At 60.6% G+C, this 230,686-nt stretch carries 193 protein-coding genes, 1 tRNA gene and 3 pseudogenes (1 of these 197 cut by a window edge); 81 read left to right on the top strand and 116 right to left on the bottom strand.

The features are described 5' to 3' along the window. Positions 1–492, top strand: the 3' portion of a protein-coding gene (locus QD336_RS17445) for a hypothetical protein (RefSeq protein WP_499171487.1). It extends 471 nt beyond the left edge of the window; 492 of the gene's 963 nt are visible here — the last part of the coding sequence; the start codon falls outside the window, past its left edge; its stop codon occupies positions 490–492. A 103-nt stretch (positions 493–595) separates the two neighbouring features. On the opposite strand, the gene QD336_RS17440 is transcribed toward QD336_RS17445, so the two are convergent. From QD336_RS17440 to QD336_RS17430, 3 genes are read right to left on the bottom strand one after another with little or no spacing between them, the layout of a single operon-like run. Then, positions 596–1,189, bottom strand: a complete 594-nt coding sequence (locus QD336_RS17440; RefSeq protein WP_499171485.1) for a HigA family addiction module antitoxin — start codon at positions 1,187–1,189, stop codon at positions 596–598. Continuing rightward, entirely contained in the window at positions 1,190–1,468 is a 279-nt protein-coding gene (locus tag QD336_RS17435) for a hypothetical protein (protein ID WP_499171484.1), read from the bottom strand. It lies immediately after the preceding gene. Continuing rightward, positions 1,465–2,028 (bottom strand): Arc family DNA-binding protein, encoded by a 564-nt coding sequence (locus QD336_RS17430; RefSeq protein WP_499171483.1) that lies wholly within the window; start codon positions 2,026–2,028, stop codon positions 1,465–1,467. The genes QD336_RS17435 and QD336_RS17430 overlap by 4 nt, the downstream gene beginning before the upstream one ends. Before the next feature lie 102 nt (positions 2,029–2,130). Between QD336_RS17430 and QD336_RS17425 the strand changes: the two genes are divergently transcribed. Genes QD336_RS17425 through QD336_RS17405 form a run of 5 tightly spaced genes read left to right on the top strand, consistent with a single transcriptional unit; the run spans position 2,131 to position 4,474 of the window. Continuing rightward, complete coding sequence (locus QD336_RS17425) at positions 2,131–2,340, top strand: Arc family DNA-binding protein (RefSeq protein ID WP_499171482.1); 210 nt, start codon at positions 2,131–2,133, stop codon at positions 2,338–2,340. 47 nt (positions 2,341–2,387) lie between these two features. Further along, positions 2,388–3,011 carry a hypothetical protein gene (locus QD336_RS17420; protein ID WP_499171481.1) on the top strand — a complete coding sequence of 208 codons (624 nt, stop codon included), beginning with the start codon at positions 2,388–2,390 and terminating at the stop codon, positions 3,009–3,011. 59 nt (positions 3,012–3,070) lie between these two features. Continuing rightward, positions 3,071–3,268, top strand: a complete 198-nt coding sequence (locus tag QD336_RS17415) for a helix-turn-helix domain-containing protein (protein ID WP_499171479.1) — start codon at positions 3,071–3,073, stop codon at positions 3,266–3,268. Further along, positions 3,265–3,459 (top strand): hypothetical protein, encoded by a 195-nt coding sequence (locus QD336_RS17410; protein WP_499171477.1) that lies wholly within the window; start codon positions 3,265–3,267, stop codon positions 3,457–3,459. The genes QD336_RS17415 and QD336_RS17410 overlap by 4 nt, the downstream gene beginning before the upstream one ends. Beyond that, positions 3,443–4,474: a tyrosine-type recombinase/integrase gene (locus QD336_RS17405; RefSeq protein WP_499171476.1), complete on the top strand. Its 1,032-nt coding sequence runs from the start codon at positions 3,443–3,445 to the stop codon at positions 4,472–4,474. The genes QD336_RS17410 and QD336_RS17405 overlap by 17 nt, the downstream gene beginning before the upstream one ends. A 59-nt stretch (positions 4,475–4,533) precedes the next feature. On the opposite strand, the gene QD336_RS17400 is transcribed toward QD336_RS17405, so the two are convergent. Next, positions 4,534–4,607 (bottom strand) — tRNA-Gln (locus QD336_RS17400). Positions 4,608–4,728: 121 nt separating this feature from the next. Continuing rightward, positions 4,729–5,166 (bottom strand): Lrp/AsnC family transcriptional regulator, encoded by a 438-nt coding sequence (locus tag QD336_RS17395; protein ID WP_269344829.1) that lies wholly within the window; start codon positions 5,164–5,166, stop codon positions 4,729–4,731. A gap of 130 nt (positions 5,167–5,296) precedes the next feature. Here QD336_RS17395 and rocF point away from each other — a divergent pair, with 130 nt between their 5' ends. Continuing rightward, positions 5,297–6,217 carry an arginase gene (gene rocF, locus QD336_RS17390; RefSeq protein ID WP_269344830.1) on the top strand — a complete coding sequence of 307 codons (921 nt, stop codon included), beginning with the start codon at positions 5,297–5,299 and terminating at the stop codon, positions 6,215–6,217. Positions 6,218–6,232: 15 nt separating this feature from the next. Continuing rightward, on the top strand, positions 6,233–7,312 hold the full coding sequence (gene ocd / locus QD336_RS17385) for an ornithine cyclodeaminase (protein ID WP_269344831.1): 1,080 nt from the start codon (positions 6,233–6,235) through the stop codon (positions 7,310–7,312). On the opposite strand, the gene QD336_RS17380 is transcribed toward ocd, so the two are convergent. From QD336_RS17380 to QD336_RS17360, 5 genes are all read right to left on the bottom strand, one after another. After that, complete coding sequence (locus tag QD336_RS17380; RefSeq protein WP_269344833.1) at positions 7,309–8,193, bottom strand: DMT family transporter; 885 nt, start codon at positions 8,191–8,193, stop codon at positions 7,309–7,311. The two genes, ocd and QD336_RS17380, sit on opposite strands and share 4 nt — an antisense overlap. Before the next feature lie 369 nt (positions 8,194–8,562). Further along, the gene (gene iolG, locus QD336_RS17375; protein ID WP_269344834.1) at positions 8,563–9,555 is read right to left on the bottom strand and encodes an inositol 2-dehydrogenase; all 993 of its coding nucleotides are present in this window, start codon (positions 9,553–9,555) and stop codon (positions 8,563–8,565) included. Positions 9,556–9,793: 238 nt separating this feature from the next. Further along, a complete protein-coding gene (locus QD336_RS17370; protein ID WP_499171475.1) occupies positions 9,794–11,038 on the bottom strand; it encodes an adenylate/guanylate cyclase domain-containing protein in 1,245 nt (414 codons plus the stop codon). 238 nt (positions 11,039–11,276) lie between these two features. Next, on the bottom strand, positions 11,277–11,507 hold the full coding sequence (locus QD336_RS17365; RefSeq protein WP_269344839.1) for a helix-turn-helix domain-containing protein: 231 nt from the start codon (positions 11,505–11,507) through the stop codon (positions 11,277–11,279). 224 nt (positions 11,508–11,731) lie between these two features. After that, entirely contained in the window at positions 11,732–12,844 is a 1,113-nt protein-coding gene (locus QD336_RS17360; RefSeq protein WP_269344841.1) for an RHE_PE00001 family protein, read from the bottom strand. A gap of 291 nt (positions 12,845–13,135) precedes the next feature. Between QD336_RS17360 and QD336_RS17355 the strand changes: the two genes are divergently transcribed. Next, on the top strand, positions 13,136–14,440 hold the full coding sequence (locus QD336_RS17355) for an MFS transporter (RefSeq protein WP_269345141.1): 1,305 nt from the start codon (positions 13,136–13,138) through the stop codon (positions 14,438–14,440). 59 nt (positions 14,441–14,499) lie between these two features. Here QD336_RS17355 and QD336_RS17350 read toward each other — a convergent pair whose 3' ends face one another. The 5 genes from QD336_RS17350 to QD336_RS17330 form a co-directional block, all read right to left on the bottom strand. Beyond that, positions 14,500–15,837, bottom strand: a complete 1,338-nt coding sequence (locus QD336_RS17350; protein WP_269344843.1) for a sensor histidine kinase — start codon at positions 15,835–15,837, stop codon at positions 14,500–14,502. Between the two features lie 17 nt (positions 15,838–15,854). Next, entirely contained in the window at positions 15,855–16,508 is a 654-nt protein-coding gene (locus tag QD336_RS17345; protein WP_269344845.1) for a response regulator transcription factor, read from the bottom strand. 66 nt (positions 16,509–16,574) lie between these two features. Beyond that, positions 16,575–18,242: a phosphoethanolamine transferase gene (locus QD336_RS17340; RefSeq protein ID WP_269344846.1), complete on the bottom strand. Its 1,668-nt coding sequence runs from the start codon at positions 18,240–18,242 to the stop codon at positions 16,575–16,577. 198 nt (positions 18,243–18,440) lie between these two features. Next, positions 18,441–18,704 carry a spike base protein, RCAP_Rcc01079 family gene (locus QD336_RS17335; protein WP_269344848.1) on the bottom strand — a complete coding sequence of 88 codons (264 nt, stop codon included), beginning with the start codon at positions 18,702–18,704 and terminating at the stop codon, positions 18,441–18,443. A gap of 265 nt (positions 18,705–18,969) precedes the next feature. Further along, positions 18,970–19,881 (bottom strand): LysR family transcriptional regulator, encoded by a 912-nt coding sequence (locus tag QD336_RS17330; RefSeq protein WP_269344849.1) that lies wholly within the window; start codon positions 19,879–19,881, stop codon positions 18,970–18,972. A gap of 159 nt (positions 19,882–20,040) precedes the next feature. Between QD336_RS17330 and QD336_RS17325 the strand changes: the two genes are divergently transcribed. The 6 genes from QD336_RS17325 to QD336_RS17300 all read left to right on the top strand — a co-directional run bounded on the left by QD336_RS17325 (position 20,041) and on the right by QD336_RS17300 (position 27,210). Continuing rightward, on the top strand, positions 20,041–22,203 hold the full coding sequence (locus QD336_RS17325; RefSeq protein WP_269344850.1) for a TonB-dependent siderophore receptor: 2,163 nt from the start codon (positions 20,041–20,043) through the stop codon (positions 22,201–22,203). 28 nt (positions 22,204–22,231) lie between these two features. Continuing rightward, positions 22,232–23,134 carry an iron-siderophore ABC transporter substrate-binding protein gene (locus QD336_RS17320; protein ID WP_269344851.1) on the top strand — a complete coding sequence of 301 codons (903 nt, stop codon included), beginning with the start codon at positions 22,232–22,234 and terminating at the stop codon, positions 23,132–23,134. Beyond that, a complete protein-coding gene (fhuB, locus tag QD336_RS17315) occupies positions 23,131–25,095 on the top strand; it encodes a Fe(3+)-hydroxamate ABC transporter permease FhuB (protein ID WP_499171474.1) in 1,965 nt (654 codons plus the stop codon). Before QD336_RS17320 ends, fhuB begins: the two co-directional genes overlap by 4 nt. Positions 25,096–25,129: 34 nt before the next feature. Next, positions 25,130–25,939 (top strand): ATP-binding cassette domain-containing protein, encoded by an 810-nt coding sequence (locus QD336_RS17310; protein WP_499171473.1) that lies wholly within the window; start codon positions 25,130–25,132, stop codon positions 25,937–25,939. Between the two features lie 247 nt (positions 25,940–26,186). Then, complete coding sequence (locus QD336_RS17305; protein ID WP_269344854.1) at positions 26,187–26,714, top strand: DUF992 domain-containing protein; 528 nt, start codon at positions 26,187–26,189, stop codon at positions 26,712–26,714. 97 nt (positions 26,715–26,811) lie between these two features. Continuing rightward, entirely contained in the window at positions 26,812–27,210 is a 399-nt protein-coding gene (locus QD336_RS17300) for a c-type cytochrome (protein WP_269344856.1), read from the top strand. 3 nt (positions 27,211–27,213) lie between these two features. Here QD336_RS17300 and recX read toward each other — a convergent pair whose 3' ends face one another. The 6 genes from recX to QD336_RS17270 form a co-directional block, all read right to left on the bottom strand. Continuing rightward, positions 27,214–27,804, bottom strand: a complete 591-nt coding sequence (gene recX / locus QD336_RS17295) for a recombination regulator RecX (RefSeq protein ID WP_269344858.1) — start codon at positions 27,802–27,804, stop codon at positions 27,214–27,216. A 70-nt stretch (positions 27,805–27,874) separates the two neighbouring features. Continuing rightward, entirely contained in the window at positions 27,875–28,795 is a 921-nt protein-coding gene (locus QD336_RS17290) for an SMP-30/gluconolactonase/LRE family protein (protein WP_269344860.1), read from the bottom strand. 33 nt (positions 28,796–28,828) lie between these two features. Then, positions 28,829–29,776, bottom strand: a complete 948-nt coding sequence (locus QD336_RS17285; RefSeq protein ID WP_269344861.1) for an ABC transporter permease — start codon at positions 29,774–29,776, stop codon at positions 28,829–28,831. Beyond that, complete coding sequence (locus QD336_RS17280; RefSeq protein WP_269344862.1) at positions 29,773–30,714, bottom strand: ABC transporter permease; 942 nt, start codon at positions 30,712–30,714, stop codon at positions 29,773–29,775. Before QD336_RS17280 ends, QD336_RS17285 begins: the two co-directional genes overlap by 4 nt. Continuing rightward, positions 30,711–32,174 (bottom strand): ATP-binding cassette domain-containing protein, encoded by a 1,464-nt coding sequence (locus QD336_RS17275; RefSeq protein ID WP_269344864.1) that lies wholly within the window; start codon positions 32,172–32,174, stop codon positions 30,711–30,713. Before QD336_RS17275 ends, QD336_RS17280 begins: the two co-directional genes overlap by 4 nt. A gap of 105 nt (positions 32,175–32,279) precedes the next feature. Next, a complete protein-coding gene (locus tag QD336_RS17270) occupies positions 32,280–33,296 on the bottom strand; it encodes an ABC transporter substrate-binding protein (protein ID WP_269344866.1) in 1,017 nt (338 codons plus the stop codon). Between the two features lie 308 nt (positions 33,297–33,604). On the opposite strand from QD336_RS17270, the gene QD336_RS17265 reads away from it, so the two are divergent. After that, positions 33,605–34,840: a GAF domain-containing sensor histidine kinase gene (locus tag QD336_RS17265; protein ID WP_499171472.1), complete on the top strand. Its 1,236-nt coding sequence runs from the start codon at positions 33,605–33,607 to the stop codon at positions 34,838–34,840. Between the two features lies 1 nt (position 34,841). Further along, positions 34,842–35,567 (top strand): response regulator transcription factor, encoded by a 726-nt coding sequence (locus QD336_RS17260; protein WP_499171471.1) that lies wholly within the window; start codon positions 34,842–34,844, stop codon positions 35,565–35,567. A 107-nt stretch (positions 35,568–35,674) separates the two neighbouring features. On the opposite strand, the gene QD336_RS17255 is transcribed toward QD336_RS17260, so the two are convergent. Both QD336_RS17255 and QD336_RS17250 read right to left on the bottom strand, forming a co-directional pair. Next, positions 35,675–36,691 carry a DNA topoisomerase IB gene (locus tag QD336_RS17255; protein WP_499171469.1) on the bottom strand — a complete coding sequence of 339 codons (1,017 nt, stop codon included), beginning with the start codon at positions 36,689–36,691 and terminating at the stop codon, positions 35,675–35,677. Positions 36,692–36,791: 100 nt separating this feature from the next. Next, positions 36,792–38,021, bottom strand: a complete 1,230-nt coding sequence (locus QD336_RS17250; RefSeq protein WP_499171468.1) for a PQQ-dependent sugar dehydrogenase — start codon at positions 38,019–38,021, stop codon at positions 36,792–36,794. 185 nt (positions 38,022–38,206) lie between these two features. Here QD336_RS17250 and QD336_RS17245 point away from each other — a divergent pair, with 185 nt between their 5' ends. Further along, positions 38,207–38,392: a hypothetical protein gene (locus tag QD336_RS17245; protein ID WP_020812967.1), complete on the top strand. Its 186-nt coding sequence runs from the start codon at positions 38,207–38,209 to the stop codon at positions 38,390–38,392. Here QD336_RS17245 and QD336_RS17240 read toward each other — a convergent pair whose 3' ends face one another. The 3 genes from QD336_RS17240 to QD336_RS17230 are packed head-to-tail and all read right to left on the bottom strand — an operon-like array spanning position 38,393 to position 40,322. Continuing rightward, positions 38,393–39,019, bottom strand: a complete 627-nt coding sequence (locus QD336_RS17240) for a class I SAM-dependent methyltransferase (protein ID WP_269344878.1) — start codon at positions 39,017–39,019, stop codon at positions 38,393–38,395. A gap of 8 nt (positions 39,020–39,027) precedes the next feature. Beyond that, positions 39,028–39,696: a pseudouridine synthase gene (locus tag QD336_RS17235; RefSeq protein ID WP_499171467.1), complete on the bottom strand. Its 669-nt coding sequence runs from the start codon at positions 39,694–39,696 to the stop codon at positions 39,028–39,030. A gap of 38 nt (positions 39,697–39,734) precedes the next feature. After that, on the bottom strand, positions 39,735–40,322 hold the full coding sequence (locus QD336_RS17230; protein WP_269344882.1) for an IMPACT family protein: 588 nt from the start codon (positions 40,320–40,322) through the stop codon (positions 39,735–39,737). Positions 40,323–40,384: 62 nt separating this feature from the next. On the opposite strand from QD336_RS17230, the gene QD336_RS17225 reads away from it, so the two are divergent. Continuing rightward, the gene (locus tag QD336_RS17225; protein ID WP_499171466.1) at positions 40,385–41,620 is read left to right on the top strand and encodes a TIGR03862 family flavoprotein; all 1,236 of its coding nucleotides are present in this window, start codon (positions 40,385–40,387) and stop codon (positions 41,618–41,620) included. Here the strand turns inward: QD336_RS17225 and QD336_RS17220 are convergent. The 13 genes from QD336_RS17220 to QD336_RS17160 all read right to left on the bottom strand — a co-directional run bounded on the left by QD336_RS17220 (position 41,612) and on the right by QD336_RS17160 (position 57,744). Continuing rightward, positions 41,612–42,673, bottom strand: a complete 1,062-nt coding sequence (locus QD336_RS17220) for a quaternary amine ABC transporter ATP-binding protein (protein ID WP_269344885.1) — start codon at positions 42,671–42,673, stop codon at positions 41,612–41,614. The genes QD336_RS17225 and QD336_RS17220 overlap by 9 nt on opposite strands. Continuing rightward, positions 42,666–43,553, bottom strand: a complete 888-nt coding sequence (locus QD336_RS17215; RefSeq protein ID WP_269344887.1) for an ABC transporter permease — start codon at positions 43,551–43,553, stop codon at positions 42,666–42,668. Before QD336_RS17215 ends, QD336_RS17220 begins: the two co-directional genes overlap by 8 nt. Before the next feature lie 218 nt (positions 43,554–43,771). Beyond that, the gene (locus QD336_RS17210; protein WP_499171465.1) at positions 43,772–44,770 is read right to left on the bottom strand and encodes an ABC transporter substrate-binding protein; all 999 of its coding nucleotides are present in this window, start codon (positions 44,768–44,770) and stop codon (positions 43,772–43,774) included. A 381-nt stretch (positions 44,771–45,151) separates the two neighbouring features. Next, positions 45,152–46,096 carry a 2-hydroxyacid dehydrogenase gene (locus QD336_RS17205; protein ID WP_499171464.1) on the bottom strand — a complete coding sequence of 315 codons (945 nt, stop codon included), beginning with the start codon at positions 46,094–46,096 and terminating at the stop codon, positions 45,152–45,154. Positions 46,097–46,360: 264 nt separating this feature from the next. Then, the gene (locus QD336_RS17200) at positions 46,361–48,709 is read right to left on the bottom strand and encodes a polysaccharide biosynthesis tyrosine autokinase (protein WP_499171463.1); all 2,349 of its coding nucleotides are present in this window, start codon (positions 48,707–48,709) and stop codon (positions 46,361–46,363) included. A gap of 108 nt (positions 48,710–48,817) precedes the next feature. Continuing rightward, entirely contained in the window at positions 48,818–49,723 is a 906-nt protein-coding gene (locus QD336_RS17195) for a UTP--glucose-1-phosphate uridylyltransferase (RefSeq protein WP_499171462.1), read from the bottom strand. 67 nt (positions 49,724–49,790) lie between these two features. After that, positions 49,791–50,786 carry a glycosyltransferase family 2 protein gene (locus QD336_RS17190; RefSeq protein WP_269344897.1) on the bottom strand — a complete coding sequence of 332 codons (996 nt, stop codon included), beginning with the start codon at positions 50,784–50,786 and terminating at the stop codon, positions 49,791–49,793. Further along, on the bottom strand, positions 50,786–51,730 hold the full coding sequence (locus QD336_RS17185) for a glycosyltransferase family 2 protein (RefSeq protein WP_499171461.1): 945 nt from the start codon (positions 51,728–51,730) through the stop codon (positions 50,786–50,788). Before QD336_RS17185 ends, QD336_RS17190 begins: the two co-directional genes overlap by 1 nt. Next, positions 51,727–52,725 (bottom strand): glycosyltransferase family 2 protein, encoded by a 999-nt coding sequence (locus QD336_RS17180; RefSeq protein WP_499171460.1) that lies wholly within the window; start codon positions 52,723–52,725, stop codon positions 51,727–51,729. Before QD336_RS17180 ends, QD336_RS17185 begins: the two co-directional genes overlap by 4 nt. 17 nt (positions 52,726–52,742) lie before the next feature. Next, positions 52,743–53,924, bottom strand: coding sequence for a glycosyltransferase family protein (locus tag QD336_RS17175; protein WP_499171459.1), 1,182 nt, complete (start codon positions 53,922–53,924; stop codon positions 52,743–52,745). Positions 53,925–53,949: 25 nt separating this feature from the next. After that, positions 53,950–54,741, bottom strand: a complete 792-nt coding sequence (exoK, locus tag QD336_RS17170) for an endo-1,3-1,4-beta-glycanase ExoK (protein ID WP_269344904.1) — start codon at positions 54,739–54,741, stop codon at positions 53,950–53,952. Between the two features lie 4 nt (positions 54,742–54,745). Continuing rightward, complete coding sequence (locus QD336_RS17165; RefSeq protein WP_499171458.1) at positions 54,746–55,894, bottom strand: acyltransferase family protein; 1,149 nt, start codon at positions 55,892–55,894, stop codon at positions 54,746–54,748. Positions 55,895–56,265: 371 nt separating this feature from the next. Beyond that, positions 56,266–57,744, bottom strand: coding sequence for a lipopolysaccharide biosynthesis protein (locus QD336_RS17160; RefSeq protein ID WP_499171457.1), 1,479 nt, complete (start codon positions 57,742–57,744; stop codon positions 56,266–56,268). Between the two features lie 118 nt (positions 57,745–57,862). Between QD336_RS17160 and QD336_RS17155 the strand changes: the two genes are divergently transcribed. Beyond that, entirely contained in the window at positions 57,863–58,828 is a 966-nt protein-coding gene (locus QD336_RS17155; RefSeq protein ID WP_499171455.1) for a glycosyltransferase family 2 protein, read from the top strand. A gap of 52 nt (positions 58,829–58,880) precedes the next feature. Beyond that, complete coding sequence (locus QD336_RS17150; protein WP_499171454.1) at positions 58,881–59,849, top strand: polysaccharide pyruvyl transferase family protein; 969 nt, start codon at positions 58,881–58,883, stop codon at positions 59,847–59,849. A 230-nt stretch (positions 59,850–60,079) separates the two neighbouring features. Here QD336_RS17150 and QD336_RS17145 read toward each other — a convergent pair whose 3' ends face one another. Both QD336_RS17145 and QD336_RS17140 read right to left on the bottom strand, forming a co-directional pair. Further along, the gene (locus tag QD336_RS17145) at positions 60,080–61,069 is read right to left on the bottom strand and encodes a glycosyltransferase family 2 protein (RefSeq protein ID WP_269344914.1); all 990 of its coding nucleotides are present in this window, start codon (positions 61,067–61,069) and stop codon (positions 60,080–60,082) included. Positions 61,070–61,179: 110 nt separating this feature from the next. Further along, positions 61,180–61,458 (bottom strand): exopolysaccharide production repressor protein, encoded by a 279-nt coding sequence (locus tag QD336_RS17140; RefSeq protein ID WP_269345142.1) that lies wholly within the window; start codon positions 61,456–61,458, stop codon positions 61,180–61,182. A 342-nt stretch (positions 61,459–61,800) separates the two neighbouring features. Between QD336_RS17140 and QD336_RS17135 the strand changes: the two genes are divergently transcribed. Beyond that, a complete protein-coding gene (locus QD336_RS17135; RefSeq protein ID WP_499171453.1) occupies positions 61,801–62,067 on the top strand; it encodes a DUF6074 family protein in 267 nt (88 codons plus the stop codon). Between the two features lie 72 nt (positions 62,068–62,139). Here the strand turns inward: QD336_RS17135 and QD336_RS17130 are convergent, their stop codons facing one another. Both QD336_RS17130 and rpsU read right to left on the bottom strand, forming a co-directional pair. Continuing rightward, positions 62,140–63,036: a tetratricopeptide repeat protein gene (locus QD336_RS17130; RefSeq protein ID WP_499171452.1), complete on the bottom strand. Its 897-nt coding sequence runs from the start codon at positions 63,034–63,036 to the stop codon at positions 62,140–62,142. A 133-nt stretch (positions 63,037–63,169) separates the two neighbouring features. Next, positions 63,170–63,397 carry a 30S ribosomal protein S21 gene (rpsU, locus tag QD336_RS17125; RefSeq protein ID WP_003508541.1) on the bottom strand — a complete coding sequence of 76 codons (228 nt, stop codon included), beginning with the start codon at positions 63,395–63,397 and terminating at the stop codon, positions 63,170–63,172. A gap of 317 nt (positions 63,398–63,714) precedes the next feature. Between rpsU and QD336_RS17120 the strand changes: the two genes are divergently transcribed. The 5 genes from QD336_RS17120 to QD336_RS17100 are packed head-to-tail and all read left to right on the top strand — an operon-like array spanning position 63,715 to position 69,208. Beyond that, positions 63,715–64,968 (top strand): sarcosine oxidase subunit beta family protein, encoded by a 1,254-nt coding sequence (locus QD336_RS17120; RefSeq protein ID WP_269344921.1) that lies wholly within the window; start codon positions 63,715–63,717, stop codon positions 64,966–64,968. Continuing rightward, positions 64,968–65,378 (top strand): hypothetical protein, encoded by a 411-nt coding sequence (locus QD336_RS17115; protein ID WP_269344922.1) that lies wholly within the window; start codon positions 64,968–64,970, stop codon positions 65,376–65,378. Before QD336_RS17120 ends, QD336_RS17115 begins: the two co-directional genes overlap by 1 nt. Before the next feature lie 11 nt (positions 65,379–65,389). Further along, complete coding sequence (locus tag QD336_RS17110) at positions 65,390–65,704, top strand: sarcosine oxidase subunit delta (protein WP_499171450.1); 315 nt, start codon at positions 65,390–65,392, stop codon at positions 65,702–65,704. Next, positions 65,701–68,661 (top strand): sarcosine oxidase subunit alpha, encoded by a 2,961-nt coding sequence (locus QD336_RS17105; RefSeq protein WP_499171448.1) that lies wholly within the window; start codon positions 65,701–65,703, stop codon positions 68,659–68,661. The genes QD336_RS17110 and QD336_RS17105 overlap by 4 nt, the downstream gene beginning before the upstream one ends. Further along, complete coding sequence (locus QD336_RS17100) at positions 68,654–69,208, top strand: sarcosine oxidase subunit gamma (protein ID WP_269344926.1); 555 nt, start codon at positions 68,654–68,656, stop codon at positions 69,206–69,208. The genes QD336_RS17105 and QD336_RS17100 overlap by 8 nt, the downstream gene beginning before the upstream one ends. Here QD336_RS17100 and QD336_RS17095 read toward each other — a convergent pair. The 3 genes from QD336_RS17095 to QD336_RS17085 are packed head-to-tail and all read right to left on the bottom strand — an operon-like array spanning position 69,205 to position 71,117. Then, a complete protein-coding gene (locus tag QD336_RS17095; RefSeq protein ID WP_499171447.1) occupies positions 69,205–70,245 on the bottom strand; it encodes a DUF2332 domain-containing protein in 1,041 nt (346 codons plus the stop codon). The two genes, QD336_RS17100 and QD336_RS17095, sit on opposite strands and share 4 nt — an antisense overlap. A gap of 22 nt (positions 70,246–70,267) precedes the next feature. Continuing rightward, a complete protein-coding gene (locus QD336_RS17090) occupies positions 70,268–70,756 on the bottom strand; it encodes a MaoC family dehydratase (RefSeq protein WP_269344929.1) in 489 nt (162 codons plus the stop codon). A 1-nt stretch (position 70,757) separates the two neighbouring features. Beyond that, positions 70,758–71,117 (bottom strand): winged helix-turn-helix transcriptional regulator, encoded by a 360-nt coding sequence (locus tag QD336_RS17085; RefSeq protein WP_269344931.1) that lies wholly within the window; start codon positions 71,115–71,117, stop codon positions 70,758–70,760. 128 nt (positions 71,118–71,245) lie between these two features. Here QD336_RS17085 and QD336_RS17080 point away from each other — a divergent pair, with 128 nt between their 5' ends. Beyond that, a complete protein-coding gene (locus QD336_RS17080) occupies positions 71,246–71,680 on the top strand; it encodes a GFA family protein (protein WP_499171445.1) in 435 nt (144 codons plus the stop codon). Positions 71,681–71,741: 61 nt separating this feature from the next. Here QD336_RS17080 and glgX read toward each other — a convergent pair whose 3' ends face one another. From glgX to QD336_RS17040, 8 genes are all read right to left on the bottom strand, one after another. Next, positions 71,742–73,709 (bottom strand): glycogen debranching protein GlgX, encoded by a 1,968-nt coding sequence (gene glgX / locus QD336_RS17075; RefSeq protein WP_499171443.1) that lies wholly within the window; start codon positions 73,707–73,709, stop codon positions 71,742–71,744. A 103-nt stretch (positions 73,710–73,812) separates the two neighbouring features. Then, positions 73,813–75,441: an alpha-D-glucose phosphate-specific phosphoglucomutase gene (locus tag QD336_RS17070; RefSeq protein ID WP_499171442.1), complete on the bottom strand. Its 1,629-nt coding sequence runs from the start codon at positions 75,439–75,441 to the stop codon at positions 73,813–73,815. A 4-nt stretch (positions 75,442–75,445) separates the two neighbouring features. Then, positions 75,446–76,888, bottom strand: coding sequence for a glycogen synthase GlgA (glgA, locus tag QD336_RS17065; RefSeq protein WP_269344938.1), 1,443 nt, complete (start codon positions 76,886–76,888; stop codon positions 75,446–75,448). Positions 76,889–76,893: 5 nt separating this feature from the next. Continuing rightward, a complete protein-coding gene (gene glgC, locus QD336_RS17060) occupies positions 76,894–78,156 on the bottom strand; it encodes a glucose-1-phosphate adenylyltransferase (RefSeq protein WP_269344940.1) in 1,263 nt (420 codons plus the stop codon). Between the two features lie 21 nt (positions 78,157–78,177). Then, the gene (gene glgB, locus QD336_RS17055; protein ID WP_499171441.1) at positions 78,178–80,385 is read right to left on the bottom strand and encodes a 1,4-alpha-glucan branching protein GlgB; all 2,208 of its coding nucleotides are present in this window, start codon (positions 80,383–80,385) and stop codon (positions 78,178–78,180) included. Beyond that, positions 80,385–82,847, bottom strand: coding sequence for a glycogen/starch/alpha-glucan phosphorylase (locus QD336_RS17050; protein ID WP_499171440.1), 2,463 nt, complete (start codon positions 82,845–82,847; stop codon positions 80,385–80,387). Before QD336_RS17050 ends, glgB begins: the two co-directional genes overlap by 1 nt. Positions 82,848–83,288: 441 nt before the next feature. Further along, positions 83,289–84,059, bottom strand: coding sequence for a class II glutamine amidotransferase (locus QD336_RS17045; protein WP_269344945.1), 771 nt, complete (start codon positions 84,057–84,059; stop codon positions 83,289–83,291). Beyond that, on the bottom strand, positions 84,060–84,773 hold the full coding sequence (locus QD336_RS17040; RefSeq protein ID WP_499171439.1) for an aspartate/glutamate racemase family protein: 714 nt from the start codon (positions 84,771–84,773) through the stop codon (positions 84,060–84,062). A gap of 167 nt (positions 84,774–84,940) precedes the next feature. Between QD336_RS17040 and QD336_RS17035 the strand changes: the two genes are divergently transcribed. Then, entirely contained in the window at positions 84,941–85,402 is a 462-nt protein-coding gene (locus tag QD336_RS17035; protein WP_003508584.1) for an Lrp/AsnC family transcriptional regulator, read from the top strand. Positions 85,403–85,432: 30 nt separating this feature from the next. On the opposite strand, the gene QD336_RS17030 is transcribed toward QD336_RS17035, so the two are convergent. From QD336_RS17030 to QD336_RS17020, 3 genes are all read right to left on the bottom strand, one after another. Beyond that, a complete protein-coding gene (locus tag QD336_RS17030) occupies positions 85,433–86,416 on the bottom strand; it encodes an aldose 1-epimerase (protein WP_499171438.1) in 984 nt (327 codons plus the stop codon). A gap of 175 nt (positions 86,417–86,591) precedes the next feature. Then, the gene (locus QD336_RS17025) at positions 86,592–87,485 is read right to left on the bottom strand and encodes an NAD(P)-dependent oxidoreductase (protein WP_269345144.1); all 894 of its coding nucleotides are present in this window, start codon (positions 87,483–87,485) and stop codon (positions 86,592–86,594) included. Between the two features lie 88 nt (positions 87,486–87,573). Next, positions 87,574–88,329 (bottom strand): SDR family oxidoreductase, encoded by a 756-nt coding sequence (locus QD336_RS17020; RefSeq protein WP_499171437.1) that lies wholly within the window; start codon positions 88,327–88,329, stop codon positions 87,574–87,576. A gap of 216 nt (positions 88,330–88,545) precedes the next feature. On the opposite strand from QD336_RS17020, the gene QD336_RS17015 reads away from it, so the two are divergent. The 7 genes from QD336_RS17015 to cydX all read left to right on the top strand — a co-directional run bounded on the left by QD336_RS17015 (position 88,546) and on the right by cydX (position 97,079). Then, positions 88,546–89,577: an L-idonate 5-dehydrogenase gene (locus tag QD336_RS17015; protein WP_499171436.1), complete on the top strand. Its 1,032-nt coding sequence runs from the start codon at positions 88,546–88,548 to the stop codon at positions 89,575–89,577. A gap of 487 nt (positions 89,578–90,064) precedes the next feature. Next, a complete protein-coding gene (locus QD336_RS17010; RefSeq protein ID WP_269344953.1) occupies positions 90,065–90,643 on the top strand; it encodes a GbsR/MarR family transcriptional regulator in 579 nt (192 codons plus the stop codon). A gap of 30 nt (positions 90,644–90,673) precedes the next feature. Then, on the top strand, positions 90,674–92,437 hold the full coding sequence (gene cydD / locus QD336_RS17005; RefSeq protein WP_499171512.1) for a thiol reductant ABC exporter subunit CydD: 1,764 nt from the start codon (positions 90,674–90,676) through the stop codon (positions 92,435–92,437). Further along, positions 92,434–94,125, top strand: a complete 1,692-nt coding sequence (locus tag QD336_RS17000; RefSeq protein ID WP_499171435.1) for an amino acid ABC transporter ATP-binding/permease protein — start codon at positions 92,434–92,436, stop codon at positions 94,123–94,125. The genes cydD and QD336_RS17000 overlap by 4 nt, the downstream gene beginning before the upstream one ends. A gap of 67 nt (positions 94,126–94,192) precedes the next feature. Further along, positions 94,193–95,770: a cytochrome ubiquinol oxidase subunit I gene (locus tag QD336_RS16995; RefSeq protein ID WP_269344956.1), complete on the top strand. Its 1,578-nt coding sequence runs from the start codon at positions 94,193–94,195 to the stop codon at positions 95,768–95,770. A gap of 6 nt (positions 95,771–95,776) precedes the next feature. After that, the gene (gene cydB, locus QD336_RS16990) at positions 95,777–96,934 is read left to right on the top strand and encodes a cytochrome d ubiquinol oxidase subunit II (RefSeq protein ID WP_499171433.1); all 1,158 of its coding nucleotides are present in this window, start codon (positions 95,777–95,779) and stop codon (positions 96,932–96,934) included. A gap of 22 nt (positions 96,935–96,956) precedes the next feature. Beyond that, positions 96,957–97,079, top strand: a complete 123-nt coding sequence (cydX, locus tag QD336_RS16985; RefSeq protein WP_003508602.1) for a cytochrome bd-I oxidase subunit CydX — start codon at positions 96,957–96,959, stop codon at positions 97,077–97,079. Positions 97,080–97,235: 156 nt separating this feature from the next. Here the strand turns inward: cydX and QD336_RS16980 are convergent, their stop codons facing one another. The 7 genes from QD336_RS16980 to QD336_RS16950 form a co-directional block, all read right to left on the bottom strand. Then, complete coding sequence (locus tag QD336_RS16980) at positions 97,236–97,424, bottom strand: hypothetical protein (protein ID WP_269344963.1); 189 nt, start codon at positions 97,422–97,424, stop codon at positions 97,236–97,238. Between the two features lie 20 nt (positions 97,425–97,444). Next, on the bottom strand, positions 97,445–97,858 hold the full coding sequence (locus QD336_RS16975) for a DUF3597 domain-containing protein (RefSeq protein WP_269344965.1): 414 nt from the start codon (positions 97,856–97,858) through the stop codon (positions 97,445–97,447). 12 nt (positions 97,859–97,870) lie between these two features. Then, entirely contained in the window at positions 97,871–98,122 is a 252-nt protein-coding gene (locus QD336_RS16970; protein ID WP_004437812.1) for a GlsB/YeaQ/YmgE family stress response membrane protein, read from the bottom strand. A 155-nt stretch (positions 98,123–98,277) separates the two neighbouring features. Beyond that, positions 98,278–99,135: a carboxylating nicotinate-nucleotide diphosphorylase gene (gene nadC, locus QD336_RS16965; RefSeq protein ID WP_499171432.1), complete on the bottom strand. Its 858-nt coding sequence runs from the start codon at positions 99,133–99,135 to the stop codon at positions 98,278–98,280. A gap of 1 nt (position 99,136) precedes the next feature. Next, positions 99,137–100,714 carry an L-aspartate oxidase gene (locus tag QD336_RS16960; protein ID WP_499171431.1) on the bottom strand — a complete coding sequence of 526 codons (1,578 nt, stop codon included), beginning with the start codon at positions 100,712–100,714 and terminating at the stop codon, positions 99,137–99,139. Beyond that, entirely contained in the window at positions 100,711–101,682 is a 972-nt protein-coding gene (gene nadA / locus QD336_RS16955; RefSeq protein WP_499171430.1) for a quinolinate synthase NadA, read from the bottom strand. The genes QD336_RS16960 and nadA overlap by 4 nt, the downstream gene beginning before the upstream one ends. Positions 101,683–101,753: 71 nt before the next feature. Then, a complete protein-coding gene (locus tag QD336_RS16950) occupies positions 101,754–102,656 on the bottom strand; it encodes an NUDIX hydrolase (protein WP_499171429.1) in 903 nt (300 codons plus the stop codon). Between the two features lie 209 nt (positions 102,657–102,865). Here QD336_RS16950 and QD336_RS16945 point away from each other — a divergent pair, with 209 nt between their 5' ends. Next, positions 102,866–103,237 carry a PAS domain-containing protein gene (locus tag QD336_RS16945; protein WP_269344978.1) on the top strand — a complete coding sequence of 124 codons (372 nt, stop codon included), beginning with the start codon at positions 102,866–102,868 and terminating at the stop codon, positions 103,235–103,237. A 74-nt stretch (positions 103,238–103,311) separates the two neighbouring features. Beyond that, the gene (locus tag QD336_RS16940; protein WP_499171428.1) at positions 103,312–103,812 is read left to right on the top strand and encodes a thermonuclease family protein; all 501 of its coding nucleotides are present in this window, start codon (positions 103,312–103,314) and stop codon (positions 103,810–103,812) included. 32 nt (positions 103,813–103,844) lie between these two features. Here QD336_RS16940 and QD336_RS16935 read toward each other — a convergent pair whose 3' ends face one another. The 22 genes and pseudogenes from QD336_RS16935 to QD336_RS16830 all read right to left on the bottom strand — a co-directional run bounded on the left by QD336_RS16935 (position 103,845) and on the right by QD336_RS16830 (position 143,075). After that, positions 103,845–104,804: a FecR family protein gene (locus QD336_RS16935; RefSeq protein ID WP_499171427.1), complete on the bottom strand. Its 960-nt coding sequence runs from the start codon at positions 104,802–104,804 to the stop codon at positions 103,845–103,847. A 59-nt stretch (positions 104,805–104,863) separates the two neighbouring features. Further along, positions 104,864–105,406, bottom strand: coding sequence for an RNA polymerase sigma factor (locus tag QD336_RS16930; protein WP_269344983.1), 543 nt, complete (start codon positions 105,404–105,406; stop codon positions 104,864–104,866). A 294-nt stretch (positions 105,407–105,700) separates the two neighbouring features. Then, positions 105,701–106,492, bottom strand: coding sequence for an ABC transporter ATP-binding protein (locus QD336_RS16925; RefSeq protein WP_499171426.1), 792 nt, complete (start codon positions 106,490–106,492; stop codon positions 105,701–105,703). Next, entirely contained in the window at positions 106,485–107,459 is a 975-nt protein-coding gene (locus QD336_RS16920; protein ID WP_499171425.1) for a FecCD family ABC transporter permease, read from the bottom strand. The genes QD336_RS16925 and QD336_RS16920 overlap by 8 nt, the downstream gene beginning before the upstream one ends. Then, positions 107,456–108,406, bottom strand: coding sequence for a FecCD family ABC transporter permease (locus QD336_RS16915; RefSeq protein ID WP_499171424.1), 951 nt, complete (start codon positions 108,404–108,406; stop codon positions 107,456–107,458). The genes QD336_RS16920 and QD336_RS16915 overlap by 4 nt, the downstream gene beginning before the upstream one ends. Before the next feature lie 98 nt (positions 108,407–108,504). Beyond that, a complete protein-coding gene (locus QD336_RS16910; protein ID WP_269344991.1) occupies positions 108,505–109,425 on the bottom strand; it encodes an iron-siderophore ABC transporter substrate-binding protein in 921 nt (306 codons plus the stop codon). A 53-nt stretch (positions 109,426–109,478) separates the two neighbouring features. Beyond that, positions 109,479–111,857: a TonB-dependent receptor gene (locus QD336_RS16905; protein ID WP_499171423.1), complete on the bottom strand. Its 2,379-nt coding sequence runs from the start codon at positions 111,855–111,857 to the stop codon at positions 109,479–109,481. Between the two features lie 199 nt (positions 111,858–112,056). Continuing rightward, positions 112,057–112,917, bottom strand: coding sequence for a (2Fe-2S)-binding protein (locus tag QD336_RS16900; RefSeq protein ID WP_499171422.1), 861 nt, complete (start codon positions 112,915–112,917; stop codon positions 112,057–112,059). Positions 112,918–112,991: 74 nt separating this feature from the next. Then, on the bottom strand, positions 112,992–113,723 hold the full coding sequence (locus QD336_RS16895) for a thioesterase II family protein (RefSeq protein ID WP_499171421.1): 732 nt from the start codon (positions 113,721–113,723) through the stop codon (positions 112,992–112,994). A gap of 29 nt (positions 113,724–113,752) precedes the next feature. Further along, a complete protein-coding gene (locus QD336_RS16890; RefSeq protein WP_499171420.1) occupies positions 113,753–115,426 on the bottom strand; it encodes a condensation domain-containing protein in 1,674 nt (557 codons plus the stop codon). A 4-nt stretch (positions 115,427–115,430) separates the two neighbouring features. Further along, positions 115,431–123,128 carry an amino acid adenylation domain-containing protein gene (locus tag QD336_RS16885; RefSeq protein ID WP_499171419.1) on the bottom strand — a complete coding sequence of 2,566 codons (7,698 nt, stop codon included), beginning with the start codon at positions 123,126–123,128 and terminating at the stop codon, positions 115,431–115,433. 14 nt (positions 123,129–123,142) lie between these two features. Next, positions 123,143–123,667 carry a phosphopantetheine-binding protein gene (locus QD336_RS16880; RefSeq protein ID WP_499171511.1) on the bottom strand — a complete coding sequence of 175 codons (525 nt, stop codon included), beginning with the start codon at positions 123,665–123,667 and terminating at the stop codon, positions 123,143–123,145. A 60-nt stretch (positions 123,668–123,727) separates the two neighbouring features. Further along, positions 123,728–124,237, bottom strand: a pseudogene (locus QD336_RS16875) (SagB/ThcOx family dehydrogenase); the annotation flags it as partial. 198 nt (positions 124,238–124,435) lie between these two features. Next, positions 124,436–125,617: pseudogene (locus tag QD336_RS16870) on the bottom strand (amino acid adenylation domain-containing protein); the annotation flags it as partial. 159 nt (positions 125,618–125,776) lie between these two features. Further along, a pseudogene (locus tag QD336_RS16865) lies at positions 125,777–130,342 on the bottom strand (amino acid adenylation domain-containing protein); the annotation flags it as partial. Beyond that, positions 130,339–134,772: a type I polyketide synthase gene (locus QD336_RS16860; RefSeq protein WP_499171418.1), complete on the bottom strand. Its 4,434-nt coding sequence runs from the start codon at positions 134,770–134,772 to the stop codon at positions 130,339–130,341. The gene QD336_RS16860 and the pseudogene QD336_RS16865, both read right to left, overlap by 4 nt. 37 nt (positions 134,773–134,809) lie before the next feature. Beyond that, on the bottom strand, positions 134,810–135,373 hold the full coding sequence (locus QD336_RS16855) for a 3-methyl-L-tyrosine peroxygenase-related protein (RefSeq protein WP_269345005.1): 564 nt from the start codon (positions 135,371–135,373) through the stop codon (positions 134,810–134,812). Next, positions 135,370–135,888: a siderophore biosynthesis protein gene (locus tag QD336_RS16850; RefSeq protein ID WP_499171417.1), complete on the bottom strand. Its 519-nt coding sequence runs from the start codon at positions 135,886–135,888 to the stop codon at positions 135,370–135,372. Before QD336_RS16850 ends, QD336_RS16855 begins: the two co-directional genes overlap by 4 nt. A gap of 11 nt (positions 135,889–135,899) precedes the next feature. Further along, complete coding sequence (locus tag QD336_RS16845; protein WP_499171416.1) at positions 135,900–136,139, bottom strand: MbtH family protein; 240 nt, start codon at positions 136,137–136,139, stop codon at positions 135,900–135,902. A 14-nt stretch (positions 136,140–136,153) separates the two neighbouring features. Continuing rightward, positions 136,154–137,617 (bottom strand): aminotransferase class III-fold pyridoxal phosphate-dependent enzyme, encoded by a 1,464-nt coding sequence (locus QD336_RS16840; RefSeq protein ID WP_499171414.1) that lies wholly within the window; start codon positions 137,615–137,617, stop codon positions 136,154–136,156. Further along, a complete protein-coding gene (locus tag QD336_RS16835) occupies positions 137,614–138,510 on the bottom strand; it encodes a class I SAM-dependent DNA methyltransferase (protein WP_499171412.1) in 897 nt (298 codons plus the stop codon). The genes QD336_RS16840 and QD336_RS16835 overlap by 4 nt, the downstream gene beginning before the upstream one ends. Beyond that, a complete protein-coding gene (locus QD336_RS16830) occupies positions 138,507–143,075 on the bottom strand; it encodes an amino acid adenylation domain-containing protein (RefSeq protein ID WP_499171411.1) in 4,569 nt (1,522 codons plus the stop codon). Before QD336_RS16830 ends, QD336_RS16835 begins: the two co-directional genes overlap by 4 nt. A 322-nt stretch (positions 143,076–143,397) precedes the next feature. Between QD336_RS16830 and QD336_RS16825 the strand changes: the two genes are divergently transcribed. The 6 genes from QD336_RS16825 (at position 143,398) to QD336_RS16800 (ending at position 156,809) form a co-directional block, all read left to right on the top strand. Continuing rightward, positions 143,398–145,650 (top strand): AMP-binding protein, encoded by a 2,253-nt coding sequence (locus QD336_RS16825; RefSeq protein WP_499171410.1) that lies wholly within the window; start codon positions 143,398–143,400, stop codon positions 145,648–145,650. A 39-nt stretch (positions 145,651–145,689) separates the two neighbouring features. Beyond that, the gene (locus tag QD336_RS16820; protein WP_499171409.1) at positions 145,690–150,252 is read left to right on the top strand and encodes a type I polyketide synthase; all 4,563 of its coding nucleotides are present in this window, start codon (positions 145,690–145,692) and stop codon (positions 150,250–150,252) included. 40 nt (positions 150,253–150,292) lie between these two features. Beyond that, positions 150,293–151,360, top strand: a complete 1,068-nt coding sequence (locus tag QD336_RS16815) for an LLM class flavin-dependent oxidoreductase (protein WP_269345017.1) — start codon at positions 150,293–150,295, stop codon at positions 151,358–151,360. A gap of 12 nt (positions 151,361–151,372) precedes the next feature. Next, complete coding sequence (locus QD336_RS16810) at positions 151,373–154,756, top strand: non-ribosomal peptide synthetase (protein ID WP_499171408.1); 3,384 nt, start codon at positions 151,373–151,375, stop codon at positions 154,754–154,756. 33 nt (positions 154,757–154,789) lie between these two features. Beyond that, positions 154,790–156,151 carry an MATE family efflux transporter gene (locus QD336_RS16805; protein ID WP_269345020.1) on the top strand — a complete coding sequence of 454 codons (1,362 nt, stop codon included), beginning with the start codon at positions 154,790–154,792 and terminating at the stop codon, positions 156,149–156,151. A gap of 121 nt (positions 156,152–156,272) precedes the next feature. Next, positions 156,273–156,809 (top strand): Rrf2 family transcriptional regulator, encoded by a 537-nt coding sequence (locus QD336_RS16800; protein WP_269345022.1) that lies wholly within the window; start codon positions 156,273–156,275, stop codon positions 156,807–156,809. A 33-nt stretch (positions 156,810–156,842) separates the two neighbouring features. On the opposite strand, the gene panD is transcribed toward QD336_RS16800, so the two are convergent. Continuing rightward, entirely contained in the window at positions 156,843–157,310 is a 468-nt protein-coding gene (gene panD / locus QD336_RS16795) for an aspartate 1-decarboxylase (RefSeq protein WP_269345023.1), read from the bottom strand. Between the two features lie 23 nt (positions 157,311–157,333). After that, entirely contained in the window at positions 157,334–157,822 is a 489-nt protein-coding gene (locus QD336_RS16790; protein WP_269345024.1) for an Rrf2 family transcriptional regulator, read from the bottom strand. A 249-nt stretch (positions 157,823–158,071) separates the two neighbouring features. Here QD336_RS16790 and QD336_RS16785 point away from each other — a divergent pair, with 249 nt between their 5' ends. The 8 genes from QD336_RS16785 (at position 158,072) to QD336_RS16750 (ending at position 165,032) form a co-directional block, all read left to right on the top strand. Further along, complete coding sequence (locus QD336_RS16785) at positions 158,072–158,818, top strand: 4'-phosphopantetheinyl transferase family protein (protein ID WP_269345026.1); 747 nt, start codon at positions 158,072–158,074, stop codon at positions 158,816–158,818. A gap of 268 nt (positions 158,819–159,086) precedes the next feature. After that, complete coding sequence (locus QD336_RS16780; RefSeq protein WP_269345027.1) at positions 159,087–159,902, top strand: DUF2189 domain-containing protein; 816 nt, start codon at positions 159,087–159,089, stop codon at positions 159,900–159,902. A 76-nt stretch (positions 159,903–159,978) separates the two neighbouring features. Next, complete coding sequence (locus tag QD336_RS16775; RefSeq protein WP_269345029.1) at positions 159,979–160,365, top strand: c-type cytochrome; 387 nt, start codon at positions 159,979–159,981, stop codon at positions 160,363–160,365. A 179-nt stretch (positions 160,366–160,544) separates the two neighbouring features. Further along, on the top strand, positions 160,545–161,360 hold the full coding sequence (locus tag QD336_RS16770) for a cytochrome c oxidase subunit II (protein WP_269345031.1): 816 nt from the start codon (positions 160,545–160,547) through the stop codon (positions 161,358–161,360). Between the two features lie 55 nt (positions 161,361–161,415). After that, positions 161,416–163,194, top strand: a complete 1,779-nt coding sequence (locus QD336_RS16765) for a cbb3-type cytochrome c oxidase subunit I (protein WP_499171407.1) — start codon at positions 161,416–161,418, stop codon at positions 163,192–163,194. Next, positions 163,191–163,895 carry a cytochrome c oxidase subunit 3 gene (locus QD336_RS16760; protein WP_269345034.1) on the top strand — a complete coding sequence of 235 codons (705 nt, stop codon included), beginning with the start codon at positions 163,191–163,193 and terminating at the stop codon, positions 163,893–163,895. Before QD336_RS16765 ends, QD336_RS16760 begins: the two co-directional genes overlap by 4 nt. A gap of 67 nt (positions 163,896–163,962) precedes the next feature. Then, positions 163,963–164,685 (top strand): heme-copper oxidase subunit III family protein, encoded by a 723-nt coding sequence (locus QD336_RS16755; protein WP_269345036.1) that lies wholly within the window; start codon positions 163,963–163,965, stop codon positions 164,683–164,685. A 14-nt stretch (positions 164,686–164,699) separates the two neighbouring features. Next, positions 164,700–165,032, top strand: a complete 333-nt coding sequence (locus QD336_RS16750) for a cytochrome C oxidase subunit IV family protein (protein WP_269345039.1) — start codon at positions 164,700–164,702, stop codon at positions 165,030–165,032. Between the two features lie 10 nt (positions 165,033–165,042). On the opposite strand, the gene QD336_RS16745 is transcribed toward QD336_RS16750, so the two are convergent. Next, positions 165,043–165,921 carry a LysR substrate-binding domain-containing protein gene (locus QD336_RS16745; protein WP_269345040.1) on the bottom strand — a complete coding sequence of 293 codons (879 nt, stop codon included), beginning with the start codon at positions 165,919–165,921 and terminating at the stop codon, positions 165,043–165,045. A gap of 124 nt (positions 165,922–166,045) precedes the next feature. Here QD336_RS16745 and QD336_RS16740 point away from each other — a divergent pair, with 124 nt between their 5' ends. Next, a complete protein-coding gene (locus QD336_RS16740) occupies positions 166,046–167,293 on the top strand; it encodes an aromatic ring-hydroxylating oxygenase subunit alpha (RefSeq protein ID WP_269345042.1) in 1,248 nt (415 codons plus the stop codon). Between the two features lie 4 nt (positions 167,294–167,297). Further along, complete coding sequence (locus QD336_RS16735; RefSeq protein WP_269345044.1) at positions 167,298–168,365, top strand: FAD-binding oxidoreductase; 1,068 nt, start codon at positions 167,298–167,300, stop codon at positions 168,363–168,365. 45 nt (positions 168,366–168,410) lie between these two features. On the opposite strand, the gene QD336_RS16730 is transcribed toward QD336_RS16735, so the two are convergent. From QD336_RS16730 to QD336_RS16680, 11 genes are all read right to left on the bottom strand, one after another. Continuing rightward, entirely contained in the window at positions 168,411–169,199 is a 789-nt protein-coding gene (locus tag QD336_RS16730; RefSeq protein ID WP_269345045.1) for a pyrroline-5-carboxylate reductase family protein, read from the bottom strand. A 14-nt stretch (positions 169,200–169,213) separates the two neighbouring features. Further along, positions 169,214–170,212, bottom strand: coding sequence for a 4-hydroxyproline epimerase (locus QD336_RS16725; RefSeq protein WP_269345047.1), 999 nt, complete (start codon positions 170,210–170,212; stop codon positions 169,214–169,216). A gap of 13 nt (positions 170,213–170,225) precedes the next feature. After that, positions 170,226–171,089 carry an ABC transporter permease gene (locus QD336_RS16720; protein WP_269345049.1) on the bottom strand — a complete coding sequence of 288 codons (864 nt, stop codon included), beginning with the start codon at positions 171,087–171,089 and terminating at the stop codon, positions 170,226–170,228. Continuing rightward, positions 171,086–171,934, bottom strand: a complete 849-nt coding sequence (locus QD336_RS16715; RefSeq protein ID WP_269345051.1) for an ABC transporter permease — start codon at positions 171,932–171,934, stop codon at positions 171,086–171,088. Before QD336_RS16715 ends, QD336_RS16720 begins: the two co-directional genes overlap by 4 nt. Positions 171,935–171,947: 13 nt before the next feature. After that, positions 171,948–173,027: a quaternary amine ABC transporter ATP-binding protein gene (locus tag QD336_RS16710; RefSeq protein WP_499171406.1), complete on the bottom strand. Its 1,080-nt coding sequence runs from the start codon at positions 173,025–173,027 to the stop codon at positions 171,948–171,950. Between the two features lie 98 nt (positions 173,028–173,125). Next, positions 173,126–173,977: a glycine betaine ABC transporter substrate-binding protein gene (locus QD336_RS16705; protein ID WP_269345055.1), complete on the bottom strand. Its 852-nt coding sequence runs from the start codon at positions 173,975–173,977 to the stop codon at positions 173,126–173,128. Between the two features lie 77 nt (positions 173,978–174,054). After that, positions 174,055–175,401, bottom strand: coding sequence for an NAD(P)/FAD-dependent oxidoreductase (locus tag QD336_RS16700; protein WP_269345057.1), 1,347 nt, complete (start codon positions 175,399–175,401; stop codon positions 174,055–174,057). Next, positions 175,398–176,915, bottom strand: a complete 1,518-nt coding sequence (locus QD336_RS16695; protein WP_269345059.1) for an aldehyde dehydrogenase — start codon at positions 176,913–176,915, stop codon at positions 175,398–175,400. Before QD336_RS16695 ends, QD336_RS16700 begins: the two co-directional genes overlap by 4 nt. After that, positions 176,908–177,819, bottom strand: a complete 912-nt coding sequence (locus QD336_RS16690; RefSeq protein WP_269345061.1) for a dihydrodipicolinate synthase family protein — start codon at positions 177,817–177,819, stop codon at positions 176,908–176,910. The genes QD336_RS16695 and QD336_RS16690 overlap by 8 nt, the downstream gene beginning before the upstream one ends. After that, positions 177,816–178,526: a GntR family transcriptional regulator gene (locus tag QD336_RS16685; RefSeq protein WP_269345063.1), complete on the bottom strand. Its 711-nt coding sequence runs from the start codon at positions 178,524–178,526 to the stop codon at positions 177,816–177,818. Before QD336_RS16685 ends, QD336_RS16690 begins: the two co-directional genes overlap by 4 nt. 281 nt (positions 178,527–178,807) lie before the next feature. Beyond that, positions 178,808–179,854 carry a GlxA family transcriptional regulator gene (locus tag QD336_RS16680; protein ID WP_269345064.1) on the bottom strand — a complete coding sequence of 349 codons (1,047 nt, stop codon included), beginning with the start codon at positions 179,852–179,854 and terminating at the stop codon, positions 178,808–178,810. Between the two features lie 85 nt (positions 179,855–179,939). On the opposite strand from QD336_RS16680, the gene QD336_RS16675 reads away from it, so the two are divergent. Genes QD336_RS16675 through purU form a run of 7 tightly spaced genes read left to right on the top strand, consistent with a single transcriptional unit; the run spans position 179,940 to position 188,669 of the window. Next, complete coding sequence (locus QD336_RS16675; protein ID WP_269345065.1) at positions 179,940–181,193, top strand: sarcosine oxidase subunit beta family protein; 1,254 nt, start codon at positions 179,940–179,942, stop codon at positions 181,191–181,193. A 12-nt stretch (positions 181,194–181,205) separates the two neighbouring features. Continuing rightward, positions 181,206–181,526, top strand: coding sequence for a sarcosine oxidase subunit delta (locus tag QD336_RS16670; RefSeq protein ID WP_269345066.1), 321 nt, complete (start codon positions 181,206–181,208; stop codon positions 181,524–181,526). Beyond that, positions 181,523–184,513, top strand: a complete 2,991-nt coding sequence (locus QD336_RS16665; RefSeq protein ID WP_499171405.1) for a sarcosine oxidase subunit alpha — start codon at positions 181,523–181,525, stop codon at positions 184,511–184,513. The genes QD336_RS16670 and QD336_RS16665 overlap by 4 nt, the downstream gene beginning before the upstream one ends. 13 nt (positions 184,514–184,526) lie before the next feature. Further along, positions 184,527–185,081 (top strand): sarcosine oxidase subunit gamma family protein, encoded by a 555-nt coding sequence (soxG, locus tag QD336_RS16660; RefSeq protein WP_499171404.1) that lies wholly within the window; start codon positions 184,527–184,529, stop codon positions 185,079–185,081. An 18-nt stretch (positions 185,082–185,099) separates the two neighbouring features. Further along, positions 185,100–186,368, top strand: a complete 1,269-nt coding sequence (glyA, locus tag QD336_RS16655) for a serine hydroxymethyltransferase (RefSeq protein WP_269345069.1) — start codon at positions 185,100–185,102, stop codon at positions 186,366–186,368. Beyond that, positions 186,369–187,763, top strand: coding sequence for an L-serine ammonia-lyase (locus tag QD336_RS16650; protein ID WP_499171403.1), 1,395 nt, complete (start codon positions 186,369–186,371; stop codon positions 187,761–187,763). It begins immediately after the preceding gene. Positions 187,764–187,784: 21 nt separating this feature from the next. Then, complete coding sequence (purU, locus tag QD336_RS16645; protein WP_269345072.1) at positions 187,785–188,669, top strand: formyltetrahydrofolate deformylase; 885 nt, start codon at positions 187,785–187,787, stop codon at positions 188,667–188,669. 25 nt (positions 188,670–188,694) lie between these two features. On the opposite strand, the gene QD336_RS16640 is transcribed toward purU, so the two are convergent. Beyond that, positions 188,695–189,921, bottom strand: coding sequence for an MFS transporter (locus tag QD336_RS16640; RefSeq protein WP_269345074.1), 1,227 nt, complete (start codon positions 189,919–189,921; stop codon positions 188,695–188,697). Between the two features lie 122 nt (positions 189,922–190,043). Here QD336_RS16640 and QD336_RS16635 point away from each other — a divergent pair, with 122 nt between their 5' ends. The 14 genes from QD336_RS16635 (at position 190,044) to QD336_RS16570 (ending at position 205,296) form a co-directional block, all read left to right on the top strand. Continuing rightward, entirely contained in the window at positions 190,044–190,637 is a 594-nt protein-coding gene (locus QD336_RS16635; RefSeq protein WP_269345076.1) for a TetR/AcrR family transcriptional regulator, read from the top strand. Between the two features lie 124 nt (positions 190,638–190,761). Then, on the top strand, positions 190,762–192,516 hold the full coding sequence (locus QD336_RS16630) for an alkaline phosphatase (RefSeq protein WP_269345078.1): 1,755 nt from the start codon (positions 190,762–190,764) through the stop codon (positions 192,514–192,516). A gap of 121 nt (positions 192,517–192,637) precedes the next feature. Then, on the top strand, positions 192,638–193,102 hold the full coding sequence (locus QD336_RS16625; RefSeq protein ID WP_269345080.1) for a hypothetical protein: 465 nt from the start codon (positions 192,638–192,640) through the stop codon (positions 193,100–193,102). A gap of 4 nt (positions 193,103–193,106) precedes the next feature. Then, positions 193,107–193,796 (top strand): ABC transporter ATP-binding protein, encoded by a 690-nt coding sequence (locus tag QD336_RS16620; RefSeq protein ID WP_269345082.1) that lies wholly within the window; start codon positions 193,107–193,109, stop codon positions 193,794–193,796. Then, a complete protein-coding gene (locus QD336_RS16615; protein ID WP_269345083.1) occupies positions 193,793–195,232 on the top strand; it encodes an ABC transporter permease in 1,440 nt (479 codons plus the stop codon). Before QD336_RS16620 ends, QD336_RS16615 begins: the two co-directional genes overlap by 4 nt. Positions 195,233–195,470: 238 nt before the next feature. Then, the gene (locus tag QD336_RS16610; protein ID WP_269345084.1) at positions 195,471–195,929 is read left to right on the top strand and encodes a DUF1801 domain-containing protein; all 459 of its coding nucleotides are present in this window, start codon (positions 195,471–195,473) and stop codon (positions 195,927–195,929) included. Positions 195,930–196,182: 253 nt separating this feature from the next. Next, positions 196,183–197,235, top strand: coding sequence for an NAD(P)-dependent alcohol dehydrogenase (locus tag QD336_RS16605; protein WP_269345087.1), 1,053 nt, complete (start codon positions 196,183–196,185; stop codon positions 197,233–197,235). A 373-nt stretch (positions 197,236–197,608) separates the two neighbouring features. Then, positions 197,609–198,493, top strand: a complete 885-nt coding sequence (locus QD336_RS16600) for a helix-turn-helix domain-containing protein (RefSeq protein WP_269345149.1) — start codon at positions 197,609–197,611, stop codon at positions 198,491–198,493. 97 nt (positions 198,494–198,590) lie between these two features. Beyond that, positions 198,591–199,502, top strand: a complete 912-nt coding sequence (locus QD336_RS16595; RefSeq protein WP_269345088.1) for an ABC transporter substrate-binding protein — start codon at positions 198,591–198,593, stop codon at positions 199,500–199,502. Between the two features lie 70 nt (positions 199,503–199,572). Next, a complete protein-coding gene (locus QD336_RS16590; RefSeq protein ID WP_499171401.1) occupies positions 199,573–201,075 on the top strand; it encodes a sugar ABC transporter ATP-binding protein in 1,503 nt (500 codons plus the stop codon). Beyond that, the gene (locus QD336_RS16585) at positions 201,065–202,042 is read left to right on the top strand and encodes an ABC transporter permease (RefSeq protein WP_269345090.1); all 978 of its coding nucleotides are present in this window, start codon (positions 201,065–201,067) and stop codon (positions 202,040–202,042) included. Before QD336_RS16590 ends, QD336_RS16585 begins: the two co-directional genes overlap by 11 nt. Positions 202,043–202,081: 39 nt before the next feature. Beyond that, the gene (locus QD336_RS16580; RefSeq protein WP_499171400.1) at positions 202,082–202,813 is read left to right on the top strand and encodes an SDR family oxidoreductase; all 732 of its coding nucleotides are present in this window, start codon (positions 202,082–202,084) and stop codon (positions 202,811–202,813) included. 89 nt (positions 202,814–202,902) lie between these two features. Then, a complete protein-coding gene (locus tag QD336_RS16575; protein ID WP_269345093.1) occupies positions 202,903–204,513 on the top strand; it encodes an FGGY-family carbohydrate kinase in 1,611 nt (536 codons plus the stop codon). Between the two features lie 57 nt (positions 204,514–204,570). Further along, the gene (locus tag QD336_RS16570; RefSeq protein WP_080827908.1) at positions 204,571–205,296 is read left to right on the top strand and encodes an SDR family oxidoreductase; all 726 of its coding nucleotides are present in this window, start codon (positions 204,571–204,573) and stop codon (positions 205,294–205,296) included. A gap of 77 nt (positions 205,297–205,373) precedes the next feature. On the opposite strand, the gene QD336_RS16565 is transcribed toward QD336_RS16570, so the two are convergent. Continuing rightward, on the bottom strand, positions 205,374–205,670 hold the full coding sequence (locus QD336_RS16565) for a PRC-barrel domain-containing protein (protein ID WP_269345094.1): 297 nt from the start codon (positions 205,668–205,670) through the stop codon (positions 205,374–205,376). Between the two features lie 271 nt (positions 205,671–205,941). Here QD336_RS16565 and QD336_RS16560 point away from each other — a divergent pair, with 271 nt between their 5' ends. Next, positions 205,942–207,078, top strand: a complete 1,137-nt coding sequence (locus QD336_RS16560; RefSeq protein WP_269345096.1) for a polysaccharide biosynthesis/export family protein — start codon at positions 205,942–205,944, stop codon at positions 207,076–207,078. 8 nt (positions 207,079–207,086) lie between these two features. On the opposite strand, the gene QD336_RS16555 is transcribed toward QD336_RS16560, so the two are convergent. The 14 genes from QD336_RS16555 to tssA all read right to left on the bottom strand — a co-directional run bounded on the left by QD336_RS16555 (position 207,087) and on the right by tssA (position 225,752). Continuing rightward, the gene (locus QD336_RS16555) at positions 207,087–207,986 is read right to left on the bottom strand and encodes a protein kinase domain-containing protein (protein ID WP_269345097.1); all 900 of its coding nucleotides are present in this window, start codon (positions 207,984–207,986) and stop codon (positions 207,087–207,089) included. Continuing rightward, complete coding sequence (tagF, locus tag QD336_RS16550; protein ID WP_499171399.1) at positions 207,973–209,382, bottom strand: type VI secretion system-associated protein TagF; 1,410 nt, start codon at positions 209,380–209,382, stop codon at positions 207,973–207,975. The genes QD336_RS16555 and tagF overlap by 14 nt, the downstream gene beginning before the upstream one ends. An 81-nt stretch (positions 209,383–209,463) precedes the next feature. Beyond that, positions 209,464–212,952, bottom strand: a complete 3,489-nt coding sequence (gene tssM / locus QD336_RS16545; protein ID WP_499171398.1) for a type VI secretion system membrane subunit TssM — start codon at positions 212,950–212,952, stop codon at positions 209,464–209,466. After that, positions 212,949–214,451, bottom strand: a complete 1,503-nt coding sequence (gene tssL / locus QD336_RS16540; protein ID WP_269345103.1) for a type VI secretion system protein TssL, long form — start codon at positions 214,449–214,451, stop codon at positions 212,949–212,951. Before tssL ends, tssM begins: the two co-directional genes overlap by 4 nt. Next, the gene (tssK, locus tag QD336_RS16535) at positions 214,448–215,788 is read right to left on the bottom strand and encodes a type VI secretion system baseplate subunit TssK (RefSeq protein WP_499171397.1); all 1,341 of its coding nucleotides are present in this window, start codon (positions 215,786–215,788) and stop codon (positions 214,448–214,450) included. The genes tssL and tssK overlap by 4 nt, the downstream gene beginning before the upstream one ends. Continuing rightward, positions 215,778–216,977 (bottom strand): type VI secretion system-associated FHA domain protein, encoded by a 1,200-nt coding sequence (locus QD336_RS16530; protein WP_499171396.1) that lies wholly within the window; start codon positions 216,975–216,977, stop codon positions 215,778–215,780. Before QD336_RS16530 ends, tssK begins: the two co-directional genes overlap by 11 nt. Positions 216,978–216,986: 9 nt before the next feature. Continuing rightward, positions 216,987–217,988, bottom strand: coding sequence for a type VI secretion system baseplate subunit TssG (gene tssG, locus QD336_RS16525; RefSeq protein WP_269345107.1), 1,002 nt, complete (start codon positions 217,986–217,988; stop codon positions 216,987–216,989). A 9-nt stretch (positions 217,989–217,997) separates the two neighbouring features. After that, positions 217,998–219,779 (bottom strand): type VI secretion system baseplate subunit TssF, encoded by a 1,782-nt coding sequence (gene tssF, locus QD336_RS16520; protein WP_499171395.1) that lies wholly within the window; start codon positions 219,777–219,779, stop codon positions 217,998–218,000. Next, on the bottom strand, positions 219,772–220,281 hold the full coding sequence (gene tssE, locus QD336_RS16515) for a type VI secretion system baseplate subunit TssE (protein ID WP_269345110.1): 510 nt from the start codon (positions 220,279–220,281) through the stop codon (positions 219,772–219,774). The genes tssF and tssE overlap by 8 nt, the downstream gene beginning before the upstream one ends. Beyond that, positions 220,274–221,098 carry a type VI secretion system accessory protein TagJ gene (locus QD336_RS16510; RefSeq protein ID WP_269345112.1) on the bottom strand — a complete coding sequence of 275 codons (825 nt, stop codon included), beginning with the start codon at positions 221,096–221,098 and terminating at the stop codon, positions 220,274–220,276. Before QD336_RS16510 ends, tssE begins: the two co-directional genes overlap by 8 nt. Further along, positions 221,095–222,489 (bottom strand): type VI secretion system contractile sheath large subunit, encoded by a 1,395-nt coding sequence (gene tssC / locus QD336_RS16505; RefSeq protein WP_269345114.1) that lies wholly within the window; start codon positions 222,487–222,489, stop codon positions 221,095–221,097. The genes QD336_RS16510 and tssC (QD336_RS16505) overlap by 4 nt, the downstream gene beginning before the upstream one ends. Positions 222,490–222,544: 55 nt before the next feature. Next, on the bottom strand, positions 222,545–224,026 hold the full coding sequence (tssC, locus tag QD336_RS16500) for a type VI secretion system contractile sheath large subunit (RefSeq protein WP_269345116.1): 1,482 nt from the start codon (positions 224,024–224,026) through the stop codon (positions 222,545–222,547). Positions 224,027–224,121: 95 nt separating this feature from the next. Further along, complete coding sequence (tssB, locus tag QD336_RS16495; protein WP_269345118.1) at positions 224,122–224,631, bottom strand: type VI secretion system contractile sheath small subunit; 510 nt, start codon at positions 224,629–224,631, stop codon at positions 224,122–224,124. Positions 224,632–224,696: 65 nt separating this feature from the next. Further along, a complete protein-coding gene (gene tssA, locus QD336_RS16490) occupies positions 224,697–225,752 on the bottom strand; it encodes a type VI secretion system protein TssA (protein ID WP_269345120.1) in 1,056 nt (351 codons plus the stop codon). Between the two features lie 220 nt (positions 225,753–225,972). Between tssA and tssH the strand changes: the two genes are divergently transcribed. The 5 genes from tssH to QD336_RS16465 all read left to right on the top strand — a co-directional run. Further along, positions 225,973–228,636, top strand: a complete 2,664-nt coding sequence (gene tssH, locus QD336_RS16485) for a type VI secretion system ATPase TssH (protein WP_499171394.1) — start codon at positions 225,973–225,975, stop codon at positions 228,634–228,636. A 57-nt stretch (positions 228,637–228,693) separates the two neighbouring features. Further along, positions 228,694–229,170, top strand: coding sequence for an Hcp family type VI secretion system effector (locus QD336_RS16480; protein WP_003504561.1), 477 nt, complete (start codon positions 228,694–228,696; stop codon positions 229,168–229,170). Between the two features lie 108 nt (positions 229,171–229,278). Beyond that, positions 229,279–229,668 carry a Rap1a/Tai family immunity protein gene (locus tag QD336_RS16475; protein ID WP_269345128.1) on the top strand — a complete coding sequence of 130 codons (390 nt, stop codon included), beginning with the start codon at positions 229,279–229,281 and terminating at the stop codon, positions 229,666–229,668. Between the two features lie 11 nt (positions 229,669–229,679). Continuing rightward, positions 229,680–230,180 carry a type VI secretion system amidase effector protein Tae4 gene (locus tag QD336_RS16470; RefSeq protein ID WP_499171393.1) on the top strand — a complete coding sequence of 167 codons (501 nt, stop codon included), beginning with the start codon at positions 229,680–229,682 and terminating at the stop codon, positions 230,178–230,180. A gap of 13 nt (positions 230,181–230,193) precedes the next feature. Then, the coding region (locus QD336_RS16465) for a contractile injection system protein, VgrG/Pvc8 family (RefSeq protein WP_499171392.1) at positions 230,194–230,686 on the top strand (493 nt) is incomplete at its 3' end.

Here is a 230,686-nt window from a genome sequence, read left to right as displayed (position 1 = left end):
GTATGGCGCTCGGCCTATCGGGTGATTCAGAGAGAACTCCTGCCTCCGAAGCCCTGCGGCTTTTGCGGACAACCGTTTCAGAACGAGGACAGGAACGCCCGATATTGCTCTTTGAAGTGCGGGTTAAAAGGAGCGGTCCATAAAAAAAGGCGTCCAGCGAAAACTTACGATCAAAAATGTCATCATTGCGGTGAGGGGTTTCAGTCATCTTCACCGATTTCTAAGTTCTGCTGTACGGCGCATCGGTCCGCATTCTTCAGGCGGCCCGAAGACTTGAAGGCGGTTTCTGTTCTGGCGGAAAAACGTTGTCTTTGTTGCAATGATACGTTCAAGCCAGCTCGGCTTGGAACCAAATACTGTTCTGCCCGATGCTCATCTGTGATGGGCAAACGCGCCGCATATGCTCGTAAGCGTAGCGGCCAGAAACAGCCGTCCAATGTCATCTATCTCACGGTCGAGATATTCGACAGCTGGTTTAAACGGGCGGCGTGAAGCTTTGCCASAWTGGCGAAGCTACTTTAGCGAAGTGGGGAAATTCCCCAGTTGCGTGCCGGACAACTTGTCCGTCACGTCGAGGGTGGGGAAATTCCCCACCTTAGTCTTTCTCAGAGCGTGAAGGCGCGGCCTCTTCGACAGTCGGTTTGCGGACGGATTTCTGGAAACGCTCCTCCATCGCACCGTAAGTGGCGTAATTCTGCCGGGCCTGCGTGAGGGATAGATCGGCATTCGGCCCACCTCGCACCTGGTCAGCATATGGGTCATCTTGTCCATCGTCTTCCCAAAAGCAGACTGGGCAGATTTCGTAACCTGCTCGCTCATGAAGGGTGAGGCACCTGCAGCAAGGGCACCGGTAGCTGATCGTTTCGCGGTATGGTGCGTGAATTATAGGATAGCCGAGGTGGTCAATTTCGGCCTGAGCGGTTGCACTCGGGTCTGCCCAGTTGTCATGAGCGGCCTGCATGTTTATCCAGACAGCCGCCCCATCGCCAAAAAAAGCGCCGAGTTTTTCGGCAATCTGGGGAGTGATTGCCGCCTCTTCCTTCAGTATGCTTTCCAGTTCGCTAGGGGGTATGCTGGTGAGCAGAGATATCTCCGCAATTGTCTTGCCTGTTTCTGGTAGAATATCTGCCAAAAGTGCGCCGGGGTGGGATGGGCGACGTTGCATATTCTCACGTTCGTAGGTGGTCATTTATGCCTCATCTCCAAGCAGCTTATCCATCATGAGACCATCGAGTCTACAGATCGCTTCGTATGCTTGCTCTGCGGCTGAAAATAGCTGAGGGTCATTCAAAATTGCGGGTGATCGAAGTACTTTCATAGCGAAAGTTTCAGCACAAATAGTCAGCGCCTCCTCGCATTTTTCCCAGGAGGCGGAACCTGCTTCGGAAACCGGAAGTTCCCCCTCCGATTCTTCGTAGTGGGAAATGAAATTTAGCCTTCTGGCGTCGGTGGCGCTGATGTTTTTCATGCTTCCCGCGGCGGGGTGGTATCGCCTTGTTCTGAAAATAATGGGCTGTAATCGCTTTTGGGTTGGGTCAATATGATTCGGCCTCGGTTTCCAATGGAGTTTAGATTCACAAACTTTCCGATATCCTTGGATTTCCATCCCGCTCTGCTAGCGTCTTCCATGATTTCTGCCCGCTCTTCGAGAAGGCGGCGTTCTTCGGGTGTCAATTGGATAAACAACCTTAGAATTTCTGAATACTTCTTTTTTGCTTCCCGTGCTTCGTCCTCGAATCGGCTGGCAAGCGCGTGCTCATTTAGGAAGCTTTGTTGTAGGCGACGGATCACTTCTTCATCGAAAGATCGTCCATGCGCTTCAGCGGCGAGGGTTAGCTGCATCTCGAGTTGTTCGCCTACCCCAATGCCCTCATAGTCTGTGCGCCCAAGTGACATCGATAAACGATATACGATTTCAGCGTTTAGTGATCGGCCTGCCTGCGAAGCCTCTTCTTTCAACTGGTATCTCATGCCGTCAGGTAGCCTGAGATTGAATTGATCCGAGCCTCTGCCTGTTGTTTTCGACATTATGCACCTCTTTATGGGATCACTGTGCTATTACTCGCTTGACGTCAATAGGATCACCGTAATACCCATACCACGGTGGTATTATTTTCGGAGGTATGATTAATGCGATTCGGACGTGACGAAGGTGATCTGAAACTCACCCCCAGCCGGGCATATCAATTCAATTTGCGGCTACCTGAAGGACTTCGGCCCGCGCTCAAAGAGCTGGCAGAGAAGAATCGTAGGTCGCTCAACTCAGAGATTGTTTATCATCTGGAAAAAGCAGCAACCCAAGGTGCTGACACAAAAAAAGCCGGCGCACCGCGAGCCTAGGAAACTCGTGCGCCAGCTTTTCTTTTAACCCCACGAAAGGTTATGGCATGAAAACTACACTACAGAACGCTGCTGACGCAAGTGTTGCAAGCGAGGTCTCGATCTACACGATCGCAAATGATATCTGCCATTTGTCTCACAATCTCACCTGCATGCTGGAAATACTGCACGAAAAAGCGGACCTTGTCCTTTTTCCCGGCACAACCGCAGAAGGGATCATCGACGGTCCTGTTGCGCAGAATTTCAACCTTATTCGGCCTGAAGAAAAGCGCTCCATTGCCTTCGTGCTGGGTGACTGCCTGAAACGCGCTGAAGCGTTGGATATGGCGGCGGACAAGATGTCGACATTGACGGTGCAGTTGGAGCATCCGCCGACAAGCAAAACTGTAGGTGTGGCTAGTGAAGAGCTGGAAAGCGTTATCTCCACATGGCGTGCTGCTCACGAAAAGTGGCGCGAACGGCTTAGCTTGGGGGATGAGGGCGATGGGCCGGAATCCAAATCTGAGGATGTTGCAGCGGAAGCTCTGCTTTCTTTCCAGTGCCGCACCGATGCGGATGTTCAGCGTAAGGTGTCGCTTTTTGCGGGGAACGATCATTTGGCCTCGCTCGCTTTCAGCTATAGCGATTTATTCCTTCCCAGTCTGATTGTTTCAGAAAGCCAGTCAAACTGAACGCTCTGAGAGGCGGCAGATTTGCCGCTTTTCCGCTTGTCACTTGGAAGGAGCGATTTATGAGAAATGAGAAAGATACGCACCTTGGTGTGAAAGAGATTGCCGTTGAACTCGGTTGTTCAACGAAGACGGTTCGGCGTTATCATGCGCTCGGCGTAATACCCAGCTACCAACCGCAGGGGAAATTCAGCGCCATCAAAATGACGCGCGTGGACCTTCGAAATTTCATCAAGAAAAAGAAGCGGGAGCGTCGATGATGGCGAAACTGCAAGCGACATGGCGCAAGGTCGATGTGACCCGCGCCATTCTCGCCGCGAAGGCTGGCGGCCTCGATGTCAGCCGTATCGAGATCGAGAACGGCCGGATTGTGATCATTTCGGCGTCGGAAAACTCCAGCCCTGAAACCGAGTTGGACAGATGGGAGCGGGAGCATGCGCGTAAAGCTTAAGGGTCTTAACAAGGTCAAAAAGAGCCTGGCTGACGGAACGTCGATCACGTACTTCTATGCGTGGAAGGGTGGCCCACGTCTGCCGGGTAATCCCGGCGATCACGAATTCATGGCGGCGTACAATGCGGCAATTGCCAAGAAGGTTGAGCCGAAGGCCGGAACGCTGCAATCCCTGCTGAATGGCTTTCAGGATAGTTCAGATTGGGATGACCTCGCGGAGCGCACCCAATCTGACTATGTGAAGCTTATCAAGGTCATTGAGAAAAAATTCGGCACGTTTCCCTTGTCCGGCCTCTCAGATCGGCGGGCGCGGGCGCATTTCATGGAATGGCGCGATGAGCGCGCAAAGAAGTCTCGCCGGCAGGCCGATTACGGATGGACCGTTCTCGCCCGCATTCTGTCATGGGCGAATGGGCGCGGCTTGATCGTATCGAACCCATGCGAGAAGGGTGGACGCCTTTATCGCGGTTCACGGGCCGAACATATATGGACGGATGCGGACGAAGCCGCTTTTATCGCTAACGCACCTACACATCTCCATCTGCCGCTAATTCTGGCACTCTGGACAGGTCAGCGGCAAGGCGATCTCCTGAAGCTGACGTGGCCGCAATATGACGGTAAGTGCATCCGGCTCCAACAGGGTAAGACAGGCGCTCGCGTGGTGATTCCTGTAGGCTCACCCTTGAAGGCGATGCTCGACCCGTTGCGTCAGAAGGTGGGTCACGTCCTTCTCAACAGTGATGGCGATGTCTGGACTGCTGACGGCTTCCGCTCTTCATGGCGAAAGGCTTGCGCTACCTCTGGCGTCGTCGGCGTCACATTCAACGATCTGCGCGGCACTGCGGTGACGCGTCTCGCCTTGGCAGAATGCACCGAAGCAGAGATAGCGACGATCACCGGCCACTCGTTGCGAGACGTACGGTCGATTCTTGATGCACACTACCTGAAACGCGATCCCGCATTGGCAGAGAGTGCGATTCGGAAGCTCGAAAAGAGAACAAAGATTCCCAACTGAACGTCCAACTGGCCGTAGATGTTCTGATTTCAATGAGGAAAAAGCGAAGCAAAAACAGATGGCTGGGGAACCTGGATTCGAACCAAGATCGACGGAGTCAGAGTCCGCTGTTCTACCATTGAACTATTCCCCAAAAGCTTGAAGCGCTTGGCGCGTTTGCTTTGGTGGGTCGTCATATAGATGATTTATTCCGGGGCGCAAGTCGAAAAAATCGAAAAATGCGTTTTATCCCGCTTTTACGTTTCGTCCCCGGGTCAGAGCCTTGCGCGGGTGGAGCGTGGGGTGGAGAGCAACAGGCTGGTTTCGCTGCCGGTGATGCCGGGTACCAGGCGGATGCGGCGCAGCACGGCGTCGAAATCGCTGAGCGTGGCGGCGTTGAGCTCCACGATCAGGTCCCAGCGGCCGTTGGTGCTGTGGATTTCGGAAATTTCCGGAAAACCGCCAAGGGTGCGGATGACGCGGTCCGTCACATGGCCTTCAATCTCGATCATCATGATGCCGCGGATCGCCGCTTCCACCGCGTCGGCGCGCAGAATGACGGTATAGCCGATGATGGTGCCGTCATTTTCCATTCTTTCGATACGTGAGCGAACCGTCGCACGCGAGGTTTCCGTTTCCACCGCCAGATCGGAAATGCTGCGCCGGCCATTATGCCGCAAAAGGGTGATGAGGCGTTCGTCGAGACTGTCCATCTATGCCATTTCGATAAAAAGATTTTGCCAAAACGATAACTCATTTCGATAATATTGCCAATATTTGATGTTCATTCTGCCATGTCTCTATGGTGTAGTGGAACTAACGGTTGGTAAAGCGAGGACGGGAATGGATATCAGGCTGATTGGTGCGCCGTTGCAGATCGGGGCAGGGCAACTGGGGTGCGAAATGGGGCCGAGCGCCTATCGCGTCGCAGGGCTTGCCCATGCTCTGGAAGAACTGGGGCACCGGGTGGTCGATACCGGCAATGTGACGCCGACGCCGCTTCAGGAATTCCGCCATCCCAATCCTGCCGTGCATCATCTCGCCGAAACCGTGGCCTGGACCGAGGCGCTGACGGAGGCCGCCTATCGCGAAAGTGCGGATGCCGTGCCGATCTTCCTCGGTGGTGATCACGCGATTTCGGCTGGAACCGTCGCCGGCATGGCGCGCCGGGTGGCGGAAACGGGACGGCCGTTTTTCGTGCTCTGGCTGGATGCGCATACCGATTATCACACGCTGGAAACGACGCGCAGCGGTAATCTGCACGGTACGCCGGTCGCCTATTTCAGCGGGCGTTCCGGGTTTGACAGCTATTTCCCACCGCTTTCCCATGTCGTTCCGGAAGAAAATATCGGCATGATCGGCATTCGCAGCGTCGATCCGGCCGAGAGGGCCGCCTTGGAAGAGAGCGGCATCACCGTTCACGACATGCGCTCGATAGACGAGCATGGGGTTGCCGTTCTGCTGCGCGAATTCCTGGCGCGGGTTCAGGCCGCAAACGGGCTTTTGCATGTCAGCCTCGATGTGGATTTCCTCGAGCCGTCCATCGCGCCCGCCGTCGGCACCACGGTTCCGGGCGGCGCGACATTCCGCGAGGCACATCTGGTCATGGAAATGCTGCATGATAGCGGGCTGGTCTGCAGTCTCGACTTAGTGGAGCTCAATCCGTTTCTTGACGAGCGTGGCAGGACGGCGACCCTGATGGTCGATCTTGCCACCAGCCTGATGGGCAAGCGGGTGATGGACCGCCCGACGCGGGCCGGCTGAGAAGGGGGACAAGTGATGACCGTGATACCAAACCTCAATATCGTGCCCTTCGTCAGTGTCGACCACATGATGAAGCTCGTGCTTAAGGTGGGGATCGATACGTTCCTGCGCGAGCTCGCCGATGTGGTTGAGGAGGATTTCCGCCGCTGGCAAAGCTTCGACAAGACCCCGCGCATCGCCTCGCATTCAAAGGAGGGGGTCATCGAGTTGATGCCGACCAGTGACGGCACGCTTTACGGCTTCAAATATGTCAACGGCCATCCGAAGAACATGAAGGAAGGCCGCCAGACCGTGACGGCCTTCGGCGTGCTTTCCGATGTCGGCAATGGTTACCCGCTGCTTTTGACCGAAATGACGATCCTGACGGCGCTGCGCACCGCCGCCACCTCCGCCGTCGCGGCGAAATATCTTGCCCGCCAGAATTCCCGCTCCATGGCCATCATCGGCAATGGCGCGCAGAGTGAATTCCAGGCCCGCGCCTTCAAGGCCATTCTCGGCATCGATACGCTGCGGCTTTTCGATATCGACCGTTCCGCCAGTGAAAAATGCGCCCGCAATCTTGCCGGGCAGGGTTTCGCCATCAAAATCTGCGGCTCTGCCGAAGAGGCGGTCGAAGGGGCGGATATCATCACCACCGTCACCGCCGACAAGCAATATGCGACGATCCTGACCGACAACATGGTTGGTCCCGGCATTCATATCAACGCCGTCGGCGGCGATTGCCCCGGCAAGACGGAGCTGCACCGGGACATTCTGCTGCGGTCGGATATTTTCGTGGAGTATCCGCCGCAGACGCGCATAGAGGGCGAAATCCAGCAATTGCCGGCGGATTATCCGGTCACCGAGCTCTGGCAGGTCATTGCCGGTGAAAAAGAGGGGCGGGTGGGCGACAGGCAGATCACGCTGTTCGACAGCGTCGGTTTTGCGACGGAGGATTTTTCGGCGCTGCGTTATGTGCGCTCGAAACTGGCTGCCACCGGGCTTTATACCGAGCTGGATCTCTTGGCCGATCCGGATGAACCGCGCGATCTCTTCGGCATGTTGTTACGCTGTGAGGCGGCTCTCGTCCAAACCGGCGATCGCCAGCAGGCCTAATCCGCTTCCCGGCGGTTCCTTCGGGCAACCACATGCTCCCGCCAGATGGTGAAGAGGCCGGCGGCGATGACGATGGCCGCACCGATTACCATGTTGGAGGTTACGACCTCGCCATAGATGGTGACGCCGATAATGGTGACGAGCACCAGCTGGTAATAGGAAAAGGGCTGCACGGAGGCGGCGTCGGCCAGTTCAAACGCCTTTATCAGGCAATAATGGCCGCTCATGCCGGTAATACACAGCGCCAGCATCCATCCCCAGTCCTGGGGAGCGAGGTTGACCCAATAAAACGGGCCGACCAGCGTCAGTGCCGCCGCGCCGGCGACGCCGGTGTAGAAGAAGCTGGTCATGGCTGAATCGCTCTTGCTGCCCAGCCGGGTCAGGACGCTGTAGAGCGCAAGCATGAAGGCGGCCACGAAGGTGATGATCAGCTTGTTGTCAAAACCTTCGCCATCCGGCTTGAGGATGACGAGAACGCCGATGAAGCCGACGAAAATGGCGCACCAGCGTCGCCAGCCTACATGTTCTCCCAACAAAGGCATGGACAGTGCCGCAACGATCAGCGGTGCGGAAGCGAGGATGGAATGGCTATGCGCCAGCCCGACCACGGCGAAGGAGAAGATCGAAAAAACGATCTGCACGGCAAGCAGCACGCCGCGGCTGATCTGTAGCCAGGGACGGTTCGCCATGACGGCGCCCCGGATGCCGCCGGCCGACCTTGCAGCCATCAGAAGAACGAAGACGGCGAAGGCCCAGTATCGCAGCATGGCGACGAAGACGGGCGGATAGGCAGTGCCCAGATGTTTCGATATGCCATCCTGCGCCGCAAAGATCGTGAAGGCGACAAGCGCATAAAGAAAACCGGTCTTGGCTGATGGCATTAGAAAACCGCTATCCGGCAATTGCCGGCAAAAGAGGGTCGGGCAGGAATGGGGCAGATAGCAGCCATATGCTATGCTGCACCTTGTCAGACAACCATATTTTCCGAATAGCTGCCATGCAAGTCCGGAAGCTGCCTTTTAGAAGGGCAGATTAGCGAATAGGTGGCTGATGCCGCGCGGGCAAGATGGGCGCGATGTTTACTTTTCCGTCATGCCGGCCTTGAGCCGGTATCCAGTCAGCCCAAGTCTTTGGGCTGAAAAGGACTCTTCCCGCCGCGCGAGAGCCGCGTCGGCTGGATTCCGGCTCAAGGCCGGAATGACGGATATTTTGTCCCGCGAAATCCCCGCGGGACAAATCCGAGGGTGACCTCAGCCGATCGTCACTGACGTCTTCGATGTCGCGGATTTCAGCGCGGCATCGGCGAGTTTCAGTGCGATCAGCCCGTCCTTGATGGAGGGCGAAGGCGCGACATTGTTTTCGATGCTGTCGATGAAGGCGGTGATTTCAGCGGCATAGGCTGCCGTGTAACGCGTCATGAAGAAATCATGCAGCGGCGGGCGGGTATAACCTTCCGCATTGGCGATCTCGATGGAAACCGGACGCTGGTTTTCGGCCGCTGCCGAACCCTTTGAACCATGCACCTCGATGCGCTGGTCGTAACCATAGGTCGCGCGGCGCGAATTCGAGATGATGGCCTGCCTGCCGCTCTTCGTCGTCAGGATGATGCTGGCGCTGTCGAAATCACCGAGCTTGCCGATCTCCGGATTGACGAGAACCGAACCGGTGGCGAACACGCTTTCCACTTCCTCGCCGAGCAGGAAGCGGGCCATGTCGAAATCATGAATGGTCATGTCGCGGAAAATACCGCCGGAGACCTTGATATATTCGGCCGGCGGCGGGCCGGGGTCGCGGCTGGTGATGGTCACCATTTCCACCTTGCCGATGCGGTCATCTTCGATGGCCTTGTGAACGGCCTGGAAATGCGGATCGAAACGGCGGTTGAAACCGAGCATCACCTTCGCGCCGGTTTCTTCAACCACCTTGGCGCAGGCTTCCGCACGGGCGACATCGAGATCGACCGGCTTTTCGCAGAAAATCGCCTTGCCAGCGCGGGCGAAACGCTCGATCAGGTCGGCATGGGTGTTGGTTGGCGTGCAGATGATGACGGCATCGATCGTCTTGTCGGCCAGAACCTCGTCGATCGTGCTCACCTTGCACTGTGCTTCGCGGGCGATGGCTTCCGCAGCTCCGGCCATGGCGTCGACAACGGCCACCAGCTTCGCACGGCTGTCGGTGGTGATCGCCTTGGCGTGGACCTTGCCGATCCGTCCAGCGCCGAGCAGTGCCAATTTCGTAACCATCTTTCCTCCGGTTTCTCACACCCGTCCCTCACTCCCGGAGGGACAGAATATGAATGCAAGCAATGTTTCGATATGGAATATATGTTCCATTTTGCTAGATCGACATCGCAGATGTGTCAAGCGTTTTGACGGGGGAGGGAACGGCGGAAATGAAGTCGCCAGAGATCGAAATCGCAGCCCCCCACCGCCACCGTAAGGGCAGCGGCGGGAACTGGGGAGAATGGTGCCGACGACCGGTTCAGTGGGATATCACGGCCATATCCGGCGGAAACGCATAAACCTCGACCGGGGTTTCAAGGCCGCGCAGCAGCCATTGGCCCAGATTTTCCAACTTTTCCTGATAACCGGCCATACGAACGAATTCTTCGGAGAAAAGCACGTTGCGCCCGGTCTCCTTGGTCAGCGTTTCAAGCCGGGAGGCAATGTTGACGGCGGGGCCGATGACGGTGAAATCGAGGCGGGTTTTCGAGCCGATATTGCCATACATGACATCGCCGACATGCACGCCAATGCCGTAACCCAGGGGATCATGACCCTTACGGCAATTGATTTCATTAAGGGCGACGAGACTTTTTTGTGCGCTGGCGATGGCTTTCAGCAGGTTTTCGCAGGCATTGGGATCGCTGAGCGGGAAAATCGCCAACAGCCCGTCGCCCATGAATTTCAGGATTTCCCCGCCAAATTCCTCGATGGGGTCACACATGGCATCGAAATAACCGTTCAGAAGCTCGATCACATCGTCGCGCGGCCAGAGGTCGGAAATATGGGTGAAATTGCGCAGGTCGCAGATCAGGATCGCCGCGCCCACCGTTATGCCGCTGCCGCGTGTCGTGGCGCCGTTGAGGATTTTCTCGCCCGCATGCGGCCCCACATAGGTCTCCAGCAGGGTGCGCGTCATGCGGTTTTTCAGGCGTATTTCGCTGACAAGCGCCAGCGCCGGAAGCAGATTTTTCAGGGCGAGGATTTCGCTGTCGGAAAAACCGCCGGGCCGGTCACTGGAGAATGTTGCGACATGGCGCTTGCCGAAGGTGTGTTCGATCGGCCAGGCGCAATATTCCGTCAGCCCCTCCGCCCGCAGATCTTCGTAGATCGAATAGCGGGACTCGTCGATTTCATCGACGTTCAGCCGGTGGCGGACTTCGGTGGCGCCCTGATGAATCTCGTTGATGGGGCTGTTCAGATATTCGGGCGTATTTTCAGACCCGTAGCCATAGGTAGCGATTTCGGCGGCGGACATGCCGGCTTTCCACAGAATGCGCGCGCCAAGCCATTGCGGATGGCGAATGCGGAAAGCGAGAACGCCCCGCGCCACGGAAATCCCGCTTGCCCGCAGCCTGCTGCAAAGCTCGACGAATATTTCGTCGATAAAGCGCTCATCCTTGGTGCCGGTAATGAGCCAGTCGAGAATTTCCGATTTTTCCGCTGGCCACAATTCATCCAATGCTGAAGAAACCCGTTCTTCGGTGTTAAGACTAAGTGTCATGGCAGGATTCCGGAGGTTGTTGCTGCTCTCGCACGGGCGGGGCACATGTCGAACGGCCAAATCTGGCCGAACATGGTCGCTCGCCAATCCCATGTGGTGCCGGATAACGAAAATGTTAAGGGAGCGATACGGAAAATGTTCCGGAAGAGCCTGGCGGCATCAAGCTACGCGCGCCGCCCGGATGTTCGCGTGAACATCGTTTCCGGCGGCGCTGGGTTTTGGTGATCGCTGGGAAGGATCAGATAACGGTTTCGACAGGAATATGGAGTGCTGCGGCAACGCGCCTGATGCGCAGCGGATCGCTGTCCGTGCCGTCTTCCAGAGCGCGTATTTCGCTGGTAGTCAGGCCGCAGGTCACGGCAAGCTGTTCGATTGTATAGCCGGCGAGATTGCGCGCCGTCAGAACCTTTTTGGCAAAAGGAGCATCGGTTTCGTGATCGGAATCGGGTTGTGAGATTGAAATTGTCATTGTGCATCTCCCTGATGGTGGACACTTAAATGCGGGCGGCAAGGAAAGGTTGCCGGAGCCGAATGCGACCGCGTTGCCGGAGAAGAAAATCAGTGTTGCAACGCAGCGAGAACATAGCCGCTTCGTCGACCTACGCAATAGTTAAATTTTGTTAAGTTTCGTGATCGCCACATTGCCGCGCCATTCTTTCCGGGTTTTCGCAGGTTCCGGCAGGGCGGCTGGCGCTACAGCATACCCCAGGCGCGAAAGCGGCCGCGACCCGTAACTTCCCGCAATTCCAGCTGGTTGGCGAGCCCGATCGCCCCCTGCGGTGTGGTGCCGAGTTCCTTGACGATCATTGCCGCCGAGACCACCGGCCGGGAGACGACCAGTTCCACCAGCTCGGGCAGGCGGGAAGAGGAACGGCGGCCGGCCAGCTTGCGCATCATGCGGTCGCGCGCGTGGGTCAGCCTGTCATGTTCCCTCATGCTGGCCTGTGCGGCTTCGTAAAAGCTGTCCAGAAGGGCTGAGAGGCGCTGCATCTGGTTTCTGGCGTGCCGGCGTTCCCGAGGGACCGCGCGAAGACCGGCGCTGAGTGCCGGCAGATGATCGGGCGTGACGGCGCCGTCGCGCAGAAAGGCGGAGGCCAGCAACCGGCCGAGCCAGGGGCTGCGCTGCAACACCTCGATCATGTTCCAGGCGTCGAGCAGAATGGCGGTGCGCAGGATCGGCGGCAGTTCCTCCGTGCGGGCATGCACGTCCCACCATTCTTTCAGCCGTTCGTCCTCGTCCCAGTCGGGCTCGTTGATGATCGCATGGCTTTCCTCCCTGTGCATCGTAGGAAGCGCGTTGCCGGTGGTAATGGCATTAAGGGTTGCGGAACTGCGCGCCAAAAGCGCGTCCAGCTCGGAAAAAGCCCCATCCAGCGCGGTTTCGCCGTCCGCATCGGCGTCTTCGTCGCCAGAATGGTCCACGTTTTTTTCGGGAGGTGTCGCCTCCTCGACGGCAAGTGTGGTCTTTCCCCGCAGCCTGGAAAGGCCAGGCACCGTGAAGGCCCAGCCGGCCGCATTGGAAAAGATCAGCCGTCGAGACCTGAGAATCCGGTGTGCCGCCGTCATTTCATGGCTTGGCGCCCGCACGTCCATATGGGCGTCGTGCAGCACCAGATCCTCCATATGGACGAGTTCGCCATCGACCCACATGGAGGAAATGGCATCGGTGAAATCCTGCCTTTCGATGAACCCATGTTTCATCGGCGACCGGCTTATCCGCTCGTCCAGCCGCGCCAGAGCTTCCCCCGCGCGGGCGGCGGCAATGAGGAGCTTTTCGATCTGGACGTCCGATATATCGTAAATCATTGATATTTTTTAGTTTGAGCGCTGGTTTCTTACAAGGCGGATTGCGGCCGGCCGCCTTTGCTTTCGCCGGTTCTACCCAAAAATCATGCACAAAGGGCGACGGACGATGGCTGGCGCGCAAAGGTAATTTGGCTGCCATTACGATGCCAGCCGCCATGCTGCATTGCGGCATAAGCTTGCGCATTGCAGCATGGCGGGTATATACCCCCACCAAGAGCGACAAATTATCACACCTTCCGTTCGCCCTTCCATCTCCAGACGAAGATGAATTGGAGTCTACCCGTGAATATTATGGCAAATGGTCCCGCCACCGCGCCGGATCAGAAAACCCGTTTGAAATCGATTATCGGCGGCTCGGCGGGCAACCTCGTCGAATGGTACGACTGGTATGTCTATTCGGCCTTCACCCTTTATTTCGCGCCTGTCTTCTTTCCCTCCGGAAACCAGACCGCCGAACTGCTGAGCGCGGCCGCCGTCTTTGCCGTCGGATTTCTGATGCGGCCCATCGGGGCCTGGTTCATGGGCACCTATGCCGACCGCAAGGGCCGCAAGGCCGGCCTCACACTCTCCGTCACGCTGATGTGTCTTGGTTCGCTTTTGATCGCGATTACGCCCGGCCATGAGACGATCGGCATTGCAGCACCTGCCATCCTGGTTTTCGCCCGGCTTCTGCAGGGAATCAGCGTCGGCGGCGAATATGGCGCCAGCGCCACTTACCTCAGCGAAATGGCCGGCAAGAGCCGCCGCGGCTTCTTCTCCAGCTTCCAATATGTGACGCTGATTTCCGGCCAGCTGCTGGCGCTGGCGGTGCTTCTCATCCTGCAACGGGCTTTGACGCCGGAACAGCTCGGCTCCTGGGGCTGGCGCATTCCCTTCTTCATCGGCGGCATTCTGGCGATTGCGGTGTTTTACATCCGCCGCGGCCTTGCCGAAACGCAATCCTTCGAAAACGCCAAGGCCGGTGAGGCGCACAAGCCAAAATCCAGCGGATGGGCGCTGTTCAAGCACTATCCGCGGGAGGCGCTGATGGTCATGGCGCTGACGTCCGGCGGCACGCTCGCCTTTTACGCCTATACGACCTATCTGCAGAAATTCCTCGTCAACACGTCGGGTTTCAGCAAGGAAAGTGCCACGGAAATCACCACGGCGGCGCTCTTCGTCTTCATGTTGTGCCAGCCACTTGCCGGCGCGCTGTCGGACAAGATTGGTCGCAAGCCGTTGATGGTCGGTTTCGGCATTCTCGGCACGCTGTTCACCTATGTGATCTTCACCACGCTTTCGACGACGACCGATCCGATCATGGCTTTCGCCCTCGTGCTGGTTGGCCTGCTGATCGTCACCGGCTACACTTCCATCAATGCAGTGGTGAAGGCGGAAATGTTCCCCGCCCATATCCGCGCGCTTGGTGTGGCGCTGCCCTATGCGCTGGCGAACACGATATTCGGCGGAACGGCGGAATTCGTGGCCCTGAAATTCAAGCAGATCGGCCATGAAAACTGGTTCTTCTGGTATGTGACGATCATGATCGCGCTGTCGCTGGTGGTTTATGTGAAGATGCGCGATACGCGCGATCACAGCCATATCCACGAGGATTGAGCCCATAACGCAATGAGCAAAGCCCGCCGGGAAAGCCCGTTGGGGCGGGCTTTGCGTTTTCAGGCCGTTTCGACCGGCAGAATCACGCGGGCTTCGAAGCCGTCCTGACGGCCGGGCGCCGGAGAGGAAAGCACCAGCTTCGCACCGGCCTGTTCCACCAGGCTTTTGACGATGGCAAGGCCAAGCCCGGTGCCGTCCGCCGTGGTCGAGCCTCTGGCGAAACGTGTCGTTAGCTTGGGCAAGAGCGCACCGTCGATCACCGGCCCGGAATTGACGATGCGGATCGTGCCGTCCGCTTCGGCGAAAATCTGCACCGGGCTTTCCGCCGGGCTGTGAATCAGGGCGTTTTCGAGAAGATTGCGGATGATGATGCCGAAGGCATCCGCACCGATCTTGCAGGACAGGCCGCTTTCGCAGCGATTGGTGAAGCGGATGCGGGAGGTGCCGATTGCCGTTCTGCTCATGTCGTCGATGATGAGTTCGAGCACGGGGGTGAGATCACTTGCAGTATCGGTGACCCCGATCCGTGCTTCCGCCCGCGACATCTGCAGCAGCTTTTCGGCAAGATGACCAAGATGCTGCAATGACTTTTCGATATTTTCGACGCGCGGCGCCAGTTCCGGGGGAATATCGGCACGCAGCCGCTGCGCCTGCGCCAGCGCGCCGGCAATCGGCGTGCGCAATTCATGGGCACTGTTGGCGGTGAATTCCCGCTCCGCCTCGATGGCCGATCGCAGCCGTCCGAGCAGAAGGTTGACCGAACGCGCGATGGGGTGGAGTTCAGCCGGAAAGGGCTGGGTTGCAAGCGGCGCAAGATTGCCGCCGTCCTTTTTGCCGATCTCGTCGCGCAGGGTCTGTATCGGTTGCAGGGTTTTCCGCACCACGACGATCACGGCGAAGATGCTGGCCGGGATGAGGATGAGAACGGGAAGAAGCAGCGCACTGCCGGCTTCCTCGATCGCCTCGCGCCGGTTGGCGAAGGCATCGGCCACCTGCAGGAAATAATTGCCGTCCGGTGTCGCAATCGTAAAGATGCGCTGTGTCGCGGTTTCGGAAAAACCGGGGTCCAGAGAGACCTCGAAAGGCTCCGTCGAACTGTCATGCGAATGCAGGACGACCTGCCCCTCCCGGTCGCGCACCTGATAGGTCAGATATTCTGCCCTTGCCGCCGTCTGGTTGAGTTTCTGCGCGGCGGGCGCCGTGTTGTTTTCCCTCAGGTCGTCCACCAGCAGCGGCAGCAGCCTTTCGGCGGTTTCTTCGACGCCGGCATCGAAAATTTCGGCAAATTCGTCCTGCATCACCATGACGCCGAGCCCGCAGGCGAGAAGCCAGGATATGGCGACAACGCTGGTCAGCGCCGTCACGAGCTTGCGGGTCATGCTGGTCGGTCTGGCCATCTCTGCCTGCCTGGTTGCTATCTTATGGTATAGCCGACGCCGCGCACGGTTTCGACGCGGTCATGGCCGATTTTCTTGCGCAGCCGGCTGATATAGACCTCGACCGTGTTGCTCTCTATTTCCGCGCCGAATTCGTAGAGCGTGTCGTGCAATTGCGCTTTGGAAACCACCGCGCCGGGGTGCTCGACCAGCTTTTCCAGCACGGCCCATTCGCGGGCGCTCAGCGTCTGGGCGGTTCCGTCGACGGTGATATTGCGCGCCACCTGGTTGATCTCGATGCCGGGCAGGCGGATGACAGGGGCAGAACGCCCCTCGTAACGCCGCGAAACTGCCAGCATGCGCGCCGAAAGCTCGTTGAGATCGAAGGGCTTGACCAGATAGTCGTCAGCGCCTGCGTTCAGCCCGGCAATCCGGTCGGAGACCTGGTCATGGGCGGTCAGAATGATCACCGGCGTCGCGTCGTCGCGCTTGCGCAGGGTTTGCAGAAGGGTGATGCCTTCGCCGTCCGGCAGGCGCATATCGAGCAGGATCAGGCCATAGGCCATGGTCAGCGTTGCCGCCATGGCGTCGCCCAGCGTCTTGAACCAGTCCACAGCGTGCCCCGCCGCGGCGACATGGTCTCGCAGCGCTTCTCCCAGCACATGATCGTCTTCAACAAGCAGAACCCGCAAGACAGCTCCCTCTATCGCATCGTCCTGCGTATCGCTTTCATTGGATAAGCGTCAAGCATGCTCTTTTCAGCTGTTCTGGCGCCGGGTGCAGCCGCTGAAGACATCGAGCGAGGGATCGTAGACAGAGGTGGAGACGTTCATCATGCCGAGAATGCTGTGGAAATAATTGTCATGCGAGCGCCCGCCCTCTGCCGCGCTTTTTGCCAGGCACGCCTTGTCCAGCCCCATGGATCTGGCGAAATCGTCGTCGAACCAGACAAGAAACGGCACATGGGTCTGCTGGTCGGGCGCCAGCAGATAGGGCGCGCCGTGCAGGTAGACGCCGTTCTCACCAAGCGATTCGCCGTGGTCCGACGCATAGATCATGCCCGTTGCCAGCCTGTCGGAACGGGCCTTCAGCCTGTCGATCACGGTCGAGAGGAAATGGTCGGTGTAGAGCAGCGTATTGTCGTAGGAATTGGTGATTTCCGCATCGGTGCAATTGCCGAGCTCGGCGGTGCGGCAGTCCGGGGTGAATTTGCGGAACTCGTCGGTATAGCGCAGATAATAGGTCGGCCCGTGGCTGCCCATCTGGTGCAGCACGATGACGCTGTCCTTGGTGACGTTGTTGAGCCAGGCGTCGAGCTTGTCGAAGAAGATGTCGTCGCGGCATTCCCCGCCGGTGCAGAACCGGCTGTCATTGGTGGAAGGCAGGTCGAAATAGGCAATGCGGTCGGCGACATTCTTGCTGCCGGTATTGTTGTCCAGCCATGTGGCGCCGACACCGGCATGGACGAGGACATCCATGACGTTTTCATTGGCGAGTGCCTTGTTGTGGCTATATTGCGAGCGCGGGAATTTCGAGAACATGCAGGGGATGGAAATCGCCGTGGCGGTGCCGCAGCTGGTCGTGTTCGGAAAATAGACGACGCCGCGTTTTTCGAGTTCCGGGTTTGTATCGCGCCCGTAACCATTCAGGGAAAAGTTTGCCGCACGCGCGGTCTCGCCCGCAACAATAACGGTGATACGCGGTTTGTGCACGCCGCCGAGGGCCGGCAGAACCTTGGCATCCTTGCCGATGGGGCTGACCTGAATATCGACTTCCTTGCCGGCCAGCGTGAAATAATGCACGGCCGACATGATCGGCGACAGGGGGTTGACGCTCTTGACGAGGTCCTTGTGCTGGCGAATGGCGGTGGTGAATGTCTTGGAATTCGCAAAGCTGATGATGCCGGCAACGGCAAGACAGATCAGGATGCTGATCGTGTTCCACAAAAGCTTGTCGAGGATCGGCCGGTGCCGGACCCGGACGGCGGCAACGAGGATGGACGGTCCCAGCGCGTAAACCGCCATATGCCAGAGAAAGCCGGGCGTGATGAGATTGCCCGCTTCCGCCTGTGTCGTTTCCATGGCGTTGCGGATCATGTCGCTGTCGATGACGATGCCGTAACGGTCCATGAACCAGGAGGCAGCCGCTGCCGCGAAGATCAGGAAGATCAGAAACGGCCTGAGGAGATACTTGGCGGAGAAAATGATGATGAGCGCGCCGAAAAGGGCGGCCATGGCCACATAAAGCGCGACGATGGCAACCGGATAGGCGGAAAGATAGGTGTGAACCTTCGACCAGAATGTCCGGTTGGTGAAAAGCAGCAGATAGGCCGCCGTCAGCAGGCTGAGCGGCACACTGCCGATTTCCGGACGATATGTTACTGTTCCCGTCGCTTTCGCGGTAAAAAGAGCCACTGCCAGATCCACCAGATTTCCGAGGGGCCGAGGGCAGCGAAGAGGGGCGGAAAACCGCCCTGACCGAACTGCCGCATGGGCCGATTGATGGCGGATGCGTCATTTTGCTGACATTAACCTGAAAGCTTGTCATGAAAGTGTCACACAACGTGGCGCTGCCCGGGGGCAGGGCATGGTTTCCGATCGATAAAAGGTGGTGACAGCTTGGCTCTAACTGAGCCCGACGATGCCTGTGGCGGTGGTGCGCGTTGAAAATATGCGCGTGGCCCTGACCGGCAGCAGGCTGCCTGCGGGCAGGTTCTGGAACGTCACCGTTGCTCCCGAAAGAAGTGTCATGCAAAGGTGGCCGCCATTGCCCACATAGATGGCGCGGGTGGGTGAGGGAAGCGGGTTCACATCGTCCGCAACGACATCGAAAGCGTGGGATGCCGGGGATTCGAGGCCGGCGGCGTGGTGTTCGTAAGTCTCAGCCATTTTTGTCTCCCGTAAGTCGAAATCTGCCATGATTATGCGGCGCGCCGGAGGAGCGGGAACAAGCGGGGACGGAAATTTCCGTTCGGAATTACCGTCCTGCTTCCGCCGGACCGGGGAAGGGGCGGGATTTCCCGGCAATCTCATGCGGTTGCACCGCACCGGCCAGTTGCTGCCGATGCGGTGCAACCGTATCAGGGCGGATTTGTCGTCCACGGGATCGGCAGGCGGGCTGTGGATATTCAGCGGATGGGCGGGTGCCGCCGCTTCAATTACGGGTATGGAGAATGAAAGCCCTGACGGCGGGAGAGGCTTCCGTTTTCCGGTGGGCGATGGCGAGGTCCGAGGTCGTGGCGCTTGCTGCAAGCGGTACGTAACGCACGCCGGGCAGCCTCAGGCAATCGAGCGAGCGGGGCACCAGCGCCACGCCGAGGCCGATGGCCACCATGCTGGCAATGGTGGTGTAATCTCGGCCTTCCGGGCTGATCACCGGCTGGAACCCGGCCTCGTTGCAGGCCTCCATCGTATTGTAGTGAAAGCCGACATCCGGCGGCTGCCGTGGCGTGATGAAGGTTTCGCCGGCAAGGTTCTTGAGATCGAGCTGCACTGCATACGCCAGAGGATGGTTCTCCGGCAGGGCGGCCATCAGCGGCTCGCGCAGAATCACATGGGTCGTCACCCCTTCCGGAATGGGAGCCGGCGGGCGGATGAAGGCGAAATCCAGATTGCCATCGGCGATCTTGGCCAGTTGCAACCGCATTTCCATCTCGATGAGCTGCAATTCAACATCGGGATGGGAGGCGCGGAAACTGGCGATGGACTGGATCATCAGGCCGGAATAGGCGGCGGAGGCGACATAACCGATGGAGATGCGACCCGTCTCGCCACGGCCGACACGTTTGAGTGCGGCAAGTGCCGCCTCGGCATTGGCAAGGATTTTCCGGGCGTCCTCGTAGAGCAGCTGGCCAGACGTCGTCAGCTTCACCGACCGGCGCGTCCGATCGAGCAGCGGCATGCCGACAATATCCTCAAGCGCCATGATCTGCTGGCTCAAACCGGGCTGGGCAATGCCGAGACGGGCGGCGGCACGTTCGAAATTGCGCTCATCCACCAGCGTGGTGAAATAGCGCAGGTGCCGCAGCTCGAATGTATCGGCGCGACCCGCTGGCTTCCTGCCCATCGTCACGGCCTTTCCCGGTAGATTTGAATAATTCCAAGCTATTATCAATGCGATTTTTCATAATCAATAGTTATGAAAAAAACCGGAGTCACTTATTGGATCACAATCTGCACCTTGCGTAATAAGATGAGTTAAATTCTCCAGAAAAATAACCGTCTTGTGGCGGCGCGGGTGATGAAGGGTATTGGCGTGCAGGGAAAATCCAAACACATTTCCATTCTGGCTGGTGGTTGCGCCGCCATTGCCTATGTGGCGTTCCTGGCTCCCGCTACTGCCCTTGCTCAGGAAGCCGGAACGACGGTCCTGCAAACCATCACCGTGGAAGGCGCCAAAAATCAGGATCCCAAGGCACCGGTGAAAGGTTATGTCGCGAAAACCAGCGCCAGCGCCACCAAGACAGGCCGCTCGCTGATCGAGACGCAGCAATCGGTCTCCGTCATCACCAAGGATCAGATGGATGCGCAGAACGTCCGCACTCTCAGCGAGGCGCTGAATTATGTGCCCGGCGTCGTCGCGCAGCCATTCGGTGCCGATCCGCGTTTTGATGCGCCGCGCATTCGCGGCTTCCAGGGGAACCAGCTGCAGTTCCTCAACGGCCTGCGGCTGATGCGCACGGCCGGTGCGCCGTCCTACGAGGTCTACGGTCTGGAGCGGGTGGAAGTCATTCGCGGGCCAGCCTCGGTGCTTTACGGTCAGGGTAATCCCGGCGGTCTCATCAATCTCGTCAGCAAGCGGCCGACCTTCGAGCGCTTCGGTGAAGTCGGGGCGCAGATCGGCAGCTTCGATTATTACCAGTCGATGTTCGATATTGGTGGACCGGTGGCGGGCACCGACAGTTTCGCCTATCGCCTGACCGGCCTTGCCCGCAACGCCCACACCCAGACGGATAATCTGCAGAACGACCGCTATTTCATCGCCCCGGCGCTGACATGGCAGCCGGATGAGGACACGAAGCTGACGGTTCTTGCCTCCTATCAGCACGATAATCCCAGCTCGCCCTCCGGCCTGCCGCCGGCGCTGACTTATTCGCGGCCGGGCAACATGCTGGATCGCAGCTTTTATGTCGGCGATCCCTCCTTTGACACGTCAAACCGCAAGTTCACCAATATCGGTTATGAATTCGAGCACCGTTTCGACGAAACCTTCACCTTCCGGCAGAATGCGCGTTATTCCAATTTCGACTGGTCCTACCGGGCGCTCGGCATGTCTTCGACCAGCGGCGGCATGATCGGCAATCTCATCCGCCGCAATGCGACGTTCCAGGACGAGCTGCTGAACACCTTCAACATCGACAACAGCCTGCAGGCAGATTTTTCCACGGGGCCAGTCGATCACACCCTGCTTGTCGGGCTGGACTACCGTTATTTCGACAATAACGTCAAAACCGAATTCTGGGCCGCGACGCCGCTCAACCCCGTCAACCCGGTCTATGGCGGGCCGATCAGCCTGACCTCGCGCACGCTTTATGCCGATGTGAAGACGGATATTTCCCAGATCGGTCTTTATGCACAGGACGAGATGGCGATCGAGAACTGGCGCATCACCGCCGGGCTGCGTCAGGACTGGGCAAGCACCAGCGGCACGACTTTCAGCGGCACCACCTATCGCTCTCTCGACAAGGACGATCACAAGCTGACGGGCCGCGTCGGCGTCAGCTATCTCTTCGACGGCGGCTTCGCGCCCTATGTCAGCTATGCCACCTCCTTCGAGCCGGTGCCGCAGCCGGCTGTCGGCGATGCGCCGAAGCCCACCACCGGGGAGCAGTGGGAGGCGGGCATCAAATATCAGCCCGAGGGTTTCGACGGTTTCTTCTCCGCCGCGATCTACGACCTGAAACAGAAGAATGTCACGACGACCGTGGGCGGTGTGACGCAGCAGATGGATGAGGCGCATGTGAAAGGCCTCGAACTGGAAGGCGTTGCAAGCCTTGCCGACGGGCTCGATCTGCGCGCGGCCTATACCTACATGGACAGCGAAGTTTCCGGCCGTGTGAATAACGGCAAGGAGCTTGATAGCACGCCCCGGCATGCCGCAAGCCTCTGGCTGGATTACACCTTTGCCGAAGATACCGCGCTTGAGGGTTTCGGCATCGGCGGCGGTGTCCGTTATGTCGGAAAGCGTTATGGCGATGCCGCCAATGCCTTCGAAATGAAGGGCCTCGCCCTTCTCGATCTCGGCGTGCATTACGAGAAGAACGGCTACCGCGCCTCGCTTCTGGTGCAAAACTTGACTGATAAAGAATATATTTCTAGTTGCTCCACTTTCGGATGCTATTACGGTGACGGAAGAACGGTTATGGGCAAGCTGACTTACCGTTGGTAACGCCATATCAAAGTGAAGCAGCAGGGGCATGACGCGTAAGGATCGATGGATGTCCCCCTTTTGGGGGCGGCGGGAGTTTCTGGGCCTGCTCGCGGCTTCCGCCCTTGCTGGCAGGGTGCAGGCGCAGGCGATGCCGCGCATTGCCGCCATCGATTGGGCGATGCTCGAAACCTCCGTGACGCTTGGCGTCATGCCGGTCGCGGCAACCGAACTCATCCAGTTTCGGGCCGGCGCGGTCGAGCCGGAAATTCCTGAAACCGTCGCCGATCTCGGCCTGCGCGGCGCGCCGAATTTCGAGCTTTTGCAACTCACCCGGCCGGATCTCATCCTGATTTCGCCTTTCTACACGCGTTATACCGGCAGGCTGGAAGCGATCGCCCCGGTGTTTTCTCTGCCCTTTTACGTGAAGGGCGAGCCGCCGTTCGAAAAGGCGCTGGCGGCGGTCACCGCGCTTGGTGAAAAGCTCGGGCGCACTGATGAGGCACGCAAGGTTCTCATCAAAACGGAAGAGGCGCTGCAAGCCATGCGGACCCGTCTTGCCGGTTTTTCCGCGCGCCCGACCTATGTCATCAATATCGGCGATGCCCGGCATTTTCGTGCATTTGGTGCGGACAGCATGTTCGGCGATGTCCTTGGCAGGCTGGGGCTTGCCAATGCCTGGGTGGATCGGTCGCAATTCACCTTCGCGGCGCCGGTGCCGCTCGAGAATCTCGCGGCCGCGCCGGAGGCGCGTATCGTCATCGTTTCCGATATTCCGGTGGAAGCCCGCGAAAGCCTGCGCAACAGCGCCATCTGGCGCGCGCTTCCGGCGGTGCGGGAAGGCCGGGTGGTGACGCTCGGCAATGTCGGCCCCTATGGCGGCATCACCGCCGGCATGCGGTTTGCGCGGCTTCTGACCGAGGCCCTGACGGCGCAGGGGGAAGCCCTGTGACGGTGCGGCCTCTCCAGTTTTTCTTCGGGCTCCTGTTTGTTTTCGCTTGCGGCCTTTCCCTGCATGCCGGCCTGCAGCAGCTGCCCCTCGATGCTTGGCCAAGCCTTCCATTCGATGCCGCATCCATGTCGATGGATCAGATCATCTTCGCCTTCAGCCTGCTGCCGCGCGTGGCGGTTGCCATCCTTGCGGGCGCGATGCTCGGCCTGTCGGGCGCCCTTTTCCAGCAATTGCTGCGCAATCCTATTGCCGACCCTTCGACGCTCGGCATATCGGCCGGCGCGCAGCTCGCCATCGTCATCGCCACCCTGTTCTTTCCTTCGGTGCTGGATGGCAACCGCGCATGGGTGGCGCTCGCCGGCGCGGCGGCTGCGGCCGGCATCGTTTTCCTTCTCGGTTGGCGACGCTCGTTCGAGCCGGTGACGATGGTGGTGTCCGGGCTGCTGGTCGGCATCACCGCTGCTTCCGTTTCGGCGGCGCTGACGCTGGCGCAGGGCGAATATCTGATGTCCCTCGTCGTCTGGAATGGCGGCTCGCTCAGCCAGCAGGACTGGTCGAATGCCGTTGTGCTTGCTTTCCAGCTTCTAGCCGGGCTTGCCCTGACCGGCTTGCTGATAAGGCCGCTCACGGTTCTTGGTCTTGGCGATTCCGGTGCGCGATCGCTTGGCGTATCGTTGTTCTCGATCAGGTTGGCGGTCGCATCCGTTGCGGTCGCGCTGGCTGCCTTCGTTGCCGCAGCGGTCGGCCTCGTCAGTTTCATCGGTCTTGCCGCACCGGCGCTCACCCGTGCGCTCGGTGTGCGGCGCTCGTCTTCCGTCCTGTTTGTTTCGCCCCTTTTGGGCGGTCTGCTCCTCTGGTTCTGTGACGGTCTCGTGCAGCTTCTGGCGAGTACGACGGCGGAAGTTTTTCCGACGGGTGCGGTGACGGCGCTGATCGGCGGCCCGCTGCTTTTATGGCTCTTGCCAAAAATCCGACCGACCGATGTTCATCGCGGCGAAGGCGTCGATCTTGCCACAAGACGTGGGGCTGCGGCCCTGCTGCCGGTGCTCATCATCATGGCCGTGCTGGTGTTTGCCGCACTCGCCATCGGCAAGGGGCCTGAAGGCTGGACAATGCTCAAGGCCAGTGATCTGCAAAGCCTTCTGCCCTTCCGCTGGCCACGGCTGGTGGCAGCCATAGCCGCCGGCGGTCTTCTCGCCATGGCGGGTGCGCTTTTGCAGCGGCTCACCGGCAATCCCATGGCAAGCCCGGAAGTGATCGGTGTCAGCGGTGGTGCCGGCCTCGGTTTTGCCGCCGCGATCACGGTTTTTCCGGCGGCAGGCCTGTTCGAACTGTTTTGCGGCGCCGGCATCGGTTCGGCCGCAGTCATGATCCTCGTGCTGTTCTTCGCCGTGCGCCGGCATCTGGCTCCGGAAAAAATACTGCTTGCGGGCATTGCCGTCAGTTCGCTCTGCTCGGCGGTGCTCTCGGCGCTGCTTGCCATTGGTGACCAGCGGGCGTGGCAGATTCTTGCCTGGCTCAGCGGTTCCGGTTCGACGGCGACCCCGGCTTCGGCGATCTTTCTCGCCATCCTTTCCGTCGTGCTTCTGGTCGCTGCCCTTTCGGTGACACGCTGGCTGACGATCCTGCCGCTCGGCCGGGATGTGCCGCTTGCCCTCGGCCTGCCGCTTAGCGCCGCGCGCATCGCCGTCATTGCGGTGGCGGGCATTGCCACCGGGGCTGCCTCGCTGCTCGTTGGCCCCTTGAGTTTCGTCGGGTTGATGGCACCGCATATTGCGCTGCGGGCCGGGTTCACCACGCCGCGCGACCATCTCTTCGCCTCCTTCCTGTTCGGTGCGGTGTTGATGGCGCTTTCCGATCTCGGCGCGCGAACGGTCACCTTTCCCTACGAGCTGCCGCTCGGGCTTTTTGCGGCGCTCGCCGGTGCGCCTTATCTGATCTGGCTGTCAGGCAGGCGATGATGATTTTTTTAGTTGATTTACGGAGATGAGAACCATGGGTCAGGCAGCGCTTGCCGTCGATTACGACAATACTCCGCTTTTTTCTCTTGATGGTGTGACGATGGAGGTGCCGGGCAGGACCTTGCTGCATCCGCTGACGGCAAGTTTTGCGACCGGCAAGACCATCGGCCTGATTGGCCATAATGGTTCGGGAAAATCGACACTGCTCAAGATTCTGGCGCGTATGCAGGAGCCGACGGCGGGCCGGGTTTCGTTCGAGGGAAAACCGTTGAACGCCTGGGGCAACCGCGAATTTGCGCGCAAGCTCGCCTATCTGCCGCAATATACGCCGGCCGCCTCCGGCATGCTGGCCAAGGAACTGGTGGCACTCGGCCGTTATCCCTGGCATGGCGCGCTCGGACAATTCACCAGGGCGGACCAGGAGAAGGTGGACGAGGCGATCGAACTCACTGATACCGTCGCCTTCCGCGACCGGCTGGTGGATACGCTTTCCGGTGGCGAACGCCAGCGCGTGTGGCTTGCCATGCTGGTGGCCCAGAATGCCGAAAGCCTGCTTCTCGACGAACCCATCTCCGCACTCGACATGGCGCACCAGATCGAGGTGCTTTCGCTGGTGCAGCGGCTATCGCGTGAAAAAGGCCTCGGCGTCATCGTGGTGCTGCACGATGTGAACATGGCGGCACGGTTCTGCGACGAGATTATCGCCCTGCATTCCGGCAATCTCATCGCCCGGGGAACGCCGCAGGAGATCATGACGCCGGAGACGCTGGAGCGTATTTATGGTGTTCGCATGGATGTCATGACCCATGCCGCCACCGGTTTTCCCGTCGCACTGCCGCTTTGAGATGTTGCAGCAAAACAACGGCAGGAAACGCTTGTTGTTGATGGTGATTCCGCGCGCATTTCCCGCCCTAACAATGTCTTAATGGCATCCTACCGCGATGAGACATTGTTAACCGTTCCGCTTTCATCGCCTCCAATTAAGTTGTTTTGGATCGATTTCTGGGAACAAACGTTAACAGTGCGGAATTCAATATCCGGAGAGGGCAAGAAGGGCTGCTGCGGGTAGGAATAAAACAGGAGAAAATCAGATGAAAAAGGCTGTTGCCGTAACTTTTGCCGCATTGACGATGGGCCTTGGCGGAACCGCATCCGCACTCGCTGCCGACCTTGCAAGATATGAGCCGGCTCCGCAGGAGCAGGACGAACGCAACGGCGTCAAGATCGGTTACCTCACCTGCGATATCGGCGGCGGCGTCGGTTACGTGATCGGCTCGGCCAAGGAACTGGATTGCACTTTCCAGTCCACGATCGGCGCCCGTCGCACCGACCATTACACCGGCGCCATCCGCAAGATGGGCGTTGACCTTGGTTTCACCACGCAGGGCCGTCTGGTCTGGGCCGTTTTCGCCCCGACCGCCGGTTACCACCGCGGTTCGCTGGGCGGCCTCTATCAGGGCGCTACGGCTGAAGTCACCGTCGGTCTCGGCGTCGGCACCAACGTTCTCGTTGGCGGCACCTCGGGCTCGATCCAGCTTCAGACGGTCAGCGTGACGGGTCAGGTTGGCCTCAACCTCGCAGCGACCGGTACCTCCGTGACGCTGACGGCCATGAACTGATCTGCGAAGCGCCCGGTGTTTTGACCGGGCATTCTGTCGCATGCCAAAACACGCCCTCTTCGTTGTCAGACGGAGAGGGCGTTGTATTATCCGGGCCATGATTTCCGTGTCCAAACAAGCTGCGGCCGCGACCGCGTTTTTCCTCCTGCTTGCGGCGTCCGCCTTTGCCGAGGGCGATGCGGCCCATGGCGAGAAGGTTTTCAGCCGCTGTTCCACCTGTCATAGCGTCGATGCGCCGCGCACCCGCATGGGGCCGCATCTGATGGGTGTGGTCGGCAGGCCGATGGCGTCCGTGGCCGATTACGGCCATTATTCGCAGGCGCTGAAGGATGCCGGCGCGGCTGGCCGGGTCTGGACGGAAGAGGAACTGCAAGCCTTCATCGCCAGCCCGAAGAAGGCGATCCCCGGAAATGCGATGCGTTTTTTCGGGCTGTGGAGCGAGACCGATATAACGGACCTGATCGCCTATCTGAAGACGCATCCCCTGCCGCAATAAATATCAGAGGGGAGCATCGGAGAGGATGTCTTCCGCTTCTTCCACCGTCATCGCCATCACCTTCGCGCCGATTTCGAAACCGAAGCCGTTGCGGGCGAAAGCGGAAAATTCCTTGGCCTTGCGTTTCTCGTCCGGCTCGACACGGCGATAAGGCCCAAAGGCGCGCTTGCGCGCGAAGATGACGGCGGCGACCAGATCGTTGGTCTCCTGCAACGCGGCCGTTGCCGTTTCCCGGGCGACGCCCTTTATCTGGAGTTTCTGCGCCAGCCCACGTTTTGATTTGCCGCTGCGCTGACCGCTTCGCACGGTGATTTCCGCATAGGCGGTATCGTCGAGCGCCTTGATGCCGTAAGCGAAGGTCACGGCAAATTCGCCGAGCGCCTTGACCTGCGCCGGGCTGATATCCTCGAATTTTTCCCGCGCCTTGCGCGTGATGGCGTCGCGCAGCTGCTTTTCCGTCATCATGCGCTGTTCCAGCCGGTAAAGAGCGGAATTGCGCGCCCAGGAAAGCATGCGGCTGCTGGGCTCATTGGCCTGCGCTTCACCGTCGAAATCCATATCGTCAGTCAGGAAGGGGCTGGAATCGTCACTCATGGCGCATTTATAACGCGCTTGAGCCGTCTTGCCAGTTCCCTCCCGGTCTGAATTCCCCGGTTTCGGCGTCTCAGGGCGTCTGTGCGCCGGTGGCGGCGACATAGACCGAATAGAGCGATTTGGTCGCGGTGATGAACAGGCGGTTCTTCTTCGGGCCACCGAAGGTGAGGTTCGCCACCGTCTGCGGCACCTTGATCTTGCCGATCAGCGTGCCATCGGGCGCAAAGCAATGAACGCCATCGCCGGCGCTGGTCCAGAGATTGCCGGCCGTGTCGAGACGGAAGCCATCGGGCAGGCCATTGTCGAGATTGCAGAATTCCCGGCCGTTGGCGAGCTTCACGCCATCCACCACGTCGAAGACGCGGATATGGCGCGGACGGGAGATATCGTGGCTGTAGGAACTGTCGGCGACATAAAGCTTCGTTTCATCGGGTGAGAATGCAAGGCCGTTCGGCTGCACAAAGTCGTCGATGGCGATGTCGATCTTTCCGGTTGCGGGGTCGAGCCGGTAGACATTGCGGGTCTTCTGCTCGGGTTCGGCCTTGTAGCCTTCATAGTCGGAAAGAATGCCGTAGGTCGGGTCGGTGAACCAGACGCTGCCATCGGATTTGACGACGACATCATTGGGTGAGTTCAATCTCTTGCCGCCGTAGCTGTCGGCAAGAACCGTGATCGAGCCGTCGACCTCGGTGCGGGTGACGCGGCGGCCGCCATGTTCGCAGGAGACAAGCCGCCCCTGCCGGTCGCGGGTATTGCCGTTGGTGAAGTTGGAAGGCTGACGGAACACGGAAATCCCGCCATCCGGCACCCAGCGCAGCATGCGCTCATTGGGAATATCGCTGAACAGCAGGCAGTTGAGATCGGCAAACCACACCGGTCCTTCGGCCCAGCGGCAGCCGGAATAAAGCTCTTCCAGTTCCGCATTGCCAACGATCAGATGGCGGAAGCGGTCATCGTGGATTTCGTAAGGGGAGGTCTTGTCTGTGGTCATGAGCGTGGTCCGCTTGAGGCTTGTCGTTTGGGGTCAGCGCGTGGCCTTGCGGCCACTTGCCAGAAGAATGACGGAAATGATGATGAGGCCGGTGAGGATGAGGCGGATGCCGGCGCCGAAACCATAGGTGTTCAGCATTGATACCACCAGGAACATGAAAAGCGAGGCGCCCCAGATGCCGGGAACGTTGGAATCGCCGCCCGCCACCGCCGTGCCGCCGATGACAACGACGGCGATGGACATCAGCAGATATTCCGAACCCATGTTGAGCGCCGCACCGCCGGAGAAGCTGGCGAGCAGGTAACCTGCGATCGCTGCCAGCACCGCACAGAGCACATAGGTGACGAAACGTGTTCCGTCCACCGGAATGCCGGTCATGCGGGCAGCGAAGGTGCTCTGGCCGATGGCGGAAATCCAGCGTCCGTAAAATGTGCGGTCGAGCAGCAGCCAGGCGACGACCGAGAGCAGCAGTGCGACAAGCGCCACGTTCGGAATGCCGAAAGAGCTGGAGATCGCGAATGTTGCCAATGTTTCCGGCGGCTTGATGCGCAGGCCGCGGTTCGACCAGATGGCGATGGACTGCACGATGAAGCTCATCGAGAGGGTGGCGATGATCGGCGGAATGCGCAGGAGCTTGATCAGCGCATAATTACCGATGCCGATGGCGATGCCGATCAGGATGGCGATCAGCAGTCCGGGCAGGATGAGGCTGTCGGACACATCCATGAATTTCAGGGCCAGAGTGCCCGACAAAGTCATCGTCGCGGGAACGCAGAGGTCGATATTACCCGGTCCGAGCGTAATGACGAACATCTGGCCGATGCCGACGATGACGGAGAAGGCCGCGAAGGTGAGCGCCGCATGCGACAGCCCGAAGGAGCTGGCGCCGCCGGTGAAGAGCACGGTGACGATCCACACCGCAACCGTTGCGGCAAAGGACCAGATCCACGGTTTTCTGGTGAGAGACGAAAGCCCGTTCATTGGTTTTTCTCCCGCTTTTCGAGACGGTTGAGCAGGATGCGCAGTGCAAGCACGATGATGAGGATCGCCCCCTGAGCGCCGATCTGCCAGTCCGGCGAAATGCGCATGAAGGAGAGGAAGGAACCGGCGAGCGTCAGCGTCAGCGCGCCGATGACGGCACCGATGGGCGATACCCGGCCACCGACGAATTCACCACCACCGAGGATGACGCCGGCAATCGACAGCAGCGTGTAGCGCAGCGCGATATTGGCATCTGCCGATGTCGTCAGCCCCACAAGGGCGATGCCTGACAGCACCGCGAAGAAACCGGCGAGCGCAAAGGTTGCGGCGCGAATGCCGACGACCGACCAGCCGGAACGCTCGACCGAGCGGAAATTACCGCCGACGCCGCGCATCAGCACACCGAAGGAGGAACGCATGACGATGTAATGGGCGACAACAGCAATCAGGATGCTGGCGACGATGGCGATCGGCACGAAAGGCGGTTTCGCCGTCATCAGTGTGCGGATGAAGGCCGGCGCCTGACCGCCGGGTGAGGGCAGGATCAGCACGGCAAGGCCGCCCCAGACGAAACTCATACCGAGCGTGACGACGATGGAGGGCAGGTTTCGGATGTGGATCACGGCGCCCAGCACCGCGTACACCGCAATCGCCCCGGCAAAGATCGCAATGCCTGTCAGCGGCGAGGTTTGCAGGAAGGTGGCGGTGACGCAGGCGCAGAAACTGACGAAGGTGCCCATCGACAGGTCGAGATCGTTGACCGACATGATCAGCATCTGCGCAATGGTGGCGAGCGCGATCGGCACCGCCAGATTGAACAGGAGGTTCATGCCGGTATAGCTCATGGCGCGCGGCTGCATGTAGAAGACAGCGGCGAGCAGGAAGGCGAGCGAGGCGGCGGGGATGATGAGGCGGAGGGCGTTTGCCGAGAGTTTCATGCGTGGTCTTCTCCGGCAAAGGAAGCGGCCAGCACATTCTGCTCGGTAATATCATCGCCGATGAGTTCCGCCTGGATGGCGCCATCGCGGAAGACATAGACCCGGTCGCAGAGACGGATTTCATCCATTTCGGTGGAATACCAGATGAAGGTGCGGCCGTGGGAGGCTTCGGTTCTCAAGATGTCATAGACCTCCTGTTTGGTGCCGATATCGACGCCGCGCATCGGGTCATCCATTAAAACGGTGCTGGCGGTGGTGGCGAGAGCGCGGGCGAAAAGCACCTTCTGCTGGTTGCCGCCGGAGAGGGACAGGATCTTGTTGCCCATATCAGGCGTGCGGATTTCGATGCGCTTTTTCCACTCATCGCCGCGTTCGGTTTCCTTCGCCCTGTCCACCATGCCTGCGGATGAAATATCCCTGAGAGAGGCGATGGACAGGTTCTTGAGGATGCTCCACAGCGGGAAGGTGCCGTTCAGGCTGCGATCACCCGCCACAAAGGCGATATCGGTCTTGCGCGCCGGCAGCCAGCTGCTGTTGCGGGCAAGGTAAAGGTCGAGAAGCGCTTCGGTCTGGCCATGGCCGCCGAGCCCGGCAAGGCCGATGATTTCACCGCGGAAAGCCTCGAAGGCAAGGCCTTCGCCCCGGCGCGCCGGCATGGACAGCACTTTTTCGCCCGCCTTGCGGTTTTCGCTTTTCTGCCTGTCCTGCGGTTTGACGACGCTGCCCATGGCCTCCACCAGCGTGCGCGTCGTGAATTCCGCGGCCGGCCGGTTAGCCACCACACGGCCATCCTTCATCACCACGATGCGGGTGGCGGTTGAGAGAATCTCGCCGAGAATATGCGAGATCAGTAGCACCGAACCGCCCGTGCGGACAAAACGGCGGACATAATCCATCAATTGTTCGGCAAGGCCGGCATCGAGCGAGGAGGTGGGTTCATCGAGGATCACCAACCTCGGGGCCTCAGGTGTGCGGCAGAAATTGATGGCGATTTCCACCATCTGCCGTTCGGCGATGGAAAGTTCGGCAATCGTCAGCTCACAATCGATGCCGTGACCGGGAAAAATCTCGTCGAGCGTGTGGCGGATCACGGAAAGGGTGCGACCGCGCCAGTTCCGGCCGCTGATAGTGGCATGCATGATGCGGACATTTTCGCTGATCGTGAGGTTCGGGCAGAGCGAGAGTTCCTGAAACACGCAGCGCACGCCGCTGGCGCGGGCAGCCGCGATGCCGTGGCGGTTCTGGTCACTGCCATAGGAAAGGGAGCCTTCATGCGGCGTCAGCCCGCCATTGATGACGTTGACGATGGTGGATTTTCCCGCGCCATTATGGCCGACGAGCCCGAGGCATTCCCCGGCACGGATGACGAGATCGGCCCCATCCAGTGCCTTGACCGCGCCGAACACGACCTTCACGCCGCGCGCGGCGACGACTTCTTCCGCCTCGATGATGTCATTCATGAGCAATTACGCCAGTAATCTGAAAACAGGATAATATCGATGGTTGTTGCGGCGCCCCCGTTTTGGGGAGCGCCGCAATCGGTCACATCGGGCAATTGCCCAGCCTTACTTGGCCGACGCGATGGCCTTCTGGGCGTCTTCCTGCGAATATTCCACATTCGCGACGCCGCCCTTCTGGGTGTTCTTGAGGTTATCCTCAAGGTTGCCCTGGTCGATGCGCAGGAAAGGAACGGTCAGGTCCTTTTTCACATCCTTGCCGTCGAGGATTTGCTGCGCCACCCAGAAAGCGAGCGTGGAGACACCCGGAGCGATGGAGACCGACATGGTCTCGTAGCCGCTCGCGTCCTTCTGCTGTTTCCACCATTGCAGCTCATCTTCGCGGTTGCCCATGACGATGGTGGGTGTCGGGCGCTTGGCGGCGGCGAAGGCCTGTGCCGCACCGTAACCGTCGCCACCCTGCGTCACGACAGCCGCGACTTCGGGAAGGCTCGGCAGGATGCCGGCGACGGCGCGCTGGGCAACATCCTGGGCCCAGTCGCCATTGACCGAACCGACAATCTTGAACTGTGGGTTCTTTGCGACGGCCGCAACGATGCCGGCATGAATTTCGTCATCCACGGAAACGCCGGCGAGACCGCGAATTTCAAGCAGGTTGCCGCCCTTCGGCATGGCCTTGGCGAGATAATCGATCTGGCTTGCACCCATCGCCTTGAAATCCACGGCAATGCGCCAGGCGCATGGCTCGGTGACAATACCATCGAAGGATACGACGGTGATGCCGGCATCACAGGCTTCCTTCACCGCGCCGTTAAGCGCTGTCGGCGAAGCGGCGTTGATGACGATGGCGTCATAACCCTGCAGGATGAGGTTCTGGATCTGCGCGGCCTGCTCGGTTGCCTGGTTTTCGGCTGTCGTGAAGGCGTCCGCGGCGGCGACATGCTTGTCTGCAACCGCCTGCTTGGTGATCTTGTCCCAGCTGGTCAGCATCGCCTGACGCCAGGAGTTGCCTGCGTAATTGTTTGAGAGCGCGATTTTTTTTGCCGACGTATCGGCGTGAGCGGTGATCGGCAGAGCTGCGCATGCGACAGCGGCCGATGCCAGAAGCATCTTTCTGAAAGCCATTGATTTCCTCCCTGGTGGCTTGCCCTTTCGGGGTCCGGAACCCTCATCCGCCGCAAATCTCCTCGGCGGCAGACGAAATCCCGTTGCACTGGAGCTCCGTTCCCCAGTACAAGCGAGAATGACCAAGAAGATTTGGCTTGTATAGGCGGATCACGGCAATCTTCCTGCGGGTTTCCGCAGAAAGCATGCGGGAACCCGCAGGACGAAACGGCATTGCCGGGCGCAGAATGGATGATGCGGCGTTCTGATGTGTTTAAAACTGCGCCGCCTGATGTCGATTAGGCAGGCGCTTGGGAGGGCGTCCGCACATGCTGGATACGCCGAAAAGCGCTCTTTTTCACCACTATATGGGTATTTCGCGGCTGCTCGCCGGGCAGCTGGAGTTTAACGCCATCATTCAGGCCGTCGCCACCGAGATCACCCATATCATTCCGCACGTCCACCTCGATGTCTGCATCAAGCAGCTGGATGACAAATTTCACATAGCCTATGAAAGCGGTCTCGTCAGCGCCTGGAGCCGCCAGCCGCCGGCACTTCTGAGCGGCAGCCCGATCCGTTCCCTGCTGTCAGGCGAGGTTGAATATCTCCTGAGCGGGGATGCCTGTGCCGATCCGCGGTTTCATTTCGAAGGGTCGTTTTCAAGCCCGATCATCGAACTCAACCTGCATAGCCGCCTGCATGTGCCGATGAAGGTGCATGGCGATATTATCGGTGCGCTGAGTTGCTCTTCGCACCAGTCGGACGCCTATACGATGGAGGATGTGGCGAATGCCCGCGCGGTCGCCGATCTGCTGGCGCCCTATTTCTATGCCATCCGCGCCGCCGAACAGGCCAAACGCTCGGCCATCGAGGAAGCGCGTGCTAATGCCCGCGAAGAGGGTCTGCGCCTCGGCGCGCTGCAATTGACGGAGGCGCTGGAGGCCGAACGGCAGCGCATCGGCATGGACCTGCATGACCAGACGCTGGCCGATTTGACACGACTTGCGCGGCGCATCGAGCGCATGAGCCATTCGACCGATGTTTCGGGCGAGATGCTGGAGCCGGTGGTGCGCAGCCTGCAACATTGCATGCAGGATCTGCGCGAGATCATTGAGGAGGCAAAACCCTCGATCCTGCAATTGTTCGGCGTCGTTGAGGCGATCGAGACCTATGTGGATCGCTCCGTGCGCGATAGCGGCTCGGTTATAGATTGGTCGGTCACGGATGAGACGGACGGGCTGGTGGAGAGGCTCGACAAGACGGTGGCCATCTCACTGTTCCGCATCGTGCAGGAGGCGGTCAATAACGCCATTCGCCATGCCCAGCCGGAGACCATTGCCGTGAACCTCACCGCCGTCGATGGCGGGCTCAGGGTAACGGTCAGCGATGACGGCAATGGCGGCGGTGACGGCGTGGCCTCCGGCGGTCTCGGCATCGGCAACATGAAGACACGGGCAAGGCTGATTTCGGCGAGATTCGATATCGGCGGCAATCGTAATGGGGCAGGCACATGCATCACCGTGACCCTGCCGGAAGGTGCTTTCGATCACCGGGAGGATGTGTGACATGGACGTGCTGATCGTCGAGGACGATGCGTTGCACCGGGCCTATCTGAATGAAGCTGTCAGAGCAGCCCTACCGGAATGCGACAAAGTGCTGGAGGCGGCCAACGGCAGGACGGGCGAGAAGCTCGCGCGGGAGAACCGGGCGGCCCATATCGTCATGGATTTGCAGATGAACGAGCGCAACGGCATCGAGGCGGCGCGCACCATCTGGAAGGAAAGGCCGGATACCCGCATCCTGTTCTGGTCGAACTATTCGGATGAAGCCTATGTACGCGGCGTCTCGCGCATCGTGCCCGAAGGGGCCGCCTATGGTTACGTGCTGAAATCCGCCTCTGATGACCGTCTGCGGCTGGCGCTGCGCAGCATTTTCATCGAGGCGCAATGCGTGATCGACCGGGAAGTGCGGGGGTTGCAGGAGAAGAGCCTCGGCAAGGCGCATGGTTTTACCGATTCCGAATATGAAATTCTCGTCGATGTCGCGCTGGGCCTCACAGACAAGGCGATTGCCCGCCGCCGCAACCTGTCGCTGCGCAGCGTGCAGAACCGGCTGCAGAGCCTTTATGAGAAACTGAACGTACATCAGGCCGCTGGCGACGACGAAGCGGAAGGGCGGTATAATCTGCGAACCCGCGCCGTGACCGTGGCTTTCCTGCGCAAGCTCCTGAATTACAGCGCGCTCGAAAGGGCCGAGCGGGATCTGGCGGAGTGGGCTGCTAGCCGCCGCTGATCGCTAGAGCGCATCCGCTCTAAACGGAAGCGGCGGATGTGCTCTATCTTTTTGTTTTATCGCATTATCCGGACGTAAAACCGCTACGCACTTTTACTGGAAATGCTCTAAGGCAGGAAGGCGAGCAGCCGTCTTTCATCGGCCCTGAGGCCGGAGACGGGCTTTGCACCAACCTTCAGGATACGACCGAGTTTTTTCCGCGCTTTTTCTTCTGTCGCTATGTCGAGAACGGCGGGGTGCACATAGCTCTTGCGGCAGATGGCGGGCGTGTTGGAAAGCTCGGTTGCGGCCGCCTGGCACATGCCCTTTATGCTCGGTTTTTCACCCGTAGCCACATGTTCCATCGCGTTGCAGAAGGCCGCGAGCGTTCCGCCCCAGGTGCGGAAGGTCTTGGCTGAAATGCCCTCACCGCCGATGCGGGAGAGGTAGGCATTAAGATCGCTGGAATCGACGGAATGCACCCGGTTTTCGCTATCCTGCCAGACGAAAAGTTCCTTGCCGGGCAGATCGGCAATTTCCTCGAGGATTTTCTGAAGGCGCGGGTGGCGCAATTGCCGTTTCACCTTCTGTCCGCCCTTTGCCGCAAACCGCAGTTCGATGGTTTCGCCGAAGGAAACGTGGCGCTTGAGCAGGGTCGTCGCGCCATAGGTGCCGTTTGTTTCGAGATAGGAGCGGTTGCCGACGCGCAGATAGGCCGCGTCGAGCAGCAGGGTAAGCGCCGCTAGCGTCATCTCCTGCCCATGATCCTGCTTTTCGATATCGGCAATGGCCCGGCGGCGGATGGCGGGCAGCGCCTTGCCGAAGCTCTTGAGCTGGAAGAATTTCGTCTCACCGCGCAGCGCGTGCCAGTCGGGATGATAGCGATATTGTTTTCGCCCGCGCGCATCAAAGCCCGTGGCCTGCAAATGCCCTGACGGATCGATGCATATCCATACGTCCCTGTAGGCAGGCGGCACGCCGAGCGATTTGATGCGCTTCAGTTCGACGCTGTCGGAGAGAAGCTCGCCGTCCGGTAAGCGGTAACAGAAACCCCGCCCGCGTTTTTCGCGGGAAATACCCGGCTCCTGATCGTTGACATAGGCAAGTCCGATTTTGGCAAGAAGGCGGGTCGGCGGTTGTGGCATTGTTTTTCCCGGCAGGTTTCACGCTGCGGCAAACGAAAAACAGGCCGCCTTCGTTCCGGCGGCCTGTCGTTCCGATCATCCGTTTTCTTGGCCGGCCTTTTTAGCCGGCTTTGGCGATCCTGATAATCTGGGATTCGCCGCCGCCGCGTTCCTCGGTCACAGCGTAGACCGCGCCGTCTGGCCCGATCTTGACGTCGCGGATGCGCGCTTCGAGCGGCAGCCGGCTTTCGGTTGCGACTTTGTCACCATCGATATGCAGGATGACGAGGCCTTGGCTCACCAGCCCGCCGACGATGAAGGCGCCCTTCCATTCCGGAATCAGGTCACCGTCATAATAGGCCATGCCGGAAGGGCCGATGACCGGATCCCAATAATAGACCGGCTGTTCCATGCCCCGCTTTGCGGTAATACCTTGGCCGACGGACCGGCCGCTATATTCGACGCCATAGGTTATGACGGGCCAGCCGTAATTCAAACCCGCTTTCGGCCTGTTCAACTCGTCGCCACCCCTTGGGCCATGTTCCACGGTCCAGAGCCTGCCCTGGCCGTCGAGCGCTGCCGCCTGCATGTTGCGGTGGCCGTAGCTCCATATTTCGGGAAGGACATTCTGCTGGCCGGAGAAGGGGTTGCCCTTGAAGGCCTTGCCCTGCGTATCGATGCGGAAGACCTTGCCGAGACCACTCGACAGATCCTGCGCCTGCACGCGTGGCTTCGCGTCCGAACGCTCGCCAACGGTGACGTAAAGCTCGTTGTTCGGGCCGAAGACGAGGCGGGATCCGAAATGTTTGTCGCCGTCATAGGTCGGCATCTGGCGGAAGATCACCGAGACGTCTTCCAGCTTCGCCGTGCCTCCCTGTTCGGTCAACTTGGCGGAGGCCACGGAGGTGCCGTTGCCGCCATCACGCGGTTCGGAGAAGGAGAAGAATATCTTGCGCGATGTTTCGAAATCCGGTGCCAGCGCTATGTCGAGAAGACCGCCCTGTCCGTCGGAGGCGACCTCCGGCGCACCTTCTATCGCCGGGCCGGCCTTGCCATCGGCGACGATATGCATGGCACCCTCCTTCGCAGCCACGATCATGCGGCCATCGGGCAGGAATTCCATGGACCAGAGATGGGGCAGCCCCTCGGCGACGACGGTTTTTTCGACGTTCGGCTGGGCAGCAGCCTGCGGTGCGCGGGTCTGACCCTCAAAAGCCGGTTTCTGATCCGGCGCATTCGGCCGTTTCGTTTCGGCAGCCGGGGCGGTCTGTGCATGGGCTGCGCCTGCAAGCGGCACGGCGAGCAACGCAAGCAGCATTGTCGAACTCAGAAATCGGTTGTTGCGGAACATGGGTCTCCCTTCCTCCGTTGGCATCTGGTGGGAAACCATTTGGGGAGGATTTCGTTTCCTGCGATAGTTTCAAGAAAACTTGATCGTGCCGTGTGCAGGCGGGGCTCCCTTTTCTCATCCATGCGAATTCATAAGGAACCGCCGGTCCTCCGCCACGTTTTCCCTCTGGTAACAAGGAGGGTGTTATGCAGATCATCGACAATAAAACCATCGACGGGAACAGAACCAGGCCGATCCTGAATGTCGCGGAATTCTGCCGCCGTTACCGGCTGGACAAGGCGGAAGAGACCCGGCTCAGAAAACTGTTCGGCGAATTTGCATCCCGGCACGAGCTTTTGATGAATGCACAGCGCAAGCCGAGCTTCCGCTGATCATTCCTCCGGATCGAGAGATTTTCCGAAGATCATGAAGACATCATAACGGGTGTTCTTGCCGATGATCTGGTGCGAGGGCTTGCGAATGCCCGGCATCGGCTCGGCGCGCAGCGGCCATTTCAGCACCACCCGTTTCGTTGCATTTTCAAGCGCCGCCTCCATAAGCTCCACCTGATCGGGATCGGAGCCGACCAGTTCCCTGAGCACCCGCATCTCCTTTTTCACCAGCGCTGTATTGTGGCGCGGCGGATGCATGGGGTCGACGATAACCACCTCGGGGGAAAGCTCCTTCAGCAACTGACGGGAGTCGCCATGCAGCAGTGTCATGCGCGCCGCCGCCTCGGCATAGGCGCCGCCCGCTTCCAGGGCGCGGCGAATGCCATCGGCGAGATGGGCATGCATCTCCGGCGAACGTTCGATGAGGGTGACATCAGCCCCGAGCGAGGCGAGCAGGAAGGCATCCCGCCCCAGCCCGGCCGTGGCGTCCACGATTTTTGGCGTGCGGCCCTTGGTGAAGCCGGCAGCTTTCGGCAGGGCCTGTCCACGTCCTTCGCCGGAGCGGAAACGGTGGCCGACAGCGCCGCCGACAAAATCCACTACGAAACTTTCGTTTTCTTCCTTCATCTGCGACCTCAGAACGGGCAGGGCACGGTATAGGTGACGTCGCGGCCATCGGGATGGCGGAAGCCGACCCCTTGCGCATGCAGCATCAGGCGCGGCGCGGCGGCGAGTGGCTCGCCTTCGGCATAAAACTCATCTCCGAGAATGGGATGGCCAAGCGCCTTCATATGCACCCGCAATTGGTGGGTGCGGCCGGTGAGGGGGCTAAGCGCCAGCCGTGTTGCCGGAAGCGGCAATCGCTCCAACACGCGCCAGAGGCTTTGCGCCGGCTTGCCGTTTTCATGGTCCACGCGGTGGCGGGGTTTGTTGTCGGGGTCGATCGCCAGCGGCAGGTCCACTTCGCCTTCTTCACCCGCGACAGCGCCCCAGACGACGGCCACATAGGATTTGCGCGTTTCACGCTTCTCGAACTGGGCGGCGATCGCAGCATGTGCCTTGCGGTTCAGGGACATCAGCACGATGCCTGATGTGTCCTTGTCCAGCCGGTTGATCATCAGGGCTTTCGGAAACTGTTTCTGCACCCGCGTCAAAAGGCTGTCGGAAAGCGCGGGATCGCGCCCGGGCACGGATAAAAGCCCGCTCGGCTTGTCCAGCACCAGCAGGTCGTCGTCGCGGTGCACGATGGTGAGCCAGGGCTCGAGCGGCGGATTGTAGATGGGGTTGGAAAGCTCAGATGACATGCCGCTTCCTTAGCACGAATCTCGTGTTCGGACAGGCGCTAGTCGGGAATATCGAGATTGACGCGCCCGCTGGTCAGATCGCTCAAAAGTCGGGTAAGCCGTTCGGCTTCCTCTGTCGGAACGGAGAGCAGCATATCCGCGCCGGTACCGGTGAAATCCTCCCGCTCCAGCCGCAGGTTCGGCGTGGCGGAAAGGCGCGATTTCACCAGCGCCAGATCGGAGAAGGGGCAGCTCAGTGTGGCGCTGACATAGGCGATGACGGGTGACGTCTCGCCGAGCCGCAGGCAGGCTGCCGCCGTGCCGCCATAGGCGCGCATCAGCCCACCGCTGCCAAGCAGGATGCCGCCGAACCAGCGGATGACGAGAACCGCCACGTTGTCCAGCGCCTGACCGTCAATCGCCTGAAGGATCGGTTTGCCGGCCGTGCCGGAAGGCTCGCCGTCGTCACTGAAACGATAGGTCTGGCCTGTTCGCCATGCCCAGCAATTATGGTTGGCATCGGGGTCGGAATGCGCCGCGAGGAAGTTTTTCGCATCCTCTTCGCCCGTTACCGGTGCGGCAAAGGCGATGAAGCGGCTTTTTTTGATATCCTGCGAAAAGGTGACGGGGCGGTCGAGCGTGAACATGGGCGTTTCAATATCGCATATATTCGCGCCCGGAAATCGGTATAAGGCTCTCAACGGTAAAGATGGCTAAGGAGAGGGTTTTGAGCGAGGCGAGGCAGGTCGCGATTATCGGCGGCGGACCGGCGGGGCTGATGGCGGCCGAGATGCTCTCGTCCGCGGGCCATGCCGTGACGGTGTTCGAGGCGATGCCGACCGTGGCGCGCAAATTGCTGATGGCCGGAAAATCCGGCCTCAACATCACCCATGCCGAAGATTACGATAGTTTCCGTCGCCGTTTTGGCGACGCGGAACCGAGGCTTCGCGCCGCCCTCGATGATTTCACGCCGGACATGCTGCGCGACTGGGCTGAGCGGCTGGGGCAGGAAACCTTTGTCGGCACCTCGGGCCGGGTGTTTCCCAAGGTGATGAAGGCTTCGCCGCTGTTGCGCGCCTGGCTCGCCCGGCTGGAGGCGCAGGGCGTCACCATCAGGACGCGGCATCGCTGGACGGGTTTTTCCGGCGACCGGCTGATGTTTGCAACGCCGGAGGGTGCGGTCGCCCTCAAGGCCGATGCCGTGCTTATGGCGCTCGGCGGAGCGAGCTGGCCACGGCTCGGCTCCGATGCGGCATGGGTGCCGGTGCTGGTGGAAAAGGGTGTGGCGATCGCCCCGTTCCGCCCCGCCAATTGTGGTTTTGATGTCAATTGGAGCGATATTTTCCGCCAGCGTTTTGCGGGCGAAGCGGTGAAATCCACCATCACCATTTCCCCGGCCGGGGCCTTTCAGGGCGAGTTCGTGATAACGAAGCACGGCATCGAAGGCAGCGTGGTCTACGCCCATTCCGCCGCGCTGCGCGACCGGCTGGAACAGGCGGGCGGCGCTTCGCTCGCGGTTGATCTTGCGCCCGGACGCACGGTCGAACGGCTCAGCCGTGACCTGGCGAAGCTTGGCCGGAAGGAGAGTTTCGCAAACCGCATGCGCAAGGCCGCCGGCCTCTCCGCCGTCAAGGTCGGGCTGCTACGGGACATCTTCCCCGATATCGCGGCCATGCCGGATGATTTTGTCGCTGCGAGAATAAAACACATGGAGATACCGCTCCTGCGGCCACGGCCGATTGCCGAGGCGATTTCGGCGGCCGGTGGTATCGCGTGGAGCGGTGTCGATGAGAACTACATGCTGGGAAAGCTCCCCGGCATATTCGCTGCCGGGGAAATGCTGGACTGGGAAGCGCCGACAGGCGGTTATCTCCTGACCGCCTGTTTCGCCACCGGCAGGGCGGCGGCGAAGGGCATGGCCCGTTGGCTTGACGGTTCAGCCTGACAGCCGCTCCGCCATGCCGCCTTCCTCGCCATGCGCGGTCTTCACAAGGCAGCGCATGATGGCGTCGGTGGTGATGGCGCCGAGCGCCTTGCCATTTTCCCCGATGACCGTGGCGCTGCTGACATTTTCCCGGACGAGTGCGCGCAGGCCTTCCTCGACCGTCATATCGGCATCGAGCTGAAGGCGGGACTGGCCGGAGAATTCCGGCTGCACGACGGCGCCGAGGCGAATGACCCTGCCGCGATTGACCTCTTCCACGAAGGCCTCGATATAGCTGTCGGCGGGCGACATGACGATTTCCGCCGCCGTACCCTGCTGAATGATCTCACCGTCACGCAGGATGGCGATCTTGTCGCCAAGCCGCAGCGCTTCATCGAGATCGTGGGTGATGAAAACCACGGTCTTCTTCAGCTCCTTCTGCAGCTCCAGCAGCACCGTCTGCATATCGACGCGGATGAGTGGATCGAGCGCCGAATAGGCCTCGTCCATCAACAGGATTTCGGCATTGTTGGTCAGTGCCCGGGCGAGGCCGACACGCTGCTGCATGCCGCCGGAAAGCTGGTTGGGGTAATGGCTGGAAAAGCCCTCGAGCCCGACGCGCCTGATCCAGACTTCGGCCCGTTCCTCGCGCTCGCGCTTGTCGACGCCCTGCACCTCAAGGCCATAGACGACATTCTGCAGCACGTTGCGATGCGGCAGCAGGCCGAATTTCTGGAACACCATCGCCGTCTTGTGGCGGCGGAATTCCAGAAGATCCGTCTCGTTCAAGCGACAGACATCGGTGCCGCCATAGAGGATTTCGCCGGCGGTCGGGTCGATCAGCCGGTTGACGTGGCGGATCAGCGTCGATTTTCCCGAGCCGGAAAGGCCCATGATGACGGTGATCTGCCCGCCCGGCATGGTGATGTTGATGTCGCGCAGACCAAGCACATGGCCATGCGTGGCGTTGAGTTCGGCCTTGGACATGCCGGCCTTCACGGCTTCGACGTGATCTGCCGCCTTGGAGCCGAAAATCTTGTAGAGGCTGCGAATTTCGATCGATTGACTAGCCATGCGCCACTTCCCGGTGTTTTTGCAGACGAAGGCCATAGGCCTGGCTGATGCGGTCGAAGATGATGGCGATGCCGACAATGGCAAGCCCGTTGAACACGCCGAGCGTGAAATACTGGTTGGCGATGGCCTTCAGCACTGGCTGGCCGAGACCCTGCACGCCGATCATGGAAGCGATGACCACCATGGCGAGCGCCATCATGATCGTCTGGTTGATGCCGGCCATGATGGTGGGGAGCGCCAGCGGCAGCTGCACCTTGAAAAGCTTCTGGCGCTTCGAAGACCCGAAGGCATCGGCGGCCTCCAGCACATCGCGGTCGACCATGCGGATGCCAAGATTGGTGAGGCGGATCATCGGCGGAATGGCGTAGATGACGACGGCGATGACACCCGGCACGCGGCCGATGCCGAGCAGCATGACGACGGGAATGAGATAAACGAAACTCGGCATCGTCTGCATCACGTCGAGAACGGGGTTGACCACGTTCTGCAGGCGGTTGGAGCGCGCCATGGCGATGCCGATCGGCAGGCCGATGATGATGGACAGCACGGCACAGACGAAGATCATCGAAATCGTCTTCATCGTGTCTTCCCACATGCCGAACCAGCCTATGGCGAAAAGAATGCCGCAGCAAAGCGAGACGATGGTTGCGCTGCGGCTACCGAACCAGGCAAGCGCGCCGACAATAAGAATAACGACCGGCCAGGGCGCGCCGATCAAAAGCCTTTCCGACCCGATGAGGAAGCTCTGGAGGGGGGTAAACAGTCCCTCGATTGCGCCGCCATAGGTTCGGGTGAAAGCCCGGAACCCCTCGTCGATGACTTTTTTCAGCGCGCGCAGAGCATCGTCATTCATGGTCGGAAATTTGAAAAGCCATTCCATATCCTGTTCTCCATGACGAACCGGAGGCGGGGATCGATATCCTCCGCGCTCCGGGAGTAAAATCGCCAGAGCGCCGCGCGTCTTCGTGGACGCCGGGCGGAACGCTCTATCCTGTTGAACCGGCGCACCGCGCGCCCCGCGAAACATGCGTTGCGGCGATGCGGCCCGGCGTCGCCTTTGGCAGACGCCGGGTGCCGGTCAGACATATCGGACCGGCCTTAAAGGGCGGCCTTGACCTTTTGCGCGACTTCAGGAGATACCCAGCCCGTCCACAGGGCTTCGTTTTCCTTCAGGAAACGCTTGGCGCCGTCTTCACCGGTCGCCTGATTGTCCGTCATCCAGGCGATCAGCTTGTTGACGGTGTCGTTGGTCCAGGCACGCTTGTTGAGATAATCCATGGCCGGGCCGGCACGATCGGCAAAGGACTTGCTGACCAGCGTCTGCACGTCATCCACCTGCCATGCATTGGGCTTCGGGTCCGGACAATCGGCAATCGAGGTGCAGCGCTTCCATTCGGCCGCATCATATTCGGTGCCGAAGCCGAGCTTCACCATTTGATATTTGCCGAGCAGCGACGTGGGAGCCCAATAATAACCGACCCATGGCTGCTTTGCTTCGTAAGCCTTGGCGATGGAGCCGTCGAGGCCTGCGGCGGAACCCGTGTCGACGAGGGTAAAGCCGGCCTTTTCACCACCGAAAGCCTTGAAAAGCTGCGCGGTGACGACCGTGCCGCCCCAGCCCTGCGGGCCGTTGAATACGGCGCCCTTGGACTTGTCTTCAGGGGAGGGGAAAAGTTCGGGATGCTTGAAGAGATCCGGAATGGTCTTGAGATCGGGGTTTGCGTCGGCGACATATTTCGGAATCCACCAGCCCTGCACGGCGCCGTCCGACAGGATCTTGGCAGCGGCGACGACCTTGCCGCCTTCCAGCCCCTGCTTGACGATTTCCGGCTGCAGGCTGACCCAGGCTTCCGGTGCAATATCCGGCTGGCCCTTTTCGGCCATGGAGGTCAGGGTCGGCACGGTGTCGCCGGTGACGATTTCGGCGGAGCATCCATAGCCATTTTCAAGAATGAATTTGTCGAGATTGGCGGCGACTTCGGCGGATTGCCAGTTCATGCTGGCGATGGTGACGTTTCCGCAGTCCGCAGCAAAGGCTGCGCCGCCCGAAAAGGCGAAGCCGGCGGAAAGAATTGTGGCACCCAAAAGTATTTTCATTTTTGTTCCCTCTGGTCGCGGTGTGGCGAAGACCCGGGTGCTGGCGGCACCGCGACCGTCAGCCCCTGTATTGAGGCTTAATAATTCCTTTGTGGCCGTTCCGTTTGCGGCAATTTCTGGCGTATTGAGGCTGGCAATTATCAATCAATTGCCGGCCCGGCCGATGCGATCTTAAATTTGCGGTGTCGGGATAGCGAAGTCGCGCCATCGCCCAGGCGATGCAGCGGGATATTACGCGAGAAAGGGATTTTTTCGAAATTTAAAAAATGGCCGGGAGCAATGAGCGACGGTTTTATGCGACGTGCAGCGGTTCATCTCGGCCAATTAACAGGCCGATGCGGCAAAGACGGTGGCGGCGGAACAGACCGCCGCCGGCCTGTTTCAATAACCGCGCGCCATATCGACGGTCTCCGGCAAATTGCCGGTTTCCCGCCATATGCGGACGTTGCCGGCCACGATTCGGGCCGAACTTTCCCGGCTTGTCGGCGCGGAAATATGCGGCAGCACGGTGATTTTCGGGTGCCGCCAGAATAGCGAAGCCGCAGGCAGCGGCTCCTGTTCGAAGACATCGAGAACGGCATGCGAAAGCGGGCCGGAATCGAGTGTCGCGATCAGGTCATTGGCGACGATGACGGCGCCGCGGGCGAAATTGATGAGCGCAGCCCCCTGTTTCATCGTGGTGAGACGGCGTGCATCGAGAAGGCCGCGCGTCGCATCTGTGAGCGGCACGAGGCAGACGAGGATGTCGCTTTTTTTCAGCAATGTTTGCAGCCCGTCATCGCCGGTCAGCGTTTCCACGCCCGCGATTGCCTTTTCCGAGCGGCTCCAGCCGGCGACGTTGAACCCGGCATGGGTGAGGCGCTGCGCCGCGGCCGTGCCGAGCGCGCCGAGACCGAGCAGGCCGATGGTCATCTCGCCGGGGTGGCGGTAGTCCAGCTCCTGCCAGAGCGCCTTTTGCTGGTTCTCGCGATAGGCGGGCATGTTGCGTTGCAGATAATAGGTCCATGCCAGCACGGCTTCAGCCATGACGCGGGAAAGCTCCGGGTCCTTCAACCGGACGATGGGCGGAGCCTTCTCGCCCAGTTCCAGCACCAGCCGTTCGACGCCGGCCCACAGACTGTGAATCCATGTGAGGCCCGGAAGTGCGGCAATATCGGCCGGATCGGGATTGGCGACGATGGCGAAATCCACTGCCAGTTTCTGGTCGTCGGTCAACTCCGAGAAGGACAGGATTTTTTCCTGCGGCATGGCGGCGCGAAGCGCCTCTTTCCAGACGGCTTCCGTTTCCGCATTCATCCGCGAAACAAAGGCGATGGGTGATGGCATGGGGTAGGTCCTGCTGATTGTGGCGTTGGCCATCAATGCGCAGTTTTGGAAGGTAACGCCATAGGCAGCAGGTGGGATTTTACGATTCTTCCGTCATGCCGGACTAGATCCGGTATCCAGCCGCCGCGCGTTGGTGCGGTGCCAAGACCCCTTCCAGCCCAAGGACTTGGGCTGGCTGGACCCCGGCTCGGGGGGAACGGCGCAAGGCAGCGTGAGCCTCCGTCGTTCCGACGGCCCCGCTTACCAGGGCCGCCGTTATCGCCCTCAGGCGTTTTCCTTCACCGGCGGCTTGGCGTCGCCGTAATAGGCCGAGAAACTCTCGTGATAATGCTCCGAACCGCCGGGGCCGGCATAACGCTGCAATTCCGTCATGTCGGTCTTGTTGAGCACGATGCCGAGCGTCTTGTTGGCGATCTGCGGTTCGTTGGCCATCAGGTTCTGCACCATCTGGATTGGCGTCTTGCCCCACTCGGTGACGAAGACGAAACCGTCCACCTGCGGCGCAAACGCCTTGGCATCGATGACGGGAACCACTGGCGCAAGGTCGACGATGATGTAGTCGCAGGCTTCGCGGGCAGAATCGATGAATTTGCGCATGCCGGAGGAGGAGAGAAGCTCGCTCGAATGGGCAAACTGGTTGCTGGTGGAAACCGGCAGGATGCCCATTTTCGTGCGCGTATCCACCTTCACCGCCTGCGTCCACGGAACTTCATCGAGCACGACTTCCACCAGACCGGCGGATTGGCGTGTCGTCAGCATGCGGCTGAGGCCGGGATTGCGGATATCGGCATCCACCACCAGCGTGCGCTTGCCTGTCGAAGCGATCAGCCCGGCGAGATTGAGCGCCACGACCGATTTGCCTTCATTCGGCAGGCAGGAAATGACGCCGATGACCCGGCACTGGCGCTCCTGAATGACGACATCTGCCGTCAACTTCACGTTGCGAAGCGTCTCGGCAAAGCTGGAACGTGGACTGTCGACGGCAAGGCGCAGCATTTTCTGGAACGAAACCTGGCCGCTTTCGTCAAGTGTGGTGTTTTCGCTGCCGGGAGTGGCGGCGCTGTTGCCCGGTTTGGCGGTTTCCACGCCACGTTCGCCGATAAAGGGCAGGTAACCCAGGAAGCGCATGCGCAGATTGTCGCGCACATCGTTGCCGGTGTGGAAGAAACGGTCGCGAAATTCGAGAAGCGCTGCGATACCGCCGCCCAGCATCAGGCCCAGAACGATGGACAGGGCCATGGTCATGGTCTTTTTCGGGCTGGAAGGTGATGTCGGCAGACCGGCTTCGGAGATGATGCGCGCTTTGGCGATCGGCAGCGACTGTTTCTGCGAGGCTTCCTCGAACCGGCCGAGATAGGACTGGTAGAGGGTACGCAGTGCCGTTGCCCGCTGCTCGAGCTCGCGCAGCTGCACCATGGTGATGTTGGCCTCGGAATTGCGGCCCGCCACCCGGTCGATATTGTCGCGCAGCGACTGCACGCGGGAATTGGCGACATCATATTCGTTTTTCAGGCTGCCGGTCAGTTGCTGCAATTCCTGATAGATCTGCCGCGATACTTCCTTCTTTTCGGCGTCCAGCGCCACCGCCTGCGGGTGGTCGGCGCCGAATTGCTGGACGATGCCCTGCTGCCGGTCGGAAATGGTGATGTAGCGTTTGCGAAGATCCTGAATGACCGAATTGTCGGTGTCGCGGGCGGAAACCACGGCATTGTCGACAGCCGCATCCGGTCCCCGGTCGATGATCGATTTATACTGGCTGTAGCGGGCAGACGCTGTCGCGGCATCCGCCTGCGCGGCAATCAGCTGGCCGTTCAGGTCGGCAAGCTGGCCTTCGGACATCAGCTCGCCGCGCGAGGAGACGATGTTGTTGTCCGACTTGAATTTCTGCACCGCCAGCTCCGCCGCCTGGGCGCGCTGGTTCAAATCGGTCATGCGTTCCTGCAGCCATACGGAGGCGCGTTCGCTGGCGTCGAAATTGGCGTTCAGCTGCTCGGTCAGGTAAGCCTGCGCATAGGTCTTGGCGATCTGCGCGGCGAGCTGCCGGTCGGTCGAGCGGGTGGAGATGGCGATGACCGAGCTGCGGCCCACACGTTCCACCGTCAGCGACTGCTGCAGCACTGCGGCGGCCTTTTCACGGCGCCCGGCGCGGATGGCGGCTTCGGAAGCCGGCGGATCGCCCGGCAGGACGAGATCGAGGATGCCACGCACGGAGATCTTGACGAGTTCGACCGGCGACATCGGCGGATTGACGATGGTGTCGTTCTCGTCGAGCCTGGCCTTGTCGACCACGGTCAGCGCCATTTCCTTGGATTTGAGGATTTCCACGGCGCTGGCGATGCGGTTGTCGACGATCTGCGCGGCGGGCACCGGCGATTCCTCTTCCGCATAACGGGAAAGGCTTTCATCCAAGAGCACCTGCGTCATCGCGGTGTAAACGGGGGTCGCAAGCACCAGATAAAGGCCGGCCAGAACCACGGCGGCAATGACGGAGGCGGCAATGACATTGGCACGGCGCACCACGGCGGCCCACAGGCGGTCGAGGTCGATGAACGTGTCGGAATCCTTGCCGGATTCCGGAAAACCAATATTGGATTTAAAGGTCTTGTGGTGCATGGACCTACCTTGTGAATTAAAAATGGTACGCGGGAAGCCGAGCCACACTCGCCTTCCCGCCTCCCGTTATTGGTGCGCCGGCCGCCTCCCCCGGCGGCGCGATGAAAGTCAGGCCGCCTGGACGCGGCTTTCGTGGTTCGCCACCAGTTCCTTCACGGAAGCGAGAACCTGCGCCTCCATGTCGGCCCGCAGCAGCGAGAAGGCGACATTGGCGGCGATGAAGCCCTGCTTGCTGCCGCAGTCGAAGGTGCGACCGCTGTATTTCTGGGCATGGAAAGCCTGCTTTTCGGCAAGCCGCTTCATGCCGTCGGTCAGCTGGATTTCATTACCCGCGCCGCGTTCCTGCTTGGCGAGGATATCGAAGATTTCCGGCTGCAGGATGTAGCGACCGTTCAGGTAATAATTCGAAGGCGCCTTGGACGGTTCCGGCTTTTCGACCATTTCGGTGACGGAAAAGCCGTGATTGACCTTTTGGCCGACGCCGACGACGCCATAGGAGGAGACCTCTTCCGGCAGGCATTCCTCGACACCGAGAATATTGCCGCCGACTTCATCATAAAGTTCCATCAGCCCGGCAATGCAGCCGCGTGCGCCATAGGAGACCATGTCCGGCAGCAGCAGCGCGAAAGGCTCCTTGCCCACCAGCTCGCGCGCGCACCAGACGGCGTGGCCGAGACCGAGCGGCACCTGCTGGCGTGTATAGCTGACGGTGCCGGCAACGGGCAGCATCTTTTCCAGCTGCAAAACCTGCACGGTCTTGCCGGAGCGGGTCAGCGTGTTGATGAGTTCCGGTGCGCTGTCGAAATAGTCTTCGATGGCGGTCTTGTTGCGGCTCGTTACAAAAATAATGTGCTCGATGCCGGCCTGCATGGCCTCGTCAACGGCATATTGCACGACCGGTCGGTCGACGATCGTCAGCATTTCCTTTGGCATCGCCTTGGTGGCGGGCAAAAACCGCGTGCCGTTGCCGGCTACCGGAATGACGGCTTTTCTGACAGTTCTCTTCAGGTCCATCGCGTTCTCCTTCATCAAGGTTTGATCTGTCCCCAGTCCCCGCGCAGATTTCGTCTACGCGTCAATTTCACGAAATCTGTCTTTTCACCCCTGTATTCGCTCCGGGCGCGAACATCGCGTCCCGCAGCCTCCTCAGCCGCACTGCAATGGGCATTCTTAAGTGCCCCAGCACGGCAGGATCCCTGATCGTGGTCTTCAAGGCGCCGAGTACCGAGCGGCGCTTGATATTTTCCACCAATGTCAAAAAATTATGCGCCAACCGCAGGCTGCGGGCTCTCGCCTGCTGCGCATCCATGGCGGCGGGCAGCAAGGTGTAATGGCTCAGGAATTCCTGATCCGCCCGCATCATCGCCTCGACGTGGTGAAGCTCGAGCACGCGCGAGATCGAGCCTTCGCGGATATTGTAGACGTAACCCGGCTTCGGTTCGATGACGCAGAGGCCGCCGGCGGCGAGCGCCGAGGCGAGCAGGATATAATCCTCGCCGATGCGGATATCCTCGCGGAAACGCAGTCCCTCGCCATTCAGGAAATCGCGCCGGAACATCGGCTTCATGTAACCGAAATTGAAGGTGGCGCGGAACAGGATGTTGGAGGAAATGAAGTCCTCAAGGGTGAGGACCGGCCTTTCCTCCAGAAACTCTTCCGGAAACATGGTCTCCATCGGCCTGCCGTCGGTGTAGACGACGTCGAGATTGTCGACCGCGATTGCCGCACTTGCGGCTTCCGCCCGGCACATCATGCAGGCGGAGCGTTCCGGGCGAATGATATCGTCGGAATCGAGGACGGCGATCCAGCGGCCGGTCGCGGCCTCGATGCCGGCATTGCGCGCACCGCCCGGACCGAGATTTTCTTCGAGCGCAAGCAGGCGTACACGCGGGTCGATGGCGGCGATCGCCTCCACGAGCGGTATGGTGTCATCGGCGGAGCGGTCGTCGACGACGACCACCTCCAGCGTCACTCCCTGCTGGTCGAGCGCGCTTTGAATGGCGGCTTCGATCGTATCGGCGGCATTATAGGCGGCGATGACGAAGCTGATATCGGGCGGGGAGGTGAGGTTTTCCATCAGGTCGCCTCCACCGCGCCATATTGGCGGATTTCACGCACGCCGAAGGCGCCGCTCACGGAACCCATATGCAGCGCGCCGCGCAGCGCATAACGATTGCGTCGCACGGCGTTGAAGCCGTTCAAGGCGGCGAAGACACCGCAATAAAGCACCTTGGAACCGGCCTTCAGCACCTGTATCACGCGGCGTATGCCGGGTTTCTTTTCCGCCAGCACGCGGCCATGGGTTTGGCCGGAACGGAAGCGGCGTTTGGCAAGCCACATGAAACGGGCGCGGCTTTCCGGCACCGGCTCCGACAGAACGGCATCTTCCGCAAAGACGATACGGCCGCCAGCGGCGTGAAGGTGCGAGAAGAAATGTGTGTCCTCGCCACCGCTCTGGCCGAGAGCCAGCGCGAAACGTCGGCCCTTCACCGAGGGTGCATCCATCCTGAGAAGCGTGTTGCAGGTATAACCGGTGATGATCTCGCCGTTGACCCAGACCGGAACGGTCGAGTGAAAATCGCCGCGTTTCATCCATCCCGGTGCATTGTCCCGGTAAACTGCCGTGACGGGGCCAAGAACGGCTTCCGCGCCTGTCTCGTCGGCCTTTTTCAGCAGGGCGGCGAGCCAGTGCGGTGGGGCGGTCTCGTCATCATCGATGAAGGCGAGATAATCCGCCCTGCATTCCGACAGGCAGGCATTGCGGGCAATCGAAATATTCGACTTCGGGCAATGAACATAGGTGATCTCGAATGGCGCGGCTTCGCGCAGGCGGTCCACACTCACCCTGGCGCTTGGCTCCTCGTCATTATCGGCGACGATCAGGCGAATTTTCACGCCTTCCGGCACCTCCAGCTCAAAGAGTGACAGAAGTGTGGCGACGAGCGCCGGGCGTCTGTAGGTGCAGATGCCGATATCGACGGTTCTCGAATCATGCGGGCGGGTGATGGTGTTGTCGGTCATGAGACAGCCTTTCTTCCCCGGAATTTCAGGAGTTCCAGCCAGAAGCCGGTGGACCAGGCCAGATGCATCACCATCGCCGAAAAGGCGGCGAGCGGGCCGTATGGGTTTTTCTGACCTATTGCCATCCACAAGCCATAACCCAAACATGCGGCGATCCAGAGGCCGAGCGGAATAAGTGCTGCCCAATGGATGAGCGACAGCAAGGCAAAGATGAACACCGGCAGCACGGCAAGCGGAATCATCTGGCGGATTTTCGGGATCGACCGGTGCTTCAGGAGGTTCTTCGCACGGCCGCGGCCATAGGCGAGATATTGCCGGAACAGCGGCATGACGCTGGCGCGCGGATAATAGGTCATGCGGGTCTTGTCGGTCATCCAGATGCGGAAACCAGATTTGCGCAGGCGGAAATCCAGTTCGGCATCCTCATTATGGCTGAAGCTCTCGTCATAACCACCCACCGCATCGAAGGCGGCAATCCGCATCAATGCGTGGTGTCCGTGGTCGATCCAGTGGCCTTTGGCGCCTTCGCGGTGCTTGGAGCCGCCATTGCCGAGCTTGGAATTCTGGGCAATCGCCGTCGCCTTCTGAAACAGCCCGTGGCCGACCGTATCCATGGCAACCACGACGGAATCCGCGCCGGTGCGCTCGGCATCCTCGATCAGCTGCTGGCAATAATCATCGGGATAATCACCATGGGCGTCGATGCGGATGAGGTAGTCGAAATCCTCGCCGAAGGTGGCGACGGCAAGGTTGATGCCGGCGCTCTGGATGCGCTTCGGATTGGCGAGAAGTGTCACACGCTCGTCCGTTGCCGCGAAGGCGGACACGATATCACGGGTTCCATCCGTGCTGCCGCCATCGGCAACGACGATGCGGAAAAGACGCCCGTTCATCGCGCCGGTGAATTTGACAAGCAGTCCCTCGATCGTTTTTGCCTCATTGAGGCAGGGAATGACGATCAGCGTTCTGATGCCGGAATGACCAAGATCTTCCATGATTTGCCCCCTACGCACTACACGGGTGAAAACTGCGCATCACGGGCATGGCCGGAGGCGGATTTGGCAAGCGAGGACAAGTGCTGGACCAGCTGACGGCAATCGTCGCGGTCGGTCAGCCATTGTTTCCTGTCGAGTGCCGAGAGGGTGTTGAAGGCGGCCGCATAGGTTTGCGGGTTCATCCGGGCAAACAGTGCGGCCAGATCATCAGCACCCGCATTTTGCAGGACGAAGCCGATATCGCGCTTTTCGGTGAAGCGGGCAGTTTCCGTGCCGGCAAGCGCAATCGGCAGGGTGCCATAAAGGCAACCTTCGTAAAGCCGGTTGGGCAGCAGCCAGCTGGAATTCTGGCCCTCCTCGAAAAAGTCGATCGCCCAGGTGAACTGCACCTCGTTATAGATGGTCGCGAGATCCTCGGGGTTCTTGTAAGGCCCATGGAAATGCACATGCGGGGCTGCGGCCACAAAGCCATCGAAATCGGCAAATTCCGAATAGGCCGGGCGGCCGCGCAGGATGATTTCGACCCTGCCTTCCATGCGGCGGGCAAATTCGGCGAGGATTTCGAGCGATTTGCGGCAGCGAAGCGCGCCGAACCAGCCGATTCTCCAGGGCTCGCCAGGGGCGGGCGGGCGCGGCTGCGGGGCAGCGGCAACGGTGGCGTCAAGCGCCAGCACCTTGTTTTCCTGCAAGAGAACGGGAAGGTTGAGCCCCGAGACGGGCTTGAAATAATGCTCCACGAAAGCCGGAGAACTCGTCACCAGCAGCTTGGCGTCACGGGCGAAATAACGCTGTGCGGCATTCAGCAGCTGCCCGGGCTTGCCCTTGTTCAGAAGCAGGCGGTGAATGTCGAGACATTCGTAAACCAGCGCTGGCTGGTTGGAATAGATGGACATGGCGCGCTTTGCCAGGGCCAGCATTTCCAGATTTCGGGCGAGGATGACATCGGGAACCGGGATATCGCGCAAGGTTTTGCCGAGCGAGAGGCTGGCTTTCGCCACCGCCGCCATGCGCTGAAGAAACTGCCCGTCGGCGGTTTCTCCGAGTACAACGGGAACGACACTCTCGATTTCAGCCAGCCGGTTCTGACCGCGCCGGAAACCGGCCAGCGTGACCCGTGCCCCACCCGCAAGCAAGGTCAGCACCCGCCGGCGAATGGCGGGATCCGACAGATCATGCGCGAGGTAAAGAACATGGGTCATGCGGGGTTCCGGTTTTTAAGAACGGTCAGTTGAGGGCGCAGGCGATGGATTCGGGGAACTGGCACTTGTCGCCGAGCGCCGTGAAGGCGAAACGGTCGACAATCATCTGCGTGGCGCCGGCATAAGAAAACGCGCCCATCCAGTCTTTCAGCGTGTCGGTTCCCCACAGGCTGAAGAAAATCTTCTGGGCGTTTTGCGGGATTTTCGTCTCGTCCGTCACTTCATGGACGAGCTTGCCGTTGACGTAATAGCGCAGGCGCTGCGGCTCCCATACAAAGGCGTAATCGTTGAAGCCGGCATCGGCTCCGCCCTCCACCGGCACCAGCTTCTCATTGCCGCCCTTGGCGGAAATATACTGGTTGAGCTGCACCTTGCCGGTATTCTTGCCCAGCACCTCGAAGTCGATTTCGTCATGCGGCTTCTTGTCGGTCGGGCCGATATAGGTAAAGAAGGCGGAGTTCAGGCCCGAGCCGGTGGCTGCTTTCATCCGTGCTTCATAAGTGCCGTAACGATAACGTCCCTTGGTCTGGATCTCACCGCAGGCGAATTTGCGGTCGCCGGCCTTGGCTTCCTCGAAACCGAGCGTCAGTTGGCCGTTTTCCACCGTTGCCAGCTTCTTCGACCAGGTGCAGTTCTGGTGCGCGCCGTTGTTCCAGCCGTCGGAAACGTACCAGAAGCTTCTGTCCATGGAATCGAAGTTCTCGATGAAGGATGCGCCATTGCCTTCCTGCGCCTGGCCCGGCGTCGCAAAAGGGGCGGCCAGAAGGGCCGCGGCGAGAAAAATGCGTGTCTGAACGCGGGTGACAAATGTTGTCATTGGTTCACCTCTGTCGTTGCGAATAAAGCGTTTCGGATGTCGGTGGGCCGATCATGGCGGCCCGTTTTGCCGCAAAGTCGGCCTTCGTCTTGCCTTTGCCGTTCCGGCTTCCGGTCAGCACGGAATAGAGGGCCGGCAGATATTTGCGGGTCTGGGCGTTGCTGATCACCAGAATGACGAAGGCGGAAAGCGTCGCGCTGATATAGAAGGCGGGATAGAAATCCGGTCCGCCCTTGTTCCACACCATCCACATGATGACGAGCAAAGGGTAGTGGGCGCAGAATATCCAGAAGCTCAGGCTGCCGGTTTCGGCAAGCCGCTGGCCAAGCCGGCTGCGGATCAGGATCGCCGAGGAGACCCAGAAACCAAGTGCGCCGAAGACCGCAAGCAGATTGCGCGACATATTGAGCCAGAAGGTGAATTCCGGACCGGTGAAATAAAGTCCCGTCGCCAATATGGCCGAGGCGGCAAAGGTCAGCGCCATGATCGGCACGGCATAGGGGTCAAGGGCCTTGACGTCGACCCGGTGCAGCGCGAGCGCAATGCCGAGCGAGAAGCTGAAAAGGATGGATTTTTTCTGGACGATGAAGATCGTCAGATCCGGCATGGCGGTGATGATGAGCAAGATCGCCAGCGTCGTCAGCGCGAAACGGCGCATCAGAAAAGCGAGCACCGGCGACAGCAGGATGCAGACGAAGAGATCACGCAGGAAATAAAGCGGCACATTCACCGGCAACTCTTCGAGCGCCGTTCCATGGCTGATGATTTCACGCGGGCTGGCGTTCCACAGGTCAGGGAAATAACCAACGCCGACATCGAACAGCTGGATCAGCAGCACGACGGAAAACAGCGCGCCATTCCAAAGGAGGAAAGGCAGCAGCACGGTTTTCGACTTGGAGCGGATTGTCGCTGGATAATCGAAACTGCTCATGCCGCGGCGAAACAGCAGGTAACCGGAAATGGCGCTGAGACAGGGCACGCCGATACGGAACAGGGCATCGCCCAGAAAAACGCGCAGCCAGTCGAAGAAGCCGTAAAGGCCAAGAAACGGGCTGGTTTCGGCATTGTGCGGCACATGGACGAACACAATCCCCGAGATCAGTAATATGCGCATCAAGTTGATACGGGAGGATAGGTTCTGATCGACAGTCACATCAGTCACCCCTATTGGGCGGCGTCCACCCACGCCGCGTTGCAACCAGAGCGAACTTAAGCCCGCGCTGGAAAGTCTGGTTTCGACTTTGGGATAAAATGTGGCGACGCGGGAAAAACACAAGCTTAGAATTTGCGGGTGATTGTCTGGCGTTAGCGCCATTCTCGCCGCAGGGAAAATTCAAGCGATTGAAATTGCTATAATTTCCGCAAAGTCTGGCATCGTTAAAAATCGCTGAAGCGTGCGAAATTGTCATTTGTCGTGATGTTGCGCTGCAAAAACAGCTGTTGCGCGCCCTTGCCGCGGTGAATGAAATCACCGCGGAAAAGCTGCTTCACGGCGGAAATGAGGCGCGTTTTTTTATGAGGTTGCTAACCTTGGGTTGCGGTGTCCCGCATGCGCCGGGATTTGACCATTCCGAAGATTTTCTTGAGCAGGGCACGCTCGGTCAGCAGGATGAGCACCGCATAGATGACGCCACCGACAGCGGCGCCGATGAGGACCTGAAGGGTGGCGCTGGGGATACGGTCCGCAAGGATGTGAAGCAGATAGCGCACCGCAAGACCCATGATCAGCGCTGCGATCATCGGCCTGCTGCTGACGTAAAGGCCGCGGAAAAACGGCGTGTCGCTCGCCTTGAACACCGCCCAGGAATAGGCAACCAGCGTCACCGCATTGACGATGCACAGCCACACCATGGCATCGATCAGCGTGCCATAAAGGGCGGCGAGCCAGACCGCGACCGTGGTAACGATGGCGCGGATCGTCGCCGACCAGAACAGCACGCGGCCGTAACCCGCGCCCTTCAGATAGGGGATGAAGGTGCTGCACGGCGTCAGAATGGCCTTGGAAAGTGCCAGAAGACCGAGAACTGGCCAGGCATAGGCCCAGTTCTGCCCGAAGATCACCAGCATGGCCGGTTCCGCTACGGCCCAGAGGCCGAACATCATCGGCGCCAAAAGCACGGTCAGCACCTGGGTACTGAACATCAGCGCGTCGCGGCGGCGCTGCGGGTCGTCCATCATGCGGCTGAAGGCGGGAAACAGAACGCCCATGACGGCGGACAGAACCACCTGGTTGGGAATGCTGGCAAAGCGGTTGGAGGCGGAATAGGCGCCGGCATCCGCCAGCCCGAGATGCCGGGCGATCACCACCATCGGCGACTGGAAGGTGACGAAATTGGCGATTTCCGAGCCCATAAGCCCCGAGCTGAAACCGAGAAGCGGCACCAGCCGGCGCGGTTTCATGACGAAACGCGGGCAATAACGGGACACGGCATAAAGCCCGACGAGCCGGATGAGGGCGGCGGCAAATAGCTGGATGATAAGCGCCCAGACGCCGAAGCCGAGAAAGGCGAGAGCCACCGCGACAATGGCCGCAATGCTTTCCGATGCCATGCTCCACAGCGCGTCCTTGCTGAAATTCATGCGCCGGGCGAGCAGCGAATAGGCGACATCGCCGGCAAGCTGCAGCGGAATGAGGAAGGCCATGATGCGCAGGAGATAGGCGCTTTCCACCGCGCCGAGCAACCCGCCGAAAAATTCCGCCCAGATGTAAAGGGCGGCGGCCATGGTGCAGGAAATCGCCAGATTGGCCCAGAAGACGGTATGGATCGTATCCATATCCTCTTCCTTCTCGACGATCAGCGCGGAGGTCAGTCCTGCGCCGGCGATCATGGTCAGGAACTGTACAACCGTAAGTCCTACCGCAACCACGCCGAATTCTTCCGGTGAGAGCAGTCTTGCAAGAATGGGGACCGTGACAAATTTAAGCCCGAATGTCCCTGTTTTTGATAAAACGCTCCAGCCGACATTCGTGGTGATGGTCTTTACATTTGGCGCTGGGGGCATACAAGCATCCTGTTTCTGGAGGCCGGCGGGAGGAAAGCCGGTTGGGAGTTGCCGATACCATCGGGGCCGCTTTTAGGATCGGGCCCGACACTTCTTGATCAACGCAAGGGGCGAAACAATGGCAAGATTTACTGTCGTCATTCCCTATTACCAAAAGCAGCACGGTGTCTTGGGACGTGCGCTCGCATCGGTTTTTGCGCAGACTTACCAGGATTTCGATCTTGTCATCGTGGATGACGAATCGCCATACCCGATCGACAAGGAACTTGCGGAACTTTCGCAGGTTGAGAAAGACCGGATTATCGTCATTAAACAGGCCAATGCCGGTCCGGGCGGCGCCCGTAACACCGGTCTCGACCATGTGCCTGAGGGTACCGACTATGTCGCTTTCCTCGATTCCGACGATATCTGGACACCCGATCATCTGCAGAATGCTGCCTTCGCGCTAGAGACTTACGGCGGCGAGTGCTACTGGGCATCCATGCAGGCAAGTGACGAATTTTATTATCATTTCGCCATTTCCGAACTGGAAAAGAATGAGGGCGCGGCACGGCTTTCCGAGAAGCCGCTGGTGATCGAGCTGCCGGATCTCGCAAGCGTCATGCTGCGCAACTGGAGCTTCCTGCATCTCTCCTGCATGGTGATCGGTCGTCCGCTTTTTGAAAAGATCCGTTTCGACCCGGCGCTTCGTCTGGCGGCCGAAGACGTGTTGTTTTTCTGCGATTCCATCCTTGCATCGAAGCGCACGCTGCTGTGTGACGATGCCGGCGCGATGCGCGGAATGGGCGTCAATATCTTCCACAGCATCGACAATACCTCGCCGGAATTCCTGCGCCAGCAGTTCAATACCTGGGTGGCGCTCGATACGCTGGAAGGCCGTTTTTCACGCCGGCCGGCCGATGTGGCCTCCATTGCTTCCTATAAAAACACGGCGCGCAAACAGGCGCTGTGGAGCCAGGCGGGCAATCTGAAACGGCGCAAGGCACCCGAATTCGGGCTGCTGCTGAAATGGGCGATGCGTGATCCGGCACTTCTGCGGGCCGCTTTCGAGCTCGGTGCGGGAAAAATCGTCCGCTCACGATAAGCGAATTCTCGCCCGCAAGAATTTATATGTTTTTCACCCCAGGAGTGACCTCATGAAACCTTACCACTGGGAATCTCACCACGGCAATTTCGGTGATGATCTCAATCTGTGGCTGTGGGATTTTCTGCTCCCCGGCCTGCGCGATGTGCATGACGATGTCATGCTGGTCGGCGTCGGCACCGTTCTGAACGATGTTCTTTTGCCCGCAAAACAGCGCAAGCTGGTCATCGGCAGCGGTTATGGTTATGGCGCGGTGCCGGATACCAGCACCGAATTCTGGGATATTCGCTGCGTGCGCGGCGAAAAAACCGCCGCCAAGCTCGGGCTTTCCCCGGAAAAAGGCATCGTCGATCCGGCCGTGATGGTAACGGAGATGCCGGAGTTCAAAAACCTGCCGAAACTTCACAAGAAGACCTTCGTTCCCCATTGGGAATCGGCGGAATTCGGCATGTGGGAAACCGTGTGCGAACCGGCGGGTCTGACCTATCTTGACCCGCGCGGTGAGGCGAAAGCCGTCATCCGCGCCATCGCCCAGTCGGAATTCATCGTCGCCGAATCGATGCACGGGGCAATCCTAGCCGATGCCTTCCGCGTGCCATGGGTCGCGGTCAGCACTTCGCCGTCGATCAACAGCTTCAAATGGAGCGACTGGGCCGACAGCGTGGGTGTTGAATATCAGCCGCGTTATGTTCCGGTTTCCACCCGCGCCGAGGCCGCGAAAAAGGGCTCGCGCTTCTGGGGCATGAGCTTCCCGCCGCCATCAGCCCCCGTCATCACTGATGCCGGTTCTGCCCTGGCGCATGAGGGCCCGGCGCATGAGGGTGATGTGATGGTCCGGCCGCAGGAAACGCAACCCCGGTCATTGCGCAAGTTGGCCAAGCAGGTGCTGGCCGCACCTTCCACGCTGGCGCTCTGGCAGGCAAGCCGTGCGGAGCCGCGTCTCAGCCCGGATGGCCGGCTGGAAGAGCGCAAGGAGCGTTTCGCCGCCGTTCTGGAAACGGTGAAGCGGGATTATCTCTGAGAGTGAAGGTAGTGGATGCGGCAGAGAACTCTCTGCCGCCTTTACTCGGGAATGCCGTCCTCTGACTTCTCTGTCGTCATTGCTCGCACGCCGCTCATGCCAATTGCGCCGACGTCATCCTCGGGCTTGTCCCGAGGGTCTGCAACGTTTCGATTTTGTTCAATGGGATTAGATCCTCGGCACAGGGCCGAGGATGACGGCAGAAAATTTGGTGAGGTGGTCTTTCCCCCTCACGAAACCGGCGTGCCATCCAGCAGATAACGCACATCCCGCACTGGCGGCGATTTGCGGAAGCGGGCGGTCTTGTCGCTCCAGATGCCGCGCGTGATGGCGGGCAGGGCGGGCAGCCGCACAAGGGCATGGCTCAGTGCGCCGCCCATGCCTTTCTGCTTTTTTGCATCGAGAAAATGGCGCAGCTCGAATTTGGCGCGGACATGTCTTTCATGTTCGCGCAGGATCGCCGTTTCCTCCGCGGAAAGCTTGCAGCCCGCCAGAATCGCCCTGTCCGCCTCGTATAAGCGGCGAAGATCGTCGGTGCGATGACGGCCGCTCAACGAGTTGCCGCGCACGATCGCGCCATAACCGCAATGGCGGATGACCTTGTAACGGGCGCCGGCGGCAAGTGCGCGTACATAAAGCTCATAGTCCTCGCCAAGCCGCAGCGCCTCGTCGTAACGCAGCGCGTGTTTGTCGAGAAAAGCGCGGCGTATCACCGGTTTCAGGAAGCCGGTTTCCCCGCGTTCGATGCCGGGCCTGGAAATATTGCCTTCCACGAATTCCGTGAGCGACAGATACCGCGCCTGCGGTTCAAAGCGTGCCGGCTGCAGGGAGGAGGCGCCGGGAACCGATTGCTGGATGAAGGCAATATTGTCGGCCACGAGGTCCCAGTCGTCATCGGCCAGCATGGCGGCAAAACGGCCGCTGAAAAAGAAATCATCCGCATCGAGAATGCTGATGAGCGGGGCAGAGGAAATCGAAATAGCATGGTTGCGGGCCGCCGAAGGGCCGCGATTGACGTCGAATCGCACAACCCTCAAACGCCCCGTGCCGTCATCCGCCGCATGCGCAACTTCGCTCGTCGTGTCGGTGGAACCGTCGTCGATCACGACGACCTCACCGACTTCCGGCTCCGCGAGAGCGGAGCGTATGGCGATATCGATCGTTTCGGATGCATTTTTCGCAGCGATGATGACGCAAATGGGCTGTGAACCGCTCACCATGTGTTGTCCTTCTGCTTTGACCAACCGTCAGGATTTGGCCAGCAGAAAGTGTCAGGCGTGTGGATGCAAGCGATTTTTTTGCGACGCAATAAAAGAAGATGTGCGAAGCGTCACATATCCGTCAGTTTCGCACCATGTGGCGGGGCGCTTTTAGCCGTATCCGCCGTCAGGGTTTCCGCGGCGCGATCCCGCGAGAAGGTTTCCCGCATCCGCCGTTTTTCCCGGGCGACGAGAACCAGAATCCCAATAAAATAACCGACTTGCAGAATGACGGCGCAGATGAGGGTCTGGATGAACGCCGTATAGAAGGAGCCGTGGATGAAATATGTGGCAACCGCAAAGGTAAGCAATGCACCGATCATGCTGAAAAAAACACGAGGTGCATACATGGTGCTCTCCTCCCGAGAACGATTTCTCCATTTCTGACTGCGGTGCGGCATTCTTTTTTCTTTGCAAGAAATATACGATGAGACCGGTGTTGTTTCAACACACATATACTTCTTCTAAGGGTTGCGGCATGAAATTTCGGTAATCTCGATTGGTAAATTCCTCGGTAATTGCTGATTCGCCCCGACCAGGCCTGCCGAAAACACCCGCTCCTGCTTCTGAGAGGCGGTAAAACCCTTTCGCCGATGGCCCTTGCGAGCCGTCTTGGGCGCTCTGCAGACTTCGTTAACCATCTCGCCTTTAAAAAGTCGGTATTGATTCCTCAGCAAGAGCAAGGTGCCCGCGTGACAACGAGTTCAGAAGTAATCGCCTTTCCGGCAAAGAACCGCATTGCCGACGTAAAACGATGTGCAACCATGCTCGACCGACTGCATGGTGTGGAGGCGAATGATTTCTGGCGCAGGGAGTGCCGTGAACTGGCCGCCCGTCTGACGGCGCTCGGTTATGAGGACGCCGCCATGCGGCGCGAGGTCATGGAATTTCAAAATGCGGTACAGGAGGAATTGTGGACGGGTGACGTTGCGCCCGAGGCGCGCCGCGACAGCCATTGAGGCTTTGGGATTTCCCATAAAAAAAGCCGGCGGGTGTCACACCTGCCGGCTTTTTTGTTGATTCCCGTTTAATCAGGAGGCGCTGGCGCCGCGCGTGCGGGCCACGCCGTCCAGTGCCGGCTTGTATTTCGGGTCGAGTCGGGCCGCATGCCCATAGGATTTGGCAGCCTTGGCCATCTCGCCGCGCCGCTCATAGACCAACGCCTGGTTGGCCCAGGATTCCGCCACATTGCCATCCAGCGAAATGGCGTGGTTGAAATCGGCAAAGGCGTTTTCGTCGTCATTCAGCGCGACATAAGAGAGGCCACGGCCGTTATAGGGCTCCGGCGATGTCGACGAAAGCGAGATTGCCTTGGAGAAGTCCTCGATGGCCTGCGCATGCTGGTTGCGCAGCTGGTAGATCAGGCCGCGATTGTGCCAGGCGCGTCCGTCGGTGGTTTCCAGCTCGATGGCGCGGGAAAAATCGTTGAAGGCTTCGTTCACGCGCCCGGACTGGCGGTAAAGATTGCCGCGGCCGATCAACGCCACATCATAGCTCGGGTTGATCTGCAGGGCGGCGTTGTAGTCCTGCAGGGCCTGCTGCTGCTGCCCGGTATTGCGATAGACGAGCGCGCGGTTGGCATAGGCCTGATAAAAGCGCGGATTGAGCTGCAGCGCCTTGTTGAAATCCTCGATGGCACGGCGCGAATCGCCGGCACGGCCATAAGCCGAACCACGGACATTGTAGCCTTCCGGATCCTGCGGATTGGCGTTGATGACCGAGGTCAGCGAGGCGATGTTTTCCTGCGAACCCTGGGCGCGGTCGATTCTGAACACATCTTCCGTCTGGTTGGATGTCGCACAGCCGGAAAGACCGGCAAGAACGGTGCAGACGACCAGAGAAGCGCGAAACCCTCTGTTGTTTTTCAATGGCATCCGGTGCCTGGAGGCATCGGCGTTTTTCACAACACAGGCGTCGACAGCGATCATTCGGTGTGGGTTCCCTCGCAGGCCGGTCTCACGGTCGTTTTCAAGAGCGTTCTCCGGCCACAAACACAAAGAGCGGCGGCGAATTGATCGCCCCCGCCCAACAAGCATTCAAAAACGTCCAAAAGACGGCCTATTAACGGCCTGCGCGGGGGCCTGCAACCAGACCTTCGCGCTGTGCACGCTTGCGTGCCAGCTTGCGAACGCGGCGAACGGCTTCAGCCTTTTCGCGGGCGCGCTTCTGGGAGGGCTTTTCGTAATAATCGCGCATTTTCATTTCACGGAAAATGCCTTCGCGCTGCATCTTTTTCTTCAGGGCGCGGAGCGCCTGATCAACGTTATTGTCGCGGACTAGTACCTGCACGTGAATCCCGTTCCTTTAGTTTGGTTATCTTGCTGTGTGAATAAAGGCATTCGCACGCAAACAAAAAATGGTCCGTCCGGCTGTCGAGCTGGGCGATTGGTGACGTGCAATAACAGATCATTTGCAGCAAGTCCAGCCGGTAGCGCATAATCCACCCGCAAAATGCAGCGTGCCCCGCGTTCTTCCCGCAATGTCGAAACAAAATCATTGCGACGTCGCAAAATGAATATTGCCTCCCATCCCGATTTGCCATGTGTATGATACGGGCCGGGTCTATGTTTACGGCCTTTGGCCGGTTCTTGAGGAGCAGACTGCGAATGCGCAAATATTCCGTTTTTGCCGTGGCGCGTGAGGCGTTGCGGGGTCATAAGGGGTGGGATGCGCAATGGGCCTCACCCGAGCCACGCAAGGATTATGATGTCATCATCATCGGCGGTGGCGGTCACGGACTGGGCGCTGCCTACTATCTGGCCAAGGAACATGGCATCACCAATGTCGCGGTTCTGGAAAAAGGCTGGCTCGGTGGCGGCAATACCGGTCGCAACACCACCATCATCCGCTCCAACTATCTCTATGAAGAGAGCATGGATATCTACGAGCATTCCCTGAAACTGTGGGAAGGCTTGAGCCAGGATCTCAATTATAACGTCATGTATTCGGCGCGCGGCGTGATGATGCTGTCGCACAATATCCATGACCGGCAGTCCTTCAGCCGTCATATCAATGCCAACCGCCTCTACGGAATCGACAACGAGTGGCTGACTCCGGAGCAGGCGAAAGCCTATTGCCCGCCGCTCGATATTTCCGGCAATGCGCGTTATCCCATTAATGGCGCAGCCCTTCAGCGCCGTGGCGGCACGGCACGCCACGATGCGGTGGCGTGGGGTTATGCGCGTGCGGCCTCCGATCGCGGCGTGCACATCATCCAGAACTGCGAGGTCACGGCGATTCGCCGCGGGCCGGACGGGGCGGTGACGGGCGTGGAGACCAATCGCGGTTTCATCGGCGCGAAGAAAATCGGCGTTTCCGCCGCGGGCCACTCCTCCGTCATCATGAAAATGGCTGACGTGCGCGTTCCCCTGCATTCCAACCCGCTGCAGGCGCTGGTGTCGGAACCGCTGAAGCCGATCTTCCCCTGCGTTGTCATGTCCAACACGGTGCATGCCTATATTTCGCAGTCGGACAAGGGCGAGCTGGTCATCGGTGCGGGCACCGACCAATATAATTCCTATTCCCAGACCGGCGGTCTCCAGATCATCACCCATACGCTGGACGCCATCTGCGAACTCTTCCCGATCTTCCGCCGCGTCAAGATGATGCGCCAGTGGGGTGGCATCACCGACAACACGCCAGACCGTTCCGCCATTCAGAGCGTGACGCCGGTGCCTAACCTCTTCGTCAATTGCGGCTGGGGCACGGGCGGGTTCAAGGCGACGCCGGGTTCGGCCAATCTCTTTGCGCATCTCATCGCCCGCGGTGAACCGCATCGCCTCGCAGCCGGTCTGACGCTCGACCGGTTCCGCACCGGCCGCCTTATCGATGAGGCTGCCGCTGCCGCGGTGGCGCATTGATGCTGGCGGCGGCCATGCTTGCGATCAACATATCCGGCGCGGCCGTGGCCGTGCCCGTTGGCAGCGTCATTCCCGAGGCGAAGGACTTTCGCAGCCAGAAGATTGCAAAGATGCAGGGCGAGAAAGACTGGCCTTTCGTGGCGGAAAAAGGCCTGCTCCTTTGTGCTCCAAGTCTCGCGGACAAGATGGTTTATTTTGTCGGCGAGAAGGAGGATGGCGAGCAGGATTACCCTTTTGCGATCGACACCGACATGATGGCGGTCGCCATCGTCAATATGGGCCGGGCCTCGGCGCTGCGCCCTTTCGATAATTTCGAGCAGCTTTTAAAGCGGCTTTCCCCCTTCGTGGCCATGGGGAAGCGGCTGTGTGACCAACCCGCCGGAACAGTGCTTCCGGAAAATTCTCTCTAGGTGGAGCGACGATGCTTCTGATCCATTGCCCCTATTGCGGGGAAGACCGTTCCGAACTGGAATTCCGCTGGGCGGGCGAAGCCCATATTGCCCGGCCGGAAAACATCGCCGATATTTCCGACGAGGCCTTCGCGGAATATTTCTTCATTCGCGACAATGACAAGGGCCTCGTTTTCGAGCGCTGGCGGCATATTCACGGCTGCGGCCGGTTCTTTAACGCCGCCCGCGATTCGGTGAGCGACAAATTCCTGATGACCTACAAGGTCGGCGAACCGAAACCCGATGCCGAAACGGTCCTTTCCGCAGAAAAGGGAGCCGGGCAATGAGCGGCGATTATCGTATCAAGGGTGCGGGCCGTCTCACTCCGGCCAGAACCGCGCGTTTCACCTTCGACGGCAAGATTTATCCGGCGCTGGAGGGCGATACCGTTGCGTCGGCACTTCTGGCCAATGGCGTGCATCTGATCGGCCGCTCGTTCAAATATCACCGTCCGCGCGGTTTCCTGTCCGCCGGGCCGGAAGAGCCGAATGCGCTGATCGACGTTTCCCGCGACAGCCTGCGCAAGCAGCCCAATGTGCGCGCCACGGTGCAGGAAGTGTTCGACGGCGCCATCATCGCCTCGCAGAACCGTTTTCCGTCGCTGTCCTTCGATCTGAGCGCCATCAACGACCTCCTGTCGCCGATGTTCGCGGCCGGTTTTTATTATAAGACCTTCATGTGGCCGAAGGCCGCCTGGCACAAGATTTACGAACCGCTGATCCGCCGCGCCGCCGGTCTTGGCAAGGCGCCGAGCGAACCGGATGCTGATCATTATTCCGGCCGTTATGCCCATTGCGACGTGCTGGTGGCCGGTGCCGGTGTTGCCGGCCTGACGGCTGCTCTCTCGGCGGCAAAAACCGGGGCCAGCGTCATTCTGGTGGATGAAAATGCCGAAGTCGGCGGCGTGCTGCGCTTCGATACCGGCGTGGTGATCGACGGTATTCCCGGTTACGAGTGGGCGCAGAAGGTTCTCGCCGAGCTGCAAGCGATGCCCAATGTGCGGGTTCTGACGCGTACGACGGCCTTCGGTTATTACAACCACAATTTTGTCGCCCTGGCGGAACGGGTCACCGATCATCTCGCCACGCCGGCCAGACACCAGCCGCGTGAACGGCTGTGGCAGGTGCGGGCCAAAAAGGTGGTGTTGGCCGCAGGTGCAATCGAGCGCCACATGGTCTTTGCCAATAATGACCGGCCGGGCATCATGCTGGCTGCGGCTGCCCGCATTTATCTCAACCATTACGGCGTATCCGTCGGCCACAACGTGGGTGTCTACACCGCCCATGATTCGGCCTATGAGACGGCCTTCGACCTGAAGAAGGCCGGCGTGAAGATCGCCGCCATCGTCGATTGCCGCGAAAACCCGGATCAGCGCCTGCTGGACGAGGCACGGGCGCTCGGCATCGAAGTTCTGGCGGGCCACAGCGTTTATAATACCGCCGGCCGCCTGCGCGTCTCTTCCATGACCGTTGGCCGCAATGGCGGCTCCAACAAGCGCAAGATCGCCATCGATGCGCTTGTCGTTTCGGCCGGGTGGACACCTTCGGTGCATCTCTTCTCGCAATCGCGTGGCAAGCTGAAGTTTGACGCGGCGAACCAGCGCTTCCTGCCGGATATTCATGTGCAGAACTGCGTTTCCATCGGCGCCTGCAACGGCACGGATGATCTTGATGCGCTGATTGCCGAATCGGCCGCCGCCGGCGGCGGCTCGGCGGAATTCTCGGGCGAAAATGCCCGGGCCTGGACGGGCGGCATGATCGGTGCTGCCGAAGGCGCGGGTGAGGGCACCGGCGTCAAGGCCTTCATCGATTTCCAGCACGATGTCTGCGCCAAGGATATCCGCCTTGCCGTGCGCGAAGGCATGCACTCCGTCGAGCATATCAAGCGCTTCACCACCAATGGCATGGCGTCCGATCAGGGCAAGATGTCGAACATGCATGGCCTCGCCATCGCATCGGAAGCGCTTGGCCGGGATTTGCCCAAGGTCGGTCTCACCACCTTCCGCCAGCCCTATACGCCGGTCACCTTCGGCACGCTCATCAACCATTCGCGCGGTGCGCTGTTCGACCCGGCCCGCAAGACGCCGATGCATGAGGAAGAACTGGCGGCCGGTGCGGTATTTGAAGATGTCGGCAACTGGAAGCGTGCCTGGTTCTTCCCGCGGGCAGGTGAGGACATGCATGAGGCGATCAATCGCGAATGCAAGACGGTGCGTGAGAGCGTCGGCGTGTTCGATGCCTCGACACTCGGCAAGATCGAAGTGGTCGGCCCCGATGCGGCGAAGTTCCTGAACCTCATCTACACCAATGCCTGGGATACGCTGAAACCCGGCCGCTGCCGTTATGGCATCATGACCCGCGAAGACGGCTTCGTTTACGATGACGGCGTCGTCGGGCGTCTGGCCGAAGACCGTTTCCATGTGACGACGACCACGGGCGGCGCGCCGCGTGTTCTGCAGCATATGGAAGATTATCTCCAGACCGAATTCCCCGATCTCAACGTCTGGCTCACCTCTGCCACCGAACAATGGGCGGTGATCGCCGTGCAGGGTCCGAAGGCGCGCGAGGTGATCGCGCCTTTCGTCGAGGGCATCGATCTGTCGCCGGAGGCCTTCCCGCATATGGCGGTGGCAGAAGGCAAGTTCTGCGGTGTGCCGACGCGGCTTTTCCGCGTCTCCTTCACCGGAGAACTCGGTTTCGAAATCAATGTTCCGGCCGATTACGGCGCAGCCGTCTGGTCCGCGATCCGCGACCGGGCGGAAGCCGTTGGCGGTTGCCTTTATGGCACCGAGACCATGCATATCCTGCGTGCGGAAAAGGGTTATATCATCGTCGGCCAGGATACGGACGGCACGGTGACACCTGACGATGCCGGGCTCGCCTGGGCCGTTTCCAAGAAGAAGACGGATTTCGTCGGCATTCGTGGCCTGAAGCGCATTGATCTTACGCGTACTGGCCGCAAGCAGCTTGTCGGCCTGAAAGCGAAGGACAGGCTGACGGTGCCCGATGAAGGCGGCCAGATCGTTACCGATCCGAACCAGCCGAAGCCGATGACCATGCTCGGCCATGTCACCTCGGCTTACTGGTCGGAAAATCTCGGCCATTCCATCGCTTTTGCGCTGGTGGCGGATGGCAGGGCGCGCGTGGGCGAAACGCTTTATATCCCGCTTGCCGATAAAACCATTGCCGTCGAAGTGACCGACATGGTCTTCCTCGACAAGGAAGGAGCCCGTCTCAATGGCTGACATGCTGCACGCAAAACGCAAATCCGTGCTTGAGGATTTCCACGGCGGCTCGCCCTTCGTTTCGCTGAAACCCGCCGCTTCCGCATCGCGGCTGTCGTTGCGGGCGCGGGAAAGCGCCGTGCCGGCGCTTTCGGAAGCGCTTGGCCTTGCTTTGCCCACCAAACCGAAGACTTCGGTAACTTCGGGCCTGCGCTCGGCTCTGTGGCTCGGCCCGGATGAATGGCTGGTGATCGATCAGGGCGAGAGCGATCTGGTGGCGGCGCTTGCCGGCGTCTCCGGCCTGTTCTCCGCAACCGATGTTTCCCACCGCAACACGGCCGTCATCGTTTCCGGCCCCGGCGCGGAAGCAGCACTCAATGCCGGCTGCCCGCAGGACCTGTCTCCGGCAAGGTTCCCGGTCGGCGCCTGCTCGCGCACGGTTTTCGGCAAGGCAGAAGTGGTGCTGCTGCGCACGGCGGATGATACGTTCCGGGTGGAATGCTGGCGCTCCTTTGCCGAATATGTCGGCGGGCTGCTGCAGGAAGCGGCGGCCGACGTGGCGGTTTAGCGCCTCCACCCCCGCCATTCGACCCATCGCCCATGGAAATCGGCACGGCCAATCTCCTGTTTTTCGCCGGTCGGCCAGATTTGCAGGGTGATGGCGGCGCCACCCGGTGTCGCATCGGCTTCCATTTGCAGGCGCGCAAGCGGGGCTTCCGGCGTGGCGCGGGCGCCGGCCTCGGTGATCAATGCCTCGCCCGCCTGTTTCAGGGCATCCGGCAGATATTGCCAGGCGATGGAGTGATAAACGACATGGGCCGCGCCGGGATATTGCGTGGAAAGGCGGCGTTTCAGCCAGTCGATCGCATCGGCTTTTTCCACCCGCAGGCCGTTCTCCACCGCGATCCGTAACGCGGCTGCGGTGCGCTCCAGCCTGTCGGTCTGGTCGGCCCAGATATAGGACATCAGCCGCAACCGGTCCTCGGACGAAGAGGGATCGAGCGGGTTGAGATCGCATCCGGCACGCTCGATGACCTCAATCCGCCCATCTGGCGGGATGTCGCCGCGCCATTCCGGGGACTGGAAGACATCGGATTGTTCGCCCCATGCAAAATCACCGAAACGATAGCGGTATCGGTCGAATTGCAGATTGAGCCCGGCGCTCGCTCCCACTTCGGAAAGTACAAGCGGCTTGCCGGTGCGCTCTGCTATCGAAAGAAAGCCCGGCAACAGCACGGCGGAACGGCGGACTTCGTTGGTCTGCGGTGGTGATTTCAGCCTGTCGAGGATGAACGCGGAATGGAAACGCAGGGCGCTGGCGCAGGCCTGCCACAGCGCTTCCTCGTCTTCCGGTTCAATATCCACAAGCGGCGTGATCTTTTCCTGAATGGCCAGCGCATGCAGGGCGCCCGCCAGCCGCAGGGGAACGGAATCACCGGAAGGGCCGACATCGCCGGGCCAGGAGAGGATTGTCTCGCCCACCTCCGTCTGGCGGTCGAGCCGTGTCGCCACGGCTCGACAAAGCCGTGCGGTAAAGGGAGAGCCGAGGTTGTCGCAGGCTTTAGCCTGCACGAGAAACGCATTCCTTACGGCTTCGTCATGCATGCGGTCTCTCCCTCGCTGCGTTTCAGGCGTCTTCGGGCCTGTCTTCCGGGTTGAACTGGCTGATGGTGGTCCAGCGGGCGGTGAGCGCCGGCTTTTTCTCGTTTTCGATTTCCACCGTCACGTCATAGGTCGTCATCAACATGGCCGCACCGCGAAAACGCGCTTCCGCCAGCGTGAAATGGCCGCGCACCCGCGCACCGCTTTTCACCGGCGTGACGAAACGAACGGCATCGAAGCCATAATTAATGCCCATGGTCTGCTCGCGAATGCGGGGCAGAGCGTCGTAATTCAGCGCCGAAAGCAGCGAGAGCGTCAGGAACCCGTGGGCGATGGTGCCGCCGAAGGGGCTTTCCGCCTTTGCGCGTTCCGGGTCGGTGTGGATGAACTGTTCATCCAGAGTTGCCTTTGCGAAGGCGTTTATCATCGTCTGGTCAACGGTGATCCAGTCGGAGACACCCATTTCCGTGCCAACGCGGCCCTTCATCTCCGCCAGCCCAATGTCCTTGGTCATGTTACCTCGTTTGCGGTTCGGTCGCTTGTTGCGCTTTCCAGTGCTCATGCTGCTTCCCCCATTGTGACATGGTGGTGACAGCGTGGTTCAGGCTGAAGCCGTGCTGCGTGATCGAATATTCGACCCGTGGCGGCACTTCGCCATAATCGCGGCGGCTGATCAGCCCGTCATTCTCCATTTGCCTGAGATGCTGGGTGAGGACTTTTTCGCTGATGCCCGGCAGGGATCGGCGCAATTCCGAGAAACGGTGTGGGCGAAGATGCAGCGACCACAGCAGCGATGGCTTCCATTTGCCGCCAATCGCCTTCAAGGCGCCGCTAAAGCCGCAATCTTCGGTCTCGTCCTTCCGGCCGCTGGTCATGTATCGCCTCCTGACAGATTTCGGCACGAACCTCAAGGTGCGTACTTCATTGCGCCTGACGAAATGGATAGTTTCGCTGCGAGCGCTCACCCAAACCCTGAAAGAGATATCTAGCAAAGAGAGACATCATGAAACCAGATGTTTGTGTGGCGAATGACAGGCTGCGCACGGCAAGCTGTTCCTGCGGGGCCGTGGAACTTGAACTGCATGGTGAGCCGCGCTCGGTTTATGCCTGCGCCTGCAACGAATGCCAGCGTTGCACCGGCACGGCCTTTGCCTATCGTGCCATTTATTCCGACACGGCGATCATCGGGCGGAAGGGCAATACCAGGGCGTGGCGTCGCAACGGAACCTCGGGGCGCTGGCTGGAGCAGCATTTTTGCGGCGATTGCGGCTCGATCATATTCATGAGCGCCGAAGCATTGACGGGCGCGATTTCCGTTTCCGTCGGTTGTTTCGGGGAGGCGGAATTCCCGCCGCCCAAAATGCTGCACTGGCCGGAGCGCATGCACCACTGGCTTTGCCTGGAGGCCATTGCGCAAGCGGCCCCTGTCTCCGCATAAACGGCATCGAACCGGCTTCGAAGACAAGCGGGTACATTCCAACCGAACGGTATATCGCCGGTCAGCCGGGCAATTTCGCGCGCAGATAAAACACCACCGAACGGGCAGGCAGGAAGGCGGGATTGCCGAAATCCGTGCCGATTGCGCGCCAGCCATCGCCGGGCAGGGTGAAGGGCACGATCACGCGGCTGCGGTTGATGAGAACGGCAAGCTCGGCGTCTTCGTCAGTCTTTCGGTCCGGGGTGGAAAGCAGCATGGCGAAGGCCTGTCCATCCGGCCTTTCCCAGTCTGCAACCGTCATCGGTTCTCCGGCGGGGGCAAGCCATGTCACGTCGCCCTTGCCGGAGAAGAAGCCGGTCTGCGAAAACACGCCGAAACGTTTGCGCAGTGCCGCGAGAAACGCGGTGTGCTCGATCAATTCCGGGAAAAGCGATGACCAGTCGAGCCAATTGATCTCATTGTCCTGACAATAGGCATTGTTGTTGCCCTGCTGGCTGCGGCCGCCCTCGTCGCCCGCCGTCAGCATCAAGGCGCCACGGCTGACGAAAAGTGTGGAGAGAAGCGCTTTCACATCCGCAAGCCGGGCGGTGAGAATGGTGGGATCGTCGGTCAGGCCTTCAAAACCATTGTTCCAGGAATGGTTGTCATTATGGCCGTCGCGATTGTTCTCGCCGTTTCTTTCATTGTGCTTGTGCTTGTGGCTGACGAGATCGAACAGGGTGAAACCGTCATGGGCGGCAAGGAAGTTGACGCTGCGGCCTTTTAAGCGGCCATGGCGGGAAAAAATCGGTGAGGAGCCGGACAGCGCATTGGCCAGCGCGCCTGTCGTGCTGGCATCACCGCGCCAGAAACGGCGCATGTCGTCGCGGGCACGGTCGTTCCACTCAAGGAAGCTTTCGGGGAAATTGCCGAGCTGATATCCGCCGGGGCCGATATCCCAGGGTTCGGCGATCAATACCCGGTCGTAAAGCGCCGGATCCGAATGCATGGCGGCCAGCGTCTCGCTCGCCATGTCGAAACCCTCGGACGTTCTCCCGAGCACGGGCGCCAGATCGAAACGGAAGCCATCCACACCGGCATTGAGGACGAAATGCCTGAGGGAATCGATGATGAGCTGACGGATATAGGGATGGTCGCAGGCGGCCGTATTGCCGGTGCCGGTATCGTTGACCAGCACGCCGGGGTTTCCCTGCGGGTGGCGGAAAGCGGTGAGATTGTCGAGCCCGCGCAGCGACAGGGTGGAGCCTTCGATATCGCTTTCACCCGTATGGTTGAAGACGAGATCAAGAATGACGCCGATGCCTTGCGCATGCAGCGCCGCAATCGTGTCGCGCAGCTCCCGCATGCCGCCGGGGCAGAGGCGCGGATCGAGCGCCATGAAGCCGACCGGATTATAACCCCAGGCATTGGAAAGCCCCAGCGGCGGCAGGTGGCGTTCATCGATCCAGGCGGTGATGGGCATCAATTCCACCGCATCGACACCGATTTTTTTTAAATACGCGAGAATGGCGGGATGGGCAAGTGCGGCGACGGTGCCACGGATATCTTCAGGCACATCAGGATGCAGCTGCGTAAAGGATTTGACGGCCAGTTCGTAAATCAGCCCGCCTTCGGCAAAACGGGGCGGCTGGCGCTTGACCGGCTCATGCTCGGAAAGGATCGCCTTCGGCATGATCGCGCCGGTGTCCGCGCCAAAGGCAAAAAGCAAGGGATCGTGCCGGAAGGGACGGTCGATCTCGGTAGCATAGGGATCGAGCAGCAATTTTGCGGGATCGAACCACAGGCCATGTTCCGGGGCGTAAATGCCGTGAGCGCGAAAGCCATATCGCGTGCCGGGGCCGGCTTGCGCGACTGTGAGCCGATGAACATCATCTTCGCCGCGGACCATCGGCAGGCGCACCGTCTCTTTCTCACCGGTTTCATCGAAAAGGCAGAGATCGATCTGTGAGGCGTGCCGGGAATAGACCGTAAACTCCGTGCCGTTTTCCGTTCGGGTTGCGCCTTTGGGGAAAACGGGTGGTGTCTGCATGGTCTGTCTCTCCGGAGGGATGGGTGCCTCCTCCAGGCTGGAGAAGGCAGAGGCAAGGCCGAATGAGGGGCGCCTGGGCGTCCCTCATGCTTGGCAGAAATTATCAGGTAATAACGCTCGGTTCGCTGCGGCCGGTATGGGCCTTGATGCCGGCGATGGTATCGGCAACGGCAATCAGGTCGGCGAGCGCCGTCTGTGTTTCGATGCCGTGACGGGCCGCATCCGGCTCGTAACGCTCGACATAAAGGCGAAGCGTCGCACCCGCCGTGCCGGTGCCGGAAAGGCGCAGCACGATGCGCGAGCCGCCTTCGAACAGGATGCGGATGCCTTGATTCTTGCTGACGGACTGGTCGACCGGGTCGTTATAGGCAAAATCATCCGCTGCCGCGACCTTCAGATTGCCGTAGCTGGTGCCCGGCAGCGTCGCGAGCTTTTCACGCAGGGCAGCGACCAGCGTGTTGGCGGCATCCGAATCCACTTCTTCATAATCGTGGCGGGAATAATAGTTGCGGCCATATTCGGCCCAGTGCCTGGTGACGATGTCCTTCACGCTTTCCTTGCGCGCGGCGACAATGTTCAGCCAATAAAGCACGGCCCACAGGCCATCCTTTTCACGCACATGGTTCGAGCCGGTGCCGAAGCTTTCCTCGCCGCAGATCGTAACCTTGCCGGCATCCATGAGATTGCCGAAGAACTTCCAGCCGGTCGGCGTTTCATACATGCCAAGGCCGAGCTTTTCGGCGACGCGATCCGCTGCCGCACTCGTCGGCATGGAACGGGCGATGCCGGAAATGCCGGCGGCATAACCGGGCGCCAGTTTGGCATTGGCGGCGATGATCGCGAGACTGTCGGACGGGGTGACGAACATGCCCTTGCCGACCACCATGTTGCGGTCGCCATCACCATCGGAAGCGGCGCCGAAATCGGGACCTTCAGGGCTCATGACATCGTCATAAAGCTCCTTGGCATGGACAAGGTTCGGGTCGGGGTGATGACCGCCGAAATCCGGCAGCGGCGTTGCGTTGCGGACAGAGCCTTTCGGAGCGCCGAGGCGTTTTTCGATGATCTCCACGGCATAGGGGCCGGTGACGGCGCTCATGGAATCGACGACGACCTTGAAGCCGCCGGCGATGAGGGCACGGATGGCGGCGAAATCGAACAGCTCTTCCATCAGCGCGGCATAATCGGCGACCGGATCGATGACTTCGACCGTCAGCTCATCCACCTTGAAGCTGCCGATCCTGTCGAGATCGATATCGGCGGCATCGGAGATTTTGTAGCTATCGATGACCTTCGAACGGGCATAGATCGCATCGGTGATCTTTTCCGGCGCGGGGCCGCCATTGCCGATATTGTATTTGATGCCGAAATCTTCGTTCGGGCCGCCGGGATTGTGGCTGGCGGAAAGCACGATACCGCCGAAGGCCTTGTATTTGCGGATGACGTTCGAGGCGGCTGGCGTGGAGAGAATGCCGCCCTGACCGACCAGAACCTTGCCGAAACCGGCGGCGGCGGCCATCTTGATCGCCTTCTGGATGACTTCACGGTTGTAATAACGGCCGTCGCCGCCGATCACCAGCGTCTGGCCCTGAAAGCCTTCAAGCGCGTCGAAGATCGACTGGATGAAGTTTTCCGCATAATTTTCCTGGGCGAAGACTGGCACCTTCTTGCGCAGGCCGGATGTGCCCGGCTTCTGGTCCTGATAGGGCTTCGTCTGTACGGTGTTGATCATTGTTTCAATGGCCTTTCGAAATAAGCTGGCTGTAAAGCGCGGCGTAAAGACCGGCGCTCTTTTCCCAGGAAACATCGGATTTCATCCCGAGTTTCTGCATTTGTGTCCACAGTTTTGGGTCGTGATAATAACGGACGGTCCGGCGGATCGCCTGTTTCAGCCCGTCCAGCGTGACGGGTGAAAATTGTACGCCGGTCGCCGATTTATTGGCGATGGCGGCGTGGTTGGCATCAATCACCGTGTCGGCGAGGCCGCCGGTGCGGGCAACCACCGGAATGCAGCCATAACGCAGCGCGTAAAGTTGGGTAAGGCCGCAGGGCTCGAAACGCGAGGGGATGATGATCGCGTCGCAGCCCGCCTGCATGAGATGCGACAGCGGCTCGTTATAACCGACCGCAACGCCGACGCGGCCATGGTGGCGGGAGGCCGCCGCAAGCAGCGCGCCTTCCAGTGCCACATCGCCCGCGCCAAGCACCACCAGACGGCCGCCGAGGGAAACGATCTCGTCCACGGCTTCGGCCATGAGGTCGATGCCCTTCTGCCAGGTGAGGCGGGAGATGATGCAGAACAGCGGGCTGTCATCATCGTCGATGCGGAAATGCTCGGCGACGGCCTTCTTGTTCAGGGCGCGGTTCTTGAGGTTGGCGGCGGAATAATTGTCGTGGATCAGGTGATCGGTCGACGGGTTCCAGACGTCGGCATCGATGCCGTTGACAATGCCGTGCAGCACATGGGCGCGGCTGCCGATGACGCCGTGCAGGCCCATGCCAAACTGCGGAGTGAGGATTTCCTCGGCATAGGAGGGGCTGACGGTGCTGAGCGCTGTCGCTGTCTGCAGGCCGCCCTTGAGGAAACTCACATCGTTATAATATTCGATGCCTTCCATGCCGAAGGCATGGGCGGGAAGACCAAGCTTGCTGAAGATATTCGCACCGAACTGGCCCTGGAAGGCGATGTTGTGAATGGTGAGAAGGCTCGGAATCTCGGGCGTTTCGGCATAACGCATATAGACCGGCGCCATGGCGGCCTGCCAGTCATGCGCATGCAGCATATCCGGCCGCCAGCCGGGAAGGGCACCGGCGGCAATGCGGGCCGCGGCAAGGGACAGCGCCGCAAAGCGCTTCCAGTTGTCAGGATAATCCTTGCCGGTCTGGTCGAGATAGGGGCCGCCCGAGCGCTCGTAATAGGCCGGCGCATCGAGAATGAGGAGATCGAGCCCCTCATGCCGCACTTCGAGCAGATCGGCCTTTTCGCCGAGCAGGTCGGTAAATTCAAAACATTTGACGGGGTCCGTCACGGCGGCTTTCACCGCCGGATATCCGGGTATCAATGTCCGCGTCTTGACGCCATGGGCTTCGAGCGCGATGGGGAGCGCGCCGGCAACGTCGGCGAGCCCTCCGGTCTTGATCAGGGGATAGATTTCGGATGAAACCGAAAGGACATTCATGGGCTCTACAGGTCCAGCTTGTCGATCATCGATTGGGTGATAAGGCAGATGCCGTTTTCAGTGCGGCGGAAACGTTTGGCATCCAGTTCTGGGTCTTCTCCTACAATCAGTCCTTCCGGAATGACCACGCCATGGTCGATGACGACATTGCTGAGTTGGGCATGGCGCCCGATCTTCACACTCGGCAGTACTACGGCATTCTCAAGGCGGGAGTATGAATTGGCGCGCACGCCGGTGAACAGAAGGCTGCGATTGAGGGCGGCACCGGAAATGATGCAGTCGCCCGAGACGACCGAAGATACGGCCGAACCGCGGCGGTTCTCGTCGTCATGCACGAATTTCGCCGGTGGGGTGATTTCCGCATAGGTCCAGATCGGCCAGGATTTGTCGTAGATGTCGAGGTCCGGCACCACATCGGTGAGGTCGATATTGGCCTGCCAGTAGGCATCGATGGTGCCGACGTCGCGCCAGTAGGGGCCATGCTCGAAATCCGAACGCACGCAGGAATCGGCGAAGCGGTGGGCGACGGCTTTGCCGTGCTCTACGATATAGGGAATGATGTCCTTGCCGAAGTCGCGGCTGGAGGTCGGGTCGGCGGCGTCGCGGCGCAGCGCTTCCATCAGGAATTTCGTGTGGAAGACATAAATGCCCATGGAAGCAAGCGCGAAACCCTCGTTTCCGGGAATGCCGGGCGGATCGGCCGGCTTTTCGATGAAATCGATGATCTCGTCTTTTTCGTTCACATGCATCACGCCGAAGCCGGTCGCATCCATGCGCGGCACTTCCAGGCAGCCGATGGTCACGTCCGCACCGGAATCCACATGCTGCTGCAGCATGTATTCGTAGTCCATCTTGTAGATGTGATCGCCGGCGAGGATGACCATATATTCCGGCGCATAGGGCTCGATGATGTCGATGTTCTGGTAGACGGCATCGGCGGTGCCTTCATACCATTGCGTTTCGGAAACGCGCTGCGAGGCCGGCAGAATGTCGAAGCTCTCGTTACGCTCGGGGCGGAAGAAGTCCCAGCCGCGTTGCAGGTGGCGAATGAGGGAGTGCGCCTTGTATTGCGTGGCGACGCCGATGCGGCGAATGCCGGAATTGAGCGCGTTGGAAAGCGCGAAATCGATGATGCGCGCCTTGCCGCCAAAATAAACGGCGGGTTTTGCCCGGCGGTCCGTCAGTTCCTTCAGGCGGCTTCCTCTGCCACCCGCGAGGACATAGGCCATTGCATCACGCGCCAAAGGCTGAACTCTTTTTTCCGACATGGTGTCCTCCCTTTCTGTCTGTCAGTTTTCCGGCTCGAGCATGATCGTCGCGAGCGGCGGCAGGACGAGCATCGTGCCGATTTCTCCTCCGGCATCGACCGCCTGAACGCGCCCGCCATTTCCCTTGCCGCTGCCGCCATAAATTTCGGCGTCGGTGTTGAGAATCTCCCGCCACCGCCCGGCGATGGGCAGCGGCACATAATAATTTTCCCGATAGACCGGGGTCAGATTGCAGATGACTGCCACCGGTTTTTCGCCGGGCGCGGTGCGCAGCCAGGCGAAGACGGAATTCTCGTGATCATCAACCACAAGCCAGCGGAAGCCGTCGGGTTCGCAGTCTCGGGCGTGCAGGGCAGCTTTGGATCGATAGGTGAGGTTGAGATCGCGCACGAGGCGGCGCATGCCCTCATGCATCGGATATTGGCGCAGGTTCCAGTCGAGCGAGCCCTTTTCGCTCCATTCGCTCCACTGGGCGAACTCCTGCCCCATGAACAGCAGCTTCTTGCCGGGGTAACCCCACATGAAGCCGTAATAGGACCGGAGATTGGCGAATTTCTGCCAGTCGTCGCCGGACATCTTGGCGATCAGCGAACCCTTGCCGTGCACCACCTCGTCATGGGAAAGCGGCAGCACGAAATTTTCGCTGAAGGCGTAAAGCAGGCCGAAGGTCAGTTCCTGATGGTGGAACTTGCGATGCACCGGCTCACGCGAGAAATAACTCAGCGTGTCGTGCATGAAACCCATGTTCCATTTGAAACCGAAACCGAGGCCGCCCTCGTGGACCGGCTGGGACACTTTCGGCCAGGAGGTGGATTCCTCAGCAATCGTCATGACGCCCGGATGGGTGCCGTAGACGAGGGAATTCATCTTCTGCAGGAAGCGGACGGATTCCAGGTTTTCGCGCCCGCCATATTCGTTGGGGATCCACTCGCCTTCCTTGCGGGAATAATCGAGATAGAGCATCGAGGCGACCGCATCCACGCGCAGCCCGTCGAGATGGAATTTTTCGGCCCAATAAAGCGCATTGTTGATGAGGTAGGACATCACCTCGATGCGGCCGAAATTATAGATGGCCGTGTTCCAGTCGGGATGGAAACCCTGGCGCGGATCGGCATGTTCGTAAAGCGCCGTGCCGTCGAACCAGCGCAACCCGTGCTCGTCGGTCGGAAAATGCGCAGGAACCCAGTCGAGGATCACCCCGATGCCAACCTTGTGGGCGCCGTTGACGAAACGGGCAAAACCCTCAGGATCGCCGAAACGGGCGCTCGGGGCGTAAAGCCCGGTCGTCTGGTAACCCCAGGAGGGGTCATAGGGATGTTCGGTGACGGGCAGGAACTCGATATGGGTGAAGCCCATATCGGTGCAATAGGGGATGAGCTGGGCGGCGAGTTCATCCCAGCTGAGGAAGGTGCCGTCCTCGCGGCGCTGCCAGGAACCGGCATGGACCTCGTAAATGCTGATCGGCTGGCGGCGCTGGTCCACCTGCGCCCAATGTTCGCGGTGGGCCTGATCTTCCCATTTTTGCGACAGCTCCGGCGCGGTGACGGAAGCGTTCTTCGGCCGCAATTCGGCGCGGCGGGCATAGGGGTCGGCCTTCAGCGGCAGAAGCTCGCCATTGGCGCCGAGGATTTCGAACTTGTAGGCGCAGCCGGCATAGACATCCGGCGCGAAGATTTCCCAGATGCCGGTATCCTTGCGGAACCGCATGACATGCCGGCGGCCATCCCAATTGTTGAAATCGCCGACGACGGAAACGCGCCGCGCATTGGGTGCCCAGACGGCGAAATGAAAACCTTCGACACCTTCGAGCTTCAGCGGATGGGCGCCCATCCTGTCGAAGAGCCTCAGATGCGACCCTTCGCGGACGAAATAATCGTCCATGGGGCCGAGAACCGGGCCGAAGCTGTAAGGGTCGGTCACCGCCCATTCGGCATCGTCGCGACAGGCGCGGTAGCGCACCGGCTGTCGCCTCGAAAGATCGATGCGGCCTTCGAAAAAACCGTCCGGATCAAGCCGTTTCAACTCGCCCACGAGGTTTCCATCCAGCGTCAGGACGGAAACCTCCTCGGCACCGGGAATGAAACAGCGGGCGGAAAACCCTTCCGGCGTTTCGTGAACGCCGAGAAGGGCAAAGGGATTGGAATGCAAACCGCTCTTGATCGCCTCGATTTCAGCCTTCGTGATTTCGCCAGTCTTTTTTTCTTCGGCCGAATTGAGCGGTTTTTTCATCAGGCTCTCCAGATCTCGGTGGCATATTGGCGGATCGTCCTGTCGGACGAGAACCAGCCCATACGCGCCGTGTTGCGCACTGTCTTGGCATACCAGCTATCCGGATCGCTCCAGATCGCGTCCACTTCGCGCTGCGCATTGGCATAGGCGTCGAAGTCAGCGGCGACCATGAACCAGTCGCTGTTATAGAGCCCGTCGATCAGACCCGAAAAACGGGAACGATCATCCGGCGAGAACACACCTGACGCGATGGACGACAATGCCTGCGACAGTTCCGCGGATTGTTCGATGATCGCGCGGGGATTGTGACCTTCAGCGCGGGCCTTGGCCACTTCATCCGCCGTCATGCCGAAAATGACGATATTGTCTGCGCCGACATGATCGCGCATTTCGACATTGGCACCATCGAGCGTGCCGATGGTGAGCGCGCCGTTCAGGGCAAATTTCATGTTGCCGGTGCCGGAGGCTTCCATGCCGGCCGTCGAAATCTGTTCCGAAAGATCGGCGGCGGGAACCATGATTTCCGCAAGCGAGACGTTATAGTTCGGAACAAACACCACTTTCAGAAGCCCGCGCACGGCCGGATCGTTGTTGATGACCCGGGCAATATCGTTGGCAAGCTTTATGATCAGCTTCGCGTTGTGATAACTCGGCGCCGCCTTGCCTGCGAAGAACTTAACGCGTGGCACCCAGTCCAGTTCCGGGTGAGAACGGATCTGGTCGTAAAGCGCCACCGTTTCCACGAGGTTCAGAAGCTGGCGCTTATATTCGTGGATACGCTTGATCTGGATGTCGAACATGGCCGAGGGATCGACGCGGATGCCCATCCGCTGTGCGACCGTATTCGCCAGCCGCACCTTGTTCAGACGCTTCACCTCGGCGAATTTCTCGCGGAAACCGGCATCGTCGGCAAAACGGTCAAGCGCGGTCAGTTTTTCCGCGTCGTCGAGGAAATCATCGCCGATTGCTTCGCGCAGCAGGCTGGTCAGGCCGGGATTGCACTGCATCAGCCAGCGACGCGGCGTGATGCCATTGGTCTTGTTGTTGATGCGGTCGGGGTAAAGGCTGTGCAGGTCGGCAAAGACCGTTTCCTTCATCAGGTCGGTATGAAGGGCGGAAACGCCGTTGATCGAATGCGAGCCGATGAAAGCGAGATTGCCCATGCGCACGCGCCGCTCGCCGCCTTCATCGATCAGCGAGATGGAGCGGATCTGCTGATCCGCCATCTTCTTTTCCTTGCGGGCATAAACCAGCGTATTGGCATTGATCGCGTAGACGATCTGCATATGTCTTGGAAGAAGGCGCTCGAGCAGCGGCACCGGCCAGCTTTCCAGCGCTTCCGGCAGCAGCGTGTGGTTGGTGTAGGAGAAGGTGCCCTGGGTGATCTTCCAGGCTTCGTCGAATTCCAGGCCGTGCACATCGCACAGAAGACGCATCATTTCGGCGATGGAAATGGCCGGATGCGTATCGTTGAGCTGGATCGAGACCTTCTCAGGCAGCGAGGTGAAATCAGGATATTGCTGCAGGTGACGGCGCAGAATGTCCTGCAGCGAGGCGGATGAGAAGAAGAACTCCTGCCTGAGGCGCAGTTCCTGACCGGCGGGCGTCGCGTCCGCAGGGTAGAGAACCCGTGTCAGGCTTTCCGCCTTGTTGCTTTCGCGCAAGGCACCGATATGGTCGCCAGCGTTGAAGGCGGCGAGAAGAATGGGGTCGATCGGCTGTGCCGACCACAGGCGAAGCGTGTTGACGCGGGTGCCACGCCAGCCGACGACTGGCGTATCATAGGCCATGGCGATGACGCGTTCGGCCGGTTTCCAGACGAAACGCTGCGGATCTTCATAACCGCCGATCGTCTCCACCGATCCACCGAAGCCGACCTCATAGGAGCTCTCACGGCGCTCGAATTCCCAGGGATTGCCATGCGCCAGCCAGGTTTCCGGCAGTTCCACCTGCCAGCCATCCGCCATCTGCTGGCGGAAGAGGCCGTGCACGTAACGGATGCCATAGCCATAGGCGGGAATATCGACGGTCGCCATGGATTCCATGAAACAGGCCGCAAGTCGGCCGAGGCCGCCATTGCCGAGTGCCGCATCCGGTTCCAGCCCGGCGATGACGTCCAGATCGACACCGAGCGAGGACAGCGCGTCGCGGATTTCATGCATCAGGCCGATATTGGAAATGGCGTCGCGCATCAGGCGGCCGATCAGGAATTCCAGCGACAGGTAATAAACGCGCTTGGAATTGTTGGCATAGGCCTTGCGGGTGGATTCCATCCACTTGTCGATGATGCGGTCGCGCACGACGAGGATGGTTGCGGTCAGCCAGTCATGCGGCTTGGCAACCTTCACGTCCTTGCCGATGCGGTAGGTGAGGCGTTCGATGATTTCCGACGCCATGATTTCCGGGTTGGAACTGCGCGGGGCGGGGCGGGGAAGATCAGCGGCGTTGAGATTATTGATCATTGGTCGGTCAGCACCTTGGTGGGAGGAGAGGGTCTGAGAGGTTGATCCGGCTTGCCTTTGTTGATGCCAGTTTATGCATCGATATGGAGGCGTGGCAACAGCAATTTTTTCGGAAAATTGAACGGCTTAGCGTAATGAAAAATAAGAGTTTTTCTCGGCCTCCCAAGGATCGCCGAAAGCTTTGCCAGCCCTGTCTGTGCCGTTCTTGAACGGATTTTCTTGGTCCTTGCGATGCCCGGCATCGCTCAGAAAAGGGGAAGAGGCTGCAATACTTCTGAAATGGTTCACCGGTCCTGAAATCTGTTTCGAACTATCGGATCACACACTAGCCTTCGCGGTCGCGAAAATTCAATAAAATAAATGCAACGGTACGGCTGTCGCGCCGACATAGGGCGGCGCAGGCATAAAAACCGGCCTTTTCCCTGCCATCAACGGCGATGTTTATGGCAGGGAAAAGGGCTCCATCGCCATTTCGCCGGCGCGGATCGTTACCCTGGTATTCGGCGGAACGGCGCACCACGGGGTGCAGTCGAAGGAAAAGGGTTCCGAACTCAACGCAATGCCGTCGTCCAGCCCACGCCAATAAAGCGTCGGCGGCTTGTCGTCGCTCGACCAGCGGAAGGCATGCAGGCAATCGCCATCCATCAACACGGCGCTGAACCGCAGGGCCGAGGAGACGCCCGCCGCAATCATCCTTTGCTGGCAGAGATGCAGTGCTGTGGAGATGGCCTGTACCGGATCGGCATCGAGGCCGAGGCCGGCGGCGATCAGGAAAATGGCTTCACTGTCGCCGGTGCCGCGCCGGGAGGCATAGATATCGTCCGGGATAAGGGAATCGATGTCGCGCCTTATCTGCTCGTAACCGCCGATCTGGCCGTTATGCATGAAGAGATATTGGCCATGTGCAAAGGGATGGCAATTGGCACGGGAGACTTCGCCTGAGGTGGCGGAGCGGACATGGGCCATGAACATGCCGGAGCGAAGCTGATGGCAAAGGGCGGCCAGATTGGCATCGGACCATGCGGGCCTTGTGTCGCGAAAGACGCCGGGCGTTCCCCGCTCACCATACCATCCAAGGCCGCAACCATCGCCATTAACGACGGTTTTTGCTTCCCTTGCGGCCATGGACTGGCTGACCAGCGACGCTTCCGGCTCGATCAGCAGGCTGTCGAGCCAGACGGGTTTACCGGAATAGGCAAAAAGGCGGCACATTCATGCGGCTCTGTCGAATGCCTTGTCTCCGAGCGCGAAGCCGACGGCGGCCTTCGCGTGAATGGCGGTCGAATCGTAACCCGGCAGCGGCAGCGTGTCGGGATCGATCAGCAGGGAAATCTCGGTGCAGCCGAGAATGACGGAATCGACACCCAGCGCACGGGCCTTTTCGATGACGGCAAGGTAGCGTTCACGCGAGCAGGACTTGATTTCGCCCTGGCACAGCTCGCCGAAAATGATGTCGTGGATTGCAGCCCGGTCTTCCGCCTCGGGCACAACCACGTCGACGCCGTGTTGGCGCATGCGGTCGGTGTAAAAGCCGTGTTCCATCGTGTAGCGGGTGGCAAGTAGCAGCGGCTTGCAGCGCCCGTCCGCTTTCAGGGCGGCAGCCGTTTCGTCGATGATGTCGATCAGCGCCACGCCCGACATTTTTTCAACCGTGTCCGCAACGAGATGCATGGTGTTGGTGCAGATCAGCACGCAATCGGCACCGGCATTGGCAAGGCGGGCACCGGCAGCGCCCAGAAGCGCGCCAGCCTCATCCCAGCGATCAGCCTTCTGAAGGGCGACAACCTCGGAAAAATCGAGCGAATGCATGACGATATCGGCCGAGACCAGACCGCCGCGGCTGTCGCGCACGGCCTCATTGATCATGCGGTAATAGGTTGCGGTGGATTCCCAGCTCATGCCGCCGATCAGGCCGATGCGTTTCATAAGTTTCCCCTTATCAAGTTTGATTGAAGATAAGGATGCCATCGCCGCCACGAAAACGGCGTGCGTTTTTTCGGGTATTTCAGTGCGCAGACGCAAGTATGGAGCGTATTATACGGAAAATCTGCAAACTTGTTGCGCCATTGCGTTAACCGGTGCATTCTTTATGGATGATTGATGATCGTGACCGCCGAATCCTTGCGATTCTCCAGGAAAATGCCGAAACCCCGCTCGCCGATATTGCGGAGGAGGTTTCCCTGTCGCTATCCGCCTGTTCGCGCCGCATCACGCGGCTGCGGACTGAGGGGTATGTGACAGGCACGATGGCGTTGCTCGACCGGCGGAAGATCAACCTTCCGACGACGGTTTTCCTGCTGGTGAGAACGGGCCTGCATGCCGAGGACTGGCTGGACCGGTTCCATGCGGCCGTCAGCACCATACCGGAGATCGTCGAGGTTCACCGGTTGACCGGCAATTTCGACTATATTCTGAAACTGGTGCTGCCGAATGTCGAATATTACGACACGGTCTACAAACAGATCCTGCGCCGTGTTCAGCTTTATGACATGTCCGCCTATATCTCCATGGAGACGGTAAAGCTGTCTTCGTCGCTGCCGACGACGCATATCTGAGAGATTATCGAGCCTCGGCCAGCGCCCCAGTCAGCGCGCCGCCTCGAAACGGACGCCGAAGCGGAAGCTTCGTGTTTCGCCCGGTTGCAATGTAATCGCAGCCGCAAGTTCCTGATGGTTGAAGGCATTGGTGGGCGTTTCCACCGGTTCGAGCGCGATGGATTGTCGCCTGTCGCGGGCCAGCGTATCGCCGGTGAAGACATGCATGTGGCCACGCTCCTGCCAAACCGTGAGGCTCGAACCGTCATGCGGGTTTTCGAGCCGTGTCTCGTAAAGCCCGTTTTCGGATGCGGTCAGATCGGTGAAGCAGACGTCCAGCACATGGCCGGATAGTGGCGCATGGAGAAAGCGGGCGTCGTCCCGTTTGATTATCCCGCCCTGTGGCGCCCGCAGGGGAATGAGATCCTCGTCCGTTTCGATCGCGGTTCGCGAGGGCAGCGTGAGAAGCAGGTCGTCGATGGACGCCGTGCCGGGCAGGCGGAAATAGGGATGCCAGCCGGCGGCGAAGGGCAGGGGCCGGTCACTGCGATTGATGCCGCGTATGTCGATGGTGACGTCATGCCCGGCAAAGCGATATTCCACCTCGATGGTGAGCCGATAGGGATAACCCCTGAAATCTCCCGGCGCTATTTCCGCCCGGAAGACGAGAATCTGCGCGCCATTTTCCTCGAAGGACCGGTCGAGGACAAAGGGCAGGGCGCGGGCAAAGCCATGGAAAACAAGGTCCTCATGGGCAAGTACCGGCTCTATGTGATGCGTTTCCCCGGCGAAATCATACCGGCCCTGCGGAATGCGGTTGGTGAAGGGCGCGAGAAAGCCGTTTCTTACGCCGTTCTGCGACTTTAGCTCCGCGGCCGTCAGATATCCGTCAACCAGATCGTCGCCCTTTTCACCATCGGCAGAGAGCGGCAGCCAGCTGAGAAGCGTTGCGCCCTCATAGGCGATTTCGGCATAAAAACCGTTTCCGGAAACGATCAGACTGGCAATCCCCGTGCCTGTTGCGGAAGTGGTCATCGGGAATTGTCCTTTGCATGCATGCATCTGCGACGGCCGGGCCGATTGCCCGCCGATTCGCCCGATCATCTTCGCTGCAGCGACATTTCGCAATGGCTATGATGCGCCGCACACATCCATGGCCGGCGCTTTCCGCAACCTTATTTGCATGAGGGCATGGCGCCCGCGATGGAGATCAGTCCGGGAAGGTTCGTTTTGCGCCGCTGAAAAATTCCATCAGCGCCGCCTGGTCTTCTCCTCCGAGCCCCGCCGCCGTCAGCATGCGGTGCACCTCGGCGCAAACCGCCGTCAGCGGCATGGCCGTGTTGGTGCGCCGGGCGAGATCCTGCGCGCCATTCAGATCCTTGACCATATTGTCGATACGGCCGGTGCGGCGGTAGTCCTTCGCCACATAACGCGGCATATATTCCTGCAGGATGGCGCTGTCGGCGCGGCCGCCCTTCAGTGCCTCCGGTATCTTGGCGGCATCGACGCCGGCATCCAGCGCAAGCTGTGTTGCTTCCGCCACGGCGAGGAAGTTCAGGCCGCAGAGAACCTGATTGATGAGCTTGGTCGTCTGCCCGGCGCCACAGGGGCCCATATGGGTGTAGTTGCTGGCCACATGCTGCAGCACGCGGTGGGCATCGGCCACATCCTTCTCGCTGCCGCCCGCCATCAGGGTCAATTGCCCGATGAGCGCCTTGGGTGCACCGCCTGAAAGCGGGCTATCCACCCAGCGCAGCCCCTTTTCAGCGGCATCGGCCGCCAGTTCCTTGGTCGCTTCCGGGTCGATGGAGGACATGTCGATGATCAGCGTGCCGGGTTTTGCCCCGGCCGCCACGCCATCCTTGCCAAAGACGGCGATGCGGACGATTTTTGGCGAATTGAGGCTGAGGATGACCACGTCGGAAACGGCGGCCGCCGCCGCCGCGGTTGGGGCGCTCTCCGCGCCAAGGCTGGTCAGCGCCGCCACCTTTTCCGCATCCAGATCGAAAACCGTCAGGTGATTGCCGGTCTCCACCAGCCGCGTGCCGATCGCACCGCCCATGGCACCGGCGCCGATGAGGGCGACTTTGTTCTTCTCGGTCATGCTGTTCACGGCCTCCTCCCAAGGTGTCGTGGTATCGTCAGGTCACATCCGGATGGTGGCCGCGGCCCACCATCCGGAAATGGCATTTTTAAAGCGAGGCGGTGATGCCGCCGTCGACGTAGAGAATATGGCCGTTCACGAAGGACGAGGCGTCGGATGACAGGAAAATGCAGGCGCCGACAAGCTCTTCCACCTTGCCCCAGCGTCCGGCCGGCGTGCGCTTTTCAAGCCATGCCGAGAAGGTTGGGTCCGCTACCAGGGCGGCGTTGAGCGGGGTGTCGAAATAACCGGGCGCTATGGCATTGCATTGCAGGCCATATTTGGCCCAGTCCGTCGCCATGCCCTTCGTCAGATTGCCGACTGCACCCTTGGTGGCGGTGTAGGGCGCGATGCCGGGGCGGGCAAGTGCGGTCTGAACGCTGGCAATATTGATGATCTTGCCGCGTCCGCGCGAAATCATGTGGCGCGCCGCGGCCTGTCCGGCGTGGAATACCGAGGCGATGTTGGTCTGCAGCAGGCGCTCGAAGGCGTCGGCCGGAAAATCCTCAAGCGGCGTGCGGTGCTGCATGCCGGCATTGTTGACGAGAATATCGATTGCGCCAACCTCCGCCTCGAAGCGGTCAATGGCCTCGCGCACCGCGCTGTGATCGGTGGCGTCGAAGGCAAGCGTCCTTGCGCCCTTGATGCCGGCAGCGGCGGCTTTCAGCTTCGCCTCGTCCCGCCCGTTCAGCACCACTTCCGCCCCGGCTTCCGAAAGTCCTTGCGCCAGCGCGAAACCGATGCCCTGGGACGAACCCGTGATCAGCGCGCGGCGGCCGGAAAGATCGAACAAATTAAGGCCCACTGTTTCCTCCAGTCTCTCGACATTGCATTCATGAAGATGTATGTTACCGATAACATTCATCTGTTTGAGGGCGGATGTCAAGGCTGACGCGCCCGTTTTCGGTACGTATCGGGCGGGTGGCGAACTGGCAAGGCGGGTCAAGGCGCGCCTTGCGGCAGCAATTTGAATGCAGAATTTTTATGCGCCGCAGTGGCGCGCGCTTGAACGGGAGTTGTCATGAAAGCGATTGTCGCCCACGGGGCAAAGGATGTGCGCATCGAAGACCGGCCGGAGGAAAAGCCGGGGTGGGGCGAGGTGCGGCTCCGTTTGGCCAGGGGCGGAATCTGCGGCAGCGATCTGCATTATTACAATCATGGCGGTTTCGGCGCCGTGCGGCTCCGTGAACCCATGGTGCTGGGTCATGAGGTTTCCGCCGTCATCGAGGAACTCGGCGAAGGCGTGGAAGGGCTGAAGATCGGCGGTCTGGTGGCGGTTTCGCCGTCCCGCCCGTGCCGGACCTGCCGCTTCTGCCAGGAAGGCCTGCACAATCAGTGCCTCAACATGCGGTTTTATGGCAGCGCCATGCCCTTCCCGCATATTCAGGGCGCATTCCGCGAAGTTCTGGTGGCGGATGCCCTGCAATGCGTGCCGGCCGATGGTCTCAGTGCCGGTGAAGCCGCCATGGCGGAACCGCTGGCGGTGACACTGCATGCCACGCGCCGCGCCGGCGATCTCTTGGGAAAGCGCGTGCTCGTCACGGGTTGTGGCCCCATCGGCATCCTCTCCATTCTGGCTGCGCGCCGGGCGGGTGCGGCTGAAATCGTTGCCACCGACCTTTCCGATTTCACACTCGGCAAGGCGCGCGAAGCGGGGGCGGACCGTGTCATCAACAGCAAGGATGAGCCCGATGCGCTCGCCGCTTATGGTGCGAACAAGGGAACCTTCGATGTTCTCTATGAATGCTCGGGTGCGGCCGTGGCGCTTGTCGGCGGTATTACGGCGCTGCGTCCGCGTGGCATCATCGTCCAGCTCGGGCTCGGCGGCGATATGAGCCTGCCGATGATGGCGATTACCGCCAAGGAACTCGACCTGCGCGGTTCCTTCCGCTTTCACGAGGAATTCGCCACCGGCGTCGAGCTGATGCGCAAGGGCCTGATCGACGTCAAACCCTTCATCACCCAGACGGTCGATCTTGCCGACGCCATCTCGGCCTTCGAATTCGCCTCGGATCGCAGCCGCGCCATGAAGGTGCAGATCGCTTTTTCGTAAGCGCTTTCCTGCGAACGGATATGACGGCATTTCAATCGGCGGCGGATTATTCCGCCGCCGATTTTTTATGCGTGGTTTTTTCGCGCAGTGCGATGCGGGAAGATGTTATCGATATCATTGGTTGTCGTAAGGCCGCAATGTGATCGGGTAACTCCATGGAAGGCTACGCCTAATTATCCGTCATACCGGCCTTGAGCCGGTATCCAGCCAGCCCAAGTCCTTGGGCTGAAGACTCCCCCGTCGCGCAGACGCGCGTCTGGATTCCGGCTCTGGGCCGGAATGACGGAGGTGAGGCCGCGGCCTCAACCAGCGCAATCCGCTCTGACGCCGGAGATTCCAGTCTCATATTTTGCGACCCTGACCGTCCTTTGCCGACCTGCTCCATCGGTTTGCACATTTTGACGCAGGTCAAAAAGGTGATTTGCCGCCTGCCGTTTTTTGCGTTATCGAAATTTCAGAAATTACTGAAAATTCAGGAAGTGAAGAAATGCCAACCAGCCTGTCCCCGCTCGTTCAGTCCTTCGTGCTGCATTTCGGCGAGATGGGCAGCCGTTGGGGAATCAATCGCACCGTCGGCCAAGTCTATGCTTTGCTTTACATTTCGCCGCAGCCGCTCTGTGCGGACGAGATCGTCGAAGCGCTTGGCATTTCCCGTTCCAATGTGTCGATGAGCCTGAAGGAGCTTCAGGCGTGGAACCTTGCAATTCTCAAGCACTTCCCCGGCGACAGGCGCGATTTTTTCACGACGCCTGACGATGTCTGGCAGATTCTGCGCACGCTCGCCGAAGAGCGGAAAAAGCGTGAGATCGATCCCACCCTCAGTGTGCTGCGCGAAATCCTGATGGAGACGCCGGAAAACGACGATGAGCGGCATGCGCAAAGGCGCATCGACGAGATGAAGACGCTGATCGAGCAGTTGACCGGCTGGTATGACGATGTGAAGCGGCTGGAGACCGAAAGGCTGGCCTCGCTTCTGGCGCTCGGTTCGAAGGTCACGAAGCTTCTGGAGGCGAAGGACAAGATCGTCTCGCTTGCCAGACCCCGTGGCGCGAAGAAGAACGGGTGAGGGTGATCGGTCGTGACCATATCCGCACAAATGCCCCGGTCGGCCGATGGTGATGCCGCAGACTGTCCCGTGCCCGATGCCGGGCAACGACGGTTCTTTGGCCGAACCCGGCGCAACACCGCCCCAGACAAGGCCGCAGTAAAAACGCAACATGCGCCGGCGGTTGGCAGATCCGTCGCCCTGCTGCATGTGCTGCCGGCGCTGCTCTGGCTGCCGCAGGCGGGCCTGCTGGCCTTTTCAGTCGGAAAAATTGCCGATGGCGAGCCGATGATGGCGATCGTGCCGGCGGCTGTTGCGGTTCTTATCCTTGGTCTTCTCAAGGCGTGGCTGGAAAAAATCGCGGCGCGGCTGTCCTTCCGGGCCGCACGCGCAGCACTTTCGCAGCGGCGGTTCGAGGCGCTGCAGGCGGTGGCGAAGGTTTCCCCGCTCGATCTGTCGCGCACGGCCACGGGTGAGGCGGCAGGCGTCGTGGCGGAGGCTGCGGAAGCGCTGGTGCCCTATCTTTCCCGGTTCCAGCCGGCACGCATGAAGGCCACCATCGTTCCCCTGGTTTTTGTGCTCGCCATCCTGCCCTTTACCTGGATTGCAGCGCTGGTGCTCCTGCTCGCCATGCCCACCATCCCGCTTTTCATGGCGCTCATCGGCTGGCAGGCCAAGGCCGCCAGTGAAAAACAGCTGGCCGAGACGGGCAACATGAATGCCTTTCTGCTCGATCGCCTACGCGGGCTGGAAACGATCCGCACGCTCAAGGCCGTTGACCTGACGGCGGCGCGCCTTGGGGCCGATGCACAGAACCTCAAGAAGCGGACGATGGCCGTTCTGAGGATCGCCTTTCTCTCCTCGGCGGTGCTGGAACTTTTTGCGGCGATCGGCGTTGCCATGACCGCCGTCTATATCGGTTTCCACCTTCTCGGTTTTCTCGATTTCGGCGCCTGGGGTGAAAAGCTCACGCTGGCCGAAGGCCTCTTCATCCTGCTGCTTGCGCCAGCCTTTTTCGAGCCGCTGCGGGAACTCTCCGCCGTCTGGCACGACCGCGCAGCCGGTGAGGCGTCGCTCGATGCGCTCGCGACATTAACGGCCAGCGGTGCGGCCATCGTGGGTGAGGGTGCGGATGTGGTGCGCGCGCCATTTTCAACGCCCGGCCTGCTGGAGATGAACAACCTTTCCTTCGCCTACCCTGGCGCTCCGCCTGTCATCCGGAATTTCAACCTGACGGTTCAGCAGGGCGAGAGAGTTGCGATTCTTGGGCCTTCCGGTTGTGGCAAATCCACTGTACTCTCCTTGATTGCCGGGTTGGCCGAGGCGAGTGAGGGCGTAATCAGGATCGGCGGTGTCACGCTTGATGATGCAACGGCGGATGGGCTGCGCGGAACGATCGGCTGGGTCAGTCAGAAGCCGTTCTTTTTTGCCGGGTCCCTGAAGGCGAATATTCGTTTTGGCCGCTCGGCGGTCAGCGAAGCCATGGTGGAAGAGGCCCTGCACCGCACCGGGCTGGATGGATTGACGCAGGCGCGCCGGCATCTGCAGATCGGTGACGGCGGATATGGCATTTCGGGCGGGGAGGCGGTGCGGCTCGCCATAGCACGTGCTTTCGCAGACCCGGCAACGCAGCTTGTTCTGGCCGATGAGCCGACCGCCCATCTCGACCGGGAAACGGCGGCTCTCGTCACGGATAGTCTGCTGCGACTGGCAAGGGGCAGGACATTGATCGTCGCGACCCATGATCCGGTGCTTGCGGCACGCATGGACAGGGTCGTGGATATGACGGCGATCCATTCGAGGGGGCAGCCATGATCGCGCGTTTTGCCATATTGAGACCCGTCATCGCCCTGTTCTGGTCGACGCGGCGCGGTATGCTGCTTGCGGGCGCGGTTCTGGCGGTCACGACGGTTCTGGCGGGCATCGGTCTTCTCGGCGTGTCCGGCTGGTTTATCACGGCGACAGCCATTGCCGGCCTGCTGCCGGCGACGGCCTTCGCTTTCGATGTCTTTGCCCCCTCAGCCGCCATTCGCCTTCTGGCGCTGGCGCGCACCGCCTCCCGTTATGGCGAACGCATGACGACCCACGAAGCCACTCTTTCCGTGCTTGCAGCACTTCGGGAGAAACTGTTTCGCGGTTTTGCCGCGCCGCAGGCAGCCAAATCTCTGGAGGCGCGGCCTGCGCGCCTGCTGAACCGGCTGACGGCGGATATCGATGCACTGGATTCGCTCTATCTGCGCGTGCTGGTTCCTGCCGCCGTCGCCATCCTCGCCGCGCTCGTGACCGGCTTCGGGCTTGCTTTCCTGCATCCGCTTGCCGGCGTGCTGGCGGCAACCTTCCTCATCGCGGCGGGGCTGGGCATTTCTGCGCGCTCTGCCTTGAGGGCGGAAAAATTCTCGCGCCGGCGGGCCATCGGGCTCGAGGCGTTGCGCGCCCGCACGGCCGATCTCGTGAGCGGACAGACGGAGCTGCTGACCACCGGGCGGCTTTCCGCGCAGGTTGCGGCGGTCAAGCGGGCGGATGACTATCTCGCTGCCTGCGATCACAGCCTCAACCGCATCGAGACCAATGCCGGCTTTTCCTTTGGTCTTTCAGCGGCCATTCTCCTGAGCTCCGCCCTTCTCGGCATGGCCTGGCTGGCGGAGCATGGGGTGGTGAGTGCACCTGCCGCCGCACTTGGCCTGCTGGTCTGTTTCGCCGCGCTGGAGCCTTTCACGGCGCTTCGTCGCGGGGCGATGGAACTGGGCCGCACGCTGTTTTCCGCAAGGCGTATTGCGCCGCGCCTTTCTGCAACGGCTGAGGCGCACTGTCCTGCACTGCCCGCGAGTGGCACTGCGGCGGAACTCGAAGGCGTGCGTCTGGAGCGGGAAGGGAACGGCAATCCGGTCCTGACGAATATCAACCTCGCAATCGCCTGCGGGGAACGGGTCGCGATCGTCGGTCCGAGCGGTGCCGGCAAGACGAGCCTCATCCAGGTGGTGGCGGGCGAGTTGCGCCCGGCTGCGGGCTCGGCCCGTGCCTTGCCGTCCACCCTGATGACGCAGCGCAGCCAGCTTTTCCGTGACAGCATCGCCGACAATCTGCGGCTGGCAAAACCTGCGGCAACCGTGGGCGAGTTGTGGGACGCGCTTGAGGCGGCCGGGCTTGCCGAACACGTCAAAACCTTGCCGAGAGGGCTGGAAACGAGGCTCGGCGAGGCCGGGCAGGGTTTGTCCGGCGGCCAGTCGCGCCGGCTGGCGCTCGCCCGTTTCCTGCTGGCCGACCGGCCGCTCTGGCTTCTCGACGAGGTGACGGAAGGGCTGGATGGCGAGACTGCTCGGGATGTACTCGGCCGGCTTTTCGCGAAGGCAGCGGGAAAGACTGTCTTTATGATCACCCATAATCGCCGCGAGGCGGAATTTGCCGATCGTATCATCGTGCTGAAAGAGGGGCGCCGACTTGATGAATGTCAAAGCGGCACCCCGGAATACGGCGTAGTGCTTGAGACACTGCGCCCGGACTGAGATTTTTTGAGAGCCGGCGTCGTCTTGAAAATGGAAGGCCGGCCTTCCGGAAAAGGTGGGTAAGACTATGGAACTCGACATAGTGGCGCTGTCGCGCCTGCAATTTGCGGTGACGGCTTTATATCACTTCCTGTTCGTTCCCCTGACGATCGGGCTGTCGGTGGTGATCGCCATCATGGAAACGGTCTATGTCATGACCGGGCGCACGATCTGGCGGCAGATGACGAAATTCTGGGGCACCCTGTTCGGCATCAATTTCGTGCTCGGTGTTTCCACCGGCATCGTCATGGAGTTCCAGTTCGGCATGAACTGGAGTTATTACAGCCACTATGTCGGCGATATCTTCGGCGCGCCGCTCGCCATCGAGGGCATGATGGCTTTCTTCCTGGAAGCCACCTTCGTCGGCCTGTTCTTTTTCGGCTGGGACAAGCTGTCGAAACTCGGTCATCTCGTCGCGACATGGTGCGTGGCGATCGGCTCGAATTTTTCGGCGCTGTGGATATTGATCGCCAATGGCTGGATGCAGAACCCGACGGGCTCCGCCTTCAATCCCCAGACCATGCGCATGGAAGTGACGGATTTCTTCGCGGTCCTGTTCAACCCGGTGGCGCAGGCGAAATTCGTACACACCGTTTCCGCAGGCTACGTGACGGCGTCCATCTTCGTGCTCGGCGTTTCCGCCTGGTATGTGCTGAAGGGCCGCCATGTCGATCTCGCCAAACGATCGATGACGGTTGCCGCCTCCTTCGGTCTGGCGTCTGCACTTTCGGTCGTCGTGCTGGGGGACGAAAGCGGTTATCTCTCCACCGAACACCAGAAGATGAAGCTCGCCTCCATCGAGGCCATGTGGGAAACCGAGCCCGCGCCCGCCCCCTTCACGGCCATCGGTTTTCCCGATCAGGAAGCGCGCGAGACGCATTTTGCGGTGAAGATTCCGTGGGTGATGGGCCTCATCGGCACCCGTTCGCTCGATACGCAAATCCCAGGCATCAACGATCTTGTCGAGCAGGCGAAGACCCGCATCCGCGACGGCATCAAAGCCTATGACGCGCTGATGCAGATACGGGCTACCGGCAAGGGCGCGCAGCTGCCTGAAGAGGTGAGCGGCACCTTTGCGGAACTCGGCCACGAGCTTGGTTATGCCCTGCTGCTCAAGCGTTATGTCGACGATCCGCGTCAGGCGAGCGAAGAGCAGATTGCCAAGGCCGCGGCTGACACCATCCCGCATGTGCCGACCCTGTTCTGGGCGTTCCGTATCATGGTCGGTCTCGGCATCTTCTTCATCCTGTTGACGGCGACCTTCTTTTATCTCTCGGCCCGTCGCCGGCTGGATCATTATCCGCTGTTGCTGAAGGTGGCGGTCTTCGCCATTCCGCTGCCGTGGATCGCGGCGGAAATGGGCTGGGTCGTGGCCGAATTCGGCCGCCAGCCATGGATCATCGAAGGTGTGCTGCCAACGGCCGCTGCCGTCTCCAGCCTCAGCGCTTCAACGGTGCTGATTACGCTCCTGTGCTTCATCGCCATCTACACGGTGCTGTTCATCGTCGAAATGGGGCTGATGCTGAAGGCGATCCGCAAGGGGCCGGATCCGGACCATGAGCCGGAAGCGCCGCTCGTTCCTGAAAAACTCGTCGCTGCGGAGTAAGATATCATGATCCTGCATCAACTCATCGACTATGAAATCCTTCGCGTCATCTGGTGGCTGCTGCTCGGCGTATTGCTTATCGGCTTTGCCGTGACGGGTGGTTTCGATCTCGGCACCGGCGCGCTGCTGCCCTTCGTGGCGAAGACGGATATTGAGCGGCGCGTCGTCATCAATTCCATCGGTCCGGTTTGGGAGGGCAATCAGGTCTGGCTCATCCTCGGAGCCGGCGCGATTTTTGCCGCCTGGCCACCGCTCTATGCGGTGTCGTTTTCAGGGTTTTACCTGGCGATGGCGGCGATCATGTTCGCGCTGATCCTGCGGCCGGTTGGTTTCAAATATCGCTCCAAGCGCGAGAGCACGGCATGGCGCAGCGCCTGGGACTGGGCCTTGTTCGTTGGCGGCTTTGTGCCGGCGCTGATCTTTGGCGTGGCCATCGGCAATGTGCTGCAGGGTGTTCCCTTCCACTTTAACGACGACCTCAGGATTTTCTACGACGGCACGACGCTGTTCGAGCTTCTGAACCCCTATGCGCTTCTCTGCGGCCTCGTTTCTGTCGCCATGCTGGTGATGCATGGGGCGGCATGGCTGGTGCTGAAGACCGAAGGGCCGGTGGCCGCCCGCGCCCGCAACTTCGGCAGCATTGCAGCCCTTGCCACCACCGTTCTTTTTGCGCTCGGTGGTGTCTTTCTCTGGCTCGGGATCGATGGTTATCGCTTCACCTCGGACGTCGTGACCGACGGCCCCTCCAACCCGCTGTCCAAGACCGTCGAGGTTGCGGGTGGCGTCTGGTTTGCGAATTACGCCGCACATCCTTGGATGATGCTGGCGCCCGCGCTCGGTCTTGTCTTCCCGCTCGTCGCCTTCATCCTGTTCAGGGCCCGCAGGGAAGTTCTGGCGTTGCTATCCAGCTCGCTCGCGATTTTCGGCATCATCGCCACCGTCGGGCTGACGATGTTTCCCTTCATCCTGCCGTCCTCGGTGGATCCGAAATCGAGCCTGACGGTGTGGGACGCCTCGTCCAGCCATATGACGCTGTTCAACATGCTGGTCGTCACGCTCATCTTCGTTCCGTTGATCGTTGCCTACACGTCGTGGGTCTATCGCGTGCTGTGGGGCAAGGTGGATGAAAAGGCGATCCGCGACGACAGCGGCCATGCTTATTGATCAAGAAAGAAGGAGATCGAACATGTGGTATTTCGCCTGGCTGCTCGGCCTGCCTCTCGCCGCCATCTTCGCCGTCATGAATGCCATGTGGTATGAGCTGATGGAAGAAAACGCGAAAAAGGCCGAAGCGAAGCTGGATAAATAGAGCCTCTCCTCCGTCAAGCCGGACTAGATCCGGCATCCAGTCACGGCGCGTCTGCGCCGTGAGAGCGGATGATGCAATTCTGCCAAATATACAAGGGCGGCATCCGGTCCGGATGCCGCCCTTCTCGTAAAGCAGCCGCGCCTGCAATGCGCAGCGTCAGTGGATCGCGATGCCGCGCTTGTCCGCTTCTTCCTTGATGATGTCTTCGACGAGGGCTCTCTTGAGATTTGGATTTCCCAGCAGATAATCGTCGGCGATTTCGAAGATCGACTTCGGGTTTTCCGTCCTGTGCAGGGTGTCGAGGTCCCGGCCGATCTGTTCTCGCAGGCTGGAATAGTCGTCCATCGCGGCTCTCCCGTTGTCGGTTAGTCCAGAAGGTCGGCCGGAACCTTGCCGCCGTTTTCGGAGAGCTTCTTGATCACGGCCTTGTGCAGCCAGATATTCATCGTCGCCGAATCCGAGGTGTCGCCGCTATAGCCGAGCTCGCCCGCCAGTTCCTTTCGGGCGCCGAGGCTGCTGTCCAGATCAAGCGCCTTCAGAAGATCGACGATCGAATGTTTCCAGTCGAGTTTCTGGCCGTTCTTCTTGACTGCGGCATCCAGAATGGAGGCGACGTCGACATTGCCGGCGGGTGCCGGAGCCGCGGCTGTCGGCGCGGCAGGCTGGGCCGGTGCTGCCGGGCTTGCGGTTGTCGTTGGTGCTCCGGCCGGCGCGGAGGTCTGCGGCGCGGCCTCGGCCTTGCCGAAAATCGCATTCTTGATCTTGTCGAAAAAGCTCATGATGGTCTCCCTTTATCGGCGAAATGCCCGCCCGACGGCGATGAGAATGCATGCGCCGATGAAACCGGCGATGAGATAGCCAATCCAGCCTCCGAGCGAGACGCCCACGAGCCCCAGAAGGAAATTGGCGACGATGGCGCCGACAATGCCGAGGATAATGTTCATGAAAACACCCATATTGCTTTTCATGAACTGTTCGGCGAGCCAACCGGCTACGCCGCCGATGATGATTGCTGCAATCCAGCCAACTTGTGCGTCTTCCATAACAGGCCTTTCCTTTGTGAGAGAGGTCAAAAGGCATATGGACAGGCTTTTGCGCGCACTGATCCCCCCGCCTTGAATAGACCTCAGGCGGGACAATAACGAAGATGCCGGCGATTGGTTCCGTACGGCTGGGTGCTTCGCCTCAACCCTTTTCGTCAGCTCTGGCTTTGGAAGTCCAGCCCGATATCGAGAACCGGCGCGCTGTGGGTGATCCAGCCGATGGAGATGAGGTCAACGCCACTTGCGGCAATGGCGGCCGCCGTTTGCGGGTTGATGCGGCCGGAGGCTTCGGTGATGGCGCGACCGGCAACGATTTCCACCGCCTCGCGCAGCGTTTCAGGCGTCATATTATCGAGGAGAACCGCATCCACGCCCTCCTCCATGGCCTCGTGCAGCTGCGCGAGCGTATCGACTTCGACCTCGATCTTGACGAGATGTCCAACACCCTGTCTCGCGCGGCGGATGGCCTCACGCACGCTGCCGGCGACGGCGATATGGTTATCCTTGATGAGAACGGCATCATAAAGCGCAAAACGGTGGTTCATTCCGCCACCGGCGCGCACGGCATATTTTTCCAGCGCCCTGAGCCCCGGCGTCGTCTTGCGGGTGCAGGCGACCGAAGCCTTGGTGCCGGCAATGGCGGCAACGATTTTTGCGGTGACTGAGGCGATGCCCGAGAGATGGCCGAGAAAATTCAGCGCCGTGCGTTCCCCGGTCAGAAGCCCGCGTGAGGGCCCTTCGATAGTTGCGATGACATCACCGGGCGCTACCGCCGCGCCATCCGGAATGTGCCGTGTCATCCTGATCGCCGGGTCCACAAGCTGGAAGGCAAGTTCCGCCGCATCGAGACCGGCAATGATGCCCGGCTCCCGCGCGGCCATGACGACGACCGAGCGATGATCGGCGGGGATGACGGCGGCAGAGGTTATGTCGCCTGCGAGCCCCAGGTCTTCCAGAAGGGCGTTGCGCACGAGTGGTTCGATGATGAGACGTGGCAGGGGGGGAAGGGTCATGTCAGGCGCTCCGCGCGAAACCGGCCGTTGAAAGGCTCGAAGAAGAAAGCTCGTGGGCGAGGGTGATGACGTCATTCAGGCTCAGCCTTCGTTTTGTCGCCACCGCATCCTTTTGCGGAAAATCGTCGCGGAAATGTGCGCCGCGCGATTCCATCCGCAGGGCCGCGAAAACGGCGATGGATAGCGCGACGACCGCCGGGTCGGATGCCGGGCCGTTCCGCTCGGCAAGCGGCAACAAATCGCCAATGGCTTCGGCCAACCCCGCGGCATGTCTGACGATGCCGAGATGACGGGAAACGGGGGGTCGGACAGCAGCGGGATCTGCCGGCGGAAAATCAGCTGTTGTGTCGGGCGTGGCGTCAGTCACCGGTTTTGCCGCGGGCGCGGGCGCGGGCCGGCCGGCAATATCCTGAGCCGCGCGCATGCCCATGGCGGCGGCTTCCAGCAGGGAGTTGCTGGCAAGCCGGTTTGCGCCGTGAAGGCCCGTGCAGGCGGTTTCACCCGCAACCCAGAGACCGGGCACCGAGCTTCGGCCTCTGTCATCCGTGGCGACACCGCCCATATGGTAATGCACGGCCGGGCGGACCGGCACGAGTTCGCGGGCGGGGTCTATGCCTGCCTCGCGGCAGAGCAGGTCGATCGACGGGAAACGGGTAGAAAAGCCGGAGCCGAGCGCCTGCCGGGCATCGAGAAAGACCTTGCCGCCGCGCAGGATTTCACGGTCGATGGCGCGGGCGACAATATCGCGCGACGCGAGTTCCGCGCCCGGCACCGCCGCCATGAACCTTTCGCCATTTTCATTGAGAAGCAGCGCGCCTTCGCCCCGCACGGCTTCGCTCACCAGCGCCAGCGGCCGCCGGGGCGAGGAAAGCGCTGTCGGGTGAAACTGCACGAATTCCATATCGGCAAGGACGGCGCCGGCACGGGCGGCGAGCATGATGCCCTGCCCGAAATTGCCGGAAGGATTGGTCGTCGCCTCATAAAGCCCGCCGAGGCCACCGGTGGCCAGAACGACCCGGCCTGCCGGCAGAACGATACCGCCGCTTGGGCCCTGACAGGCGAGACCGGAGATCACGCCATCCTCCGTCAGCAGCCGGCGCACTTCCGTGCCTTCCAGAACCGTGATCGAAGGCGTGCGGCGAACGGTGGCTGCAAGGGCCCTGACGATTGCGGCGCCTGACCCGTCGCCTTCGGCATGGAGAATGCGCCGCCGGCTATGGGCGGCCTCCAGCCCGAAAACGTAGTTGCCGCCGGCATCCCGGTCGAAGCGAACGCCCGCCCGCTCCAGCGCGCCGATGACGGTGGGGGCCGCAGAGACGATGCCAACAGCCATATCCTCATCGCAAAGGCCATCGCCTGCGGCCAGCGTGTCGGCAAGATGTAGTGCTGCGCGGTCGTCAGGGCCGAGGCTGGCCGCGATGCCGCCCTGCGCCCAGGCGCTGGAGGTTTCGCCGCCGAGCGCGCCGCGCGTCAGAAGCAGCACGGGCTGCGGCGCAAGCGTCAGCGCCGCCATCAGCCCGGCTATGCCGCTGCCGACAATGACCGTCCAGTCCTGCGACGACGGGAAGCGCTCGCTCATACCGCCAGCATCCTTTCCACGGCACGGCGGGCGGCGACGGCGATGGCCGGATCGACCGTCACCTCGTGGCGGTTTTCCTCCAGTGCGGCGCGGATATTGCCGAGCGTGATGCGCTTCATATGCGGGCAGAGATTGCAGGGACGGATGAATTCGACATCGGGGTGATGCACGGCGACATTGTCGCTCATCGAGCATTCCGTGAGCAGGACCACGCGGGCGGGGCGTTCGCGGCCGACATAATCCGACATGACGGCGGTGGAGCCGGAAAAATCCGCAGCCTCGACGACATCGGGCGGACATTCGGGATGCGCGAGCACGGTGACGCCGGGATGGCTTTCCCTAAGTTCTCGAATGTCATCGGCGGTGAAAAGCTCGTGCACCTCGCAATGGCCATGCCATGCGATCAGCTCGACATTGGTTTCCCGCGCCACGTTCTTTGCCAGATATTCGTCCGGCAGCATCAGCACGCGCGGCACGCCGAGCGATTCCACCACCTGCCGGGCATTGCCGGAGGTGCAGCAGATGTCGGATGCCGCCTTCACTGCCGCAGATGTGTTCACATAGGTGACGACCGGAACGCCGGGATAGGCCTGGCGCAGAAGGGCAATGTCTTCGGGCGTAATGGAATCCGCCAGCGAGCAGCCGGCGCCCATATCCGGAATGAGCACGGTTTTTTCGGGATTGAGCAGTTTTGCCGTCTCGGCCATGAAATGCACACCGGCCAGAACGATCACGTCCGCCTCCACCTCCATTGCCTTGCGGGCAAGGGCGAGGCTGTCGCCAACGATATCGGCGACACCGTGGAAGATTTCCGGCGTCTGGTAATTGTGGGCGAGGATGACGGCGTTGCGTTTGCGCTTCAGCTCGAGGATCGCGTCCACATCATCCTGAAATCCCATCCATTCGGCCTTGGGAATGACGCGGCTGACGCGGTCATAAAGGCTTGCGGCAGAAATCTGTTCGTTCACGATGCGCTCTCCCATTTATACTCTTTTTGAGTATATCTAGAACAAAAACATATTCTCATTTTGAGTATATGTCAATTGCGGGAGAGGGGCAGTTTCGTTCCGGAAAGGGCGCGTTCATCGAGAACGGTCTGGCGGAAGCGGAAAAGCTTGGCCGGGCGGCCGCCGGTTTCTGTCGCCATGTCGCCGGTTTCTTCCACCAGTTGCTGCTGTTCGATCAGCCGGCGGAAATTCTGCTTGTGCAAGGTCAGCCCTGCCAGCGCCTCGATGGCGCGCTGCAATTGCAGGAGGGTAAAGCTGTCAGCCATCAGTTCGAACACCACCGGCCGATATTTGATCTTGGCCCGGAGCCGGGCAATGCCGGTCGCAAGGATGCGGCGGTGGTCGGCAAACATCGGCCTGCCGAAATTGATCCGCGGTTCGCCCTGCGCTTCCTCGACCAGCCCGGCCTCATAGAGCAACTCATAACGCTGCAGGGTCAGCTCCTCGTTCCAGCCGCCGCCATCCAGCCCGAAGGTGAAATCGGCGCGGAGATGACGCTGGTCCCGGCAGGCGGGGTCGGAATCGGCCCAGGCGCGCAGCCTGTCGATGATGCTGTCGAGAACCTCGGGGCGTCCCTGCCGATGGTCCTCCCAGGGGAAATATTCATACCAGCCGTGCCAGAGGGGGCGCTTACCAACCAGGGCCTCCTGCTCGCGCACCAGCCCGAGATAGCCGATGGAAATGGTTCTGCCGCCCAAAATCTCGTTGTTGCGGTCGCGATCGGCAAAAGTATAGAGCTGTTCGAGATAACCGACGGGGTGATGCGTCTGTTCGTGAATCCATTCCCGCAGCCCGCTTTGAAGCGTTCTGTGCCCGAATTCGAAGGGACCCGACGGAAGGGCAGCACCTTCGCGAACGGTCATGACACGGGGCTCATCCGTGGTGATGGCGGTGACGACGGCGATGAGTTCGGCATGGGCAAGCCCGATGGTCACGGCGGCTCCTCTGGTCACTGGCTTCAGGATCAACCTTCTTTGGCACAGGAAGGTTGGTTCGCCAACATGGCGGCCAAAAAGGGCTGTCGATGATCTGTCTCACGAAAACGGGTCCTATCAGACAAAAGGATGAATTCTTGTGGTTAGCCGTCTATCGTCTGATGTGTTAGAGACCCGCCACAAGCATTTCAGATTGTAGAAGGCCGACATTGGAGAACATATCTCTCGAAGAGACACTTGTGGGGTATTTTACCTGGAACATCGGGCAAAATCTGATTTATCTCGATGCCGTGGCCGCCCGCCTGCGTGACGTTTCCCCGGAAAAAGCCGCCTGCGGCATTCCGGTCGAAGATTTCATTGAGCGGATTGAAAGCGGCGCGCGGGCGCGTGTCGCCAAGGCGGTTTATAATTCGCTGACAAATGGCGTGTTTTATGATCAGGAATACCGCATCCAGCTTGAATGCGGCGGTTTTCGCTGGCTGCGGACAACCGGAAGGGTGATCCTGGACAGCGACCGGATTCCGATGATGGCCATGGGCACGGTGCGCGATGTCAGCGCGGCCAAGGTTTTATTGATGTGATATGCGGCCGCACCTCTTTTTAATGAGGCGGCCGACCGATTTTATTTCGTTCATTGTTTTGATGTTGCGGTGACATGGTTCGGCAGATCGCAATTTTGCTGTTTCAGATCGTCCTGGCCATAGGCCTCGGCATAGCCGGCATTCGCATCGCTTCGCTTGTCAATGGCGAGGCGACCTCTGCGCCGGCAGGTCTGGCGGCCAACACGGAACTGTTGTGGACGACTGCGCCGGTGCGGGTCGATCCTCGTCGGCAGAATTATGAGCGCATTCCGACACCGCCCGATCTGTACCCGCTGAAAATGCATGCGGATCAGCGCCTGCGTGTCATCTCCAGCAACCGCTTCACCTTCAAGGGGCAGGAATTCCGCCTCGCCGGCGTGGAGGAGGTCGATCGCAACCGCGTCTGCACCGGTGCCGATGGTCGCCGTTATGCCTGCGGCCTCAATGCCTTCAAGGCGCTGGAGAACCGTCTGCGCGGCAGATATGTCGAATGCCGGGTGGTGGAGGAGGGAAGTCCGCTGCGATCCGTGGAGTGCCGGATCAACGAGCAGGATGTCCGGGCGCTACTGCAATAGGCGGTGACGCCGGCACGTCGTGCCGAAGCCGATCAGGACGTAACGACGATGACGGGGCCAAGCTTATATGTCTTGATGTTGAGGGCGGTGCGCAGGAAATTCAGCGCACCCTCCGTATCGGTAACGAAGAGGGTGCCGCTGACGACACGTCGTGCAGTTGCCTCGTTTCCGATGACGATGCGGCCGTTGAAGTGCCGCTGGATTTCCTCGACCACATAGGACAGGGGAACATTGTCCACGGTGAGCTGGCCTCGGCGCCAGGCGAGAGCCGTATCGGTATCCGTTTTCCGAACGGTATATTCTCCCGTGACGTTTGAGTGGAGGATTTCTTCCCCTTCCGTCAGTCTGACGGGCGCGCTTTGCTGCGCCTTGAATTCCACCTTCACCGAATGTTCGGCAACGGCGATGCGCGTATCGTCATCGCTTCGGCGAACGTCGAAGGCCGTACCGAGGGCCGTGACCACGGTATCATCAGTGCGGACGGAGAAGGGGCGCTTCTCATCCGGGCTCACCTGAAAAAATGCCTGGCCGCGCAAGAGCCGAACGATCCTTTGGCCGCTGCTGAAATCAAGCGCGATTGCAGACGATGCGTTCAATTGCACCCGGGAACCATCTTCCAGTGTCACTTCAGGCATTTCACCGGTGCCGGACATGACATCCGCACGGAGGCGCATGGGGCCGTCCAGGGCAACGAACAGAGTTCCGGCGGCAATGATCGCCACGATCGACGGGATGACCGCGCCGCGCCGTCGCGGCGCGGGGGCAACGGGCATGTCGCGAAGCACGGCATCGGAGCGGATCGCAGTTCTGGCTTCGCCGAGAATGCGTTTCGCAGCCGTGTAGGCCCGACAGTTTTCCGGGTCGAGCTCCATCCAGCGACGGAACTCCGCCCTTTCCGTTTCCGACTGTCCGGGGTCGCGGTTGCGAAAGACCCAGTCGGCTGCATCCCTGTTTCGCTTGCGCTGATCGCGCGTCAGACGTCTACCTTGCACGGAACGCTCCAATTCTGCTCTCCCATGTGTAGACGAATGAGTTGTGTCGATTGGGACGTTTACTCCATTTCAAAAAGGCGGTCGAGGCAATGGCTGAGCGCGCGCCGGAGGTGCCGGTCGACCATATTGCGTGAAATTTTCAGTTTCGCGGCAATCTGGTCCGGGGAAAGATGATGCAGCCTGTGCAACACGAACGCCGTCCGCCGCTTTTCGGGCAGGTCGGCGATGGCCTGCTTGAGGATCGTCAGCCGCGCCTCGATGGCCAGTCCCTGGTCGGGCGGGCTGTCGGTCGCCGACACGGCCCTTGCATCTTCATCCGTGCCGGAAAAAAGCCTGGACTCGAATTGCTCCCGCCTGATCCGGTCGATCCGCATGTTGGAAGCGGCGCGGCACAGGAATGCTTTTATCGATCGTTTGCCGGACAGGGCATCGGGCTGCAATGCGAGTTTTACGTAGAGATCGTGCACGATTTCACGCGCGGCCCCGTCCGAGCGGCTGCGCCCTCCGACCGCCTTGATGATGTCGCCGTAATGCTCGACGATCGCCCGGTTCAGCAGGTCGGTCCCGTCATTTTCATTGAGGCTTGCCATCGACATCCGCATTGCTTTCCTGGTGCTCCGTAATCTGCAATGTGCGACAAATGAAGGCGTTTTCACCTATCCATGCCGGTGACGAATTTCTAGTAGCGGGGAAAAAGCGATGCAAGTGCAATGATTTAAGGTCGCGGCCGTTAAAAAATCCACCGCCCACAAAAAGCGGACAGTTTTTATCATGTTTATATCTGGATTCATTACATCTTTTGGTCAGCGGGCGAATGCGGGGAGCCGCCGGAGACGGGATCGGCCCTTACGAAAAACCTGACGAATGTTGCGAGGCAGCCACAGGTCTTGCGCCGCTCAGCCCCGTGAAGGCACGGGAACACACATCGGTGTTCCCGAAAGCGGGTCCGGCATGATCACGGCGTTCACACCGAAGACATCGAGGACATTTCTGTCCGTGATGACGGCGCTTGCCGTACCCGCATCAAATATCTTGCCGTCCTTGATGAGCACGACCTCATCGGCGTAACGGGCGGCCTGATTGAGATCGTGGAGGACGGCGACGATGGTGCGACCATCGTGAACAAGTTGTCTTATCAGATCCAGTATCTCGATCTGGTGGGCGAGATCGAGGAAAGTTGTCGGTTCATCGAGGAGAAGAATGTCCGTTTCCTGGGCGAGCGCCATGGCGATCCATGCGCGTTGCCGCTGGCCGCCGGACAGCGCTTCCACCTGACGGCCGGCGAGCGATGTCATATCGGTCAGATCGAGAGCATGGGCGCAGGCGTCCTCATCGTGTCTGGACCACCGCTCGAAAAGCCTGCGATGGGGATAACGCCCCTGACGGACGAGTTCCGCGACCGACAATCCTTCCGGGGCCTGGGGCCCCTGTGTAAGGACGCCGATCTGCTTCGCACGGTCTCGCGAGAGCATTTTCCTTGTTGGCGTGCCGTCGAGAAATATTTCCCCTTTCATAGGGGCCAGAAGGCCGGCGAGCGCGCGCAATATAGTGGATTTGCCGCATCCGTTTTTCCCGACGAGAACGGTGAAGCGCCCGGATGGAATTTTCAGGTTCAGGCCTTCGACGATGACGGAACCGTTATATCCAAGGGAAAGATCGCGCGTCGCGAGACGATAAGGTTCAGACATGCCTGCGACCCTTCAGAAGATAGGCAAAAAACGGAGCGCCGAGCAGCGCCGTGACGATACCGGCGGGCAGTTGCGCCGGTGCGATGACCGTGCGGCCGACAATATCGGCGATCAACAATAAAAGACTGCCTGTCAGGCCGGCGACGGGAATGAGGGAGCGATGGGCTGGGCCCACGATCCTCTTCGCGATGTGCGGGGCGATCAGGCCGACAAAGCTCACCAGGCCCACTGCGGCAACGGTGGCTCCCGATATCAGCGTGCAGAGCACGATCAGGAATGCGCGCACGAGATTGACCTTTTGTCCAAGGCCCGTCGCCACGTCGTCGCCGAAACGGATGAGGTCCAGTTGACGGCAGCAGAACCAGCTCAAGGTAAGCGGGGCGGCGAGCCAGATCAGAAGGCTTTGAACCCTGGACCAGTCCGCCCCGTAGACGCTGCCCGAAAGCCAGACCATGGCGCGCTGAACATCCCCGACATTGCCGAATGCGGTCAGAAAGCTGGTTCCTGCGCCAGCCAGGGCGCTCAGGCCTATGCCGACAAGGATGATCCGGAGAGAGGATGTTCCGCGTTTCCAGGACAGAAAATAGACGGCGGCCGCCATCGTGACTGCGCCCGCAAAGCCCGCCCACGGCAGAACGGTCGGTGAAACATCGGCAAAAACGATGATAACCACGCTTGCGGCGAGCGCTGCGCCGGCATTGATGCCCAAGACGCCGGGCTCCGCCAGGGGGTTGCGCATGACGGTCTGCGAGATCGTCCCGGCAACGGCAAGGCCTATGCCGGCAAGCAGGGCCAGTATCGCTCTCGAGAGCCGGAATTCGATGACGATCATCTGCAGATCGGGCGATGCCCCGCCGGCAACCGCATCGGCAACGTCACGCCAGGCGATCGACTGGTCTCCCCACATCATTGCGGCAACCACGGCCAGGAGGTTCAGAATGATCAGGACGGTTATGGCTCGCGTCACGGCTTGTCCGCCCCCGTGCGATAGCGCGCCAGCCAGAGGAAAAATGGCGCCCCGATCAATGCCATCGTGACGCCGACGGGGAAACTCTGGTTGGCGAACATCATCCGTCCGGCGAGGTCGGCAACGACGACCATGATCGCGCCGATGACGGCGCTGAAAGGAACGATCCAGCGGTAATCCACGCTGATGGCGAGGCGAACGATATGCGGCACGACGAGGCCGACGAAGCCGACCGGCCCGACAAGCGCGACCGCGCTTCCCGAAAGGAGAATGACGATCACGACCGACAGGCCGCGCCAGAGAGCCGGATTCTGTCCAAGCGCCGTGGCGACATCGGTGCCCAGGCTCAGGGTCGTGAGATGACGGGCGAGAACAAGCGATCCCATCAGCCCCGCAAGCGAATATGGCATGACGGCAAAGACCTGATCCATCGTCCGCCCGCTCAGGGAACCGACGGTCCACAGGCGCACGGCATCGAGCGTCGTCTGGTCGAAGATCAGAATTGCCGTTGTCAGCGAGGTGAGGAATGTTGCGACCAACGCACCGGCCAGCACCATCACCAGCGGTGTTGCGCCGACGCGGCCGACCGAACCGATGAAGAAAACGCAAAAGGCCGCAAATGCCGCACCGGCAAAGGCATACCAGACCAGCACGTTACCATCCGAAACGCCAATAATCGTCAGGCTGGCGACGACCGCGAAAGCTGCGCCGGCATTGATGCCCAGGAGACCCGGCGAAGCCAGGGGATTTCTCGTTACCGCCTGCATGATGGTGCCCGAAACGGCCAGGCCCGCTCCCGCAATCATCGCAGCCGCGATGCGCGGCAAGCGCAGCAATGTCACGACCAGATGATCGCGCGAGCCGTCAAACCGGAAGATTGCGGCGAGGACCGTCGACGGTGAAATGGGGTTTGGACCGGCCATCATCGCCACGATGGCGCAAACCATCAGGCCGCCGATTGCGAGGAGGAGCAGGGCCGCGCGGGAAAATTTTACCCGGCGAGAATTGATCGGCCTTTCCGCCTGTCGAAGTCCGCAAAACGACGTCACGGCGTGCCCGGCAGATATTTTTCGATGTCGTCGAGAACCCGGTTCGCGGAGCCTATGCCGTTGAAGCTCATCCATGTTTCGCGCTTGACCCGGTGGGCGTTTCCGGAGGCGACGGCGGGCATCATCTGCCAGAAGGGGTTGCTGGTGGTGCGGGCGGCAAGTGCATCGTCGAGGGCCGCTTCATATTTGCCGGACACGACGTAAAGAAGGATTTCACCGTCGAGAAGGGTGAGGTCTTCCCATTCGGGCCGCTTGAACACCGTGTTGTCCTCGGTCGTTTCATAAGCGCTCCGCTTTACGCCTGCATCGCGAAGAACCACATAGGGCGCATAGGCGGCCGGGCCGTCGAGATAGACGTGAAATCCGGTGGGTGTCACCCGCAGTACCGACATCGTCCGGGATCCTGTTTTGCTCCTGATCGCGGAAACACGGCTTTCATAGCTGGCGAGCATGCGCGCCGCCTCTTCGCTTTTTCCGGAAAGGAGGGCCAGCGTTTTGAAATGTTCCTTCCAGTCCTTCGCGGCGATGAGTGCGGTCGGCGCAATTTTTTTGAAGTTCTCGTAGGACTGGCTGTGCAGGGCCGCATCGCCGATAATCAGGTCCGGTTTCAACGCCACGATGCGTTCCAGACTGGGCTGCCGGGCTTCGCCAATATCGGAAACCATCGCTCCATCGGCTTTTTCCCTCAGTTCGTGGTCCTGAACGGACATAAGCGGCGCGCCAACCAGCGGCAGTCCCAGTTCCAGCGCCATTCCCAGATTATAGAAGGGATCGAGCACGACGATCCTGCGGGGCGTATCCGGCACGCAGACGGGTGCACCATACAATCCGGATGTGAACGACCGGCCAGGACACTGCGCCGAAGCGCCCGAAGCGAAAAGTCCGATCAGCAATATGAAAAACGATCGCAGGATCATTGGTGACTCCAGAAACGGAAACTGCGCGGCTTGAAAGCCGCGCAGGCAACGGATCAGAACTTGACTTTGAGGTTGAGACCGACGCTGCGGCGCTCCCCGAGCGTGGCGGCAATATCGTTGTCGTTGTAGACGAAATATTCCTCATCCAGAAGGTTCTGAGCGAAGGCGTTGATTTCCCACCTTTCGGTCTTGTAGCCCGCCTGGAGGTTCACGATCCAGCGGCTGTCGAGATAATCGTGCGGCAGGCTGCCCAGACGGGCCAGGTAGCTCGAGGTATATTTGGCGTCTGCGCCGACATAGACGCCGTTGTCAAACGTGTAGCGAGCGCCAAGACCCAGCGACCACTCCGGCGCTTCCGGGAATGGCAAGCCGGACAGATTGCCATAGGTCAGATCGTTGAAGTTCTTGAACTCGGTATGGACATAGCCGAGTGATGCGAAGGTTTCGAGGTTGTCAGTTACCTTGAACGACGGCTCGAACTCGAAGCCCCATGCTTCCGACGACGCGGCGTTGATGATGCGCCGGCTGAGCAGATCCGTCGGGTCGAGCTGCATCAAAACCTGCTGGTCCGAATATTTGGTGAGGAACACGTTTGAATTCACGGTCAGCCGGTCATCCATAAACGAGCCTTTGTAGAAAATCTCGTAGGTCGATGCCGTTTCGGGTTCGTAGTTATAGGCCGTCCGCCGATACGAATCGTAGCTCGCGCCGCCGGTCCGGAAACCCTGAGAATAGGTAATTCCGACCGTCTGTGTGTCCGTCAGCTCTTTCGAAAGGCCGATTTTCGGTACGAAATTGACCTCGTTGAAGGATGCGGCATAGTCCGTCAAAACGGTTGCCCTGCCGCCAAGCGGCTGGGTCCGCACCAGATGTTGGGTTATGTCCTGATCCGTATAGTCCAGCCGGCCGCCGAGGGTAATTTTCCATGTCGGGACGAACTCGTATGTCGCCTCTCCGAAAATGGCGGCATTGAACGATTTCTGCGTATTGTGCTGCACCTGGTTGCGGTTGACGGTGGCGCTCAGCGGAATGGTGCGATCGTAGAAGTTCTTTTCGTCTTCATAGGCGAAATAGACGCCGCCGACCCAGTCCCATTTGTCGCCTTCATAATTGAGACGCAGCTCCTGGGAGGCGATCCATTCCTTGTAGTAGCCATGATAGGTGTTGATTTCGCCCGGGGTTCCATAATTGACCGAAAGACGATCGGCGTCGGAATAGCTGAAGGCCGAAAGTGAAGTCAGTTTCAGCTCGTCTGAAAAATCATGGGTAACCTCCAGTCCGACATTATGCACGTCGGTCGGGCGATATTCTATGTAGGCTGGCAGCAGATAATCGCCGCGTTTCTGGTCGAAACTGAAGGGAATGGAGCCTGCGGGACCGCCGATGTCGCGAACAGCGGGGTTGTCATGTGAAAACGAGTAGCTGAGAAGGGCGCGCGTCTCCGGCATTTCCGCCGGTTCAAACAGGACCTTGCCGCGAACCTGGTAATAAAAATCGTGCGTGAACTCGTTGTAGTTCTCGTAACCCACGAAGGTCGGGTAATTGATGTCGTTCTTGCTTCGCTGAACCTCACCGGAAATACGAATGGCGAGCTGATCGTCCATCAGCGGCGTATTGAACATGAAGCCGGTGCCGTAGAGATTGCCGGTGGCGATCGTGGTCGAGAGTTCCGCCTCCTTTTCGAAGGTGGGATCCTTGGTCTTTATATAGATTGCACCAGCCATGGCAGCGCGCCCCGACAGGGTGGACTGCGGGCCGCGATATACCTCGACCTGTTCGACGTCGAACAATCCGCGTGCCCCACGGCGCGCGCCGCGAACCGTCTGCTGAACGCCGTCGATGTAGAGCGTGGCAAGAGGCGCGCCACCGGGGACAAGGCCCTCGGAACTGACACCACGAATGATGAAGCCGGCATCGGCCCAGTCGCCATCCATGACGTTTGCCATGCGGCGGAAGCTATCGCGAAAACTCCGTATCTGGCTGTCGGCGATCTGGTCCGCGGTGACGATGCCGATGCTCGAGGAGGTGCTGGCAAGCGTCGTGGCGTTGCGTGAACCGTAAATCGTGATGGCCTGCAGCTGGGTCGCGCCATCGGCACCGACGGCTGCGGCGCCTGCAGGCGCCGCCGCAAGGCTGAGGGCGATCTGGTTCTGGCCGGCAAACCGCGACTGGACGCCGGTTCCTGCAAGCACTGCGTCAAGCGCCTGGGAAGGCGTGAGGTTACCGCTGGCGCCCCGCGACGTCTTGCCGTTGGCGACAGACCCGTCAAAGAGAATCTGCAGGCCGGTTTGTGTGGCAAGCTGATTGAGCGCGCTGGTAAGGGGGCCGGCGGCAATCGAAATCTGTCGCGGCGCGCTGCGTGTCTGGCTTTCGCTCTGCGCTGCGGCAGGCACATATAAGGCCAGCGCCGACACCGAAGTTGTAAGCAGCATTGCTACCCAACCCGCCAGACCGGTTCGAACCGCTCTGCCGTTCATTCCCTTGCATTCCATTGAAGCCCCCGCGCCCGTGCGCTCAATACGCACGTTTCAGAACAATATGACGGCAACAACCGTCCGCTCATGCTGAAGACGATCAAAGGAGGCGTAATGGGACTCTCTAGTCGAAAAAAATTTATGGAAAATAAACATTTTATTTTAGGCAGATACGGGTGCGCATTTCCTGAAGCAGAATGGCATCACGTTCTTCATTTGACTTCAGCACACAGGTCGCACATTTTTCTGCTCCCTCGACGGTATAGTACCGGCAGCATCCACCCCGCGCGCGGAACGTGTAGGTGAATGGTTCCTTCAATGTGCTGTCGTGCAGGGTGAGGTCAAAGTAGCCCAGCTGGCGGTTGTTCAGCGGCGATCCCTGCGCTTTGACGATCGCCATTGCCGAGGCCATCGCTTCGGGCAGACAGCCGAATCGTCTTCCGACATCGAGAAACCTGCCGGCTATTCCGTCGCCAATCAGCCGCCACTGCGCGTTTTTCGAAAAGCCCGTCCGTTTTGCCAATCCTGCGACCAGCGGTTCGAAATGCCGCTCGACGCCCATGCGGAACCTTTCGCACAACGCCGCGTGGTCTGTGACTATCGAAAATGGCCCTGCATGCCGATCCGTAAATATTTGCGGCGAAAGCAGCCTGACGCGGGCGCGCCGCACCGTCATCGGCTCTCCGTCATGCTCGCCATGATAGGTGTAGAACTGCAATGAGACAGCGTCGGGCGACAGGTCCGGCACCAGGCCGCGGCCAACCAGCAACGGAACGGTCGCCATGAAGAAGATGTAGCAATAATCGCTCATCAAGAAGGCCGCGCGACTTTTGAGATCGACGCCGGGATTGAACGATCCCTCATAGTCGAGGAACTCTTCGAGTTCCTCCGGGCTGGAAAACAGCCCGGCGGCGGTTATCCAGCCGGGAAGCATCGGGCCGGCGCTGCAGGGCACCTCGGGCCACATGGATTGCTGGAGAGCGGTCGCTTCCGTCAGAATATCGTCGGTGGTGGGCACGCCGGCGGCCTCCTGATATCTCATTGTCCGCCGCATCCGTCAGATTCGCACATCAAATCCGGCTCACGCCTCTCTCATCGAACAGCCATAGTCTGCATCGCATCGGTTTGCCACAGCTGGCCCAGTTTGCCAATAAAGCCGGCGAAGGCTTCCGGCGGGAGCATATGCGAGCCTTCGATCCGATGCATGGTGACGTTCGACCCGATACAGCTTTCCCAGGCACGCGCCGCGCTCCAGCTGACGAGATGGTCGGCATCGGCCACGAATACATGCACCGGAAGGGTAACCGGGGCATGCGGGGGCGTAAATTCATAAGTCTCGCAAATGCGAAAATCATTGCGGAGAACCGGCTCGAACAGGGCCATCGCCTCCCTGTCGCGCAATATTGCGTCCGGCGTTCCGCCGATCTCCACCAGCGACTGGTGGAAATCTTCGCTCGACATGATGTGAATGGGTTCACGTCCTTCAAGGACACGGTCGGGCGCGTTCGAGCCGAGGATGTAGAACGCGTGGGGAAGCGGCAGGCGCCGGATGGAGAGGTTCCGGAGCAGCTCATATGCCACCACCGCGCCCATGGAATAGCCGAACAGGGCATAGGGCGCCTGCAGCAGACCGGAGATCTCGCCTGCGACATGGTCGGCAAGGCTCTCTATATCGCGCGGCAGCGGCTTGGTGAAATGGGCTTCGCGGCCAGGCAGAGCGACGGGGAAGACGTCGAAGATGCTCTCGGAATGGACCCATGACCGGAACAGGCTTGGGCCGGCGCCGGCTGGCGGAAGGCAAATCAACCTGGGGCGAACTGTCATCGGGGCTCCTTGTCTCATATTTCAATGTCTCATATTTCAATCGCATTGTGTTCGCCGACGGGGGCGGCCGTTGCTTTCAGCGCATCGATGAATGCCGAAAACGCCGCAAGGACCGGGCGGTCGAACAGGACCTTTACGGGAAAGTTGATGGCAAATTCTCTCCGCGCCCGGTTGACGACCCTCGCAGCCAGAAGCGAGTGACCGCCAAGGTCGAAGAAATGATCCGAATTGCGCCGCACCTCCACTTTCAGAACCTCTGCCCAGATCCGGGCCATCGCCTCTTCCGTCGGTGTCCAGGCCGTTGTCGGAGAAGGGGGGGAGATGGGGAGATCATGGTGCGTTTCCGCTGCCTCGAGTGGCATAGGCGTATCGGCAGCGGCCGCAGTGATATCCGCATCGGATATATCCGGAATTCGCGCCGCGCCGCCGGCCATCTCGCCGATTGCGGCTTCAAGCTCTTTCAGAAATGCTTCAATCTCCCGCTCGGTCATGCTCCGTCTATCGTATCGGGCGGCAATCGAAATCTTGGCCGCGTCGGCAACGGCAAACAGGGTGAGCGGATAGTGGGTCCATTCATCGACCTCGACGCCGGCGACGGCAAATGTCGCGTCCGACGAGACATCCCGTGGGACGGGGTAATTTTCAAAGACCAGAAGGCAGTCGAAGAGATCGCCCCGCCCGGCCTGTATCTCGCGTAACGGAAGATAGTCATGCTCCGCACAGGCGGACTGGCGTTTCTGCAGTTTTTGCAGCCATGGGGCAAGGTCGCCCTGTTCAACCTCGACGCAGACCGGTAGCGTGTTGATGAACAGGCCGACCATATTTTCCACGCCCGGCAGTTCCGGAGGTCGCCCCGCCGTCGTCGCGCCGAAGACGACATGCCTGCTGCCGGTCTTGCGGGCGATGGTGATGGCAAGGGCGCCCTGCAGCAGGGTGTTGGACGTAATGCCCATGTCCCTGCACAGTTTTGCGGCTTGCGCCGAAACCACGGGAGCGCATGTGAGGTGACGACTGGAAAAGTCGGCCTCGCCGGTGGCGGCGCGTGTAATCCTGCACGGCCCGGCGATCCCGGCGGTGTAATCCGTCCAGAATTCCCGCGTCGCCTCACGCTTCCTGCTTTTCAGCCAGGCGATATAATCCACATAGGGCCGCGGCGCGGCCAGAGCGGGGCGGGAAGAGCCGCACCGCCTCTGATAGATCCTGAAGGCATCCTCGACGAGGCGGCCGGCCGACCATCCATCGAGAATGATATGATGATACTGAAGAAGGAGGCGCGAATTTTCCCCGCCGCAGTCGATCCATTGCAGGCGTATCAGCGGAGCCTTTTTCAGATCGAAAGCCTGTCGCCGGTTGTCGGACAGAAGCGTGCCGAGGTGTCTTTGCTGCTCGTCGGCATCGATGCCCGACCAATCCAGCTGCGACCAGACGAGACCGGCATCGCCGTGAACCACCTGAAAGGGTTCGTCTCTTTCTTCCCAGTGAAACGTGGTGCGCAGAACCGCATGTCGCGACACAGTCTCGCGCCAGCAATCATGCATGATCCGCGCATCGACGGCGCCCTTCAGATGCAGGACGATCTGGGGAACGTAAACGCCCTCGTCGGGCGTGGCGATGGAATGGAACAGCAATCCTTCCTGCATCGGTGACAGCGGATAGATGTTTTCGATGGCCGGGCGGCGGCTTTCAGAGGGGCGATTGTCCATGGTGTCACAAGCTCTTTAGCAAATTGTCGAGTTCGTCCTGGCCGAGGTCCATGAGCGGGAAATCAGTTGGGCTGAAACCCGCGCCGGAACCCGTCAGGCAATGCCGGATCAAGATTTCAAGATTTTCCCGGAAATGGCCGGCCAGCGTCCTGATGGTGTCTTCGCGATGCAGCTGCGCGCCATGGACCCATTGCAGTTGCAACTCGCCGCGCACGACCATGGCATTGATCTCGAGGATCGCATCGCGCGGGTTGCGCGGCCCGTGCATCGGGCCGGAGGCTATACCTGAGGGAGCAAACAGGCTCTCGGCCCCGAACATGGCGTCCATCTGGCCGAGATAGTTGAAGCGGACCTGCGGTTTCCCGCAGTCCAGATGCTCACCCTTTCCGCGAAGATATTTCAGAACGCCGAAGCCCACGCCATTATTGGGAACTCGCCGCAACGTGTCCTTGACGTCAAGGAGCAGCCGGTCGGGGGTGGTCTCCGCCGGCGTGTCGAACAAGACGGGATAAAGCGCGGTCAGCCATCCCACGGTTTCGGAAATGTCGAAATCCTTGAACAGATGCGGTCTGCCGTGGCTTTCCATGTCGATGCGCAGGCGCGGTTGGCCGCTCCACTGTCGCAGCGCCAGATAAAGAGCTGCAACGAGAACTTCGTTCGAGGTTACGCTGAAGCCTTCCGGCACGTCCCGAAGCAGTTCTTTCGTTGTCCTGGCATCGATCGTCTGCCGGTAAGTCACCGCATCCGATACGTTATTGCCGCCGTTTTTGTAGTCGAGGGGCAGGGGCTGCACATCTTCGTCGCAGATGCCGTGCCAATATTCCTGCTCATCGTCGAAAAGCTCCGATCGGGAAAGCCGGCTGTGCCATTCGCCTGCGGTGGCTATGCCGGAGCGAGCGGCGCCGGTTTCCAGATAGTGGCGCTCGATATCCGCAACGATCATTCGCCACGATACGCCGTCGACGATGAGGTGGTGGGCCGCGAGGATCAGACGCCCGGATCCATCTGGCAATGTCGCCAGGATTGCGCCGAAGAGGGGCCCGGCGCCAAGATCGAAGCCGGCATGAAGTTTTTTGGCAAGATCCGTGACATCGTTTTCATCTGCGGCGGCAAACCGCTGCATGGGCTGCATGGCTGACAGCGGCGCGAACTCCTGTCGCCATTCTCCATTTTCGCGCGAAAATCTGGCGCGAAGCGATGGATGTTCACCGAGCACCTGGGAAATCGCTTTTTCGAGTCGGTCGGGATCGATGGTGCGGGTGGGCTTCAGGATCAGGCCCTGATTCCAATGGGCGAGATCGGGTAGATCCTGCTCCAGCAGCCAGTGCTGTATCGCTCCCAGCGTGCCTTCATCATGGCTGTGACCCGTCTCGGCCGTCGCGGCGCTTTCGGCGCCTGTCGCTTCGGCAAGCGATGCCAGCGTGGGATACAGGAACACGTCGCGCGGGGTCATTCTCAAGCCCTTCTGGCGGGCCTGTGACACCAGCTGGATGGCGAGGATGGAATCGCCGCCGAGCGAGAAGAAATTGTCGTTTGGCCGAATGTTCTCGCAGCCCAGCAGGCCCTGCCATATCCCCGCCAGCATTTCCTCCTGCCCGGTTCGCGGGCGAGCGGTTTCGTGGGAACGTTCGCCATAGGCTGCGGGATCCGGCAAGGCGGACCTGTCCAGCTTGCCGTTCGGCAGGCGCGGAAGGGCATCGAGTTTCCTTGCAAGGACGGGAACGAAATGCTCGGGCAGGCGCTGCCTGAGCGTTGTGACAAGTCCGGTGATCTCCAGTTCGGGGTCGCCGGCAATCCACATTGCCAGGCGCGGATGGTTGGAGGCGTCGTACCAGAGCCCGGCAACGGCCTCATGCACCCCTTCCTGCTGAAGCAAAGCGGCTTCTATCTCGCCGGGTTCGATGCGAAAACCGTTCAGCTTCAACTGTCGGTCGCCGCGTCCCATGTAATCCAGACCACCGTCATCACGCCTGCGGACGATATCGCCGGTCCGATACATGACGCGGTGCTCACTGTGCTCCGCAAAGGGATTGGGCAGAAAACGCTCGGCCGTCTGGCCCGGCCGGTTCCAGTAACCGCGCGCCAACCCGCGGCCGGACAGGAACAGTTCGCCGGGCATGCCAACGGGAACCTCGTTCAACTCGCGGTCGAGCACATAGGCGCGGGTATTGGCAATCGGCACGCCGATCCCGAACCACTCTCCCGATTTCGGTACAGGCGCCATCGTGGAATAGGTTGTGTCTTCGGAGGGGCCGTAGAGGTTATAGAGGTTTTCGACATGGTCGTTGGCGTAAATCCGCCCGACAAGTTCACGCGGAAGCGGCTCTCCCGCCAGGCACACCGTTTTTACGGTTTGCGGCAGGGGGCCAAGTTTCAGCAGTTCGGACATTGGCGTCGGAACCGTGTTCACGAGCGTTACGTCGTCCGCGAATGGCGCGTTCGGGAAGGCGAAGAGATCGTCCACCATGAAGATGCGCCCGCCTGCCGCAAGCGTCGCAAATATCTCGAAGATCGAAAGATCAAAGCAGATCGACGTGGAGGCCAGCACCCCGGACAGCTGATCGCGCGTGAAGCTGTGCAGGCACCATTGCACGAAAGCGACGGCGTTGTGATGTTCGATGGCCACGCCCTTCGGCCTGCCGGTCGAACCGGAGGTGTAGATGATATAAGCGAGATCGGACCCGGACGTTCCCGATGCTGGAACGGCCCCGCCTGCCAGATTCTCCACCATGCCGGGCGTCATGCACCGGAGGGCCTGTCCGGCAGCCGAAATATCATCATCGCTCGTGACCAGGATGAGTGCCAGATCGGCGTCCGCGGCGATGAATTCTATCCGGTCCTCGGGGTAACGCGGGTCCAGCGGCACATAGGCCGCACCGGTGCGAAGAACGGCGAGTATGGCGGCCACCAGTTCCACGCTTCGCTCGAGGCGGATACCGACCCGTTTTCCTCTTCCGATGCCGGCGGCGGCCAGCCCGCTTGCGAGCCGGTCGGCTTTTTGGTCGAGTTCGGCATAGGACAGGCTGCGTTCCTGATCGGTAACGGCTATCGCCTGCGGACTGGCTTCGGCGCTCGCTTTGACGAAGTCGTGCAGGCAGTGCCGCTGCGGTTCGAATGCCGCGTCCGTCCCGTTCCAGTGCTGCAGCCTTTTCCGCTGGCTCTCGGGCAGCATCGGCAATCGGTCGAGTGGCATGTCAGGGTGTTCGACAATCCTTTCAAGCAGGGCGACCAGCGCGTCGCCGAGCGATTCCATGGTGGCCCGGCGGAAAAGATCGTTGCGATATTCGAGGCGGCACAAAAGTTCCCCGGCCGTTTCGTGGATGAACAGCGTCAGGTCCACGCGTGATGACGTGTCGGGAAGCGCCAGCCTTTCCCATTCCATCCCGGCAAGCGGGATTGTCTCACGCCGGGTTTCGACGGTGGAGACCAGCATGGCCTGAAACAGCGGGTTGTGGCTCCACGATCGCGGAAGCGAAAGCGCATCGACCACCTTCTCGAAGGGCGCGGCCTGATTTGTGAAAGCGCTCAATGCCGTCTCGCGGGTGGCCCTGAGCGCATCGTTGAAGCTTTCGCCGCCCTGCGTCTGCAACCGGATCGCCAGTGTATTGGCGAACATCCCGATGACCTTTTCCAGATCGGGGTGGAAGCGCTCGGATACCGGTGTGCCTATGACGATATCGCGCATGCCGCTGGCGCGCTGAAGCAGCGTCGAGAACGCCGTCAGCATTCCCATGAAAAGGGTTGCGCCCTGCTGGTCGCAGAGCTTGCGCAATTTTGCGAACAAACCCGCTTCGAGCGAAAAACGGACGCTTTCGCCGGAAAAGCCCTGTATGGCGGGCCGCACGAAATCCGTGGGCAACTCCAGCAGAGGGGGAGCGCCGGCAAGTGTCCTGCACCAGTAATCAACCTGATCCTGCGTGTCCTGTTCCCGTTGCCAGAGTGCAAAATCCGCATATTGCAGCGGCAGCGTCTCGCCTGCCGGCGCCACACCCTTCAAAAGTGAGGCGTAGAACGTGGCAACCTCATTCAGGAGAATTTCCGCGGAAAGGGCATCGCCGATGATGTGGTGCAATATGAAAAGCAGAACATGGTCCTGCGGGCCGGTGCGCAAAGCGTGAATGCGGAGCATGGGTGCGACGGCAAGATCAAATGGCCGGCGCGCGCAATCGAGCAGGGCGGCCTCAAGTTCCCTGTCACCGATCTCTTCCGGCACGATCCTGAACATGATCTCCGCGTCGGTCTCGACAAAGGGCTTGCCATCGACCGAGACGAACCGGCTGCGCAGGATTTCCTGTCTTTGCGCTGTCAGTGTGAGTGCGCGCGACAGAATTTCGAAATCGAGCGGCCCGCTTATCTTCAGTGCAAATGGAATATTGTAAAGGGGGCTGTCCGGCTCAAGCTGCGCCAGGGCCCATTGTCTGTTCTGTGCGTAGGAAAGCGGTGTCCGGCCGGTCCTTTGCCTTTTTGACAGTCCGGATAAATCCATATCCGTCCTCAGTCCCGCCGTGGAGACCAGAGCGTCGATCGCGCCCGCAAATTCGGCGAGTTTCGGTTTCTCGAAAATGGTGCGCAGGGGTATTTCGATGGCGAAAGACGCCCGCAGGCGCGCAAGCATGCGGGTTGCCAAAAGGGAATGGCCGCCAACCGTGAAGAAATTATCGTCACGCCCGACCCTCGGGGTGTCAAGCAGTTCACACCAAAGGGAGGCGACAATCTGCTCGGTGCCGTCCCGCGGTGCGGAATAAGCGACTGAGGATGATACATTTTTCGGGCGTTCAAGCCGCTTGCGATCGATTTTTCCGTTGGCGTTCAATGGAAAACTGTCCATCCATACATAAGCGGAGGGAAGCATGTAGGAAGGAAGCTGCGAAGCGAGTGCTGCGCGAATTTGATCCTCATCCACGTGGCCTACCGCGCGGCGGCAATAGGCGACGAGATGGCCCGACCCTTCGCCGTCCTGCCAAAGGGCAACGACAGCCTGTTCGACGGACGGTTGCGCGGCGAGGATTGCCTCGATCTCGCTGAGTTCGATGCGGAAGCCGCGAAGCTTGACCTGAAAATCGGCGCGGCCGACATAGAGGAGATGCCCGGCGGCGGAGCGCCGCATGAGGTCTCCTGTTCGGTAAAGCCTCGATGTATCAGGGCTTCCGTTCGAACGTCCGGCCGACCTTTCCACGAATGCGCGTGAGGTCAGATCGTCGCGATTGAAATAGCCGGGGCTCAGACCGTCGCCGCCGATATAAAGCTCTCCGACAACGCCCGCCGGCACGGGCATCAACGCATCATCGAGCAGATAAAGCTGCGTGTTGGCGATCGGCTCGCCGACCGGCAGGGCGAGAAGATCCAGATGTTCGGGGCCAATGCGCGTGCAGGTCGACCATATGGTCGTCTCGGTCGGGCCGTAGAGGTTCCACAATTCGCCGCCGGCCGCCAGCAGACGGCGGGCAAGGGCGGGTTCGAGAGCCTCGCCGCCGCACAGCATTCTGAAACCCGCCGGAGCCTGCCAGTCGGCATCGGCCATCAGCCGCCATGTCGCAGGTGTCGCCTGCATCATCGTCGCGCCGTGTTTCCGGATAAGCTCTGCGAGCGCCATGTCGTCATAGACGTCATCGGCTTCGGCGACAATCAGCAGGCCGCCGACCATGAGCGGCATCATCAGCTCGAGGGTGGCGATATCAAAGGCCGGTGTCGTGACGGCGAGGAAGCGATCCCCGGCGGACATGCCCGGACGTCTCGCCATGCTGGTAAGAAGATTGACCAGACTTTTCTGCCTGATCGGTACACCTTTCGGCCGGCCCGTCGAACCGGAGGTGTAGATGATATAGGCCAGATTATCCGGCGATACCTCACGAAGCGGATTGCCGAAGGAGCCGGCTCTGCTCAGCAAGGGTTCAATCGCCAGGCAATCGCATTCATGTGCCGCGCGGTCATCGTCAGCTTCGCTGATGAGGATGATGTCGGGACGGCAGTCCTCGAGAATGAGTGCGCGCCGTTCCGCCGGATGTCCGGGGTCGAGAGGCACATAATGGCCGCCGAGCTTCAGCACCGCGAGAATGGCGATGACGAGATTTTCGGAACGCGGCAGGCAGATGGCAATGCGGGGATGCGATTTCCCGTTGCCGATATGATCACGCAAACCGGATGCCACCCGGTTGGCGGCATCATTCAGGTCGCTATGGGAAAATTCGCGGGTTCCGCAGCGCAGGGCCGCAAATGAGCCGCGTGTCTGTGCCGTGTCTTCCAGCAGCGATGCAACGTCTTTCGCTGGAAAGGCGGTGGCGGTTTGGTTTGCAGCCGCCATGGCGGCATGTTCCGCCTCGTCCAGCAGGTCGATTTCGGCGATGCGCCCGCCGGGATCCGATACCAGGCCGCCAAGCAGTCTTGTGAAATAGGCGCAGAAGCGGGCCACAGTTTCGGGCAGGAAGAGTTCCGTATTGAACTCGAAAATTCCACTGAACCCTTCCGTTCCCCGTCCCTCATGCATATCGAGGCTGAGGTCGAAACGCGATGCGCCTGAATCCAGCGCCACCGGCGTGACCTTGATGTCACCGAGGTCGAAAGCGGCGCCGGAAGCGTTGTGAAGGACGAAGGTCGACTGGAACAGCGCGTTGTGGCCGACGTCGCGCTCGACGTTCAGCGTATCCACCACCTGCTCAAAGGGAACATCCTGGTTGGAGAGGGCGTCCAGCGTCGTGTCGCGCACCCTTGAAAGGACCATGTCGAACGTGTCGTCGGGCTGCAGGCGGGTTCGCATGACAAGATTGTTGACGAAAAGCCCGATGAGATTGCGGGTCTCCGCCCTGTTGCGGTTCGATGCCGTCGTGCCGATGCAGATGTCGTCCGATCGCGAGAGACGGGCGAGCAGGATCTGATATGCCGCCAGCAGCACCATGAAGGTGGTCAGTTTCCGGCTTCTTGCCAGATCCTTGATGGCGGCAGACAGCGCGGGCCCAAGGTGGAATTTGTGCCGGGCGCCGTGAAAGACCTGCGTGACCGGACGGGGAAAGTCGAATGGGAGCTGAAGAAGCAGCGGAGCGTCGCGAAGCTGCTCACGCCAGTAGCCGAGCTGGCCTGAGAGTTCCGCCGTTCCATTGCGCTGCCATTCGGCATAATCGCGATACTGGATATCCAGTGCGGGCAGCTGTGCGGGGGACGGGGATCCAGCCGCGCTGTAAAGCCTGTAGACCTCGTCGATGAGGATCTGCAACGAGGCGTAGTCGGAAATGATATGATGGATCACCATCACGAGGATATGTTCGTCAGGCGCGACGGCGAACAGGCGGACGCGAAACAGCGGACCCTGCGCCAGCGCGAAGGGCTGACGCGCAAAATGGCCGATGGCGGCGTCTTGCGCAGGCTCGTCATTGCCGAGATCCTGAAAACTGAAGTCCGCCGTTGATCGGGTGGCGATGGTCTGGAACGGTTCCCCGTCCAGAACCTCGAAAACGGTTCGCAGGCTTTCATGGCGCTGGACGACGATATCGAAACAGGTCTTCAGCCTGTCGCGGTCGAGAGGGCCTTTCAGCCGGACGGCCACGGGTATGGAATAGGCACCCGTCCCGGGCTGCATCTGCTCCACAAACCAGATGCGCTCCTGGGCGTGGCTGAGGCGGAAATTCCTTTTTTCGGATGCCTGCTGTCCGGCCATCAGGCGTTGCAGAAGCTGGCGCTTTTCATCCGGCGTCAGCCTGGAAATATCCATTCTGTTCACGTTTATCAGTCCTTTTGGCTGGAGAGCAGCTGCTCCAGCATTCGATCCACGTCGCTCTCGGAAAGGTCGTTGACGGAGGCACCCGCAACGACTGGGGAAATACCGGTTTCCACTGCGTCCGATACGGAAGGTGAAAGTGAGCCGAGCAATTCGGATTGGGCCTTGACGGTGGTGGCGCCAAAGAGCTGCGCGAGCGTCAGGTGAACCGAAAATTCCTGCCTTATGCGCGACAGCAGCTGCATGATCGTCAGTGAATCGCCGCCCGCTTCGAAGAAATTGTCCTCCACGCCGGCGTTGTCATTGGCCAGGAGCTCGTGCCAGATCGCCAGTAATGCGGCCTCGCTGGCCGTTGCCGGGGCAACGGCGTTTCGCGCCCTTGTGCCCGGTGCGGGCAGGGCCTTTCGGTCAACCTTGCCGTTGGCGCTGAGAGGCAGTCGATCCATGATCACGAATTCGCGCGGGACCATGTAGGCGGGAAGTTTCGCGGCAAGAAATGCACGCAGCCGCTCCGAGAGGGTTTCACCGCGCATTTGCGCGGATGCCTGCCACTGCGTACTCCATGCGGGATCGATAGTCCCGCCGGCGAGAACGTAAAGCGGCTCTTCATCCGCTTCGGTTGCCAGTGCCGAGGCCATGGCGGAAAGATCGGCGCCACCGGCTGCACATAGGCCGATATCGAGACGGGGCGCGTGCAGCATCATGACCTGGGCCATATGGCCGGCTTCCAGAAGGCAGAAGTCGCGGGATTTCTCCCCGTAGCTGCGCGCCATTGCCGCCTTGCGGCCGGTGAAAACCACGAGGAAAGCGCATTGCCCGACAATATCGTCGCTCTTGCCCGCAATCGCGTCGATCTGTTCCTGCGAAACATCCTTCAGGAATTCCAGCCGATGCTCTGCGGGATGATGGCGATACCAGCCGGCAGACAGCCCCTCGATCCGGCCTTCACGGACCAGAATATAGGTCTGGACAGGGTAAATACCGCCGGCGGACGGGTAGAGCGCCTTTTTCAGCGGTGTTCCCGGCATCTCGAAGGCCCGTATGCTGGCCAGAAGATGCCCGATTTTCGGAAGCTCCGCCGGAGTCGGCAAAAACCGGCGATGGCTTTGCCGGGCAATCGCCTCGTGGATCAGGCTCTCCGGAGAAGGCAGATCGATGCTCCTTCCGGCGTCGTGCAATCCGCCTGCGCCCGAACGGGCGGTTTTCGCCTCCAGTTTGCCGATGAGGCTGCCTGTCGTATCCGCAACGATATAGGCCACGAGGGCAGGCGGCTGGCCCACCGTCGTCACTACGGCTTCGGCGACATTTTCATTTTGCTGCAGCGCGGTTTCGATTTCTCCAAGCTCGATCCGGAAGCCGTTGACCTTGACCTGGAAATCTTCGCGCCCGAGGAATTCCAGCAGTCCCTCCGGCCGCAGCCGTCCGAGATCGCCGGTATCGTAAAGCAGAAGCGCTCCGCTTTCCGCGTCCTCTTCATCGGCAAAGCTGTCGGGGATGAAGCGGTCGGCGGTCAGTTGCGGCCGACCCCAGTAACCCCGCGCGACACCGATGCCGCCGATAAACAGCCGACCCGTGACCCATGGCGGGCAGGGCCTTCCCTGATCGTCGAGGACATACCAGCGCTGGTTTGCCAGCGGCTTGCCATAAGGGATGCTGGTCCAGCCCGGCAGAGCTTCCCCGATGGGATGGAAAACCGACCAGATGGAGGCTTCGGTGGCGCCGCCAAGGCTGATGAGATCGGCATCGGGCAAATGCGCTTTTAAAGTTGGCGGCAAGCTGACGGGAATCCAGTCACCGCTCATCATGATGAGACGCAAGGGCGGTTTTTCCCGCAGCGCCGGCAGTTCGGCCAGCAGCAATTGGGCAAGGGCCGGAACCGAGTTCCAGACTGTTACCCGATGCTGCAGCAGCAGTTTCATCCACCGGGCGCTGTCCGACACCTCCTCGCGCACGGGCATGACGATGGCGCCACCAACGGCAAGCGGACCGAATATATCGTAGACCGAAAGGTCGAAGCTGAGGGAGGAGAGCGCGAAGACACGATCCTCGGCGCAAACGCCAAAGCGGCGATTGATATCGAGGATCGTGTTCAGCGCGCCACGATGGTCGATCATCACGCCCTTGGGTTTTCCGGTCGAACCGGAAGTGAAGATGATATAGGCAAGATCCGACGGCATGGCAGCCGAGGGCGAGGGTCTTGCTCCGCCATTTTCGGGAACCGCAATCATCGTCACCCGCTGCGGCCAGTCACCCCCTTCAGCAATGACAAGATCGGCCGCCGTGTCTTCCACCAGTTCGAAACGCCGTTCCGCCGGCAGGTCGGGATCGACCGGCACATAGGCCGCGCCGCTTGCCAGAATGCCGAGGCAGGCGATCACCTGATTTGCGCCCTTGGGCAGCGAAACGGCAACCCGGTCGTTCGGGCCGGCACCGGCCGCCTGAAGGTTTGCCGCGAGCGCCAGCGCGCGCTCGGCGACCTGTCCATATGTCAGTTCGACGCCCTGCGCGCAGACGGCGATTTTCTCCGGGCTTTCCGCCGCTCTCAGGAAAAACGCCTCATGCAGCAGCCGTGTGTCGTCAGGAAGCGCGATTTTCGCCCTAGTGTTGAGCGTTTCGAAGGCCCGGCAATCAACAATGGCCGGCTCGGCCTGCCATGCCGCATCGTCGCTGGCCAGCGCCCGCAGCAATGTTTCATAGGCGGCAAACATCATGTCCAGCATGGAGGGCGGAAAGAGTTCCTCGACGGCATCCCAATTATAGACCAGATCACCCGCATCTTCGGAAACCTGATGGTCGAGATAGACCTGCGGCGTCTGGCTGACGCTGTCCACCAGTCGCGTATCCAGACGCGGAGCGTTGTCGTCTTTCGTGGTCTGCCCCAGTACGCTGGTGAAAACCACCGGCATCAGCGCACCACCAGAGCGTCCGTTCTGCTTCGCCAGTTCGCGAAGCACCGAGACGCCGCTGAAAAACCTGTGTTCCAGGTCTTCCATCAGGCGCAGCTGGACTTGCTGCGCGCGCGTGGTGAAGTCGGCACGGGCCGAAAAATCAAGCCCCAGCAGCAGCGACGCGGTGAAGTCGCCGACGATCTTTTCCACGTCCTGATGAACCGGTTCGCGATTGAAGACGGTCAGATTGAGGGTGAATTCCTGACGCCTGCTCCAGCGTGCCAGAACCTCCGCAAAGATCGTCATGATTGCGGCTGTCGGGGTCAGGCCGGCGCTCTGGGCCAGCTCCTTGAAGCGCGACCAGTCTTTCGCGGCAAGCCGGCCCCGGCGGCGGGTGAAGCGCGGGTGTTCGATCTGCGACGGATTGCATGCCAGCGGCAGATCCGGTGAGGCCGGCAGGGTGGCTATCCGGGCGGACCAGTGTTCTTTTGCCCGCTCATAGGCGGCGCTGTTGTGCGCGGATCTCTCGAAGAGAACATAGTCGCGGAATGTCAGCCCGATTTCGGGAAGCGCGCGTTTCTGCATGAGGGCCGCCAGTTCGCTGCCCATCAGTTTCAGTGACCAGGCATCACCGATAAGGACATCGAAACTGACGAACAGCCTCGTCGTCTTTTCATCCAGCCGGGCGGCCTCGATGTGGAATAGCGGCCAGCGGTCCGCCTTGAAAATATTGTGCGACAGCCTGTTTCTGATGTCGATCAGGCGCGTGGCGCGATCGGTCGCATTGCGCAGATCCGCAACCGGCATCGCATAGTGGGGAACATCCGCCAGCACGCGCTGCCGCCCATCCGGATCGACGACCGCACGCAGCATGTCGTGGCGTGCGACCAGATCGTTTATGGCGTTTTCCAGCGCATCGGTATCGAGATTGTCGATATCGAATTCCCGGTAGCCGTGGGAGCCGACGCTGCCGAGTTCGAAGCCCTGGTTGCGGCCGATCCAGTAGGCATGCTGGATATCGGTCAGGGGAAACGGCTCATGACGGTTTTCAGGATCGTGGATCACCGCGTGGCCGTCGGCCTGGGCAACGTCCTCGGCCGCATTCTCAAGCCGGTTTGCCAGCTGGGCGATTGTCGGGGTCTCGAAAATTGCCTTCAGCGGCAACGAAACCCCGAAATCGGCCTTTATGCGGGCGATGATCCGGATGGCGAGGAGCGAGTGTCCTCCCATCTCGAAGAAGCTGCGCTCGACATCGGTCACGCCTGTCTGAAGGACGTCCTGCCATATGGCCGCAAGCTTTTGTTCGAGATCGTTTCGCGGCGCCGTGCCGCTGCCGCCGCCCGGCGCGCTTATCTCCAGTGAGCGCAAGGCATTCCGGTCGATCTTGCCGTTCGGCAGGTGCGGCATGGCCGACAATATGGTCCACAAGGCCGGAACGAGGTGGGACGGCAGGTGTTTTGCCAATGTCGTTCGAATGTCGTCGGCGCTCAGATGCCGGCCGGCATCGAGAGAAATGTAAGCGGCGAGCTGGCGGTCCGGGCTTGCCTCATCGCCGATGACCGCGACGACGGCCTCGTCGATGCCATCGATATCCTCGAGCCGGTGTTCGATCTCGCCGGTCTCGATGCGCAGGCCCCTGATCTTGACCTGATTGTCGAGACGCCCGTGGAATTCCAGCATGCCATCGGCACGGCGCCTGACCCGGTCGCCGGTGCGATAAAGATAGGCCGATGGCCGACCGGAAAACGCATCGGGAACGAAACGCTCCGCCGTCTGGCCCGGGCGCCGGAGATATCCGCGGGTGACGCCGGCTCCTCCGAGATAAAGCTCGCCCGCCAGACCGTCAGGCCGCAAACGCCCGGCCCGGTCGAGGACGTAAGCCTGCGTGCCTGGCAGGGGTGTGCCGATCGGAACCGTTCTTTCCCCGCCATCGGCGCAAACGATCGTTCCCGTCGAATAGGTCGTATCCTCGGAGGGGCCATAGAGATTGTGTATGCGCGCCTGCGGCGCCTTTTGCGCCAGCTCTTCGAGAAGGACCGGCGGCAGCGGTTCCCCGGCAAGATTGATGGCGCGGACCGATTTCGGAAGCGTGTCGTGGCGCAGATATTCGCGCAGCAGACTCGGCACGGTGTTGATCAGGCTGATCTCGGCCACATCCTGCAAACGCGGCACATCGAAAAGCGTGTTGGCCAGAACCACCTGACCACCGCAGGAAAGGGTGCCAAAAATCTCGAATATGGAAAGATCGAAGCAGACCGAGGTCGATGCCAGCACACTTGCAAGCTCGTCACGGGTGAAATTGCCGGCGGTCCATTGCATGCGGGCAGCGGCGTTGCCATGCGTGATCGCGACACCCTTCGGTCGTCCCGTGGAGCCGGAGGTGTAGATGATATAGGCAAGATCGGCCAGGTCGCCGGTGTGGGTTGGGGTGAAGGCCGCATCGGGAAGTTTACCGACCTCAAGGAGCGCCAAATCTTCCGCCGCATCGAATGCCAGCCGGTCGCTGTCGGTGAGGACGACCCTTATGGCCGCATCCTGTGCGATAAAAGCAAGCCTTTCGGGCGGATAGTCCGGATCGAGCGGAACATAGGCAGCACCTGTCTTCAGGACGCCGAACAGGGCTGCGAGGAGATCCGGCGTGCGTCGCATGCAGACGCCGACGATGGAACCGCGGCCAAACCCGCCGGCGGCAAGCGCAGCGGCGATGGCATCACTTCGTTGATCGAGGGCCCGATAGGTAAGGTTGCCCTCTTCGCTTGCGACAGCGGATTTTTCCGGTGAGCGTGCTGCCTGCGCAGTCAGCATCGCGTGCAGGCAAAGACCCTCGATTGTCAGCTCTTGACCGGCGGAACGGCTGATCTGCCCCCGTTGCTCATCGTTGCTGAGAAGGGAAAATTCCGACAGCCTGCGGGCAGGATCTTCAACGAGCGTGCGCAGGACATGTTCGAAACGGCGCCAGATCGCGGCGATCGTCTCTTCGTTGAAAAGATCGGTCGCATATTCGATCTTGCCGCCGATATCCGGATCATTGTCTTCGAGATTGAAGCGGATCTCGTTTTTGGCCGCACCATCGGGCAGGCGCAGGGTTTCTATTTCAAGGCCGTCGAGTTCGGGCAACCTGGCCAGAGTGTGCTGAAGATCGAACTTGGCCTGAAACAGCGGCGTCATTTCGGAAAGGGAGCGTTTCGGATTGAGAACCTCGACGATCCGCTCATAAGGCACGTCCTGGTTCGCAAGGCCTGTACGGACGGTCTCGCTGACGCGTTGCAGCAGAACGGAAAAATCCGGATTTCCCGCAAGATCGGTGCGCAGAACCAGCGTGTTGACCAGCGGGCCGATCATCGCCTGGGTTTCCGGCCTGTCGCGGTTTGCGACTTCACTTCCCACCACGATGTCATCGCTGTCGCAATAGAGATGGAGCACGAGTTTGAAAGCGGAGAGCAGCAGAACGAACAGGCTTACATTATGGCCCCGCGCCAGCACCCTTAGTTTCCCTGAAAGTTCGGGATCGACCGACACGGCAAATTGCGCGCCGAGAAAACTCGCAATCGCCGGGCGCGGACGGTCGAATGGAAGGTCGAGCACCGGCAGTTCGCTTGCAAGCGCCGTCTTCCAGTAGGAGAGCTGGTTTTCGAGGACCGGGCCACGCAGCATTTTCCCCTGCCAGATCGCCCAGTCGGCATATTGAACGCGAATATCCGGCAGCGGATGGGACTGGCCGGTTTTCCCCTTGTAGAAGCCCGCCAGATCGCGGGCGAGCACCGTCATGGACCAGCGATCCCCGGCGATGTGATGCAGGCCGACCGCCAGCAGATGATCTTCGGCGGACAGGCGAACCAGCATTGCACGCAATTGCGGGCGGCTCAGGTCATAGGGTTCCGAAAGCCGTTGCAGGATGTGCTGACGGGCATTGGCTTCCGGGTCAGTATCCTGCCCAAGGTCGAGGAATTCGATGGCTGCGTCGCCATCGGTCAGAATATCCTGTTGCGGAAAACCGTCCGCGCCGGGAATGAAGCGTGTTCGCAGCGGCTCATGCCGTTTGACGACATTTGCCAGCGCCTCTTCCAGCGCCATCCTGTCGAGCTTTCCGCGAAACCGCAGGACGCTGCGCATATTGTAGGCCGTGCTGTCCGGTTCAAGCTGCTGCATGAACCACAGGCGCTGCTGTGCGAAGGACAGCGGACGGTCGCCATCACCGTCTTCGCGTCCGGGAATGACGGAGTCGAGAGCCGATTGATAACCCCGCTCGGCAAGACGCTGTTCTATGAGGCGGCGGCGCTCGGGCGAAAGGTTCGCGAGTTTGGCGTAGAATTCGTTCATCGTGCTTCTGCTCCTCCAAGTGCGCTCCGGACCTCACTGTCGGAAAGGCCTTCGATTTCCATCAGCAGCGCCGCCATCTCGTCCAGGTCGCCCTCATCGGGCATATGGGCAGCGATCATGCTCGCCACGCGGGCGACGGTGGGGTTTTCGAAGAGGAGTTCACGCATTTCGATTTTGACCGGGAATGTTTCCCTCAGTTTGGCGACGACCCGGATGGCGAGAAGCGAGTGCCCGCCCAGCTCATAAAACCCGTCATCGGCACCGATCCCGCTCACACCGATCAGTTCCTCGAAAATGCCGGCGACCGTGGTTTCGATCCCCGTTCGCGGGGCGACGAAAGGCGTGGACATTGCCGGTCTGGAACGGCCCGCAACCGGAGCTTTCGGGAGCGGCGTGCTTTTGCCGGAGGCCGGCGTCACGGTGATGTCGCTGCGGGACATCATCGTTGTGCCGGTAATGCCGTTCTCGATGATCTTTTTCGTCAGGCTCCAGGCATCCTCCGAGCTCACCGCATAGGCATTGGTGTCGAGCGAAGAGCGTTTGCCGGCGGCCAGGACATCGATGAGCGGATAGCCGATGGCGAACCAGGGCATGCGTGTGGCGCGTGATTGGGCCGCAACAAGCAGCTCCACCGCCTGGTATCCCGACGTATAGGCGGCGAGCCCGACGCCACCGATGACGGTGGCGAGCGATGACTGGATGCAGCAGAAGCCCGCGCGGCGTTGTTCCATGGCCTGAATGAGCGCCCGTAACGGCGTGATGCGAACCGCTTCATTATAGGTGAGATGGGTTTCATCCATCATGGAAAGGGGCGCTGCCGCGTGCCGGTTTGCCTGAGGCATGCTCAGGAAAATCCCGTCGATCCGGCCATGTGTCGATACCACCTCATCCAGTGCGGCGCCGACCGCAACGGCATCATTGCAGTTGATCCGGCGGGTATCTAGGCCTACCCCCGAAAAAGTGGCGGCTTCTGCCTCTTGGGTGGATTGCAGCACGGTCAGGCGCGTGCCGGAAATTTTCGCCAGATGATCCAGCCAGACGGTGCCGACGCCTTCGGCGATATTTCCGATCACGACATAAACGCCGTTTTTTCGCAGCCGGGTCGACGCCTGCGGTTCAGGCAGGTCAAGCGGCGCAAATCCATGCGACCACCGATGTGGGCCTCTTAGGGCGACCACCGGGCCGTTGCCGCCGAATTCCGCAAAAAGGCGATCGGCAACCGCCGCGTCCGCCATGTCCTGCGCGACGGCGATGTCGATATGTCTGCACGTCAGGTCTTCATATTCCTGACCCGCAACCTTCAGGATTCCCGGCAACCGCGACTGGAGCTCGTTGAGGCTCTCCAGGCCGGTGACATCCGTTGCCCCATGGGTGACCAGTGTGAGCGTGGTTGTATGCCCACGGGCGGCGAGCGCCCGCACGAGATTGAGCAAAGTCGTAATCTCGTCCCGTTGGCCGGGCTTCAGGGGCCATAGATAGAGGATATCCTGCGGCAGCGCCCCGCGTTCGCCGAGCGTGTCCAGCAGTTCGGCGAAATCCGCCGCCGACTGTCCAGCAAGGCTGAAGCAACGGAAGTCGCATTCCTCAAACCTCTCGCCTTCTATGGCGCGATAGACCTGCGCGCCGGCCCCTTCGAGCCGTGCGGCGAGCGATTTGCCGACGCGTCCTTCATCGAGGATCAGCACCCGGCGATTTCTGCAATCAGCCCCGCTTGCCGGCGGCAGGCGCTCCCATGTCGGACGATAGATCCTTGCACTGTCGCCGGAGGTCGAAATCGGCGTCTGTTTTTCCGCGGCCTGGCTGGAAATCCAGTAACGTTGCCGCTGGAACGGATAGGTAGCCAGCGGCACGCGGTGGCCTTCCTGCGCGGCGGCCTGCCAGTCGAGGTGCCCGCCACTCCGCCAGTAATGGCCCTGCGCGGCAAGATATTGGCTTGTCTCGTTCTCCGGGTTGGAGCGGCCGAGGCAGGTTATGAGGCGGTCTTCCGCAATGGCGTGTTGGCTGACCAGACCCGACAATGTCGAGCCCGGACCGGCCTCGATGAAAACGGCATTTTCCATGCCGAGAAGCGTCCGGGTACCCTCGTCGAAACGCACCGTCCGTTCCAGATGTCCGGCCCAGTAATTTGGATCCGTCGCTTCGGCGGCGCTCAGCCAGGTTCCCGTCACGTTGGAAATCATCGCAATGGAAGGCGGGGAAAGCTTTACGGCCTGCAATTCCCGGGCAAAATGCGCCGCGGCCTCCGCCATCATCGGCGAATGGAAGGCGTGTCCGGTTTTCAGCCGGCGGGTCACGTGGCGGGTCTGTCTGAGTTCTGCTTCGAGCCTTGCAATGGCGTCCAAGCTGCCCGAAACAACACTCAGGCCCGGTGCGTTGCTGGCGGCAAGCGCGATGTCGGCGCCCAGCCAACGGTCGATCGGCGTGTCGGGATGGACGACCGCGAGCATTGCGCCGGGGGCTGCCTGTTGCATCAACCGGCCGCGCGCTACCACAAGTGACAGCGCGGTATCGAGATCGAAGACGCCCGCCAGGCAGGCCGCCACATATTCGCCAACGCTGTGGCCATGCAGCGCCTGCGGCGTCACACCCTGCGCTATCCATGCCTTTGCGAGGGCATACTCCAGGGCAAACAGCGCCGGCTGGGCGAATTCCGTATGATTGATATCGTCATGTCCGGCAAAGAGATCGGCGCGGAAATCGCGTTGCATGATCCCGGCAAGACGATCCGCGCAGGCATCGAAAGGCGCGCGGAAAAGCTCCACCCGGTCATAAAGGTCTCTGCCCATACCGGCATATTGGCTTCCCTGTCCCGGAAACAGGAATACCGGTGAGGGTGCGCTGCCGGCAACGGATGGCTTTTCCCCAGCAAGGCGACGTAGTTCCGTGACGGCCGACGCCATATCATCGGCAACCAGAGACTGGCGGTGGCTGAAGGCCTTGCGGCCGTTACGCAGCGTGAAGGCAACATCCTCAAGCGAAAGGTCGGGTTGCGTTTCGAACGCTTTCGCCTGTGCCGAAAGCAATTCCGAGAGGGCCGTTGCATTGCGCGCGGAAAAGACCAGAAGCTGCGGCGATGCCGGTTGTGTCTTCCGCCTCGTGCGCGCTTCCGCCGGCGCCTCTTCCAGCACCACATGCGCATTCGTTCCGCCGATACCCAGCGAGCTGATGCCCGCTCTTCTGGGGTTTTCAAGAGCAGTCCAATCCCGCAATGCCGTATTCACCTCAAAGGGGCTCGCCGGGAAATCGATCTTCGCATTTGCCTGTTTGAAATGAAGGCTTGCGGGAATTTTGCCGTGCTTCAGGCAAAGCACGGTCTTGATGAAACCGGCAATTCCTGCAGCCGTATCGAGGTGGCCGATGTTGGTTTTCACGGAGCCGATTGCGCAATATCCGCTGCGCGGCGTCGTCTTGCGAAAGGCCTGCGTCAGCGCCGCAATCTCGATGGGGTCGCCCAGCGATGTTCCCGTGCCATGCGCCTCGATATAACCGATGGAATCGGCCGATATTCCCGCAGCCGCATGGGCCTCGCTGATGACCATGGCCTGGCTGTCCACCTGTGGCGCGGTAAAGCTCGCCTTCAGCGCGCCGTCATTGTTGATGGCCGAGCCGATGATGACGGCCTCTATCGTGTCGCCGTCGGCAAGCGCGTCTTCGAGACGCTTGAGCACGACGACCCCGACGCCGCTGCCGGGAACGGTTCCAGCGGCCTCCGCATCGAAAGCCCGGCAATGGCCGTCCGGGGACAATATCCCGCCTTCGCGCGCCACATATCCGTGTGAACGGGAAACCGTTACGCCGCCCGCGAGCGCAATATCGCATTCGCCTGCAATGAGGCTCTGTGCCGCGACATGCACGGAAACCAGCGACGAGGAGCAGGCGGTCTGCACCGTCATGGCCGGTCCGCGCAGATTGAGTTTGTAAGCCGTGCGCGTCGCCAGAAAATCCTTGTCGTTGGCGACGAACAGTTCAAATGGGCTGATCGACTGACGCACCGCTGCATTGGCATGCAGGTTCAGAAGATAGGTATTGAAGCCGCTCGAGGCATAGACGCCGATGGAGCCGTCGAAGGTGTCGCCCTGATATCCCGCGCGCTCCAGCGCCGCCCAGGCGCATTCGAGAAACAGGCGCTGCTGCGGGTCGAGGATTTCCGCCTCGCTGGGGCTGTAACCGAAAAATTCGGCGTCGAACTGGTCAGCCCCCTCCAGCGGCGCGGAAGCCCGCACGAAATCGGGGTCGGTCAACTGTTCGGGCGGGACACCCAGCGCGACGAGTTCTTCGTCGGTCCATTGCTTGACCGACTCCCGGCCATTGACCAGATTGTCCCAGAAGCTTTCGATATCCGAAGCTCCCGGAAACCGGCCTGCCATACCTATGACGGCGACCCGAAAGGCGTTCCGATCCTGGTTTGAAGCGCTGGTATAGTCGGACATATGCAGTTCTCGCTGGATTTGAAATTGAACACACCCGTCACTTGTGGAACGGGCAGCCTTTCTTGGGGGGATCGATCATGCCGAGGCGGCCCCGTTCAAAACGCTGGAGCGTATCGATCGCCTTCCGGTCGCCGTATCGCAGACTTCCGGCGTCGGAGCCGACAAAACGGGAGCAGACGCCGACGTGGCCTTCCGCCAGATATTTGTAGGCTGCGACGAATTCCGCATGGGCGTCATGGAGTTCGACCGGCAGGGTGGCGAACACATCCTTCATCTCGCGCCAGACCTGGATGAGGATCGCGTGATCGAACGACATCAGCCCGCTGAAATCATCGGATTCCACGGAAGGCGGCGTCATGGAGACGCGGATCGTGTTCTCGTAATCCGCCTTGCTGAAGCTCGCGGCGAGGTCCATGGAGCTGGCGGATGTGCGCAGGAGTACGGCGGCGGCCCGCAATTCCCTGTCCGCTTCGGCATTGTTGCCTTCATGCACCTGCATGTTGAAACGGCGCAGGCAAAGAACCAGCCCCTGCACGTTCATGAAAAACGCCCAGTGGAATTCGCGCCAGATCCGGGATGGCGGCGGGGGAGCAATGGTCATTTTGCACACTCCACGCCGAAGCATCTTGCAAGCAACCTTGCATGAGCCTCAAAACCGTCAAACTGGGCCTTCGCGGCCTTTTCCGACAGGTGGGGTGCCCGGCAGAAAAGATCGGTGACGGACAGCGCGACCTGCAGGAAGCTGCGCAGGAGGGCGTGCGCGGGCTGGGCCGTGGCAATGCGGTTCACGCGGAAATACCGGTCGTAGTCATTCGCGTGGAAGGATGTCAGCGGCAGGCCGCTGACATCCACGATGCCGGGATCGGACACCGGTTTTTCCATATTGCCGAGGAGTGCGGCGATACGCGCGCGGCATTCGGGATAATGCAGCGTGAACGCCTCAAGGGCCTCGCAGATAATGTGCTGCAGGCGGGCTTTGTCGTGCTCCTCCGGTGCCATGACCGGCGCCAGCGCCTCCGGCAGGAGCAGATCGAGAGCTGCGTCTTTCAGAAGCCAGTCCCCGTCCGGTCCGGCATCCTCGTGCCGCACCGGGCTTGGCCATGGTTGGTCGTCCATGGGGTCTCGTCCTACTCTTGCGCGCCGGTTGCGTTCGCTGCTTCGCCGTCCATCAACCGCCGCAGGCTCAAGGGGCGCATGTCGGTCCACTCCACCTCGATGTGGTCGAGGCAGGCCTGCTTCGAGCCGGAAAAGCCGCTCAGGCGCCACCCTGTCGGGACCGCCTTGTAGACCGGCCATATCGAATATCGCTCCTCGTCGCTGATCACGACGTTGTACTGCAGGTCTTCAGCCGGTGTCTGGGAACTCATCGTGGTCACTCCGATCAATGTCTGTCGAGAAGACGGTGGTCCGCCAGAGCCGTCAGGCCTTGCAGAACCGCGTCGTGAAGGAAGGCGATATCGTCATCGCCGTGGGCGGTGGAAAGAAAGCCGCCACGGTCTCCGGCGCGAAGGTGAATGCCGGAGGTCAAAAGAAGGAAGGAAAGCATGGTGACAGCCAGCGGCGAGATGCGGCTGCGGGCAGCGGATATGGCGAAGAACGAACCGAAGCTCATGAACGCAACGGGCAACCTCGCATCCTTGAGTGCGCCGTTCAGCCGTTCCACGAATGCCAGCGTCCTGGCGTTGAGGCCCTGTTGCAGGACCGGTCCTTCCTCCAGCAACCGCAGTGCGACTGCCTTGGCGGCGGCAAGCGCCAGCGGATGGCGGCAATAGGTGCCGGCAAAGAATGTCGGAGCCACTTTCGGGAAAGACCTGTCGCCGTAAGCCCAGGCTCCGCCATCGACGAGGTCCATGAAACGCCCCTTGCCGGCGATGAGCGACAGCGGCAGTCCGCCGCCGGCGATTTTGCCATAGGTGGCAATATCGGCGTCTATGCCGAAATGGGACTGCGCGCCGCCGGGTGCGACGCGGAAACCGGTTATCATCTCGTCGAATATCAGTGCGCTTCCGGTTTTTTCGGTCACGCTGCGCAGCTCATGGAGAAATTCGCGGGGCTGCAGCTCCGGGTTACGGCTCTGGACGGGTTCGACGAGCACGCCGGCGAGACGGTCGCCGTGACGCCTGACATAATCGATGGAGCGCGGATTGCCATATTCCAGCAGAACGATATCGCGGGCGGAGGAGGGTGCTACACCCGAAAAGCCGGGAATTGCCCTGGTCAGCATCATGCGCTTCAGGAGTGGCTTCAGGGCCACGAGCCAGGCTGGATGAGACCGAAGCAACGCGCCCCTGCGGATATATTCAAGTCTCGTGGCCTTGTGCAGGACAGCGTCGATGTGGCCGTGATAGGAGCCGGTAAACAGGGCGATCTTGTCCCGCCCCGTTGCGGCGCGCGCTATCCGCATGGCCGTTTGCACGGCTTCCGTCCCGGTATTGCTGAATGTGACGCGGTCTTTTCCGGTGATCCGGCAAAACAGCTCCGCGGTCTCGCCGGCCAGATCGGATTGCGGCCCGAGCGCAAAGCCCTTTGCCAGCTGGGCTTCGATTGCCGTGCGGACGAAGGACGGATTGTGGCCGAAGAGATTGGTGCCGAGGCCCATGAGAATGTCGACATATCTGTTGCCGTCGATATCCTGCAAATGGGCGCCTTCGGCATGGGTGGCGACGATGGGATAAAGCGCCTCCTTGGTCTCAAGCGTAAACGGAAGGCCGATCGAGCTTTTGTCCGAGAGGAAACGGCGGTTATAGGCGGCGGCGTGCTTCGAACCCGGTGTCTTGAGATTGAAGCCGGCAACGATTTCCGTGACGGGATCGGTCGCAGTGCCGGGATTATTGTGAATATTCATTCGACGGCCTCCTGTGTGACGTCGTGCCCCGCGTGATCGCCGGCGATCTTCGTGCAAAGGAAATACACCGCCCTCTCATCGGTAACCGGACCGCCATCGGTGCTTCGCAACGTCACGGAAAAGCCGCAGGACTTGAGAAGCTCGGTCACGGTGTTGAGGTCATGGCCCCATACCGGGTTGGTAACGGAGTGGCGCTGCCAGTTCTTTCCCGGAATGCCGAAGCGGGCGATGAGCCCGAGCCTCTGGCGATTGGAAAGCAATCCGGCTGCCAGCCGGTATGCAGTCTCCGCCGGGGAGAAGCCCGCCGCCTTTGAGCGTGTATGAATTTCAACCGTGAACGAGCCCTCGTTCGCCTGTGAATCATATCGCGGCGTAATCAGCCAGGCGTAGTCATCGGTGAGTTCACCTTCGGCCGGCCGGTCGCGCCAATAACGCGCCATCTGGCCGGGATGGTTGATGTCGAAGGCGAAAATCCCCCCGTCCTTCAGGCTGCGCCGGACGCTTGAGAAGACCTTCCGCAGGTCTTCGGGATTCTGGATGTGGTTGAGCGATGCGCTGATGCAGACCACGCCGTCAAACGGCTGATCGAAGGTGAAATCCCTCGCGTCACCGAGGACGAATTCAAGATCGGGCGCGTTGCCGCGGGCATGATTTATCATGTCCTGCGAACCATCCAGCCCGGTGACGGCATATCCGCGCGCCGCCATCAGCTTTGCGAGATGTCCCGTTCCGCAGCACAGGTCGAGAAGCGAAGCGCCGTCGGGCAGCGGGGAAAGGACCGCCCGCGCCAGCGGCTCGATCTTCTGCTCGCTATAGCGTGGGCCAAGCGTGTGGTTGTAGAGCCAGGCCCAATGGTCGTAGTTGCTGGCTTCGCTTGATATTGCTGTGCTCATTGTTCACCCTGCTTTCGCGCGTCGGCCGACGCCGCGTTCAGAAAATTGGCCCTGGCGAAGGCGCGCAGATATGTCCGCAACAGCTCGAATGTCAGGGCCGGTTCGCGGAATGGCGCGTCGGACATGGCCTCCTGCGTGAGCTGGCAATCGAAGTTGCGCGTCTGTTTTTCGGCGCTCTTGCCGGCGGTGGAAGGGGAGCGCAGCAGTCCCAGCAACGGATAGAGCGGGTGGTCGGGCGTTCCGCGCGCCACATCGCTCAGCATGTCCTGCCATTCCTGCTGCGAAACCCGTTTCAACTCGATCCCCTCCAGCGCGCAGGCCTCGAAGAGGCGGGCGCTCGAAACGGGGGTGGAGTGAATGAGGTGGAAAGCCTGTCCCGCTGAAGCGGGTTTGCCGGAAAGGTGGACGATGGCCCTTGCCACATGGTCGACGGGCAGCATGTCGAGCAATCTTTCGCCTTCCGGCGCCGTCCCGGTATAAAGATAGGCCTGAACCAGCCGGCAAAATATGTCCGAACTGTTGAAAGCGCCCGTAACGCTGTCACCCGATATCGCGCCCGGCCGGTAGATCGTGACTGGCAATCCCCGCCTGCCTGCCTCTTTCACCAGATGCTCCGCGGCCCATTTGCTCCGGTTGTAGCCGCCGGCGGGTGCGGCAAATCCGTCTATGCTCTCCAGTTCGCTGACGGGCCGCGCATCGTCGCCGGAACCGCGGCGCGGCGTGATGGCGCTGAGTGTCGAGATGTAATGAACGGGCCGACCGGCTCCGGCGCAGGCCAGTTTGAGAACTTCGCGGGTTCCAAGGACATTGCTCTCGCGCAGCCTCTCATATCGATGCAGGTGGTGAACTTCCGCGCCATTGTGGAAAATGCAGTCGGCACTCCGGACGATGTTTTCGTAATCGTCACCGGTAAGCCCGAGGCCCGGTCGGGAAAGCTCTCCCTTTATTGTCGCCACCCGTTCCGTCAACGCGGATTGCGGCAGATCATAGTGCTGGAAGGCCTGTCTTATGCGGCTCATTCCATCCTCGCCGCGCACCAGGCAGGTCACCCTTCTTGTGGTGTCGCGAAGCAACTCGCGAAGCAGATAGGTCCCGAGAAAACCGGTCGCGCCCGTCAGGAAAACGTGGGCGGTGCTGTCTGCCGCTCTCGCCGCGGCTTTCGGCCGGATTGCATCGTCAAGCCTTATGTCACGCTTCAGCAGGAGGGCTTCATCGTCATTGCCTGCACCACCGGCGTCTCTTGTCCGCAGGCGATTTGCCAGCGCTTCCACCGTGGAGGCGTTGAAGAGATCGAGAACGCTGATGTCGAGCCCGAACTCCTCCTTCGCCACGGCGCAAAAGCGGGTGGCCAGCAGCGAGTGGCCGCCAAGCGTGAAGAAATCGTCGGTCGCGGCAACCTGATCGACGTTCAGAATTTGCCCGAACGCGCTGGCTATCCGGGTTTCCATCTCGCCTTCGGGCGCACGGCCATCGGGATTTGTTTCCGCGCGCGGTGCGGGAAGCTTCGAGGGATCGATCTTGCCATTCACGGTCAGCGGCAGCGCCTCGAGCCAGTCGAACGTGTCGGGCACAAGGAACTTCGGCAGGCGGTTTGCCAGCCATTGGCGGATATCCGAGGGGGTCGGCCTGATTGCCGCGTCCTGATCGATCTGAGGCACCGCATAGGCGGCGAGCCGCTTGCCGCCACGCCCGTCGTCGCGCACCGCCACTGTCGCCGAAACGATTGCCGGGTGGGCGAGCAGGCCGGCCTCGATTTCCCCGGGTTCGATCCGGTATCCACGGATCTTGACCTGACTGTCCAGCCGCCCCGAAACGTGAATCCGGCCATCCGGCAGCAATACGGCCCGGTCACCCGTGCGGTAAAGAACGCCCGCGCGGCCGTCTCTGATAAACGGATCGGGAACGAAACGTTCGGCGGTCAACGCCGCCCTGTCATGATAACCGCGCGCTACGCCGCAGCCGCCGATATGAAGTTCTCCGGGCACGCCGAAGGGCAGCAATTCGAGGTTGTCGTCCAGCACATAGAGCTGCTTGTTTGCGGCGGGTCTCAAAACCGGCACGGCGGGAAGCCCGCCCCCCATATCGACCATGCTGGCGTTGACGGTCGTTTCGGTGGGGCCGTAGGCGTTGATGAAGCGGCGATGTTTTCCCCATCTCTCGACAAGTTCCGGCATCGGAACCTCACCGCCGACCAGAACGGTGCGCAGCGACGGCAGATCATCGACCGGCAGGGCGAGCAGGGCCGAGGGCGTCATCGTCAGGTGCGTGACGTGCCGCTCGCGCAGGATGTCGGCCAATTCTGCCCCCGGAAGCGTCGCATGTCTGGGCAGGAGGAGAAGTTTGGCGCCGGCGCCGAGGCTCATGACAAGTTCGGGAATGGAGGCGTCGAAACTGAAGCTGAAGAATTGCAGCACACAATCGCCGGGTTTGACATCGCAGGCCTGGATTTTGTCTCTGGTCAGGTTAACCAATCCGCTGTGGTCGACGAGGACGCCCTTTGCCTTTCCTGTCGAGCCGGACGTGTAGATCACATAAGCGAGCTGCGAATGACGGGTGACCGTTTCAAGGTTGTCGGCGCGTTCGTCGTCAGGGTATTCCCCATCCAGATCAAGCCGGGCGGCTGTCGTTGGAAGGTCGATCGCGCTGTGGGTGATGACAAGCCGGGCGTCTGCGTCCGACAGCATGCTGCCGATCCGCTCCGCAGGGTAATCCGGATCGAGAGGCAGATAGGCGCCGCCCGCTTTCCAGACCGCGAGCCAGGCCACGATCATGTCGAAACCACGCGGCAGCGCGATGGCCACAACCGTTTCCGCGGTGACGCCTTTACGGCGCAGAAGACGGGCCAGCCTGTTTGCGCGCGCATTGAGCTCGCCATATGTCAGAACGTCATCGTTATCCGCGCGGGGCACAAGCAGTGCCACGGCCTCCGGTGCGCGCGCTGCCTGCGCTTCGAACAGTTCATGAAAGAAATGGGGGCCGGCGTGCTCCTGCGCCGTGCTGTTGAAGGCGCCGGTCCGTTCCTGCTGTTCTTCCTGCGTCAGAAGGGCAAGGGTGGCGACCGGCAGGGCGGGATCGGCGACGATGGATTTCAGCAACTGGCGGAAATGCCCGGCAAGCAAACCGATCGTATCGGGGCGGAACAGCGCGGTCTTGTATTCGATCGTGCCGGAAAGCCCGGCTTCCGTCTCCCGCAGATCGAGGCAGAGGTCGAGCCTTGAGACCTTGTCCTGGCGGGCAAGCCGGCGCATTTCTAGGCCGGGAAGCCGGATACGCTCGCGCGGTGCCGCGTCGAGCTGGAATTTTATCTGGAACAGCGGGTGGCTGTCCGGATCGCGTTGTCCGCCGACCATATCGACAATCCGCTCGAACGGCATGTCCTGGTGGCTGATGACCCGCTGCAGGGTGGCATGGGTTTCCCGCAGGGCCTTCTCATAATTGCCGAAGGGATTCACATTCGATCGGACGGGAAGCGGATTGACAAACAACCCGATCAGTTCCTCCGTTTCCACATGCGGGCGGCTGGCGACGGGCGTGCCGATTACCAGATCGGTCTGCCCGGTATAGCGGTGGATCAATATGTTGAAGGCGGTAAAGAGCGCGGTGAAAAGTGTCGTGCCCTGCGCGGCGGCAATCCTGCGCAGCGCATCGGTCGTTTCCCCGTCTATCGCGAATTCATGCAGTTCACCCGCATGCCCATGGCCCGCGCTGCGCGCCATATCCGTCACCAGCTGCGTGGTCTGCAGGGGTTGGGAAAGATGCTGTTTCCAGAAATCATCAAGCGCTCCGGCGGTTTCCCCGGCCAGACGCTCGCGCTGCCACGCGGCAAAGTCGCCATATTGTATCGGCAAGGCAACGTTCACTACAGCTTCGCCGGAAACCTCCGCGCTATAAAACGCACCGAGATCCCTCAGCAGAATTTCCGTTGACCAACCGTCGGCGCAGATGTGGTGAAGCGTCAAAACGAGGACATGGCGGCCTTCACCGCAATTGATGGCGAGAAGGCGAACGGGAGGTTCGATGGCAAGATCGAAGGGCCTGCTCGTTTCCGCGTGGATGATATCGTCCATTGCCGCAGCGGCCGGTGAAATTTCCATCAGCGAAAAGGGCGCGTCGCATTCTGCGGATATGGTTTGCTTCGGCACGCCGCGGTCGCTGTAAATGCGGGCGCGAAGCACCGCGTGGCGGTTCATGACGCGTGCAAGCGCCACCTTCAGCGCAGCGAGATCGAGAGTGCCGCGGACCTCGAGTGCAATGCATATGTGGTGCAGTGCCGAGCCGGGGTAGATCTGGTCGATCAACCACAGTCTTTCCTGTGCGAATGATAGCGGCGGGCAAGCCCCGTCAAGGGGCGGAATGGCATTCTGGCCGGGCGCACCGGCATTCGCGTGCGCCACGTTGAGAAAGGCCAGGATATCGTTTTTTCTGGTCCGGATTTCGCTCATCACGGCATCGCTCAAGCGGCCATCAGGGTCCGAACATTTGAGGCTTCCGGCGTCGATCCAGACACGGATATTGTCCCGGTGCAGCCGGGTTATGAGGGTTTCGACAGGCTCGATGTAATTCATATGCCGCCCCTTGGCTGCATTGGCGTCACGCAACCCAAGCAACGCTCGGCGCGCCTTTTCAGGTCGGCGTCGAGCGGTAGGGTTTTCATCGCTGAAACAACTATCAATTGCATTTTCAGTTGCCTGAAGCCGGTCGTCAATTTCAATTTCTTATTCTTGACTAAGCTATTCAAGAATTATATGCAAGAGGTAATTGTTGTCATTGACAGGCAGCGGGCAGTGATGCCTGCCGCTGGCGATTGAGTGTGGGCGGTCAGAACGATGAGCATCCTATGGTTGCTTGTCGCGAATATTGACGGCCAGACGTCAGGAGTTTTTTCAGATGCAGATCATACCCATGTTCGCTCGAAAACCATCTGGAGAAAGAGATTTTATAACGATAATACATAGGCTTGATGATATTTCCTCTACCCGGCCGACGGAGGAGGCGTTTCGTTTTTACCCTGATGATCCGGGAGCGATAGGCGAAAGCCGCAGTGACGGCTGGACATGGGGAGAATTGAACGCTCGCGTCAAAATTGTTTCCGACGAGATTTCCAGGACGGGTCTTGTCGGGCAGGGCGGCCGGATCCTCATCGTCTATCAACCCGGCCTCGCCTTCATCGCAGCCTTCCTCGGATGCCTGCATGCGGGCGCCGTACCGGTGCCGGTTCCGGCGCCGCGGCGAAATGAAGGAATACACCGTTGGTTGCATATTGCGAGAGATGCCGGCATCTCGGGAATTGTCTGCGCCGCCGAATTGAAAGAGCTGCTTGAGCCGCTCCAGAGGGCTGTCGGTCATGGGTTCTGCCTGGCGCCTTCAGGTGCCGATCCAAATCTTCCGCTTCACGAACTTCCGCCGTCATCGAGCCTGCCTGCCGTTCTCGACGGAAGCCGGATCGCATTCCTGCAATATACGTCCGGTTCGACCAGCGATCCGAAAGGCGTCATGGTCACCCATGCGAACCTGATGGCCAACCTGCGGCAGATCAGCCTTGCTTTTCATTATGGCCCGGAGGACCGGTCTGCGACATGGCTGCCCCATTATCACGATATGGGGCTGATCGACGGAATTCTGTCGCCTATCTTCAACGGGTTTCCGGTATCGATCATGGCGCCGGCGAGCTTTCTCAGGCGTCCGTTGCGGTTCCTCGAGCTGGCGACGCAAAACAGGGCAACGATAATCGGCGGGCCGAATTTTGCCTATGAACATTGCGCCGATCGTTACAGCGCCGAAGGCGCGGCAGAACTCGATCTCTCCAATATCAGGATAGCCTATAATGGCGCAGAGCCCGTGCGCCCGCACACGCTCAGGCGTTTCAGCGCCCTGTTTGCGGAACACGGCTTTCGGCACGAGGCCTTCTACTGCTGCTATGGTCAGGCCGAGGCGACACTTTTCCTGACCGGAAATGCCCCGTCCGATCCACCGGTTTTGCGACGCTTCGAGCGTGAAACGCTCGCAAAACAGGCAATGGCGCTGCCGCTACCCGTTGGTTCTGACGAGCATGATGCAATCGAGCTGGCGGCCTGCGGCCGTCCGGGAGCGGATATCGAGATTGTCGTCGTGGATCCCGAAGAAAATCGGCTGCTTGAGGATGCGCAAGTCGGCGAATTGTGGATTCGCGGTCCGAATGTCACTCCCGGTTATTGGGCGAGGGCCAAAGCAAGCGCGGAAAGCTTCGACCAGACAATTGCCGGCGAGGGCGGCTGGCGCCGCACGGGCGATCTCGGCTTTCGCCATGAGGGGCAATATTTCATCACGGGTCGCCTCAAGGACCTCATCATCATCCGTGGGCAGAACCATCACCCCGAGGATATTGAGCAAACCGCCTTCTCTTCGCATGCCGCGCTTGCGCAGGGGCGTGCGGGGGCTTTCGCGCTCGAGGTGGATGGGGAGGAGCAGGTCGGTCTCGTCTGCGAGCTGACACGTGATGGTTTGCGCAACCTCGATGCCGAAGCCATCCTGCAAGCTATTCGCGGCTCCGTCTCCCGCGTCCACAAGCTCAAGCTCGCCGTCATCGTCCTCATCCGCCCCGGAAGCCTGCCGCGCACGCCGAGCGGCAAGGTCCGGCGTTTCGCCTGCCGGCAGGATCTGCTGAATGGCAATCTGAAGCTCGTCGAGCGATGGGAGGCTGCCCCGCAGGCGCGCTTCACCATCCGTGCCGAGCCGGGCGCGGTTGCAGACTGGGCGCAGCAGTTGGCGCAGGTTGACCGGTCTCGATATCCGACCCTGCTTCGCCAGTGGATCAGGGAGGAGGTCGCCTGGCTTTCCCGTCTTCCCGCCGGAACGCTTCCCGCTGCAAATGCCGGTTTTTTTGATCTCGGACTGGATTCCGTGGCGCTTGTCGGCCTTGCCGGAACGCTGGAACGGGAACTGGGTATCAGAACCCACCCGACGCTGTTTTTCGAGCACGCGACAATCGATGCGCTTGTGGAGCATTTGTGCAGCGATCTCCTTGCCTCCCGGGCAACGCCGGAAGCGGGAGAGCAGCCCGCACAGAATTCTCTACCGGAGGCTCCTCCGGAAGAAAGCGACCTGTCATCCGAACTGGCCGCCCTGTCATCGCTTCTGCAGGCCGGAACAGGCCGCAAATAGTCCACGCTTTCACACAATCGATGATCGGAGCCATTGCCGATGAACGTAAAACAACAGGCCGGGGCCGGCAGTCAGCCCGATCAGGCGACATTGCTCGGAATATTGCGTGACGCGCGCGAGCGTCTGGAGATTTTCCAGAAACGTCACGATGAGCGCGTGGCGATCATCGGTCTTTCGGGGCGCTTTCCCGGCGCTGATGACATTGACGGTTTCTGGCGATTGCTTGCCGAGGGCGGTACGGGATTGAAGCCGGTAACGGATGCCGATCTCGAAAGCGCTGGTGTCGATCCTCGACTGTCAGGGCAGCCCGACTATGTCAGGGTCTGGGGCGGCTTCAGCGATCCGACCGCTTTCGATGCTGGATTTTTCGGTTACGCGCCAAGGGAAGCACAACTCCTCGACCCGCAGCAGCGCGTGTTTCTGGAATGCGCCTGGAATGCGCTGGAACATGCCGGTTATGGCAACGGGAAAGGCCGGGGCCGCACGGGTGTTTATGCCGGCGGTTCGCTGAATTATCACTTCACCCATATTCATTCCGACCCATCCCTGCGCGACAATGTGGCGCCGCTTCAGGCCGGGCTCGGCAATGTGTCCGGCATGATCGCATCGCGCGTTGCTTACCATCTCGATCTGGACGGCCCGAGCGTGGGCGTTCAGGCTACCTGCGCCACCGGGCTGGTGTCGGTGCATCTGGCCGCGCAGGCCTTGCTGGCGGGCGAATGCGAGATGGCGGTGGCCGGCGCGGTCTCCGTCGGTCAACCCAAACCCGCCGGTTATCTTTATGAGGCGGGTGGCATCGGTGCACCCGATGGCCAGTGCCGGCCATTCGATGCGGCTGCGAACGGGACCATTTTCACCAACGGGGTCGGCGCCGTGATCCTGAAGCGCCTTGGCGATGCCAGGGCGGATGGCGATACGATCTATGCCGTCATTGCGGGATCGGCGATCGGCAACGATGGCGGCTCGAAAGTCGGCCTGACGGCCCCGAGCGTAAAAGGCCAGGCTTCGGTTCTCAAGAAGGCGCTGGCCAATGCGGGCATCGCACCTTCGGCGGTGGATTATGTGGAAGCGCATGCAACCGCAACCGCGATTGGCGATCCCATCGAGCTGACAGCGCTGAACCGTGTCTACGGGCCGTCGCTGCGTGCCGAAGGCCGGACATGCCTCATCGGTTCGGTGAAGGGAAATGTCGGGCATATGGACGCTGCGGCAGGCATTGGCGGGCTTATCAAGGCCATCCTTGCACTGCGGCATGAATGCCTGCCCGCAAGCGGCAACTTCACGACGCCCAGCAGCTCCTGCGATTTTGAAAGCGGCCCCTTCCGGGTGGCTGCGAAAAAATCCGACTGGAAAGCCGATGCCGACAGGCCGCGCCGCGCCGCCGTCAGCGCCTTCGGCATGGGGGGCAGCAATGCCCATGTGATCATCGAGGAAGCACCCGAACGGGAGCCGCCGGCGGAACGCGGGACGGAGGCGCTGTTGCTGCCGCTCTCTGCACGTTCGGCCGCATCGCTCACCGCGATGCAGGCCTCCCTTTCGGATGCGCTTGCGAAAATCGAAGAGAGGGAAGGGGGGGCCCTTGCTGATGTCGCCCACACGCTGCAGACGGGACGCGAGACCTTCAATCATCGTTCGATCACGCTTGCGACCACGCTATCCGACGCCTCCATGAGACTGAAAGCCGCTTCCGGGCCGGGTTTCGCCGCAGGCCAGATCCCGCAGCACGATCCAAGTCTGGTGTTCATGTTCCCGGGGCAGGGCAGCCAGCATGTCGGAATGGCCGGATCGCTTTACGAAGGTGACCAATATTTCAGGGCCGCGCTGGATGAATGCCTGTCCTTGATACCGGAGGAGCTTGGAATCCGGCCGCTGCTTCTGCAAGGGGCGGATGCCGCCAGCACCGGGCTTGACCGCACCGACCGCGCCCAGCCGGCCCTTTTCGCCGTTGAATATGCGCTGGCCAGAATGTGGATGCAGAAGGGTGTGCAGCCGCGTGCGATGATCGGTCACAGTGTCGGCGAATATGTTGCGGCCTGCCTGGCCGGGGTTTTCTCACTTCGGGACGCCATGGTCCTGGTGCTGGCGCGAGGCCGGCTGATGCAGGGTTGCGCGCCCGGCGGAATGTTGTCCGTCATGCTGCCCGAGGCCGATCTTCGTGTCCGGCTGGATGAGGGGCTGGAAATCGCCGCGGTGAACGGGCCGGGCAGCTGCGTCGTCGCTGGCGATACGGCGGCCCTGCATCGTCTTGCCGAACGGCTGGAGAAAGACGGGGCGGGATGCCGGTTGCTCAAGACATCGCATGCGTTTCACAGCGCGGCGATGGAGCCGATCCTTGAGGAATTTTCGAGCCTGTTTGCCAGCATCAATCTCGCTGCGCCGACAATCGACGTCATGTCCAATCTTTCCGGCAACTGGCTGCGGGCCGAAGAGGCCCGCAACCCGGCATATTGGACCGAACATCTGCGCAGGGCGGTCAATTTCAGCGATGGCATAAAACATATTCTCGCTCTTTCCGCTCCCGTCCTGCTCGAGGTCGGGCCAGGCTCCACGCTTTCAAGGCTGGCGCGCCAGCAGGCCCATGAGGAGTGCCGCATCATCACCTCATTGCCGGATGCCGTCGGCATGGCCGGCTCTGCCGACCATGCGCTGCTCGCGTTCGGGCAGCTGTGGCTGGCGGGTATCGATGTCCGATGGGAGGCGCCTCACGGCGGATCGCCGCATCGCCGCGTCGGTTTGCCGGGTTATCATTTCGAGCGGCAATCATACTGGATCGCGCCGCCCGCAGGGACGCAGGATATTACGGCCCCTGCAACCCATAGGCCGATGGCTGAGTGGTTCCATCAGCCGGTGTGGAAGACGCGGCCGCTGAAAATCGGGGCATCGGCAGCCGCCAAGGGTCGCTGGCTTGTTTTCGGTGCAGAGTCTCTCCTTGGGATTCCGGACGGGATCGACGCTGTTCTCGTCCGTGAAGGAGCGCTGTTCAGCGCTTCGGAGCGAGCCTATACGATCGATCCGGCAAGAGCGGAGCACCTTGTTTCCCTGTTCGACGATCTTGCCCAAAAGAACTGGACGCCGGACCAGATCGTCAGCGGTTTCGGATTGGCGGAAAGGGATGCGCCGGATGCGGCATCGAATTTCGCGCTTGCCCTTGCCCAGGCGCTTGCCCGTGGCGGGCAGCGCCCGGATGTGACGTTCATCGGCAGGTCCATGCACGGGATTTTCGCCGCCGATGGCGTCGCGCCTGCGAAAGCCCGGATCAACGGGCTGGCACGTATGCTGGGCCAGGAACTACCCGGATTGTCATGCCGCAGCATCGATCTTCAGGGCCTGCCTGATGCAAATGCGGCAAAATATCTGCGGGATGTCATCTCGTCGCCCTTTGTCGAGGGCGAGCAGATTTATGCCCTTCGCGACGGTCTTTTGCTCACCCTTTCCCATGAGCGTGTCGAACTCGACGGCGCGGCGGGCAGCGCACCTGTAAAGCCCGGTGAAACCTATCTTGTCGTGGGTGAACTTCTCGGAGGACTGGCGCTCGTCTACGCCCGCGCCCTCATCAAGGCCGGAGCGAAAGTCATTCTGGCGGGCCGTGCGGGAATTCCGCTGGCGCCGGACTGGGAGCGATGGCTCGCATCCCACAGCCCCAGACACCCGGTCAGCCTGTTCATCCAGACGCTCAGATCGCTGGGAACACCCGGAAGAGACTATCTTCTTTTCTCCGGTGATGTCAGCGATGCCGAATGGCTTCGGCTCTCGCTGGAGGAGGGGGAGAAAAGCCTTGGTGCGGTGAAGGGTGTTTTCCACACCGCCGCCATGGGTGACCAGTATTTCGGGCTGCTGGGCAGTGAAAATTTCGACACCAGAAGCCTTCAGGCCGTAAAATCCGGCGCCATCGACGCGATTGATCGTGTTCTTGGGCAACGCAACGGCATTTTCGTGCTCGTCCAGTCGTCGCTGTCATCGATCGTTGGCGGTACCGGCCTTGCCCGTTACGCTGCGGAGAATTCCTATCTGGATGCCTTCGTTTCCGCAAAACGGCATCGGTCCGGTCCTGTCTGGAAATCCGTCAACTGGGATGCCTGCGCATCCATCCACGCGCCGGAGGCGGGGCATGCGGCCCATAGGGAGATAAGTCCGGAGGAGGTCTGGCAAGTCACGACGCTGGTGCTGGAGGAGCCTTCGGCCTCTTCGATCGTGGTCACGCCCTATGATCTCGAGAGCCGCCCGGCGGCGGAGGTTCGGGAGCCCGATGCAGCCACGGCCAGCAGCCAAAAAAACGCCCGCAGCGGCGTATCGGCTGCTTACGCCGCGCCGCAGGGTCCACTCGAGGAGGAGGTCGTCGCCATCATGGCGGAGCTTCTCGGGATAAACGGCATTGGCGCTGCCGATAATTTCTTCGAACTCGGCGGTCACTCGCTTCTGGCCATTCAGGTCGTCGCCCGGCTTCGAAAGCGCTTTGACGTTGAAATTCCCATGCGGGCCCTGCTTTTCGACGCACCGACCGCCGCCGGCCTTGCCAGGGTCATTCAGGAGGGTCTCGACGCCCGCAACCAGGAGGCGGATATCCTCGCCTCGATGCTTGATGACGTCGAGGCCGGCCGTTGAGAACGGCGATAACGCTCACACATAATTCGGGATCATTCTGATGAAATTCAGCCTTTTCTATTTCGACGGCGACGGGTCGCGTCCGGGTCAGGCAAATTACCGGCTGCTGATGGACAGCGCCCAATTTGCAGATGCAAACGGCCTCGAAGCCCTGTGGGTGCCGGAACGGCATTTCCACGCATTTGGCGGTCTCTACCCCAATCCTTCGATCGTCAGCGCCGCGCTGGCGATGGTGACGCGCAATGTGCAACTGCGCGCGGGCAGCGTCGTTGCGGCCCTGCACCACCCCGCCCGCGTGGCGGAGGAGTGGGCGGTCGTCGACAATCTTTCCGGGGGCAGGGCAGGCATTGCGATTGCGGCCGGCTGGACGAAGGACGAGTTCGTCTTTTCGAAGGAACCACACGGGAACCGCCGCAGCACCATGTGGCGCTCCTATGAACAGATCACCCGGCTGCTCGCCGGCGAGGCGGTCGCATTCGAGGATGCGGACGGCAATATCGTTGATGCGAAAACCCTGCCCCGGCCCGTGCAGTCGCGCATCCCCTTCTGGGTTGCATGCCAGTCCACGGAGACCTTCATCGAAGCCGGCCGCCGCGGCCTCAATGTTCTTACGGCTTTGCTCGGCGAAACGACGGAGTCGCTCGCCCCCAAGATCGAGGCCTACCGCAAGTCGCGGGAGAAACATGGGCACGATCCGGCGGCGGGGAGGGTGAGCATGATGGTCCATACATTTCTGGGCGCCGAGGCCGCCAGGGTAAAGGCCAATGTTTCCAAGCCTTTCGGCGATTATCTCCGCACCCATTATCATCTGCTCGAAGGCCTCGGGCGCAGCATGGGTGTCGACATAACGCTCGATAATTTCAGCGACGACGATCTCGACAGCCTGATCGAATTCGGCATTGAGGGCTTCATGAAAGGCAGGTCGCTGATCGGAACCCCTGAAAGCTGCCAGTCGACGGTGGACACGCTGGCGGAGATGGGGGTCGATGAAATCGCCTGCCTGATCGATTTCGTCCAGGATTACGACCTCGTCATGGGCAGCCTGCCCTTCCTGTTGAAACTCGTGGAAGCAAACCGCCCGCCGGTAAGCGTCGCCAGAGCGGTGTAAAGGATTGCGATGATGTCGAACGCCGAGACCATTGCCGCATTGCGCAACCGCATCGCAAATCTTGACCCGGAGCAGCGCGCAAGGCTGCGTGCCCAGCTTGAGGCGCGCGGCATGTCCTGGCACGATATTGCGCCGGACGATGGGGACGCCGATGGCGGGGCCGGGCGGTTGCCGCTGACGTCATCGCAGATGCATTTCTGGCTGCAGCAGAAGATTTTCCCGGATAGTTCGGCCTATGTCATTCCATATAGGTGGCATATTGACGGCCCGCTCGACCATGACGCCATCATCCGCACGCTTCGAATCCTCGTTGAACGGCACGAGCCGCTGCGAACGGCTTTTCCGCTTGAGGACGGCAGGCCGTGGCAGCAGGTTCACGGCAATGTCGAGCCCGAACTTGTCGTTTCCGATTGCAGGGAAATCTCTGCCGCCGACCGCGACGAGGTCATATACCGGATCGCACGTGCACCTTTCGACCTGTCGAAAGCGCCATTGATGCGGACGCATCTTCTCCAGGTTGGAGAACACGAGCATATTCTCGTGTTTGTCTTCCATCACACCGTGGCCGACGGGTGGTCCCGCGGTATTCTGATGCGCGAATTTTCGTCATGTTATGCCGCGGTGGCAAATGGGCGGGAACCGGTCCTCGATCCTTTGCCGCGATCCTATGGCGATTTTGTCCGGTCGAGGCAAAAATGGTCCGGCACCGCGGACTATGAGCGGCAAAAGCATTTCTGGATCAACCGGCTGCAAAATTTCGAGCCGCAGGAGTTTCCCGCCGACTATCCCCGGCACGAAACGGCGGATATGGCCTGCGAGACGCTGGTGAGCGAAATCCCGCAGGACTTGATGTCTGCGGTGTCGGCCCTTGCCGCCAAACTCGGCACGACGACATTCGTCGTGTTTGCCGCTGTTTTCCAGCTCTTGCACCACCGTTATACCGGGCGCAGGGACCTTGCTGTCTGTGTGCCCGTCGCCGGTCGCAGCGATCCCGATATGGCAGGCTTGATCGGCCTGTTCACCAATACGATCGTGTTGCGCAACGATCTAAGCCCCACCCTGTCGTTTCGGGATTGGACGAAACGGGTCCAGGAAGATTTTGCCAATGCCCTGGAACATCAGGACTATCCCTTTGCGGAGTTGATGGATGTGCTGGGCAGCAACCGCGAAGGCGTGGAAAATTCGCCGTTCCAGATCTCCTTTCAGGTCCAGACGATGGGCTACCGGCAGCAGAATGCGCAGGGCTTCGATCTGGGAGACGCCAGCCTGCGGGTGCGGCAGGAAGCGGTGCCGGTGGCGGAAGCAAAGCTCGATATGAGCTGGATGATCATGGAGCGCGCATCGAGTGCGCTGGTCACCGTTGAGTACCGGTCCGGCCGGTTCGAGGCAGTGCGAATGAAGCGGTTGCTGGAGCATTTCGAAAATCTGTTGCGCTCGGTGCTTTCTTCCCCCGATGCCCTTCTCCCCACCTTTGACTATATCCCGGCCGACGAACGCGAAACGCTTCTGTCATCGGGCGCGCTTGTGGCGCGGCCTCTCCCGGTCAATGGCGTGCATGAGCTGATAAGCGGTGCGGCCCGCCGCCATCCCGAAAAGATTGCCATCGAATGCGCGGACAGGAGCTGGACCTATAGCCAGCTGGAGGAGGCTTCCGACAACCTCGCGCGGGCGCTCCTTACGCTGGACAAGCCGGTGAAGCCGGGAATGCGGGTGGCGGTTTCATTGCCGGGGCAGGCAAGCTGCATCATATCTTTCCTCGCCATCATAAAGGCCGGCGCGGTCTATGTTCCGATCGATCCGCGCCACCCGGCAGACAGGGTCGGTTACGTGCTGGAAGATGCCGCAGCCGTTCTGGTGCTGACAAACGACCCGACGCCTTTTTCCGGCATAGCCTGCATCGATCCGGTTCATCATCTTGAAAACCAGTCCGATGCCGCGCTTACGTCCATGCCGGACCACAGCGACATCTACATTCTCTACACAAGCGGCAGTACGGGGCGGCCAAAGGGAGTGCCGATTACGCACCGGGGCCTGCTCAATCAATTCCAGTCACTGGCGCATCAGCCCGGTATAAAGGCCGGGGACCGAATGCTCTCGGTAACAACACCTGCATTCGACATTTCCGTTCTGGAAATGCTCTGGCCGCTGAGTGTCGGCGCCACTGTGGTGATGCGTGAACCGGACCTGCTGCTTCAACCCGAGAAGCTGGGCAGGACGCTGGACGAATACGATATTTCGCATTTCCAGGCGACGCCCGCCACATGGAGAATGTTGCTGGACAGCGGTTGGGAGGGACGAAAATCCCTGACCGGGCTCTGCGGCGGTGAGGCTCTCGACGCACAGCTCGCCGGCCGGCTCATTCGCAAGATCGGCTCTCTCTGGAATGTATATGGCCCCACCGAGACGACGATCTGGGCGGGTGCGCTGCTGGTGACCGAGGCGCACTCCAGAAGCGGCAAGGTGCCGATCGGCGGGCGGCTGGACAACACGTCCTTCCTCGTTCTCGACGCCTATATGGACCCCGTTCCGGAAGGGGTGCCGGGAGAGCTGCACATCGGCGGCATAGGCTTGAGCCGGGGGTACTGGGACCGGCCGGCGCTCGCGGCCGAAAAATTCGTTCCTGATCCGTATGATCTGACATTCACGCCGGGTTCCCGCCTTTACAAGACGGGTGATCTCGTCGTGCGCAGGCCGGATGGCAGCCTGGATTTCGTCGGACGGACCGACTTCCAGATCAAGCTGCGCGGTTATCGCATCGAGGTCGGAGAAATCGAGAGCCTTCTTCAGGAGGAGGATGGGGTCGACCAGGTGCTGGTTCTGCTCGATGCGAATAAGGAGCAGCTTCTGGCCTATGTTCTCCTCGAGGATCGTTCCGGCAAGGTCGACAAGGGGGCCATGGGTATAAGGTTGAGCAGGGCGCTTTCGGCGCGGTTGCCGCGTTACATGGTGCCTTCACATTTCATTCTTCTGGAAGACTTTCCCAAGAATGCGAACGGCAAGGTGGATCGCAAGCGTCTGCCGCTGCCGGATCGCTCGGAAAGGGCCGTTTCCGAGATCAATTCGCCGGGAAACCGCGTCGAGCAGGCTCTGCATGCCGTCTGGCAGAAGATGCTGAAGCGAGAGGATATTGGCGTCAACGACAATTTCTTCGAGCTGGGAGGTGATTCCCTGCTGATCGTCGCCATGCCGGCCAAGGTGCGCGATGCCCTTGGCATCGAGCTGGAGGTCACGGATTTTTTCCGTTTCCCCACACTGGAAACGCTGGCTGGCCACATAATCGATCTCCAGCACGGCAAAGCCACGCCGGCTGAGACGGCGCGCGGGCGAAGCGATACCAGGGTGCAGGGGCGTGAACGGCAATTGCAACGGCGCATCAGGTCCGGCAATTTCGCCTGACCCGTCCCATGAAGTCGATCAGGAACAGCAGCCATGGAACAGGGCGTCGCAACCGCCGGGACAGAAGACATCAATGCGCATGGTAAGCCCACCCTATTCCAACTGAGCTTTCCGCTCCTGCTTCATTCGCTGCTGAGTTTCTTCGTCAACCTGGTCGATACGGCGATAATAAGCGCCTATTCGGCAGAAGCCGCGGCGGCCGTTGCCGTCGCCAAACAGGTGATGATGATCGCTTTCGAATTGTCGGGGCTGGTTGGCATCGGCGCGGTCATCGTTATTTCCCGGCATCTTGGACGGGCAGAGGTGGGCGCGGCGCGGCAGGTGGTGGCGGTGGCGCTCTTGACCAACACGCTCGTCGGCCTGGCGCTTGGCCTGTCGTTGATCGTTGCGGGTCCCTTCGTGCTGGAACAGCTGGCGGGATCGACCTCCCTGAACGATGAAGCCGGCCTTTACCTGAACATCGTCGCGGTTGGCATGATCTTTAACGGCTTCATTGCCGCCGGTCTGGCCTGCCTGCGCGCATTCGGCCACAGCAGGTTGATTCTTGCATTCGGGGTGGGCGTATCGGCCTTTTATCTTCTTGCCGAATGGGTGCTCATTCTGGGCGTTGGACCTTTGCCGGCTATGGGCGTGACAGGTGCGGCAATCGGCACGCTGAGCGTGCGCCTGCTGACCGCCTCCGTTTTGACACCGGTGCTCGTCCGCAAGCTGGGGCTGCGTTTCTCGCTTGCAGATACGATCGCGCGCCTCGCAACCGCCCGCCGGATGATCGCAATCGCCCTGCCGAGCGTCACCGATTACATCGCCTACAGTTTTTATCAGATCATTCTTCTGGGGCTGGTCGCCAGATCCGGTGTCGATGCCGTGCTTGGGCGTACCTATACGATGCTTGCCATGGCGTTTCTGGTCGTCGTCGTCATGGCAATCAGCCAGGGGAACGAGGTTCTGATCGGGTATCGGTTCGGCGAACGAAGGCTCGAGGCGGCGAAGAGCCAGGCCCTTCGGTCAGCGGGCATTGCGGCCGCGACGACAACCGGGCTTGCCACGCTGATCTGGCTCGCATCGGCTTCTTATACCCGGTTGTTCACCGACAATCCGGCCGTCATCGAATTGTGTGGCAGCCTGCTGTTTCTGACGATATTCGTTCAGCCGGGATTTGCATTTAATACGATCCTGTTTCAATCGCTGCGGGCGGTGGGAGATGTTCGCTGGCCGGTTTTTGTGAGCCTGACCGTGACATGGGGGCTCGGCCTTCCCATGGCCTGGTTCTTCTGCTCGTTCCTGAATCTCGGCGTGACGGGCGTCTGGTGGTCGCTGATCGTCGAAGAGACCATAAAGGGCGGTCTGTTCCTGCACCGCTGGCTCTCACGCCGGGCGGGACAGGAGGCGGGCTGATCCGGCCGGTGCGCCGGGGGGCGGTTATGTCCATGGAACAATTGAATGCAGTGATATTACGCGATAGTGTGAATGCCGGACCGGCGATCCCCGCCACTCGTCATGAGGACGTTCATAAACGATGCATCTGAAACGGCAGACTGAAATCGCCTTTGGCATACTTGCGGTATGTGCGCGGCAGGGGAACGAAATCGTATCGGTTCAAAAGGTCTCGGAGGAAATCGGTTCGACGAAAGACCATACCTATCAGGTTGTCGCCTTGCTCGCCCGAAACGGCCTGCTCCAAAGCGAACGGGGCCCCGGCGGCGGCCTGAAACTGGCAAGGGAACCGGAAACGGTGAAACTGACCGAGGTGTTACGGCTGATACAGCCGGAATTACTCGGGGAAGGTGAAGGCAATCTCTCATTGCCTCAATCGGAAACCGAAGCATTCCTGAGCCGTATCGTTTCAACGACATCGTCTTTTTTTGCCCGTCTGCTCGATCGCTTCACGATTGCCGATCTGATCGCCCCGGAGAGCAAAGTTCCCCTCAGCTGTCTGGATTGTCGTCTGCTGACCTCAAGCCAGCAGACGGTGGTCCAGATGACGGGTGACGACCAGCCACGGCTTTCTTCGCCAGCCAGCCCGGCTGCCGCGGCGAGGCGCGCCCGTCTCTAAAGACCGGCGCAGTTTTTCACGCCCGGCACGGTTTCAGGCAATGGCCCGATCTGCCATGCTCTCTTCTTCCATATCGGGGTTTTGCCCATGCGGCAGGGTCTCGATAAAGAAGTCGAAGGGGCGCCGCGCCGTTTCCTTGACGCGATAACGCAGAACGTCCTTCACGTCGTTTTTCGGCGTGAAAGTGAGGACCATGGGAGCGGTGTCATAAAGCGCCGTTTCCTGCACGTAAGACGACGAGCATATGATGACCTGATCGCCACGCTGGCAGGTGCGCGCCGCAGCGCCGTTCAGGATGCAGCATCTTGATCCCGCTTCGCCGAAAATCACATAGGTCGAAATTCTGGCGCCGCTCTGCTTGTTCCAGATATCGACGAATTCCAGAGGTCTGATGCCGGCGAGGTCGCAATGCTCGGGATCCAGCGTGATGGATCCGTGATAATCAAGATCGGCTCCCGTTACGGTGATGCCGTGTAGTTTGGCTCTGACGATGCGTATCAAATGCAACTCTCCTCAAGATGATTTCAGATTGTCGCATTCAACCGTCTCACAGCGTCGGTCTCGCCCGCAGATGGCACCGGCGGCGCCAATCGCCGACTGCGACACTTTGAACCGTCGATCTTTGTCGGGGTGACGTCGGCTATCTTGTAGGTGTCGGCAAGTTCGATGAAATATTCGGAGGTGGCTTCCGCCAGCATATGGAAAATGCCCGCCGTGCCGGAAGGATTGGTGTTGCGCGTGCGCGGCCGCCTGACGATAACCGGCTGTGTGGCTCGCAGGATCATGCCCACGGAAAGACTTTCCGGATCGACATTGAGAACGACACCGCCGGTGCGCCCACGCCTGCTCTGCAACAGGCCGTTTCTGACGAGAATTGCAACCACTCTCGCCGCATGGTCTTTCGTCACCCCGAGCCGGTGAGCCAGCTTTCTCGTCGTATGGGCTTCCTCTGCTTCATGTATGCAGTTGGTCAGAATGCCGATTGCGATTTCAGATTCCCTGGTCAGATACATCGTGGTTCTCCTCACACCGAGAAACGGAAAGTGCAAATTTCCTCTCGTGATTTAGACGAACAGCATCTGCTCTTTAGGACATTGTCATAAAAAAAATATCCCGACCGGCAGCGGCATCGGGAAGCGAAAGCCCGGAGGCTTGTGTCTGCCGATGGGAAATCTCGCGGCGCAGGAGTTGAGAATGGCGACGACTTGTGCTGTTGACTCCGGCAAGGGAATTTCTCTTTTCGGACAAGAGATTTTGTTGAGATGAGCGAACTAAAAATGGTTGATAACGGCCAGGTTGGATCAGATGTCGTCGTCGCAATCCCTGTCTGCGAAGTTCTCGCAGCTTATGATGCGACCATGCTCCTCAACGAGGCCGAGCAGGCCCAGGCGGAACGCTTCCACAAAAAGGAGGATAGTTCCCGCTATCAGGCGGCACATGTCGTCAAGCGGCTGCTGATCGGTGCGGCTGTTGGAAAGAATACCGAAGATCTGCATTTTTCGCGGGCGGCGGGCGGCAAGCCCGTTCTCGTCAATGGCGGCCGGTTGGATTTTAATTTATCGCATGGCGGTGATTGGGTCGCCGTCGCGCTCTCATGGTCGGGTCGTATCGGTGTCGACGTCGAATCCGAAAGAGAGGACGACTTCTGGCGGGAGATCGCCTCGGTGTTCCTGGCGCCAGGCGAGGGCAAAAACGTCGGTTTCCTGAAACTGTGGACCGCAAAGGAGGCCGCCGCGAAGGCGAATGGGGCAGGGCTTGCCATACCACTCCCGGAAATCGTTATCGATATGGCCGGTTCGCAGACCTTTGTTGCGGCCCTGCCCGCAGAAGGTTTGTCGGGCGAATGGCGGCAACTCGATGCGGAGCATGTTCTGGCCGTTGCTACCGATGCGGGCATACCCGAGATTTGTATCTGTGGCAGCGCCAGTGATCTAAGGCATGTTTTGGCGCGGCTTCAATCCCTGCCGTCGTCGTCGGCGGGTGTTCGAAACGGCTCTCCGGTCGACTAGTTCGCTTCCACCGAGGCGCTTTCCGCCGTCATGTGCCGGCTTGCCAGTTCGGGAAGCGCAACGGCAGGATTGTCTTCGAAGTATCGGCGCCAAAACGCGCTGGCCACACCGATAGCGAGTATCAAATTTCCCAGGTTTAAAGAATAGGCGACAAAGGCGGCCGGATTTGATAAATTACAAATCGGCCGGCTGCGGTTTGACGCGCAGATAAAAGTCTCCGGGCGTTCCTATACCGCCAGCCGGATCATGGCGCAGGAGGAGAAGTGCTATGACGGCATTCCATGTCATGGCCGGTGCGAGCGGTGAATTTACTCGCCCGGAAGTCCGCAAGATTGGTATCGCAGATATTGTGGATGCATTGAGGCTGGGACTCGACGACTTCAAGGAGAAGCCGTCCCACTATGTCTTTCTCTGTCTCATGTATCCGATCGCCGGTGTTTTCCTGGTCATGTGGAGCTCCGGCGCCAATCTGCTGCCGCTGATTTATCCCTTGATGTCAGGTTTTGCGCTGATCGGTCCGATCGCGGCCATCGGTCTTTATGAAATCAGCCGACGGCGCGAGCAGGGGTTGGACAGTTCATGGCGCCATGCGCTGGAGGTGCGTCAATCTCCGGCCCTGCCGTCGATCGTCGCAGTCGCCGTTATGCTGTTTACGCTTTTTGTCGTCTGGCTGATTATTGCGCAGCGCATCTACACCACGACCTTCGATGCGGTCGGTCCGGTCGCGCTCTCGACCTTTCTGTCGGATGTGCTGACGACTCCGCAGGGCCTCTCCCTGATAATCTGGGGGAACCTGGCCGGTTTCGTATTCGCGGTCGTTGTGCTGGCGACAACGGTGGTGGCCTTCCCGCTGCTGCTGGATCGGGATGTCGGTGCAGTCGCGGCGGTGGATGCGAGCATTCGCGCCACGCTTGCCAATCCGGTTCCGGTTGCACTTTGGGGATTGATCGTCGCGGCGCTGCTCGTCGTCGGCACGATCCCCGTCTTCGTCGGCCTTGCGGTCGTCATGCCCATCCTCGGACACGCGACCTGGCACCTCTATCGGAAATTGATCGTCCCCGTTTATCCAAATCGCATGCCCTGAATTCATAACGGAAATCCAGCGTCGATCATCCTTCCCGCCTTGCGGCGGGGAGGGCGATGGAACGCGTGAGGATGCCATGTCGTATCGCTTTCTTCCGATCTGTCTGCTTTTCGCCATTACCCTCCCGTTTAACGCGCATGCGCAGGAGGGCGACACTGCTGCCGGGGCCACCGTTTTCAAGAAATGCGCCATTTGCCATGCCGCAGAAACGGACCAGAACAAGGTTGGACCCTCGCTGAACCGCCTGTTCGGCAGAGCCGCCGCCACACATCCGGATTTCGCCTATTCGCAGGCGATGCGGGATGCGGGCAAAGCCGGTCTGGTGTGGAACGAGACATCGCTCCGCGATTATTTGCACGACCCAAGGATGAAGGTGAAGGGCACGAAAATGGCCTTTGTCGGGCTGAAGGACGACACCGATATCACCAATCTGATCGCCTATCTGAAGCAATATTCCAGGTAACGAAATGACCGGTGAGAGCGGCCCGTCTCGCATCGGGGGGGCTTGATGGGTGAGGGCCGATTGACGGACGAATGGCTGCGGTTGCCGCAATTGCTCGCCCGACCTGTTCATGAGATAATGCTAATACGTTTCGCGATAGGATTGTAGAAATAGTCGCGGCCGTGTTCGGGGAGGAGACGATGGCTGTCGTTGTGGTTCTCGTTCTGCTGGTGGTGGGGTCGGTCGCATTCCACCTGCTGAGCCCTTGGTGGTGGACGCCGATTGCCTCCAACTGGAGCTATATCGACAATACGATCATCATCACCTTCTGGATCACCGGATTTGTCTTCTCGGCCATCGTGCTGTTCGTTGCCTATTGTGTGCTGCGCTTCAGGCATCGCGCCGGAAATCAGGCGGCATACGAGCCCGAAAACAAGCGTCTGGAAGCATGGCTTGCCGGAGGCACCGGGGTTGGGGTGGCTGTGATGCTTCTGCCCGGCCTCTTCGTGTGGCACCAGTTCGTAACCGTGCCGGACGGCGCCGGCGAGGTGGAGGTCGTCGGAAAGCAATGGCAATGGAGTTTCAGGCTTCCCGGAGCGGACGGGCGGCTCGGGCGGGCGGATACGCGCGCCATCACGCCGGACAATCCGCTCGGTTTGAACAGGAACGATCCCGCCGGAATGGATGATGTCATCGTTGACGGCGGCGAGTTGCATCTGCCCGCCGGCAGGCCGGTGAAAATGCTGCTGCGCGCCATCGACGTGGTGCATGATTTCTACGTGCCGGAGTTCCGGGCCAAGATGGACATGATTCCCGGTTCGGTCACCTATTACTGGTTCACCCCTACGCGGACGGGAACCTTCGAGGTTCTCTGCGCGGAATTGTGCGGGGTCGGCCATCCGCAGATGCGCGGCACCGTCATCGTCGATACCGAGGCTGACTATCAGGCCTGGCTGCAACAGCAACCGACTTTCGGAAAATCGCTCGCATCGGCGGAAAAATCGGCGGCCAGGTGAGCGCCATGCGCCGTTGAAGGAAAGACCGCATCGGAGGGAACAGGGAGGACGGAATATGGTCGAGATTGAAACCGGCGCCGGGCAGATCATCCCGCCAGCTGAAGTCGAGGATGTCGAGCTTTATCATCCGAAAAGCTGGTGGACGAAATATGTCTTCAGCCAGGATGCCAAGGTCATCGCCATTCAATATTTCCTGACGGCCGTTGCAATCGGCATGTTGGCCCTGGTGCTGTCGTGGCTGATGCGGCTGCAACTCGGTTTTCCCGGTTATTTCGCCTTCATCGATGTCGAACATTATTATCAGTTCATCACCATGCACGGCATGATCATGGTGATCTACCTGCTCACCGCGCTGTTCCTCGGCGGTTTCGGCAATTACCTGATCCCCCTGATGCTCGGCGCACGCGACATGGTGTTTCCCTATGCGAACATGCTGAGCTACTGGCTTTATCTCTCCGCGGTCCTCGTGCTGGTTGCTGGTTTTTTTGCGCCCGGCGGGCCGACGGGCGCCGGCTGGACGCTTTATCCGCCGCAGGCGCTTCTATCGGGAACGCCGGGAGGGCGTGACTGGGGCATCATCCTGATGCTGTTGTCGCTGATCCTGTTCATCATCGGTTTCACCCTTGGCGGGCTGAATTATGTCGTCACGGTGCTGCAGGGCCGCACACGCGGCATGACGCTGATGCGCATGCCCCTGACGATATGGGGCATCTTCACGGCGACCGCCATGGCGCTGCTCGCCTTCCCGGCGCTCCTCGTTGCGGCTGTCATGATGTTGTTCGACCGGCTGCTCGGCACCAGCTTCTTCATGCCGGCCATCGTCGAGATGGGTGAGCAATTGAAACAGGAGGGCGGCAGTCCCATCCTGTTCCAGCACCTGTTCTGGTTCTTCGGCCATCCGGAAGTCTATATCGTCGCCCTTCCGGCCTTCGGCATCGTTTCGGATCTGATCAGCACCCATGCGCGCAAGAATATCTTCGGTTACCGGATGATGGTCTGGGCGATCGTCATCATCGCGGCGCTGAGCTTCGTCGTCTGGGCGCATCACATGTATGTCAGCGGCATGAATCCGAATTTCGGCTTCTTTTTCGCGACCACGACGCTGATCATTGCCGTACCCACGGCGATCAAGGTCTATAACTGGGTGCTGACGCTCTGGCGCGGCGATATCCACCTGACCCTGCCGATGCTGTTTGCGCTCGCCTTCATCGTCACATTCCTCAATGGCGGTTTGACCGGCCTCTTCCTCGGCAATGTCGTCGTCGACGTGCCGCTTTCGGACACCATGTTCGTCGTCGCCCATTTCCACATGGTCATGGGGGTTGCGCCGATCATGGTGATCTTCGGTGCGATCCATCATTGGTATCCGAAAGTCACGGGCCGGATGCTGAACGAGGCGATGGGGCATGTCCATTTCTGGGTCACCTTTCTCGGCGCCTATGCCATCTTCTTCCCGATGCATTATCTCGGGTTGATTGGCGTGCCGCGCCGTTATTACGAACTGGGCGAAAGCGCATTCATTCCAGCTTCGGCACACACGCTGAACATGTTCATCACCGTGGCTGCGCTCGTTGTGGGGGCGGCGCAATTGCTATTCCTGTTCAATCTCGACTGGAGCCTGCGCTGGGGCAAAAAGGCGGGCGGCAATCCATGGCGGGCAACGACGCTGGAATGGCAAACGCCGCAAACTCCGCCGGTTCATGGCAACTGGGGCAAGGAGCTGCCGGTGGTCTATCGTTGGCCCTATGATTACAGCGTGCCGGGCGCGGCTGAGGACTTTTTGCCGCAAAACCAGCCGCCGGCAGCCGGGCCGTCCGAGAGGGCCTTGTCATGATCGCCATTCTCATTTTCATGGCGGGAATAGCGGGCATCATCGGCTGGTGGATGGCGGGCCAGCGGCTGACCTCCAAACCCTGGCTGGAAGTCGGGCCGGCAGGTGGTACGCCGCAGATGCAGAGATCTCCGGCGATGATCGCGAAACTCGGGCTCGGTATTTTTCTGGGTGTCGTCGGTGCGCTGTTCACGCTGCTCATCAGCGCCTATCTCGGCCGCATGGGCGGCGCAGACTGGTGGGGCATCCCCGTCCCGGGGCTGTTATGGGCAAATACCGCGGCCCTTGCCGCCAGCAGTCTGGCGCTGCAATGGGCGAAAACCGAAGTCGGTGCCACTCATCGCGACAGGCTGAACGCGGCTCTTGCGACCGCCTTTGTGACAGGCCTTCTCTTTGTCGGCGGGCAGTTCATGGCGTGGTGGCAACTCACCTCTGCGGGTTACGTGCTGGCGAACAATCCATCGAACAGCTTCTTCTACATGATTACCGGGCTGCACGGCCTGCACATAGTGGGCGGGCTTTTCGTGCTCGGACGCACCGCAATCCGTGCCCGGATCGAGCCCCTGTCGGCGCGGATACGCCTGAGCGTGGAGATGTGCGCCATATACTGGCATTTCATGCTGGTCGTCTGGCTGATCCTTTTTGCGCTCTTCGCCGGCTGGGCGAACAGTTTCGTCGATCTCTGCCGTCAATTGGTCAGCTAGAGCTGCGGGAGATGAACCTGAATAGGCCGCCGCACTTTTACTGGAAGTCCTCTAAGGAGTGTCGATCATGACCGTGTCCGTGGAAAGACCAGCAAGTGATCCGCATCTGCGGCCGACGGGACTGCGCGGCATCGCCGCCGATCTGTCATCGGACCAGCGGGCGTTCAAGAACGTCTCCTGGGGCAAGGCGATGATGTGGATATTCATCCTCAGTGACATCTTCATCTTCGGTTGTTTTCTCCTGGCCTATATGTCGGCGCGCATGTCGACCACCATCGCCTGGCCCAATCCGAGCGAGGTTTTCGCCCTGACGATCGGCGGCGTGGAAATTCCGCTGATCCTGATCGCCATCATGACCTTCGTCCTCATCAGCAGCAGCGGCACGATGGCCATGGCCGTCAACTTCGGATACCGCCGCGATCGCCGCAAGACCGCCGCACTGATGGTGTTGACGGCGGCGCTCGGCGCGACATTCGTCGGAATGCAGGCCTTCGAATGGACGAAACTGATCAAGGAAGGCGTGCGTCCCTGGGAAAACCCCTGGGGGGCTGCGCAATTCGGCTCGTCCTTCTTCATGATCACGGGCTTTCACGGCACCCATGTCTCGATTGGCGTGCTGTTTCTCCTCATCATCGCGCGCAAGGTGTGGCGGGGCGATTTCGATGAGGAAAGGCGGGGGTTTTTCACCAGCCGCAAGGGGCATTACGAGATCGTCGAGATCATGGGCCTTTATTGGCACTTCGTCGATCTGGTGTGGGTCTTCATCTTTGCATTCTTCTATCTGTGGTGAGTGAGGATGGCATCATGGCACAGGAACAGACACATTCGGGACAGCAGCATCCGATAAGGCTTTACATGGTGGTCTGGGGCCTGCTTTTCGTCCTCAGCGCCTTCTCCTACATGGTCGATTATCTCGGCATCCAGAGCTATCCAAGGTGGTCGCTGATCATCCTGTTCATGCTGCTGAAGGCGGGGCTCATCATTGCGATCTTCATGCATCTGGCCTGGGAACGGCTGGTCCTGATCTATGTGATCCTGCTTCCCCCGGTCCTCGTGCTCATCTTCACCGCCCTGATGGCCTCGGAATCCAGTTACACGGTCCTTAGCCGACTGACCTTCCTGGGCGCCGGCTCGTAAGCCCCTGAGTTTATGCGCTCTTGACCAGCCAGTCCGCGAACAGCCGGGCCTGTGCCGAGGCGCGTGGGTGAATTTTCAGATGAAACGCCACGGGTGAGGCGATGCTTTCGGGCACAAGCGGGATCAGCGAGCCGTCCTGCATCAGGTTGCCGACCAATCCATCCCACCCCAGCACCGCGCCAATGTCGTCCTGCGCGCTCTGAAGCGCAATCGTGTAATTGTTGACATGGAAGCCCCGGCCTTTCGGAGCGGGGAGACCCAATGACTGGAACCAGTCGGACCAGCTTGTCCAGTTGGTTTCCTCGCTGCTCGAATGGATCAGGGGAGCCCTGAGCAAGTCTTTTATCGAGGAAATGCCGTGTTCCGCCATGAAGCGCGGGGTTCCGAGTGCGACGATCCTGTCCTGAAAAAGCTTGCGATATTCGCAATGATCGTCTTCCGGATTGCCATAGTGAATGCTGAGATCGCAGCGGTTCGCCTGCGCCGGAACATCGCTGACGATTTGGGCGATGGTGACTGCGGGATGAAATTTCCAGAAAGCGGATATTTTCGGCGTGAGCCAGAGCGAACTGACCGCCGTGGTCGCCCGAATGGTCACATCGACCGCCTCGGGACGATCCCTTATCTCGCCGATAACATCCGAGATCGCCTCAAAACCGCGCTGAAGCGCAACAAACAGGAAAGCGCCTTTTTCGGTCAGCTCCACGCCCTTGCTGCGGCGGATGAACAGCGGGCAGCCCAGATCGCTTTCGAGCGCCTTTATCTGATGGCTGATCGCCGCCGGCGTCACGTTCATCTCGCCTGCGGCCTGCTTGAAGCTCAGATGCCGCGCCGCCGCCTCGAAGCACACGAGGGCGGTTATCGAGGATAAGTCGTAAGGCCTCGGCATGAAGGGGTCTCCACATTATGAGTTTACTTAAACTAAATCAGCATGAAAATAATTGCTATTGTCAAAAACAGCGGTGAGGGGGATTTTTGCGGTCAGAACAAGGATAAACCGGGAACCTACCGCCATGAACGCACATATTTCCGCACAGGAACTGCTGGCACGCCGCAAGCCAGGCCATGCTCTGGAACAGCCCTTCTATACGTCGCAGTCGATCTACGATCTCGATCTCGAACATCTCTTCTACAAGGAGTGGCTGTTTGCCATTCCCGCCTGCCAGCTGGTGAAAACCGGCAGTTACGTCACGATGCGCGTCGGCGCCTACAACATCATCATCGTGAAAGCCCGCGATGGCGAAATCCGTGCCTTTCACAATTCCTGTCGTCATCGCGGCTCCATCGTCTGCAAGGCGCGTGAGGGGCAGGTGGCGAAACTGGTCTGTCCCTACCATCAATGGACCTATGAGCTGGACGGCAAACTTCTCTGGGCAAACGACATGGGCCCGGACTTCGACGCATCGTCCCACGGCTTGAAGCCGGTTAGCCTGCGTAACCTCGACGGGCTGATCTACATCTGTCTGTCCGACACGCCGCCGGCCTTCGAGCCCTTCGCCGAGTTGGCGCGCCCCTATCTGGCGGTCCATGATCTTTCCAACGCCAAGGTCGCTTACACCTCGACCATCGTCGAGAAAGGCAACTGGAAGCTCGTCTGGGAAAACAACCGCGAATGTTACCATTGCAGCAGCAACCATCCGGCGCTCTGCCGCTCCTTCCCGCTCGATCCGGAAGTGGCGGGCGTTTCGGCGGACGGTTCCATCTCGGCGCGGCTTCAGGCCCATTTCGACCGCTGCGAAGCCGCCGGCGCTCCGGCACAATTCCTCCTGGCCGGCGACGGCCAATATCGTCTGGCGCGGATGCCGCTCCAGGAAGGTGCGCTGAGCTACACCATGGATGGCAAGGCCGGCGTGGATAAGAAACTCGGCCGGGTCGCCGTGCCGGACGCCGGCTCGCTGCTGGTCTTCCACTATCCCTCGACCTGGAACCATTTCCTGCCCGACCATTCGCTGACCTTCCGCGTGGCGCCCATCAGCCCCACGGAAACCGAGGTCACCACCACCTGGCTCGTTCACAAGGACGCGGTCGAAGGCGTCGATTACGATCTGAAACGGCTGACGGAAGTCTGGATCGCCACGAATGACGAAGACCGCGAGATCGTCGAAACCAATCAGGAGGGAATTTTCTCCCCCGCCTACCGCCCCGGCCCCTATTCGCCGGCGCAGGAAAGCGGCGTCATCCAGTTCATCGACTGGTATGCCGGCTGGCTGGAACGCTCGCTGACGACATCTGAGATGGCGGCCCAGATAGCGGCGGAGTGAGGCGATGAACACCATCACAAGGCCCAGACTCGCCTTCTGGTCGGACACGGAAGAGCTGGAATGCGTCTCCTGTCTGCCGGAAGCGACGAACGTCATGACGTTCGGTTTCCAGTCTCCTTCCGGCGCTCTTTTCAGCTTCGATCCCGGCCAGTTCCTCACGCTGGAACTGCCGGTGCCGGGTGGAAACGTCTACCGCACCTATACGATCTCGTCCTCGCCGTCGCGGCCGACCTGCCTTACCGTCACCGTCAAGGCGCAGGCGGATTCCATCGGCACACGGTGGATGTTCAACAATCTGCGCCCGGGCGTTCGGCTGCGCGCCACGGGGCCGGCGGGCCGGTTCTCGATCATGCAGCATCCGGCGGAGAAATATCTGTTCATCTCGGCCGGATCGGGCATTACGCCGATGATGTCGATGACCACCCATCTTTACGATTCCGGCCGCGAATCGGATATTGTTTTCGTCAATTGTGCCCGGCGTCCTTCCGAGATCATCTTCCGGGAACGGCTCGAGCATATGGCCTCGCGCGTCAACGGCATCGATCTGAAATGGGTCGTCGAACAGACCGATCCTTTCAGGCCCTGGACGGGTTATCGCGGTTTCTTCAACCAGATCATGTTGGGCCTGATGGCGCAGGACTATCTGGAACGCGAGGTGTTCTGCTGCGGGCCTGAACCCTTCATGCGGGCGGTGCGCGAGGCTCTGGCCAGCCTCGGTTACGATATGGGCCGCTACCATCAGGAAAGCTTTCAGGCGGCCCCGCAGCAGGCCGAAGCGGTTCCGGCCGATGTCGTTCCAGATGAGGATAAAACGGCGGAGATCGAATTCAGCCTGTCGGACATTTCCACCCGTTGCGCCGAGACCGACACGATCCTCGCCGCCGCGCGGGCGGCAGGTCTGATGATCCCTTCGGGCTGCACCATGGGCCTGTGCGGCACCTGCAAGATCCGCAAGCTCGAAGGGCAGGTGCATATGGTGCATAATGGCGGCATTACCGACGAGGATATTGCCGACGATTATATTCTCGCCTGCTGTTCGAGGCCGATCGGCTCCGTGAAGCTTGAAATATAGGCGCAAAAGAGTGGCGTGCATTCGCAGGGGAAGCACGCCGCCCGATCATTGCACTGAAAGCGCCTTCGCTTTTCTGAAAGCCGCATCCAATCCCGCCTCGACCACGTTGGCGAAGCCCGCGCGGCGCATTGCGAGAATGCCGGCGGCCGTTGTTCCCTTGTAGTCGACAAATGACGTCACGGTTTCGTCGGGAGAAACGCCGTCCCGTTCCTGGAGCCGTCCCGCGCCGATGATGACCTGCTGTGCGGCGCGGCGAGCCACCGCCGGCGGTATGCCACGCGCGATCGCATCGTTCATCATCGCCTCCGCCAGCAATGCCGGGAATGCGGCTCCAGATCCGGACATGGCGGTGAAATAGTCGATATCCGTCTCGCGGTTGACGAGATCCACCTCGCCGCAACTGCGAAACAGCGTGCCGACAGTCTCTGCGTCACTGGTTTCGGACGACGCAACGAAGAAGGGCGTATAGGCAAAACCGACTTCCGCCGCCGCGTTCGGCAAAGCGCGCGCGACACGCGCGGAGCCGGTTCTTTCCCTGATATTGTCGACCGTCACGCCGGCCATTACCGAGACCACCAGCTTGTCGGTGAGGTCGATCTCGACCGCGCTCCAATCCTGCGGCCGAACCGAAAGGATGACGATGTCGGAATTCTCCGCCAGCTCGCAATTGTCCTGTGTCCAGCGGCAAGCCAGAGGCTCCGCCGGTTTGCTGCGCCGGTAGGAGCAGATCAGCCGCTCGGCGGATAGGGTGCCGGAGCGGACGAGTGCTTTTGCCATCGCCGTTCCCAGCCATCCAGCGCCTCCGACGATGCCGATGCGACCGATATCCACCATGATCGAAACACTCCTCAACCGATCTGAAATCCATGCGCCAGCGGGTCGCGATCATCCACGAATATGGTGTTGTGTCCAATGATCCGCGCCCAGCCGGAGACGCTCGGCATTATGGCTCTGAAGCTGCCGACTGCCGTCTCTTCCTCGATCCTGCCTTCGAAGATCGTGCCGATCAGGCTTTCCTGACGAAATCTTTCCCCGGCTTGCAGGCGGCCCTTGCCATGGAGTTGCGCCATGCGGGCCGAGGTGCCGGTGCCGCCGGGCGAGCGGTCGATGGCCTTTTCGCCGTAAAACACCGCGCCGCGCCCGTCCGCCTCGGCTGAAACCGGTTTGTCGCACCAGATGGCATGGTGCACGCCACTTATTCTCTCGTCCTCGGGATGCACCGGATTGCAGATTTGCGAAAGCGCGTCGCGCAGCTTGCGGCTGAGATCGACGATATCGCTGGCCGACATGCCATCGAGACCGGGCCAGGCGGCTTGCGGCTCGACCACCGCATAATAATTGCCGCCATAGGCGACATCGACCGTGAGCCTGCCGAGACCGGGAATTTCCACCTCCACATCGGCGGCATGAAGATAGCTGGCCACGTTGAACATGCGGACGGATTCGACGAAGTCTGCGGGCTTTTCGTATTGAATATCGACCTTTCCAGCGGGCGTCTCAATTGACAGCCTTCCCGGCACCTTAGGAATCACTAGGCCCTCCTCGATTGCCGCCGTCACAAGCCCGATTGTGCCGGCGCCGCACATGGGCAGGCATCCGCTGACCTCGATGAAGATCACCGCGAAATCGCAGTCCTGCCGATAGGCCGGATAGATGATCGCACCCGACATCACATCGTGGCCGCGCGGCTCGAACATCAGCGCCTGCCGTACCCAGTCGTGGTCGCGAACGAATATGTCGCGGCGCTCGGCGATCGGAAGATGCGGCAGCAGCGGCCCCCCGCCGGCGACGAGACGAACGGGATTCCCGCAGGTGTGGGAATCGATGCAGAAGAAGCTGTGGCGCATGGCTCTCTTTTCCTCAGTGCGCGCCGTTTCCTCCGGCCGATACCCTGCGGCCCTGTAGCGCGCTTCTGGACAGTCGGTCGAGGAAAATGGCGATGGCGACGATGGCAAGTCCGGCTCTCAGGCCCGGACCCATTTCCATGCGCGTCAAGCCGCGCGTGACTTCGGCGCCGAGCCCGCCGGCCCCGACAAGCCCGGCCAGCACGACCATGGCCAGGGACAGCAGAATGCACTGGTTGAGGCCGACCAGAAGCGTGGGCGTGGCGGATGGGATTTCGATCTTGAACAGGATGGATCGGGGCGAGGCGCCTGTTGCCTGTCCAAGTTCCAGAAGATCCTTCGGCACCTGGTTGAAGGCAAGCGTCGTGAGGCGCAGCATCGGCGGAACGCCATAGACGATCGTAGCGATGATCGCCGGGACACGGCCGAGGCTGAAGATCATCACGGCCGGGATCAGATAGACCCATGGCGGTACGGTCTGCATGATGTCGAGCACCGGGCGAATGAAGGTTTCGAACCTCTTGTAGCGCGACGCCAGAATGCCGAGCGGGAAGGCGACCGACACCGAAATGGCGACGGCCACGGTCACCAGAGAGAGCGTCTGCATCGATTCCGTCCACAAGCCGGCGAAGAAGCAGAAGGAGAGCGCAAGCACCGTTACGATCGCGGCCTTGAGGTTGATGGCGAAGAAGGCGAGCAAGGTCGCGACCGCAATCAGGGCAAAGGCGGGCGGATAAAGCAGCACGGCTTCGATCGCGCCGAGAACGCTCTCGATGAGGTTGGTCACGGCTGCGAAAAACGGGTGGAAATTGGTGTTCAGCCAGTCCACGGCGGGGGCGAGATAGGTGCCCGGAGAAAATCGGAGGAGATCGAAGTTCATCTTGCACCTGCCTTGACGCGGCTGGCCGCGCTTTGCGTGAGCCTGTCCAGCACCATGGTCAGAATGACGATGGCGATTGCAGCATTGATGGAGGTCGCGATATCCAGCGTGCGCACCGCCCCGTAGATCGTTTCGCCAAGCCCGCCGGAACCGACGATGCCGGCGATGACGACCATGCCGAAAGCCATCATCAGGCTCTGGTTGATGCCGGCCATGATGCTCGGAATGGCGAAGGGCAGGCGGATTTTCGTGAACATCTGCCAGGAGGTGAGACCGCTCGCGTGGCCGAGTTCGATGAATTCCCGCGGCGTCATGCGGATGCCGAGCGAGGTCAGCCGGATGGCGGGCGGCATGGCGACGATGAAGGTAGCGATGAGTGCCGTCGCCGGCCCATAGCCCAGAAGCGCGATTGCGGGCAGGAGATAGATATAGGGCGGCATGGTCTGGATCAGGTCGAGCACGGGTTCTAGTACCCGGTCGAGCGATTTGGCGAAGCCGGCAAGGATGCCGAGCGGAATGCCGACCAGCAAAGCGAGGATCGTCGCCGTGGCCACCAAGGCAAGCGTGCTCATGGTTTCGGTCCACAGCCCCATGGCGGCGCAGAACATCAGCGCGACGCCGGCAAGAATACCGGCCGCGAGGTTGATCAACCGCCAGCCGAGCAGGGCCGCGATGAGGGCGATGACGACGGGCGGGGCAAGCTGGAGCAGCCCGAGGATTCCGTCATAGCTGCCTTCAAGCAGCCTGCTGACGAAATCGAACAGCCCCTGACCGTTATCGCCGATCCAGCCGAGTGCATCCTCCGTGAAGCTATCGAAACGGTCCGTGATGATCGAGGTGTCCATTTTGAGCCTCCACCTATGCCGCCGCGAATTGTTCGTCGGGCGCGCCGGCCACGCCGCGTAAAAGGTCGCGGGCGGTGACGATGCCGATGACGGTGTCTTTCTCGAAGACGGCGACGGCGTCGTGGTCGGACCGCATCGTCAGATCGATCAGCCCGCCGATATCGGTCTCCGGCGAGGCGCGGAGCAGCGTGCCGATATCACACTGGGGCTGCGAGGCTGCGAATTCGGCGACCGGCTGCATGACCGAATGGGCCTTCACCAGGTGAATCCGGGAGATGCCCGCCACGAAATCAGCGACATAATCGTCAGCAGGTTTGGTGACGATATCCTCGGCGGTGCCGACCTGCACGATGACGCCGTCCTTCATGATGGCGATGCGGTCGCCGATACGGATGGCTTCTTCGAGGTCATGGGTGATGAAGACGGCGGATTTGCCGAGCGATTTCGTCAGCTGCCGGAACTCGTCCTGCAATTGACGGCGGATGAGGGGATCGAGTGCGCTGAACGGCTCGTCCATAAGAATGATCTCGGGATCGGCCGCGAGCGCACGGGCAAGGCCGACGCGCTGCTGCATGCCACCGGACAATTCCGAGGGATAACGGGAGGTCCAGTCGGCCAGCCCTACTTTTTCAAGGGCTTCGCGCGCCACGCGATTGCGTTCGTCTTTCGCGACACCGCGTACCTCAAGGCTGAAACCGGCATTTTCGAGCACCGTCCGGTAGGGCAGCAGCGCCACGCTTTGAAAAACCATGGCGATGTTGCGGGCGCGCAATTCGCGCAATTCGGCGGCGTTCAGCCTGGCGATATCCTTGCCCTTCACCGTGATCTTGCCGACACTCGGTTCGATGAGGCGGTTGAGGAGCCGGATCAGGGTCGATTTGCCGCTGCCGGAAAGCCCCATGATGCAGAAGATTTCGCCGCGGCGAACCTGAAGGCTGGCGTCGGAGACGCCGACGACACAGTCGAAATCCTCCAGTATCTGCTTCTTTGACAATCCGCGCTCGGAGACGGCCTTGACGGCGGCCTGGGCCCGTGCGCCAAAAATTTTCCAGACGTTCTGGCAATCAACCAACACTTCGTTGGGTTCGTTCATCACAGCATTCATCGCGTTCCCCACGGGCCTGCTCGGGGCCGGCCTTCAACTTTTGGAAATCCGCGTGCGGGCCGGCTTTGCGGCCCGCACGTTCAGGGTCATTCGCTCTTGATGTTTTCCCAGCGCTTCAGAAGGTCGGCGTGGCTGTCGGTCCAGTCCTTGACCGCCTGATCCATCGTCTTGCCATCATTGACCGCAGCATTGATGGCGGTGATATCGGCAAGCGGCACATAAACGCTGGCGACCACTTCACGCGCATGCGGATATTTCTCGGAAAAGCCCTTCTGGCCGATCCAGTAATAGCCCTGCGGCGGCGGGAATACGGCCTTCGGATCCTTGAGGAACTTGACGTCGTAGCGCTGCATCATCCAGGAGGGTTCCCAGATCGTGACGGCGATCCATTCCTTGCGGTCGATTGCCGACTTGAGCGCCGCGGTCATTGCCGCCGTGCTGCCTTCGACGAGCTGCAGCTTCAGGCCGTAATCCTTCACGGCGTTGCTGGTGTCGCGCATCAGGCCGGAACCGGGTTCGATACCCACGATCTTGCCGCCGAACTTCTCGGCGTTGTCATTCAATTGGTCGAGGGAATCAACGGTGACATATTTCGGCACGGCGACGCCCTGGAAGAGGCCGTGCGACACGGGCGAAATTTTCTCGAGACGCCGCTTGTTCTTGTCCCAGTAATCCTGTGCGACATAATCGATCTGCGAGGCGAGCAGTTGAATATCGCCCTTGGTCAGCGCGGCATAGGCGATGCCCCATTCCGAGAACGGTACGACCTTGACGGTATAACCGGAATCCTCAAGCACTTTCTTGGTAATGCCGGTGATGGGTGTGAGATCCTCCCAGGACATCGTACCCATGGTAATGGTCTTTTCTTCCGCATGAGCGGAGAACGCCGTCATGCCGACCATCGCGACCGCGCAAAGCGCTTTCCATAAAGTCTTCATACTATTTCTCCTAGTTTTTGTTCCCATTCTTATCGAAGACCCGACACCGGCCCGGTCCTCCTATTGCGCGGGAGGGTTCATCCCTCGCGGCCTGCACGCAATTCCTGCAATCGGATCACCGAATTGATGCCGAGCCACGCAAACGGTTCCGGTGGCAGCCGGGTGGGCGCGGGATGATCCATGTATTCCTCAAGGTGCCGGGAGGCGTTGCCGGTCGCCAGTTCCGCCGCCATCATGCCGGCAAGCGTGCTTTTCACGGTGCCGAGCCCGTTCTCGCAGCAGGCGGAAAACAGCCCTTCCTCAATTTCGCCGAAGGCAGGCACGTGGTTGCGGCTGAGACAAAGCCTGCCGGCCCAACTATGTTCGAAACCGATATTGGTAAGGCCGGGAAAGCGGGCGTCGAGCGAGCGCCGATGCGCCTGCGCCATCTTCGCAAGCCACCGCTCGCTGATGCCGACCGTCGTCTCGTAGGTGTATTTCGTGCGGATCGCGATGCGTGACTGGCCGCCCGAGGTAATCTTGCGCACGGTCGCGCCCATCGCGTCGGCAGGCAGCAGCGCCCATCTGTCCTCGCCCGAGACACGGTGGCCGAAATCATCCGCCGCAAAGGGCGCGGTTATCGAGGCATAGGCGAAAATATGCATCAGCCGTCCGCCGAAATGGCCGAAATCGTCGATATGGCCGTTTACGCCGAGAATGACCTTTGGAGCGCTGACGCTGCCCTTTGGTGTCGTCGCCGTCCAGATGTGGTTTTCGTGTCCGAGCGCCGTGACCGGCGAATTTTCGAACAGGTCCACCTTCGGCGACAGGCCTGAGGCCAGTTCGCGAATATAGTCCGCCGGCTGGATCAGCACGGCTCCCGGCGTATAAAGCCCGCCGAGATAGTAGTCCGATCCGGTCAGTGCGCGCATTTCGGCGGCGTCGAGGAAACGGTGTTTTTCGCCGGTGTTTTTCAGCGACAGGCCGAAACTCTGGTTGAGTTTCAGCCCCCGGGCGGTGGCGGCGGCATTGATCTTTCCGGCCGGATCGAATGTCTGGCGCGACATTCCGTATTCCGCCGCTGCTTCGGTGGCGAATTTTATCGCCGACCGGTTCTGTTCCATCTCGAGTTTGGTGGCATCGGCCGCGCCGCTCGAATATTCACCGGAGGCGAGGTTATGCGGGACGTCGATCATGAAGCCGGAATTGCGGCCCGAGGTTCCTTTGCCCACCTCGCTCGCATCGAGCACGACGATCCTGTCGCCGGGACGAAGCTGCGTGAGGCGGCGGGCAGCGGAAAGACCCGCAAAACCCGCGCCGATGACCAGCCAGTCCGCCGTTACGTTGCCTTCCAGGCTGCGGACCGGGAAGGAACGTTTGCTGATCGCCTCCCAGCCCGAGATGCCGTTTTCGACCGGCAAACGTTTGACGGACCGGGTCGTCATCTGACCGTCTCGTCCACCGAACGATCCGATATGTCGATCCAGATCGTCTTGAGTTCGCAATAATTGTCATGCGCGAAAATCGACTTGTCGCGCCCGCCGAAACCGGATTCCTTGTAACCGCCGAAGGGCGTGGTGGCGTCACCCTCGCCGAAGCAGTTGACCGTCACGATGCCGGCGCGGATTTCGCGCGACAGCCGGATCGCCTTGCGCAGGCTTGCGGTATAGACGGAGGCGGCGAGGCCGTAATTGGTGTCATTCGCGAGACTGACTGCCTCGGCCAGCGTGTTGAAACTCGTCACCGACAGGATGGGCCCGAAGATTTCCTCCTGGAAGAGACGGCTCGCCGGCGTCACCTTGTCGACCACCGTGGGCTCGATGAAGATGCCCTTCTCGGTCTTGCCGCCGTGAACGATGGCAAGCTTTTCGGTCTTCACATCCTCGAGGAAGGAATGGACCTTGTCAAAATGGGCCTTGCTGACCAGCGCGCCGACGCGGTTTTCCGGGTCGAGCGGGTCGCCCATCTTCCATTCGCGCATATAGGCGCCGATCCGCTGAAGCAGTTCGTTCTTGATCTTCGCATCGACGATCAGCCGCGAGGAGGCCGAGCAATTCTCGCCCATGTTCCAGAAGGCGCCGTTGACAACCTGCTCGGCAACGAGATCGAGGTCTTCGGCGTCATCCAGCACCACCGCCGGGTTCTTGCCGCCGCATTCAAGCACGATGCGCTTGAGGTTGGAGTCGGCGGCGTAACGCAGGAACCGCCGTCCGGTCGGCGTCGAGCCGGTGAAGGCCACCATGTCGACATCCATATGCAGGCCGATCGGCTCGCCGACCTCCTTGCCGCCGCCGGTGACGACGTTGAAGACGCCGGCCGGAATGCCGGCCTCATGGGCGAGTTCGGCAACGCGCAAGGTCGTGAGCGTCGTTTCCGCCGCCGGCTTGACGATGACCGAGCAGCCGGAGGCAAGTGCCGGGCCGATCTTCCAGGCGAGCATCAGCAGCGGGAAGTTCCAGGGCAGCACGCAGCCGACGACGCCGACGGGTTCACGCACGATCATGGCAAGCGCATTGCCGCTGACCGGGGCCGCATTGTCGTAAAGCTTGTCGATCAGTTCGGCGTGCCAGCGAATGGTATGAATCGTATCGGGAATATCGACTGTCTGGCATTCGCGGACCGGCTTGCCGCTGTCGAGGCTTTCCATGACGGCTAGTTCGTGCCGGTTGGTTTCCAGAAGTTTTGCGAAGTCGAGCAGGATCGCCTTGCGGTCGGCCGGCGCAAGATTGCGCCAGCGGCCGTCGTCAAAAGCCTCCCGCGCCTTGGCGACGGCGAAATCCACGTCGCTTGCGTCACAGGCGGCGATTTCGGCGAGCGTCTCGCCGGTGGCGGGGTTGGTCGAGGTGAATGTCTTGCCCGATTTCGCCGGCACGAAAGCGCCGTCGATGAAGGCATTGGCGGGCAGTTGCAGATTGGCGGCGATCGCGCGGTATTCGGCGGCGGTCAAAGGTTCATGCATGATTGGCTCCCGACGTGATCTGGGCGACCGTGCGCTTCAAGGTGGCGACGACAGTCTGGAGGGTGCGTTTTTCCTCGGAATTGAGCGGACGCAGCGGAGCGCGGACGGGACCGGCCTTCAGGCCGATAATCTCGCAGCCGTGCTTGATGGACTGCACGAATTTTCCGCATTCGAGGAAATCCATCAGCGGCAGCATCGCGGTCATGATCGCGCGGCCCTTGTCGAAATTCTTTTCGAGAACACAGGCTTCGTAGAGCGCCACATGTTCGCGCGGCAGGAAATTCGAACCCGCGCAGACCCAGCTTCTTGCGCCCCAGGCGAAGAATTCCAGCGCCTGATCGTCCCAGCCGCAGGAAAGCGCAATGTGCGGAAACTTGCGGGCGAGCAGATGCAGATTGCCCATGTCGCCGGAGCTTTCCTTGATGGCGACGACGTTCTTGGATTTGCCGACGCGGGAGAAATAGTCCTCCCCCATCACCACGCCCATGCGCGCGGGATAATTGTAGAGCATGATCGGCAGGTTGGCGGCGCGGTCGACGGCAAGGGCATGGACCGCATTTTCGCGCTCCGTCGGCAGCGCATAGGGCGGCGAGGAGACGAGAATGGCGTCCGCCCCGATCTCCTTCGCGGCCTTGGCATAGTCGATGGAATCCTCGGTGCGCGTGGCGCCCGTGCCGACGATCAGCGGCAGGCGCGTGCCAATGACCTGCTTTGCGTAAGCGGCGAGATCGAAGCGCTCCTGCGCTGTCTGCGCGTAATATTCGCCCGTGGAACCGCCGACGATAATGCCGTGGACGCGGGCTTCGATCAGCTGTTCCAGAACGGCTGCGAAACCGTCACGGTCGATCTGCCCATCGGGCCCGAGCGGCGTGATTGCCGGAGTGTATATGCCTTCGAACTTCAAGACGATTTCTCCATCGCTGCGACGGGCACCTCGACGAGGGCATCCGCCTTCATTCCCTGCGGTGCGATGAACATTTCCATGTTCTCGCGCGACAATTCCCAATGTTCGAAGACCAGATCGACGACGGCGTCCTCGTCATGCTTTTCAATCGCGGCGATGAAGCCGTCATGGTGCTCGACGGCGAGCTTCAGGCGCTCGCGCATGTCGTCATTGCGTGGCCGGTAGAAGGTGTGGCCGATGCGGGCGTGATCGATCAGCAGCCGGCCGAGGCTCGCCTGCAGGTAGACATTTCCGGACATGTCGCCGATCAGTGCGTGGAAATGGTTGTTTTCCACCACCATGGCCGGCGCATCGCCCGTCAGGCTTGCCGTGCGGAACCGCTCCTGTGTGTCCCGCAATTCGCCAAGCTGTTTCGGCCGGAAATTCTGCACGGCGAGGCGGCCGATCGCGGCATAGATCATCGGCGCGACCAGAAAGAAGTGCCGCAGCGTCTGGTGATTCATCGGAATGACGCGGGCGCCGCGATTGGCGCGGATATCGATATAACCTTCGCCCTCGAGCCGGCGGAAAATTTCCCGGACAGGCGTGCGCGAAAGACCATAGCGCAGGCCGAGGCTCACTTCGTCCAGATCCTGGTCGGGGTCGAGTTCCATCGTCAGAATCTGATGCTTGATATCTTCGTACAAGCCGTTCTTGCCGTTTTTCATCCAAACCTCCTGCCCAACCGGTGTGAGCTCATTCCATTTCTGTCGACGGTGAAAAACTGACACGGGTCGCAGGGCGAGTCAATGAAATTGTATAATTTCGTTATACATTGCTTATAAGGAAATAATTCAATGTGATGATTTCATACGTTCGCGAATGAGCAATGGTTTGAAAACGCTTATCTTTATGGATTCTGGCTATTCGCGTGCGGCTGGCGAAATCCGCCTCGTTTCAGCAACGGGCAGGGTGCGGAAGCTGAGCAGTACCGATGATCGGGGGATGTTCAGGATTGCGGAAGCAGTACGCCGACGGCGAATTCCTCGTCGGTTGTCGTGTGTCCGGCCTGCGTCTTGCGATATTCGCTGGGGGTAAAGCCGCGCTCGGTCCGCAGGGTGCGGGAGAGGTGCGGGGCGTCGCAAAAGCCGGTGGCAAGCGCGATCTGGGTGATCGGGTCATGCGTCGTGCGCAGAAGTGACAGGGCGCGGTCCAGCCGGAGCTCGAGATAGACCTTGGACGGTGTCGCCTTCAGGTCGTTGAGGAAGCGCCGTTCGAGGCTGCGGCGGCCAAGGCCGAGGTCGTGGGCCAGTTCCAGCACCGTTCTCGGCACCTCGATATTCTGCTGCATCCGCAGGATCGCCTTCTTGACCAGGGGATCATTGGCCTTGCGAGCGCTCTGCTGGCCCGGCTGGGGCTTTTCGCCGCTCAGCGCGCTGTCGATCATCATGATGTTGAGACTTTTGATGGCGGCGGACTGGCCGACATGGCGCTCGACGAGAAAGGCGGCCAGATGCGCGGCGCCGTGGCCGCCGGAACAGGTCAACCGGTCGCGGTCGATGACGAAGATCTGGTCGGAGACCATTTGCACCGTGTCGAACCGGTCGAGAAAATCCTGACGGTGGAACCAGCTCACGCAACAGCGATAGCCGTCGAGCAGGCCCGCTTCGTGCAGGATGAAGACGCCGGTGCAGAGCCCGACAATCGGAACTCCCGCCGCCGCGCGATCCTTCAGGAAGCGCAGTGCCTCCGGCGGCAGGGCGCTGTGGTCGCTGATCAAGCCGCCGACAACGACGATATAGTCGTAGTGCCCGGCATCCATCAGCCGCGTATCCGGCTGCACCTTCACGCCGCAGCTGGACTGCACGCTGCCGAGCGTTGCCGAGAGCACCGACCATTCGCACAGGATCGGCCGGGAGCGGTCGGCCTCGTCGGCGGCAAGACGCAGCACATCGACGAAATTCGCGAAGGCCGACAGCGTGAAGCGATCGGCCAGCAGGAAGGCGACGCTGAGGCGTTTTCTGGTTCGATGTGAGGTCATGGCGCAAATATTCATGCAAACAGACGCGATTGTCCAGCCGGGGTGTAACAAATGCTCCTAGCTTTTATGACACGAGATTTTCCAACCATCGGGTCCCGCTATGACGCGTTTTAATGCCTTCAATCTTTTGCGGAATGCCCTGACCGGCCACAAGAACTGGGACGAGCAATGGCCCGACAGCCAGCCGAAAGCCGAATATGACGTGGTCATCGTCGGCGCCGGCGGCCATGGTCTGGGTGCCGCCTATTATCTGGCCAGCCAGCACGGCATCACCAATGTCGCCGTCATCGACAAGGGCTGGCTCGGCGGCGGCAACACCGGCCGCAACACGACGATCATCCGTTCCAACTATCTCTATGACGAGAGCGCCCATCTTTACGATCACGCGGTCGATCTGTGGGAGAACCTGAGCCAGGAACTGAACTACAACGTCATGTATTCCCGGCGCGGCGTGCTGATGCTGGCCCATAATGTGCACGACGTTCAGAGCTTCAAGCGCCATATCCATTCCAACCGCTTGAACGGCGTCGACAATCGCTGGCTCACCCCGGAAGAATGCAAGGAATATTGCCCGCCCCTGAACCTTTCGCCGAATGCCCGTTACCCTGTCATGGGCGGCGCATTGCAGGAGCGTGCGGGTACGGCACGCCACGATGCGGTTGCCTGGGGTTATGCACGTGGTGCCGCTGCCCGTGGCGTCGATATCATCCAGAACTGCCCGGTCACCGCCATTCGCCGTAACGCCGATGGCTCCGTTGCCGGCGTGGAAACGGCGCGCGGCTTCATCAAGGCGAAGAAGGTCGCGGTCTCGGCCGCTGGCCACACATCGGTCGTCATGGATACGGCCGGCGTCCGCCTGCCGCTCGAAAGTTATCCGTTGCAGGCGCTGGTGTCGGAGCCGATCAAGCCGATCTTCCCCTGCGTGGTCATGTCCAATGCGGTCCACGCCTATATCAGCCAGTCCGACAAGGGCGAACTGGTCATCGGTTCGGGCACGGACCAGTACACTTCCTATTCGCAGCGCGGCGGCCTGCCGCTCATCGAACATACGATTGCGGCCATCGTCGAAATCTTCCCGATCTTCAACCGCATGCGCATGCTGCGTAAATGGGGCGGTATCGTTGATGTCACGCCGGATCGCTCGGCCATTCTCGGGAAGACACCGGTCGACGGGCTCTACGTCAATTGCGGCTGGGGCACGGGTGGCTTCAAGGCCACGCCGGGCGCTGCCCACACCTTCGCCTGGACCATCGCCAAAAACGAACCGCACCCGATCAACGCGCCGTTCACGCTGGAACGCTTCCGCTCCGGCCGCCTGATCGACGAGGCCGCCGCCGCAGCCGTGGCGCATTGAGGAGCTGACCCCATGCTTTTGATCCGCTGCCCCTATTGCAACGAAACGCTGCCCGAAGCCGAATTCACCTATGCCGGGCAGGCCCATATCGTGCGCGCCGCCGACCCTTCGTCGCAGACCGACGAACAATGGGAGGAATTCCTGTTCATCCGCGAAAACGTTAAAGGTCCGCATTTCGAGCGCTGGCGGCACATGCATGGTTGCGGCCGCTTCTTCAACGCCGTGCGCGACACGGTGAGCGACCGTTTTCTCACGACCTATCGCGCGGGTGAGCCGCGCCCTGAACTGTCTTCCCTGACACACGCACCAGCAAGCTCCGAGGTGTCGAAATGAACTCCTATCGCGTTTCCGGCCGTGGCCGGGTGGATGCTGCCCGTTCCGTGAGCTTCACCTTCGACGGCAAGACCTATCGCGGCGTCAAGGGTGACACCGTTGCTTCCGCGCTTCTTGCCAATGGCGTGCATCTGATGGGCCGCTCGTTCAAGTACCACCGCCCGCGCGGCCCGGTGGCGGCGGGTTCCGAGGAGCCGAATGCGCTGATCGGCACCCGCCGTGGCGCCGGCCGGTTCGAGCCGAATACCCGCGCCACGGTGCAGGAAATCTGGAACGGGCTGGAAACCACCTCGCAGAACAAATATCCGAGCCTGAAATTCGATATCGGCGCTGTCAACGACATGGCCTATATGCTGTTTTCGGCCGGCTTCTACTACAAGACCTTCATGTGGCCGAAGAGCTTCTGGAACAAGGTCTATGAGCCCTTCATCCGCGCGGCCGCGGGTCTCGGCGTTTCTCCCAAGGAGGAAGACCCGGACACCTATGCTTCGCGTAACCTGCATTGCGATGTGCTGATCGTCGGCGCCGGTCCTGCGGGTCTCGCAGCCGCGCGTGCGGCGGCGGTCGATGGTCTGAAGGTCGTGCTGGTCGATGAAAATGCAGAAGCCGGCGGCACGCTGCTGTCGGAACCGCAGGCGAAGATTGATGGCAAGCCCGCCTGGACCTGGCTGGTGGATGAATTGAAGGCCCTGAAGGATCAGGGCGTCAAGGTAATGACCCGCACGACGGCGATTGCCTATTACCACCAGAACATGATCGGCCTTTGCGAAAAGCTGACCGACCATCTTGAAACCGTACCGAAGGATACGCCGCGCGAACGCCTGTGGCGGGTTCGGGCACGTCAGGTGGTGCTGGCGCAGGGCGCGCTGGAAAAGCCGCTGGTCTTCCACGGCAATGACCGGCCGGGCGTGATGCTCGCAGGAGCGGCCCAGACCTATCTCAACCGTTACGGCGTCAAGGTCGGCAACCGGCCGGTGGTGGTGACGAGCCATGACAGTGCCTGGTATGCCGCTTTCGATCTTCACGGTGCCGGCGCGCGCGTTCAGGCCATCGTCGATACCCGTGCCAGGGTGCGCGAGGAGCTGGTGAACGAGGCGCGTGCGCTCGGCATTCCGGTCAAGCTGTCGCATACGGTCACGGCGACGTCGGGGCGGCTGCGCGTCAAGTCTGTCCGCGTCAATCAGGTGAATGGTTCGACAGTCGCTGCGGGACGGGAGATCGCCTGCGACGCGGTGCTGATGTCGGGCGGCTGGACGCCGTCGCTGCATCTCTTCTCCCACACGCAGGGCAAGCTTGCCTGGGACGATGAGCGGACCACCTTCCTGCCTGCCATGACCAACGAGGACTGTGTGATTGCAGGCGCCGGGCGCGGGCTCTGGGGCATTGAGGCCGCGCTGAAGGACGGCGCGGAGCGGGGTCGTGAAGTCGTCGCCGCACTCGGCAAGGCTGCCAATGCTTCCAGCCATACGGTGGATCATGATCGCATCGGCACTGGTGTCTCGCATACGGAGCTGCCGAGCGACCGCGACGCCGGCAAGGCCAAGGCTTTCGTCGACTACCAGAATGATGTCACCGCCAAGGATTTGAGGCTCGCCGTGCGCGAGGGCATGCGCTCCATTGAGCACGTCAAGCGTTATACGACCAACGGCATGGCCACCGATCAGGGCAAGATGTCCAACATCAACGGCCTGAACATCGCGGCGGAAGCGCTCGGCAAGCGCCAGCCGCAGGTGGGGCTGACCACCTTCCGCCCGCCTTATACGCCGACGACCTTCGGCGCTTTTGCCGGTTATCACCGTGGCGCGCATTTCGAAGTGACGCGCAAGACCCAGATCGACGCGTGGGCCGAGGCTCATGGCGCGGTTTATGAGCCGGTCGGGCAATGGCGTCGTGCCTGGTATTTCCCGAAGCCGGGCGAAGACATGGATGCGGCGGTTGGCCGCGAATGCCGCGCGGTGCGCCAGAGTGTCGGCATTTTTGACGCCTCGACGCTCGGCAAGATCGAAGTGGTCGGTCCGGATGCGGTTGAGTTCATGAACCGCATGTATACCAATCCCTGGACAAAGCTGGCAGCCGGCCGCTGCCGTTATGGCCTGCTGCTTGGCGATGACGGCTTCATCCGTGATGACGGCGTCATCGGCCGCATGACCGAGGATCGTTTCCACGTCACCACCACGACAGGCGGCGCGGCTCGTGTGCTGAACATGATGGAGGATTACCTCCAGACCGAATGGCCCGATCTCAATGTGTGGCTGACCTCGACCACCGAACAATGGTCGACCATTGCGCTCAACGGTCCGAATGCGGCAAAGCTGCTCGCGCCACTTGTCGAAGGCGTCGAGCTGACGGAAGAGGCCTTCCCGCATATGTCCTGCGTGGAATGCACGGTCGCCGGCATGCCGGCGCGGCTGTTCCGCGTCAGCTTCACCGGTGAGATCGGCTTTGAGGTCAATGTGCCCGCGCCGCTCGGCCGCAAGCACTGGGAAATCCTGTGGGAAGCCGGCCAGCAATATGGCATCACGCCCTATGGCACCGAAACCATGCATGTGCTGCGTGCCGAAAAAGGCTACATCATCGTCGGTCAGGACACGGACGGCACGGTCACGCCCTATGATGCTGCGATGGGCTGGGCCGTGGGCAAGAACAAACCCGATTTTGTCGGCAAGCGCGGCCTTGCCCGCCCCGATCTCGTCGCCAAGGGCCGTCGCCACCTCGTCGGTCTTCTCACCGAAGACCGTTCGAAGCTGGAAGAGGGCGCACAGATCGTCTTCGATGCGAAACAGCCGATCCCGATGAAAATGGTGGGACATGTGACCTCCTCCTATCATTCGGATGCGGCCGGCCAGCCGATTGCGCTGGCGCTGGTGGAAGGCGGGCATGAGCGGATGGGCGAAACCGTCTATATTCCGATGCTGGACCGCACCATTGCCGCGAAAATCACCGGGATGGTCTTTGTCGATCCTGAAAACACCCGCCTGAAAATCTGACCCGGAGATGACAATGAACATGCGCGTTTCCTCCCCCGTTGCCGGCACGCTGGCCGAGAGCAAAGCAGCCCGGGTCACCATTCTGCCGACACAGGCGCGGCTGTCGCTGCGCACACGCGGCGATCTGGCGGCGCTCAACGCCGCCCTTGGTCTCACCTTGCCCGACCGCATCGGTGCCCGCGCCGCTTCCGGTGAAACCGAGGTGCTGCGGCTCGGTCCCGATGAGTGGACCATCCTTACTCCAGTTGGCGAGATCGACCGGCTGATCGCCGCCTGCGCGGGCGTTTATGCGAGCCATCCGCATAGCCTCGTCGATATTTCCGGACGCGAGGTGACACTTCTGATCGAAGGCCCGCAGGCCGCCGAACTGCTGACGCTTGGCTGCGCCCGCGACATCGACACCATTGCGGTGGGCGAGGGGCGCCGGACGATTTTTGACGGCGTCAGCGTCGTGCTCTGGCGCGATGCGGAAAACCGTTTCCGCATGGATATCTGGAACAGTTTCGTATCGCATCTTGGCCATCTGCTTGAAACCGGCTGCAAGGAACTTGCGGCGGACATCGCCTGATTCTCAGAGGAGAAAACAATGCTCAACCGTCTGTCACACAATACCGTCTCGGACACGGTGATCGCCGACGCCATCGCCGAGGAACTCGATCGCCAGAAGACGCAGATCGAGCTGATCGCCTCGGAAAACATCGTTTCCGCCGATGTTCTGGCGGCACAGGGCTCGGTGCTGACCAACAAATATGCCGAAGGCTATCCCGGCAAGCGCTATTACGGCGGCTGCGAATTCGTCGACAAGGTCGAACAGGTCGCCATCGACCGGCTGAAGCAGCTTTTCGGCGCGGAATTTGCCAATGTGCAGCCGCATTCCGGCGCGCAGGCCAATCAGGCAGTGTTTCTGGCGCTGCTGCAGCCGGGCGACCGGATCATGGGCATGTCGCTTGCCCATGGCGGCCATCTGACACACGGTTCGCCGGTCACGATGTCGGGCAAATGGTTCGACGTCGTTTCTTATGAGGTCGATGCCGATACGCACCTGATCGACATGAAAAAGGTGCGCGCACGGGCGCTGGAAACGAAGCCGAAGCTGATCGTCGCGGGCGCATCGGCCTATCCGCGCCAGATCGATTTTGCCGGTTTCCGTGAGATCGCCGATGAAGTCGGTGCCTATCTGATGGTTGACATGGCCCATTATGCCGGCCTGATTGCCGGCGGCAAATATCCGAACCCGGTGCCGCATGCCCATGTCGTCACCTCGACCACCCACAAGACGCTGCGCGGCCCACGCGGCGGCGTGATCCTCACCAACGATGCCGATCTCGCCAAGAAGCTGAACTCGGCCGTCTTCCCCGGCAACCAGGGCGGCCCGCTGATGCATGTCATCGCCGCGAAGGCCGTGGCTTTCGGCGAGGCGCTGCGCCCGGAATTTTCCGATTACGCCGGTCAGGTCATCGCCAATGCACAGGCACTGGCGAAAGTGCTGACGGAAGGTGGTCTCGGCATCGTCTCGGGCGGAACCGACAGCCATATGGTGCTGGTCGATCTGCGCCCGAAAGGCGTGACCGGCAAGATTGCCGAAATCGCCCTGGAACGGGCGGGTCTCACCTGCAACAAGAACGCCATTCCCAATGACCCGGAAAAGCCCTTCGTCACCTCGGGTATTCGGCTCGGCAGCTCGGCCGGCACCACGCGCGGTTTCGGCGTCGCCGAATTCGAGCAGATCGGCGCGCTGATCCTGCGCGTCATCGATGCGCTTTCGGTGAATGCCGAAGGCGACAGCGCCGTGGAGGCCGAGGTGCGGGCGCAGGTTGCCGCACTTTGCGACGCCTTCCCGATCTACGGTTCGTAAATGTTCCTGTCGGTCTTCGATATATTCAAGATCGGCATCGGCCCATCGTCCTCTCATACGATGGGGCCCATGGTCGCGGCCGCGCGGTTTCTTGACGATCTGCGCGGCGGCGACAAGATCCCGGGGGCGGGAGACCTGTTCGGTCTGCGGGCGAGCCTGCACGGTTCGCTCGCCTTCACCGGCAAGGGCCATGCGACGGATCGCGCCGTCATCCTCGGCCTGTGTGGTTTGAAGCCGGATACGCTCGATCCCGACCGCGTTGAAGAGATCGAGGCGGAGGTGCGCAGCACCGGTTTCGTCCGGCCCGAGGGGCTGCCGGCGCTACGGTTCGATCCCGACAAGGATCTGGTCTTCGATTATGGCCCGCCGCTTCCCGGCCATGCCAACGGGCTGATCCTCAGCGCCTGCGACCGCCAGGGGAACACCTATCACCGGGAGGTTTATTATTCGATCGGCGGCGGCTTCGTCGTCACCGAAACCGAGCTGCAAAGGTCGGCCGGGGGAGCGGGTGCCGGCAAGCAGCATCCGGTGCCTTATCCCTTCAGCACGGCGGCGGAAATGCTGCGCATGGGCCGCGCATCCGGCAAGACCATCGCCCAGATGAAGCGGGCGAATGAGGAGGTTGTTTACGGATCGGAACTGAATGCGCGGCTGGACCGTGTCTGGGAGATCATGGAAAGCTGCATCGAGCGCGGCTTGACGCAGGAGGGCATTTTGCCCGGCGGACTGAAGGTGAAACGCCGGGCCAAGGCGATCCACGCGCAATTGCAATCGGAACGCGGGCTCAATCTTACCCAGCCGCATCAGGCCAATGACTGGATGAGCGTCTACGCCATGGCGGTGAATGAAGAAAACGCCGCCGGTGGCCGCGTGGTCACCTCACCCACCAATGGCGCGGCGGGCGTGGTGCCGGCGGTGGCACGCTATTATCTCGACCATTGCGTTGGTGCACACCGGGAAGGCATTCGCGATCTTCTGCTTGTGGCGGCGGCAATCGGCGGTCTGATCAAGCACAATGCCTCGATCTCGGGGGCGGAAGTTGGCTGCCAGGGTGAAGTCGGTTCGGCGGCGGCCATGGCGGCGGCTGGGCTTTGCGCGGTTCTGGGCGGCAGCAACGCGCAGGTGGAAAATGCCGCCGAAATCGCGCTGGAGCATCATCTCGGCATGACCTGCGATCCGGCGGCGGGGCTGGTTCAGGTTCCCTGCATCGAACGCAACGCGCTCGGTGCGATCAAGGCCGTCTCTGCGGCCAGCCTTTCGCTGCGCGGCGACGGCACCCATTTCATGCCGCTCGACAATTGCATCACCGTGATGCGCGAGACCGGCCGCGACATGCATGTGAAATACAAGGAAACCTCGCAGGGCGGCATCGCCGTCAATCTGCCCGAGTGCTGATCCATCAAGGGGGAGCAGGATTTGACCACCTATATCATGAAAGTCGCGTGCCCGGCGCGTAGCGGCATCGTCGCCGCCGTATCCGGTTATCTTGCCCGGTCCGGCTGCAACATCAACGACAGTTCGCAATTCACAGACCAGGAGACGGGCCGCTTCTTCATGCGGTTGAGCTTCGTTTCCGAGCAGGGGGCGGGCCGTGATGCGCTGCGTGACGGGTTTGGTCCCGTCGCGGCCGATTTCGATATGGAATATGACATTCACGACCTTTCGCGAAAGACGAAGGTCGTGATCATGGTCTCGCGCTTCGGCCATTGCCTGAACGATCTGCTCTATCGCTCCCGCATCGGCGCGTTGCCGGTCGAGATCGTCGCGGTGATCTCCAATCACCTCGATTACCAGAAGCAGGTGGTGAATGAGGATATTCCCTTTCACCACATCCGCGTCACGCCGGAAACGAAGCCCGAGGCGGAAGCCGCGATCCTGCAGGTGGTGCAGGATAACGGGGCGGAACTCGTCGTGCTAGCGCGCTACATGCAGGTCCTGTCGGACCGTCTGTGTCAGGAAATGTCGGGCCGCATCATCAACATCCACCATTCCTTCCTGCCGTCTTTCAAGGGTGCAAATCCCTATAAGCAGGCCTATGAACGTGGCGTACGGCTGATCGGGGCGACCGCTCATTACGTCACCGCCGATCTCGATGAAGGGCCGATCATCGAGCAGGATACGATCCGCGTGACCCACGCCCAGAGCGCGATGGATTATGTGAGCCTGGGGCGGGACGTGGAAAGCCAGGTTCTGGCCCGCGCCATCCACGCCCATATTCACCACCGGGTCTTCCTGAACGGAAACAAGACGGTCGTCTTCCCCGCATCGCCCGGAGAGCATGTCTCCGAGCGCATGGGCTGACGTGACCGCCAGCGATTAACGGCTGTTATTCGGCGGGTTGCGCTGCGGCCGCCGTGTCGGCGCGCTCGCGGTCGCCGGAAAGGCTGCGCTGACCGAGACCGATGATGGCGACTGTCGAGAGGCTCGCGACGACCGACACCCAGAAGCCATTGTTGGGGCCGAAATTGTCGATCACCCAGCCGGAGACGAAGGCACCGAACGCCATGCCGATACCGATGCCGGTCATGACCCAGGTGACACCCTCCGTCAGCATCGATTCCGGCACGCGGCGCTCGATCAGGCCGAATGAGGTGATGAAGATCGGCGAGATGGCAATGCCGCTGAGGAAGACGGCAAAGGCGAGCAGGGCAACGCTGGTATTGGCGACGAGGAGCGGCAGCGTGGTGAGTGCAAGCACGCTGACGGCGATCAGCAGTTGGCGTTGCAACGGCATTTTCGGGTTGATCGCGCCGAGAATGAGGCCGACCACGAAGGAACCGACGGCATAAACGCCGATGACGAGGCTCGCGGTTTCCGGCTGACCGAGTTGTTTGGTGATTGCGACGGCGCTCACTTCGGCCGTGGCGAAAGTCGAGCCGACAAAGATCAGGGCGAGCGTGATGATCTGGACCGGGCGCAGGGAGATGGCCGAACGCTGCCGGTGTCCGCTTTCAACCGGCCGCACCTTCGGTTCGGTCGAACGTTGCAGCAGGAAGGCAAAGGTGCCGAGCGCCAGGAAGGCGGTGCTGATCATCATGCCGGCCTCCGGAAAGAGGGAAACCGCAAGGCCGACGGAAAGCGAGGCGCCGGCGATATAGACAAGTTCGTCGGCGGCGGATTCAAAGGCGAAAGCCGTGTTGAGTTCCGGCCGGTCGCGGAAGATTTCCGTCCAGCGTGCGCGCATCATGGCGGGAATGCTGGGCATGGCGGCGGCGAGGAAGGCCGAAAGGAAGAGCGTCCAGGCCGGCCACCTCTGATGTGTCGCGATAATCAGCGCCGCAAAGGCGATGACCGAGACGATGGTGGCAGGGATGAGGATGCGGCTCTGCCCCTTGCGATCCACCAGCCGGGAGATTTGCGGCGATGCCGCGGCGTTGGTCAAGGCGAAGGTGGCGGAGACGGCGCCGGCCAGCCAATATTCCCCATGGGTCTGTGACAGCATGGCGACGATGCCGATCGGGGCCATGGCGATGGGAAGGCGGGCGAAGAAGCCGGCGGCGGAAAAGCCTTTTGCACCTGGAGCGCGGAAAATTTCTCTGTATGGATTAGACATCGGGATGCACCTTGTTCAGAGGGTGTCCACCACATACATACGTGGCGTATGTGAATGAGATAATTGCATACGGAGCGTATGTCAACTAATATACGCGTCGTATGCGAAGATTGGAGAAAAAATTGCGTAAACCTCGCAGTGAAATGATTGCCGAGACGCGGGCGAAGCTTCTGGCTGCCGGCCGTGAGGCCTTTGGCAGCATCGGTTACGCGGAAGCATCGATGGACGACTTCACCGCCGGGGCAGGTCTCACCCGCGGCGCGCTCTATCATCACTTTGGCGATAAAAAGGGTCTGCTGATGGCCGTTGTGGCCGAAATCGACGCGGAGATGACGAAAAGGCTCTGTGACATCTCCTCAAGGGCCGAGACCCGGTGGCAGGGTTTTGTCGAGGAAAATCTCGGTTATGTGCGCATGGCTCTGGAACCCGAAATCCAGCGGATCATGTTTCGCGACGGGCCGGCGGTTCTCGGCGATCCATCCCGCTGGCCAAATGCCAATGGCTGTATCTCAGCCGTTGCGCGCAGCCTCAGCGCGCTGAAGGAAGAGGGCACCATAGGCGATATCGATCCGGAGGCATGCGCCCGTTTCATCAATGCGGCGAGCAGCAGTGCCGCCCAATGGATCGCGAATTCCGACGACCCGGAGACGACCTCGAAACGGGCTGTGGACAGTTTCCGGACTTTTCTGGAAGGGTTGCGGATCAAGAAAGACTGAGCCGCAGCCTTACAAGGCTCTGCGAATTTCCCGCAACGCCCGATATGGTGGGTTGCAAGTCATGCAACTGTCATGTGGCGGGTCTAGGAGGGGGTGTGGTTTTCACACGTCTCGAGAGGGGAATATGCGCAAAATCGTTGCTGCTTTGGTCGCCACGACCGTTCTTGCCGGCGCCGTTCAGGCTGCCGAGGTTTATCCGCTTGATCGTGCTACGATCCTGACCGGTTCGCCGTTCGATTTCAAAGTCGAGTTCGCTTCCGTCGTGAAGCCGGAAGACGTCAAGATCACCGTCAATGGCCAGGATTACAAGGCTGCTCTCGGCAAGGACGCGGAATTCGTCGCCGAGGAAAAGAACAAGGACAAGGTGCTCGGTTCGGCCGTCATCCTGCGCGGCGTTTCGATCGCCAATGCCGGTGACTACAAGGTCGAGGTTTCGGCCGGTGCCGAAACCAAGAATGTCACCTGGACCGTTTATGGCACGCCTGCCCAGGCAAAGGCCAAGAACGTCATCTTCCTGATCGCCGACGGCCTTTCCGTCGCCCATCGCACGGCCGCCCGCATCATGTCCAAGGGCATGACCGAGGGTAAGGCCAATGGCCGTCTCAACATGGATGACGTGCCGCCGGTCGCCTTCATCGGCACCTCCGCCACCGATGCCGTCGCCACCGACAGCGCCAACACCATGTCGGCTTACATGACCGGTCACAAGACCGCCGTGAACGCCATCGGCGTTTATGCCGACCGCACCCCGGCCTCGCTTGACGATCCGAAGGTGGAAACCTTGGCCGAAGCCCTGCGCCGCCAGACGAAGAAGTCGATCGGCATCATCTCCACCGCCGAAGTGCAGGATGCGACCCCGGCTGCCGTCGTTTCCCACACCCGCAAACGTGGCGACAAGGCCGAAATCAATGGCATGCTGTTCGATGTGAAGCCGGATGTGCTTCTCGGCGGCGGTTCCGCCTACTTCCTGCCGCAGGCCACGGCCGGCTCCAAGCGCAAGGACGACAAGGACTATATCGCCCTGTTCAAGGAAGCTGGCTATACGCTCGCGACCAGCAAGGCCGAACTCGCAACGGCTGCCGGCACCAATACCGGCAAGATTCTCGGCCTGTTCCACACCGGCAACATGGATACCGCGCTCGACCGCGAGTTCCTGAAAAAGGGCACCACGGCCAAGTTCCCGGACCAGCCGGGCCTCGTCGAAATGACCAAGGTTGCGCTCGACAATCTGTCGAAGAACCCGGAAGGTTTCTTCCTGATGGTTGAAGCCGCCAATGTCGACAAGATGTCCCATCCGCTGGACTGGGATCGCGCTGTCGTCGACACGATCGAATTCGACAAGACCATCGGCATTGCCCGCGAATTTGCAGCGAAGAACCCCGATACGCTGATCATCGTCACCGGTGACCACACGCATGGCGTTTCCATCATCGGCACCGTTGATGACGACAAGCCGGGCACCGAAATGCGGGAAAAGGTCGGCACCTATGCCGAAGCCGGCTTCCCGAACTACGAAGACAAGAACGGTGACGGTTATCCGGACAGGGTGGATGTTTCGCGTCGCCTGTTCCTGAACGCCAATAACGGCCCGGACCATTACGAAACCTTCCGTCCGAAGCTTGACGGTCCGTTCACGCCGGCCGTGCAGAACGAGAAGAAGGAATATGTCGCCAACGAGCAGTACAAGGACGTTCCCGGTGCTGTCTTCGTATCCGGCATCATTCCGAAAAGCTCGGATAGCGGCGTCCATGCGGTGGATGACGTCGTGCTGCAGGCCGAAGGCCCCGGCGCTGAAGGTTTCCGCGGCTATATGGAACAGAGTGACGTTTACAGGGGTCTCGCTGAAGCCTTCGCACTCGGCGCAAAGCAGACCAACTAAGATCTGAACCGGGTAAGGGCGCGCCGCCATGGGCCATGGCGTGCCCTTGCCGTCACTTCCGGTCTTGCATTGCCGGTCCACGCGGCTGGTGATGAAAGACCTTTCAAAAAGGAGAATGGTCATGGGCAAGCCTGATCAGGCGCGGTTCAACCGCCGCCAGACATTGGGTCTCATTGCCGGCCTGCCGCTGCTGGCCGCCGGCACGCGCGCGCAGGCGACAAGCGACCTCACCTTTGACGAACTCTACGGCAAGGTCAGCGTCCTCGGACTGGAATTTTCCGAAAAGGTCAAACAGCTGAACGGCAAGGAAATCGCCATGCGCGGTTTCATGGCGCCGCCGCTGAAGGCCGAAGCGCAGTTTTTCGTGCTGACTGAAATACCCATGTCGATCTGCCCGTTCTGCTCCACGGATGCGGACTGGCCGGACAATATCGTCGTTGTTTACCTCGGCGAAAAACAGACCTTTACCCAGCCCAGCCAGACGATCGAAGTGCGCGGCACGCTGGAAACGGGCTCGTGGACCGATCCCGAGACCGGATTCGTCAGCCTGCTGCGCATTCGCCAGGCAGAATACGCGACGGTTTGAGACCATGCTGTCCCTGAAGATAGATCATCTTGCCGTGTCCTTTCCGGGGCTTGCGGCGCCGGTTCTCGTTCTCGACCATCTACACATCGCCGCCGGCAGCCGTGTTGCGCTGACGGGCGGCTCCGGCTCGGGAAAGAGTACTCTTATCAACATCATCGCCGGTCTCGAGCGCGTGCAGGCCGGCCGCGTCGTCTGGGGCGAGCAGAATATCGCTGACTTGTCGGAGGGTCGCCGTGACCGTTGGCGGGCCGCCAATATCGGCCTCGTCATGCAGGAATTTCATCTTTTTCCCGGCCTGTCCGCGCTGGATAATATCCTGCTGCCCGCCCGCCTGTCGCGTGTGGCAGATGCGGACCTCATGAAACGCGCCCAATCCCTGTTTGCGACCGTTGGCCTCAAACGGCCGGAGCAGCATGTTGAGACCATGTCGCGGGGTGAAATGCAGCGTGTCGCCATTGCCCGTGCGCTGCTGCGCAGCCCCGGCGTCATCATCGCCGACGAACCGACCGCAAGCCTCGATCTCGAAAGCGGCGAGGCTGTCGGCGACCTGCTTTTATCCGTCGCCGCCAGCACTGGCAGCACGCTGATCGTCGCCAGCCACGACCAGCATCTGATCGGCCGTCTCGACAGGCGTCTGACCCTCAGCGGAGGCCGTATCGTCGCCGATAGCGAACGCAAGGAGATCGCGGCATGATCGGCTTCATCCTCGCCGACCTGCGCCGCCTTTGGCTGGGCGGGGCCGTTGTGGTTCTGCTTGTTGCGCTGGCCACGGCGCTCGGCGTGGCGGTCACGCTGCAGGAACGGTCGCTGCGTCTCGGCAGTGCCCGCGCAGCCGATAAGTTCGATCTCGTCATCGGCGCGGCCGGCAGCGAAACCCAGCTGGTTCTCTCGTCCATCTTCCTCCAGGCAGCGCCCCTGCCACTCGTGGATGGCGCCGTCCTCACCAGACTTGCCGCCGATCCGCGCGTTGCCTGGGCTGCCCCGGTCGGGTTTGGCGATTCCTTCGCCGGTTACCCCATCGTCGGTACGACGACGAGCCTCGTCAGCAATACGACGCCCGGTTTTGCCGAGGGCAAAATCTTCACGCTGGAAGGCGAAGCCGTCCTTGGCGCTGCCGTTAATCTGTCCGTCGGCGCGGAGATCAAGCCGATGCATGGCACCGCCGAGACCGGCGGCCATACCCATACCGAGATCGCCTATAAGGTTGTCGGCAAGTTGCAGCCGACCGGTACGCCCTGGGATCGCGCCATCCTGGTGCCGATCCAGGCCGTCTGGCATGTCCATGGTCTCGGTGAGCACCATGGGCACGACCACGAGGAAGGGCATGGCGTGGGCGATGCGGATGCGCATGCCGACGAGCATCAGCACGGGGAGGGGCACGATCACGCCGATGAAAATGGGGAGCGCCGTGAGGACGGTGACACCCATGCCGAAAGCGGGGGCGGCCAGGCCGAAGCTTCCGTTCAGCTTGCGGCCTCGCAGGTGCAAAAGCATGCCCTGGCCCTCGGCCCCGCAACGTCGGCGCATATGGAGTCCGATCATCATGGCGGCATCGATCCCGATGCCCCGATCGTCGAAAATTTTGGCGATGGCCTGCCCGGCCTGCCGGCCATTCTCGTCAAGCCGAAAACGATTGCCGATGCCTATCGCCTGCGACAGGAATATCGCAGCGGCAATACGCTCGGTGTGTTTCCGGGTGAGGTGCTGACCGGCCTTTATGCAACGCTGGGCGACGCCAAGATGGTGCTGGGCGCGGTCGCCGCCGGTTCGCAGGGGTTGGTGGCGGCGGCGCTGATGCTGGTCACGGTGATCCATGTCGGGCAACGGCGTCGGCAGATCGGCGCATTGCGCGCATTCGGCGCGCCGCGCGGCTCGGTTTTCGTCATCGTCTGGCTGGAGCTTTTCTTTCTGGTGGCACTCGGTGTCGGCATCGGTTTTCTGCTGGGATTGGGCGCGGCCCATCTCGGCGCGCAGCTCTTCACGGCAAAAAGCGGCGTGATCCTGCCGGTGGGGTTCACCGGGGAGGATCTGCGTCTTGCGCTCTTCCTGCTGGGCTTTGCCGCTGTTCTTGCGGCGATACCGGCGCTGCTCGCCTATCGCCAGTCTCCAGCCGCTGCCCTGCGTGCCTGAGACAACGTATAGGCTAAAACAGGCCCCGCTTTTTTCAGCTTTAACGGTGGGCCAGCCGGGTGACTGGCGCACCGTACCATGCCGGCAGATCGCGTTTCCTGGATAAATGCGGCTCCGAGGGCAGGACAGGGCAGGGCCGATAAAATATAGTTTTTTTACTGCGTTCGCTTTTTATGGCAGGTTCGTACCGGGGCTTTGGAAAGCGGCAGGAGGCCGCCAAAGAACAGGAGGAACCGCGATGGCTGAAAAGAGGCCGGGTAAAGCTGCCGAAATAGCTGAGACCAAGCCGTCCGCCGCCGAACCGAAACTTCTTTCGGGCGGTAATCCGCAGATTGCAAAGGGATATGGTGATGCGCCGGTGCAGGCTTATATCGCCGCCATGCCGGGTTGGAAAAGCCCGGCCGGAGCCCGTATCGACGCGTTGATCGAAAGCTTGGTGCCGGGCGTGCGCAAGGCAGTGAAGTGGAATTCACCCTTTTACGGCATGGAAGACGACGTCTGGTTTCTCAGCCTTCACTGTTTTACCAGATATATCAAAGTCACCTTCCTCAACGGCGCGTCCTTGCAGCCCCTGCCGCCCGGCGCGTCGAAGCATCCCAGGGTTCGTTACCTCGATATCCATGAGGGCAATTTCGATGAAGCGCAGTTCGCCGACTGGGTGAAACAGGCGAGCCGATTGCCGGGCGAGAAGCTTTAGGGAGGCTCGGCCCGCAAGCCCCGCGGGGATGGAAGGCGCTCCGTATCGGCAGACGAATCATGCCCTCTGTCCCGCTTCCGAAAGGCCGTGACATCCTGCCAGTGATGAGAAATAGCGGGCGTCTCGATACAGTTTTTCCCTGGCGAAGAAAAACCGGACGATCCGGTGGATTTCTGTTTACTTTTGCCGATGTTGCACGCCATCACGCTCATTGAATTCGCTGCCAGGCGTATCGCAAACCACGGAGGATGAGATGAAGGCACTGGTGCTGGAAGAAAAAGGCAAGCTCTCGCTCAGGGATTTTGATATTCCCGGTGGAGCCGGGTCCGGTGAACTCGGACCGAAGGATGTGCGCATCCGCACCCACACGGTCGGCATCTGCGGCTCGGACGTTCATTATTATACCCATGGCAAGATCGGCCATTTCGTCGTCAATGCGCCGATGGTGCTCGGACACGAGGCTTCGGGAACGGTGATCGAAACCGGTTCCGAAGTCACCCACCTGAAGGCGGGCGACCGTGTCTGCATGGAGCCGGGTATTCCCGATGCCACATCGCGGGCCTCGAAACTCGGTATCTATAATGTCGATCCGGCTGTCCGCTTCTGGGCGACGCCGCCGATCCATGGCTGCCTGACGCCGGAAGTCGTTCACCCCGCTGCCTTCACCTACAAGCTGCCGGACAATGTCTCCTTTGCCGAAGGGGCGATGGTCGAGCCCTTCGCCATCGGCATGCAGGCGGCACTTCGGGCGCGCATCCAGCCCGGTGATATTGCCGTTGTCACCGGCGCCGGCCCGATCGGCATGATGGTTGCCTTGGCAGCCCTTGCCGGCGGTTGCGCCAAGGTCATCGTTGCTGATCTCGCCCAGCCGAAGCTCGACATTATCGCGTCTTATGACGGTATCGAGACTGTCAACATTCGCGAGCGTAATCTTGCCGACGCCGTGGCAGCCGCTACTGATGGCTGGGGCTGCGACGTCGTTTTTGAATGCTCAGGCGCGGCACCCGCCGTGCTTGGCATGGCGAAGCTGGCACGGCCGGGCGGTGCTATCGTGCTTGTTGGCATGCCGGTTGATCCGGTTCCGGTCGATATTGTTGGCCTTCAGGCCAAGGAGCTGCGGGTGGAAACGGTATTCCGTTACGCCAATGTCTATGACCGCGCGGTTGCGCTCATCGCATCCGGCAAGGTCGATCTGAAGCCGCTGATTTCCGCGACCATTCCCTTCGAAGACAGCATTGCCGGTTTCGACCGTGCAGTCGAAGCACGGGAAACGGACGTGAAACTGCAGATCGTGATGCCGCAATAAAGGACGAAGCCTGCCGCTGATGATTGAGCGGCAGATATCTTGCGGAAAAGTATGAGTGTGGCCTGCCGACAGGAGGCAGGCCACACGTCAAGATTTCACCGGATATTGCTTCCGGTTGCGCATTGTTTGAGCGCATCACGCCAAATTGAGCGGAAAATTCGGTGACATCGCCGCGTTTTTGGTCAGCCCCATCGGGCGACTATTCATTTCCCGACAAAAAAGAGTCAAAAAAGTATCGGTAATTTCTTCGGCGTGATGTGGAAGCACAGAGGCCGCACGCCATATGCTCCTCATCAACGCCTGGGACGAGCCATAAAGAGGAAATGGCTCTGTTCCGCAAATGCGGCGGACGCGACTGATGGGAGGAACCATGATGCAGCCCGATCTGGAACTGGTGCACATCCGCAAGGGCGAATCCTTCGCTGCCTGGCGGCATGGCTATCCGTTCCGCACCGTGCGCTGGCATTATCATCCCGAATACGAAATTCATCTGGTCGTCGCCACGTCGGGCACCTTCTACATAGGTGATTTCGTCGGTCGCTTCAGCCCCGGTCAGCTCATCATGACCGGCCCCAATCTCCCCCAGAACTGGATCAGCGAGATCGAGCCGGACGAAATCGTGCCGACTCGTTCCCTCGTGATCCAGTTTCCGGAGAGCTTTATCGAAGATGCCTGCGCCTCCATGTCTGAAATGGACGTGGTGCGTGCACTGCTGGATCGCAGCCGCCGTGGCATTCTCTTCGACGATGAGACGAGTGACCGGGTTCGCCCGCTGATCCTGCGGTTGATCGAGGCGCAGGGGCTGACGCGGCTCGCGCTTTTCTGGGAAATTCTCGATCTGCTGGTCAACGCGCCGTCTTCAGAAGTGCTTGCAAGCCTGAGTTATGAGCTTGATCTGACCGGCATTGGCGATAGCGGCATCAACCGCGCTTTGTCACATCTGCGCCAGCACCTGACCGAACAGGTCGAGGAGATCGATCTCGCCGACATGGTGGGTCAGAGCCCGAGCGCCTTTTCCCGCGCCTTCAAGCGCCATACGGGCACGACGCTGGTGCGGTATCGCAATCAACTGCGCATCGATCTCGCCTGCCAGATGCTGCTGGCGGATCAGGACGTAAAGGTGGCGGAGGTCTGCTACGATGTGGGCTTTTCCAATCTTTCGAATTTCAACCGGCATTTCCTGAAACTGAAGGGAATGTCGCCGTCGAGGTTCCGAACCGTATTCGCGGCCCAGAAGGCAGCGGTCATGGCGGAGTAAACCAGCGACACATCGCCGATTTTTTAGAATTCGGGCAGAGGGCTGTCCGGAAACGGGCACCTGTTGCCCCAACTTTCCAAACGGGAGGAAAAGTGAGATGAAAATGAAATCCAAGTTTCTGATGGCGACAGCCGCAATTGCAATGATGGCCGCTCCGGCGCTGGCGCAGGAAAAGCTGAAGATCGGCATGACCTTCCAGGAACTGAACAACCCCTATTTCGTATCGATGCAGGAAGCGCTGAAGGAAGCCGCCGCAAGTATCGGCGCTGACGTCATCGTCACCGACGCCGGCCACGATGTGGCAAAGCAGATTTCCGACGTTGAAGACATGCTTCAGCAGAAGATCGACATCCTGCTCCTCAACCCGACAGACAGCGCCGGCATCGAAGCCGCCGTTCACGCTGCCAAGGCTGCCGGCGTGACTGTCGTTGCGGTTGACGCCAATGCCAACGGCCCGGTCGACACCTTCGTCGGTTCGAAGAACCGCGACGCAGGTTATCAGTCGTGCAAATATCTCGGCGATGCGCTTGGCGGCAAGGGCGAGGTTGCTATCCTCGACGGTATTCCGGTCGTTCCGATCCTGCAGCGCGTCGAAGGTTGCAAGGCGGCTCTTGCCGAATTCCCCGAGATCAAGCTTGTTGACACGCAGAACGGCCGTCAGGACCGTTCCGTTGCTCTCGGTGTCGTTGAAAATATGATCCAGTCGCGTCCGAACCTCGCCGGCATCTTCTCGGTCAACGACGGCGGCGCGATGGGTGCACTCGCTGCGATCCAGGGTTCCGGCAAGGACATCAAGCTGACCTCGGTGGACGGTGCTCCGGAAGCAGTGAAGGCGATTGCCGATGGCGGTCCTTTCATCGAGACCACCGCGCAGTTCCCGCGTGACCAGGTGCGTGTCGGTCTTGCCATGGCGCTTGCCCAGAAGTGGGGCGCACGCGTCGTGCCGAAGGAAGTCCCGATCGACGTCATGGTTGTCGACAGCAAAAACGCCGGCGAGTTCAGCTGGTAAGATCTCCTCCCAGTCCCGTCCCCACCTTGTGTGGGGGCGGGGTTAAGTCCCGACCATTGAGGAGGGTGAAATGCTGGAACTGAATGGAATAAGAAAAAGCTTTGGCAAGATCGAAGTCCTGCGCGGCGTCGACCTTGAGGCGCGCGCCGGTGAGGTGCATGCGCTTCTGGGTGAGAACGGTGCCGGCAAGTCGACTTTGATGAAGATCCTGTGCGGCATTTTGCAGCCCTCCGAAGGGACGATCCGCATTGACGGCAAGGATCGCCGCTTCGCCAATTACGATGAGGCGATTGCCGCTGGCGTCGGCATCGTGTTTCAGGAATTCAGCCTGATCCCCTATCTCAATGCCGGCGAAAACATGTTTCTTGCTCGCGAAATCCGCGGGCCGCTGCGCCTTTTGAACAAGGGTGCGATGCGCAAGCGCGCGGCCGAGATCATGGGCCGTCTGGCCGTGGATGTGCCGCTCGACGTGCCGGTGCATCGTCTTTCGGTTGCCCAGCAGCAATTCGTCGAAATCGCCAAGGCGCTGTCGCTCGACGCCCGCATTCTCGTGCTCGACGAGCCGACAGCGACGCTCACGCCGTCCGAGACAGAGCATCTGTTCAAGGTCATGCGCGAGCTGCGACGTCAGGGTGTGGCGATCATCTTCATTTCGCATCATCTCGAGGAAATATTCGAGATCTGCGACCGCATCACGGTCCTTCGCGATGGCGAGTTGATCGGTTCCTGCCTGACATCGGAGGTCGACAATGACCGCCTGGTGGAGATGATGGTCGGCCGGCGCATCGAAGCCAGCTTCCCGCCGAAGCCGCAGCTCGATCCTTCCGCCGCAAAGGTGATCGAAGTGGAAGAGCTGCAATTGAAGAAGGGCGGCCCTGTCTCGCGATTTGCGCTGCGCAAGGGTGAAATCCTCGGCTTTGCCGGGCTCGTCGGCTCGGGTCGCACGGAAACGGTGCTGGCCATGCTCGGCGCGCATTCCGCCTCGCGCCGCAAGATCAAGCTCGATGGTGTGGATATCCGTTTATCGGGCCCCGATGATGCGCTGATGCGTGGCATCGGCCTGCTTCCGGAAAGCCGCAAGGAAGAGGGGCTGATCACCAGCTTCTCGATCCTGCAGAATATTTCGCTGAACAATTATCGCAAATACCGCAAGGCCCACTGGTTCCTCGATCTCAAAAAGGAACTGGAACATACGACGAAGGCCATGGCGCAGGTGCTGGTCAAGGCGCAGGGACCATATGCCCGGGTCGACACGCTGTCCGGCGGCAACCAGCAGAAGATCGTCATCGCCCGCTGGCTGAACCATGACATGCGCGTGCTGATCTTCGACGAGCCGACACGCGGCATCGATGTCGGCGCAAAGGCGGAAATCTACGCTCTGATGCGCGAATTCGCCGCCAGGGGCCATTCGATCATCATGATCTCCTCGGAGCTGCCGGAAGTGATCGGCATGTCCGACAGGGTCTGCGTCTTCCGTTCCGGCGGCATCGTCGCCACGGTCGAAGGCGAAGACATCAATTCAGAAACAATAATGACAAACGCCACCACCGGGAGAGTTGAACATGTCGCTTGATGCAAACACCGGCACCGCCGTGAAAACGGGCGGTTTCAGTCTCAGTGCCATGCTGCGCTCGCCGCTTACCCTGCCGCTGGCGGGTCTGATTGTCGTATCCATCCTGATGGGGCTCGCGAGCGACAATTTCTTCAGCCTCAACAACATCATGAACGTGCTGCGGCAGGTGTCCGTCGTCGGCATTCTCGCCGTCGGCATGACCTTCGTCATCCTCACCGGCGGCATCGACCTGTCGGTCGGTGCGGTCATGGCGCTTATCGGCACGCTGTCGGCCGGCCTGATGGTGAATACCGGCCTGTCGCCCGCGGTTGCTTTGCCGGCCGGCCTGTTCATCGGTCTCGGTATCGGCATCTTCAACGGGGCGCTCGTCGCCTGGGGCAAGATGCCCGCCATCATCGTGACGCTCGCCACCATGGGCATGGCGCGCGGTCTCGGTCTCATCTATTCCGGCGGTTACCCGGTCAGCGGCATTCCGAGCTGGATTTCGTGGTTCGGCGTCGGCCGTATCGGCGTCGTTCCCGTACCTGTCGTCATCATGGTGGTGATTTATGCCATCGCCTGGGTGCTGTTGCAGCGCACGGCTTTTGGTCGCCACGTCTACGCACTTGGCGGGAACGAGCTGGCGGCGCGTCTTTCGGGCGTGAAGACCCAGCGCGTCAAGCTCGCGGTCTACGGCATCTCGGGCGTCACGGCAGCTTTCGCCGCCCTCATTCTGACCGGCCGCCTGATGAGCGGTCAGCCCAATGCCGGCGTCGGCTTCGAACTCGATGCCATTGCGGCCGTCGTTCTCGGCGGTACGGCGATTGCCGGCGGCAGGGGTCTCATCCTCGGCACGCTCATCGGCGCGGTGCTGCTCGGCATCCTCAATAACGGCCTCAACCTGATGGGCATCAACCCCTATCTGCAGGATGTCATCAAAGGCGGCATCATTCTGCTGGCCATCTATATCGGGCGCGAATGGCGCTGAGCCGGCCCGGAAACATCTTCATAAACGCAGGAGAATTAAATGTCTGAATCGCTGCAAGGCAAGATCGCGGTCATCACCGGCGCCGCATCCGGCATCGGGCTTGCCACAACGGAAGCGCTCTTGGAACAGGGCGCAACCGTGGTCATGGTCGACTGGAACGAGAAAGCCTTGAATGATCTGGCCGCCAAGCTCGGCGACCGCGCCATCCCGCAGGTGACGAACCTGCTGGATGCCGACAGCTGCAATGCGATGATCCCGGAAATCCTCAAGAAGGTCGACCATATCGACATTCTCTATTGCAACGCCGGCACCTATATCGGCGGCTCTCTCACCGAGACGACGCCCGAAGCCATCGACAAGATGCTGAACCTCAACGTCAATGCCGTGATGAAGAACGTGCAGGCCGTCGTGCCGCATATGTCGGCGCGCAAGACCGGTGATATCATCGTCACCTGCTCGATCGCCGGCCATTTCCCGACCTATTGGGAGCCGGTCTATTCGGGTTCGAAATGGGCGATCACCAGCTTCGTGCAGGGCATGCGTCGCCAGATGATCCCGCACGGCGTGCGCGTCGCGCAGGTCTCTCCCGGTCCGGTCGTCTCGGCGCTTCTGGCCGACTGGCCGGAGGAAAACCTTCGCAAGGCCAAGGAATCCGGCAGCCTCATCGATGCGAGCGAAGTGGCCGATGCCGTCGTTTACATGCTGACACGCAAGCGTACCGTCACCATCCGCGACATGCTGGTCTTGCCGACCAACTTCGACCGCGTTTAAAAATCTCTGGAGCGGCGGAAAGACCGGAAACGGTCCCGCCGCTTCAACCTGTTCAAGCACCGGATGATCCGCTCCGAGGAGTATCGCAAATGGCTTCCTATCTTGTTGGCGTCGATGTCGGGACCGGCTCGGCGCGGGCCGGTGTCTTCGATGTCGCGGGCAAGCTTCTCGCCACCGCCAAGCGCCCGATCAGCATGCATCGCGAGGATGGCGGCATTGCCGAACAATCGAGCGCAGAAGTGTGGCAGGCCGTCTGCGACAGCGTGCGCGAAAGCGTTTCCCGCGCCGGCATCGATCCGGCCGCGGTTGCCGGCATCGGTTTCGACGCCACCTGTTCACTTGTCGTGCGTGGACCTGATGACGAGACCCTGCCGGTCGGCGCTGCCGATCATCCCGAACGCGATATCATCGTCTGGATGGATCACCGCGCCGTTGAACAGGCGGAGCGCATCAATTCTGGAGAGCATGCCGTCCTGAAATATGTCGGCGGCCGCATCTCTCCCGAAATGCAGACTCCGAAGCTTTTGTGGCTTCGTGAAAACCGACCGGATGTCTATGCCCGCGCCGAGCACTTCTTCGACCTGACGGATTTTCTGACATGGAAGGCTTCCGGCGCGCTTGATCGTTCCGCCTGCACGGTCACCTGCAAATGGACCTATCTCGCCCATGAAAACCGCTGGGATGCGGACTATTTCACCAAGATCGGGCTTGGCGATCTGGCCGAGCAGGGCTTTCGCCGCATCGGTGAAAGCGTCGTGCATCCCGGTACCGCGCTCGGTGCAGGCCTGACGCAAGATGCCGCAAAGGCCATGGGGTTGGTCGCGGGCACCGCCGTTGCCGCGGGCCTGATCGATGCCCATGCCGGCGGTGTCGGCACGGTGGCTGCCGGTGGCGATGCCTCGCGATGCCTCGGTTATGTCTTCGGCACCTCGTCCTGCACCATGACCACCACCACCGAACCCGCCTTCGTGCCGGGTGTCTGGGGTCCTTATTATTCCGCCATGGTTCCAGGTGCATGGCTCAATGAAGGCGGACAGTCCGCCGCCGGGGCGGCGATCGACTACCTCGTGCAATTGCACCCGGCCTTTGCCGAGGCGAAGGCGCTTGCCGGGAAGGAAGGCAAAGCCTTGCCGGTCTGGCTTGCCGACCGTGCGCTCAGTCTCGCCGCATCTGCTTCCGTCGCGGCAAAGCTTGCCGAAGATTTTCATGTGGTGCCGGAATTCCTTGGCAATCGCGCGCCCTTCGCTGATCCCCATGCCCGCGCGGTCATTGCCGGTTATGGCATGGAGACCGGCGTGGATTCCCTCGTCGCGCTGTATGTGGCGGGGCTTCTCGGCCTCGGTTACGGGCTTCGCCAGATCATCGAAACACAGGCCCGCAATGGTGCGCCGGTGGAAACCATCAGCGTCAGCGGCGGGGCGGGTGCACACCCGCTTGCCCGGCAGTTGCTGGCGGACGCGGCGGGGCTTCCTGTGGAACTGACGGAATGCGAGGAGCCGGTGCTTCTCGGTTCGGCCATGCTGGGTGCCGTTGCCGCCGGAACCTATCCGGACCTGATGGCCGCCATGCCCGCCATGTCGCGTATCGCCAGCTGTGCTGCGCCCGATCCTGCTTTTCAGAAGATCCACCAGACGCGTTACGACGCGTTTCTGGCGCTGCAGAATGCGGCGCGCGCCATTCGTGCCGCCAGCCATTCCTGAGCGCTGTCACATACTTAGATCATCCGGCCGTATCGGCCGCAAAATAACGAGGATTCCATGCAGTTTTCCGGAAAATCCGTCATCATCACCGGCGCAGGCAAAGGCATCGGCCGCGCCTGTGCGCAGCTGATGGCCGCGCGCGGTGCGGAAGTGGTGGCGATCAGCCGCACCCAGTCCGATCTCGACAGCCTGAAAAGCGAAATCGGTGGCCGTTCGATCCGTGTCGATCTTGCCGATGTCGCCGCCACCCGCGCCGCCATGGCGGAAGCAGGTCCCTGCGATTTCCTGATCAACAGCGCCGGCATCAACGTGCTGGAAAGCGTACTGGACATGAGTGATGCGGGTTACGAAGCCGTGCTGGGCATCAACCTGCGCGCCGCGCTCGTCACCTGCCAGGAATTTGCTCGCGCCCGCGTCGCAAATGGCGGCGGCGGTGCCATCGTCAACATCACGTCCATTGCCGGTCATCGCGGTTTTCAGGATCACCTGTGTTATGCGGCGTCGAAGGCCGGGCTTGAAGGCGCAACCCGCGTTCTCGCCAAGGAGCTTGGCCCCCACGGTATCCGCGTCAACGCGGTTGCGCCCACCATCACGCTGACCGAGCTCGCTGCCGAAGCCTGGAACGATCCGGCCAAGAGCCAGCCGATGATGGTTCGTCATCCGCTCAACCGTTTTGCCGAAGCGGAAGAGGTGGCGCAGAGCATTGCGCTGCTGCTCTCGGACGACAGCAAGATGATTTCCGGTGCCGTATTGCCCGTCGATGGCGGTTTCCTCGCCGTTTGACGCAAAAGCGTTTGCCCGGAAAATAAAAGAACGCTCGGCAAACAGCCGGGCGCTCTTCTGGATCAATGACAATGCAATTAATGACGATGCTCGGGCATGTCCTCAAGCTGGTCCTTGGTCCATGAGGTCACTGCGTGGATCTCTCCGTCCTCGTCCCGCATGAAATCGAGATCGCTGATCGGCACCGCGACGGGTTTTGCGCCGATGCCGAGAAAGCCGCCGACATCGATGATCGCGGTGGTGCCGGCGCCAACACCATGGACATGATCGACCTTGCCGACCTTGTGATCGTCCGCGCCATAAACGGTGGCGCCTTCAAGAACGGATGGCGTGAGTTCGGTTTCAACCAGACGAACGTGATTGCTGTGGTCCATTGTTTTTTCTCCTGTCTTGGTGTGCAGAAAGCTAACTCCCGCACTGCAAAACCGTTCCATCCAATCTCCTAGGCGCCGGCAGGAGCAGGCCACTTATTTCTCATCGGTACATTGTTGGGGTCGGTGAGGGAACACTTTGGAAAAGGTTGCGGAATGGTCACACCTTTTCGCCGGAAGACAAGTTTTCGCTAAATTGCAACCGCTAAAGTTGTTGCGATGACGTGTTTGGATGTTATCTCTGCGTCAGGTTGAATCATCAAGGGGATGAGGGATGAAGAAGTTGGGGGCGGTTTTGCTGGTGGCTCTTTTGAGCGCATGTGCAAAGCCATCTGACGGGCCGACCGCGGGCAATATCCGGTCTGCGACCTTCCCTCGAACCAACGAAAAAATCCCCGTTATCGAACTTGCAAATGCACCGGCGGCCACGGTTTCCGCCGGCAGCCTGCAAAACGCTTCCGGTCCCGGCCTCACCGCGCTTCGCAATACCGGCTATAACGCCCAGAGACTGCGGCGCGGCGACGTGATCGACATCACCGTGCTGGATACGGGTGAAGACGGTCTTTTCTCCCCGACGCAGAGCAAGACGCTCAATCTCGGCCGCTTTACCGTGGATCAAAGCGGCTCGGTCAATATTCCCTTCGTCGGCAAGCAGAGGGTTATTGATTCCACGCCAGAAGGGCTGCAATCACAGGTCGTCGCCGGGCTCAAGGGATCGGCCGTTAATCCGCAGGCCGTCGTCACCGTCGTCGACAAGCCGACGAGCGCCGTCATGCTCAGCGGTGCGGTGAAGACACCCGGAAAGATCGTGCTCACCGCCCGTCAGGAGCGGGTGCTCGACGCGCTCAACCAGGCTGGCGGTCCGACTGTCGCTCCGGGCGCGGCCAACGTCACGATCGTTCGCGGCTCGCAGAGAGCCAGCGCGCCGCTTGACCGCGTCATGCGGGAAGACCGTCAGAACATCCGTCTTTCGCCGGATGATCAGATCATGATCGATGGCGATGCGGCGAGCTACACGGCACTTGGCGCTTTCAAGAGCGCCGGGGAATTCCAGTTCGAAACCGGAAAGCTGACCCTGGCGCAGGCCGTCGGCCGTGCCGGCGGATTGCTGGATGACCGCGCCGATGCGCGCAACGTTTATGTGTTCCGCAACGAGATCATTCAGATTCCGTCGACATCCGCGCCGGGCGCGAAAGGCCCGGTCGCTACGGCCACGAGCATGCGGCCGGTGATCTATCACGTCAACATGCGGGACGCTTCCAGTATCGCACTCATGCAGCTCTTCCAGATGCAGAAGGGCGACGTGCTTTATGCCAGCAATGCGCCGCTGGTGGATTCGGCCAAGCTCCTGACCGTGTTCCAGAAAAGCGCGCCGACGGCGGCCGCGCCTCTGCCCGGCAGCAGCAACTGAAGCCAGGGTTAGAGAAGCCGTAGCGCATCCATGGCGGATTGCGGACGGAGAGTGGGGTCGTCACGGCTACAGGCATCGGCAAAGTGCGAAAGCCTGTCCGTTGCCGCCCCGTCGCCTGTTTCGATGAGCCGCGCAGCAAGCCGCCCGACTGAAAATATGTCCTGACTTGGCTTTGCTGCTGCCCCGCCCCTCTGTTCCGGCGCGGCAAACCCGGCCGATGCGGCAAAGGTCATACCCCGCTCCGCATGTTTTTGACCGATCTCCAGTGCAATGCCGAAATCACCGAGCCTGCCGGTTTCGTAATCACCGTCCTGCAGCAGGATATTGGCGGGCGTCACATCGCAATGGACATATCCGCGCGCATGCAGGGCGCTCAGGCCTTCCAGCACGCGGCGAAGGATGAGGATTACATTCTGCGCCGTGATTGGCCGGGCGGGTGATGCCAGCGATTGCGGAAACCAAGGCTGTAGAAGCCCCGGTCGGCCATCGGGCAATCGCAGCAGCATGGATGTTTCCAGCAGACACGGATGGCGAAGGGCCAAGCCGATCCTAGCTTCCTCCCGCAATCTTTGCAGCAGCGCCGCGTCGTCTCTCATTGCCGGCGGCGCTGTTTTCAGGGCATGAAGGGAGCCGAGATCGCGGTGTCGCAGCAGGAGCAACAGCGTGGTTTCGCTTTCATAGGCCGTGCCCTCGACGGAAAAGCTGTCGGCGATCCATTCGGGTTTCGCGGCGGAAAAATGCGAGACCTTTCGATCCAGCGCATGTCTTATCTGGTCGATCAGGTCTTTCTGTTCTTCAGCGGGCCGCTCTCGCGTGCCGTCATGGCGAATGCTTTGCCACAACTCCGAAAAGCGCTCGCTCACCTGCGGATAAACGGGGCTTCGGCCCTCCCGTTCACCCTCGCTCATGCTCGTTTCCAATCACGATTGCGCTGATATTTTCGCGTGCGTTTTCGATCAGCGCCTCCTGTATCAGGGCACCGGCGCAATCCTTGACCGGCGTGCTGCTGATGATTTCGGCGATCGTCCGTTCTTTCAGCAAGTGCACCAGCGGGTAGCTGCACAGAAGCAGCCGGTCCTGCTCGCCCCAATCCTCATAAACAATATCCGGCCGGAACTGCTGGGAAAATCCGACACATTGGGACAGCTGCTTTTTCATGCCGATAATGACGTGATCGCGGGAAAGCAGATGCATCGTTCCGTTTTTCAGCAGATAGGCGCGCGCATCACCAGACCATATTATGCCCAGCCTTCCGTCGATGATATGGGCGATGACGGTGCTGGCGGTTGGCCTGCTGTCTGCGCCTGCGCTCTGTCTCGACAGGAGAAGGCTGTTGACGGTGCCGAGTTTGCCCCTGATCTGCTGCGCCATCATCTCCGCATTTTCGGCATCCGGCGTTTCCGCCAGAATATTGGTCACCAGACGTGCGGCTTCCACGGCGCCGTGCGTATCGCCCTGTCCGTCGGCTATGGCGAAAAGAGAAGGTTTTTGTGAAACGAACAGCGAATCCGCATTGAGGGAAAGCCGTGTTCCGGCATGTGTCGCGTAGCTGTAGACGACCGATGACGACGGCTGCATGGCCGGCGGCGCGGGCCGAACCGCGGCAGTGGGCTCAGGTTTCACATCCCCCGGCGACACCGCCCTTGCAGGGCTTGCTGCGTCTTCATCGTCCTTCACCGCTATCTCGCTGAACAGGCGCATGAAATCGGAGGCCTTCGGCTTGCCGTCGAATTTGTGTCCGCGTGCGCGGCGGCTCTGCGGATCGATATGCCACCAGAGGCTTGTCGGCATGCGGTCACGCATCATATCCGGTTCGTCGTCATCTGCCCGCGGCTTCGGCAGACGCAGCTTTTTGACGGCGGCATTGAACCGGGACATGTCGAAATCACCGGTCATGGATGTTTCGGCGAGAGCCTCGGCCGCCATGAACCAGGTATCGTCGAGGTAGAGCGTTCTCGGATGTTTCCGGAAACCGTTGAGCTGGGCAATGATCGCAAGCGGATATTTCCGCCCCACCCGGTCAGCGCTAGGCACCAGCACGCCCACATAGGCACAATTTCCCCATATGCCCCTTTCGACGATGAAACGGATGGGCGGGGATGACGAGAATATCGCCGGCCAGCGACCGGAAAACATTTCCGCGCAGGCATGCAGGCCGGATCGCATCCAGTCGTCGAAAATGCTGATCAATTCCCGTTCAAGGCCATCGGAGATAAAATCGCCGTGGCTGGGTATCTTGCCGAAGAAACCGATGCGGTCGCCTTCCGCAGCGGTTTCCGCAGGTCTTGTTGCCTGATTGGCCATCAGACACGAACGATCCGGGTGGCTCTTGTCATCGCTGTCATCATAAATCCCCTCCGTTGCAAATCCATGCGCTGCCCGCCGTTAAAATTGCTGCGGGCAGGCAAAGCTCGACATTGCCTCCAGCCTGAATGGATTGAGAACCGAACCGAACTGGATATCGAATTCGGCCGCCTGACCGCCATTATCAAACCGCACCCGCAAAAGATCGCCGGACTTGCTTTCGATATTGGCGCCGTCGAACAGGCGGAATGGCGACCAGTCGCCGTTTTCCGTCTTGGCCTGCTGCCAGCCGCCCGGCTGGAATGCGATGCGGGACAGGCTGGCCGTGTTCTCGCGGGATGGCCAGGTGATCGACTTCGCCTGAATAGGACCGTGATAATAAACGACCCGCTCACCCTCGATTTCCAGCATCACGGCGCTTGAGGTATTGGTGAGCGAAACCGGTTTGACATTGATCGAGACCGCCGGCGTCTCGCTGCCGTTCGGGAAGAAGGCGCGCGAAATCTTGTCGGCATTTTCGAACTGGGCAATGGCGCTGCTCGGAATGCCGGGGGCGCCGAAAGTACCTTTCCAGCTCCAGGGGGTGGTCGTCCTGTCGACGAAAGGCTCCATGCGCTGCTTGAAGAAGCTCTGGAAAACGCCGGTCGGGCCGAACAGCCGTGTGAAATCCGCGATCGCGACATCGCGGGAAGACGACCTGTCGAAAGGGTAACGCCCCGTCACGATCGAAGAGCACAGGGAGGCCGCATCCGCTGCCCAGAGTTCGGCAATGCGGCCGCGTGCGGATTTCACCGCAAGCGAGCCGACATCGGCAGCGACGCCCGCCACCCAGACGTCGAGAGGCGCCGGCAAATCCCGTGCCTGCTGCAAAAGATCCTGGTTCGCCTTGGTCAGCTGGCTGTCCACATCGAACACCTTGGCAACCTCGTCGGATGTGGTTGCCGAGCGGGCAAGCTGCTCGTTCAGCACCTTGAAATGCGCAAGCAGCTGTTCGGCCGGGGTTCCCGCAGCCTTGCCGCCGGCGGTTTCCCCGCCTGCCGCCGGTGCGGCGGCCTTTTCCGCCAGCATGTCCCGCAATCTTGCATAAGGATCGGCGGCGTTGACGGTGGCGGCGAGAACGGCTGCCGTTGCGTCGCCTTCGGCGGTGGAGGCGAGGCTGGTCGGATTTTCTCCCACATTGGGGCGCAGATCGGTAGCATTGGCGATCGATTTTGCCGCCTCCGCCAGGATGTTGCGCTCATTGGCAAGCGCGCGGGTCGTTTCCACCGCATCGCCGAGGGTCTGGGAAGGCTTGACCCGAAGATCCGCGAGGGTATCGGCCCATTTTTTCTCGAACCGGTCGAAATAGATTTGCAATGCAGCCTGCGCCACCTGCTCCACCGTTGCACCACGGATCGCATCGTCGGAGCCGCGCACCCACCCTTCGGAAAGTGCGACACGCGCCGCGTGGGCAATCTGCGGAATGACGACGGTGCGATATCCTTCCGCCGTGAAAAGGCCTTCTACGCCGTCCGCCATCGGCGCCTTGCTGCGGCGTTCGAAGGCGCGCTCACCAAGTGGGCCGAAGGCCGTGGCGGGTGTCCATTCCATCAGCTCCTGCGCCTGCGGGAGGCCGGCGAGAATATCATAGGCGCGCGTGCCGACCGCCTGATCGCGAATGGTTTCGCGGGCGGTGGCGATGAGCCGCGCATCGAGCTCTATCGGGGCGAGCACGCCATCCGCCAGCGCGCTGGCGTGCTGGTTGAGCGCCTCTCTCGCTGCCGCCCTTCCGTCACCCGGATAAAGGGATGCGAACATCTGGTGGGTCTGCATGGTCAGGAAATCCCGGTCCAGCGCGCCCATTCCGCCGAGCATTCCATAGAGTTTCAGCGAATTGAAAGTGCGGGTGATATCCTTTTCGTCCTTCAGCGGCTTCTGCAGCTGCACGATCATGCGTGGCAGCAGAAGGGCGTTAAGCGCGCGCTGATAGGCATCACGCTGCCGCCCGGCAATCTTGTCTTCCTGATCGAGACCGAAGCTGACATTCCACACGCGCTCCCGGGCAAAGCCGGAATTGACGTCACGCAGATTGTCGAGTGCCGGAAGGATGCGCAGGAAATCGGCATCGGAGACATCCCGCACGGGAATGCCCTGAACGAGCTGCTCATAAGCGCCGAGCTTGCGATCTGCTTCCGCCAGTGCCTGGGTATTGGCGAAATAGGTGAAAATCCAGCCGGTGAAAACGACGGCGATCGCGACGGCGCAAGCCGCATAGGCAATGCGCCGGACCAGCAGCTGCCGTCCCGAAAGGCGCTTGTCGCGCATTACCAGCGCGGCCTCGGGGAAGATGACGTCCTTGAAGAGCCTGGACAGGAAGTAGCTTCGGCGGGCTTTGGAAGCGCTGACGGATCGTTCCGTTTCCGCCTGTGTTCCCGAAGCGAGATAGACACCGCGCAGAAGCGGCGCTTCGATCAGGGGCGAGCTTGCGCAAAGCTCGGTCAGAGCCTCGTGCAGCCGGTCCTTCAATCGTGCGAGTTCCGCCGGGAAACGGAAGATGCGCCCGCGAATCTCGGCGTTCTGCTCCTGCTGCAGGCGTTCGATCAGCATCGCATCGACACGCTGTTGCAGCAGTTCGAGCTCTTCCGTCAGGCGTTGCGGCAGGTCTTTCGCGGAATAGCTTTCCTCCAGCTTGAAGGTTGTGCCCCAGACCTGCTGGCGGTCGGTCTTGTTGAAACCGTCGAAGAATTCCACGAAACCATGCAGCAGGTCGGCCTTCGTCAGCACGATATAGACGGGTACGCGGGCATGCAGATATTCATCCAGTTCCGAAAGCCGCTGACGGATGGAGCGGAGTTCCTGCCGCTGCTCCTCCGGATCGCGGGTGAGAAGATCGGGGATGGACAAGGTGACCAGTGCGCCATTGATCGGTTGCGAACGGCGATATCGCCTCAAAAGCCCAAGGAAACCCTCCCAGCCGGCTTTCGAAGAGCCGTCGAGATCGTCCTGCGTGGTATAGCGGCCAGCCGTGTCGATCAAGATCGCTTCGTCGGCGAACCACCAGTTGCAGTTGCGCGTGCCGCCGATGCCTTTGACCGCATTTTCGCCGAGTGCGTCGCCAAGCGGAAATTGCAGGCCGGAATTGGTCAGCGCCGTCGTCTTGCCGGAGCCCGGTGCGCCGAAGATCACGTACCAGGGCAGGTCGTAAATATAACCGAAGCGCTTTTTCGTGACGCGCCGCAGCAGCGCCAGCGCTTCCTTCAGCCGTGTCTGGATTTCGCCGATTTCAGCCTGCCGGTTGGCCAGAGCCTCCCGCTCGATGCTGTCGACGAGTTCCTTGTCCTGCTTGCGGCCGCGGTAAATCGTGACGGCGATATAAACCAGCCAGATGGCGACAACGATGCCGATGGCGATGAGGCGGGATTGTGTCGTGCCGAGCGGCTTGAAACCGCCGAGTGCAATTAAATAGCCGTAGAACCAGATGACGACGCAGAGCGCGATTACCCAGAGAAGTGACAGGAAGCGGCGTCCGACGAGGGCCGCGTAGCTGTCGACATAGGAACGGATCGAATAAAAATAACTCAGCGGATTCATGGCTGCGTCTCTCCCGGCTGCTGTCCCGGACTGTTCTGGATGGTCGGCGAGAGAATGCCGGCGTCGCTCAATTTTTCATCGGGGTTGGTCAGGACCATGATCTCGGTTCTGCGGTTCGTCTCGCGGCCTTCCTGCGTCTTGTTGTCGGCAATCGGGTCACTATCGGCGCGGCCTTCCGTCAGGATCGCATCCGGGCCGGTGAATTGGGAAAGAATGTCCCCGACCGCCTTGGCGCGCGCTTCGGAAAGGTGCCAGTTGGACGGGAATTCCACGGTCTTGATTGGCACGTTATCGGTATAACCGATGACGACCGCGCGGAATTTTTCAGCGGCAAGCGCGCCGCCGATGCGCTGTATCAGATCGCGAAACTGCTGGCTGACCTCGGCGCTGCCGGTGGCGAAAAGGCCGGAATTGTTGATGCGCACGCGCAGTCGCCCGTTCACATCCGCCAGCGTGACCAGCTTCTTTTCGACTTCGGGCTGAAGGAAGGCCATCAGCTTTTCAAGCCGGGAAGGTTGCTTCGGCTCCACGATTTTTGGTGGTTCGACAATTTTCGGGGCTTCGGTTTTCACCGGTGGCGCTGGCGGGCTCGCGATCAGCACGCTCGGCGTCTCGTTCGGCGGCAGATGGGCCAGCCTTTCGAAAGTGACGTCGGATGCGTTGTTGAGCGACAGCGTGAAGAAGAGATAACCAAGGGCGAAAGCAAGCGCCATCAACGACAGCAGCGTCCACAGTGCCGCCATTGTCCGCAACGGCGTATGCCGCGCCTCGACACCTTTCCAGTGCGGCGAAAGTTCCCGTTCGAAGGCGCCATATTGGCCGATCAGCGTCTTGTAGAGACTGTCGCGGATGCGCGAAAGTTCCAGCGCGCCCTTGGGGGAGACGCGTGTACGCCCTTCAAAAGCCAGCGACAGGCATAGATAGATCAGCAGCAGCAGATCCTTGTTGGCGCCGGGCGACTGGTGAAAATGGTCGAGAATGTCGAAGACCCGGTCGCCGCCGGTGACATCGTTGTGAAAGGTGGAGACAAGACCGGAGCGCGCCCAGCCCGCCCGCACGCCCCAGGGCTTGCTGAGAACGACATCATCCACCGTTGCGCAGACGACATAATGCGCCGCCCGCGCCCGCTCGGCGCTGATGCGGGCGGAAGCGAGATCGCGCTCATAGCGGGTGATCGCCTCTAGGCAGGCGCGGCGAAGATGATCCGGGTCCGGCTGGTCGTCGCTGAAGCGCAACAGATGCGCGAGATTGAGCAGGGGGGCCGCCGATTGCACGAGCGTCGGCACCTCCTCGCCACCGAAGCGGAAACCGGAAAGCAGTTCGTCGACCGGCATGGCGGTCGCGCCGCCCCTGGGTCGCCCGGCCGGTTCGTCGGTTTCGATGATGTCTTCGAGGATCGCCGCCATGTTGCGGGCGTTCCGGTTGCGGCGGCGGCTCTCCTCGGTGATTTCGACCACCGTCGGCAAATCCTGCCAGGAAGAAGGCTTTTCGTTGCTCATTCGCGTAACGCCCACATTTCCATCTCAAGTCCCGGAAACTCGCCCGCCAGATGCAGGGCGATGGCGCCGGACGTATCGAGCTGTTTCCAAAGCGGTGATGTCGTATCGATTTCGAAATAGACGGTGCCGGAACGATAGGGCAGCTGCCGTGGCAGAACGGGCAGCGACCGCACCGGAATGCCCGGCAGCGCCACATTGACCAGTTCGGAAATCCGCTCCACCGGCCCGACCTTGATCTGTGCGGGCAGCCGGCGGCGAATGTCCTCGGCGGCCATATCCGCGCGCACGGCCAGCACGAAACCGGCGTCGCGCAGCAGGGTACGGTCGTGGATCGTGCCGACGCGTACGCCGTGGCGGCGCTCCACCAGTTCGATGGCAACGGCTGCCTGTTCCAGAACCGCCGAGAGCGATGTGCGCAGATCATCGAACACCGCACCGAATGTGGCTTTCAGATCATCATGCCGGTAGGGCGGGAAATTCGTCGCCCGTTTTTTGTCGGTGGTGAAGGTCGCGAGTTCGCCGGCAAGCTGGATACAGTCTTCATAAAAGCGGATGGGGTGAAAACGCGTGGCGTTGGCGCCGACATGCGCGAGCAGCGGGTCGGCCCGGTTGAGGATTTGCAGCAGGAAATAGTCGCCCACTTCCGCCGTTCCCCGGATTGTCGGATCGCCGATCCGTTCGGCGATTGCCTGGGCACGGTGGCGCACGATCCCCAGAAGTTCCGTCAGCAATTCGTTGAGGCGGGGTGCAGCCGCACAGGTGAGGCTGGGCGGAATGAAATCCGGATCCAGAATGACTGCGCGGTCGGAACGCACCTCGATCACGCGCGCAAGGCCGATGAGATCGTAGCCGGCGAGATCGTCGCCGGTCTTGAGGAATTTCAGGCTGAGGCGGCCGACATCGATCGGCGCCACGAAATCCGTCTCGATATTGGTGTCCGAGACCTCGTAGCTGGAGGCGAGGAAGCGGACGCTGGCCGTATCATTCCGGCCTGACGCGGACATGTCCGCCTTGCCGGGCTGACGGGCGGGCAGGGCGAGGTAGACGATGGCATCCTTGATGGTCTCATCGAGATCGAGCGGCGGCGGCAGATCGGAATCCTCCGGCGCCTCGAAGGGTGTGCCGTCGGGAAGAACGCCGCGCAGGTTGGACAGGGCGAATTGCCCTATCGAAAGCGCGCTGCGATCCAGGCCGATCTCGGCAATGCCCCAGGGATAGGGGGAAAGGTTGCGCGTGGTATTGCGCACCAGACGCTCCGTCCAGCGATCGGATTGCTGGAAATGTTGAACGCGAAGAAACATGCCTTCGCTCCAGGCAACACGGTTTTCATGTCTCATCGTGGTTATTTACCCCCTTGGCATCGACCGCAATCGCGTCGGGTTCAGCGAGAGGCGCGGCGTTGCCGCGCGCTGCCCGTTGCAGAAACTGCCGAACCGGCAATTGACGACCGTTTTCTTCAAACTGTTTTTTGTAGGCGGACCAGTAATCCGTCTTCGTGATCAGCGCCTGCCAATCCCTGCGCTCGATTTTCGAGCGGATATCGTTTGCGGCATCGACGGACGCTTCGAGAAGCCTTGGTTCGAGCTTCTGCGTGCATGTCTGGATAAGGGTTTCGAGAGAGGCGGTGAGGCGGCGCTGCTGATGAATGAGCGCTTCCAGACGCTCGCCCAGCGATGCGTGCGGCCCGGTGGCGTGATCGCCCTCGATGTCGAAAATGGCGAGGCACTCGGCATTCTCCCTTTCGAGCGCCGTCACAAGATCGCCGATCTCCGCCTGTGCGGCAGATATTCCAGCAGGTTCCGGCTCTTCCGCTGTCGGATTTTTGCCCTCGTCCGGAAAAACGCTGTCGAAATCTGCGCCCTGGATTGGTGATGGCGTGCGCGCGATCACGACCGGCGTGTTCAGCGCATCAGTATGTTCGTGCCTGCTGCTTGCGGCCGGCTCGTCATCCCAGTCCGCCGGGAGTATCGCGCCAATGCCGGTGGCATTGGGCGGGGCGCTCCAGCCGATCTCGACATTGCGCGAAATGGTTTTGGCCTTCCGGCCCGTCTGGCCATCAGCGGTTTGTGTCCAGTCCTCCTGGGGAAGCGTGTTGCCCAGCACGCCGCCGGCCGAACGACCGTTCGGGGCGATATCGGCAAGGATGGCCGAAATGGTCAGGGGTTCGTCACTCATCCGCAGCGAGGCGTCGGGGTCGGAAAAATCCAGCTCGACAGCGCCGCTGATGCTTACCTGAAAAATCTGCCCGCCGATGTTGATCTGCGAGCCGTCCCGCAGACGCGCACTTTCACCTTCGAGCAACAGACGGCCATCGACCAGCGTGCCGTTTGCGCTCTGGTCCAGGATCGTGAAGTCTTCGCCCTCACGGCTGAGCGTGCAATGCAGTTTGGAAACGCGCCGTTCATTGTCATCGATCTGCCAGTCGCAATCCTGCGAACGGCCGATCACGCGGCGGCCGCGCTCGAAGCTCCATTGGCCGGGCCTTGAGGCCCCGAGATTTTGTATGTCCTTGAGCGCCAGTTTCATATCATGCCCTCACGCGGAGATTGCCGAGCCTTCCCGCTCGGTCACGATGGCGTCGGTGCTGTCCTTTTGTGCCGGGGCCACACGGGCCCAGCTGTTCCAGCCGAGACGGGCGGGAGCATCGGGCTCACCCAGCCGGCAGAACGGAATATCCTCCTTTTTCAGGATCACCTGCACGTCGAACTCAAGGGCGCTGCCGACGAACAGGCGCGTCAGCGAGAAGATTTGGGCAAGCCGCTTCGATCCGGGCGTCAACGCCAGATAATCGGCATAGGCAACCGGTCCGATGACGACACGGAAACCACCGCTCATATCTTCCACCGCGCTTCCGGCCGTTGTGTTCTGCCCCAGCCGCAAACCGGAGGCCTGCCCGAGTTGGCTCTGTTCGTGAAGCGGCAAAGCCACCCATCGCCTGCGGAACTGTTCGATACCGACGGGAAGCCCGGTGAATTCGCAGAGCATTGAGGTGAGGGCGGAGACATTGCGGTTGCGATTGGCCATGAGCCCGCTGAAACGCAGAAGCGTATCTTCGCTCACGCCCGCCTTCTGCACCAACCCCGCCGTTCGAAACCCGGTGAGCGCAAGCAGGGTCTTGCGGAAGCCGTTGTTCCCGCTCTGGCCGGACCAGCGCAGCCCCCTTGCAAGACGGTATTTTTCCGTGGCCGATACAAAAAGTTCGCTGAACCTTGCGGCGAACAGATTGAAGAAACCGGCAAGCGCCCCGGAGCGGTTGCGTTCCTCCCGCTGGAGCAATTCGCCATAGGCCGGCGGCAGCGAACCGAGCGGCCCGACAATCGGCGCGAAGGCGGATTTGAGCTCAGACGCGCCCTGTTTGCGGCCGAACCCGCTGATGGCCAATGCGGTCGGCTGCACGCCGCCATGCGCCGTAATCGTCAACCCGTCATCGGAAACATGCTGGGCCACGCGAAAAGCGGTGGCAGGGTCGAAGCGGCCGGGATCGGTGCTGAGAAGCGCTGCCTGCCGGTCTTTTGCGGTTGGTGTCTGTTGCTCCATCCCGGCCTCCTAAAGCAATGGCCGGTCTGCGGCACGGGCCGGCCAGCGGGCAATCGGTTTGGAGTGGCCACGCATCGTCGCCGTCAGCCGCGTGAAGCTGTTGATCGAGGTGTAAAGGCCGAAGAAGTGGTTGAGAACATTGGCGAAGATGAAAGCCGCAGGGCGGGCGATCAGCGATGGGTCGAATTCCACGGTGATGTCCGTTCCCGGCACCATCACCGAACCGATCCGGGCATGGGAATTCTGCGCCTCGACATTGCTGATCGATTCAACCAGTTGCCGGGTTTCCGGGCTGTCCCGGAAGGAATAGAGCGACAATATATCCTTCAGCGGCGCGCCGCCATTGTCGGTGAGCGAAAGATGATTGAGCAGCAGATGCGATATCAGCCGCCATTCGCGCGCCGAGCGCTCGTTGACGCGAATGGCCGCCGTCGGCGGCATCAGTGCGTGGATGGACTTTACCGCCTCGTTGCCGGTTGTAAGCTGCAGGAAAGGATGCCCGCCGCCGAAGGGAAGCTGGCTCGGCAATTCGCGATTGATGCAGAGCGTGTCGATGCTTGCCACCACGTCGAGCGGTCCGAGGGGGCCGCGCTTTTCATCCACGAAGGCAATGTCGGTGTCGGACGAACCATCGTCGTCAAACCGGCGCTGGATCTGCCAGAACACCGTCGCGCCATTGTTGCGCTGGGTGCGTCCGAAGAAGGGCGAGGTTTTTTCCGTCTGTCCGGAGCGGCTGGTCAGCTCCACGGTTTCGACGGCGTAGATTTCACGGGTCCGCTGCCGCCGCGCATCCGGCAGGAGGCGGTATTCCGTGCGCGTTCCATCGAGGCTCAGCGGTTCGCAGCTTTGTTTGAACAGGTTGATGACCGGCGAGGCGTTCAGCACGAAATCCTTGACGGAGACCATGCGCTCGAGCCGCGTATCCGCCGCATCCAGATAGATATAAAGCTCACAATCGCCGCCGCTCCATCTGTTCAGCCCGTCAATATCGATGAAAAGAAACTTCTGCGGCAGGGCGAAGAATTCGGTGAGAAGCCGGTATCCATCGAAGCTGTTGGCGGGATAGGGCAGCATCGCCTGATCGCGGGTGTAACCGGAAGGCCTAAGATTGCCGGCGGGCAGGAAAACGGCTTCCCTGTCTTCGGAGTGACGCGCAAGCGCCATGCCCACACAATGGTTCGTCAAAAGCTCGTAAAGGGCGGTCGCCTGCTGCCATGCGGCGGAGAGGAAAATCTGGAGCTTCGTCAGCCCCATTTCCGCAAAGGTGCCGCCGCGCGGCGCCGTGCTGCGCAGGGAAAGCCGCAGGCAGCTCGCCGCCCCGGCAAAGGAGGCTGAAAAAGGTGCATCGATCGGCTGGCCGGAAAGCGTCGCGGCGGTAACCTGCAGCGGAACGATCCCCACCTCCTGCGTGGTGCGAAAACGGCAGCTCTCGCCACCCACCGGTTCGGCAAGGATTTCGCTGTGACGGGTAAGCGTCTGCACGGTTGCCAGTGCCGGGCTCGGAGCGAATTGCACGACGCTCATCGAAGGGATCGGCGCAAGATAATGCGGGTAGAGCGTTTCCAGCAGGCTGTCCGACAGTTCGGGAAACTCGTCATCCAGTTTCTGGCGCACACGGGCGGCGGAATAGGCAAAGCTCTGGATCAACCGCTCGACGTGTGGATCGTCGGCGACATCGCCCGTCATGCGCAGCCTGCCGGCGATTTTCGGGAAAGCAGCCGCAAAACGGGATGCCCGCTTTCTCAGCGCAAAAAGCTCGTCATTGTATTTTTCGAGAAAACCCTCAGCCATTCGTCGTCTCCACCAGAAAACGCTGCGTCGATGGATCGATGCGGGATTCGAAGCTGATCGGCGGCATGCCTTCCTGAAGACGGAATGTCGCCTGTATGCGCATGCGAAGTGCCCGGTCGCCATCCGTGCGGTTCTTCAGGATTGTCACATGCACATCGGCAAGGCGGGTCTCGAACAGGGAAATCCGCCGCTCGATGCTGCGCGCCAGCCGCGCCTTGGAGGCATCCGTCACCAGATTGGCCGAAAGAATGCCATCCACGCCATAGCTCACCAGCGCATCGGAAAGCTCGTTCAGCGCCGCCGGCGGGCCGGCGGGGTTACGGCGGGTATTGAGCAATGCCTCGAGATCGCGGCGGATCACCTCGCGCATCTCGCGTGCCTGATCCTTGAGGCTGACGAGCCTGTCCGTTTCCGCATCCGGCGCGTCATCGAGCAGCCGGTCCAGAACGGAGCGCGACAGCGTTCTCTGCCGTGCGCGATATTGCTCGAGCGGATCAACCACGGGCGATCTGCCTTTCTTCGTCGGACGCGGCGGAAAGGGAGCCGATCTCATGGAACGGCACCACATCGTCGCCAATCAGCAGGCAGCGCTGTCCGAGGCCCGTCACCAGCGGCTGGTCGTCTTCACTCCAGCGCGTTTCCCGACCAAGGAGAAGGCCGACATCGTCTCCCGCGCCATGATAGATCGCCGGAAGCAGCACGGATGCGACCGCGCCGTCGCGCAAGGTCAGTTCGGCGCCGCGGAATGCGAGATCGCGCGGGCGGCTCATGGGGTCGATGGTGAGGCTTTCGATGCGTCCATAATCGATCCAGAGATAGCGGCCGCCATTGGTCAGCACTTCCAGCGCATGCGGGACCCGATCGTCCAGATCGCGGATGTCGCCGGCGCTCTTGCCATCGTGGCCGATCGGTACATTGCCGCGTTTTTCGTCGAGCTCAGCCAGAGCGGTCTTGGCGGCATCCACATCACCGCCGCGTGCGGCAATATTCGCCCGGATGGCGAGCTGATCGAGTTCGGAGGGGCCGCCGGGGAAATCCGGCACGGCGCCGTTTTCGAACCACGCATTGCGCGCTGCCATGGCGCGCAGCTGGTGGCGGAAGAGGGAAAAACCGACGCTGTCCTGCGGCGAAAATGTTGCGGCCAGATTGCATTGTGCATCGGCCTTTTCATAGTCGCCGGCAAGCACCAGCAGGTCGATGTAAAAATGGCGGCCGTCCTTGTCGGTCGGTCTGGTTTTGACGTGTTCGCGCGCAAGCTCAATCGCTTCCTGCAGCCGGTCATCATCGAGAAGGCGGGAAATGTCGTCGCGCAGCGTCATGCGGATATCCTTTGCGGCTCGGCCGGAGACCGGGATGCGCCGGTGGGCTGCATCATGGTTTCGGCGATGAGGTGGAAGCTCGTGGAGACGTCATCGAGCTGGAAATGCGGCTGAAGGCGCACGGTGCAGGAGAATGTTCCGGGCTTGCCGGGAACCTCGAAGACATTGATCCCGGCAGAGCGCAGCGGATAGCGCGTGCGCAACGCCGCTTCCGCATCGTCATTGCCGAGCGTGTAGGAGGAAAGCCAGCTTTCCAGCTTGCGCTCGATCGTCGAGGCATCGCTCAATTGGCCGATGTCATCACGCATGATGACCTTGAGGTAATGTGAGAACCGCGAGGCGCACAGCACATATTGCAGCATGGCGGCAAGGCGGGCGTTCTGCCTTGCCGCTTCGGTGGAATAATGGCCGGGCGCATGCAGGGACTGGTTGGCGTTGAAGATCGCCATGCCGGAAAGATAGGTGGTGGAGACGGGCACGATGCCGAGATCGGAAAACTGCTGTTCCTGTCCGGTCGTCAGTTGTACCTCGACGGGCGGCTGCGCGGAAAGGCCGTTGCTCTCGACGCCGAGATCGAACGGCGGCAATTGCCAGGAGGAGAGCATGCCGCCATCCACGGCGTCCTGCGTCACGCCGCGCAGATCGGCAAACCAGCCGGAATCGACGAAGTTGCGTACCACCACGGTTGCAAAGGCGAAGGCGGCATTGCCCCAGAGCAGTGTCTCGCCACTTTCCGCCACATGTTCGCGGAATGGAAATCCGTCGTCCCGTTCACGCGCATAGGGCCTGTAGGGAGAGCGCAGCAAAACGCGCGGCGCGACAAGGCCGACGAAGCGGGAATCGTCGCGGGCGCGAAGAGCGTTCCAGCGTAGCCGCGATTTGTCCTGCTTCAGCGAGGAAAAGTCGTGGACCCGGCTGAGTTCGGCAAAGTCCTCGAGGCCAACGGCGGAAGGAGCAGCGGCTGCAACAAAGGGGCAGAAGGCCGCCGCAGCCACCATGCCGATCTGTGAGAGCGTGGTGATGGAATCCGCCCCCTGAACATCATCAGGGGAAAAGGCATAATCGCCGATCAGCAGCCCGACGGGTTCGCCGCCCGGCATGCCGAATTCGCGGTTATAGATGACTTCGAAAAGATGGCTCTGGTCGAAGTCGGTGGCGCGTTCCGTGTTCCGGGCAAGGTCACGCCAGCTGGCGTTCAGCAGTTTCACCTTGACATCGGTGCTGCGGCCCGCCTCGCGCACGACCATGGCAAGCCCGCGCCATCTCGCTTCCATCGCCTGAAAATCAGGGTGATGGAGAATGGCGTTCACCTGGCCGGTCAGCGCATCGTCGATGAGAGCGATGAGCTGGTCGGCGAAAAGACGGGCGTCCGGAAAGGACTGATGCGCCATGAGCGGGCTCCGGGTGATGAACGGGGCCGGGGTGGCGGACCACCCCGGTCCGTGCTCAGTTCTTGGATGGAATACGGGCGACCATGCGCAGCGAGGTCGTCAGTTCTTCCATCTGCAACCAGGGCCGCATCCATGCGACCGCGTTGTAGGCGCCGGGTTTGCCCGGCACTTCCTGCACCGTCACCTTGGCATCGCGCAGCGGGTATTTCGCCCGGCTTTCTTCGCCCGCTTCGTCATTGGCGTTGACGTAGTTGGCGATCCAGCGGTTGAGCCAGACTTCGCAGTCGGACGCTTCCATGAAGGAGCCGATCTTGTCGCGGCCCATGACCTTGAGATAATGCGCGAAACGCGAAGTCGCCATGATATAGGGCAGGCGGGCCGAAACGGCGGCATTGGCCGTTGCTTCCGGCTTGTCGTAAAGCTTCGGCTTGTGCGCGGTCTGGGCACCGAAGAACACAGCGTAATCGGTGTTCTTGTAGTGGCAGAGCGGCAGGAAACCGAGCTTGCCGAGTTCTGCGTCGCGGCGGTCGGTAATGCCGACTTCGGTCGGGCATTTCAGGTCGAGATCGCCGTCATCGCTGGAGAAGACGTGCATGGGCAGGTTTTCCACCCGGCCGCCATTTTCCGCGCCACGGATCGCCGTGCACCAGCCGCTTTTTGCAAAAGCGTCGGTCAGCTTGGTGCCCATGACGTAAGCGGCGTTCATCCAGCAATATTCGTCATGCTGCAGGTCGCCATTCACCGCGCCCCTGGTTTCGTCATAGGCGAAATCATCGATGGGGTTGGTCTTCGGGCCATAGGGCATGCGGGCCAGAACACGCGGCAAGGCGAGCGTGACAAAACGGGAATCGTCGCTTTCACGGAAGCTGCGCCACTTGGCATATTCCACCGTGTCGAAAATCTTCTCCAGATCACGCGGACGGGCGAGATCGCGATAATCCTCGAAACCGAACATATGTGGGCTGGCAGCGGAGATGAACGGTGCGAAAGCGGCCGCCGCAATCGACGAGACACCCTGAAGCAGCTGCACGTCATCGAAGGAATTATCGAACTCGTAGTCGCCGATGATGGCGCCGAGCGGCTCGCCGCCGGGGGTGCCGAATTCGTCTTCGTAGATCGCCTTGAAGAGGCGGGACTGATCGAATTCGACGGCTTTTTCCAGATCGCGCGCCAGTTCCCGCTTGCCGGCATTCATGACGCGGATCTTGAGGTTCACGCTCGTCTCGGAGTTCTTGACGAGATAGTTCAGCCCGCGCCAGGTGCCTTCCAGCTTGGCGAACTCCGGCGCCTGCATGATGGCGGCGAGCTGCTCGGAAATCGTCCGGTCGAGCTCCGCAATCGCGTGGTTGAGGGTGACGGTGAGGTTGCGGTCATATTTGACCGTTCCCTTCAGGGCCTGGTCGGTCAGCGTGCGCAGAAGATTCTGCGCGCGGTCCGGTTCGGTCTGGCGGGTTGCGGCAACCACCTTGGACAGCAGTCCCTGATCTTCGGCGGTCGTTGCCTGGGCTTCGCTTTTCAGCAGGCTTTCAGCGCTCATGTTTCAGTCCTTCCACATGCGGCTTTTAAATGCCGCTTGAACAGTTGAAGCCCCATGACGGGGCCGTTCGGGGAGGTTTTCCTCCGCACAGGCGATTATTCGCTCGCGCCGTTCTTTTCCTTCAGTTCGGAAACCAGCGTTGCGAGGTCGGTCTTGTTCTGCAGAATATCTTCCAGCATCCGCTCCAGATCTTCCGAGCGGTCGGCCTTGGAAAGCAGGTCACGCAGCTCGTTGCGGGCATCCAGAAGCGCCTTGAGCGCCGGAACCTGCTGCACGACGGCGCCGGGTTCGAAATCGTCCATGCTTTCGAACTTCAGGTTGACCTGCATGTCCGTGCCGTCTTTCTGCAGCGTGTTGGCAACGGAAATGGTGAGGCCCGGCGTCATGCGGCGCATGACTTCGTCGAAATTGTCGCGGTCGATCTGAACGAATTTGCGCTCGCCGAACGGCTTCAGCGGCTGGGTGGGATTGCCGGAGAAATCACCGAGCACGCCGACCACGAAAGGCAGTTCCTTGACCACCATCGCGCCTTCGGTCTCGACTTCATATTTGATGTGAACGCGGGGTTTGCGAACCCGCTCCAGCTTTTCATGTACACTTGCCATTTCAACCTCCTTGATGCCCCTTGGCATAGATGACTGTTACGGGGCGTCGTCCCGCCCCGAATTGGTTATTTCCCGTTGTTGTCTCCACCGGGTTTGATGCCGGCGGCCGTTAGAACGGCGTTGCGGGCCTGCGCTTCGGGCAGAAGCTCCGCCAGCAGTTCCGAAAAATCCATGCGCCCCCTGCGAACCAGCGTTTCGATGGAGAGCGAGATCGGTGAATGCGGCTCGGTCCGGCGAAAGTAACGCGCAACCGAAAGAAGAGTTTCAAACGCTTCGTCGCGCGAAGATATGCCTTCCGGGGAGGCTGCGGGTGTCCGCACGGCCGGCTGCCCGCTTACATCGGCGCCCGCAACGGTGGCTGGCGCCTGCGCGACCGGTGCCGGCTCCTGGTCGCGCCCGCCCAGCGTGCGAATTGCCGCGGCCGCTTCGATAAGCGTGTTGCGGATATTGGAACTCGGGGGGGCGGCCTGGCCGCAACGTTCGGAAAGAACGGCCGTGATGGCGTCAAACGAGGAGAGACAGGCATTCACCGCCGCCAGATGGGAAGACATGGCGGCGACACCGGCCTCGGACGCTATCCGGTACAGTTCTTCGCGGCGTTTGCTCTCGTTCGGCCGTTGGGCCAGCTGGAAATCCCAGAGACTGTGTTCTCCGAATTTCCCACCGGGGATCAATGACGCCAGCCGGAGCGGCTGAACAAGTGTTCCCTCGCTGCCAATGCCATTCAATCCCGCAAAAGGTGCAAATTTTTCCTCGTCATTATCATCGCTGATCGAGCGCAATGAGTCCCAATGGTTGTAAAAAAGATCGCCACAAAGCTCGTAGATTTCGCGCAGTCCATGGAAGCCACGCAGTCGCAGGCTTGCTTCAGCGAGCCATGCCAATATTTCAACATCTTTGCTTTCGGAATATATAATCTGCAATCCAAGATTGCTGACACTGTCCCAGCTACTGGAGATCTTCAGGTTATCCTGAGGGGATGCAGCCCGCTCTTCTGCTCGTGCCTGGTTTCTTTCGTCCTTAATTCTATAGTATATTTCACGCGTTCTTGAATCGTTGCGGATATTATCTCCGCAATTCCCCAAAAACTCTATATCTCTTTTAACATGCTGCGTATCCAAGAGTAGTCTATCCCCAGAAAATAGTAATGGATTTTTTGTAGTTACTTCCCTTACGTGAGGCTATTGATCAGACAGACTTATTCAAAATGTGTCTAAATTGTGGCGTCTACTGCTTAATCTAACCCGATAAAAAATAAACTTCGGGGTGGACAACCCGGTTTCATCATCATAGTTATTCCACGTCACGTTGTGGAATGAACCGGGGCAGGAGGCTCATTGCATGTCGCATATTGATCTCAATCGCCTCGTTGGAGCGCTTGAGCCAGACCTTCGCGTCACCCTTGAGGCTGCGGCTTCCGTTGCGGTGCGTATGGGGCACAGGTACGTTGATATCCCGCATTGGCTTCTGGCGGTTGTAGATGCCGGTATCTATGTGGAAACATTCGACGAATTAAAAATTCCACTTCCGGTATTGAAGGCTGAAATCGGCCGCAGTCTGGAGGAGGCCATTATCGGCGACGGCGAGGCCTTGTCGCTCTCCCAGAACATCCTGACGGCAGCCCGGGAGGCATGGATTCTTGCTTCGCTGGAGGCTGGCCGTGACCGCGTGACGCTTTGCGATCTCTTGCTGGCGATGGATGAGGAAACCTCACTTCGCTCCTTCGTCCGCTCGGCATTTCCGTCGCTCAAGGCGATGGATCGTGCGGCGCTTGAGCGTCTTCGCAGCTCGGCCGAGAACAGCGCAAACGCGGATGTTCCTACCGCGCCGGCAAGTGCAGGACAGGCCGCCGGCCAGAATGATTTCTTGCGCCTCTACACCCAGGATATGACCGCCGATGCCCGCAACGGCAAGGTCGATCCGGTGATCGGCCGCGATGATGAACTGCGCCAGCTCGTTGATATTCTTACGCGCCGCCGCCAGAACAATCCCATTCTGGTGGGCGAGGCCGGCGTTGGCAAAACTGCGGTGGCCGAGGCGCTGGCGCTGGAGATCGCCTCCGGCAACGTTCCGGAAAAATTGCGCAATGTCCGCCTGCTGAACCTCGATATTTCGCTGCTTCAGGCCGGTGCCGGCGTGAAGGGCGAGTTCGAGCGGCGCCTGCACGGCGTGATCGATGCGGTCAAGCGTTCGGCCGAACCGGTCATCCTGTTCATCGATGAGGCTCATGGCCTTGTTGGCGCGGGTGGGGCCGCGGGCCAGGGCGATGCGGCGAATATTCTTAAACCCGCACTCGCAAGAGGCGAAGTGCGCACCGTCGCGGCAACGACGTGGAGCGAATACAAGAAATATTTCGAGAAGGATGCGGCGCTGACGCGTCGTTTCCAGCCCGTGCATGTGCGCGAGCCGGACGAGGCGACCGCGATACGGATGCTGCGTGGGGTGGCGGATAGTTTCGTCAGCCATCACAACGTCACCGTTCGTGACGAGGCGATCGTGGCTGCCGTGCAATTATCCGCGCGCTACATGCCGGCGCGGCAATTGCCGGACAAGGCTGTCAGCCTGCTTGATACCGCCGCCGCGGCCGTTTCGCTGGCGCGCCAGACCCTGCCGGAGCGGTTGCGTGCCATGGAAAGCGAGCGGCGCCTTCTGTCGGACGAGCTGAACTGGCTACTGCGTGAACCGCAGGATGAGGACATGCAAAACCGCATCCGGTCGATACGCGACGAGCTTGAACAGCTCGAGGGCGGGATCGATGATCTGCGCAGCCGCTACGAGGCGGAAATGGCTGAACTGGCGGCGCTCAGTGAAGAGCAGCCAGCCGAAACCGGTGCGTCGAATGTTTCGCACCTGCGGCCTGCCGCGGAGATGCGGCCGGCAAATGCCGAAAGGCTTGTACCGACCGTGGTTGATCGGGAAGCGATCGCCGCTGTCGTCTCGCGATGGACCGGGATTCCGCTCGGCAAACTTCTGGCGGACCAGATCGAGAGCGCCCGCACGCTGGATCAGCGCATGCGGCAGCGGGTGGTGGGGCAGGATGCCGCGATTACCCGGATTGCCGATGCCATGCGCACCGCCCGGGCCGGATTGTCCGATCCACGCCGCCCGCCGGCCGTGTTCTTCCTTGTCGGCATGTCCGGAACGGGCAAGACCGAAACGGCGCTGTCGCTGGCCGATCTGCTTTACGGCGGCAACAGCCACCTGACGACGATCAACATGTCGGAGTTCAAGGAGGAGCACAAGGTTTCGCTGCTTCTCGGCTCACCGCCCGGTTATGTCGGTTTCGGCGAGGGCGGGGTGCTGACGGAAGCGGTGCGCCGCCGGCCGTTCGGCGTTCTCCTTCTCGATGAGATCGACAAGGCCCATCCCGGCGTCCAGGATATTTTCTATCAGGTGTTCGACAAGGGTGTACTTCGTGATGGCGAAGGCCGCGACGTCGATTTCAAGAACACCACGATCTTCATGACCGCCAATACCGGTTCGGAACTGCTGTCGGCGCTGTCCGCCGATCCCGACACGATGCCGGAAGGCGAAGCGCTGGAAGCGCTTCTGATGCCGGAGCTCTCCAAACAGTTCAAGCCCGCATTTCTCGGGCGCACGATCATCCTGCCCTTCATGCCGCTCGGCACGGAGGAACTTGCAAGGATCGTGGACATGCAGATTGGCAGGATCAGGGAACGTGTGCTCGCAACATACGGCACCGACCTGACCCTGTCCGATGCGGCGCGCGGTGCCCTGGTGGCGCGCGCCGGTGCAAGTGAAATCGGCGCACGCGCCATCGAGATCATGATCGGCAAGGATCTCCTGCCGCCTCTTTCCAGCTTTTTCCTTGAGAAGGTCATCGCGGGAGAACGTGTGGGGAAGATCATTGTCGATTTTGGTGAAAACGGGTTCGGCATTCGTGCCGAAGCGGCTGGGGAAGCAGATGAATTCGCCGTAACCGAAGAGGTTGGGGTGGATAAAGTTGCCGCGTCGGATGGGGCTACCCGACGCATGCGGCATTGAACGAAGGGTAACTCGGCCTCGGAGCAAGAGGTCATTTCAGCTACAGGAGCTTACAGCATGCCAATTTATCTGCAGATTGACGGTATCCAGGGCGACGCCACGCATGAGGAGCACCGCAAGTGGATGGACATTGAAGCCATTCACTGGAACGTGGCCCGCAACATGAACACCTCTGCTGGTTCTGCTGCAAACCGCGAAGCATCCGAACCGACCATCTCGGAAGTCATTCTGACGAAGGTCAGCGATTCTTCTTCCACGAAGCTTTTCCAGGAAGCCTGCGCCGGCCGCACTGGCAAGCTTGCAACGATCCACCTGGTGACGACCGGCAATCCGGGCAACACCTATATCGAGTACCTGCTGACGAACACGCTTATCGCCAGCTACTCGGTGGATTCCAGCGGTGACCGTCCGGTGGAAACCATCAAGCTCAACTTCACGAAAATGGAAGTGAAGTACACGCCGTTTGATGACAACAACTCGCCGCAGTCTCCGATGATCGCTTCTTACGATCTGGCGACGACCAAGGCCGCCTGATAGCGACGCGACCCGGTGCCGGCATTGCCGGCACCGGGACGTTTTCATTGCAGTTTTTACAGCTCACATCGTGATGTTTCGCATCCACGCTGGGCGAGGCGGGTTATAATGCGCTCCCTATATGCTTTCTTTGTCTCCGCGCCGTTTATTCTGGCTCTGTCCGGTTATTCACCGGCCGGTGCGGCGGAACGGACATGGATTTTTTCCGGTGCCGAACTCAAGCAGGCCATTGAGGGCAAGCTTGCGCCGGAAGTGACTGATCCGGAAATGAGGCGGCTGGTTTCCGTCGCGAAATCGAGCGCCTACATCGCCGGTGTGGCCGATCTGACAGGCGGATCGGACTGGTGCGGTGCGGGTGCCGTGGCGCCCCATGAGCTCACCGACCGGATCTACACCTATCTCGGCGATATCCCTGCGGAAAAACTGGATGAACAGGCAGCCACTCTCGTGCGGGAGGCGCTCAAGGTCTCCTTTCCCTGTGAGCAGAAAAGTAACTAGTGGGACGAACCATGCGCGTTAACTTTGACACTCTCTACAAGAATTATCCAAGCAGCGATCCGTCGCATCCGAACTATCTCAGCCAGCGTGATCTGTTCACCGAAATCGGCTGGGAGAGCTTCATCGGCAATCCGAACTATCACAATACCTGCGCGATCCGCGTCAGCATTGCCTTCGTGAAGTCGGGCATCAATATCGTGCCCGCCTCACACCGCATCCAGAAGGGCTCCTATGCCGGAAAAGGTACGGAGGTGAACATGCGCCGCCTTACCACCCTGATGAAGCGGACGAGCTATCTCGGCGAGCCCGAGCCTTTCACGCCCGCGACGGCCCGCAACGGCATCGGCGCGCGCAACGGTGTCGTGGCGTTCAACAATATCCCGGGCTACACGGGTGGCGGTCATATCGATCTCGTGCGCGGCGGCTCGGAAGCCACCCAATGCGCGTCGGCCTGCTACTACAATTCGGAAACGATTTGGTTCTGGCCCCTGCAGGCCAGCCGCGGGTCCTGATTAGGAGTATCCCATGAACGACCAGCCTTCGTTTTCCGATTTCGTTCAGGCGAGCCGCGTTCTGAAGGTGTCTTCGCCACTCGGCGAAGACCAGCTTCTGCCAGAGCGCCTGTCCGTCGAGGAGGGCGTATCGCAGCTCTTCGACATTCGCCTGACGGTGCGTGCCAAGAAAGAAGTGGTCAAGCCCGAGGAACTGATCGGACGGCTGGTCGATATCTCCATCGAAATCAGCCAGGGCGATGGCGGCGGTGTTCGCCGTCCGTTCAACGGCCTGGTGACGGAACTGCACGAGGGACCGCCGATTACCCGTGGCATGCGCTCTTATGCGCTGACCATCCGGCCGCAGATGTGGCTGCTGTCGCGCCGGTCCGATTGCCGCATCTGGATGGACAAGACGGCGGTCGAGATCGTCGAGACGCTGTTTTCCGAACACGGCATTCCCGCCCCCGATACATCAGGCATCATCTCGCCGCCGCCTGCACAGCATTATAGCGTCCAGTTTAACG

The sequence above is a fragment of the Rhizobium sp. BR 250 genome (assembly GCF_047445855.1).
Taxonomy (GTDB): Bacteria; Pseudomonadota; Alphaproteobacteria; order Rhizobiales; family Rhizobiaceae; genus Agrobacterium; species Agrobacterium tumefaciens_I.
The sequence above is the reverse complement of the archived record's forward strand: the minus strand, read 5'-3'. Positions and strand labels throughout refer to the sequence as shown.

What these genes read in the sequence shown, in the direction of transcription:
- QD336_RS17440 (WP_499171485.1), bottom strand. Translation starts at nt 1,189, where the DNA reads ATGACCACCTACGAACGTGAGAATATGCAACGTCGCCCATCCCACCCC.
- QD336_RS17435 (WP_499171484.1), bottom strand. Translation starts at nt 1,468, where the DNA reads ATGAAAAACATCAGCGCCACCGACGCCAGAAGGCTAAATTTCATTTCC.
- QD336_RS17430 (WP_499171483.1), bottom strand. Translation starts at nt 2,028, where the DNA reads ATGTCGAAAACAACAGGCAGAGGCTCGGATCAATTCAATCTCAGGCTA.
- QD336_RS17425 (WP_499171482.1), top strand. Translation starts at nt 2,131, where the DNA reads ATGCGATTCGGACGTGACGAAGGTGATCTGAAACTCACCCCCAGCCGG.
- QD336_RS17420 (WP_499171481.1), top strand. Translation starts at nt 2,388, where the DNA reads ATGAAAACTACACTACAGAACGCTGCTGACGCAAGTGTTGCAAGCGAG.
- QD336_RS17415 (WP_499171479.1), top strand. Translation starts at nt 3,071, where the DNA reads ATGAGAAATGAGAAAGATACGCACCTTGGTGTGAAAGAGATTGCCGTT.
- QD336_RS17410 (WP_499171477.1), top strand. Translation starts at nt 3,265, where the DNA reads ATGATGGCGAAACTGCAAGCGACATGGCGCAAGGTCGATGTGACCCGC.
- QD336_RS17405 (WP_499171476.1), top strand. Translation starts at nt 3,443, where the DNA reads ATGCGCGTAAAGCTTAAGGGTCTTAACAAGGTCAAAAAGAGCCTGGCT.
- QD336_RS17395 (WP_269344829.1), bottom strand. Translation starts at nt 5,166, where the DNA reads ATGGACAGTCTCGACGAACGCCTCATCACCCTTTTGCGGCATAATGGC.
- rocF (WP_269344830.1), top strand. Translation starts at nt 5,297, where the DNA reads ATGGATATCAGGCTGATTGGTGCGCCGTTGCAGATCGGGGCAGGGCAA.
- ocd (WP_269344831.1), top strand. Translation starts at nt 6,233, where the DNA reads ATGACCGTGATACCAAACCTCAATATCGTGCCCTTCGTCAGTGTCGAC.
- QD336_RS17380 (WP_269344833.1), bottom strand. Translation starts at nt 8,193, where the DNA reads ATGCCATCAGCCAAGACCGGTTTTCTTTATGCGCTTGTCGCCTTCACG.
- iolG (WP_269344834.1), bottom strand. Translation starts at nt 9,555, where the DNA reads ATGGTTACGAAATTGGCACTGCTCGGCGCTGGACGGATCGGCAAGGTC.
- QD336_RS17370 (WP_499171475.1), bottom strand. Translation starts at nt 11,038, where the DNA reads ATGACACTTAGTCTTAACACCGAAGAACGGGTTTCTTCAGCATTGGAT.
- QD336_RS17365 (WP_269344839.1), bottom strand. Translation starts at nt 11,507, where the DNA reads ATGACAATTTCAATCTCACAACCCGATTCCGATCACGAAACCGATGCT.
- QD336_RS17360 (WP_269344841.1), bottom strand. Translation starts at nt 12,844, where the DNA reads ATGATTTACGATATATCGGACGTCCAGATCGAAAAGCTCCTCATTGCC.
- QD336_RS17355 (WP_269345141.1), top strand. Translation starts at nt 13,136, where the DNA reads ATGGCAAATGGTCCCGCCACCGCGCCGGATCAGAAAACCCGTTTGAAA.
- QD336_RS17350 (WP_269344843.1), bottom strand. Translation starts at nt 15,837, where the DNA reads ATGGCCAGACCGACCAGCATGACCCGCAAGCTCGTGACGGCGCTGACC.
- QD336_RS17335 (WP_269344848.1), bottom strand. Translation starts at nt 18,704, where the DNA reads ATGGCTGAGACTTACGAACACCACGCCGCCGGCCTCGAATCCCCGGCA.
- QD336_RS17330 (WP_269344849.1), bottom strand. Translation starts at nt 19,881, where the DNA reads ATGGGCAGGAAGCCAGCGGGTCGCGCCGATACATTCGAGCTGCGGCAC.
- QD336_RS17320 (WP_269344851.1), top strand. Translation starts at nt 22,232, where the DNA reads ATGACGCGTAAGGATCGATGGATGTCCCCCTTTTGGGGGCGGCGGGAG.
- QD336_RS17310 (WP_499171473.1), top strand. Translation starts at nt 25,130, where the DNA reads ATGGGTCAGGCAGCGCTTGCCGTCGATTACGACAATACTCCGCTTTTT.
- QD336_RS17305 (WP_269344854.1), top strand. Translation starts at nt 26,187, where the DNA reads ATGAAAAAGGCTGTTGCCGTAACTTTTGCCGCATTGACGATGGGCCTT.
- QD336_RS17300 (WP_269344856.1), top strand. Translation starts at nt 26,812, where the DNA reads ATGATTTCCGTGTCCAAACAAGCTGCGGCCGCGACCGCGTTTTTCCTC.
- recX (WP_269344858.1), bottom strand. Translation starts at nt 27,804, where the DNA reads ATGAGTGACGATTCCAGCCCCTTCCTGACTGACGATATGGATTTCGAC.
- QD336_RS17290 (WP_269344860.1), bottom strand. Translation starts at nt 28,795, where the DNA reads ATGACCACAGACAAGACCTCCCCTTACGAAATCCACGATGACCGCTTC.
- QD336_RS17285 (WP_269344861.1), bottom strand. Translation starts at nt 29,776, where the DNA reads ATGAACGGGCTTTCGTCTCTCACCAGAAAACCGTGGATCTGGTCCTTT.
- QD336_RS17280 (WP_269344862.1), bottom strand. Translation starts at nt 30,714, where the DNA reads ATGAAACTCTCGGCAAACGCCCTCCGCCTCATCATCCCCGCCGCCTCG.
- QD336_RS17275 (WP_269344864.1), bottom strand. Translation starts at nt 32,174, where the DNA reads ATGAATGACATCATCGAGGCGGAAGAAGTCGTCGCCGCGCGCGGCGTG.
- QD336_RS17270 (WP_269344866.1), bottom strand. Translation starts at nt 33,296, where the DNA reads ATGGCTTTCAGAAAGATGCTTCTGGCATCGGCCGCTGTCGCATGCGCA.
- QD336_RS17265 (WP_499171472.1), top strand. Translation starts at nt 33,605, where the DNA reads ATGCTGGATACGCCGAAAAGCGCTCTTTTTCACCACTATATGGGTATT.
- QD336_RS17260 (WP_499171471.1), top strand. Translation starts at nt 34,842, where the DNA reads ATGGACGTGCTGATCGTCGAGGACGATGCGTTGCACCGGGCCTATCTG.
- QD336_RS17255 (WP_499171469.1), bottom strand. Translation starts at nt 36,691, where the DNA reads ATGCCACAACCGCCGACCCGCCTTCTTGCCAAAATCGGACTTGCCTAT.
- QD336_RS17250 (WP_499171468.1), bottom strand. Translation starts at nt 38,021, where the DNA reads ATGTTCCGCAACAACCGATTTCTGAGTTCGACAATGCTGCTTGCGTTG.
- QD336_RS17245 (WP_020812967.1), top strand. Translation starts at nt 38,207, where the DNA reads ATGCAGATCATCGACAATAAAACCATCGACGGGAACAGAACCAGGCCG.
- QD336_RS17240 (WP_269344878.1), bottom strand. Translation starts at nt 39,019, where the DNA reads ATGAAGGAAGAAAACGAAAGTTTCGTAGTGGATTTTGTCGGCGGCGCT.
- QD336_RS17235 (WP_499171467.1), bottom strand. Translation starts at nt 39,696, where the DNA reads ATGTCATCTGAGCTTTCCAACCCCATCTACAATCCGCCGCTCGAGCCC.
- QD336_RS17230 (WP_269344882.1), bottom strand. Translation starts at nt 40,322, where the DNA reads ATGTTCACGCTCGACCGCCCCGTCACCTTTTCGCAGGATATCAAAAAA.
- QD336_RS17225 (WP_499171466.1), top strand. Translation starts at nt 40,385, where the DNA reads ATGGCTAAGGAGAGGGTTTTGAGCGAGGCGAGGCAGGTCGCGATTATC.
- QD336_RS17220 (WP_269344885.1), bottom strand. Translation starts at nt 42,673, where the DNA reads ATGGCTAGTCAATCGATCGAAATTCGCAGCCTCTACAAGATTTTCGGC.
- QD336_RS17215 (WP_269344887.1), bottom strand. Translation starts at nt 43,553, where the DNA reads ATGGAATGGCTTTTCAAATTTCCGACCATGAATGACGATGCTCTGCGC.
- QD336_RS17210 (WP_499171465.1), bottom strand. Translation starts at nt 44,770, where the DNA reads ATGAAAATACTTTTGGGTGCCACAATTCTTTCCGCCGGCTTCGCCTTT.
- QD336_RS17205 (WP_499171464.1), bottom strand. Translation starts at nt 46,096, where the DNA reads ATGCCATCACCCATCGCCTTTGTTTCGCGGATGAATGCGGAAACGGAA.
- QD336_RS17200 (WP_499171463.1), bottom strand. Translation starts at nt 48,709, where the DNA reads ATGCACCACAAGACCTTTAAATCCAATATTGGTTTTCCGGAATCCGGC.
- QD336_RS17195 (WP_499171462.1), bottom strand. Translation starts at nt 49,723, where the DNA reads ATGGACCTGAAGAGAACTGTCAGAAAAGCCGTCATTCCGGTAGCCGGC.
- QD336_RS17190 (WP_269344897.1), bottom strand. Translation starts at nt 50,786, where the DNA reads ATGGAAAACCTCACCTCCCCGCCCGATATCAGCTTCGTCATCGCCGCC.
- QD336_RS17185 (WP_499171461.1), bottom strand. Translation starts at nt 51,730, where the DNA reads ATGACCGACAACACCATCACCCGCCCGCATGATTCGAGAACCGTCGAT.
- QD336_RS17180 (WP_499171460.1), bottom strand. Translation starts at nt 52,725, where the DNA reads ATGGAAGATCTTGGTCATTCCGGCATCAGAACGCTGATCGTCATTCCC.
- QD336_RS17175 (WP_499171459.1), bottom strand. Translation starts at nt 53,924, where the DNA reads ATGACCCATGTTCTTTACCTCGCGCATGATCTGTCGGATCCCGCCATT.
- exoK (WP_269344904.1), bottom strand. Translation starts at nt 54,741, where the DNA reads ATGACAACATTTGTCACCCGCGTTCAGACACGCATTTTTCTCGCCGCG.
- QD336_RS17160 (WP_499171457.1), bottom strand. Translation starts at nt 57,744, where the DNA reads ATGCCCCCAGCGCCAAATGTAAAGACCATCACCACGAATGTCGGCTGG.
- QD336_RS17155 (WP_499171455.1), top strand. Translation starts at nt 57,863, where the DNA reads ATGGCAAGATTTACTGTCGTCATTCCCTATTACCAAAAGCAGCACGGT.
- QD336_RS17150 (WP_499171454.1), top strand. Translation starts at nt 58,881, where the DNA reads ATGAAACCTTACCACTGGGAATCTCACCACGGCAATTTCGGTGATGAT.
- QD336_RS17145 (WP_269344914.1), bottom strand. Translation starts at nt 61,069, where the DNA reads ATGGTGAGCGGTTCACAGCCCATTTGCGTCATCATCGCTGCGAAAAAT.
- QD336_RS17140 (WP_269345142.1), bottom strand. Translation starts at nt 61,458, where the DNA reads ATGTATGCACCTCGTGTTTTTTTCAGCATGATCGGTGCATTGCTTACC.
- QD336_RS17130 (WP_499171452.1), bottom strand. Translation starts at nt 63,036, where the DNA reads ATGATCGCTGTCGACGCCTGTGTTGTGAAAAACGCCGATGCCTCCAGG.
- QD336_RS17120 (WP_269344921.1), top strand. Translation starts at nt 63,715, where the DNA reads ATGCGCAAATATTCCGTTTTTGCCGTGGCGCGTGAGGCGTTGCGGGGT.
- QD336_RS17115 (WP_269344922.1), top strand. Translation starts at nt 64,968, where the DNA reads ATGCTGGCGGCGGCCATGCTTGCGATCAACATATCCGGCGCGGCCGTG.
- QD336_RS17110 (WP_499171450.1), top strand. Translation starts at nt 65,390, where the DNA reads ATGCTTCTGATCCATTGCCCCTATTGCGGGGAAGACCGTTCCGAACTG.
- QD336_RS17105 (WP_499171448.1), top strand. Translation starts at nt 65,701, where the DNA reads ATGAGCGGCGATTATCGTATCAAGGGTGCGGGCCGTCTCACTCCGGCC.
- QD336_RS17100 (WP_269344926.1), top strand. Translation starts at nt 68,654, where the DNA reads ATGGCTGACATGCTGCACGCAAAACGCAAATCCGTGCTTGAGGATTTC.
- QD336_RS17095 (WP_499171447.1), bottom strand. Translation starts at nt 70,245, where the DNA reads ATGCATGACGAAGCCGTAAGGAATGCGTTTCTCGTGCAGGCTAAAGCC.
- QD336_RS17090 (WP_269344929.1), bottom strand. Translation starts at nt 70,756, where the DNA reads ATGACCAAGGACATTGGGCTGGCGGAGATGAAGGGCCGCGTTGGCACG.
- QD336_RS17085 (WP_269344931.1), bottom strand. Translation starts at nt 71,117, where the DNA reads ATGACCAGCGGCCGGAAGGACGAGACCGAAGATTGCGGCTTTAGCGGC.
- QD336_RS17080 (WP_499171445.1), top strand. Translation starts at nt 71,246, where the DNA reads ATGAAACCAGATGTTTGTGTGGCGAATGACAGGCTGCGCACGGCAAGC.
- glgX (WP_499171443.1), bottom strand. Translation starts at nt 73,709, where the DNA reads ATGCAGACACCACCCGTTTTCCCCAAAGGCGCAACCCGAACGGAAAAC.
- QD336_RS17070 (WP_499171442.1), bottom strand. Translation starts at nt 75,441, where the DNA reads ATGATCAACACCGTACAGACGAAGCCCTATCAGGACCAGAAGCCGGGC.
- glgA (WP_269344938.1), bottom strand. Translation starts at nt 76,888, where the DNA reads ATGAATGTCCTTTCGGTTTCATCCGAAATCTATCCCCTGATCAAGACC.
- glgC (WP_269344940.1), bottom strand. Translation starts at nt 78,156, where the DNA reads ATGTCGGAAAAAAGAGTTCAGCCTTTGGCGCGTGATGCAATGGCCTAT.
- glgB (WP_499171441.1), bottom strand. Translation starts at nt 80,385, where the DNA reads ATGAAAAAACCGCTCAATTCGGCCGAAGAAAAAAAGACTGGCGAAATC.
- QD336_RS17050 (WP_499171440.1), bottom strand. Translation starts at nt 82,847, where the DNA reads ATGATCAATAATCTCAACGCCGCTGATCTTCCCCGCCCCGCCCCGCGC.
- QD336_RS17045 (WP_269344945.1), bottom strand. Translation starts at nt 84,059, where the DNA reads ATGTGCCGCCTTTTTGCCTATTCCGGTAAACCCGTCTGGCTCGACAGC.
- QD336_RS17040 (WP_499171439.1), bottom strand. Translation starts at nt 84,773, where the DNA reads ATGAAACGCATCGGCCTGATCGGCGGCATGAGCTGGGAATCCACCGCA.
- QD336_RS17035 (WP_003508584.1), top strand. Translation starts at nt 84,941, where the DNA reads ATGATTGATGATCGTGACCGCCGAATCCTTGCGATTCTCCAGGAAAAT.
- QD336_RS17030 (WP_499171438.1), bottom strand. Translation starts at nt 86,416, where the DNA reads ATGACCACTTCCGCAACAGGCACGGGGATTGCCAGTCTGATCGTTTCC.
- QD336_RS17025 (WP_269345144.1), bottom strand. Translation starts at nt 87,485, where the DNA reads ATGACCGAGAAGAACAAAGTCGCCCTCATCGGCGCCGGTGCCATGGGC.
- QD336_RS17015 (WP_499171436.1), top strand. Translation starts at nt 88,546, where the DNA reads ATGAAAGCGATTGTCGCCCACGGGGCAAAGGATGTGCGCATCGAAGAC.
- QD336_RS17010 (WP_269344953.1), top strand. Translation starts at nt 90,065, where the DNA reads ATGCCAACCAGCCTGTCCCCGCTCGTTCAGTCCTTCGTGCTGCATTTC.
- cydD (WP_499171512.1), top strand. Translation starts at nt 90,674, where the DNA reads ATGCCCCGGTCGGCCGATGGTGATGCCGCAGACTGTCCCGTGCCCGAT.
- QD336_RS17000 (WP_499171435.1), top strand. Translation starts at nt 92,434, where the DNA reads ATGATCGCGCGTTTTGCCATATTGAGACCCGTCATCGCCCTGTTCTGG.
- QD336_RS16995 (WP_269344956.1), top strand. Translation starts at nt 94,193, where the DNA reads ATGGAACTCGACATAGTGGCGCTGTCGCGCCTGCAATTTGCGGTGACG.
- cydB (WP_499171433.1), top strand. Translation starts at nt 95,777, where the DNA reads ATGATCCTGCATCAACTCATCGACTATGAAATCCTTCGCGTCATCTGG.
- cydX (WP_003508602.1), top strand. Translation starts at nt 96,957, where the DNA reads ATGTGGTATTTCGCCTGGCTGCTCGGCCTGCCTCTCGCCGCCATCTTC.
- QD336_RS16980 (WP_269344963.1), bottom strand. Translation starts at nt 97,424, where the DNA reads ATGGACGACTATTCCAGCCTGCGAGAACAGATCGGCCGGGACCTCGAC.
- QD336_RS16975 (WP_269344965.1), bottom strand. Translation starts at nt 97,858, where the DNA reads ATGAGCTTTTTCGACAAGATCAAGAATGCGATTTTCGGCAAGGCCGAG.
- QD336_RS16970 (WP_004437812.1), bottom strand. Translation starts at nt 98,122, where the DNA reads ATGGAAGACGCACAAGTTGGCTGGATTGCAGCAATCATCATCGGCGGC.
- nadC (WP_499171432.1), bottom strand. Translation starts at nt 99,135, where the DNA reads ATGACCCTTCCCCCCCTGCCACGTCTCATCATCGAACCACTCGTGCGC.
- QD336_RS16960 (WP_499171431.1), bottom strand. Translation starts at nt 100,714, where the DNA reads ATGAGCGAGCGCTTCCCGTCGTCGCAGGACTGGACGGTCATTGTCGGC.
- QD336_RS16940 (WP_499171428.1), top strand. Translation starts at nt 103,312, where the DNA reads ATGGTTCGGCAGATCGCAATTTTGCTGTTTCAGATCGTCCTGGCCATA.
- QD336_RS16930 (WP_269344983.1), bottom strand. Translation starts at nt 105,406, where the DNA reads ATGCGGATGTCGATGGCAAGCCTCAATGAAAATGACGGGACCGACCTG.
- QD336_RS16925 (WP_499171426.1), bottom strand. Translation starts at nt 106,492, where the DNA reads ATGTCTGAACCTTATCGTCTCGCGACGCGCGATCTTTCCCTTGGATAT.
- QD336_RS16915 (WP_499171424.1), bottom strand. Translation starts at nt 108,406, where the DNA reads ATGGTTTGCGCCATCGTGGCGATGATGGCCGGTCCAAACCCCATTTCA.
- QD336_RS16910 (WP_269344991.1), bottom strand. Translation starts at nt 109,425, where the DNA reads ATGATCCTGCGATCGTTTTTCATATTGCTGATCGGACTTTTCGCTTCG.
- QD336_RS16905 (WP_499171423.1), bottom strand. Translation starts at nt 111,857, where the DNA reads ATGCTGCTTACAACTTCGGTGTCGGCGCTGGCCTTATATGTGCCTGCC.
- QD336_RS16895 (WP_499171421.1), bottom strand. Translation starts at nt 113,723, where the DNA reads ATGACAGTTCGCCCCAGGTTGATTTGCCTTCCGCCAGCCGGCGCCGGC.
- QD336_RS16890 (WP_499171420.1), bottom strand. Translation starts at nt 115,426, where the DNA reads ATGGACAATCGCCCCTCTGAAAGCCGCCGCCCGGCCATCGAAAACATC.
- QD336_RS16885 (WP_499171419.1), bottom strand. Translation starts at nt 123,128, where the DNA reads ATGGATATTTCCAGGCTGACGCCGGATGAAAAGCGCCAGCTTCTGCAA.
- QD336_RS16880 (WP_499171511.1), bottom strand. Translation starts at nt 123,667, where the DNA reads ATGCGCGGTGAAACCCTCTCGGAGCGGCTGCGTGCATTTCTTGCCGCG.
- QD336_RS16860 (WP_499171418.1), bottom strand. Translation starts at nt 134,772, where the DNA reads ATGTCCGACTATACCAGCGCTTCAAACCAGGATCGGAACGCCTTTCGG.
- QD336_RS16855 (WP_269345005.1), bottom strand. Translation starts at nt 135,373, where the DNA reads ATGACCATTGCTCCCCCGCCGCCATCCCGGATCTGGCGCGAATTCCAC.
- QD336_RS16850 (WP_499171417.1), bottom strand. Translation starts at nt 135,888, where the DNA reads ATGGACGACCAACCATGGCCAAGCCCGGTGCGGCACGAGGATGCCGGA.
- QD336_RS16845 (WP_499171416.1), bottom strand. Translation starts at nt 136,139, where the DNA reads ATGAGTTCCCAGACACCGGCTGAAGACCTGCAGTACAACGTCGTGATC.
- QD336_RS16840 (WP_499171414.1), bottom strand. Translation starts at nt 137,617, where the DNA reads ATGAATATTCACAATAATCCCGGCACTGCGACCGATCCCGTCACGGAA.
- QD336_RS16835 (WP_499171412.1), bottom strand. Translation starts at nt 138,510, where the DNA reads ATGAGCACAGCAATATCAAGCGAAGCCAGCAACTACGACCATTGGGCC.
- QD336_RS16830 (WP_499171411.1), bottom strand. Translation starts at nt 143,075, where the DNA reads ATGAATTACATCGAGCCTGTCGAAACCCTCATAACCCGGCTGCACCGG.
- QD336_RS16825 (WP_499171410.1), top strand. Translation starts at nt 143,398, where the DNA reads ATGCAGATCATACCCATGTTCGCTCGAAAACCATCTGGAGAAAGAGAT.
- QD336_RS16820 (WP_499171409.1), top strand. Translation starts at nt 145,690, where the DNA reads ATGAACGTAAAACAACAGGCCGGGGCCGGCAGTCAGCCCGATCAGGCG.
- QD336_RS16815 (WP_269345017.1), top strand. Translation starts at nt 150,293, where the DNA reads ATGAAATTCAGCCTTTTCTATTTCGACGGCGACGGGTCGCGTCCGGGT.
- QD336_RS16810 (WP_499171408.1), top strand. Translation starts at nt 151,373, where the DNA reads ATGTCGAACGCCGAGACCATTGCCGCATTGCGCAACCGCATCGCAAAT.
- QD336_RS16805 (WP_269345020.1), top strand. Translation starts at nt 154,790, where the DNA reads ATGGAACAGGGCGTCGCAACCGCCGGGACAGAAGACATCAATGCGCAT.
- QD336_RS16800 (WP_269345022.1), top strand. Translation starts at nt 156,273, where the DNA reads ATGCATCTGAAACGGCAGACTGAAATCGCCTTTGGCATACTTGCGGTA.
- QD336_RS16790 (WP_269345024.1), bottom strand. Translation starts at nt 157,822, where the DNA reads ATGTATCTGACCAGGGAATCTGAAATCGCAATCGGCATTCTGACCAAC.
- QD336_RS16785 (WP_269345026.1), top strand. Translation starts at nt 158,072, where the DNA reads ATGAGCGAACTAAAAATGGTTGATAACGGCCAGGTTGGATCAGATGTC.
- QD336_RS16780 (WP_269345027.1), top strand. Translation starts at nt 159,087, where the DNA reads ATGACGGCATTCCATGTCATGGCCGGTGCGAGCGGTGAATTTACTCGC.
- QD336_RS16775 (WP_269345029.1), top strand. Translation starts at nt 159,979, where the DNA reads ATGTCGTATCGCTTTCTTCCGATCTGTCTGCTTTTCGCCATTACCCTC.
- QD336_RS16770 (WP_269345031.1), top strand. Translation starts at nt 160,545, where the DNA reads ATGGCTGTCGTTGTGGTTCTCGTTCTGCTGGTGGTGGGGTCGGTCGCA.
- QD336_RS16765 (WP_499171407.1), top strand. Translation starts at nt 161,416, where the DNA reads ATGGTCGAGATTGAAACCGGCGCCGGGCAGATCATCCCGCCAGCTGAA.
- QD336_RS16760 (WP_269345034.1), top strand. Translation starts at nt 163,191, where the DNA reads ATGATCGCCATTCTCATTTTCATGGCGGGAATAGCGGGCATCATCGGC.
- QD336_RS16755 (WP_269345036.1), top strand. Translation starts at nt 163,963, where the DNA reads ATGACCGTGTCCGTGGAAAGACCAGCAAGTGATCCGCATCTGCGGCCG.
- QD336_RS16750 (WP_269345039.1), top strand. Translation starts at nt 164,700, where the DNA reads ATGGCACAGGAACAGACACATTCGGGACAGCAGCATCCGATAAGGCTT.
- QD336_RS16745 (WP_269345040.1), bottom strand. Translation starts at nt 165,921, where the DNA reads ATGCCGAGGCCTTACGACTTATCCTCGATAACCGCCCTCGTGTGCTTC.
- QD336_RS16740 (WP_269345042.1), top strand. Translation starts at nt 166,046, where the DNA reads ATGAACGCACATATTTCCGCACAGGAACTGCTGGCACGCCGCAAGCCA.
- QD336_RS16735 (WP_269345044.1), top strand. Translation starts at nt 167,298, where the DNA reads ATGAACACCATCACAAGGCCCAGACTCGCCTTCTGGTCGGACACGGAA.
- QD336_RS16730 (WP_269345045.1), bottom strand. Translation starts at nt 169,199, where the DNA reads ATGGTGGATATCGGTCGCATCGGCATCGTCGGAGGCGCTGGATGGCTG.
- QD336_RS16725 (WP_269345047.1), bottom strand. Translation starts at nt 170,212, where the DNA reads ATGCGCCACAGCTTCTTCTGCATCGATTCCCACACCTGCGGGAATCCC.
- QD336_RS16720 (WP_269345049.1), bottom strand. Translation starts at nt 171,089, where the DNA reads ATGAACTTCGATCTCCTCCGATTTTCTCCGGGCACCTATCTCGCCCCC.
- QD336_RS16715 (WP_269345051.1), bottom strand. Translation starts at nt 171,934, where the DNA reads ATGGACACCTCGATCATCACGGACCGTTTCGATAGCTTCACGGAGGAT.
- QD336_RS16710 (WP_499171406.1), bottom strand. Translation starts at nt 173,027, where the DNA reads ATGAACGAACCCAACGAAGTGTTGGTTGATTGCCAGAACGTCTGGAAA.
- QD336_RS16705 (WP_269345055.1), bottom strand. Translation starts at nt 173,977, where the DNA reads ATGAAGACTTTATGGAAAGCGCTTTGCGCGGTCGCGATGGTCGGCATG.
- QD336_RS16700 (WP_269345057.1), bottom strand. Translation starts at nt 175,401, where the DNA reads ATGACGACCCGGTCCGTCAAACGTTTGCCGGTCGAAAACGGCATCTCG.
- QD336_RS16695 (WP_269345059.1), bottom strand. Translation starts at nt 176,915, where the DNA reads ATGCATGAACCTTTGACCGCCGCCGAATACCGCGCGATCGCCGCCAAT.
- QD336_RS16685 (WP_269345063.1), bottom strand. Translation starts at nt 178,526, where the DNA reads ATGAAAAACGGCAAGAACGGCTTGTACGAAGATATCAAGCATCAGATT.
- QD336_RS16680 (WP_269345064.1), bottom strand. Translation starts at nt 179,854, where the DNA reads ATGAATATTTGCGCCATGACCTCACATCGAACCAGAAAACGCCTCAGC.
- QD336_RS16675 (WP_269345065.1), top strand. Translation starts at nt 179,940, where the DNA reads ATGACGCGTTTTAATGCCTTCAATCTTTTGCGGAATGCCCTGACCGGC.
- QD336_RS16670 (WP_269345066.1), top strand. Translation starts at nt 181,206, where the DNA reads ATGCTTTTGATCCGCTGCCCCTATTGCAACGAAACGCTGCCCGAAGCC.
- QD336_RS16665 (WP_499171405.1), top strand. Translation starts at nt 181,523, where the DNA reads ATGAACTCCTATCGCGTTTCCGGCCGTGGCCGGGTGGATGCTGCCCGT.
- soxG (WP_499171404.1), top strand. Translation starts at nt 184,527, where the DNA reads ATGAACATGCGCGTTTCCTCCCCCGTTGCCGGCACGCTGGCCGAGAGC.
- glyA (WP_269345069.1), top strand. Translation starts at nt 185,100, where the DNA reads ATGCTCAACCGTCTGTCACACAATACCGTCTCGGACACGGTGATCGCC.
- QD336_RS16650 (WP_499171403.1), top strand. Translation starts at nt 186,369, where the DNA reads ATGTTCCTGTCGGTCTTCGATATATTCAAGATCGGCATCGGCCCATCG.
- QD336_RS16640 (WP_269345074.1), bottom strand. Translation starts at nt 189,921, where the DNA reads ATGTCTAATCCATACAGAGAAATTTTCCGCGCTCCAGGTGCAAAAGGC.
- QD336_RS16630 (WP_269345078.1), top strand. Translation starts at nt 190,762, where the DNA reads ATGCGCAAAATCGTTGCTGCTTTGGTCGCCACGACCGTTCTTGCCGGC.
- QD336_RS16625 (WP_269345080.1), top strand. Translation starts at nt 192,638, where the DNA reads ATGGGCAAGCCTGATCAGGCGCGGTTCAACCGCCGCCAGACATTGGGT.
- QD336_RS16620 (WP_269345082.1), top strand. Translation starts at nt 193,107, where the DNA reads ATGCTGTCCCTGAAGATAGATCATCTTGCCGTGTCCTTTCCGGGGCTT.
- QD336_RS16615 (WP_269345083.1), top strand. Translation starts at nt 193,793, where the DNA reads ATGATCGGCTTCATCCTCGCCGACCTGCGCCGCCTTTGGCTGGGCGGG.
- QD336_RS16610 (WP_269345084.1), top strand. Translation starts at nt 195,471, where the DNA reads ATGGCTGAAAAGAGGCCGGGTAAAGCTGCCGAAATAGCTGAGACCAAG.
- QD336_RS16605 (WP_269345087.1), top strand. Translation starts at nt 196,183, where the DNA reads ATGAAGGCACTGGTGCTGGAAGAAAAAGGCAAGCTCTCGCTCAGGGAT.
- QD336_RS16600 (WP_269345149.1), top strand. Translation starts at nt 197,609, where the DNA reads ATGCAGCCCGATCTGGAACTGGTGCACATCCGCAAGGGCGAATCCTTC.
- QD336_RS16595 (WP_269345088.1), top strand. Translation starts at nt 198,591, where the DNA reads ATGAAAATGAAATCCAAGTTTCTGATGGCGACAGCCGCAATTGCAATG.
- QD336_RS16590 (WP_499171401.1), top strand. Translation starts at nt 199,573, where the DNA reads ATGCTGGAACTGAATGGAATAAGAAAAAGCTTTGGCAAGATCGAAGTC.
- QD336_RS16585 (WP_269345090.1), top strand. Translation starts at nt 201,065, where the DNA reads ATGTCGCTTGATGCAAACACCGGCACCGCCGTGAAAACGGGCGGTTTC.
- QD336_RS16580 (WP_499171400.1), top strand. Translation starts at nt 202,082, where the DNA reads ATGTCTGAATCGCTGCAAGGCAAGATCGCGGTCATCACCGGCGCCGCA.
- QD336_RS16575 (WP_269345093.1), top strand. Translation starts at nt 202,903, where the DNA reads ATGGCTTCCTATCTTGTTGGCGTCGATGTCGGGACCGGCTCGGCGCGG.
- QD336_RS16570 (WP_080827908.1), top strand. Translation starts at nt 204,571, where the DNA reads ATGCAGTTTTCCGGAAAATCCGTCATCATCACCGGCGCAGGCAAAGGC.
- QD336_RS16565 (WP_269345094.1), bottom strand. Translation starts at nt 205,670, where the DNA reads ATGGACCACAGCAATCACGTTCGTCTGGTTGAAACCGAACTCACGCCA.
- QD336_RS16560 (WP_269345096.1), top strand. Translation starts at nt 205,942, where the DNA reads ATGAAGAAGTTGGGGGCGGTTTTGCTGGTGGCTCTTTTGAGCGCATGT.
- QD336_RS16555 (WP_269345097.1), bottom strand. Translation starts at nt 207,986, where the DNA reads ATGAGCGAGGGTGAACGGGAGGGCCGAAGCCCCGTTTATCCGCAGGTG.
- tagF (WP_499171399.1), bottom strand. Translation starts at nt 209,382, where the DNA reads ATGGCCAATCAGGCAACAAGACCTGCGGAAACCGCTGCGGAAGGCGAC.
- tssM (WP_499171398.1), bottom strand. Translation starts at nt 212,952, where the DNA reads ATGAATCCGCTGAGTTATTTTTATTCGATCCGTTCCTATGTCGACAGC.
- tssL (WP_269345103.1), bottom strand. Translation starts at nt 214,451, where the DNA reads ATGAGCAACGAAAAGCCTTCTTCCTGGCAGGATTTGCCGACGGTGGTC.
- tssK (WP_499171397.1), bottom strand. Translation starts at nt 215,788, where the DNA reads ATGAGACATGAAAACCGTGTTGCCTGGAGCGAAGGCATGTTTCTTCGC.
- QD336_RS16530 (WP_499171396.1), bottom strand. Translation starts at nt 216,977, where the DNA reads ATGAAACTGGCGCTCAAGGACATACAAAATCTCGGGGCCTCAAGGCCC.
- tssG (WP_269345107.1), bottom strand. Translation starts at nt 217,988, where the DNA reads ATGGAGCAACAGACACCAACCGCAAAAGACCGGCAGGCAGCGCTTCTC.
- tssF (WP_499171395.1), bottom strand. Translation starts at nt 219,779, where the DNA reads ATGGCTGAGGGTTTTCTCGAAAAATACAATGACGAGCTTTTTGCGCTG.
- QD336_RS16510 (WP_269345112.1), bottom strand. Translation starts at nt 221,098, where the DNA reads ATGACGCTGCGCGACGACATTTCCCGCCTTCTCGATGATGACCGGCTG.
- tssC (WP_269345114.1), bottom strand. Translation starts at nt 222,489, where the DNA reads ATGGCGCATCAGTCCTTTCCGGACGCCCGTCTTTTCGCCGACCAGCTC.
- tssC (WP_269345116.1), bottom strand. Translation starts at nt 224,026, where the DNA reads ATGAGCGCTGAAAGCCTGCTGAAAAGCGAAGCCCAGGCAACGACCGCC.
- tssB (WP_269345118.1), bottom strand. Translation starts at nt 224,631, where the DNA reads ATGGCAAGTGTACATGAAAAGCTGGAGCGGGTTCGCAAACCCCGCGTT.
- tssH (WP_499171394.1), top strand. Translation starts at nt 225,973, where the DNA reads ATGTCGCATATTGATCTCAATCGCCTCGTTGGAGCGCTTGAGCCAGAC.
- QD336_RS16480 (WP_003504561.1), top strand. Translation starts at nt 228,694, where the DNA reads ATGCCAATTTATCTGCAGATTGACGGTATCCAGGGCGACGCCACGCAT.
- QD336_RS16475 (WP_269345128.1), top strand. Translation starts at nt 229,279, where the DNA reads ATGCGCTCCCTATATGCTTTCTTTGTCTCCGCGCCGTTTATTCTGGCT.
- QD336_RS16470 (WP_499171393.1), top strand. Translation starts at nt 229,680, where the DNA reads ATGCGCGTTAACTTTGACACTCTCTACAAGAATTATCCAAGCAGCGAT.